Source organism: Janthinobacterium sp. SUN100 (assembly GCF_030397705.1).
In the GTDB taxonomy this organism is placed as follows: Bacteria; Pseudomonadota; Gammaproteobacteria; order Burkholderiales; family Burkholderiaceae_D; genus Janthinobacterium; species Janthinobacterium kumbetense.
Genome location: NZ_JAPUBU010000001.1, coordinates 1,718,638 through 1,949,323 on the forward strand (window position 1 = coordinate 1,718,638; position 230,686 = coordinate 1,949,323).

A 230,686-nucleotide genomic window follows, 5' to 3' on the forward strand; every position below is an offset into this window, starting at 1 on the left:
ACGGCAAATGCGGACAGCACAGTTGTACGTGCGGCAATAGCTGCGCTGGGAGCGGCGTGAATTTTTTTAGTAAAGATATTCATTGAGTTCCTCTTCCGCGATGCCGTATAAACTTAAAGCTGATTTCCACTGTGGCCCCAGTGTATGATGCTTTACACGGTGCAGTAAGAGTAATTGGGTAAAGTTTGTAACACTTTGTAATGGGTCGCCACAGCCCCTTGCCGACGCCGCGCGAGGCGTTACTATAGCAACTAATATAAGATAACACGACACCCTAAATGACCACAACCTCCACTTCCGGCAGCAACACACCAACGCAATCGATCCACGGCCACCAGGCAAAAATCATGGTGGTCGATGACGATGTGCGCCTGCGCGACCTGCTGCGCCGCTACCTGACCGAACAGGGTTTCAATGTCTTCACGGCAGAGAGCGCGACGGCCATGAACAAGCTGTGGCTGCGCGAACGCTACGACCTGCTGGTGCTCGACCTGATGCTGCCGGGCGAAGACGGCCTGTCGATCTGCCGCCGCCTGCGCGGCGCGGGCGACCAAACGCCGATCATCATGCTGACGGCCAAGGGCGAAGACGTGGACCGCATCGTGGGCCTGGAAATGGGTGCCGACGATTACCTGCCGAAACCGTTCAATCCGCGCGAGCTGGTGGCCCGCATCGGCGCCGTGCTGCGCCGCAAGGGTCCCGATGAAATCCCGGGCGCGCCGTCGGAAACGCCGCAAACCTTCGAATTCGGCGACTTCGTGCTGGACCTGGGTACGCGTACCCTGAAAAAGAATGGCGAAACGGTGCCCCTGACCACGGGCGAGTTTTCCGTGCTGAAAGTGTTTGCCCGCCATGCGCGCCAGCCCCTGTCGCGCGAGAAACTGATGGAACTGGCGCGCGGCCGCGAATACGAAGTGTTCGACCGCAGCCTGGACGTGCAAATCTCGCGCCTGCGCAAACTGATCGAGCCTGATCCGTCGAGCCCGCTGTTCATCCAGACCGTGTGGGGCCTCGGCTACGTCTTCATCCCGGACGGACAGCCGCGCTGATCGCTGGCGAGGCATGATGAAGCTTTTTCCCGATATCAGCCTGGCGCGGCTGAAAAGCGGCTTGTTCTGGCGCACCTTTTTGCTGCTCGGCACCTTGACCACGGTCAGCATGATCGCGTGGTTCAGCATGATTTCCTTCATCCAGCGCGAGCCGCAGGCGCAGCAGATTTCCGCCCAGATCATTTCCGTCGTCACCATCACGCATGCGGCCTTGACGCACTCGGCGCCCGAACTGCGGCGCGAGCTGCTGTTCGACCTCGTCAGCAATGAAGGCATCCGCATCTTCTCGCTGGAAGAGGACGACCGCATCGAGCCGCCGCCCGACAATTACCTGATGCCCGACATCGAGGCGCTGGTGAAGGCCAAGCTGGGCAAGGACACGCGCTTTTCCGCGCGCGTCAACGGCGTGGCCGGCTTCTGGGTCAGCTTCAAGATCGACGACGACGAGTACTGGCTGATGCTGGACCGCGAGCGCCTGCGCGGCCTGACGGGCTTCCAGTGGCTGGGCTGGGCCAGCCTCGTGTCCCTGCTGTCCCTGCTGGGCGCGGCCATCATTTCCAGCCTGATCAATCTGCCGCTATCGCGCTTGACGGCGGCCGCGCGCGACATCGCCAAGGGCAAGCAGCCGGCGCCGCTGCCGGAAAAGGGGCCGATCGAAATCATCGAGGCGAACCGCAGCTTCAATCAGATGGTCGACGACCTGAAACAGGTGGAATCGGACCGCGCCGTGATCCTGGCCGGCATTTCACACGACTTGCGCACGCCGCTGGCGCGCATGCAGCTGGAAGTGGAAATGGCGAACCTGTCGGACGAGGCGCGCGAAGGCATCCAGTCCGATATCGGGCAAATGGACGCCATCATCGGCCAGTTCCTCGACTATGCCAGGCCGACGGAGGCGTCGAGCTTTACCGACGTCGACCTCAGTGGTTTGCTCAACGACATGACGCGCGAAGCGATGCGCCTGCCGGACGTGAAGATCAACGCCAGCATCGCCGACGGCGCGCATGCGATGGGCAATCCCACGGACCTGCGCCGCGTGCTGAACAACCTGATCGAGAATGCGCGCCGCTATGGCAAGACGCCGGACAGCGACGTGACGGAAATCGACATCGCCTGCCAGGTGCGCACCAGCCACGGCGCGAAAAAGGTGATCATCGAGGTGCAGGACCACGGCACGGGCGTGCCGGCGGAAAAGATCGAACAGCTGATGAAGCCGTTCACCCGCCTCGACACGGCGCGCGGGCAGGCAAATGGCGCCGGGCTGGGCCTGGCCATCGTCGACCGCGTGCTGCTGCGCCATGGCGCCGAATTGCAAGTGCGCAACCGCGAAGGCGGCGGCCTCGCGTTTCAGATCAGCTTGCCAGCGGCATAAACGAACGGGAACGGTACAGTTGTGCCGTTCCCTGCCGCTCAGGCGGATGCCTGTTCCTGCGCCAGCAATTTATTCATCAACAATTCCGTCGCCCCATAGCCGTACAGGGAATCGCTTTCCATGCCCGGCGTATCGAAGGGAATCGATTCCTCGCGGTTCAGCTTGGCAGGGTCGGCATCCGCATAGCTGGCGCGCCAGGCGCGCTGCAAGGATTCATTGCGGCGGATAAAGGCCGGCATAGGCCAGGCGTCGCGCTCCCAGTGGCGGCTGTCGCCCAGCAGGGGCCAGCGCTCGTTGAGCAGGGCCATGTCGCCCGTGCGCAGGCGGCGCACGGCCTGTTCCGGGCGCAAGCCTTCCAGCTCTTCCAGCGTGGGCAAGCTGTCGCGCTTCGGCCCGAACATATACGCCAGCATGATGCGCCCGGCAGGCGCCCTGCGCGCCACCACGCCGACGGCATAGCCGCCGCCCGGCAAGGGCACGGCAAACCAGCTGCCTTCTCGGTATGGTAATGATCTCATTTCTTGAAGCCCCCTGAAATACACCGGACAGCCGCTGCTATCCGACGTTAAATTTAATTAGGGGCACAGTCTACGCGAAGCGATGCGAAAGTGGCGCATGGTACGCCACAGCAACAAACCAATAGTTACAATATTTTCTCGTCATAGTGATACTGGGCAACAATCGGCCCCGCCTTGAACAGCGCTTCCTTCATGGCCGTGTCCAGGCGCGCGTCGCGGCGGCGCATCCATTCGAGCAGCATGGCCGCTTCCTTGCGGCTGGTGTCGCCCGCATGCGCGAGCACGCGGCGCAGTTCCGGGTCCGTGCACGCCTCGAAGCGTTGGCTGTTCAAGTCCAGCGCCTGCAGTGCGGCGATGGTGGCGCCGATGGCGCGGTGCATGTCGAGCGCGGTGGCCGGCAGGCCGGATTCTTCCAGTGGGACGGTGGTCATGCGCATTCCTTTTCGCGTGGTGGTGACATCGGCTGCATTCTCCACCGCGCGGACGAAAAGCTCAAGCGTCCACGGCACGTTTCCACCCATTCGGCCATAATCATGGCTCAGCAACAGCCTAAACCTCAGCGGCAGGAGCCCCATGTTCAATTTCGACTTTTACAATCCGACGCAAATCCTTTTCGGCCAGGGCCAGATCGCCGCCATCACGGCGCTGATCCCGCCCCAGGCCAGAGTGCTCATGACGTATGGCGGCGGCAGCATCAAGCAGAACGGCGTCTACGATGAAGTCAAGGCGGCGCTGGCCGGCCATACGGTGCTGGAATTTGCCGGCATCGAACCCAATCCCAGCTATGAAACCCTGATGCAGGCCGTGGCCATGGTGAAAAGCGAGCGCATCGATTTCCTGCTGGCCGTCGGCGGCGGTTCCGTGGTCGATGGCACCAAGTTCATCGCCGCGGCCGCCCTGCACGAAGGCGTGGCGTGGGACATCCTGGCCAAAGGCGGCAAGATCGTCGAAGCCGCCCTGCCCTTCGGCACCGTGTTGACCTTGCCGGCCACGGGCTCCGAAATGAATGGCTCGGCCGTGATCACGCGCAAGGCCACGCAGGAAAAGCGCTCGTTCATGAGCCGCAAGGTCTATCCTAAATTCTCCGTGCTGGACCCGTCGAAGACGTTCACCTTGCCGCTGCGCCAGGTGGGCAATGGCGTCGTCGATGCGTTCGCGCATGTGATGGAACAGTATTTGACCTACCCTGTGAACGCGTCCGTGCAAGACCGCTTCGCCGAAGGCATTTTATTGACCCTGATCGAAGAAGGCCCGAAAGCCCTGTCGCACCCGGACGACTACGACGTGCGCGCCAACGTGATGTGGAGCGCCACCCTGGCCTTGAACGGCCTGATCGGCGTGGGCGTGCCGCAGGACTGGTCCACGCACGCCATCGGCCACGAATTGACGGCCTTGTACGAGCTCGACCATGCGCAAACCCTGGCCATCATCCTGCCCAGCATGTTGCGCGTGCGCAAACAAGCCAAGCGCGCCAAGCTGCTGCAATACGCGGCCCGCGTGTGGGGCCTGGACGGCGGCGACGAGGACGGCCGCATCGAGGCCGCCATCGCGCGCACGGAATTCTTCTTCCGCCACATGGGCGTCAAGACGCGCCTGGCCGACTACGGCCTGAATCACGCCAGCGTGGACGCCGTCGTGTCCGCCCTGGAAGCGCACGGCATGACGGCCCTGGGCGAACAGCGCGAAGTGACGCCCGCCGTCAGCCGCAAGGTGCTCGAGCTCAGTCTGTAGCTCAGTTTACAAATTCCAGCCACACTGTTGTAAAACGGTCAGCCGGGTGGGACAGCTGGCCGTGGTTCATGCTAAGCTGTCATTTCGCTAGGGGTCCTGGAGCAGTCATCCGGGTGAGAGATACCCTTCGTACCTGATCTGGATAATGCCAGCGAAGGAAAGCGCAAAGTACCTCCCTCCTTTGATAGCTCCTGCGTTGGCGCCAGCCGAACAAGCAGCCTGCCGTGCTCTTTCCCAGAGCCGGCTTGAACCACGAGCAATCTATGTCCACACCGAATTTATCCGTTTCTGTTCTGACCCTGGCCATCCTGCACGCGTTTGCCGCGCCCGCCCTGGCTTCCGACGCAGCCGACCCGCAGGCGCAAAGCATGGCCGAAGTCGTCGTCACGGCCAGCAAGGCGCCGGCCGCCAAGCGCGCCTCCGTGGGCGGCTTCAGTGACGCGCCGCTGTTGCAGACGCCGGCATCCGTCACCGTCATTTCGCAAAAAGACATGCAGGACTTGCAGATCCGCAATCTCAGCGATGCCGTCAAGCTCGACACCAGCATCAACGACGCCTACAACGCCGTCGGCTATGCGGAACAGTTTTCCATCCGCGGCTTCAAGCTCGACAACAATTCCAGCTACCGCAAGGATGGCGTGGCCATTCCTGGCGACACGCAAATCCCGCTGGAAAACAAGGAACGCATCGAAGTGCTGAAGGGCCTGGCCGGCTTGCAGGCAGGCGTGGCCGCGCCGGGCGGCGTGATCGACTTCATCGTCAAGCGCCCCACCGCCGCCCCGCTGCGCACGGTCACCGTGGAAACGCGCGAGCGCGGCACGCTGTATGGCGCCGTCGACCTGGGCGGCCGCCTGGAAGACACGCGCTTCGGCTACCGGATCAACGTGGCGGCAGAGCGCCTGCGCTCCTACATCAAGGGCGCGGACGGCAACCGCAAGTTCATTTCCGGCGCCTTCGACTGGCAGATTTCCCCGCAAGCCCTGCTGCAAATCGATGCCGACTACCAGGACAAGGCACAAGTGACGGCGCCCGGCTTCCAGTTGCTGAGCAATGGCAGCCTGCCCGCCAACGTCAGCGCCGACGCCATGCTCAACAAGCAACCGTGGACGCACCCCGTGGAAACCGTCACCAGCAATCTCGGCCTGCGCTTCCAGTACGCGTTCAATGACGACTGGCATGCCACCCTGTCGGCCAACCAGCACTCGTTCAAGCGCGACGACTACACGGCCTATCCGTATGGCTGCAGCCCGGAAGGCTGGATGCCTGTATTCTGCAGCAATGGCGACTTCTCCGTGTGGGACTTCCGCAGCCTGGGCGAGACGAAAAAACCGCTGAGCGCGCAAGCCATGATCCAGGGCAAGTTCGCCACCGGTTCCCTGCGCCATGAATTCACGGCCGGCGTATCGACCTTCCGCCGCAAGGACCGCGCCGGCCTGTACGTGTATAAGGAAGTGGGCATCAGCAATATCTACCGCCCTGTCATCGTTGCACCATCGCCGGCTTCGACTGGCCCCGTGCGCCTGGTGCGCGACGATAAGGAAAACGCCGTCTTCGTGCAGGACATCGTCAGCCTGGCGCCGAACTGGAAGCTGCATGGCGGCTTGCGCCACATCAATGTCGATGGCTACCAGTACGTACTGAAGGCCGACACGGAAATCCGCGCCAAGCACGACTTCCTGCTGCCCAACGTGGCGCTCGTCTACACCCCGCTCGACAATCTCTCCGTGTATGCGGCCTACTCGCAGGGCATGGAACATGGCGGCACAGCCAGCATCTATGAGAAAAACGCCAATGTGGAGCTGACGCCCAGCCGCTCGAAGCAGGTCGAACTGGGCGTGAAGATGGATGTGACGCCGGACCTCATGCTGGCGGCCAGCCTGTTCCAGATTCGCAAAGGTCTCGAATATGTGAACGCCGAGAATTATTTCGTCCGCAATGGCCAGGCCCAGCACCGGGGGCTGGAATTGTCGGCCCAGGGCAAGGCATCGTCCAGCCTGAGCCTGGGCGCGTCCGTGACGGCCCTGAACAGCCAGCAGTCAGGCACGGGCAATGCCGACCTCGACGGCAAGCGCGTGCCCAACGTGCCGGCCTTCAAGGCGGCCGTGCATGCGGATTACGCCGTGCAACAGGTGGCGGGCTTGAGCGTGAATGGCAGCTGGGAATATGCGGGCAAGAAAGCGTTTGAGTACAGCAACACGACCTTCGTGCCGTCGTACAACGTGTTCAACCTGGGCGCCGCGTACGCCACGCGCATCGCCGGCACGCGCGCCGTGCTGCGCGCCGCCGTCAACAACGTGGCCGACAAGTTCTACTGGCGCGACGTGACGCCGGAATCGGATGGCTATCTGTATCCGGGCGCCAGCCGGACTTTCAAAGTCTCGGCGCAGTTTGACTTTTAATTGAGGGAAATGGCAGGCGCCGCAGCGAGCGCCTGCTGCAGCAAAGGCGCCGCCTGTTCCAGGCGCGCCTCCAGGCTGTCGCGCAGCACGTGGTAGACGATGCCGCGCGCGTCCAGCTCATCGAGCAGGTAGCGATAGATCAATTGGCGCACGGCTTCGGACTCGCGCTGCAAGCCATCGGCCACCCAGGGGCTGTCGGGCGCCGTGACCAGGGTCAGATCGTACTGCGTGGCATCGGCCAGCGCCGCCAGTTGCGCATCGGCGCCGTGAAAATAATGGCGGCTGTACACCACCGTCATCAAGGGCGTCGTGTCGCAAAACAGGAAGTGGCGGGCTTGGGCGGCAGCGGCCGCTTCGCGTTCGACTTGCGTACGCGCAATACCATACTGATCCTCCGCAACGGGCACCCTGCCTTGCGTTTCCACAAACTCGCGTAAGTACTCGGGCACCCACACCGTGCCATGGCGCTCGGCCAGGGCCGCCGCCAGGGTCGACTTGCCCGACGATTCCGCGCCCAGGATGGCCACGCGCACGCAACGCTCCATCACTTGAGAACCATCGCGCTCGGCGCGGCCGGGGCCGACTTTCTCCACGCCAGCAAGCCGATGACGGCCATCACGACGAAGAACGCGTACAGCACGGCCGTCAGAGTCAGGCCCTTGTGCACATACAGCCACACGTACAGCACGTCGACGATGATCCAGGCGATCCAGTTTTCCAGTTTCTTGCGCGACAGCAGGAATTGTCCCACCAGGCTGCCGGCCGTGAGGAAACCATCCGCATGGGGCACGTCCGTGTCCGTCGTCGTCAGCAGCCAGGCGATGAGCAGGAAGCCCACCAGCCAGCCGACGGCGCATGCCAGCCAGCCGCGGCCGTCGAGGCGCGTCACGGGCAGGGTCTTGCCGCCGCTGGCCGGATGCAGCCACTGGTACCAGCCCCAGAACGAGACGCTGATGAACAGCAGTTGCAAGGCCATGTCGCCATACAGGCGCGATTCGAAAAACACGAAACCGTAGGCGGCCGAGGAAATGATGGCGAACAGCCACGCCCAGTGATTCTGGCGGATGTTCAGCGCAACGGTTGTCAATGCCAGGACAAAGGAAATCAGTTCAAGCGGCGTGGTGGCAAAACCCAGCAGGAGAAGCGTATCGTTCATGGGAATCGTGATGAGGCTGGTGGTGCAGTATGCAATACCAGCCATGAATAAGCAAGATTGCCCGCACCGCCAGCCGCCTTCCCCGCTCAGGCAAAGCCGCCCTTGACGGCGCGCGCCAGCGAACGCTGCACGATCAGCTTGTGGAAAGGCCGGATCACCAGGATGTAGGCGCGCCCCACCCGATTATGGCAATGCACGACGCTGGACATGGTCACGCTGCCATGCCGCCCCGCATCGCGGTTGCGCAGCACCGACAAACGGAAGTCCAGGTGGCTGTCATCCTCGCCCACGATGATTTCATCGTCGCTGACGGCAAAGATGCGGAAGATGCCGATGCGCTTGCCAGGCCTGGCTTCCATCTGCCTGGCCGTCCGGATGCCGAAGCGCGCCACGATGGCGTCGCGCACCACCATCAGCTTGCGCGCCCAGCCGGGCTGACTGCCCAGCAGCACGCGCGCCAGGCTTTCCATGTCCATCTGGCGCGCCTGCGCAGTCGGCAGCTCGACGGCATACGCGTCGGCCAGGTGGCTGCCCGGGTACAAGGGGGCGATGCTGGCGCCCGGCGGCAAGGCCACGGCGCGTACCGCATTGTTCATCTCTTGCATGTGCTCTCCATGTGTTCAGTGATAACATGGCCATCATACACGACAATGTGAACAGCGATAACATAACATGAGCACGAACAGCAATTATCACCATGGCAACCTGCGCGACACCCTGGTCGCCGCCACCATCGCGCAACTGGCGCAGCAGCACGACGCCGCCCTTTCCCTGCGCGAACTGGCGCGCACGGTGGGCGTGTCGATCGCCGCCGTGTACCGCCACTTCCCCAGCAAGGAAGCCTTGCTGGCCGACGTGGCGGCGGCCGGCTTCGCCAGCCTGATCGCCAAATGGGAAGCCGAACTGCCGCCGCAGGGCAGCCTGCCTTCCGAACAGCGTTTTCAGTTGCTGGGCCAGCAATACATCGAATTCGCCCTGGCCGCGCCGGCCCACTACCGGCTGATGTTCGAACACCAGGACGTGCGCCAGTTCCCCGCCTTGCAGGACGCGGCGCAGGCGTGCTTCCAGTACGTGCTGCAGACGGCCGGCGCGGCCGTGCGCGAAGCGGGCCTCGATGCGCGCTGGGACAAGGCCGCCGCCAGCGCCGGCTGGTCGCTGGGCCACGGCTACGTGATGCTGCTGCTGAGTGGCCGCCTGGCCATGGCGGACGGCGGCGACGAGCTGTCGCCGGCCATGGTGCCGCGCTTTTTTCAGTTGCCCGTGGAGGCATTCATGCAGGCAAAGAATAAAATCGGACAAGAATAATATTTCAAGGCCCGCCTCTTCAAGCTGCGTCGCTGTCATCGACGCCGCAGGCAAAAGGCCGACGCTAACACTGCAGCGTTTTCCCTCCTACAATCATCCTCTTACCTTGAGTCAGGGCAACAAAGTCATTGATGAAGCTACGCAGCGAATTTTCAAAAATACCGCTATGTCCAATCACCAGATTGTTATCCGTGTAGGCAACAATGAAGGGATTGTAGGGACGGTGTGGTTCTATCGGCCGGAAATCAACATTTCCATATTTCTTTTCGGCAGACAGGTCGCGCTGCGCGACCTTGCATGGACTATGCTCATATTCGGCCGGATCGAAATTTTGCTCGACAACTGGCTCGTCCAACTTCACGCTCATTACGTGGGTTCGCTGCGGGCCATATTCGCCAAGCGCCTTGCCCCACAACGGCCACCTGTCATCGTCAGGCTTGCCATTGATGGTCGAGCCGAGTGCGCGGCCGATGGGAAACGCCCACTTGCGAGCCCAATCGCCCTGGGATGAAATCACCAACATGACTGGCGCCTGCGCTTTGTCATAGCTGCGGCGCGATGCCATCTGGTGGATATTTTCATACTGTGCCGCTTCAAGTGCCGGATTGACCAGCACGGTCAAATCGCCAAAACCTTGCAACGGCCCGGCCTTGTCAGCCGCCAGTTCTTTTTCGATTGTTTCAGCGACAGCTTTGAAGACGACCTGTCCACCAAAGCTGTGCCCAAACGCAAGCAACCCCATGAAAGGCGTGTTTTCCGACTCGCGCCGGGCTTCGCCGCGGTCGCGATAAAGGCCATTGAGCGCGAGCAGAAAGTGATTCAAGTCGCCTTGCCCCACCCGTTCTGCCGCCCGTTTACGGCCCCAGAAAGTGCAGAAACTGAGCGGCATCGGTAGCGAGCGACCGCGCCAGCCGACATACACGCCGATGACATTCACGTCCCCGCTGCTGGTCAGATTCATCCGCGAACGCGTATAGGGTCCAGCGACGCCAAGCGGTGCATCATTCAGGACGGCCCTGGTCTTGGCAAGCGAACGAGAAAAATCAAATGCATTGGTATCATCGGGATCGGCATTGTGATGCCAGCCATGGACGAAAACTACTACAATGGTATTCTTGCTCTTCGCTGAATACCGAATAACGTCAAGTGCGCGCTCGGCCCCCTCCTTGTCCCAGAATCGTCCATCATCGTCGACCTGGATGACAAAATCATTCGGCTCATGGAATAGGCCATTATCCTGCTGTATGGATTTGCTGCGATAGGCGAACGAAGGTATCAATGATCTCAACGCAACGGCTGAAAAAACCTTGCTGGACTGTGTCATGAGATGACTCTCCATGGATACTTTAATTGAACTTATATACGCAATCATATACGCAATATTCACCCATTATTAATAAATAAACAATAGGAAATTTAATTAAATAGACATGGCGTCGTCAATCGCCCATCCACGTGCGACTTTGCGCCACGGCTGTCGTCCCGCCTGAAAATGCACGCTCCCATGCATCCATCTACCATCCCTGGCACCGAGGGCTATGCGGAAAATGCCGGGCAGCTCATTGCCCGCTACGCAAGCGTCAATTTCCCGGATAAATATCGGCCCGTCAGTCATCTCTTGCCGACGCGATCAGGCGCTGTGCTCGATATCGGCGCCGGGACTGGCGGCGACGCGGCGTGGCTGGCAAGCCTGGGGCACACGGTGACAGCCGTTGAGCCCGTTGCCGCCTTCCGCGAAGCGGGCATGAAAGCGCAGGCCGTGGCCAACCTCGAATGGGTGGACGATAGCCTGCCCGCGCTGTCGGCGATCGGCGCGCGCCAGAGCAGGTATGACCTGATTGTCGTCGCGGCCGTCTGGATGCATCTGGCAGCGGAAGAAAGGATGGCGGCAATGGGCAATATCAGCACCTTGCTCAAGCCCGGCGCAATGCTCGTCATGTCCCTGCGACATGGCCCGGCCCCTGAAGGGCGGCGCATCTTTGATGTCCCTGCCAGTGAAACGGCAGACCTCGCGATGCAACATCAGCTCAAGGTGATGTTGCATACGCAGGCGCCATCCGTGCAGCCGCAGAATCGCCAGGCGGGGGTAAGCTGGTCCTGGCTTGTCTTTGAGAAATGATTCAAGCTGAACCAGCGTGCGCCAGGACGTTGACACGGCCGCATTCAGCCGAGGCTGGCCATTATTTTGAAACACCCTTCATGTATGCATGACATATCGATAGACACGCTCTCCGTGATTGCCAGGCAATGCCTGGCAATCACGTGCCTGCAACGCTTTTGCCGGCAGCATGCCCTGCACCACCCGGCGCTGTCCGCGTTCGCCGGCCACGCGTGGAAGGTGGCGCAGCTCGCGCCTGGGGATTTTGCCGCCTGGGAGCGCGGCTTTGCTGGCCTGGCAGTGACGGGCATGGGCGATCCCTGGCCGGACGACCTGCGCATGGCGCTGCCCGGGCACCTGCTCGGTGCGCTGGAGCAACTTGTCGGGCATGTGCTGGAAACGAGCGCCTGTACCTGGCATGGCGATGACCTTGCGGCAAGCCGGCGCCAGCTGGAAGCCGTGCTTGATATCTGTGCCAGGCATGGCGTGGCGGCGCCGCCGCTTGCGCACTATGTGCAGCACGATGCGGCGCTGCGTGGCGGCTGGGGGCCGATGCTGACGGACGCGGAAGTCAGGCGCTGGCAAGCCCTGCTATAACGCGCGGCCTGCAATGGCGGCGGAGGCTCACGCCGGCAGGCCCTGGCGCACCTGGTCGAGCAGCCGCTCCTCTTCCTCCGTATCCGCGTCGATTTGCGTGACGACGGTCCAGAATCGCGGGCAGGTCTTGATCTGCTCGAACGCATGGCTCGTTTCAAGCCGCACCATGGTTTTCCTCAGGCTGTGCAGATAGCCCTCCTCGATGGCATCGAGCAGTTCGTCATCGGCAGCGTCGATCAGCTCGAGCAGCGCGCCTTCGATCCTTGCATAGCCCTCCTCCCACAGCTGGCCGATTTCCGGCACGTCGACTTCGATGCACTCGTTCGACCAGTCCGGAGGATAGTAATCGCGCTCCCGGTTGGCGGGATCAGTGTCAAGGCTCAGCGAAAGGGAGGGGAACGATACGGCGTTGAAGGCAAAGGCGAAAAATGCCTGGTCCTTGAATGGGGACGCGCCCAGCAAGGCCAGCGACGCGCTGGCCAGCTTGAAGCAGGTTTCTTCGACGTCGTAGGCAGTTTCAAATGTCTGCCAATCAAGTGGTAAAGCGGGAGTCGGGGGCATGGCGGGCCTGTCGAAAAAATAAGAGTGGAAAGTGATCGGAATTATACGTGGCGCAACCGATGCGGCAGGCGCCGGCCGCGTGTACGGTGCGGCCGCAAAAAAGCCGCATCGGCCCTGCGGCGGATGCGGCTTTGCGCTAGCGCAAGCTGAAGCTTATTTCTTGGCAGCTTTCACTGCCTTCGGATACTTGATCGTCATTTCCTGCAGCAAGTTATCCGCGTGGTCCACTTCCTTCATCACCCACAGCATGTAGCGGATGTCGAGGTGGATGGCGCGCGTGATGGCCGTGTCGAAGTACCAGTCCTTGGTGATCGATTCATACGTCGAATCGAAGTTCAGGCCGATCAATTCGCCACGCTTGTTCATCACGGCCGAGCCGGAATTGCCGCCCGTGGTGTCCGCGCTGGTGAGGAAGTTGACGGGCACCGTGCCCAGTGCCGGGTCGCGGAACTGGCCGTAGCGTTTTTGCTTGACGGCGTCAATCAAGCCTTGCGGCGCTTCGAACGGAGCCTTGCCCGTGACTTTCTCGACGATGCCTTCCACGGTCGTGAACGGCCCCTTGGTGATGCCGTCGCGCGGCGAGTACGGCGATACCGTGCCGTACGTCACGCGCAGGGTCGAGTTGGCGTCAGGATAGACCGGCTTGCCTTGCGATTTCTTCCAGGCAATCACGGCTTGCATGTATTGCGGAATCACGCGTTCCAGGTTGCCGTCGATCTCCTTGCGGCGCTCTTCCAGCGCCGCTTCGACGGGCTGCAGCTTGATGGCCAGCGCCATGAAGGCGTCGTCGGACTGGGCAACAGCGGCCTGGTCCTTTTCCAGCCAGGCCAGGCGCTTGGCCGTGTCAGCCAGTTGCGTCTGCTGGTACAGGGCCGCCACGGCGCCTGGCGCCGGCAGCAGCGCGTCCAGGCCTTGCGGATGGCTCTTCGCCGCCAGTTGCGCGTAGCGCTTCAGACCGGCTTCAAAACGCGCCTGGTCGACCTTGTTGACATACGACTGTTCCAGGCGGGCCAGGCGGGCCTTGATGAAGGCCAGGTCGCGCTGCTGGAAGCCCGATTCGCGCTCGGCGTCCGCTTTCTGGCGCTCCAGCGACAGGCGGTAGATGGTGCGCGCGCTTTTCAGCAAGTCGCTGTTGGTGGCCACGCTCCAGGCGAACTCTTCTTCGCTCAAGGCCATGTCGCTGGCGATCGCCGCGTCCAGTTCGGCCAGCAGGGTCGGCGACACGTTCGGCTGTTTCGCGTACCAGGCGCGGAACTCGGCATCCTGCACGTCCTTGATGGCGGCGATGTCCTTGCGGGCGAAACCGTCGAGCAAGCCCTGGGTTTTCTTCAGCACGTTGTTGATGCTTTTCACCACGCTCGCATAGCGCACGGCAGCGGCCGCGTCGCCCTTCGTCGAGTCGGCCATCACGGCCAGGTCCGCTTGCAGTTCGGATACTTTCAGGGGGAAGGCCGTATCGCGCGCGAAACGGATTTCCGCCGGCAGCTTGTAGCGGCTGGTGCGGCCGGGGTAGCCCGCCAGCAAGATGCCGTCACCGGCTTTCAAGCCTTCGGCCGAGACCACCAGGAAATCCTTCGATTGGTACGGCACGTTGTCGGGCGACGGGTCGGCCGGACGGCCATCCTTGCCCACGTAGGCGCGCAGGAACGAGTAATCGCCCGTGTGGCGCGGCCACTCGTAGTTGTCGGTATCGCCGCCGAAGTTGCCGATCTTGTCCGATGGCGCGTACACGAGGCGCACGTCGCGTATCATCATCTGGCGGATGCGGTAGTACTCGAGGCCGCGGTGGAAGGCGGGCACGGAGCAGCGGTACATCTTGTCCGTTTCGCATTCGGCGATCAGGTCCTTGATGCGCTTTTCCACGGCTTCGTGGCGCGCGCGGCCGCTCATGTCGGCCGTCAAGCCTTTCAGCACGCGGTCGCTGACGTTTTCCACCTTGTCCGTCACATACACGAGGCTGTTCGGACCGCCCGGCAGCTCTGCGGCGCGCGTCTTGGCCAGGAAGCCGTCGGTGATGTAATTGTGTTCCGGCGTGGAATTGCGCTGCACGGCGCCATACGCGCAATGGTGGTTCGTCACCACCAGGCCGGCGTCGGAAACGAAGGCGGCCGAGCAACCGCCCAGCGACACGATGGCGCTCATCGGGTGCTTGCTCAGGTCGGCCAGTTTTTCTGCAGGAATGTCGATGCCGACCCGTTTCAGTTCGGCTTTCAGCTGCGGCAATTGGTGTGGTTGCCACTGCCCTTCGTCGGCGTGTGCGCCGGCGAACGCGCCCAGCAAGGCGACTGGTAATACGATTGTCTTGAACAAGATTTGCTCCTCCATAAAAAGCAGGCGAAAGTATAGCCTGTCCAGGCGGCCTGAGTCGGCAAAAATTATCCCATTGCAATTTCTGTATCAGGCGGCCGGCCGTCCCGTCCCCTGCAAGGGGATCTGCAGGGCCAGCCGGCAACCGGCGCCCGAGGCCGGCACACCGACCTCGAACTGCCCGCCCAGCGCCGTCACCCGCTCGGCAATGCCGATCAGGCCAAAGCACTGCTTCTTGCGCTGCTGCTGCGGCGTGATGCCGATGCCGTTGTCGCTGATGGCCACGTACACGGCGCAGGCATCCGAACTGAGCTCGATCTCGACCTGGCTGGCCTGGGCATGGCGCATGACGTTGCTGAGCGCTTCCTGCACGATGCGGAACAGCACAATCTCGACCTGGCTGCCGATGGCGGAAAACAATGCCTCGTCGCGTATCAGCAGCTGGCAAGCGACGCCGCTGCGCTTGCGGAAGTCGCCCACCTGCCACTCGATGGCGGCTTGCAAGCCCAGGTCCAGCGCCATCGGGCGCAGCTCGTTCATGATGCCGCGCACGCTCTTGATGGTGGTGTCGACGTTGCTGAGCACGGCGCCGACCCGGTGGTGCAGGCGCGGATGGGAGCCTTCCGTGCGCGCGCTGAGCATGGAAATATCGATGCGCAGCGCCAGCAGGTTTTGCCCCAGTTCATCGTGGATATCGCGCGAAATGCGCTTGCGCTCGTCTTCCTTGGCCGTTTCCAGGTGCAGCGCCAGCTGGCGCAGCTGCGCATGCGACTGGCGCAGGGCGCCATCCATCAACTTGCGTTCGGTGATGTCCGTGTGCGCCACCACCACGCGCAGCGGCCCTTCGCCGAGGAAGCGGCTGATCCTGGCCTGCGACCAGCGGGGACCCGAGCGCGTGGCAAACTCATACTCGAGCGCAAACGTGTCCGCGTTGCCGGCGATGACGGAGCGGATGCCCGCGGCCAGCTCGCGCCCGGCGCTGCGCTGCCAGCGCGGGTCCGTGTCGCAAAATTCCAGGTAGTGCAGCGGCTGCGGCGTTTGCCCGACGAAGGCCAGGCAAGCCTGGTTGGCATGCACGACGCGGCCCGACCGGTCCAGCACAAGCACCCGGTCCGTCAGGGAATCGATGGTGGCGTGAAAGAAGCGCTCGGCATCGCGCAAGGCTTCCTGCGCCCGCTCGCGCTGGTGTACTTCCAGCTGCAGGTGCTGGTTGGCCCGCAGCAATTCAGCCGTGCGGTCGACCACCCGCTGGTCCAGCTCGCGGTGCAGTTCGCGCAAGTCCGCCTCGGCCAGCTTGCGCTCGGTGATATCGGAAAACACGCCGACAAAATGGCTGATCGCGCCATCCGGGCTGCGCATCGGCGTGATCGACAGCGATTCGACGAAGCGCTCGCCATTCTTGCGCCGGTTCACCAGTTCGCCATACCAGCTGCCATCCTGGTGCAGGCTGCGCCACATGGCTTCATAAAAGTGCGGCAGATGCGTGCCGCCGCCGAGGAAGGACGGATCGCGGCCGATGGCTTCCTCCGCCTGGTAGCCGGTGATGGTGGTGAACGCGGGGTTGACGGAAATGATGCGGTTGGCGCTGTCCGTCACCAGCACGCCTTCGCGTATGCTGTCGAGTATCACGAAGGCGCGCCGCAAGGCCGATTCGCGCGCGTGCTCGTCGCCCAGGTCCGTCACCAGCATGCGCGCCGTGGCGCTGTCCGCATCGTAATTGGCTTCGATGCGCACCATGCCGCACATGCCGCCCGCTTCGCCTTCGAACAGCGGCGCTTCGAGCACCTGGCGCGCGCCGCCGGTGAAGACGGCGTCGAGGAAGCGCCGGAAACCGCCCTGCGCCTGGGGCGCGACGAATTGCTCGAAACGCCGTCCCAGCAGCCGGTTCTTGTCGCGTTGCAACAAGCCGCAAGCTGCCACGTTGACACGCGTGATCACGCCTTCGCGCGCCAGCGAAAAGTAACTGACGGGCGCCTGTTCATACAGCTGCGCATAACGGTCGCGGCTGCTTTCAAATTCGTTTTTCAGCTGTTCCAGCTCGGCCAGGGCCGCGCTCTGCATTTCCAGCTCGATCTGGCTGACCTGCAACTCATGCAGCTGACGCATCACGTCTTCATTCGACTGCGGCGCGGGCTGGCGCTGCTCCGCGGCCAATTGCTCCGCCTGCTCTCTCAGGCGGGCCGGCGCGCTGCCGTCGAATGGTTCGCTCATGACGCGTGCTCGCCGCTACTGCCGCCGGCCACGGCGCCGGACTGGATCTGGCGCAGCTGGGCTTCCAGCAGTTTCGACTCTGTAATGTTGATGAAGGTCACCACCACGCCATCGATCACATTTTCGATCGTGCGGTACGGCATGATGCGCACGTTGTACCAGCGCCCCGTCTTGGTTTCCACTTGCCGCTCGCAAAACACCAGGCTGCGGATCACTTCCAGCGCATCGTCTTCCAGACCCGGATAATCGAGGTCGTTGACGATGTCGCTGAGCGGGCGGCGCAAGTCCGTCTGGATCAGCTTATAGATTTGCGTGGCCGGCGCCGTGAAGCGGCGGATGCGCAGGTCGCTGTCGAGGAAAATGGTGGCGATATCGGTACTATTGAGCAGATTCTTCATGTCGCTATTGACCAGCGACAAATCATCGACCTTCGATTGCAGCTCGGCATTGACCGTGTACAACTCTTCGTTGAGCGACTGCATCTCTTCCTTCGACGTGGTCAGCTCTTCGTTCGTCGATTGCAGCTCTTCATTGGTCGACTGCAGTTCCTCGTTGGCCGATTTGAGTTCCTCGCGCGACGTCTGCATCTCGTCGCGCACGGCCTGGATTTCATTGCGCGCCTGCGCCAGTTGCTGTTCCAGTTCCAGCACCTTGGGGTTCGGCGAGCGGCCGCGGCGCGCCTCGGCCACCAGCGGCGCGCTGGCAAACGTCACGAACACCATGCCGCGCAGGGATTCAGGCTGGCTCAGCGCTTCCGCGCTCAGGTCGACGCCCAGCGACTGTCCCAGGTGATCCTTGACCACCAGCCCTTTCAGGCGCACCACCCTCTCGCTCTGCAAGGCTTCCTTGATGAGGCCAGCCAGCTCGTAGCGCAAGCCTTCGCGCGCCATCGCATGGATATTCCAGTTGGCCTTGCCGGCTGCCGGTTCGAGGAAGGCGCCCGTGCGCCCGTTGATGTACAGGATGTCGCCATCCTGATTCAGCAGCGCGGCAGCCGGTGAATATTTCTGGAGCAATAATTGCTCGACATGGGATTGAATCTTTCCAGTCATGCTGACTTCTCTCGTGTCGCTAGGTGTAGGGGGGGATGCCAACGATACCTTGGTAGGAAAATACGTGGGCAGGCGCTGACGCGCCAGGTTGTCGAGGCGGCGGTACAGCCGGGTCGACGTGGTCAGCGGTGAAAACAGGTCGGAAAAATGGCCGGGCGTGTCGGCGCTGCCCAGCAGCAAAATTCCGTCGCGGTTCAAGGCGTAATGAAACAGGGGTATCAAACGCTGCTGCAGCTTGGCATTGAGATAAATCAACAAATTGCGGCAGCACAGGATGTCGAGCTTGGTGAACGGCGGGTCGGAAATGATGTTTTGCTGGGCAAAGATGATCGTGTTGCGTATCTCTTTTTTCACGTGATAATCGTTCTTGTCGCGCAAGAAGAAACGCTCCAGCCGTTCGGCCGACACGTCGCTGCTGATGCTGTGCGGAAAGCGTCCCTGGCGCGCGCGGTCGATGGCGTCGGCCGACAGGTCGGTGGCAAAGATCTGCAGGCTGTACTTCGACGGCGGATTGATGCTGGCCACCACTTCATGGAATACCATGGCCAGCGAATACGCTTCCTCGCCCGTGGAACAGGCGGGCACCCAGGCCTTGAACGCGCGTCCTTCCGGGTGGGCCGCCAGCAATTGCGGCAAGGCGACCATCTTCAGGTATTCCCACACTTTCGGGTCGCGGAAGAAACTCGTCACGCCGATCAGCAATTCCTTGAACAGCAAGTCGATTTCGCCCGGATTGGCACGCAGATACGGCACGTATTCTTCCATCGACGTCATTTGATACAAGCTCATGCGCCGCTCGATGCGCCGCAGCACCGTGTTGATCTTGTAATCCGTAAAACTGTTGCCCGTGTGTTCGGACAGCAAGGCGACAATTTCCTGCAAGGAATTGCGCCCGTTCGGTTCATGGCCCGGCAGGCTGAGGAAGCTGCTGCGGAACAGATAGGTGATGATCTTGTCCGGCATCTTGTCGGGAAAGTCGACCAGGTCCACCACTTCCGCGGCAATCGCGCTTTGCGGCATCATGTCGAACTTGGCCGTGTCCGGATGCTGGGCCAGGGTCAGCCCCCCTGCCTGCTTGATCGCCTGCAAGCCGCGCGTGCCGTCGCTGCCCATGCCGGAAAAAATCACGCCCACGGCCAGTTCGCCCAGCTCGCTTGCGAGGCTCTCGAAAAAGATATTGATGGGCAAGCGGTGCCCGCGCAGCTGCACCGGTTCGCTGAGGACGAAACGTCCCTTGGACAAGCCCAGGTCGGCATTCGACGGTATCACATAGATATGGTTGGGCCGCAACTCCGCCTGGTGCGTGATTTCCGTGACGGGGATGCTGGTGGCGCGCTGCAGCAGTTCCGGCAGCATGGCCTTTTGCGTGGGATCAAGATGCTGGATCACCACATAGGCAATCCCGCTCTCCTGCGGCACGTTCGCCAGGAAGGCAACGATGGGATCGAGTCCGCCTGCGGATGCGCCGATGGCCACCACGGGGAAAACGATGGTGGCCACTTCAGGGACGGAAGCATTGCTGTGTTTACTGCGTGTCATCTTCTGCAAGAGTGCAGCCACGGCCAAAGCGTCAGGCTGGGAATTGATAATCTTGCATTCTAGCACTCAAGATGCGCGGAAAAACACGAATTTGGCGCAGGGCTTTTCCCTGCGCCAGGCTGCCTCCTTACTGTGCCTGCGGCACATGCCAGCCGCCGCCCAGCGACTGGATCAGGGCCACGGCCGTCGTCTGGCGGTCCGCCTGCGCCTGCACCAGCGAACGGCGCGCCGACAGGGCCATCACTTGCGCCGTCACCACGTCCGTATAGCCGACCTGGCCCGCGTTGTAGCGGTTCAGCATCTGCTGCTCGACCTGGTCGGCGGCGGACGACGCCTGCTGGCGCAGGGCCAGCTGTTCGGCCAGCGCGCGCGTGGCCGACAACTGGTCTTCCACGGCGCCAAAGGCACTCAATACCGTCTGGCGGTAGCGCGCCACGGCCGCCTCGTGTCCCGCCTTGGCCGCATCCACGCTGGCCGTGGTGGCGCCCGCGTTGAACAGGGTTTGCGCGGCCGACACGCCCAGCGACCACAGGCTCGATGAGGCATTGAACAGGTCGCCCACCTTGCTGGCGCCGGAACCGTAGGAGCCCGTCAGGTTCAGGCTCGGGTAATACGCGGAACGGGCGATGCCGATCTGCTCGTTGGCCACGGCCACCCGGCGCTCGGCGGCGGCGATGTCGGGACGGCGCTGCAGCAGGGTCGACGGCACGCCCAGCGGCACCTCGGGCACGGTCAGGGTCCACGGCGCCACGGCCAGGCTGAACTCCGACGGCGCGCGGCCCAAAAGTATCGCGATCGCATGTTCCAGCTGCGCGCGTGAACGCGTCTGGCTGGACAGGTCGATCTGCGCATTGGCCAGCTGCGTCTGCGCCTGCAGCAGGTCGGACTTGGCGGCGATGCCCGAATTGAAGCGGTTGCTGGTGATGTCGAGCACGCGCTTGTAGCCATCGATGGTGGCATTCAGGAGCGCGATCTGCGCATCGCTCTGGCGCAGCGAAAAGTAATTGGTGGCCAGCTCGCCCTGCGCCGACAGGCGCGCGGCGGCCAGGTCGGCCGCGCTGGCGCTGGCGCTGGCATCGGCCCCCGTCACGCCGGCGCGCAGCTTGCCCCACACGTCCGGTTCCCACGACGCGCCGATGGCGGCCTTGAAGTTGTTGTTCGTCTGCTGCTCGCCCCCGCCGCCCGAGCGGGCGCCGCTGCCCGTCAGGTTCACGGTGGGGAACAGCGAGGCGCGCTGTTCGCGCACCAGCGCGCGCGCCTGCTCGTAGGAAGCGATGGCGGCGGCCACGTTCTGGTTCGAGATGTCGATGCCTTCGGCCAGCTGGTTCAATTGGGCGTCGCCGAACAGGGTCCACCACGGTCCCCGCTCCAGGGTGTCGGCCGGCACGGCAGGCTGCCAGCCGGCCGCCTCCTTGAACGTTTGCGGCGCGGCGGCCGTCGGCGTTTCATACGCGGGGCTGACGGCGCAGCCGGCCAGCAGGAGGACGGTGGTGGCCGCGCCCAGTGCCAGCAGGTGGCGTGCGGGGACGGTCGATACGATAGGTTTTACTTGCTTCATAATTGTGTGCTCGGGTTATCTGGCCCAGGAATGCGGCTCAATTGCTGCTCGTCGGCGCTGCGCGTGCGCAGCTTGTCGAGCAGGATGTAGACCACCGGGGTGGTCAGCAATGTGAGTAACTGGCTGGCAATCAGGCCGCCGATGATGGCGACCCCCAAGGGCTGGCGTAGCTCTGACCCCTCGCCGAAACCGATCGCCAGCGGCAAGGCGCCAAGCGCCGCCGCCAGGGTGGTCATCAGAATGGGGCGGAAACGCAGCAAACAAGCCTCGCGCACCGCTTCCACAGCTGTCAGCCCGCGCGAACGCTCGGCCTCCAGCGCGAAGTCGATGATCAATATAGCATTTTTCTTGACGATACCGATCAACAGGAACACGCCGATCAGGGCGATGATGGAAAACTCCATGCGGAACAGCAGCAGTGCCAGCACGGCGCCCACCCCCGCCGACGGCAAGGTCGACAGCACGGTGACGGGGTGGATCAGGCTTTCGTACAGGATGCCCAGCACGATGTAGATCACCACGATGGCCGCCAAGATCAGCAGCGGCTGCTCCTTGTTGCTATCCTGCGCGCTCTTCGCCGAACCCTGGAAGCTGCCGCGCACGTTCACCGGCATGCCGATTTCCGACTCCGCCTGGGCCACGGCAGCCTGCCCGTCGCTGAGCGGATAGCCGTCGGCCAGGTTGAACGACACGGTGGTGGCCAGTTCGCCGCCCTGGTGGTTGATCGACGTGGCCGTCGAGCTTTCCGCGAAGCTGCTGAACGACGACAGCGGCACCATCTTCGCCAGGGTGGTGCTCAGGGCCGAGCCGCTGGACGGGTCGCGCGCCGCCGTCGTATTGGACGTCGTCGCGGCCACGCTGGTGCTGGCCGCGGCGGTGCTGGCGGCCGTCGTGCCGGTGGCGGCGACGGCGGCCGCATTCGACGCGGGCACGTACACGGAGCGCAGCGCTTCCGGGCTTTGCGCGTAGCGGGGCGCCACTTCCATGATCACGTGGTACTGGTTCAGCTCATCGTAGATGGTCGCCACCTGGCGCTGGCCGAAGCTGTTGTACAGCGCATTGTCGATATCCTTCACCTGTACGCCCAGCTGCGTGGCGCGGTCCTTGTCGATGGAAACAAACGTTTCCACGCCGTTTTCCGCCTGGTCCGTGTCCACGTCGATCAGGGCCGGCTGCAGCTTCATCTGGTCGGCCAGTTTCGCCGCCCATTTCTTCAAGTCCGCCTGGTTGTCGCTGATCAGGGTGTACTGGTACGTGGAATTGCTGGAACGCCCGCCCATGCGCAAATCCTGCACGGGGTTGAGGAACAGCGAAATGCCCGTCACCTTGGCCAGCTGCGGGCGCAGGCGGGCGATCACGGCTTGCCCCTTGTCCGTGCGCTGCGAGGCCGGCTTCAAATCGATGAACATGAAGCCGCCCCCTGCCCTGCCGCCGCCCGTGAACCCGACGACGGTGGCGACGGCCGGATCGTCCTTGATGATGTCGACCAGCTGGCGCAATTTGGCCTGCATGGCCTGGAACGAGATGCTCTGGTCGGCGCGCATGCCGCCGTTGATCTGGCCCGTGTCCTGCTGCGGGAAAAAGCCCTTGGGCGCGGCCGCGAACAGGTACACGTTCAGGCCGACGACGAACACGAGAATCGTCATCACGAGAGCGGCGCTCGACAGAGCCCAGTCCAGGCAGTGTTCATACACGTTCAGCATGCGCTCGAAACCCCGTTCGAACCAGCGCGCGACGACGCCTGGCGGCTTGTGGTGCTGCCCGCTTTTCAGCAGCCAGGCGCACATCATCGGCGTCGTGGTGAGCGAGATGACGAGCGAAATCATCACGGCGGCCGACAGGGTCACGGCGAATTCGCGGAACAGCCGCCCCACCTGGCCGCCCATGAACAGCAGCGGGATGAAGACGGCCACCAGCGACAGGCTGATCGACAGCACCGTAAAGCCCACTTCGCGCGCGCCCAGCAGGGCCGCCTTGAAACGGTCCATGCCCGCCTCGATGTGGCGCTGCGTATTTTCCAGCACCACGATGGCATCATCGACGACAAAGCCCGTGGCCACCGTGAGCGCCATCAAGGAAAGGTTATTTAGCGAAAAGCCCAGCATGTACATCACGCCGAAGGTGCCCAGCAAAGAGACGATGGTGGCCACGGCCGGGATGATGGTGGCGCGCACGCTGCGCAAAAAGGCGCTGACCACCAGCACGACGAGCACGATGGACAGGATCAGCGTGAACTCGATCTCATGCAGGGACGAGCGGATGGAATTGGTGCTGTCGGACGCCACCTGCAGCTTGATGTCGCCGGGCAGCTGCGCCTGCAGTTGCGGCAGCAGCGCGCGCACGCCGTCCACCGTGGCGATGACATTGGCGCCCGGCTGGCGCGTGATCAGCACGATGACGGCCGGGTCGCCATTGAACAAGCCCAGGGTATTGCTGTTTTCCACGCCGTCGACCACTTCGGCCACGTCGTCGAGGCGGATGGCGGCGCCGTCGCGCCAGGCCACCACCAGGCTGCGGTAATCGGCGGCGCTGCGCCCGCCCGACGCCGTCGCCGCGCCCGAATAGATCTGCAGGCTGCGCTCGTCGCCGGAAATCGCCCCTTTCGGGCGGTTGGCGTTGCTGGCCTGGATGGCCGCGCGCACGTCTTCCATCGATACGGCATAGTGATTGAGCTGGTACGGCAGCAATTCCACGCGCACGGCCGGCAGCGAGCCGCCGCCCAGTTCCACGTCGCCCACGCCCTTGACTTGCGCCACCTTTTGCTGCACCAGGTTCGACACGGCGTCGTAGATCTGGCCCGGCGTGCGCGTCTTCGACGTCAGCGCCAGGATGATCACGGGTGCGTCGGACGGATTGGCCTTGCGGTAGGTGGGGTTGCTGCGCAAGGTGGCCGGCAAGTCCACGCGCGAGGCGGCAATGGCCGCCTGCACTTCGCGCGCGGCCGAATCGATCTTGCGGTTCAAGTCGAACTGCAGATTGATGCGCGCCGAGCCCGTGCCCGACGACGACGTCATCTCGTTGACGCCCGAGATCACGCCCAGGCGCCGTTCCAGCGGCGTGGCCACCGACGTGGCCATGGTCGCGGGGCTGGCGCCGGGCAGGCTGGCGCTGACGGAAATGGTCGGATAATCGACCTGCGGCAGCGGCGAGACGGGCAGCACGAAGAAGGCGCCGATGCCCGCCAGCGCGATACCGATGGTCAGCAGCACGGTGGCGATGGGGCGCTTGACGAACGGTTCGGACAGGTTCACGCGGCGCTCCCCGCGTTATCGGCCGGCTTGTCCAGCTTCACCGCGGGCGTCTTGCGCGCGAAGCGCTGGCCCAGGCGGTCGAAGCCCAGGTAGATGACGGGCGTGGTAAACAGGGTCAGCACCTGGCTGACGATCAAGCCGCCGAAGATGGCCAGGCCCAGCGGACGGCGCAACTCGGCGCCCTCGCCCCAGCCCAGCATCAGCGGCACGGCCGCGAACAGGGCCGCCAGGGTCGTCATCAAAATCGGGCGGAAGCGCAGCAGCGCCGCCTGGTGGATGGCTTCCTGCGGGTTTTTTCCCTCATCGCGCTCGGCCTCGATGGCGAAGTCGATCATCATGATGGCGTTCTTCTTGACGATGCCGATCAGGAGGATGATGCCGATGATGCCGATCACGCCCAGGTCTTGCCCGGAAATCATCAGCGCCAGCAAGGCGCCCACGCCGGCCGACGGCAGCGTCGACAAGATCGTCAGCGGGTGGATGTAGCTTTCGTACAGCACGCCCAGCACGATGTACACGCAAACGACGGCGGCCAGAATGAGCCACAGCTGGTTCGACAGCGAGTTTTCATACGCGCCGGCCGCGCCGAGGAAGGTCAAGGTCACCGATGGCGGCAAGGCGATGTCTTTCGCCGCCTGGCGGATGGCGTCGACGGCGCTGCCCAGGGCCACGCCTTGCGTCGTATCAAAGCCCAGCGTCGTGGCCGGGTATTGCGCCACGTGCGTGATTTGCAGCGGCGCCTGTTTTTCGCTGACGCTGGCAAAGGCGGACAGCGGCGTCGACTTGCCGGAACCCGTGCGCACCTGCAGGTCCGACAGGTCGGACGGTGTCGTGACGATGCCCGGCTGCGCTTCGAGGATCACGCGGTACTGGTTGGTTTCCGTGAAAATCGTCGAAATGATGCGCTGGCCGAAGGCGTTGTACAACGCATCGTCGACGGTGGCCGTGGTGACGGACATGCGCGCGGCGCTGTCGCGGTCGATGGCGACCGTCACGGCGGCGCCCGTGGCGCCCGCATCCGTGACGACGTTGCGCAGCTGCGATTTTTCGCGCATGCGCGCCGCCAGCTTGCCGGCCCACTCGGTGACGGTGGCCGTGTCGGCCCCTTCGAGCGAAACGCGGTACTGCGTCGGCCCCGATTCCGCATCGATGGTCAGATCCTGCGTCGGCTGCAGATACAGGGTCACGCCGGCCACCTTGGCCACGCGGTCGCGCAGGCGCTCCATGATCTCGTCCTGGCTGCCGCTGCGCGGACGCTTGAGATTGATCAGCATGCTACCCGTATGCAGCATGGTATTGTTGGCCGCATCGACGCCGACGAGGGAACTCAAGGTATCGACAGCAGGGTCTTCCAGCAGCGCGCTGGCGGCTGCCTGCTGCAAGGTGGCCATGCGCTCGTACGAGACGGCTTGCGAGGTTTCGATGCGCGCCTGCAGCTGGCCCGTGTCCTGCGTGGGGAACAGTCCCTTCGGAATCGTGATGTACAGAATGACGGTCAGCAGCAAGGTGGCCAGGGCGACGAGCAAGGTCAGGCCCTGGCGTTTCAAGACCCACACGAGGGCATGGTCGTACTGCACGATCACCTTGTCGAGGAAAGCCTGGATGCGCTGGCCCGTGGCGCTGATTTTTTCATCGGCATGGCTCTTCAGCCAGCGCGCCGACATCATCGGCACCAGGGTGAGCGACACCACGGCGGAAATCAGGATGGTGATGGCCAGGGTCATGGCGAATTCGCGGAACAGCCGGCCCACCACGTCGCCCATGAACAGCAGGGGAATGAGCACGGCGATCAGTGACACGGTCAGCGAGATGATGGTAAAGCCGATCTGCGACGCGCCTTTCAGGGCGGCGGCCATCGGCGTTTCGCCCTCTTCGATGTAGCGGGCGATGTTTTCGATCATGACGATGGCGTCATCGACGACGAAGCCCGTGGCTATCGTCAGCGCCATCAGGGACAGGTTGTTCAGGCTGTAGCCGAGCAAATACATGACGCCGCAGGCGCCGATCAGCGAAATCGGCACGGACAGGCTGGCGATCACGGTGGCGCGCATGCTGTGCAGGAAGGCGAAGATCACCAGCACCACCAGCAGCACGGACAGCAGCAGTTCCATTTCCACATGTTCGACGGAGGCGCGGATGCCCGTCGTGCGGTCGCTCAGCACGTCGAGCTTCATGGCAGCCGGCAGGCTGGCCTGCAGGTCGGGCAGCAGGGCCTTGATGGCGTCGACCGTCTTGATGACGTTGGCGCCGGGCTGGCGCTGCACGTTCAGGATGATGGCCGGCTGCTTGCCGGACCAGGCGCCCAGGCGCGTGTTTTCCGCGCTGTCGACGACATTGGCCACGTCGGACAGGCGCACGGGCGCGCCGTTTTTATAGGTGATGATCAGGCGCTTGTAGTCTTCCGCCGTCACGAGTTGATCGTTGGCGTTGATGGTGAACGAGCGCGTGGGGCCGTCGAAACTGCCCTTGGCGCTGTTGACGTTGGCCGCCGCGATGGCCGTGCGCAGGCTGTCGAGACCCAGGCCGTACGAGGCCAGCAATTTGGTGTCGCCCTGGATGCGCACGGCGGGACGCTGGCCGCCCGACAGCGACACGAGGCCCACGCCGTTGACCTGGCTGATCTTCAGCGCCAGGCGCGTGTTGACGATGTTCTGCACCTGCGTCAGCGGCATCGTGTCCGAGGTAATCGCCAGGGTCAGCACGGGCGCGTCGGCCGGGTTGATCTTCGCGTACACGGGCGGCGCCGGCAAGTCGGTGGGCAGCAGCGAGCCGCCCGCGTTGATGGCGGCCTGCACTTCCTGCTCGGCCACGTCCAGCGTCTGGCCCAGGGTGAATTGCAGGGTGATGATGGAGACGCCGGCCGCGCTGGTGGAACTCATGCGCTGCAAGCCGGACATCTGCCCGAACTGGCGCTCCAGCGGCGCCGTCACGGTCTGCCCCATGACTTCGGGACTGGCGCCCGGATACAGGGTCTGCACCTGGATGGTGGGGAAGTCCACCTGCGGCAAGGCGGCCAGCGGCAGGAACTTGAAGCCGACCAGCCCCGCCAGCACGATGGCCAGCATCAGCAGCGCCGTGGCGACGGGGCGCTTGATGAAGGGAGTCGATGGACTCATTGCGCTGCGCCCTTCGCCGGCGCAGTAGCTGGCACTGCGGCTGGCGCGGATGCGGATGCGGACGCCGATGCGCTGGCCGCGCCGTCAGCGTGCTGGCGGCGGTGGCGGCGTTCGCCGTTCGCCCCGGCCGCACCGGCAGCACCGGCGCCGCCCATGGCAGGCTTGTCGCCCGCCAGGGTCACTTTCGCACCTTCCTTCAGGCGGTCGGCGCCTTCCGTGATGACTTGCTCGCCCGCTTCCAGGCCGGCGCGGATTTCCACCATGTCGGTGGTCGCCTGGCCCCGCGTGACCATGCGCACGGTGACGGTCTTGTCCGCTTTCAGCACATACACGAAGTCGCCGTTATTGCTGTGGCGCAAGGCCGTGACGGGCACCAGCACGGCGCCCGTGATGTTGCCCAGTTCCAGGCGCACGTTGACGAACTGGCTGGGGAACAGGGCCATCTTGTCGTTCGTGTAGCGGGCCTTGGCGCGCACGGTGCCCGTCTGCACGTCGACCTGGTTGTCCAGCGCCGTCAGGCTGCCCTTGTCCAGGGTATGCGTACGCGTGCGGTCCAGCGCCAGCGCCGCCAGGGCCGTGCCGCCATTCAGGCGTTCCTGGATCGTCTGCACCTTATCCTGCGGCACGGAAAATTCCACGTCGATGGGCGACAGCTGCGTCACCACCACCACGCCGCCCGTGTCGCTGGTGCTCACCAGGTTGCCGATATCGACCACCTTCAAGCCCGCGCGGCCGCTGATCGGCGACACCACCTTGGTGTAGCCCAGGTTCAGCCTGGCCGTGCCTTCGGCGGCGCGGTCCGTCATCACGGTACCTTCCAACTGTTTGACCAGGGCGGCCTGCGTGTCGACATCCTGGCGGGCGATGGAATCCTGGCCCAGCAGGGTTTGATAGCGTTTCAGGGTCAGGCGCGCGTTTTCCAGCTGCGCTTCATCGCGCTGGCGCTGGCCCGTGGCCTGCATCAGCGCCATCTCGAACTGGGCCGGGTCGATCTGCGCCACCACCTGGCCCGCCTTGACCATGCCGCCTTCCTTGAATTTCAGCTCCTTCAAAATGCCCGACACCTGCGGGCGCACCGTCACGGTGGACGCAGCCGTCACCGTGCCCAGCGCATCGAGCACCACGGGCAAGTCGGATTTCACGGCCGTGGCCACGCCCACGGTGGTCGAGGGGCCGCCGCGGCGCCCGCCCGGGCCTCCCGGCCCTCCGGGGCCACCGGCGCCGGGCTGCGCGCTGACGCCCGAATGGGTCAGGTACCAGGCACCGCCCCCCAGCGCAGCCATCACGGCCAGCGCGATGACCGTGCCGACGATTTTCGAACGGCGGCTGCGCCGCGGGGTGTTGGGTGTAGTCTGCGAATCCATCGCTTATCCTTGTCTAGGCCGCTGGCACGGCGAGTCTGTGGCGCCGGCCGAGGTGGAACACACTCAGGCCGGACGACCGTTTTTCGGGGTTGTTTCGGTACAAAGCCGGGGGAGTCAAGAGCTGAAAGTCAGCTGAAAAAACATCGCTCCCTAGCGTGAAACGACTCTAGCATAGTCATGTAACTGTTTCATTTCTACTTGAAACAATTACACACAGCCTGGCAGGCATGGAAGGATCAGGCGGGCCGGCAGGCACGCCGCCCCTGTGGGGGAACGGTGGAAGAATCAGGCTTGCGGGGCGTCGCGCCCCGGCGCCGGCGGCGCGCGGGCGACTCGCATGCAGATACAAACTCGCTACAAATCTCCCGCCAGCCGGCTTGACCTGGCGCAACGCAGGCCGTTGGCGCTTACAGCGTCATGCCGAGGATGACATCCTGATAGTCGGTGCGGCCCACGCGGAAGGTGCGCCGGCCCACCTGCGCAAAGCCGCAGCGCGCATAAAACGCCAGCGCATCGTGGTTTTCCGCGTACACGCCCAGCAGCACCCGTCCCGCCCCGCCGGCGCGCGCCTGTTCCACGGCCGCCTGCATCAGGCGCTGGCCCACGCGCTGCCCCTGGAAGCGGTGCAGCAGGTAGACGCGCTTGATTTCCAGGTCGTCCGGCCGCGGGTCGGCCACCGGCAGGCCGGCGGGACTGAGGACCAGGTAGCCGACGGGCGCGCCGCCCGGCGTGGCCTCGGCCAGCCACAACCGCATGGCCGGCAGCGCCAGCCAATCGCGGTACAGCTGCGCGTCGTGCTGGCGCTGGCAATGGGCGATGACGTCGGCGCCATCGAGGATGCCGGCGAACGCTTCCAGGAAGGTCGATTGCCCCACCAGCGCCAGCGCCAGCTCGTCGCCCTTGGCGCAGGGGCGGATGGTGATGGCCGTGCCGGTTTTTTCGTTCATGTCGCTTGCCATGCCTTGCTCCTGATGTGAAACAAGCCGGGCGAAGCCGGCTTGAGTATGTCATCTATATTGCCGTGTAACGCCTGACAAAATCGTAGCGAGCGAAGATGAGTTGTGACCGAGAAGCGGAGCTGTGCTTGAGCACAGTGAGCATCGCAGGCCGCAAATCATCGAGCGCAGTAGATTTGGTCAGGTGTTACTTGCTGCCGAGTGGCACCTCGCACAGGCAGTGCGTGAGGGCCATGAATGGTTTGTGCTCGCGCGTGATGCCGGACAGCCAGCTCAGGTCCTGCGCCATGCCCAGCGCCGCGTCGGCCGGCAAGCCCGTGCCGGCCAGGCCCAGTTTCACGTGCTCGCCCAGTCCCAGCGAGGCCATGGCCTTGGAGCCGAACATGCCGATCAGGCGGTCCACGTTCGACGTTTCCTGCTCCAGGTACGTCACGCGGTAGTCGGCGCCCAGGTTGGCGCGCTTGGCCGCCGACGCCAGCGCATCGCCGTAGCTGCCGATGCGGTCGACCAGGTTGCGTTCCTTGGCCTGCAAGCCCGTCCAGACGCGGCCCTGCGCCACTTCATTGATCTTTTCCGGCGTCGTCTTGCGCGCCTTGGCGGCCAGATTCAGGAAGTCCCCATACACGTGGTTGATCGAACCCTGGATCACTTGCGCAAAGCGGGGGTCGAGCGGACGCAAAGGGTTGCCCGCGTCGGCCAGCCAGGTGGTCGGCGAGCCGGCCGTGTGGACGCCCAGCTTTTCCACGACTTTGTCGGCTGTCGGCAAAATCGCGAACACGCCGATGGAACCGGTGATGGTGGCCGCGTCGGCGATGACTTCGTCGGACGAGGTGCTGATCCAGTAGCCGCCGGAAGCGGCCACGTTGCCCATCGAGACGACCACCGGCTTGCCGGCGGCGCGCGTCAGTTCCAGTTCGCGGCGGATCAATTCCGAGCCGAAGGCGCTGCCGCCCGGCGAATCGACGCGCAGCACGACGGCCTTGATCGACTTGTCTTCGCGCGCCTGGCGGATCAGACGCGAGGTGGACAGGCCGCCGATGGCGCCCGGTGGCGCGATGCCGTCGCCGATTTCACCGGAGGCGATGACCACGCCGACGGCGTCGCCGATGTGCACGGGGCGCAGGCGCGCCAGGTAGTCGGTGTAGTTCACCTGGCGGAAATTCGTGCCTTCCGTGTTCTTCGCGCCGCGCGCCATCATGAACTGGCGCAGTTCGTCGCGCGTTTTCAGGCCATCGACCAGCTTGGCGTCCAGCGACAGCTTGCCCAGGTCGCCGCCGGCCGCCGTCATCAGCGCCGGCAGCGCATCGATCGATTGCATGATGGCGCCGGCCGGCAGCTTGCGCGCCTTTTCCACGTCCGTCGTGTAGGTGGTCCACAGGCCGTTGTTCAGGTAGCGGTCCGCTTCGGCCGCCGCTTCGGACGGGCCGTTGGCGATGAAAGGCTCGGCCGCGCTTTTATACGTGCCCACTTTCAGCAGGTTGACCGTCACGCCCACCTTGTCGAGCGCGTCGCGGTAGTAATTGCGGTAGCGGCCAAAGCCTTCCAGCATGACGCCGCCCATCGGGTGCAGGAAGACCTCGTCGGCCTTGACCGCCACCAGGTACTGGCGCTGGTTGTAGCTGGAACCCCAGGCCGTCACTTTCTTGCCCGTGGCGCGGAAGCGTTCCACGCCGGCCGCCACTTCGCGCAGCGAAGCGAGGCCGCCGCCCTGCAATTCGTCGAGCAGGATGACCATGGAACCGATGTTCTTGTCCTTGGCCGCCGTATCGAGCACGGCCAGCACGTCGCGCAGCTGCACGTTTTTCTTGACTTCGCCGCTGACATTGGCCAGCACCGCTTCGCGCACGCCGCCCGGGGTTTCCTCGACCAGCGGGCCTTGCAAGTCCAGCACCAGCGTGGTCTTTTCCGCCAGGGGCTTGGCGCCGCCGCCAAAGATGGCGATCAGGATGGCGATGACGATCAGCAGGAAAATCAGATTGATGACCGCGCGGCGGGTGGCGTCCAGCGCGCGCCAGAATGCGCCAAAACCGCGGCGCAGCGGCGGGAAGGGGTTGAGTGACATTGATGCTCCGTGAGGTTATGTACCTAAAGGAAATCAATATAGCTGAAAATGGCCGCGATCGCCTTGGGATTCGTCTTATTTTGACAAGTATTGCGCGCCCTGGGCGCCCTGCCCTGGCGGCGTGGAAATGAGGAACAGGCCACCCAGCACGAGGGAACCGTTCAGTATCAGCAATTCCAGGCCGAGGCGGTAATGCGCGAACAGCAGCGCCTGCTCCTGCTCGATCAGCGCGCACAGCAGCGGCCCGGCCACGGCCACCAAAGGCACCCAGCGGTCGCGCACGCCGCGCCGGCTCAGCAGGCCGAAGGCGAACAGGCCCAGCAGCGGACCGTAGGTATAGCTGGCCAGCTTCAGGATCACGCCTATCATGCTGGGATCATCGAGCCACTTGAAGGCCATGATCAGGATCAAGAACAGGGCCGCAAAGCCCAGGTGCACCTTGCGGCGCCAGCGCATCTGCACGGCCGGGCTCAAATCCGGCCGCCGCTGCAAGCCCAGGATGTCGATGCAGAAGGTGGACGTCAAGGCCGTGAGCGCCCCGTCCACGCTGGGAAACAGGGCGGAAATGAGGGCGATGAAGAAAATCAGCTGCACCACGGCGGGGAAATGCCCGAGCACCACGGCGGGGAACAATTTATCGCCCGTGGCCGTCACGCCGGCCAGCGGCGCGTACAGGTGCAGCAAGCCGCCCAGGAAGAGGAACAGCAGCAGCACGCCGGTCAGCACCACGGTCAGGCTGAGCATATTCTTTTGCGAGTCGCGCAGGGTCCGCACGGAGATGTTCTTTTGCATCATTTCCTGGTCCATGCCCGTCATGGCAATGGTGATGAACATGCCGGCAAGAATATGCTTCCACACGTAGGCGGGGCTGTCCGGGTCGGTGGTGAAGATGCGCGTGAGGCCTTGCGCGCGCATGCGTTCGAGGCTGTCGACGAGCGACAAATCCATCTCGCGCAGCAAAAACACGCTGCAGATGACGAGACCGGCCAGCATGCACGCCGTTTGCAGGGTATCGGTCCAGACGATGGTCTTGACGCCCCCTTCATACGTGTAGATCAGGATCAGCAGCAGCACGACGCACGCCGTCAGCCAGAACGGCACGCCGAAGCTGTCGAGAATAGTTGCCTGCAGGATATTGACCACCAGATACAGCCGCGCCGTGGCGCCCAGCAGGCGCGAAACGATGAAAAACGCCGCCCCGCTCTGGTAGGAGCGCCGCCCCAGGCGCAATTCCAGATAGCGGTAAATCGACGTGAGCTGCAGCCGGTAGTACAGCGGCAGCAGGATGAAGGTGATGGCCAGGTAACCGAGCACATAGCCGATCATCAGCTGGATATAGCCGAAGCCGTTGCTGCCCACGGCGCCGGGCACGCTGATGAAGGTCACGCCCGTCAAGGTCGTGCCCACCATGCCGAAGGCCACCAGCATCCAGTTGCTGTCCTTGTTGCCGATGAAAAAACTGTCGTTGGTGGCATGGCGCGAGGTGCGCCACGCCACGCCCAGCAAGATCAGGAAATACGCGAGGACGACGGCAAACAGGATGACTGGGGACATGGATGTTGCGCTGGCGGCAAAGGTGAACAGGGGCAGAAATATACAGCAAAGCCCCTGTTGACGCCGGCGTCAGCAGCCGGTCGGTTTGACTTTTTCCACTTCCAGGCCGAACCACGGACGCAAACGCGTGCCGATGACGTTGCCCAGGAAGGCGCACACCAGCCACAGCCAGCCGTGCAAGCTGCCCGAGACGATGCCGCTGAAATACGCGCCGATGTTGCAGCCGTAGGCCAGGCGCGCGCCGTAGCCGAGCAGCAAGCCGCCGACGATGGCGGCGATCAGCGAGCGGCGCGGGATGCGCCACACGGGCGCGTAGCGGCCGGCCAGCGCGGCCGCCAGCATGGCGCCCAGCACGATGCCGATATCCATCACGGAAGTCTTGTCTTGCGTCAATGGCGCGGCCAGGGCGGCGGCATTCGCCTTGTTGGACCAGTAAGCCCAGCTGGCCGTGTCGATGCCGACCACGGACGCCGCCTTGGCGCCCCACAGGGCGAACGCCGACGTCACGCCCCATGGACGGCCCGACAGCGCCAGCGTGGCGAAGTTCAGCACGACGAGCGCAACGGCGCCCGCCACCAGCGGCCACGGGCCATGCAGCCAGGGCGACGCCTGCGCCGGGCGCAGGGGCGTGGCGACGAGCTTGCCATGGCGGCGCTTTTCAACGAAGACCGTGATGGCGGCGATCAAGGCAAAGACGATCCAGTTCAGCGCCAGCGCGGGCGCCAGGCCCAGGGTCGTGACGAGGGAAATCGGCTTGAGCTGCGGCAGCGCCGTCCAGAGCGGCATGTGCGCCGTGCCGATCACGGAGCCGACGATGAAGGCGGCCAGGGTGATGAGCATGCGCGTGCTGCCCCCACCGACTGTATACAAGGTGCCGGAGGCGCAACCGCCGCCCAGCTGCATGCCGATGCCGAAGATGAAGGCGCCGAAGATGACGGACGTGCCGGCGGGAGAAACGAGGCCCGCGACGGGCGTGCCGAACAGGGTGCCGGCCGACAGCGCGGGGAAAAACAGCGCCACGCCCACGGCCAGCATCAGCATTTGCGCGCGCAAGCCGTCGCCGCGGCCATCGGCGATGAAGACGCGCCAGGCGGACGTGAAGCCGAAAGCCGCGTGATACAGGGTGATGCCGAGCAAGGCGCCCACCACATACAGCGCGGCCTGGTTGATGCCGACGGTGTGCGCCAGGTACCACGCACCGATCAGGATGAGCAACAGGGCGACGCCCAGCGGTTTCGGATTGATGGCGGCGCGCAGGCCTGGCGGCGAAGCTGCAATATCGGACATGATGGGGGACGCTAAAGGAAGGGAAACACCATTTTCCCCCGTTTTGCTGTTTTCTGCCAGCAAGTTAGCCGTCCGCCGGACGCCGCCACGCCAACCGCCCCGTCACCCGGGTCGAGGGACGGAGCGGATGGCGAGGGGCACGCACCGGCAGGGAAGGCCAGCGCCTGCCTGCCCTGCGTGCCCGCTGCGGCGTCAGCTGACGCGCATCACTTCGACAGTTTCACCTGCGCCAGTTCCGCCGTCAGGTAGCCGACAGCGCCGCTGGCCTTGCTGTTGTAGTTGGTGTTGATGATGATGTTGATCTGATCCTTCAGCGCCGACGGCAAGGCGGGGAAGCGGCTCCACTCGTCGCCCGGATGCTGGAAGTTGCTCATCACATAGGTCCAGCCATTGATTTCGTCGACCGCATGCAGGCCCGTCGATTCCGCGCCGGCCGGGCACGACAGCAAGCGCTCCAGCTTCTTGGTATCGACGTTATACGCCCACAGGAAGTTGTTCAGGTGGTTGCCGCTGTCCTCGCCGATGAACAGGGTGCGCAGTTTTTCCGAGAACTTCAGGTTGTCGGGGCTGGCGATCTTGGCCGGGTTGGCCGTGTTGCCCAGGCCATCGGCCGCGATGTCTTCGCCAGCGATCAGCAGGGTCGATTCGCTCGGCACCCATTCGCTGTCGATCGCCGCGCCCGTGTCATCCTTCTGTCCGCCCGTCAGCTTGTGCGACACGACGGCGCCCGCCACCAGTTTCTTGAACTTGACGTTGTGGCCGGCCACGTAGCCCGAACCGCCTTCGACCATCGAATCCTGGATGTTGGCATATGCCGAGTAGGCGATCTTGTCCTTGGCGTTGACCGTCGTGCCCTCGTTCTTGGTAAACGCCATGCTGCCGCCCTTAAGGGCCGCGTAGCGGTGGGTTTCCAGGAAGGCGGCGGCTTTTTCCTGGCCGGCCTTGACCCTGACCCAGGCGGTTTTCTTGTTCAGCACGATCTTCGTGTAGCTGGCGTCGGACGGATCGGCCAGGGTCGAATCCATGATGTCGGTGGCCTTGATGCCGCCGTCGACCAGCGCCTTGATCTCGGCGTGCGTCGCATGGCCCAGCTTGACCCATTGCAGCTTGCCGGTGGTGGTCTCGGTCAGCTGGGTCGTGTACTTGGCGACGTACAGGGTGCCGCCTGCGGCCAGGTCGGCGACCTTGTCGGCCACGAACATGAACAGCCCGCCATTCGTATAGTCGTCGCCGCCCAGGATGGTGCGCTGGTCCGGCATCACCTGCACCAGTTCGCGCGAGTAGCGGCCCAGGCAATAGTGCTTCTTGATGCTGCCGGTGCCGTCCGGGTTGACCGACACTTCCGGCAGGTGGCCGTAGTCGTACGGATTGGCGGTCGTCGTATCGCCGAAGACGTTCTTGCTGAATTCTTTGAGCACGGCCAAGGTCTGGCCGCCCAGGCCCTGGTCGAAGGCGTCGGGTTCGTACTCTTCGCTCGACAGATGGGTATTCCACGGCGACAGGCTGGCGCCGCAGGTAATCCACAGGCCCTTCACCAGCGAGGTATCGACATTGTGGTATTTCACCAGCGACAGCTTGCCGGTGGTCTGGTCCTGGTCCAGGCTCAGCACGGCGATCGGCGACGGCAGCGTGCCGTAGGTGGAAGCGCCGGCCTGGTTCAGCGAATTGTATTCAAATTGCACCACGGCAAACACTGGCTTGCCCTTGACGCCGCTCACGCTGGCGTTGGCCACCGTCAGCATCGAGCTGCCGTCCGGCGAATCCGAGAAGAACTGGCGTTCCTTGCCCGGCACCGAACTGTCGATGATGGGCTGGTTCTTGATGTCGAAGTAGCCGCCCGCGATCACGGTGCCGCCCTTGCCGTCCGGCACCCGGTCGCCCGTCAGGAAGAAAGGCTGGTACGCCAGGTTATAGCTGTTGCTGCTGCCATCGCTGAAATTGACCTTGAGCTTGGAGCCGACGGTGGTCGTGGCCAGCGCGGCAGGCGAACTCGCCAGTGGCGCGGCCATGCCGGTGAATTCCGCCGTGGTAAACGTCGCGGCAGGAACGACTGGCGGCGTCACCGCTGGCACGTCGTTATCCGAACTGCCGCCACAACCGGACAGAAAAGCGCTGACGCCGGTCAAGCCGGCCAAAGGCAGCATGGGGGCACCGGCAAACAGTTGCAACAGGCGGCGGCGTGAGGACTCAGGGGCGTAATTCGACATTTTTTGTTTCTTCCGTTATAAATAAATATCGTGGGACAGACCTGCTGGAATACGAGGCCGGAGCATAAACGACAAATATTTCAGCTTGATTACAGGCAAGCTGCACCGTGGAAGCGACGCCAAGCGGACGCCCCGCTTCTCAATGCCCCGTCGCCCGCATCGCTTTTGCGCCAGCGGGCCGCACGGAGATCGGGTTCAACCGGTCCAGGCGGCCGCTCAAGGCCGTCAAGCCGAATGCGCCCAGCACGACGAGGGCGCCGATCCAGCCCGTGTGCACGAGGCCCAGGTGTTCCACGATCAGGCCGCCACCCCAGGCGCCGCCGGCGATGCCCAGATTGAAGGCGGCGATATTCAGGCCGGACGCCACGTCGACGGCGCGGGGCGTGAAATGTTCCGCTTGCTGCACGACATACACTTGCAAGCCAGCCACGTTACCGAAGGCCACGGCACCCCACAGCAACACGGTGATGACGACGAGCACGGGATGCGGCGCCGTGAAGGTGAGCAGCAACAAGACGGCCGCCAGCAGCAGGAAGATCAGTTTCAGTGCGCTGACAGGGCCTTTCTTGTCGGCCAGCTTGCCGCCCCAGATATTGCCGAACGCCACGGAGACGCCATACACGAGCATCACCACGCCCACGGCGCCGGCGCTGAAACCCGACACTTGCTGCAGAATCGGCGCCAGGTAGGTGAAGGCGATGAAGGAGCCGCCATAGCCGACGGCCGTCATCGCGTACACCAGCAGCAGGCGCGGCTGGCCCAGCACCTGCACTTGCTGCAGCAGCGAGGCCGGTTTGCTGTGCTTGATGGTCGATGGCACGTACAGCAGGCTGCCGACAAAGGCGATCAAGCCCAGCGCCGAAACGGCGAGGAAAGTTTCGCGCCAGCCGAAATGCTGGCCGATGAAAGTCCCCAGCGGCACGCCCGTCACCAGGGCCACGGTCAAGCCCGTAAACATGATGGCAATCGCGCTGGCCGCCTTGTCTTTCGGCACCAGGGACGTGGCGATGGTCGAGCCGATGGAAAAGAAGACGCCATGCGCCAGCCCCGTCAGGATGCGGGCGATGACGAGGGTTTCGTAGCCCGGCGACTTCCACGCCAGCAAGTTACCCAAGGTAAACAAGACCATCAGCGAGAGCAACAAGGTCTTGCGCGCAATCTTGCCCGTCAGGGCAGTCAGCACGGGCGCGCCGACGGCCACGCCCAGCGCATACAGGCTGACCAGCAAGCCGGCCGATGGCAGGTTGACGCCCAGGTCCGCGGCGATGGTGGGCAACAGCCCCACGATGACAAACTCCGTGGTTCCGATGGCAAATGCGCTGAGGGTCAGCGCGAGCAAGGCAATGGGCATGGCAAACTCCGATAAATGATGTTGGCATGCAGTATCGGGGTTTTCTTTGTTTCGAAAAATACCTCATCAGGCAGAAGATAGTTGCGCACAGCTCAATAATAGAGCGGTCTGCTACACTGGCCGCATCCACACGGGGTCACCACCATGAATTCAGAAAAACTGGCGCTGCTGGTCACGCGCGAAATGCCATATGGGAAATATCAGGGACGCTTGCTGGCCGACTTGCCGGGCCACTACCTGGGCTGGTTCGCGCGCGAGGGCTTTCCCTCGGGCGAACTGGGCAGTTTAATTGCGCTGATGTACGAGCTGGACCACAACGATCTGCGCAGCTTGCTCGACCCCTTGCGCACGCGCAAGTCGCCGTGGCGGCCGGGCGAGTAAGACAGCGCTTAAAACTCGCGCACTTTCTTTGCCAGCATGGCGCTGAACTCGCCATTTTCCACGAGCTTGTGCAGCTCGCTGGCGCCACCGATGAGCACGCCGTTGACAAAGACCATGGGAAACGTGGGCCAGCCCGTCCACATCTTGAGGGCATTGCGGCGATGCCACTGGTTCAAATAGCTGCCGTATTGCAAGTACTGGTAGGGCGTGCCCAGCACGTCGAGGATCTTGCGCGCCTTGCGCGGAAACGGATTGAGCGCCATGCCGACGACGACCACCTGGTGCGCGGCGATGGCCGCCTGCACTTCGCGCACGATGTCCTTGTGCTTGCTGCCGATCAAAGGGCGGGCGGCGGGATGGATCTGGGCTTGGTCAAGGATGGCGCGGGTCATGAAAGTCCTGGGGTGAGTGGCATGCGGAACACGCATTGTGCCACGCGCCCAGGCCGGCGTGGGCTACACTGCGCTTCTTCTCCTCTACGCGTGAAATATATGCAAGAAATCATTCCCATGCCTGAATACCGCACCCGCCGCCTGCTCGGCGCTCTTCTGCTCGCCGCCGCCACTTGCACCAGCGCCGCCGCTGCAGCATCTGCTGCCGCTGCCGATGGGGGGCTCGAAAGCGGCCTGATCCATGCGCTGCACCTGAAAAAGGGCACGACGCAGCGAGTGGGCACCTCCGGCAAGGCCATCGCCGCCTACATGCGCGAAGGTTTTATTGGCAAGCGCCCCAACCAGCGCTTCGACTACACGGATTATTACCTGCTCAAGAAACCGGCCAGCTTCATGGGACACGAACTGGTGCTCATCGAAGAGGAATACATCACGCAATACATAGGCTGCTGCGTCAGCCCCGGGGCCGGCGTGACGGTAAAGGTAAACGGCAGCACGCAAAAGCTGCAGGCGTTCGCCAGCGCCCAGCGCTGCACCCTGACCGACCCCGTCGATATCCGGAAAAACCTGCGCGAAGTGGCCATCCAGGCCACGCTGCCCAAGGGCCATTACGCCTCCTTGAGCTGCCGCGAACGCGACGCCGAGCGCGAAGAGCCGTGATGACTGCCAGCATTCAAAACAGCTCGTCGAGCAGCAGATGGAATTGCAGCTTGCCTTGATCGATATCAACGATCCCATATTGCTGAACAAACCTTGGCGGTAGCGCGGCGTCCAACTCACCAAGAGCACGCCAAACGATGGCCAGGTCCTGATAACGGTCGGCAACGCCCGCCCGGCCCACGTCGAGGCAGCCGACGACGGCGCCATCGTGCATCAGGATATTTTCCAGCGAAAAATCGCCATGCGTGACGACGAGGTCTGGGATGAGCGGCAGGTAATCTTGCAGCGCCAGCCACACTTGCTGCGCCGTCCAGCCTTCCCGCTCGGCATCGAAATCGCCGGCATCGACGAAGCCCGCATCGATGCGCCGGCGCGCCTGGACCAGCCGCACGGCATGGCCGGCGTCGAACGGGCAGTCGCTGACGGGAAGCGCGTGCAGGCGGCGCAGGAAGGCCGCCAGCGCGTCGGCCACGGCGGGACCCAGCGCAGGATTGTCTTCCAGCACCTGGCACGCCGTGTTGCCCGGCATGGCCGCCGTCAGCAGCCATGCCTGGTCCGGGCTTGCCGCGCGAGCAAATTGCGCCACGGCCGGCACGGGCAGGTATTGCACCAGCCAGCGCAGGCGCGCCAGTTCGTCGGCGAGCTCGGCAGCGGCGGCACCCGTGCCGTGTTTGAGGAACAGGTCCGGCGCGCCATCCCTGCCCTGCAAGCGGTAGACGGCAGCGTCCGACTCACCGACGCTGTCGCGCGCCCAGTCGTACCCCGCCACGGCGGCGCGCATGCTGGCGGGCATGGCGGCCAGCACGGCCGCTTGTATCTGGTTAGAAATGCTCATCTGCCTGGCCCTTGTTCTATGTCAGCGGAACATGCAAGCCCATCTTGAGGCAAGTCAAGGCCACCGACGTGCGGTAGCGGCGGATATTGTCGTCGCCGCCGAACAGGCGCTCCGTCAGCGCCTCGTATTCGGCCATGCTGCTGGCCGTGATGACCAGCAGGTAATCGGCCTCGCCCGTGATGCCGTAGCACTGCTGGATGGCGGGTTCGGCCATGATGCGCGCGCGCATGCCGGCCGTGCGCAGCGGATGCTCGTCGTGCAAATGCACTTCCACCGTCAGTATCAGAGGGCGGCCCAGGCGGCTGGCGTCGAGCACGGCCACCTCGTTGCGGATCACGCCGCTCTCGCGCAGGCGGCGGATGCGCCGCTGCACGGCCGGCGCGGACAAGTGCACGGCCTGGGCGATTTCCCGCTGCGAGGTCGTGTTGTCGCGCTGCAAGATATCGAGGATGGCCAGGTCGAAGGCGTCGAGGGCGACAGCAGGCGTGAGCGAAAGTTGCGTCATAAAGGTCAAAATGCAGTGCAAATATCGGAGCAGACACAATAAACTTTCACCACTTCGATATCAAGCCATTTATCACCATGCCATTACGCCGCTATTCCTCCTTGATTCCCCTGCTGGCCATCCTCGGTTCCGTCACCTGCCTGGGACTGGGCACGTCGTGGGCCAAGCACAGCCTGTTCCCGCTGGTGGGCGCGCAAGGCACGACGGCCGTGCGCGTGGGCTTTTCCGCCCTGCTGCTGTTGCTGTTCTGGCGCCCGTGGCGCTGGCAGCTGAGCCGCGCCGACTTGCGCACGGTGGCCCTGTACGGCGCGGCGCTGAGTTTGACGAACCTGTGCTTCTACATGGCCTTGCGCACGATACCGTTCGGCATCGCCGTCGCCATCGAGTTTTCCGGCCCGCTGGCCGTGGCGCTGCTGGCCTCGCGCCGCCCGCTCGACTTCGTCTGGGTGGCCCTGGCCGTGGCGGGACTGGCGCTGCTGTTGCCGCTGGGCCACGACGTCAGCAATCTCGATCCCACGGGCGTGCTGTTCGCCCTGGGCGCCGCCGTCTGCTGGGCTTCGTACATCGTCTTCGGCAAGCGCGCCAGCCATTTGCATGCGGGCCATTCCGTGTCGCTGGGCCTGGCCATGGCCGCGCTGGTGGTGGTGCCCGTCGGCGTGATGCACAGCGGCGTCACCCTGCTCTCTCCCGTCGTGCTGGGCGTGGGCCTGGGGGTCGCGCTCATTTCCAGCGCCATCCCGATCTCGCTGGAAATGGTGGCCCTGAAACGGCTGACGCCGCAGGCGTTCGGCATCATGAGCAGCATGGAACCGGCCGTGGCCGCCATGCTCGCATTCATCCTGCTCGACGAACGGCTGGACGCGCCGCAATGGCTGGCCATCGCCATGATCATGGCCGCATCGATGGGCAGCTCCTACATGGCGCAGCGCATGAAGAAAGCGGCACCGGCCGTTGCCGTGCATACCTGAACCTCAGTGCGCGGCCGCACCCGCCACGTGCGACGCCAGGTTCTTGCGCGCCAGCCAGGCCAGCGGCAGCAGGGCCAGCAGCGCGGCGGCCACGCCGGCCCACGGCGACGACGCCATCAGCTGGCGCGAGACCATCAGTGCACCGAGCATGGAACCGAAGGAAATGCCGAGGTTAAACGCGGAAATGTTCAGGCCAGAGGCGAAATCGACGGCGTGCGGCGTGTAGCGCTCAGCCGTGGCCAGCATGCCTGCCTGCAAGGCGGGCGACAGGCCGAAGGCGAACACGCCCCAGACGAATAGCATCACCGTCATCATCCAGGGCGAACTGATGCTCAGCGCCACGCCCGCTTGTGTGACGGCCAGCAATAGCAGCATCGCGCGCAAGGCCTTTTGCCAGCCCAGGTGGCTGGTCAGGTAGCCGCCCGCCAGGTTGCCGGCAAAGGTGGCGGCGCCAAACACGATCAGCAAGGCGCTGGCCATGGTGGCGGAAAAGCCCGTCACGTCCGTCAGGATGGGCGTGATGAACGTGAACGCGGCAAAGCTGCTGCCAAAGCCAAACGTCGTAATCGCCATCATCGTCAGGATGGGGCCGCTGCCCAGCGCCGCCAGCTGCGTCATGGCCTTGCCGCCCTTGCCCTGCTGCAAGCCGGCCGGCAGCCAGCGCGCCATGGCGGCCAGGCCCAGCGCGGCCAGCAGCACCACGGCAAAGAAGGGCAGGCGCCAGCCCATCAAGTTGCCGAGGAAACTGCCGAACGGCACGCCGATCACCATGGCCAGGGTCAATCCCGCAAACATCACGGAAATCGCCCTGCCCGCCTGCGCCTTGGTGACGAGGCTGGCGGCCACGGTGGCGCCGATGGCAAAGAAGGTGCCGTGCGCCACGGCCGTGATGACACGCCCCAGCAGCAAGAGTTCGAACGTGTGCGAAAAGGCGGCCAGCAGGTTACCGGCCAGGAACACGCTCATCAGCCCCAGCAGGGCAGCCTTGCGCGGCAGGCGCGACATCAGCAGCACCAGCAGCGGCGTGCCGATGGCCAGCGCCAGCGCATACAGGCTGACCAGCGAGCCGGCCGATTCGATGGAAATATGCAAATCTTTCGCGATGGTCGGCAAGATGCCGACGACGATGAATTCGGTCACGCCGATGGCAAAGGCGCCGACGGCCAGCGCCAGCACGCCGGGCGGCATCTTGCTGGCTGAAGTGGAAACAGGGTTTGCGGTGGTCATGGTATTTCTCCGGCAGAGTTCAAGCCAGCCAGTGTATCAATGCAAACGCTTTTGATATAGACTCCAATAATGGAAACACTTGTGAAATGGATTCAATAATGGCCAGGCAAGACATCAACCGCGCGTTCGAGATGGCCGTGTTTGCCGCCGTGGTGGAAACGGGCGCCTTTTCCGCCGCCGCGCGCCGCCTGGCCTTGACGCCGTCGGCCGTCAGCAAGCTCGTCAATCGACTGGAAGCGCGGCTTGGCGCGCGGCTGCTGCAGCGCAGCACGCGTCAGCTGCACACGACGCCCGAGGGCGACGCCTTCTTTATCCAGTGCAAGCGCATCCTCGACGATATCGAGAGCGCCGAGCGCGAAGCATCGCAGGGCGCCGCGCCGCGCGGGCGCTTGCGCATCAACTGTTTCGTGCCATTCGGCGTGCGCCATCTGCTGCCCATCCTGCCCGAGTTCGCGCAGCGCTATCCCGACATCGTGCTCGACGTCGTCGTCAGCGACGCCATCGTCGATCTGCTGGAAGACCGCACCGACATCGCCATCCGCACGGGCAAGCTGAAGGAATCGAACCTGGTGGCGCGCAAGCTGGGGGAAAACGCGATGGTCGTGGTGGCGTCGCCCGCGTACGCGGCACGCCACGGCTTGCCGCGCACGCCGCAGGAATTATCACGGCACAATTTGCTGGCATTCAACTTCCGCTGCCAGAACGAAACCTGGCCCTTCCTCGATGGCGCGGGCGGATCGATACAGGTGGCGCCGCAGGGCAATACCTGCGTCAGCGATGGCGAAAGCATGCGCCAGCTGGTGCTGGCCGGCATGGGGCTGGGACGCTTTTCGCGCCAGCACGTGCTGCGCGACATCGAGCGAGGCGATTTGCTACCCGTGCTGCAGGACTACAACCCGGGCGACAAGGAAATCGTGCACGCCGTCTTCGTGGGACCGGGCTTGCAAGTGCCAGCCAGGGTGCGCGTGATGCTCGATTATCTGCTGGAAAAAGTGCAGCTGGGTGGCGCTTAAAGCGCCAGTTCTTCCAGCCGCAATTGCCGGCCTTCACCCAGCATCAGCTCGAATTCGGCCGCCGGCACGGCCGGACTGAACAGATAACCTTGCAGCTGGTCGCAGCCGAGTTCGCGCAGGAAGCGCATCTGCTCTGCCGTTTCCACCCCTTCGGCGACGATTTCCTGGCGCAACTGCTGCGCCATGGTGACGATGGCGCGGGCGATGGCACAATCGTTTTCCTCGAACGGCAAGCCGATGACGAAGGAGCGGTCGATTTTCAAGGTGCTGATGGGGAATTTCTTCAGGTAGGCCAGGCTGGAATAGCCGGTGCCGAAGTCGTCCAGCGCCAGCGCCAGGCCCATGGCCACCAGCTGGTTCATGATGTCGATCACCTTGTCGGCGCCGCGCATCAACAGGCTTTCCGTGATTTCCAGCATGATCTGGTCGGGCCGCACGCCGTAGCGTTCCAGCACGGCGGCTATGCGCGCCGGCAACTGTTCATCGAACTGGCGCGCCGACAGATTGACGGCGATGGCCGGCATGTGCAGGCCGCGGTCTTCCCAGCTGCGGATCTGGCGGCAAGCCTCGTCCAGCACCCAGGTACCCAGCTCCAGAATCAGACTGGTTTCCTCGGCGACGGGGATGAAGAGACCGGGCGAGACCATGCCGCGCATCGGATGCTTCCAGCGCAGCAAGGCTTCCGCGCCCACGATGCGTCCGCTGGCCAGGCTCACTTTCGGCTGGTAATGCAGTTCCAGTTCCTTGTCGCCCAGCGCCAGGCGCATTTCGCTTTCCAGGCGCAAATGTTCCTTGGCCCGGCGATTCATGTCTTCGCGGTAAAACAGGAAGGTCGATTCGATCGTCTGCCCCGCCTTGGCCACGGCCACGTCGGCAAAGCGGAACAGGGCCGGCGCTTCCAGGCCGTCTTCCGGATACACGGTGATGCCGATGCTGGCGCCCACGTGCAGGGCGTGCGCATCGATATTGATCGGCGCTTCCAGCAAATTGAGCAGCTTTTGCGCCACGTTCGCCGCGTGTTCGCGCTTTTCGATATGCAGCAGGGCCACGACGAACTTGCTGTTGTCGACGCGCGCCAGGATGTCGGCGTCGCGCAAGGCGCCGCGGAACAACTGGCCGATGGCGATCACCAGCTGGTCGCCCACTTCATGGCCCAGCGTGTCGCTGATGGAACCGATGCGGCTGATGTCGATGACCATCAGCGCGCCATGCGTGCCCTGGCGCTTCGCTTCGGCCAGGCCCTGGTCGACCAGCTGGTTCAGCAGGCAGCGGTTGGGCAAGCCCGTCAGGCTGTCGTAGTTGGCCATGCGCTGCATGCGCGCCTCGGCATCCTTGTGCACGGAGATATCGGAAAACAGGGAAAACACGTGGCTGATTTCGCCGAATTCGTCGCGCACGACGCTGATGGTGACGTCTTGCGGGAACAGTTCGCCATTCTTGCGCTTGCCGATGATTTCGCCGCGCCAGGAACCGTGCCCGCGCATGGCGGCGCGCACCTTGGCGCGGAAATCGGGATCGTGCACGCCCGAGCGCAGCAAGTCCGGCGTGCGGCCGATGGCTTCGGCCGGCGAATAGCCGGTGATGCGGCTGAAGGAACTGTTGATGGAGACGATACGCTCTTCCGCATCCGTGATCAGCACGGCTTGCTCGCTGTCCTCGATGATGCGTGCGTGCAACCTTACCTTGTCCACGTCGGACAGCGGCTCGCTCATGGCCGACAGGCGCACGGCCATGCCGCACGCCTTGCCCGCCTGGTCGTGGATCACGTGGCGGTGCATGCGCAGCCACGTCACCATGCCCGACTTCTTGCGCCGGCGCACATCGGTGGCCACGTCGCCCTGCGTGAAATGCAATTCCAGCACGCTCGCTTCCGCGTCGTCTTCCGGATACAGGAACAGGATGTGCTGGCCCAGGGCTTCCAGCTCGGAATAGCCGAACATCTGTTCGGCGCCATGGTTCCAGCCGATCAGGAAGCCGTCGGGATCGATTTCCAGCAAGGCGTCGGGAGGCGCCACGCGCACCACGGGCCGGCTGGCGCCGCGCAGCCGCTCCAGTTCCTCCTCCAGCCGCGCCAGGGTGGCGGCCTGCTGCGGCCCCGCCTGCTCACGGGCATCCTGGGCCAGGCGCAGGCACAGCGCAACCTTCGCCTCAAGCATGGCAACCCCACTCTAGGGCCAGGTCAGGGGAACAGATCAGGGGCGCTGCGGTGTGTGTAATCATCAAAATCCCACTGTGGGGCGTGGAGGTCGGGCGGAAATACTGTGAATATGGTAACTTAAAAATGTTGGCGTATGTCAACATTTTAAGACCTACGCCGAATGGCCCGGCAGATGCTGCGCCAGGCGGGCAAACACATCCGGTTCGCGCATGCGCGCCATCCACCAGCGCAGCGCCGCGCCATCCTCGCCCACTCTCCAGGCCAGGTAAAACGTTTCCGACGGTTTCGGCTCTTCCACGGCCTTTTCCACCAGCAAGCCACGCGCGATGGCGGCGCGGGCACACGGTCCCGGCAGGAAACCAAAGCCCAGCCCCAGCACCTGGTAGTCGAACTTGACCTGCATGTTCGGCACGCTCAAGGCATCCTGCCCCAGCAGCAGGCCCACCGTGCGCGGCGCCATCTGGCGCGCCGAATCGGCCACCACCACGGCCCGGTGCTGCTGCAGGTGGCCGCGCGACAAGGGCTCCTGCACCTGCGCCAGCGGATGCGTGGGCGCCACGGCAAACACGAAGTCGAGCATGCCGATCGGCTGCGCAATATAGCCGCCGCCCGCCGGCCCGTCGCCGGGCGCGCCCACCAGCAAGTCGGCCCGCCGGTCCAGCAGCGCTTCCCACGTGCCCGACAAGGTGTCTTGCGACAGGCGCAAGCGCGTCTGCTGCGCCACGTCATAGAAGGCGCGCACGTCGTCGGCCAGGGCCACGGCGGAAAACATGGAATCGATGCCGATGGACAATTCCGTTTCCCAGCCGGACGCCACCCGGCGCACGCGGTGTTCGAGGTCTTGCGCCGCCTTCAACAGGTAGCGGCCCTCTTTCAGCAATTCCTGGCCGGCCGCCGTCAGCATGACTTTCGGACCGTTGCGCTGGAACACTTGCACACCGAGGTCGTCTTCCAGCTTGGCCACCGTATAGGAAATGGTGGACGGGACTTTGTGCAACTCCTTGCCGGCCGACGAGAACGATCCACGGCGGTCGATGGCGTCGACGATTTGCAGGGCTTCCAGGCTCAGTCTTAACATTCGATTTTTTCGATCATAGGTCGCAAGATTTTCCGTTTTTCTTTCCCGACACAGGGGCCTATACTTTCTCCATCGTACAGCGAAGGGCAGAAAAGAGCCGCGGCGTAGCGCCAGGCAACGGTCCTTCGAAATTATCGCACATTAACTTATAGAAACGGAGTCCACCATGTTACAGATTCGTCACAGCGAAGAACGCGGCGCCGCCAACCACGGCTGGCTCAATTCCCACCACAGCTTTTCCTTCGGCAGCTATCACGATCCGCTGCACATGGGCTTTGGCCCCCTGCTGGTGATCAATGAAGACCGCGTCACGCCCGGCCAGGGTTTCGGCACGCACGGCCACCGCGACATGGAAATCATTTCGTATGTGCTCGACGGCGCACTGGAACACAAGGACAGCATGGGCACCGGTTCCGTCCTGCACTACGGCGATGTACAGCGCATGAGCGCCGGCAGCGGCGTGCGCCACAGCGAGTTCAATCACTCGGCAACGGATGGCTTGCACTTCCTGCAGATCTGGATCCAGCCAAACGTGACGGGCATTCCGCCCAGCTATGAAGAGAAACACTTCGCGCCGGACAGCAAACGGGGCAAGCTGCGCCTGATCGCGTCCTCGGACGGCCGCCAGGGTTCCGTGCTGATCCACCAGGATGCGGCCATCTACGCCAGCATCCTGCAGGAAGGCGAACAGGCCGAACACGCGCTGGAAGAAGGCCGCCTCGCCTATGTGCACCTGATCCGCGGCAGCCTGGTGGTCAACGGCACGCCCTTGAAAGCGGGCGATGCGCTGAAACTGACGCAGGAAGCGGCTGTGATCATCACGCAACCCGAGGACGCGGAATTCCTCCTCTTCGACCTACCTAAATGATGGCACCTGGCCAAACCTACTGCGCGTCGCGCTTTGCGGCCTGCGATGCTCACCGGCTCGGCGCCCCCGTACAAAGTACGGTTGCGCTTCTTAGCCACAAATCACTGCCGCTCGCTACGGTTTTGCCAGGCACCGCAAGTCAACCTCAAATCTTGATAAAAACAATTGGATTACTATGAAAAATAACACTGATCTGCTGCTGCCCCTCGGCCGTGCCGCCCTTGGCGTGCTGTTCTTTGTCTCGGGCTTGCTGAAAATCGGCGCCTTCACGGGGGTGGCCGGCTACATGGCCAGCCAGGGCTTGCCAATCGCCAATGTCTTGCTGGTCGGGGTGATCGCCCTGGAAGTGGGCGGCGGCTTGCTGCTGATCACGGGCTGGCAAGCGCGCTGGGCGGCGCTGGCCCTGGCGCTGTTCCTGATTCCCACCACCGTGATCTTCCACGCCTTCTGGAGCGCGGACGCGGCCCACTTCCAGGACCAGTTGACGAACTTCCTGAAGAACCTGTCCATCTTCGGCGGCATGCTGTTGCTGGTGGAGCGGGGCTTCGGCAAGGCCAGCCGTCTTGTAAAAGGCTGATCCGGCCGCAATTAGAGCAATATCTCCAGGCATTCCAGCTTTCAAATCTCAGCCAGGGGAAATGGCTTCCCCTGCTTTTTGGTATGATGACAGGGCGCGCCGGCACCGGAGTGGTGTCGCGCGCCTTTTATTTTTGACAATTACCTATATGAGCACAACCATGCAAAGCGGCGCAGACCTCCTGGCGACAGGCGAATTGGATTACACGACTTCCTGCGCACTGCCGACGCCGTGGGCACAGTTCACCCTGCACGCCTTTGTCGAGCACGCCACTGGTAAAGAACACCTGGCCATGGTGCTGGGCGATATCGGCAACGGCGAACCGGTGCTGGCGCGCGTGCATTCCGAGTGCCTGACGGGCGACGTGCTGTTTTCGCAGCGCTGCGACTGCGGCGCCCAGCTCGAGGGCGCCTTGAAACGCATCGCTGAAGAAGGCCGCGGCATCTTGCTGTACCTGCGCCAGGAAGGACGCGGCATCGGCTTGATCAACAAGATCCGCGCCTACCGCCTGCAGGAAGCGGGCGCCGACACGGTGCAGGCGAATGAACAGCTGGGCTTCAAGGCCGACGCGCGCAACTACACCCTGTGCAAGCCCATGTTTGCGCAATTCGGCATCCACAGCCTGCGCTTGATGACGAACAACCCGCGCAAGATCGCCGCCATGGAAGCGCTGGGCATCACGGTGGCCGAACGGGTGCCGCTGCTGGTCAACCGCAACGCCTTCAACCAGCACTACCTGAATACCAAGCAAAGCAAGCTCGGTCACATGATGACGCCGCAAACGGCGCCGGCGCTGGAAGACGGCGCCCTGTAGTCCCCCGGGCCGGCGCGTGCGCGATACCGCGCCGCGCCGGCCGCGCTCCTGCTCACGCACAAAGGATGCATGAAATTATCTAACTACGCCTGCTTGCTGGCCAGCCTGTGCGCTGCCGCAGGCGCACACGCGGCCGCGGCGCCTGTCCCTGCCGCGCCTGCCGCAGCCACCACCGCATCGACTCCCCCCATCAAGCCGCCGCCGGCCACCGCCGCGCCCGCCGCCACGGAACATGCGGCCCTGCCGCCGCCCTCGTCGGCCGCGCAAAAGCTGTACACGGCGGCGCGCGCCGACATCCTGCAAGTGCGCGTGCTGCTGAAAAACGGCCGCACGCAATCGTCCGTGGGTTCCGGCTTTTTGATCGGCACGGGCGACCTGGTGGTGAGCAACTATCACGTCGTGTCGCAATTCGCGCTCGACCCCGATACCTACGTGGGCGAATGGGTCGACACCAGCGGCCAGCGCGGCAACGTGGAATTGCTGGCCGTCGACGTGCTGCACGACCTGGCCGTGCTGCGCGTGAACCGCCATGGCACGGGTTTCTTCAAGATGCCGGAGCCGCTGGCGCCGCTGACGCAGGGCCAGTACCTGTATTCGATGGGCAATCCGCTGGACCTGGGCTTCGCCATTTCGGAAGGTTCATATAATGGCGTCGTCACGCGCAGCTTCTACGACCAGCTGATGTTTACGGGACCGATCAATTCCGGCATGAGCGGCGGCCCCAGCGTCACGGCGAATGGCGACGTGGCCGGCGTGAATGTGTCGAAACGCCTCGATGGCGAACTCGTCAGTTTTCTCGTGCCTGCCCGCTATGCCCAGCAATTGCTGGCCAAGGTGGCGCAGCAAGGCAAGCCGCCGAAGGACTTCAAGCCGCTGGTGACGGCGCAACTGCTGGCGCACCAGGAAGTGATGCTGGCGCGCCTGCTCGACACGCCATTGAGCCTGAAAGCCATGGGCCCGTACCGCGTGCCCGTGCGCGAGTCCGACCAGATGCGCTGCTGGGGCCGCTCCAACGTCAAGTCCGACAAGCCCTACATGCTCGACAACACCAGCTGCGCCATGGAATCGGCCATCTTCATCTCCGGCGCCCTGCAGACGGGGCAAGTGTCGATGCGCCACGAATTCCTGCGCAGCAGCGGTCTGGGCGCCCTGCGCTTTTCCGAACTGGCCAGCGCTTCGTTCAAGAATGAAAGTTTCGGCAGCTACAAGAGCGCCAGCCTGACGGGCCCGCAATGCACCGAACAATTCGTCAAGAACAAAACCCTGCCCTTGCGCGCCGTCCTGTGCGTGCGCGCCTACCGCAAGTTTACCGGCCTGTACGACTTTGCCCTGCTGGCCGCCAGCACCGATGAGCCACTCATGAGCCTGCAAAGCCGCATCGACGCGCGCGGCGTGTCCTACGCCAACGGCATGCGCGTCACGCGCACCTTCCTCGAAGCGCTGTCGCGGGAAAGCCGCCGCAAGCCATGAAAGCACCATACTTCATCGAAATCCTCGCCGACAATGGCGAGGTGCGGCAACGCCAGCGCATAGCCACCTTACCGATCCGCATCGGGCGCGGCTACGACAACGACTTCATCCTCGACGACGCGCATACGGCCGCCGCGCACGCCATCGTCGAAGACGACGGCGCAGGCGGCCTGCTGCTGCGCGACCTGGGCAGCCAGAATGGCGTGATCCACCGGGGCCAGCGGCAAATGCAGGTGGCCCTGACGGGCAACAGCATCGTGCGCCTGGGCCACACGCGCCTGCGCGTGCGCGCCAGCGACCACCCGGTGGCGCCCGAACTGGGCGACACGACCCGGCACGACTGGGAAGGCTTGCGCCCCGCCATCGCCGGCCTGGCCATGATCGGCGCCTCGGCCGCCTTCAGCAACTGGCTGAGCGACGCGGACGCCTTCGAGCCGATTTCCTACCTGATGATCATCGCCTACGCGCTGGCCGGCGGCCTCGTGTGGGCGTCGATCTGGGCCGTGGCAAACCGCCTGTTTGGCCATGGGGCGCGTTTCGGCCGCCACCTGTTCATCATCGGCTGCGGCTTGCTGGCCATGGAAGTATGGGAACTGGGCAGCAATGTGACGGCGTATACGCTGTCGCTGGAAGTGCTGACGCGCTACGGACGGCATATGTTCATCGTCATTGTATGCGCGATGATCTATTACCATTTGTGCACGATCAAGCCGCAGCATCCGCGCCGCTTCGGCCTCGTCGCCGTCGTGCTGGCCATCGTGGGCTCGACCCTGATCCTGCTGAGCAACCTGCAGGCCAGCGGCCGCCTGGCCGACGAGGCCTACATGGCCGTGATCTACCCGCCAGCCTTGCGCCTGAGCCCGGATCACACGACGGACGCCTTCTTCCGCGACGCGGCCAGCCTGCAGCGCGCCGTCGACGCCGAGCGCGGCCAGGCGGCCAAGGGCGCCGACGAAGACGAAGACAGCGGCAACTAAGACGCTATCAAGCAAAAAGCCCGCCGCATCCTGACGGAGCGGCGGGCTTTTTTACGTGCGCTCGGGATGTGCGCTTAAAACTTGGCTTCCTGCTTGCGGCGTGCCGTGAAGCCCAGCAAGCCCAGGCCGATCAGCAGCATGGCATAGGTGCTTGGTTCCGGCACGGCCGAGACCAGGCCGTCGGTGCTGGAAAAGCTGGCGAAATTGTTGTTGCCCGCCTTGAACTGGACTTGCTGGCCGCCATCGCAGCAGCCTTCCAGGCCGAAGATGCTCAAGGTATGGTTGCCTGCAGCCAAAGTGCCCGAACCGGCGAGGAACTGGCTGCTGCTATTGTAGTTACCGGCCCACCACAGGTCGCTGCTCTTGAAGTCCAGCGCCACGCCGTCGAGGAACAGGGCGCCGCCCTTGCCGAAATCGACGCCGCTGCGGAAGCTCCAGGCGCCCGCATCGGCCGCGCTGACGCCAAAGTTGATCACCGACTTGAAGGCGATATTCGAACCGCTGCCGAACAGGCTGCTATTCGTGACATTGTTGTAGCTGGCAATCGTCGTCGTGCCATAGCCGGCGCCCGGCGTGGCCACGGCGGCATTCACAACGGACTGGTAAGCGGCGGCGGACGCCTGCGCGCCGGCATTCGAGTAGCCGGTGGAAACGGTGATGGTGCTGGCGTTCGCGTGGGCAAACACACCAACGGCGATCAGGGACAAAGCGATTTTAGGCAAGTTTTTCATAATGGGTATCCAGTCAATAAGTATTCAACGGGCGCAACAGGCGTGAAGGCGCTTGAGCTGAATACACGCTGCATTGAGGCGTGTCGGCATAGCGCAAGAATTGCAAGAATGAGCGGTCGGGGGCGTGGCTTCCGCAAAACTTCGCGGACTTGCGGCGTGCCATGGCGGCACTGCAAGCGTCCTGGAAAGGGTTCGGGTTCCCGGGACAAAACCAGACAATTGACGGGTCAGGTGAAACGTTGAATCTATTCTATCTTAAATTCCCTAGAAGAAAAGTATTTTTCTTTTAGCCATGTAAGATATTTATATGATAAGTACCTTGAAACAGGCTGAACAAGCCTGCTGGGATGGGCATTTTACCCCTGGCGCGCTGGCCGGACCTGTCGCGCAAGCGCCACAAGCGCGCGCGCCAGTGTCGCATCTTGCGCATTTCTTTTCGCATGCCGCTGCACCACGCGGCGAAACAGCATGGCAAAATGTAGTCACGCTGCTATCTATCCGAACTGGGGGAAAGAGGAATGGTCGACCTGGAAGAACTACGCTATCTGGCACTGTCGTTTCCCGACGCCACCGAGGAAGAACACCACGACCGTCCGGCCTTCCGCGTGGGCGGGAAGATCTTCGCCACCCTGCCCGATGACGAGCACATCAATGTGCTGCTCGATGCGGAAGCGGCGCACATCGCCACCGTCATCACGCCGTCCGGCTGCGAGAAGCTGTGGTGGGGCGAACGCCTGGCCGGTATCACGGTGCGCCTGGCGGATGCCGAGCTGGACATGCTGGCCGCCGCCCTGACGGCCGCCTGGCGGCGCAAGGCGCCCAGCGACCTGGCCAAGACCATCGCCCCGACGGAGTAGTTACATCGGCCAATTGCGCAGCAGCAAGCCCACCATCTGCTGCAATTGCTCGCGAGATACGCCGGCCGCCGCCTGGATGGCCATGCCCTGCGACAGGGTCACGACGAAGCGCGCCTGCTGCTCCGGGCAGGAGTCGGGCGGCAAATCCCCCTCTTCCTTCGCGCGCCGCAAGCGGTCGCGCAGCTTGATTTCACCGCGCAACCGGCGCGCGAACAATTCATCGCGGATCGGCAAGGCATCGTCGCTGCAGGCGAGCGCCGCATTGACGCCCATGCAGCCGTGCGGGCCGTCCGGCATCGTTTGCGCGTCGACATATTGCGTCAGCAACGCTTCCACCACCTGGCGCGCCGTCGGCTGCTCCAGCGCCGCATCGAAAAACCGCATGCGCGTATCGCTGTAGCGTTCCAGCGCCTTGTGGAACAATTGTTCCTTGTTGCCGAAGACGGCATACAGGCTGGGCCGGTTCATGCCCATGGCTTTCGTCAATTCCGGCAAGGAACTGCCTTCATAGCCTTTTTCCCAGAATACTTTCATGGCGCAATCGAGCGCCTCGTCCGCGTCGAACGTGCGTGGCCGCCCCGTTTTCGCCTTGACCGCCTCTTCTTTTTTATCTTGTTTCATACCGTTCGGTAAAAAATTATTGACAACAATGTCCACCTGCCCTGATTATATACCGACCGGTTAAAAACCTCTCGGCTTTTCAGGAACCTCTCATGCATACACTTTCCAACGCTACCGACGACGATACCACCGTGGCGCCGTGGCTGGCCGTCTTATCCGTCGGCATCGGCGCCTTCGCCCTCGTCACTTCCGAATTCCTGCCCGTCGGCCTGCTGCCCGCCATGGCCGCCGAACTGGCCATCAGCAAGGGCCAGGCGGGCTTGATGATCACCACGCCCGGCATCGTTGCCGCGTTTGCCGCCATCTTCGTCACCGTCGGCTCGGGCCGCCTGGACCGCCGCATCGTGCTGCTGGCCCTGACGGCCCTGCTGGTGGCCTCGAACCTGCTGGTGGCGCTGGCCCCTTCGTATGCGTGGATACTGCTGGGCCGCGCCATGCTGGGCGTGGGCGTGGGCGGCTTCTGGGCCATCGGCAGCGCCATCGGCCCGCGCCTGGTGGCGCCGCAGCATGCCTCGCGCGCCATGTCCATCATCTTCGCCGGCGTCTCGCTGGGTACGGTGGCGGGCGTGCCGGCCGGCGCGCTGGTGGGCGATCTGGTGGGCTGGCGGGTCGCGTTCGGCGCGGCCAGCGCCATTGCCGTGCTGGTCTTCCTTGGCCAGTTGTTGCTGCTGCCCAAGCTGCCGCCGACACAGGCCATCCGCCTGCGCCAGTTGCCGATGATTTTCGGCATCCGCAAGGCCAGGCTGGGCCTGATCGCCACGGCCATGCTCTTCACGGGCCAGTTCGCCGCCTACACGTATATCGCGCCTTTCCTCACACAAATCTCGCACCTGGCGGCCGGCACGGTCAGCGCCATGCTGCTCGTGTACGGCGCTTCCGGCTTCATCGGCAACCTCGTGGGCGGCTGGGCCGCCGGCCGCTATGAACGGGCCGCGCTGATGGCGACGGGCGCCGTGCTGGGCGTGTCCACCCTTGCCCTGGCCGCGTTCGGCAGCCATTCGCTTACCGCCATGCTGCTGGTGGCCGTGTGGGGTTTCGGTTTCGGCGCCATGCCGATCGCCGTGCAGACGTGGATGTTCAAGGCGGCGCCGGAGCTGATGGAAGGCAGCAGCGCGCTCTTCGTTGCCATCGTGCAAGTGTCGCTGGCGTCCGGCGCCTTGCTGGGAGGCGTGGCCGTCGACCGGCTGGGCGTGTCCAGCGCGATGGTGGTCGGCGGCTTGTTCGCCCTCGGCTGCGGCTTGACGATCGCCATCTTCGGCAAGCCGCAGGCCGGCGCCAAGGCCGGCGCGGCCTGCATCGCCTCGTAGGAATCAGATGCGGCCGCGGCGGAATTCTCCGAGGAATTTCGTCACTTCGGCCGGCGTCATCACCACGTCCGCGTCGCCGTGATACGCATACAGGAAAGGCGTGCCGCCCAGGCGGTCCGTCAGCTTGGCAAAGAGCAGAAAGCGGCTGCCCAGCGGATGGCGCTGCAGGTCGACCAGGCGGCGCGAGCACTGTACGGCCAGCTCCGGCGAAAAGGCCTGGCCCGGCACGGGCCGGATTTCCACGCGGCCATTAATCGCGCGCGATTCGACGGCGACGTGCCGGTATGCATAAGTATCACGAGCCATGCCGCCACCTTGAATGAAGTAAAGGCGCCATCTTAAGCGAAGTGGGCGCCTGCCGTGCTACTGCGGCACGATGCGCAACAGGCGGCCGTTGTCTTCATCCGTCAGCGCATACAGGTAGCCATCCGGTCCCTGGCGCACGTCGCGCACGCGCGCGCCGATGGCCAGGCGGTCCTGCCCCGTCACCTTGCCGCTGGTATCGACGGCGATGCGGCGGATATCCTTGGCCGCCAGGCCGCCGCTGAAGATGCTGCCGCGCCAGGCGGCAATCTTGTCGCCCGTATAGACGGCCAGGCCCGACGGCGCCGGCGACGGCACCCAGGCCACGCTCGGATTGAGCATGCCGGCCACTTCGTGCTTGCCGACGGGTTCATGCGTCGTGTAGTCGGCGCCATAGCTTTGCAGGGGCCAGCCATAGTTGCCGCCCGCCACCACCAGGTTCAGCTCGTCGCCGCCGTACGGACCGTGTTCCGTGGCCCATACGCGGCCGGAAACGGGGTCGAGCGCCAGGCCCTGCACGTTGCGGTGGCCATACGACCAGATTTCCGGCAAGGCGCCCTTGGCCGCCAGCGGATTGCCGGGCGCCGGCGTGCCGTCTTCCGTCAGGCGCAGGATGGAACCCTGGTGCGTGGCCAGGTTTTGCGCCTGCTCGCGCGCCAGGCGGTCGCCAATGCGCAGCGGCGGGTTGCCGCCATCGGCCACGCTCATCAGCAAAGTGCCGTCCGGCAGCCACAGCAGGCGCGAGCCGAAGTGCTGGCCGCCGCTCTTGTCCGTGGCCACCTTGAACAGGGTCTGGATGCCCGTCACCTTCTTGCCGTCGAACACGCCGCGCACAAGGGTCGTGCGGTTGGCGTCATTGTTACCGGTCGACACCGTCATGTAGACGCGCTGCTGCGCCTTGCCCGCATCCTGCGGGTGCAGGACGATATCGAGCAAGCCGCCCTGCCCGCCCGTAAACACCTTGGGCATGCCTTCCAGCGCCACGTCGGTAAAAGTCTTTCCATTGAGCAAATGCAAGGTGCCCTGCTTGCTGGTGACGAGCGCGCGCCCCTCGCCCAGCCAGGCGATGCCCCACGGCTGGCGCACGCCCTCGGCCACGGTAACGGTCTTCCACGGCTGTTTCGCGGCGGGCGGTTCGCCCGTGGCTTGCAGTTCGGCGTGGGCGGGCATGGCGCAAGCCGCGAAAGCTCCCAGCAGCAATGCGGTGACAATGCGTGTACGCTTGATGATTGGCATCGGGAATTCTCCTGTGTCGTCAATAAAAAAAGCGGCCGCGATGGTCTGTGCCATCGCGCCGCCTTTAAAAATAGCACAGATTGCCAGGCGGACGCGCCGCCGCCTCCATGCGATCAGCGATACACCAGATAGTACTTGGCACGCGCGGTGCCCTTCTGCGCGCCGCCCGTCTGCACCAGCGCCACTGGATCGCCGGCGGCCGTGTGGAAGATGCCGATGCCATAGCTGGGTTCGCCGCCAATGTACGGCAAGGTGACATCGCCTGCAGGGAACAACAGATCTCCTGTGAAACGCTTGTAGCTGGCTTGATACGCCGGATCACTGCCGAGATAGCCGAGGCCATCACGCTCCATCAACAGCGCCTCCGCCTTGACGGGCGAATAGCTCACCGACAACACGCCGTTGTTCGTATTGCTCAAAGCAAAGCGACCAACGTATACCAGCGTATCAGCCTTAAAGTATGTTCCGCTTGCCGTAAATAGCAGGTCTTCCTTGGGTGACAGGAAAAACGGCGCGGCCATCGGGATCGGATGCGGCATGAAAATAGAGTAGGAGGTCTGCAAGATATAGCCTTGCTGCGAATCAACGAGAAAAGCCGAGGGCTGGAACAGTGGCTCCTCATTGATGGTAACGAGTCCCTTGTTCAGCGATGCCACGAAGATACCCTTCATTTCACCATAGAAACCTCCGCTCGTGGTTCGCCTCTCTACAAGCTGGCCAGTACGCGCATTGAACCCTTCCAATACTGGCTCTCTGAGCGATCCCTTGGATTGACCGGACAGAAAGACGATGCCCGCATCGGTCGTGAACACTTCGGTCTGCGAACCGGCTGTACCGGTCGAACGCAGCAGTTTCCCCGCTTCCAGATCAATCAGGCTGACCACCCCCTCATGCAATACGCCGGCCAGTTTCCCGTCTGCACTCAGACTGAAGGACTTGACGGCGGCAGGCAAACTGACGCTGCTGAAAGTACCATCGACCGGATTAATGATTTTCAAGCTATCGGGATTGGGCGTCACCACGATCAGTCGGTCCATTCCCTTGCTGTAACGCGCCTCCAAAGGCTTGAACGGCAACGCCATGACACTGTAAGTCGGGACGATCACATTGAGCTTCAGGTAGGCCACCGCCAATTGCCGGCCACTGGTGACCGTCATCGACAGCACATACGCGCCGGTCACGTCTGGCGTGAACGACGGCACTACCGCCGTTGCTTCCCCGATCACGGCGACGGAACCAGCAGGCCGGCTGTCAACCGCCCATGCATAAGCGAGTTTGCCGCCTCCCTCGTCATAACTCAGGATACCGCTAGTCACCACCGGCTGGCCGACGGGCACTGTTTGATTTTCACGGCTGATGACAGCGACCGTGCCTTGGATCACACCGGATGGCATCGTATTATTAGCATCGAACTGGTACACCGTTTCGGCATACGCGCCCTTGCCATCCGCACCGCGGGCGCGTATTTTATACAGGCCCAGCACATCGGGCGAGAAACGGGCAACCTGATCGACAACGCGCAAATTGGATGTACTGCCGGCCGGTTTTTCGATCAAGTCCCACGTGGTGGTGACCTTGTCACCGTCAGCGTCAGTGCTGCCGGTGGCGTCGAGAACGATACCGGCTCCCAGCGACACACTCACGGCTGGTTTGACAAGTGCTTGCGCCGTAAACGTCGCATTGACCACCACCACCGCATTCGGCACACGGTTATTCACCAGCACGGTAGCATTCTTTTCCGCAAAGCCACCCTTGCCATTCGTCACGCGCAGCTTGAAGATATACGTGCCCAAGGCGTCGGGCTGGAAGTTCAGTTTCGGGGTCGCGACAGCACCCATGTTCAAGCCGCTGCCGGCAGGCTTGGAGACCAGGCTCCAGGCAAAACTCAGCGTCCCGCCGTCGCTATCCTTGCTGCTACCGGCATCGAGTTCAATCTGTCCACCCACGCTGCCGATGGCATCGGCACCTTCGGCCGCCGCCGACACGGCGCCGGCAAACAAAATGGCAGGCTGCGGCACGGCCGCCACAGGCGGCGGCGCAGCAGTTTCACTGCCACCGCCACCGCCGCCACATCCGGCCAGCATGACCATGGCCAACAGACCCGCTCCCAACCAGCGCGCGGCTGGTCCCTGCATACGACTGCGCATATGATCCCGTTCTCTCAATATTTCCAGTGGTTATAAGGTGACGTCTTGTCGCGTCCGAAAAAGCGGACAAATATTATCATGACAATAACGTTAAAATTTCACCAAATTTCACTTTGGAAATATTAATTTTCAGAAATCATTTAAAAGGTGCTGCAGGGTATGCTCAGGCGCGCAGCAGCAAGGCCACGGCTTCGGCCGCGATACCCTCTTCGCGGCCCAGGTAGCCCAGTTTCTCATTCGTCTTGGCCTTGATATTGACCTGGCCCACACTCACGCCCAGGTCTTCGGCCACGTTGGCGCACATGGCGGCGATATGCGGCGCCATTTTCGGGCGCTGGGCGATGATGGTGGCGTCGATATTGCCGATGATATAACCGGTCGCCTGCACGCGGCGGACGGCTTCGCGCAGCAGGGTGCGCGAATCGGCGCCCTTGAATTGCGCATCCGTGTCGGGGAAATGGCGGCCGATGTCGCCCAGCGCGGCGGCGCCGAAGATGGCGTCCGTGATGGCGTGCAGCAATACGTCGGCGTCGGAATGGCCGAGCAAGCCCAGGTGATGGGGGATTTTCACGCCGCCGATGATCAGGTCGCGGTTTTCCACCAGCGCGTGGCAGTCATAGCCCTGGCCGATGCGGAAAGGCAGTACGGGAGTCGTTGTGTTCATGCGGGTCTCTCTGGAATTCAAGGGTTGGCCAAATACAGTTCGGCCGTGTGTATGTCGCGCGGCAAGGTCACCTTCAGGTTGCGCGGGTGGCCTTCGACCAGCCTGGGCGCCAGGCCCAGCGCTTCGACGGCGCTGGCGTCGTCCGTGATCGCTTGCGGATCGGGCGCTTGCGACAGGGCCCGGTGCAGCAGCGCATAGCTGAACATCTGCGGCGTCTGCGCCAGCCATAAATGGTCGCGCGGCACCGTCTGCGCCGACAGGCTGTTCTGCCCTGCCCGCTTGACGGTATCGACCACGGGCAAGGCCAGCAAGCCGCCGGCCGGATGGTCAGCGACTTCGGCGATGAGTTTTGCGATCAGCGCCGGCGTCAGGCCAGGGCGCGCCGCGTCGTGCACCAGCACCTGGTCGTGGGCGGCTATGCTGCCGTGCAGGGCCTGCAAGCCATTCAGGATGGTTTCCATGCGCGTGGCGCCGCCGCAGCGCAGCACAGTCACGCCTTGCTCCGGCACGACCGTGTCGATCACGCCATCCTCGGCGCTGACGACGACATAGGTATGCGCGATCAGGGGGCTGGCGAGAAAGGCGTCGAGCGCGTGGCGCAGCATGGGTTTGCCGGAGATGGGCAAATATTGCTTGGGACTGCCCGCTTCCATGCGCGCGCCCACGCCGGCGGCGGGGATCAGGGCAAAATAACGGGGGCGATTCGGTGCTGCTGTCATGCCATTCCTTGTCTAGTTGGCGGGCACTGTCTTGCCCGCCAGGATATTCTGGATCTCACCATTGCACGCCTTGCCCAGGCGCGCATATTCCTGCGGAGAATCGATGGCCGCCTGCAAAATTTCCACCTTGCGCATTTCGGCCTTGACGTACGGCAACCAGCCCGTGTCGATCTCGCGCGCCAGCGCCGCCTTGGCCGTGCCGCTGGGCGCATACAGGGGCCGCGCCTCGAAGCGCTTGGCCAGCGCGGCGCGCACGGTCTTTTCCACGCGCGGCAAGTGTTCCATATAGGTTTTCATGTGCCGCAGTTCATGCGCCAGTATCTCATCATACGCGCAAGTGCCGGGGGCAAATTCGCGGCCGATATAGATCACCACGGGCGCATACGTGAGGGTGACGGTAATCTGCGGCGCCACGCATTCGTAGCCGCTGGCCGGGTCTTGCAGCATGGGGCCGGCCAGGGCGATGGCCACGCGCGACTCGGTCTTGGTCAAGCCCAGCACCCAGGTATTGGCGCGCGCCGTGCCCTTCATGACGGTCAGGGCCTTGTACGGCAGATGCGTGTCGATGCTGTAGCCGTTCTGCTGCGCCGTCAGCACGGACACCGTCTTGCTGATCGTGTCTTCGCAGCGCACCTGGAACGGCGTGCGCGCCGCCCCGTGTGCGCCCAGGCTGGCCGAGGCCAGCAACAGGAAAATCGCCGTGCGCATGCGCAGGATCAAGCCGGCTGCCAGGCGCCGCTGGTAATCTTGTCGAGCCAGAAGATGCCGATGACGGTTTTCACGTCCGTGATCGTGCCATCCTTGACCCAGTCGAGCAGCTGCGGCACGGTGGCCGTGAACGTTTCCAGGAATTCGCCTTCATCGAGCTGGCGTTCGCCCGCTACCAGGCCGCGCGCCAGGAACAGTTCCAGGTGCTCGTCCGAATACGCGATGGCGTTATGGATGGTGGAGACGAATTGCCAGTCGCTGGCCGTGTAGCCCGTTTCTTCCAGCAACTCGCGCTGGGCGCAGGCCAGGTGCGATTCGCCCGCGTCGATCTTGCCGGCGGGAAATTCAATGAAGACCCGGTCCAGCGGATAACGGTACTGCCGTTCCATCAGCACGGTGCCGTCGTCGAGCAGCGGCAGGATGACGACGGCGCCCGGATGCAGGACGAATTCGCGCGCCGTGATCTTGCCGTCCGGCAGCGCAACCCGGTCACGCTGCACGCGCAGGAAGCCGCCCTGATAGACGAGCTCGCCGTCTACCTTGGTCTCAGTTAAATTCATATCCATGCGTTCAGTATCCATACCTTGATTATGCTCAATAAAAAAAAACGGCGCCAGAGGCGCCGCTTTCGGTCGATGGGGCTAGTGTCGTTTGCGCAGGTAGCGTGTGACAAAGCCGGGAAAAGCCAGCACCAGGAACAGACAGCCCGTGATGGCATAGAACTCCCACGTCTGCGGGAAACCGTTGCCGATGCGCGCTTCGAGCGCGAACGCCACGGCGCCGACGATGAAGTACAGAATCACCATCTCCAGCAGGCGCAGCGCCAGCGGCTTGCGCCAGCCTTTGCCCCCGTCTGCTTGCGCCGCCTTTTTCAAGGGCACGGCGGCAAACAGTTTCTCGTTCAGGAAAGGCAGGTTGGCGCCCAGGATGCCCAGGGCGATCACCAGCCAGCTCGAGACGGTGACATCCATCGGTCAGGACGCCAGGGTCTTGGTGATGGCGGTTGCGCAGGCAGCCAGGATGCTGTTAGGCATCGCACCCAGCGCCAGGACGAACACGCCGTTCAGGGCCAGCACGACGCGCATGTCGCCATGCACGACCAGCGCATTGCTGTCGGTCGGCTCGTCGAACCACATCATCTTCACGACACGCAGGTAGTAGAAGGCGCCGATCAGCGAGAACAGCACGGCGGCGATGGTCAGCCACAGCTGGCCCGTGGCCAATACCGATGCCAGCACCGAGTACTTGGCCATGAAGCCCATCAGCGGCGGCACGCCGGCCAGCGAGAACATGAACAGGGTCATCACCAGCGCGAAGATCGGGCTGCGTTTGCCCAGGCCCTTGAAGTCGGCCAGTTCATCTGCTTCGAAACCATTACGTGCCAACAACATGATCACGCCAAAGGTACCCAGGGTAGTAAACACGTAGGTGATGACATAGTACATCGACGCGCCGTAGGCGGTGGCTGCGCCAGCCGCGTTCAGGGTGTTGTTCGGTGCATCCACGGTACCGGACAGCAGGCCCAGCAGGACGAAGCCCATTTGTGCGATGGTCGAGTACGCCAACATGCGCTTCAAATTCGTTTGCGCGATCGCGGTGAAGTTACCGATCGCCAGCGACATCACGGCCAGCACCAGCAGCATTTGCTGCCAGTCATGCGCCATCGGTAGCAAGCCTTCGGCCAGCAGGCGCAGGGTGATGGCGAAGGCGGCCAGTTTCGGCGCCGCGCCCAGCAGCAGGGTCACTGCCGTCGGCGAACCTTGATACACGTCAGGCACCCACATGTGGAATGGCACGACGCCCAGTTTGAAGGCCAGGCCGGCTACCAGGAACACCAGGCCGAAGACCATGATGGTGCCGTTGGTCTTGCCGTTTTCCAGCGCCACGCGCAGTTCGCCCAGGTCCAGGGTACCGGACGCGCCGTACAGCATCGAGATACCGTACAACATGAAACCGGAAGCCAGTGCGCCCAGGATGAAGTATTTCATGGCCGCTTCCGTGGCCTTGGCATTGTCACGGCGCAAGGCGATCAGTGCATACAGCGACAGCGACATCAGTTCCAGACCCAGGTAGATGATCAGGAAGTTGTTAGCCGAGATCATGATCATCTGGCCCAGCAGTGCAAACAGGGCCAGCACGTAGAACTCGCCGCCCAGGTTGCCCGACAGCATGCTGCGGTCGGTGGCGTAGGCACGCGAGTAGATCAGGGTCAGCGCCACGGCGCCGTAGGAGAACAGTTTCAGCAACTGCGACATCGGGTCCGACACGAACATGTTATTGAACGTGTAGACGGTGGTGCCCGCGTTGAAGTCGCCCACGGTCAGCAAGGCGCAGCCGGCCAGGGTCAGCAAGGCCAGCACGTAAGTGATCGAACGCTTCGCCGCAGGCAAGAACATATCGATCAGCAAGAGCGCCGACGTGGCGATCAGCAGAAAGATTTCCGCGTACAGCGGTACCAGATTAGGTGCATTAGTCATGTTATCGGTCTTCTATTTAAGGCAACTTGCTGGTGGCGACATGCTGCAGCAGGTCGGCAACCGAAGTTTGCATCGTGTCGGTGAACGGGGCTGGGTACAGACCCATCACGAGCACGGCGATGGCCAGCACAGCAAGCATGAAGAATTCACGTTTGTTGATGTCGGTCAATTCGGCCACATGCTTGTTCTTGATCTTGCCGAACACCACGCGCTTGGCCATCCACAGCGAGTACGCCGCGCCCCAGATCAGTGCCGTTGCAGCCAGCAGACCAATCCAGAAGTTGAATTTCACCGCGCCCAGGATCACCATGAACTCGCCGACGAAGCCGGACGTCGCTGGCAGACCGCAGTTGGCCATCGAGAACAGCACGAAGAAGGCGGCAAATTTCGGCATGCGGTTCACGACGCCGCCGTAGTCGGCGATGTTGCGGGTATGCATGCGGTCATACAGCACGCCGATGCACAGGAACATCGCGCCGGAGATGAAGCCGTGCGAGACCATCTGCACGATACCGCCCTGTACCGAGATGTCGTTGAACATGAAGAAGCCCAGGGTGACGAAACCCATGTGCGCGATCGACGAATAGGCAACCAGTTTTTTCATGTCGGTTTGCACCAGGGCAACCAGACCGATGTAGATGACGGCGATCAGCGACAAGGCGATCATAAAGCCCGACAGGTAGTGGCTGGCGTCCGGCGTGATCGGCAGCGAGAAACGCAGGAAGCCATAGGCGCCCAGTTTCAGCATGATGGCGGCCAGCACGGCGGAACCGCCCGTAGGCGCTTCCACGTGGACGTCCGGCAACCATGTATGCACGGGGAACATCGGTACCTTGACGGCAAACGCCATCAGGAAGGCCAGGAAGATGAAGATCTGTTCGTTCATCGTCAGCTTGAACGCATGCCAGGCCAGAATGTCGAAAGTGCCCGACACATTGCGCAGGTAGATGATGGCAACCAGGGTCAGCAGCGAACCGAAGAAGGTGTACAGGAAGAACTTGAACGACGCGTACACGCGGTTCGAACCGCCCCAGATACCGATGATGATGAACATCGGGATCAGGGTTGCTTCAAAGAAGAAGTAGAACAGCAAGCCGTCCAGCGCGCAGAACACGCCGATCATCAGGCCCGACAGGATCAGGAACGAGCCCATGTACTGGGCGATGCGCTTCTCGATCACTTGCCAAGCCGAAATGACGACGATGACGGTGATGAAGGCTGTCAGTGGCACGAACCACAGGGACAGGCCGTCGATACCCAGCGAGTACCAGATATTGAAGGTTTCAATCCACGGTGCTTTTTCGACGAATTGCATGCCGTGTGCGGCGTTGTCGAAATGCTGGATCAGGGGCCAGGTGCACAGCATGCTGAGCACCGCGCCGGCCAGCGACAGCCAGCGGGTAAAGCCCGCTTTGCTGTCACGGCCGAGAGCCAGGACCAGGACGCCGCAAATGATCGGCACCCAGATCGACAGACTCAGGTAAGGAGGTAGTGTAGAAATCGTAGACTGCATCATGGTTCTCAGTATTCTTTTATCAGGTCAGCTTACTTAGCGGGCCAGAATGGCAGGAAATAGATCAGGAAGCCCAGCACGCCCAGGATCATCACGAATGCATAGTGATAGATGTAGCCGGTCTGCAACACTCGCGACAGCGAGGACAGCCAGGCGACGACCTTGGCGCTACCGTTGACCAGCAGGCCATCGATCAGCTTCTTGTCACCGAAGTTCCACAGGCCATTACCCAGCAAGCGGGCACCGCCGGCGAACACGACTTCATTGAACTTGTCCATGTAGTACTTGTTGTCCAGCAGGGTGTGGATCGCGTGGAACTTGGCAAAGAACCAGGCCGGTACACGCGGGTTGACCATGTAGCAGTAGTAGGCTGCCACCACGCCGGACAATGCCAGCCAGAACGGTGCCGTCGACAGGCCGTGGATCGCCATCGCCATTGCGCCGTGGAATTCATGCGACAACTCTTCCATTGCTGGATGGTTTTCGCCGACAAAGATCACGCCCTTGAAGAAATCGCCATGCAGCATCGGGCCGATCGTCAGGTAACCGATGATCAGCGATGGAATCGCCAGCATCACCAGCGGGAACCACACGACGAACGGCGATTCATGCGGCTTCTGGCCAGGTTCCAGGCCATGGTGGCCGTGGTCGTCTTCCTCTTCTTCGTGGTGGTCCTCATGTGCATCGCCGTGCGCGCCATGGGCCGCTTTCGGTGCGTGATGGTCGTCATGGCCATGCGCATGCGGCTGGCCGAAACGTTCCTTGCCGTGGAAGACGAGGAAATACATGCGGAACGAGTAGAAGGCGGTAACGAACACGCCAGCCAGCACGGCGAACTGGGCAAAGCCAGCGCCCCAGATGTGCGTCGCTTCGACGGCTTCGATGATGCTGTCTTTCGAGTAGAAACCGGAGAACAGCGGCGTGCCGATCAGGGCCAGCGAACCGACCAGGGACGTGATCCACGTGATTGGCATGTATTTGCGCAGGCCGCCCATGTTGCGGATGTCCTGGTCGTGGTGCATGCCGATGATGACGGAACCGGCGCCCAGGAACAGCAGTGCCTTGAAGAATGCGTGCGTCATCAGATGGAACACGGCCACGGAGTACGCGGACGAACCCAGCGCCACGGTCATGTAGCCGAGCTGCGACAGGGTCGAGTAAGCGACGACGCGCTTGATGTCGTTCTGGATGATGCCCAGGAAGCCCATGAACAGCGCCGTGATGGAACCGATCACCAGGATGAAGGACAGTGCCGTGTCGGACAGTTCGAACAGCGGCGACATGCGCGAGACCATGAAGATACCGGCCGTCACCATCGTCGCGGCGTGGATCAGTGCCGAGATCGGGGTAGGACCTTCCATCGAGTCAGGCAGCCACACGTGCAGCGGGAACTGCGCCGACTTGCCCATCGCGCCGATGAACAGGCAGATGCAGGCAACGGTCAGCAGCGCCCAGTCGGTACCTGGCAAGCTCAGCAGTGCCAGTTCGTCTTTCTTGGCGAACACTTCCTGGTAGTTCATGGTGCCGGCGTAGGCCAGCAGCAGGCCGATGCCCAGGATGAAGCCGAAGTCGCCCACGCGGTTGACGAGGAAAGCCTTCATGTTGGCCACGATGGCCGTCGGACGCTGGTACCAGAAACCGATCAGCAGGTAAGAGACCAGGCCCACTGCTTCCCAACCGAAGAACAGTTGCAGGAAGTTGTTGGCCATGACCAGCATCAACATCGAGAACGTGAACAGCGAGATGTAGGCGAAGAAGCGGTTGTAGCCTTCGTCATCCTTCATGTAGCCGATCGTGTAGATGTGCACCATCAGGGAGACGAAGGTGACCACACACATCATCATCGCCGACAGCGAATCGATCTGGAAGCCCACTTCCATCTTCAGGGTGCCGATCGTCATCCAGTTATAGATCGTGCCATTGAATGTCGCGCCATCCATCACTGCCAGCAATGTCTGCACGGACAGGATGAACGCAATCAGTACGCCCAGGATCGTCGCGGTATGCGACGTCTTGCGTCCGACCAAATTACCCAGGAACTGGGTGCCAAGCAAGCCTGCAATCGCGGCACCGGCCAGCGGCGCCAGCGGTACGGCAAGAAGGAGGTTAGGGTTGAGGAGTTGCCCCGCCATGATGAACCTTAATCGTTATTATTCGAGAGATCGAGTCTGAAAAACATCAGCCTTTGAGGCTGTCCAGGTCTTCGACGTTGATGGTATCCAGATTACGGAACATCACCACCAGAATAGCCAGACCGATAGCCGACTCAGCGGCGGCAACCGTCAGGATGAAGAAAACGAAGATCTGACCGGCCGCGTCGCCCATGAAATGGGAGAACGCGATGAAATTCATATTCACCGCCAGCAGCATCAATTCGATTGCCATCAGCAATACGATGATGTTCTTGCGGTTCAGGAAAATACCGACGATCGAGATTGCGAACAGGATCGCGCCCAGGACCAGAAAATGTGTGAGCGATAATGTCATGGTGCCTCCTTAACTTCCGGCTCAGCCGCAGGACGCTCGACGACCGCGTCCATCTTGATGATCTTCAGGCGGTCGTTGCGCTTGACGCGTACCGCATCGCCTGGAGCAAAATGCTTGGTGTCCTTGCGTTTGCGCAAAGTCAGTGCGACCGCGGCAACGATGGCCACCAGCAGCACGACGGCAGCGATTTCGAAGGCGAACACATATTTCGTGTAGATCAGCAGGCCCAGTTCCTTGGTGCCGCCCAGGTTGACGTTCACCGGAGCGATGCTAGGCGCAAAGTTGCGGAAACCGTGCCACAGGACAGCGGCCATTTCCAGCACGATGATCACGCCCACCGTCACCGACAAAGGCAGATAGCCCCAGAAACCTTCGCGCATGCGGTCGATATTGATATCGAGCATCATGACCACGAAGAGGAACAGCACCATCACGGCGCCGACATACACCAATACCAGCACGATGGCCAGGAATTCAGCTTGCAGCAGCATCCAGATGCCCGCTGCGGAAAAGAAGGACAGTACCAGGAACAGTACTGCGTGGACCGGATTACGGGCCGTGATGACGCGCGTCGCTGCCAGAATCAAGATCAGCGCGAAGGCGTAAAACAAAATTGTTTTAAAGTCCATAAAAAACCCAATAGACGTACAGATGAACGAGGGGCGCGCCGCAGCTGGTCAGCTGCGGCGCATCCATCAGCGATAAGGTGCGTCGGCGGCGCGCGCAGCGGCGATGTCATTTTCATAACGATCACCTACGGCCAGCAACATCTCTTTCGTGTAATACAAATCCCCGCGTTTCTCGCCGTGGTATTCCAGGATTTGCGTCTCGACGATCGAATCGACCGGGCAGGACTCTTCGCAGAAACCGCAGAAGATGCACTTGGTCAAATCAATATCGTAACGCGTGGTGCGGCGCGAGCCGTCGTCACGCTGTTCCGATTCGATCGTGATGGCCATCGCCGGGCAAACCGCTTCGCACAGTTTGCAGGCGATGCAACGTTCCTCGCCGTTCGGGTAGCGGCGCAGCGCGTGCAAGCCACGGAAACGCGGCGAGATCGGTGTCTTCTCTTCCGGGAATTGCACCGTGATCTTGCGCGAAAACATGTACTTGCCTGTCAACGCCATGCCCTTGATCAGCTCGCCTAACAAGAGGCTGCTGAAGAAATCTTTTACCTTATCCATTCGTATGCACTCTCTTACTTCCAAATATTCCAGGATGTCTGCATCCAGGCAGCGACGAAGACCAGGTAGACCAGCGTCAACGGGATAAACACTTTCCAGCCGAGGCGCATGATCTGGTCATAACGGTAGCGTGGGAAAGTACCGCGTACCCAGATGAACACCGACACGATGAAGAAGGTCTTGGCGAACAACCAGAAGAAGCCGCCGAAACCACCCCAGAACTCAAGGAAAGCAAATGGTGCGGACCAGCCACCGAGGAACATGATCGAAGCCAGGGCGCCGATCAGGATCATGTTGGCGTATTCGGCCAGCATGAACATGGCGTAGGCCATGCCCGAGTACTCGACCATGTGGCCGGCCACGATTTCCGACTCGCCTTCGACGACGTCGAACGGGTGACGGTTGGCTTCAGCCAGGCCCGACACCAGGTAGATGACGAACATCGGCAGCAGCGGCAACCAGTTCCACGACAGGAAGTTCACGCCCTTGTCGGCGAAGAAGCCGATTTGCTGGCCGCCGACGATGTCGATGAAGTTCAGGCTGCCCGAGACCATCAGCACGATGACCATCACGAAGCCCATCGGGATTTCATACGAAATCATCTGTGCCGAAGCGCGCATGGCGCCCATGAACGAGTATTTCGAGTTCGAGGCCCAGCCGGCGATGATGATGCCGTAGACTTCCATCGAGGTAATCGCCAGCAGCATCAGCAAGCCTGCGTTGACGTTGGCCAGTACGGCTTGCGGACCGAACGGCACGACCGACCAGGCAGCCAGGGCCGGCATGATGGTCATGATCGGGCCGATCACGAACAGGCCCTTGGCGGCCTTGGACGGGATGATGATCTCTTTGAACAAGAGTTTCAGCGCATCGGCGATCGGTTGCAGCAAGCCCAAAGGACCCACGCGGTTCGGGCCGACGCGGATCTGGATCCAGCCGATCAGCTTGCGTTCCCACAAGGTCAGGTAGGCAACCAGGCCCATCAGCGGCAGCAGCACGCACAGGATCTTGATCAGGGTCCAGAAGAACGGCCAGGAGCCGCCCAGCAAATCCTGGCCGCTGCTGTTGATGACGTTTACAAATTCAGGCAGAGCCATCAGATTTTCCCCTCTGCTGTTTCAACTGTGATGTCACCGAACATGCCGCCCAGGCTAGCCGTCGAGGCATGCGCCGCCGACACTTTCACCACATTGGCTGGCAGGCCGGCATGGATTGCCGCCACCAGGATGGCGCTGCCGGAGCCTTGCGCCACTTTGACCTTGTCGCCCGCCTTGATGCCCAGCTTGTCAGCCAGCGCCAGGGACAGGTGCGCTTGCGGCGCGGCGCCATCGACCGTGCGCAGCAGCGGTTCGGAGCGGCGTACCAGCGCGTCGGCGAAGTAGATCGGCACGTCGGCGATGCGTTGCAGCGCTGGCGAAGCCGGTGCATACGAGGCCGCTTCCGGGGCGTTCTTGGCGATGTTGTTCAGCTGTGCCGACAAATCGGTCACGCCGGCACCAAACGCTTCGTCGCGGATCGCTTCCGAGGTGTCGTAGTCGAAACCGGCCAGGCCCAGGATGTTGCCCAGGACGCGCAGCACTTTCCAGGCTGGACGGGTATCGGCCAGCGGTTTCACGGTGCCGTTGAAGCTTTGCGCGCGGCCTTCGCAGTTGACGAAGGTGCCCGAAGTTTCAGCGAACGGGGCGATCGGCAGCAAGACGTCGGCGTAATCCATGCCGTGCTTGAAGGCGGACATGGCCACGACCATGTCGGCGCCATCCAGGGCGGCGCGGGCCGCTTGTGGATTGGCGGCATCGAGTTCCGGCTCGGCGTGCAGCAGCACGTAGGCTTTCTTCGGTACGGCAAACGCGGCTTGCACATTGGCGCGCGGCTTGGCGACCAGGTGCGCGCCAACCGTGTTGGCCGCTTCCGTCAGGTAACCGAGCTTGGCGCCCGTCTGTTCGGCGATCCATTGCGCGGCAGCATGCAGTTGCGACGCTTGCGGGTGTTGCGTTGCCGCATTACCCAGCAGCACGGCGCCGTTGTCGCCGGCCATCAGGCTGGCGGCAATCGCGACAGCCACGTCCGAAGCGTTCACCGCTTCAAAACCGGCAGGTGCGGCGATTTCTTTCGCTTTAGCAATAGCAACGACCACTTCCGACAAGGCCGCCAGCCAATCGCCAGGTGCGACGATCATCTTGTTGGCGATGGTGATCAATTGATCATCGTCGGACGCGTGCAGGATCGACAGCTTGGCGCCGCCCTTGACGGACGCGCGCAAACGCGTGGCCAGCAGCGGGTGATCCTTGCGCAGGAACGAGCCGATGACGAAGGCGCGCTTGATCTGGCCAAATTCGTTGATCGGCATGCCCAGCCAAGGTTTGACGGACGCGTCGAGCGCGAAGTCGGTCTGGCGCAGGCGGAAGTCGACGTGCTCGGAACCGAGACCGTGGGCCACTTTTTGCAGCAGGACCAGCTCTTCGACGGTCGAATGCGGCGTTGCCAGCGCGGCGATGGCGTCGGCGCCATGCTCGTGCTTGATATTTTTCAAACCGTGCGCCACGTATTCCAGCGCCGTTTGCCAATCGACTTCTTTCCACTCGTTGCCTTGTTTCAGCATCGGGGACGTCAGGCGTTCGGCGCTGTCCAGCGCTTCGTACGAGAAACGGTCCTTGTCCGAGATCCAGCACTCGTTGACGGCTTCGTTTTCCAGCGGCAATACGCGCTTGACCTTGCCAGCTTTCACTTGCACGATCAGGTTCGCGCCCAGGCCGTCATGCGGGCTGACCGATTTGCGGCGCGACAGTTCCCACGTACGGGCGCTGTAGCGGAACGGCTTCGAGGTCAGTGCGCCGACCGGGCACAGGTCGATCATGTTGCCCGACAGTTCGGAGTCGACCGTCTGGCCCACGAAGGACACGATTTCCGAGTGTTCGCCGCGGCCGATCATGCCCAGTTCCATCACGCCGGCCACTTCCTGGCCAAAGCGTACGCAACGGGTGCACTGGATGCAGCGCGACATTTCCTGCATGGACACCAGCGGACCGGCTTCCTTCGGCTGCACGACGCGCTTGTCTTCCTTGTAGCGCGATTCGCTCTTGCCGTAACCCACTGCCAGGTCTTGCAACTGGCATTCGCCGCCCTGATCGCAGATAGGGCAATCGAGCGGGTGGTTAATCAGCAAGAATTCCATGACCGACTTTTGCGCCTGCACAGCTTTATCGCTGGCGGAGCGCACGATCATGCCGGCACTGACCGGGGTCGCACAAGCGGGCAAAGGCTTGGGCGCCTTTTCCACTTCGACCAGGCACATGCGGCAGTTCGCTGCGATCGACAATTTCTTGTGATAGCAGAAGTGCGGAATGTAGGTTCCCAATTTGTTGGCGGCGTCCATCACCATGCTACCAGCAGGGACTTCGACTTTTTTGCCGTCTATTTCGATTTCAACCATGGTGATCGTTACCTGACGCAGCTTAGATATATGCGGGCACTAAGCAATGCTTGTGCTCGATATGATATTCAAATTCTTCACGGAAATTCTTAATGAAGGCCCGTACCGGCATGGCAGCCGCATCGCCCAGCGCGCAAATGGTGCGGCCCTGGATGTTGTCGGCGATCGAGTTGAGCATGTCCAGGTCGTCTGGACGACCCTGCCCCTGCTCGATGCGGTGCACCATGCGGTACATCCAGCCTGTGCCTTCACGGCAAGGCGTACACTGGCCGCACGATTCTTCAAAGTAGAAGTAGGACAGGCGTTCCAGCGCCTTTACCATGCAGCGTGTTTCGTCCATCACGATGACGGCGCCCGAACCCAACATCGAACCGGCTTTCGCGATCGAGTCGTAGTCCAGGTCGGTCTGCATCATGATGTCGCCGCGGATCACCGGAGCGGACGAGCCGCCAGGGATCACGGCCTTGATCTTTTTGCCACCGCGCATGCCGCCTGCCAGTTCCAGCAGGGTCGCAAACGGGGTGCCGAGCGGCACTTCGTAGTTGCCCGGTTTTTCCACGTCGCCCGAGATCGAGAAGATCTTCGAACCGCCGTTGTTCGGCTTGCCCATCGCCAGATATTTCTCTGGACCAATGTTCAGCACGAAAGGCACGGCCGCGAAGGTTTCCGTGTTGTTGATCGTCGTCGGCTTGCCGTACAGGCCAAACGAGGCAGGGAAAGGCGGCTTGAAGCGCGGCTGGCCTTTCTTGCCTTCCAGCGACTCCAGCAGGGCCGTTTCTTCGCCGCAGATGTAGGCGCCATAACCATGGTGCGCATGCAACTGGAACGAGAACTCGCTGCCCATGATCTTGTCGCCCAGGAAACCGGCGGCGCGCGCCTCTTCCAGCGCTTCTTCGAAACGCAGGTATTCCTGGAAGATTTCACCGTGGATATAGTTATAGCCGACGGTGATGCCCATCGCATAAGCGCCAATGGCCATGCCTTCGATCAGCGCATGGGGATTGTAACGAATGATGTCACGGTCCTTGAAAGTGCCCGGTTCGCCTTCATCTGTATTGCAGACGAGGTATTTTTGACCCGGGAACTGGCGCGGCATGAAGCTCCACTTCAAGCCGGTAGGGAAACCCGCGCCGCCACGGCCGCGCAAGGACGAAGCCTTGAGGTCGGCGATGATCTGTTCCGGCGTGATTTTCTCTTCCAGGATACGCCGCAGGGCGCTATAGCCGCCGCGGTTCACATAATCTTGCAAATGCCAGTTCTTGCCATCCAGATCCTTCAGGATCAATGGATCGATATGGCGGTTGTGGAGTGACGTCATTTCTTGAGTTCCTCCAGCATGGCGTCGATCTTCTCGTTCGACATCCAGCTGCACATGGTTTTATTACTGACCAGCAAGACAGGCGCATCGCCGCAAGCACCCATGCACTCGCCTTCAACCAGGGTGAACTGGCCGTCTGCGGTGGTTTCGCGGAAATCGATACCCAGTTTCTGCTTCAGGTAGTCTGCAGCGCGCACGCCGCCCGACAGGGCGCATGGCAGGTTGGTGCACACGGTGATCTTGTGCTTGCCCACGGGTTTCACGTTATACATATTGTAGAACGTGGCCACTTCCTGCACGGCAATCGCCGGCATGCCGATGTAATCGGCCAGTTCCTTCATGGTTTCCGGCGCCAGCCAGCCCAGTTCATCCTGGGCATGGGCCAGCGCGGCCATGACGGCCGACTGACGCTGGTCGGCCGGGTACTTGGCCAGCTCGCGGTCAATTTTCTTATAGCATTGCTCTGATAACAACATACTTTTTGCCTCTTAGCGGTCAATACTGCCGAACACGATATCTTGCGTCCCGATGATGGTCACGGCGTCGGCAAGCATGTGCCCACGCGCCATCTCGTCGAGCGACTGCAAGTGGGCGTAGTCTGGCGCGCGCAGTTTCATGCGGTACGGCTTGTTGGCGCCATCGGACACCAGATACACGCCGAACTCGCCCTTCGGATGTTCCACGGCACTGTAGGCCTCGCCTGGCGGCACGTGGAAACCTTCCGTGAACAGCTTGAAGTGGTGAATCAGCGATTCCATGTTGGTCTTCATGTCGACGCGGCCCGGAGGCGCCACCTTGCGGTTGCTGGTCATGACAGGACCTTCATTGTTGCGCAGCCACTCCACGCATTGCTTGATGATGCGGTTCGACTGGCGCAGCTCTTCCACGCGGACCAGGTAGCGGTCGTAGCAATCGCCGTTAGTGCCGATAGGAATGTCGAAATCCATCAAGTCGTACACTTCGTACGGCTGTTTCTTGCGCAAATCCCACTGCACGCCCGAGCCGCGCAGCATGGCGCCCGTAAAGCCCATGGCCAGTGCATCTTCCGGCGAGACCACGCCGATGCCGACGGTACGCTGTTTCCAGATACGGTTGTCGGTCAGCAAGGTTTCGTACTCGTCCACGGAGTTCGGGAAGCGGCGCGCGAAGTCTTCGATGAAGTCCAGCAGGGAACCCTGGCGGTTTTCGTTCAGCTTGCCGATGGCCTTGGCGTTGCGGATGATCGACGCCTTGTGCTGCGGCATCGCGTCCGGCAGGTCGCGGTACACGCCGCCCGGACGGTAGTAGGCCGCGTGCATGCGCGCGCCCGAGACTGCCTCGTAGGCGTCGAACAAGTCTTCGCGGTCGCGGAAGCAATACAGGAACGGGCCCATGGCGCCAACGTCCAGCGCGTGGGTGCCGAGCCACATCAGGTGATTCAGGATACGCGTCATCTCGTCGAACATGACGCGGATGTATTGCGCGCGCAGCGGCACTTCCAGGCCCAGCATCTTTTCGATGGCCATCACGTACGCATGTTCATTGCACATCATCGACACATAGTCGAGACGGTCCATGTACGGCACGGATTGCAGGTAGGTCTTCTGTTCAGCCAGCTTTTCGGTGGCGCGGTGCAGCAGGCCGATATGCGGGTCGGCGCGCTGGATGACTTCGCCATCCATCTCCAGCACCAGGCGCAGCACACCGTGCGCGGCCGGATGCTGCGGCCCAAAGTTCAGGGTGTAGTTCTTAATCTCAGCCATTATTTCATCCCGTAATGTTCTTCGCGGATCACGCGCGGCACGTTTTCCCGCGGCTCGATCGTCACGGGCTGGTAAATCACGCGCTTTTGTTCCGGATCGTAGCGCATCTCGACATAGCCGGAGACGGGGAAATCCTTGCGGAACGGATGGCCGATGAAACCGTAGTCGGTCAGCAGGCGGCGCAAGTCGTTGTGGCCTTCGAAGAGGATGCCCAGCAGGTCGAATGCTTCGCGCTCGTACCAGTTGACGGCGCGCCAGATGCCGACCACGGAGGGCAGCAGCGGCATGTCGTCGTCCGGCGCGAACACGCGCACGCGCACGCGCCAGTTGTGCTTGACCGACAGCAAGTGCGAAACGGCCGCGAAACGCAGGCCATCCCAGCTACCGTCGCCATAGGTCGAGTAGTCGACGCCGCACAGGTCGAGCAATTGCTCGAAATGCAGGGTCGGATCGTCGCGCAGGGTCAGCATCACGGCCAGGTAGTCCTCGGCCTTGACGACCAGGGTGACTTCGCCCAGCGCAACCGTCGTGCTAACGCGATCGCCCAGGGCAGTGCCGAGGGCGTTTTGCAATACTTCTAAATGTGTTGTCATAATCTGAAGCGGCCCCGTTAGCGTGCGATCGTGCTGGTACGCTTGATCTTGTTCTGCAACTGCATGATGCCGTACAGCAAGGCTTCAGCGGTCGGAGGACAGCCAGGCACATACACGTCGACGGGCACGATGCGGTCGCAACCGCGCACCACGGAATAGGAGTAATGGTAGTACCCGCCGCCATTGGCGCAGGAACCCATAGAGATGACCCAGCGTGGCTCTGCCATCTGGTCGTAGACCTTGCGCAGGGCCGGCGCCATCTTGTTGCACAGGGTGCCGGCAACGATCATGACGTCGGACTGACGCGGCGACGGACGAAACACGACGCCGAAACGGTCCATATCGTAGCGGGCTGCGCCCACATGCATCATTTCGACCGCACAGCAGGCCAGACCGAACGTCATCGGGAACATAGACCCGGTGCGCGCCCAGTTGATCAGCTTGTCGGCCGAGGTGGTGATGAAACCTTCGCTTAATACGCCTTCAATAGCCATGGCTTATTCCCAGTCAAGGGCACCTTTCTTCCAAATGTACCAAAATCCGACCACGAATTCAGCGATGAACACCATCATCGTGACGAAACCGGCCCAGCCCAGGTCGCGCATTGCAACGCCCCATGGGAAAAAGAATGCCGTTTCCAGATCGAACAAAATAAACAGGATTGCGACCAGATAGTAGCGCACATCAAATTTCATGCGCGCGTCTTCGAATGCTTCAAAGCCACATTCGTACGGGGAGAGTTTTGCTGCGTCGGGCTTGTTAGGGCCTAACAGGCGCCCCAGGAGCTGGGGAGCGATACCGACACCAAGGCCGATAATAATGAACAGCAGGACGGGGAAGTAATTTTCGAGGTTCACGATTGATGAGCTTATATTGAACGATCGGTTAAATGAGGACGCTGCGATCATTTGCAGCGTATCTAACGCACGACCCCAATCAAAGCTAAGACCAGGATCGAACGACACATCCTCGTAAAAAAAGCCAGCAACTTTGTACGAGCCATGGCTCGTGCGCCGTTGCTGGCTTCTGATTTCTGGTGCCGACGACGAGACTCGAACTCGTACAGCTTTCGCCACTACCCCCTCAAGATAGCGTGTCTACCAATTTCACCACGTCGGCGGTAAGGCCCGTATTCTACTCTGCTTTGCCGCTAAAGTTAATGCACAAATGCATCAAAACACAGATAAAAACGATAAATTTTTACATCTTCCAGCGCGCCACGATTTTTTCCTGCCGCACTGCTAAAACATTGAGCAATAATCTGCCCGTAATGAGAATTACTCTCGATGAGGTATCGAGCTGATACAGAATTACTTCGGAATCGCGCCGGCAGGGGTGCTGGCAACCGGAGCCGCCGCTGCCGGAGCGCTGGCAGCCGGAGCTGCTGCTGGCACCGTCGTCGGGATCGCGCCCGCACCGGTGACCGGTACTGGCTTGACGACTTTATCCATCACGCCGCCGCCGACCGTGGTGGCGCGTTGATTCGCCATCAGCGACAGGGCCAGGGTGGCGCCGAAGAAGATCGCGGCGGCAACGCCCGTCGATTTCGACATGAAGTTCGACGAACCCGTCGCACCGAACAGGCTGCCCGAGGCGCCCGAACCGAAGGCGGCGCCCATGTCGGCACCCTTACCGTGCTGCAACAACACCAGCGCGATAATCGACAATGCCGAAATAACCTGTACTACCACTACCAGATTGAACATCATGTTCATTGCAATTCCATTCTTAGTTTAAAGTAATTCAATCAGCGGCGTGAATAATCGCCAGGAAATCCGCCGCCTTCAATGCTGCTCCACCGATCAGACCGCCATCGATATCCGGCATCGCCATCAATTCTTTTGCGTTCTCCGGCTTCATGCTGCCGCCGTACAGGATTTGCACGCCGGCGGCCGCTACCGCATTCTTTGCCACCAGCTGGGCGCGCAATACCTGATGCACGTCCTGCGCCATTTGCGGCGTGGCGGTCTTGCCCGTGCCGATGGCCCAGACTGGCTCGTAGGCCAGCACCAGTTTCGCCACGTCGTCGGCGGAAATCGCCGCCAGCACGGCGCCCAGTTGCTGCGCCACAACGGCATTGGTCTGGCCCGCTTCGCGCTGCGCCAGGGTTTCGCCGATGCAGACGATAGGCGTGATGCCCGCCGCCAGCGCCGCAACCGTCTTGGCCGCCACCTGCGCATCGCTCTCGCCATGGTAGGCGCGGCGCTCGGAATGCCCGATCACCACATAGCCGCAGCCGAAATCCTGCAGCATGGCGGTCGAGATTTCTCCCGTGTAGGCGCCGCTGGCGTGCGCGGACACATCCTGCGCGCCCCAGCCAAGGGCCGTGCCTGCCAATTGCGCCTGGCACTGCGCCAGATACGGCGCAGGCACACAGACGGCGCTGGCGGCGCCAGAGGCAGCCAGGCCAGCAACTATTTCAGACAATAACACCGCGTTCGAGGTGCGACTGCCGTTCATTTTCCAATTTCCGACGACGAGTTTGCGACGCATAGTAGCCTAAATTCTAATAACCCGTCATTCTAACTCCGGCACCGATGCCGGTCAAACAGGCAGTGCCCCGTTTCAGGCAACTTGCAACATGATCTTGCCCACGTGCGTGCTCGCTTCCATCAAGGCATGCGCCTCATTGGCTTTTTCCAACGGGAAAGTTTGATAGATCACGGGCTTGATCTTGCCCGCCTCGATCAGCGGCCAGACGGTCGCGCGCAAATGGCTGGCGATGGCCGCCTTGAAGGCGATGGAACGGGGACGCAGGGTGGAACCCGTCACCGTCAGGCGGCGGCGCAGCAAGCTGCCCAGGTCCAGTTCCGCCTTGGTGCCGCCCTGCACGGCGATCAGGCCGATGCGGCCATCGTCGGCCAGGCAATCGATTTCGCGCGGCAGGTAGTCGCCGCCCACCATGTCGAGGATGACGTCGACGCCTTTGCCACCGGTCAATTCCTTGACGACGGCGACGAAATCTTCGGTGCGGTAGTTGATGCCCCGTTCGGCGCCCAGCGCCTCGCAGGCGCGCGCCTTCTCGTCGCTGCCCGCCGTGGCGAACACGCGATGCCCCAGGGCGGCGGCCAGCTGGATGGCCGTCACGCCGATGCCGGACGTGCCACCCTGCACCAGTAACGTTTCGCCATCGGCCAGCGCGCAGCGGTCGAAGACATTGCTCCAGACGGTAAAGAAATTTTCCGGCAGGGACGCGCCTTCCAGCGCCGTCAAGCCTTGCGGCAAGGGCAGGCACTGGCCGCTTGGGGCGGCGCAGTATTCGGCATAGCCGCCGCCCTGCACCAGCGCGCAGACCAGGTCGCCCTTCTTGAATCCGGTATTGGTAAAATCGCCATCGACGACTTCGCCCGCCACCTCCAGGCCCGGCAAGTCGGACGCGCCGGCGGGCGGCGCATACTTGCCCAGGCGCTGCAGCACGTCGGGACGGTTGATGCCGGCCGCGTGCACCTTGATCAGCAGTTCGCCCGCCTTATATTGCGGCATGGGACGTTCCGCGATCTGCAAAACGTCGGCGGGACCTGGCTGGCTGATGGCAACTGCACGCATGGCGGAACTCTCTCAAGGGAAAACGGCGATTGTACGCCAAGCCGCCCTCCCCTGCAGACCACCACCCCGTCTTAACCGGCGCCCGTTTTCGACTGGCGCGGCAAGGGCGTGCCCGGCTTCCATTTCGCCGACAGGGCTTGCCCCTCTTCGACTTGCTCATGCGTCATCTTGCGCACCACGGCGGCGCGCTGGTCGGCCGCATTCGCGTTGCCATTCGCGGCCGCCAGGTTCCACAGCATGTAGGCGATGACGTTATCCTGCTGCACGCCGCCCATGTGGTAGCGGTACATCAGGCCCAGCACCTGCTGCGCCTCGGCATGGTTCTGCTCGGCCGCCTTGCGGAACCAGCCGACGGCCTGCTTATGATCCTGCAGCACGGCGTTGCCTGTGTAATACATGGCACCCACCACATACTGGGCGTCGGCCTTGCCCTGCTCGGCCGCCTTGCGGTGCCAGAACATGGCTTGCTTGTAATCCTGCGGCAAGCCCCGTCCCATATAATACATCAAGCCCAGCAAGTGCTGGGCATCGGCGCTGCCGGTCTTGGCAAGGGGCAATATTTCCTTGTAGGCCAAGGCGTAATTCTTGTTGTTGTAGGCACTGGCGCCTTCGGCGAAGCCAGCCCGCGCGGGTAGCTGTATCGTCAACAGCATGAGTAATGTAATGATCAGTTTTTTCATCGGAATGGGATGTGGTCTGACTACTTATTCTTGTCCTGCCAATACGGCCTGCGGCAGGATGCTTTTACTTCCAGCTAACTTTGCCCAGGCCCTCGACGCTGACATCGCGGTTGACCGGCTTGCCGTACACCACCACCGAACCGAGCCCGCTCAAGTTCAGCTTGGCATTCGTATGGGCATTCACCGTGGCGTTGCCGAGGCCGCTCAATTCCAGGTTCACGGCGTCCGCTTCGAATTGCTGCGCATTCAGGCTGCCCAGGCCGCCCAGGCTGGCTTTCAAGAGTCGTCCGCGTCCGCCCAGCACGACCGAGCCCGCACCCTGCAAGTCCAGCTCGGCCCGCTCATTGTTGCCTATCCATATCTGCATGCTGCCCACGCCGCCCAGGCTGGCGTTGAGCTTGCGGTAGTCGCCCACCAGCTTGATGCTGCCCGCCCCTTCCAGCGACAGGGTCAGTTCCTCGCCCTTGAAACCCGTGATGTCCGTGCTGCCGAAGCCTTCCGAGCTCAGCTCGCGCAAATTCGGCAAGACCAGGTCCGCGCGTATCGACGAAGGGCCGATCTTGAAGCCGCGCACCTCCGTTTCGATGTGCAGGGTATCGCCGCTTTGCGCCGTGCTGACGTCGGCGATATAGCGCTTGTCGGCCGTGATGCTCAGCGAAGGCACGTTGCCCTGGCGAATGCGCACCTCCATCACGCCATCGAGCTTGACGCGCACCACGCGGGCGTCGATGTTGCGCATTTCCAGCAAGCGGGTCTCCGCGGCCGCGCCGCGCACCAGGCCCAGAGTCGCCAGGAACAGCAGCGCCAATTGCAGTGTCTTTTTCATGTAGTGCATCCTCGGTATCTTGTTTTTATGTGTCGCGGCGCCCTCGTGGGACCCGCGCGCATCGCCGCTGGCTGCCACTGTAGCAGCAGCAAAAATTGCTGACAATCAATTATGCAAAACGGGCTTTTTCCAAGGCGGTCAAGCGCTTGGCCTTGACCACCACCACTTGCATGGCCGCCTTGTTCGCTGGCGCGGCCAGGGTGGCCGTGGAACTGGCCACTTGCAGGGCCGGGGCGGCCGGGGCGATGGCGTAGCAGCTGGCGCCGAGCAAGATGGCGGCGGCAACGGCGATGACTTCCATGTTTTTAGCGACGTTCATTTGAATCTCCTCGGGTGTCTGGCAGTGGGCTTGCGGTATGGTGTCACTATAGCCATACCACTCCCGGCAGACACGCCGATTGCGACGAACTGCGCTTTTGGCAGGCTGGCCTGACAAAAACGCGGATGAACGTGCCGAATAAGCGTCGCGATTGCTGTACGCTTAAAACTCTTCCCACTCGTCGGCGCCGGACTTGGCCGCCTTGACGGGCTTGGCCGGCGACAGCGCGCGGGCTGGCGCGCGCGGCGCGGCAGCACGAACGGCCGGCTTCGCCTTGAGGCGCGTCACGGGCGCGGGCGCCGCGGCAGGGCCCGCATCGCCGAGGCGGAACATGCCGACGGCTTGCGCCAGGTCCACGGCCTGCTCCTGCAGGCTTTCCGCGGCAGCGGCGGCTTGCTCGACGAGGGCCGCGTTTTGCTGCGTCATGGTATCCATGTGCGTGACGGCCGTATTGATTTCGCCGATGCCGGCGCTCTGTTCGCGGCTGGCCACCGTGATTTCGCTCATGATGGTCGTCAATTGCTGCACCGACGCCACCACCTGGTCCATGGTCTGGCCCGCCTCATCGACGAGGCGGCCGCCCGCATCGACTTTTTCCACCGAATCGCCGATCAATTCCTTGATTTCCTTCGCCGCGCCGGCAGACCGCTGCGCCAGGTTGCGCACTTCGGACGCCACCACGGCAAAGCCCCTGCCCTGCTCGCCAGCGCGCGCCGCCTCGACGGCCGCGTTCAAGGCCAGGATATTCGTCTGGAAGGCGATGCCGTCGATCACGCCGATGATGTCGACGATCTTGCGCGAGCTTTCCTGGATGCCGGCCATGGTGCCGACCACTTGCTGCACCACGCGGCCGCCCTTGGCCGCCACTTCCGAGGCGGACACGGCCAGCTCATTGGCCGCATGCGCGTTTTCCGCATTCTGCTTGACGGTCGACGTCAGCTCATCCATCGAACTGGCCGTTTCTTCCAGCGCGCCCGCCTGCGCTTCCGTGCGCGAGGACAGGTCGGCATTACCTGCGGCGATATCGGCCGATTCGCTGCGCACCAGGGTGCTGATGCTGCGGATCTGCACCAGCACGGTGGCGATCTTTTCGACGAACAAGTTGAACGCCTTGGCGATCTGCGCCAGCTCGTCCGTGCCTTCCGCGTCGAGGCGGCTGGTCAGGTCGCCGTCGCCCGTGGCGATCGCTTCCATCGCATCGCGCACCAGGCCCAGGCGGCGCAAGGCGCGCGCCACCAGCACGCTCAAGACCGTGGCGGCCAGGGCCAGCACCAGCAAGGCCGTCAAGGCCGAGGCGCGCAGCATGGAGCTCAAGGCTTGCGTCGCTTCTGCACGGTCGAGCACGGTCGCCAGCAGCCAGTCGCTGCCCGGCACCTTACTCACATGCAAGATGCCATTGCGTTCGCCGAGGCGGATGGCGGCGCCGTCGCCGCTCTTTTCGATGTCGGCCAGCGCCTGCGCACTGAGGCCCGGATCCAGCTCGGCCAGCGGCTTCAGGGTCAGCTTGCCGTCCGGATGGGCGATGATCTTGCCGCCGCCATCGACGAGGAAGGCATAGCTGGACGCCGTCGGCTTGATCGAAGCGACGTTTTGCACCACCGCATCCATCATCACGTCGGCCGCCATCACGCCCGTCACGCTGCCCTTGCCGCCCAGCGGCTCGGCAAACGTCACCACCAGCTTGCCCGTGCTGGCGCCGATGTAGGGCGCCGTGATGATGGGGCCGCCCACTTCGGACGCCAGCTTGTACCAGGGCCGCGCCGTGGGATCGTAGTCGGCGGCGCGCTTGCGCTCCTGCGAAAAGACGGCGTGCTTGTCGGCAAAGCCGATATACGCCATGTCGAAGGTGCCGGCCTGCTCGGCCGCCTTCAGGGCTGGCAGCGGATCGGCCGCCGTGGCGCCCTGCTTGAGCGAGCCCACGACGGCTTGCTTGGAACGCAGCCATTCGGCGATGGCCGCGGCATGGCTGTGCGACAACTGCAGCATCTGCGTGTCGAGCGCGGCCAGGGTGCTGGAGCGGGTAGTGAAGAAGTTGGCGATGGCGACGGCCAGCATGGCCAGCACGACGATGGAAACGGCGATGGCGATCAGCCGCGCCTTAAGGGAGGACAACATGGTGCATCCAATAAAAAAGAGAAAATCGGGAGGGATGCGCCATGGTCAGGGAATAAGATTTTGTCGTCAAGCAATACTGACAGTCAATTACCCATAAACAACAATTGATACCATATATTAATCAGATCTCGCCGCGCAGCTTGCGCAGGGCCAGCGATTCGCCGCCCGTCGCCTCGATGCGGAAACGGGCAAATGCCTGCTCCAGCTCGGGGTAACGGCGCAAGCCGCCTTCCGTGAAATAACGCCCGCCGGGGATGTCGCCCCACGGCAGGGGCGTCGTCAAGGCGCCGCTGCCCGCCAGGGCCAGCAGCGGCTCCAGCGCGCTGCGCAAGTCGGCCACTTCCCCATCGGCGGGCGCCAGGCGCGTCAACAACTGTTCCAGTTCGGCGGCATGGGCTTGCAGGCGCGGTTGATCCATCATCTCTCCTCAATTCTTGATCGTGCCGATCAGCACGGGGGCCGACCACAGGCTGCGGTTGGGCAGCAGATACTGCTGCGCCCCGCCACGGCGCCGCACCAGCCCGCCCAGCTCTTCCGTCGGCGCCACCTGGCTGACGAACACGCTGACGGTACCCTTGGGCATGACCTGATACACATCATACAGCGGCGCCTCGCTCTTCAAGGGCAAGCCGAAACAGTCGGCCAGGCTGGCGCACTGGCCCGAAGCCAGCTGCAATTGCGCGCTGGTGGTGAAATACGGCGAGTACGGCGACACATTCTGGCCATGCGGCACGATCTTCACCAGCGCGGCCGACATGGCTTGCACATCGGGCAAGGTGCTGCCGGAGGCGAGCTGCTCGACCGCTCGCGCGTAAATCGTCTCGGCCGGGGCGGCAGGATCGGCGGCGCGCAGTTCGCGCAGGAATTGCTGGCCCGGCGCGCTGTCCAGGTAGGGATCGATGGCTTCGCGCTGCAAGCCCGCCGTCCTGAAGGTGCTGAGGTCATTGATTTCGCGCGCATGCACGGCGCGCAAGGCGTCGAGGTCTTGCACCGGCATGGCCGCGGACGCGGCGGCGATAGGGATGGGCAACGGCACCGGCGTCGGTGCGCTATCCAGCTGCGCCCGGACACCGGGCGCGACGGCAAGCAGAAAGGCGGCGGCCAGCCCGCAGTATGTGCGCATGCTGCATCTCCTTGGAAGACTCGTTCAGGGGAAGATCCCATGCCGAATCTACAGAGAGCAGCGGCGGCCGATACGCGCTGGATCAAGGCCAGTGCAGACAGGCGGGCAACGCGGCACACGCCTTCGATACAGCGCAAACGCGGCGCATAAAAAAACCGCCAGGGCTTGCGCGCCGGCGGTTTTTGAGCATGCGGCCGAAGCCGCACTCAGGCGAACCTGAAAGACATTAAGCGGCTGGCGCTTCGTTGCCTTCGGCAGCTTTCATCGACAGCTTCAAACGGCCGCGGTCGTCCGTTTCCAGCACTTTGACGCGCACCAGCTGGCCTTCTTTCAGGTAGTCGGCCACGGCGTTGACGCGCTCGTTGGCGATCTGCGAGATGTGCAGCAAGCCGTCCTTGCCTGGCATGACTTGCACGATGGCGCCGAAGTCCAGCAGTTTCAGCACGGTGCCTTCGTAGGTCTTGCCCACTTCGACGGAAGCGGTCAGTTCTTCGATGCGGCGCTTGGCTTCCTGGCCGGCAGCAGCGTCGACGGAAGCGATGGTGACCACGCCTTCGTCGCTGATGTCGATCTGGGTGCCCGTCTCTTCGGTCAGCGCGCGGATCACGGCGCCGCCCTTGCCGATCACGTCACGGATTTTTTCCGGGTTGATCTTGATGGTGATCAGACGCGGTGCGAAATCGGACAGTTCGGTTTTGACGTGCGGCATGGCTTTTTGCATTTCGCCCAGGATGTGCTCGCGGCCTTCCTTGGCTTGCGCCAGTGCCACTTGCATGATTTCCTTGGTGATGCCCATGATCTTGATGTCCATCTGCAGCGCCGTGATACCGTTGCGGGTACCGGCCACCTTGAAGTCCATGTCACCCAGGTGATCTTCGTCACCCAGGATGTCGGACAGCACGGCAAACTTGCCGCCTTCCTTGATCAGGCCCATGGCGATACCGGCCACGTGTTCCTTCATCGGCACGCCGGCGTCCATCAGTGCCAGGCAGCCGCCGCACACGGAAGCCATCGACGAGGAACCGTTCGATTCCGTGATTTCCGATACCAGGCGCACCGAGTAGCTGAACTCTTCAGCTGCTGGCAGGGCGGCGATCAGCGCGCGCTTGGCCAGGCGGCCGTGGCCGATTTCGCGGCGTTTTGGCGTACCGACACGGCCCGTTTCGCCGGTGGCGAATGGAGGCATGTTGTAATGCAGCATGAACGAATCGGTGAACTCGCCCATCAGCGCATCGATCTTCTGGCTGTCGCGGGCGGTGCCCAGGGTAGCGACGACCAGCGCTTGCGTTTCGCCGCGCGTGAACAGGGCCGAACCGTGGGTGCGTGGCAGCACGCTGGTGCGGATCGAGATCGGACGCACGGTGCGCGTGTCGCGGCCGTCGATGCGTGGCTCGCCGTCCAGGATTTGCGTACGCACGATCTTCGCTTCGATGTCGAACAGGATGTTGTTGACTTCAGCGCTGTCGATCGATGCGCCGCCGGCGGCAGCCGCTTCGGCCGACAGGTCGGCGATCACTTCCGACGTCGCCGCTTTCAGCTTGGCCGTACGCTCTTGCTTGTCCTTGGTTTGATACGCGTCATTGATCTTGGCGTTGGCGAAATGCGCGACGCGGGCGATCAGTGCTTCGTTTTTCGGCGCAGGCGCCCATTCCACTTCAGGCTTGCCGCCGTCACGCACCAGGTCGTGAATCGCGTCGATGACGACTTTCATCTGGTCGTGGCCGAAGACCACGGCGCCCAGCATGATTTCTTCGGACAGCTGTTTCGCTTCCGATTCGACCATCAGCACGGCCGTTTCGGTACCGGCGACAACCAGGTCCATTTCCGACGTTTTCAGTTGCTGGACGGTCGGGTTCAGGATGTACTGGCCATTGGCGTAACCGACGCGCGCGGCGCCGATAGGACCGTTGAAAGGCACGCCCGATACGCACAGGGCAGCCGAGGCGCCGATCATGGCGGCGATGTCCGGATCGATTTCAGGGTTGACCGACAGCACGTGAATGATGACTTGCACTTCATTCAGGTAACCTTCCGGGAACAGCGGACGGATAGGACGGTCGATCAAACGGGATGTCAGTGTTTCTTTTTCGGAAGGACGGCCTTCGCGCTTGAAAAAACCGCCCGGGATTTTACCGGCAGCATAGGTTTTCTCAACATAATCAACCGTCAAAGGGAAGAAATCCTGGCCTGGCTTGGCATCTTTGCGTGCCACCACCGTTGCCAGAACGACGGTATCTTCGATCGACACCAGCACTGCGCCGGATGCCTGACGTGCGATTTCGCCGGTTTCCAGGGTCACTTGGTGTTGACCGTACTGGAAGGTTTTCGTAACTTTGTTAAACATGGGGTATCCCTTTTCTAATTGCCGACAGATTTTCAGGGGCTGTCGTTCACCTCACCACAGGCGGCGTAAAAATGCTGCCTTTACTTGTTGCCACCTTTGCTACTTTACTTTTAAAACATGATATCGGTAGAGAATACTGTACTTCTCGACATAAATCCGGAATTCAAATGACAAAATGCCCGCGTCAGCGAACTGGCGCAGGCATTTCTGTATAAACCTTGTACGGCAAAAATTACTTGCGCAGACCAAGTTTAGCGATCAGGTCGCGATAACGGGTAGCGTCTTTAGCCTTCAGGTAGGACAACAGGCTCTTACGACGGTTGACCATCATGATCAGGCCGCGGCGGGAGTGGTGATCTTTCGAGTGGGCTTTGAAGTGGCCGTTCAGTTCGTTGATGCGAGCTGTCAGCAGTGCAACTTGCACTTCAGGGGAGCCGGTGTCGTTTTGACCACGTGCGTTGTCCGCGATGATAGCGGCTTTGTTGATGTTTTCTACTGTCATGATAAACCTTTCACATGCGGTGCACAGAGTCTGAACCCTATCCACCGTGAACTACGATTATTAAAATACTGGTCTATGCTGCCAACCAGACGCGCAAGTATATCGGAAAAATGCCCGCCTGTATCCTGCCGTGCGCGCTTTTCTCGGTGCATGATAGGGTTTTCCTGCATTTCAGGAGGTCAAACATGAAAAATCTGCTCAAATTAGCAACACCCATGCTGTTTGCCGTCCTGGCCGGCTGCGCTAGCTGGAACGTCCCGCCGCCGCAGCCGGGCGAGCCGCGCGCCGCCGTGGAAGCGCGCCTGGGCCGGCCAAGCAACATCTACCAGCTGCCCACGGGCGCGGAACTGGAATACGCGACGGGCCCCTACGGCCAGTACACGTACATGGCCCGCTTCGGCCCCGACGACAAGCTCATTTCCTACGAGCAAGTGCTCGACACGCCGGGCTTTGCCCGCGTCAAGGTGGGCGTATCGACCCAGCAAGACGTGCTGCACACCCTGGGCCGCCCGACGGAAACGTCGTATCTGTCGCTGCCGAAACTGCACGTCTGGTCTTACCGCTACAAGGAATCGGGTGTGTGGGATTCCATGATGCACGTGCACTTCGACCACGACGGCATCGTGCGCATGATGATGAACGGCCCCGATCCGGCCAAGGAAGAGCGGCGGTTTTTCTGGTGATTCATTACCTGTGCAACAACGCCTGATAAAACCGTAGCGAGCGGAAGAGAGAGGTGGCTAAGAAGCGCAACCGTACTCTGGTACGGTGAGCATCAAATTCGGGGGTCAGACCCGGCGGGTCTGACCCCAGACTTACGGCTGGGGGTCGATGCGCTCATCCTTGGCATGCAGTTTATTCAGCGCCGACAGATACGCCTTCGCCGATGCGACGATGATGTCCGGGTCGGCGCCCACGCCGTTGACGATGCGCCCGTCGCGCGACAATCGCATGGTGACTTCGCCCTGCGACTGCGTGCCCGTGCTGATGGCATTGACGGAGAACAAGACCAGCTCCGCGCCGCTGGCGGCCGCGCTTTCGATGGCGTTGACGGTGGCGTCGACGGGACCGTCGCCCCGCCCTTCGCAACTCAGTTGCTTGCCGCCGACGAGGAATTCCACGCGCGCATGCGGCACGGCGCCCGTCGTCGACTGCTGCGTCAGTGAAATGAAACGGTAGTGCTCACTCTCCTGCGCCTGCTGTTCCTCGCTGACGAGGGCCATGATGTCTTCGTCGAAAATCTCGGATTTCCGGTCTGCCAGCTCCTTGAAGCGGATGAAGGCGGCATTGATGTCCGCTTCCGATTCCAGCGCGATGCCCAGCTCGTGCAGCCGCTGCTTGAAGGCGTTGCGGCCCGACAATTTTCCCAGCACGATCTTGTTGGCCGTCCAGCCCACGTCTTCGGCGCGCATGATTTCATACGTCTCGCGCGCCTTCAAGATGCCGTCCTGGTGAATGCCGGACGCGTGCGCAAAGGCGTTCGCGCCGACGACGGCCTTGTTCGGCTGCACGGCAAAGCCCGTGATTTGCGACACCATCTTGGATGCCGCCACGATTTGCGTCGTGTCGATACCCACCGTCAAGTTGTAATAGGCGGCGCGCGTGCGCAGCGCCATCACCACTTCTTCCAGCGCCGTGTTGCCGGCCCGCTCGCCCAGGCCATTGATCGTGCATTCGATTTGCCGCGCGCCGCCTATCATGACGCCGGCCAGCGAATTGGCCACAGCCAGGCCCAGGTCGTTATGACAATGGACAGACCAGATGGCTTTATCGGCGTTCGGGATGCGTTCGCGCAAGCGTTTGATGGTGGCGCCAAAGATTTCCGGCACGGCATAGCCCACCGTATCGGGGAAATTGATGGTGGTGGCGCCCTCGGCAATCACGGCTTCCAGCACGCGGCACAGGAAATCCTCGTCGGAGCGGCTGCCGTCTTCGGGGCTGAATTCGATGTCGTCCGTGAACTGGCGCGCGTAGCGCACGGCGTTTTGCGCTTGCGTCAGCACTTGCTCTGGCGTCATGCGCAGCTTCATCTGCATGTGCAGGGGCGACGTGGCAATGAAAGTGTGGATGCGCTTGCGCTCGGCCGGCGCCAGCGCTTCGGCGGCGCGGGCGATGTCGCGGTCGTTGGCGCGCGACAGCGAGCAGATGGTCGATTCGCGCACGGCGCCGGCTATCGCCCGTATCGACTCGAAGTCGCCTTGCGAGGCGGCGGCGAAGCCCGCTTCGATCACGTCGACCTTCAGGCGCTCGAGCTGCTTGGCGATGCGCAGCTTTTCCTCGCGCGTCATGGAGGCGCCCGGCGATTGCTCGCCGTCGCGCAAGGTGGTGTCAAAAATGATGAGTCGGTTGCTGGTGCTCATGGCTGCTCCTGGCTGGCTGAAGACTGGCGACGCTACCGACTCAGCGCATCAATGCTCGGGGTCGGTCTGGATAATGCTGACGGGCTTGCCCTTCGCCATGCGCCAGAAGAACACGGCGTAGCCGGACAGGCCATAGGCGACGAAAATCGGGAACAGCACTTTCGGCGGGTCGATGGAGATGAGCGCAAAGAACAATGCCAGCAGGAATACCACGATGAACGGCACGGACTTGCGGAAATTCACATCCTTGAAGCTGTAGAACGGCACGTTGGTGACCATAGTCAGGCCGGAAAACAGGGCGATCGCCCACGACACCCAGGCCAGCTGGTTGCCGGCAAATTCCAGGTCGTTCATCAACAGGATGAAGCCGGCCACCATGGCCGCCGCTGCCGGGCTGGGCAAGCCCTGGAAGAAGCGCTTGTCGACCACGGCGATATTCGTGTTGAAGCGTGCCAGGCGCAAGGCGGCGCCGGCGCAATACACGAAGGCGGCCAGCCAGCCCAGCTTGCCCATGCCGCGCAGCGACCATTCGTAGATCACCAGCGCCGGGGCGGCGCCGAACGACACCATGTCGGACAGGCTGTCGTACTGGGCGCCGAATTCGCTCTGCGTATTCGTCAGGCGCGCGATGCGGCCGTCGAGGCCGTCGAGGATCATGGCGATGAAGATGGCCCAGGCCGCGTGCTCGAATTTCTGGTTCATGGCCATGACGATGGCGTAGAAACCGCAAAACAGGGCTGCCGTCGTGAAGGCGTTCGGCAACAGATAGATGCCGCGGCGGCGCAAGGTTTTCTTGCCAGTGCCATCGGTCACCGGCTGGCGCACGAATTTGCTGAAGCGGGACGCTTTGGATGCTGCGGGAGTGCCGTTCTTGCCTCTACGACGGGGGAAGTTTGCCATGTTGTTCCATATCTTGTGTACTGCGGGGGAATCGGTGCCAGATGGCGGGCGCATGACTGTCTCGCCATGCGCCCGCCGATATTGCCATTATAGAGGAGCTACCGCCAAAGAAAAGCGTGGCGGCGTCAAGCTGACAATATTGATCCCGAAGCTAGCCTTATTTGAACTTGACCTTCGCCACCAGGCCCATATTGAGGGTCGTTTCGCCTGGCTCGAAGCTCGGCTCGGCCACCTGGTTGCCGCCATAGCCCATGGCGTCGGCACTCATGTTGCGCGCGCCGGCCACGCTGACGCGCTGCGCGTAATTGCCCGAGCCTTCGAAATCGATGGTGTCGATCACGGCGTCATTGACGTTGCGGCCCATGGCGCCGGCGATGGCGGCCACGCGTTCGTTCAGGTTCCTGTAGGCGGCCGCGATGCGCTGGTCGTCGAGCTTGCGGATGGTGGCGGGCGCCAGGCCGAAGTTCAGGCGGTTCAGGGTCAGCACGCCTTGCGCTGCGGAAACGGTTTTCGGCAAGGCGGCCAGGTTGGTCGTCGTGACCTGCAGGTATTGGCCCACTCTCCAGCCCGTCGGCACGCGCGGCTTGGCGGCGACGCCTGGCGGCAGCGGCGCCGTTTCCGGGTACACGGCATACGTGTAGTAGCCCTGGGTCTTCAGCACGGCTTGCGGATCGGCTTTCTTGACGATGGCGGCGCCCTGGTTCATCTTCTGGTTCACGCGCGAGGCGGCGGCGGCCTTGTCCTTGTCCTGCTCTTCGATGGCCAGGGTGACGGTCACCTGGTCATTCGCATGCACGACTTCGCCGTTGGCGGGCACCACCACGAGGGTGCCGGAAGTGGGCAAGGCCTGGGCTTGTGCGCCCATGGCAACGGTAGCGGCGGCGGTAACGACAGCGGCGGCCAGCATGGTTTTCATGACGGTCATGGTGTTCTCCTGAAAAATAATGGGGCAAAAACGACCATGGGGCCAACAGCCCCATGATTTTTAAAACAGTCTAACGCGGAATTGTTTCCACGCTAATGCACTTACTTGAACTTGACCTTGCCGACGACACGCATGTCGAGCGTCGTTTCGCCCGGCTCGAAGCTCGGTTCGGCGACGGTGCTGTCTTCAGCCATCTTGGCGCTGCGCATCATCATCGGTGCGGCGGCAGCACGGTTTTCGGTGACATAGTTGCCCGAACCTTCGAAGTCCACCGTATCGAGCACGGCGTCGGCAACGTTGCGGCCCATGGCCTTGGCGATGGCGGCCACGCGCTCGTTCAGGTTTTTATACGTGGCGGCGATGCGCTGATCGTCCAGCTGGCGGATGGTTTCCGGCTTCAGGCCGAAATTCAAGCCATTCAGGGTCAGCACGCCTTGCGCCGCCGACACGGTCTTTGGCAGGGACGCCAGATTCGCCGTCGTCACTTCCAGGTACTGGCCCACGCGCCAGGCCGTCGGCAAACGCGGCTTGGCGACGGCGCCGGCCGGCAGCGGACGCTCTTCCGGGTACACGGGATAGGTGTAATAGCCGTACGATTTCAGCGCGGCAGAAGGATCGGCCTGCTTGACGATGGCGATGCCCTTGTTCATCTTCTGGTTGACTCGCGACGCGGCGGCTGCCTTGTCCTTGTCCTGTTCTTCGACGGCCAGGGTAGCGACCACCTGGTCATTGACATGCTTGACTTCGCCAAACGCGGGTACGACCACCAGGGTGCCGTTGGTCGGCAGGGATTGGGCTTGTGCGCTCAAGGCAACGGTGGCAGCGGCGGCAACAAGGACGGATTTCATCACGGTCATGGGGTACTCCTAGGTAGTTAATATGGCTGACAGCCCGCGAAAGGGGTGGCTGTTGCCACCTCTTTCGCTTGAGAAACTTGTCAAACTGTGTAGATTCTAACGCCTCATTCATTCCTGTGGCGCAAATTAACAAATCGTCACAAAATGTGCTTGCCAGTCACATCTGCTCACATTTCAACACACTGTCATTCAAAATAACAATGTTATTAGTGACCTGCCACCGGGCCGCCGCTGCGCCGGCCCGGCTTGAAACTGTAACGCCGCGCGCGCCAGGCGATGATCAGCGCCACCAGCAGCAAGGCCAGCATGGCCCAGGGGAACGAGGCCGCGCCATAGCCGTCCAGCAGCACGCCGCCCGCCAGGCCGCCGCCCGCGATGGCCACGTTCCAGATGGTCGCCACCATCGCCTGCGCCACATCCATGCCGTCGCCGGCCGCGTCCGCTGACGCCGTCTGCAGCAAGGTGCCGGCGCCGCCAAAGGTGACGCCCCAGATGGCCATGCTGACATAGATGACGGCCGGCGAGTCCATCGCCAGGCCCAGCGCCACCACCACGCAGGCCAACGCGGCGAGGCAACCCAGCACGAGCGGGCGCAGCCAGCGGTCGATCAGCTGGCTGACCAGCCAGATGCCGGCCAGCGAGCCCACGCCATACACGAGCAGCACCAGGTCGATGCGGGGACGCAAGCCTGACGGCGCCAGGAACGGCGCGATATAGGTATACAGAATGTTATGCGCCAGCATCCAGGCGACGATCACCGCCAGGATCGGCCGCACGCCCGGCGTCATGAACACCTGGCGGATCGACAGCCGCTCACCATTCTTTTGCCCCGGATAATCGGGCACGGCCACCAGTATCCAGGCGACCAGGACCACGGCCAGGCCGGACATGATGCCGAAGATGCTGCGCCAGCCCAGCACGCCGCCCATCAGGGTGCCCAGCGGCACGCCCAGCGACAGGGCCAGCGGCGTGCCGATCATGGCGATGGCCATCGCCCTGCCCTGCTGTTCCACGCTGACCATGCGGCGCGCATAGCCGGCCATCAAGCCCCAGGCCAGCCCGGCTGCCATGCCGGCCAGGAAGCGCGAGGCCAGCGCCACCATGTAATTGGGTGCCAGCGCCGTCATGGTATTGAAGACCAGGAAGCCGCCGACGGCCAGCAGCAGCACCTTGCGGCGGCGCCAGCCGCTGGTCATGGCGGTCAGGGGGATGGCGGTCAGGATGGAGCCGATCGCAAACACCGTGACGAGCTGGCCCGTCATGACTTCGGAAATGCCGAGGCCCTGCGAAATCTGCGGCAACAGGCCGGCAGGCAAGGTTTCGGCCAGGATGGCGATAAAGCTGGTCATCGCCAGCGCCAGCAAGGCGGCCAGCGGAAAGCGTCGGGAAATGGCAGTGCCGGCAGGGCCTGAAACAGGCACGGCGGCGGTCATACGGTCAGTCATGTGGATACCTCGGGTTGCGCAGGCAGCGCTTCAACGAGCCTGGCGTGCTATCAAATAGCGGTAATGCGCGTTGCGGTCGGCAGATACCGAAACAGATGCAGCTATATGAAACTGCAAAGGAAGGGCGGGATTGTAGCGCAAACGCCGCGACGGCGTGCGCAGGGAAATATCCGTGCTCAGGCTGGCGTCATGCAGGCATCATTGGCCGCCTTGCGTGGCGAAAACCAGGCATTCGATTTCGGACTGTACAGGAAGGCGCAGATGACGGCGAACATGAGCGCGCCAGGCAAGACGTCCATCTTGACCGGCAAGGTCGCCAGGCAGAGCGCAATGTCGATCACGCCCCACACCAGATACACCGTGCGCGCGCCACGCTGCCGTTGCAGCATGGCCAGTGCTGCCACCAGGGTGATGCCCTGGCTGAAGTGCAAAATCGCGTATTGCACTTCGGCGGGAATCACGCCATCCCCCATTGCAGCCAGCATGGCGGAGTCGTGGCGGCCGAGGAAAGCCGACACCAGCGCCAACAGCGAGCCGATGACCAGAAACCAGCAGCTGACGGCAACCGCGACGGGTCGCTTGACCACATGAAGATTCCCGACAAAAACTTTAGAAAAAACAAGCATGAGGCTGACGGTATTGTTGAATGGGCCTGATTGTAACGGATGTTGCCTGCCAGGAGCCGGCGTACAAAAAAAAGCCGGCTTGTGCCGGCTTTTTTATGGTGAATCAGCAAAAAATGCTTAGTTTTTCGACTGGTCGACCATCTTGTTCTTGGCGATCCAAGGCATCATGGCGCGCAGTTTCGCGCCCACTTCTTCGATCTGGTGCTCGGACGTCAAACGACGGCGCGAGATCAGGGTCGGTGCGCCTGCCTTGTTTTCCAGGATGAAGCTCTTCGCGTATTCGCCCGTTTGAATGTCTTTCAGGCATTGACGCATCGCATCCTTGGTGGCCGACGTCACGACCTTAGGACCGGTCACGTATTCGCCGTATTCGGCGTTGTTCGAGATCGAGTAGTTCATGTTGGCGATGCCGCCTTCATAGATCAGGTCGACGATCAGCTTCAGTTCGTGCAAGCACTCGAAGTACGCCATTTCAGGCGCGTAACCGGCTTCCGTCAGGGTTTCGAAGCCAGCCTTGATCAGTTCCACGGCGCCGCCGCACAGCACGGCCTGTTCGCCGAACAGATCCGTTTCGGTTTCTTCACGGAAATTCGTTTCGATGATGCCGGCACGGCCGCCGCCATTGGCCGAGGCGTACGACAGGGCGATATCGCGGGCGATGCCCGATTTGTCCTGGTACACGGCGATCAGGTGGGGCACGCCGCCGCCCTGGGTGTAGGTGGCGCGCACGGTGTGGCCCGGCGCTTTCGGCGCGACCATGATCACGTCCAGGTCGGCGCGTGGCACGACTTGGCCGTAATGCACGTTGAAGCCGTGGGCGAAGGCCAGCACAGCGCCTTGCTTGGCGAACGGGGCGATGTTTTCGTTGTAGACCTGGGCGATGTTTTCATCCGGCAACAGGATCATGATGACGTCGGCCGCTTTCACGGCGTCGTTGACTTCCGCTACTTTCAAGCCCGCTTGTTCGACCTTGGTCCACGACGCGCCGCCCTTGCGCAGGCCGACGGTGACGTTGACGCCCGAATCGTTCAGGTTTTGTGCGTGTGCATGGCCTTGCGAACCGTAGCCGATGATGGCAACGTTTTTGCCTTTGATCAAGGAGAGGTCAGCGTCTTTGTCGTAAAAAACTTTCATGGTATTTCCTATAATTTGATGATGCGTTGTTGTTTTAAATGCGGCGCCAGGGCCGCGTAGAGCTGCTTGTATTTTTATACTTTGAGGATGCGTTCGCCGCGGCCGATGCCGGAACCACCCGTGCGGACGGTTTCCAGGATGGCGGCGCGGTCGATCGAATCGATGAACGCGTCGAGCTTGACCTTGTTGCCGGTCAGTTCGATCGTGTACGTCTTTTCGGTGACATCGATGATGCGGCCACGGAAAATATCGGCGGTGCGCTTCATTTCCTCGCGCTCCTTGCCCACGGCACGAACCTTGATCAGCATCAACTCGCGTTCGATATGCTGGCCTTCGGTCAAGTCCACCACCTTCACCACTTCGATGAGGCGGTTCAAGTGCTTGGTGATCTGCTCGATGATGTCGTCCGAGCCGCTGGTGACGATGGTCATGCGCGACAGGGTCGAGTCTTCCGTCGGCGCCACGGTCAACGTTTCGATGTTGTAACCGCGTGCCGAGAACAGGCCCACCACGCGCGACAGGGCGCCCGCTTCGTTTTCCAGCAAGACAGAAATAATATGGCGCATGATTAGAGGTCCTCCGAGCCGAGCATCATTTCGGACAGGCCTTTGCCGGCTTTCACCATTGGCCACACGTTTTCGGACTGGTCGGTAATGAAGTTCATGAATACCAGCCTGTCTTTCATGCCAAACGCCTCTTTCAGGGCGCCGTCGACGTCGCCCGGTTTTTCAATTTTCATGCCCACGTGGCCATACGCTTCAGCCAGTTTCTCGAAGTCGGGCAGCGAATCCATGTACGACTCGGAATAGCGCGAACCGTAATCGATTTCCTGCCACTGGCGCACCATGCCGAGGAAACGGTTGTTGAGCATGATGATCTTCGGCGTCAAGTGATACTGCTTGCACGTTGCCAATTCCTGGATGCACATCTGGATCGAACCTTCGCCCGTGATGCAGGCAACGGTGGCGTCCGGGTTGGCCATCTGCACGCCCATGGCGTACGGCAAGCCGACACCCATGGTGCCCAGGCCGCCGGAATTGATCCAGCGGCGCGGCTTGTCGAAGCCGTAGTATTGCGCGGCCCACATCTGGTGCTGGCCCACGTCGGACGTGATGAAGGCGTCGCCCTTGGTGATCTGGAACACCTTTTCCACCACCGATTGCGGCTTGATGACGAGGTCCGAGGTCGGGTATTTCAGGCATTCGCGGCCGCGCCATTCGGCGATCTGCTTCCACCAGTTGCTCAAGGCATTGACGTTCGGCTTGGCTTCGGCCGCATCCAGTTGCGCGAGGAACTCGATCAGCACGTCCTTGACGTTGCCGACGATGGGGATATCGACCTTGACGCGCTTGGAAATCGACGAGGGATCGATATCCACGTGGATGATCTTGCGCGGATGCGAAGCGAAATGTTTCGGGTTGCCGATCACGCGGTCGTCGAAACGGGCGCCGATGGCGATCAGGACGTCGCAATTCTGCATCGCCATGTTCGCTTCATAGGTGCCGTGCATGCCGGGCATGCCGACATACTGCTCGCTCGAGGCGCGGTAGCCGCCCAGGCCCATCAAGGTGTTGGTGCAAGGGAAACCCAGGCGGTCGACCAGCTTGTTCAGCTCGGCCGAGGCGTTCGCCAGGATCACGCCGCCGCCCGTGTAGATCATCGGGCGTTCGGCTTGCAGCAACAGCTGCACGGCCTTGCGGATCTGGCCCGAGTGGCCCTTGTCGACGGGACGGTAGGAACGCATCTCGACTTCCTTCGGATAGTCGAAATGGCATTTGTGCATGCTGATATCCTTGGGGATATCGACCAGCACGGGTCCCGGACGGCCGGTACGGGCGATGAAGAAGGCTTTCTTGATCGTCGCTGCCAGGTCCTTGACATCCTTGACGAGGAAGTTGTGCTTGACGACGGGGCGCGTGATGCCGACCGTGTCGCATTCTTGGAACGCATCTTGCCCGATGGCGTGGCTCGGCACCTGGCCGGAGATCACCACCATGGGAATCGAGTCCATGTACGCGGTGGACAAGCCCGTGACGGCATTCGTGACGCCCGGACCGGACGTGACGATGGCGACACCGACCTTGTTCGAGCTGCGCGAATAGGCATCGGCGGCGTGGATCGCGGCCTGCTCGTGGCGTACCAGGATATGCTGGAATTTGTTTTGCTGGAAGATGGCGTCGTAGATGTAGAGTACGGCTCCGCCCGGGTATCCAAAGACGTGCTCGACGCCCTCTTCAGCCAGACAGCGCACGACAATTTCTGCGCCCGTAATTGGTCCTGCTGCTGCTTCGGTATTCATGAAACATTCCTTTCAAGGTCCATTGGAGATTGATCGGATGTTCTTTCCTGACGAAGTTCGCTGTGCGCGACAGTGCTCCTGCTTCCCTTTTCATGCGGTCACGCAATTTCTTTGGGCACCCATAGATACCTTACAAAACAACGCTTAACGCAACTCGTTTGGCCGGAGTTTCTGTGGCGCCTGTACGAACCGCTCGCGCTTGTGGCGCGGGTTAGAACAAACTGCCTACAAATGAAAGCGCGTCTTGTCGCGGATGGCCTTGTGTGCCGGTCGCGACCTGACCATAGGGCTTTGGGGTGTTCAAAGCGTCCTATACGGTATCGCGTCGCACCATTATGGTCAAGGAAAATGTCAGCCGAAAGGCCATTTTGCGCGCACAGAGTGCAAAAACTCTGCGGAAACGCACATTTTTTGCTAGCATGCACGGGGTTGCAAAAAGCATACCCGCCCCCATTTCGCCCACCGCACCCGCAGCCGCTAAGATCCCCCATACCGCATGGCAACAGACAAAGAATTATCCGACTTTCTAGAAAATGTCGAGCGGCGCGCCTTCAAGCAAGCCGCCTACGCGGTCCGCAAGGAAGAATCGGCACTCGACATCGTGCAGGACGCCATGATCAAGCTGGCCGAGAAATACGGCGACAAGCCGGCCGCCGAACTGCCGATGCTGTTCCAGCGCATCCTGCAAAACACCATCCTCGATTATTTCCGCCGCGAAAAAGTCCGCAACACCTGGGTCAGCCTGTTTTCCGGCATGAAGCCCTCGGGCGACGAGCATGAGGATTTTGATATACTTGACACTTATGAATCGGAACAGGGCTCCAGCGCCGCCGAATCCTCGGCCGACCAGGTCGAGCGCGCGCAAATCCTTGATTTGATTGATGCAGAGGTACAAAAACTGCCGTCACGTCAACGCGAAGCCTTCCTCATGCGTTATTGGCAGGACATGGATGTGGCTGAAACAGCGGAAGCGATGGGTTGCTCCGAAGGTAGCGTGAAAACACATTGCTCTAGAGCTACCCACACGCTCGCCGAATCGCTGAAAGCCAAGGGAATTAAATTATGAACACCGACGATCTCAATTTCGCTTACAAAGTGCGCCATGCACTGAACGAAAAACTCGACGACCTGCCCGCATCGGCCACCGATCGCCTGGCAGCGGCACGCAAGCTGGCCCTGTCGCGCAAGAAGGCGGACGCGCCCGCCGCCGCCGCCGTGCGCCAGAATGTGTTCGCCGGCGTGGCCAGCAGCCTGTTTGTCGAGCCGGTGTCGTGGCTGGGCCGCATGAGCGTCATCATCCCCCTGCTGCTGCTGGTCGGCGGCATGGTGGGCATCTATCAGTTTGAGCAAGAACAACATATTGCCGAACTGGCAGAAATCGACGCCGCCGTGCTGTCGGACGAATTGCCGCTCTCCGCCTACATGGACCATGGCTTCAACGCCTACCTGACGAAACGCGAGCAATAATGACACGCTCAAGCGTACGCAAAGGCTGGCTGGCCGGCGGCATCGGCCTGGGTGCCTGCGCCCTGGCTGGCGCCGCCTGGGTAGGCGCGCAGCAACATGCCGCGCCCGCCGCTCCTCCCGTGGCAGCCGCGCCCGTGGTGGCGCCCGCCCCGGCCTCGACAGCCAAGCCCGGTTCGCCCCGCACGGCCGGCAAGGGCGGCACGCCGCCGAAGACCGGTGAGAATCCCTCGTGGAACAAGTTGTCGCGCGCGCAGCAGGAAGCACTGCAGCCGCTGGCGAGCGAATGGAACAAGCTGGAAGCCTTGCGCAAGCAGAAATGGCTCGATATCGCCAGCCGTTTCGCCTCTATGACGCCGGACGAGCAAACCCGCGTGCATGAACGCATGCGCGAATGGATCAAGCTGACGCCGGAACAGCGCCGTCTCGTGCGCGAAAACTATACGCGCACGAAGAAGATTGATCCTGGTCAAAAGACCGCGCAATGGGAGCAATACCAGCAATTGCCGGAAGATCAAAAGAAAAAGCTGGCGACGGAACTCGTGCCGAAAAAGCCGCTGGAAAAAGTGCCCGCGATCAATTCGAATACGAGCAAGCCGGCCCCGATCCTGCTGCCCGCCACGCCGGCAGCGCCTGCGGCCGCCGCGCCCGTCCTGCCGCCCGCGCCCGCAGCGACAGCCGTGCCGAGCGATCCCGCCGCGGCCCCCGCCACCGTGCCCGTCACGCCATCTGTTACGCCACCTGTTACGCCTGCCCCACTGCCAACCAATGCCAAATAGCACGCCTGCCGCCAGCATCACTTCCCATCCCACGATCAAGCGCCGCCTGATTTCCATGGTGTACGAGTCGCTGCTGGCCCTGGCCGTGCTGTTTTTGCCCTTCCTGCTGTTCGAGCTGGCCGTGCAGGGCGCGCATACGCCGTTGACGGAACACATGCGCCAGTGCCTGGCCTTCCTCGTCATGGGTGCGTATTTCATCCACCAGTGGAGCCGCGAAGGGCAAACCCTGGCCATGAAGACGTGGCGCCTGAAAGTCGTGCTGCCGGGCCACGCCCACGTGCCGCTGCGCGTGGCCGCGTACCGCTATGTGCTGTCGTGGATGTGGCTGCTGCCAGCCCTGCTGGTGTCGTATCTGCTGGACTTGCAGCACTGGACGGCCCTGGGCGCCATCGGTGTCGGCATCCTGGCGTGGTCCAGCACGGCCCTGTTCACGGGCAATGGACAATTTCTGCACGACAAGCTGGCAGGCACGCACATCGTGCAATTGCCAGCGCCGGCGAAGAAGCCGAAGAAAGTCGCCGCCTGAGTTTTTACGCGGCTTGACCTGGGTCATTGAAGCGCCACGGGGGCTCTGCGATCATGGCATGCCATGAACAATACCGCCCCCCTCCCCCACACACGCTTCGCTCCCTACCGCGAGGAAGTCTGCAGCGAAGACGAAGTCAAGCATCTCGTCCACACCTTTTATGCGGCCGCGCGCGACGATGCCATGCTGGGTCCCATCTTTGCCGCCGAGGTCAAGGATTGGGATGCCCACCTGGCTACACTGGTCGATTTCTGGTCAGGCTTGCTGCGCGGCACCATGCGCTACCACGGCAAGCCGCTGGCCCAGCACGCACAAATGGAACACCTCACGCCCTGCATGTTCCGCCGCTGGCTGACCCTGTTCTTCGCCACGACCGAGAGCATGGGCAATGCGGCCTTGCAAGAGAAGGCCGACACCATCGCCTTGAATATTGCTGAACGGCTATGGAAAAGCTTTGCAGAAAGCCATTCCATCGTGGCGCCGCAGCTTTAGAAGCGTTCGTAGCCTTGCAGATAGCGCCATTGCCCCACGGGCATGGCGCCCATCGGGATGCGGCCGATGCGCAAGCGCTTCATGGCGACGACGTCCAGTCCCACCATCTTGCACATATGGGCGATCTGGCCCGGCTGCACGTTTTTCAGGGCGAAACGCAAACGCGTTTCATTTTGCCAGCTGACCTTGATCGGCGGCAAAGGCTTGCCATTGAAGGGCAAGCCGTGATTGAGCAGCGCCAGGCCGTTTTCCATGATGTCGCCGGCCACTTCCACGATGAATTCCTGCTCCACCGTTTTCGCTTCGTCGACCAGCTTGCGGGCGACGCGGAAATCCTGCGTGAATACCAGCAAGCCGGACGCCATGGTGTCGAGCGGATTGGTGATGGTCAGGCCGATCAGGTGGCGCTTGAGGAAACGCGTGACGGAACTGGGCGCCACGTTCTCCGGCGTGAATATCTCTTCGGGACGCAAACAGCTCAGGGCTGGCTTGCCTTCCGCGCCCACGCCGCCATTGATGCCGGCCGGCTTGTGCAGCAGAATCGTTACGGGCGGCATTTCTTCCAGGGTGGCGTTCGGCAGCAGCACCACCGTTTGATTGTCGGCCACGCGCGCGCCCGACTCTTCCACCAGCACGCCGTCGACCGTCACCCAGCCGCCCTCGATATACAGCTCGGCCTCGCGGCGCGAACAGGGCACGTCTTCAGACAGGCGCTTGGCCAGGCGGACGGTGGGCATTTCAATAGGTGTGGTCATGGAGGAGGCGCAAAAAGCAAGAGGAGGAGAAAGCCGGTATTGTAACCGACCCGCTCCTCCCCTCGTTTGCCCTTGCGGATACTTTACGCGCCCGCCTTGGCCAGCTCTTCAGCAAAGAAGCGGTGGCCCATCTCTTCCAGGCCCAGGGTTTGCAGCACTTCCTGCAAGCGTTCCGTCGGACGCTGGCGCGGCAAGTTCTTGTAGCTGGCGATGATCAGTTCATTCTTCATCGAATGCTCCCAGCCCACCAGTTCCGTCACGCTGACCTGGTAGCCATGCGCTTCCAGCTGCAGGCAACGCAGCACATTGGTGATCTGGCTGCCGAATTCGCGCGTATGCAGCGGGTGGCGCCACAATTCCGTCAAAACATTCTTGCCCAAGCTCTTGCCCTTGTTCTTCTTCAATACGGAGGCGACTTCCGCCTGGCAACATGGCACCAGCACCATGAATTTCGCCTTTTTCTTCAAGGCGAAGTGGATGGCGTCATCGGTGGCCGTATTGCACGCGTGCAAGGCCGTGACGATATCGATCTGCTGCGGCAGCAAGGTCGATTCCGTCGATTCGGCCACGGACAGCGGCAAGAACGACATGCCGGGGAACTTGAATTTCTTCGCCAGCTCCTGCGAGCGCTGCACCAGCTCTTCGCGCGTCTCGATGCCGTAGATGTGCGAACCGTCGTTGCCATTCTTGAAGAACAGGTCGTACAGGATGAAGCCCAGGTAGGACTTGCCGGCGCCGTGGTCGACCAGCGACACGCCAGGGTGGTCGAGCTGCACTTCGCGCAGCAGCGGCTCGATGAATTGCGTCAGGTGATATACCTGTTTCAACTTGCGGCGGCTGTCCTGGTTCATCTTGCCGTCGCGCGTCAGGATGTGCAATTCCTGCAGCAAGGCGACCGACTGGCCATCCTTGATCTCGGGCATGTTGCTGGCGGCGGTGATGACGTCTTTCGGCGCGGCGACTGCGGTGGCGGCGGCTGCCGCGCCCTTAGCGCGCTTCATCGATCCACGCCATCTGTATCGCTTCGAGCACTTTTTCGCCGCCGCGCGTGTGGTCATCGTCGAAGCCGTCCAGTTCCACCACCCAGTTGTGCAGGTCGGTGAAACGCACGGTCAGGGGATCGATGTCCGGATGCGCATCGTACAGCGCCTCGGCGATCACGTGAATGTCGGACCATTTCATGTTAGTGGCTGCCTTCGCTGACCTGGTTGATCGTGTATTTCGGGATTTCGACGACGAGGTCGGCCTCGGCCACGATGGACTGGCACGACAGGCGCGACACGGCTTCCAGGCCCCAGGCCTTGTCCAGCATGTCTTCTTCCAGTTCCGTCGCTTCGTTCAGGGATTCGATGCCTTCACGCACCAGCACGTGGCAGGTGGTGCAGGCGCACGACTTTTCGCAGGCGTGCTCGATGTCGATGTCGTTTTCCAGCAGGATGTCGCAGATGGACTTGCCGGCAGGTGCTTCGATGACGGCGCCGTCCGGGCAAAGCTTGGCGTGCGGCAGGATAACGATTTGTGGCATGGTGTCTTCTTTCAGTCTGTCATTCGGAGCGCGGCTGCGGCGAGTGCCTGCGGCGCGCTGTTCAATTAGTTTTATACGACTTGATCCAGGGATTTACCCGTCAAGGCCGTGCGCACGCTGCGGTCCATGCGGCGCGAGGCGAAATCCTCGGTGCCGTCGGCCAGCGCCTCGATCGCCAGCTTCAAGGCCTGGTGGTCGATGGCGCCGCTTTGCGATTGCGCAATAGCGTCGCGCACCTTGTTCATCAGGCTGTCGACGGCTGCGCGTTCGTCTGCATCCAGCAAGCCGCCGTCTTCATCGAGCGCCGACTGCGTGGCCAGCAGGATGCGTTCCGCTTCCACCTGCTCTTCGCGCAGCGCGCGCGCCACCATGTCGACGTCGGCCGAGGTGTACGAATCTTGCAGCATGCGGGCGATGTCGTCGTCGCCCAGGCCGTAGGCCGGCTTGACGCTGATCGACGCTTCCACGCCCGAGCGCAGTTCGCGCGCCGAGACGGACAGCAAGCCATCCGCATCGACCTGATAGGTGATGCGGATGCGCGCGGCGCCCGCCACCATCGGCGGAATGCCGCGCAGCTCGAAGCGCGCCAGGGAACGGCAATCGCTGACCAGTTCGCGCTCGCCCTGCAGCACGTGCACAGCCAGGGCCGTCTGGCCATCCTTGAAGGTCGTGAATTCCTGGGCGCGCGCGCACGGTATCGTCGAATTGCGGGGGATGATCTTTTCCACCAGGCCGCCCATGGTTTCGATGCCCAGCGACAGCGGGATCACGTCCAGCAGCAGCCAGTCGTCGCCGGCGGCGCGGTTGCCTGCCAGCAAGTTCGCCTGGATGGCGGCGCCCAGCGCCACCACTTTGTCGGGGTCGATGTTCGCGTGCGGCGTCGTGTGGAAGAACTCGCTCACGGCGCGCTGCACGTGCGGCATGCGCGTGGCGCCGCCCACCATCACCACGCCGTCGACGTCGTCCGCATCCACGTTCGCGTCGCGCAAGGCTTTCTTGATGGCGTTCATGGTTTTCACGACCAGATGCGAAGTCATGGCGGCGAATTCTTCGGCCGTGATGCGCAGATGGATTTCTTCGCCCGAGTTCAGCTTGGCGTCGATCGTCGTTTCCGACTTGGTCGACAGCAATTCCTTGATTTCGCGCGCCTTCACCATCAGGATGGCCGTGTCTTCGTCCGACAGGGGCGCCAACTTGGCGTGCTCGCTGATCCAGCAGAACAGGCGGCGGTCGAAATCGTCGCCGCCCAGGGCCGAGTCGCCGCCCGTGGACAGCACTTCGAATACGCCCTTGCTCAGTTTCAAGATCGAGATGTCGAAGGTGCCGCCGCCCAGGTCGTACACGGCGTACACGCCTTCGGACGCGTTATCGAGGCCATACGCGATGGCGGCGGCCGTCGGCTCGCTCAGCAGGCGCAAGACATTGATCCCGGCCAACTGGGCCGCATCTTTCGTGGCTTGCCGCTGTGCATCGTCGAAATACGCTGGTACAGTAATCACGGCGCCCACCAGGTCGTCGCCCAGCGAATCTTCCGCGCGCTGGCGCAGGGTGGCGAGGATTTGCGCCGACACTTCGACGGGGCTTTTCACGCCGGCCACGGTTTTCAGCTGCACCATGCCAGGCGTGTCCTGGAAGTCGTAGGGCAGGTTTTCCGCGTAGGCGATGTCGGCCAGGCCGCGGCCCATGAAGCGTTTCACGGAAACGATGGTGTTCTTCGGGTCGGTGGTTTGCGCAGCCAGGGCCTTGTAGCCGATGTTCGCGTGGCCGTTCGGCAGGTAGCGCACGACGGAGGGCAGCAGGGAGCGCCCGTCTTCGTCGTTGAGCACCTCGGGAATGCTGTTGCGGACGGTGGCGACCAGGGAATTGGTGGTGCCAAGGTCGATGCCGACGGCCAGGCGGTGCTGGTGCGGCGCGGTCGACATGCCTGGTTCGGAAATTTGCAGAAGTGCCATTGTATTCGTGCCTCGATTAATTTTTTGCGTGATGCAGTTGATGCCTGACGCGCATTATAAGTCGCGGGCCAGACTGGCGCTTGGCACGCCGGTCAAGCGATCGCCTGGTCAAGCCTCGATGGCCTCATAGGCAAAACGGACTTCCTCGCCGAATTTGTCGAGGAACATCAGGGCCCGCACGCTTTGCGCGGCATTCGCGTAGTCGGCCGCGTCCAGCTGGGCCGCCACCTGGGCCAGCAAGGCCTTGCGTTCGCCGCGCAGCTGGCGGTCCAGCGCGTCGAGCGCGTCGGCATCCTTGCCGGCACGGGCGTCGCCCAGCTCTTCGCGCCATTCCATCTGCTGCATCAGGAAACTGACGGGCATGGCCGTGTTCGACTCCGTCTGCAGGTCGACGCCATTGAGTTCGCACAGGTATTGCGCGCGTTTTTGCGGGCTTTTCAGGGTTTGATAGGCTTCATTGGCGCGCGTGGCCCATTGCATCGCCACGCGCTTTTCAGCGCTGCTGGCATTGATGAAGCGGTCCGGATGGACCTTGCCCTGCACGTCGCGGTAGGCCGCGTCGAGCGCGCTCATGTCGAGCGAGAACTGCGCCGGCAACTGGAATAATTCGAAGTGGTTTTGCATAATGGTCAGTGGTCGCTGTACCGCAATCGATGGGTACAGCGCACCGACCGGGGTCTTGCCAGCTGTTTAAATCCTGAAGGACTCGCCGCAGCCGCAGGCGTCTTTTTCGTTCGGATTGTGGAACTTGAAGCCTTCGTTCAAGCCTTCGCGCGCGAAATCGAGTTCCGTGCCGTCGATGTAAGGCAAGCTTTTCGGGTCGACGAAGACTTTCACGCCGTGCGATTCGAAGACGCTGTCTTCGGCCGCCACTTCATCGACATATTCGAGCTTGTAGGCCAGGCCCGAGCAGCCCGTGGTGCGCACGCCAAAGCGCAAGCCCATGCCCTTGCCGCGCCGTTCGATATAACGGTTGATGTGTTTCGCCGCTTTTTCGGTCAGTGTGATCATGTATTTCTCCGCTCCTGTTCCCACATGGGAACAGGTATCAAAATCCAACAAATTCTAGAGTGCCTGAAAAACGTTCAGGGCAAGGCGCATTGCCGCAGGCAGTACGACTAGTACGACAAGGCAATGCAACGCAGCCATGGGCGTTTTCTCAGGTGCTCTACGCGGCCGGATGGCGGGTCTGATAGTCCAGCACTGCCGCCTTGATGGCGTCTTCCGCCAGGATGGAGCAGTGGATCTTCACTGGCGGCAGGGCCAGTTCTTCGGCGATCTGCGTGTTCTTGATGGCCAGCGCCTGATCCAGGGTCTTGCCTTTCACCCATTCCGTCACCAGCGAGCTCGAGGCGATGGCCGAACCGCAGCCATACGTCTTGAATTTCGCATCTTCGATCAGGCCGTCGGCGCCGACCTTGATCTGCAGTTTCATCACGTCGCCGCAGGCAGGCGCGCCTACCATGCCGGTGCCGATGGTTTCATCACCCTTGTCGAAAGCGCCCACGTTGCGCGGGTTTTCGTAGTGATCGAGTACTTTGTCCGAGTAAGCCATTTTGATGCTCCTTAAATATTCTTGCCGGCCCTGTCCAACAGGGCCAGGGTATTGGTTAGTGGGCAGCCCATTGGATCGAATTGATATCGATGCCATCTTTAAACATGTCCCACAGCGGCGACAGGTCGCGCAGCTTGTGTACTTTCGATTTCAGCAGGTTCACGGCGAAGTCGATGTCTTCCTCGGTCGAGAAGCGGCCGATGGTGAAGCGGATCGAGCTGTGCGCCAGTTCGTCGCTGCGGCCCAGGGCGCGCAGCACGTACGATGGTTCCAGGCTGGCCGAGGTGCAGGCCGAACCGGACGATACGGCGATATCCTTGATCGCCATGATCAGCGACTCGCCTTCGACGTAGTTGAAGCTGACGTTCAGGTTGTGCGGCACGCGGTGCTCCATGTCGCCGTTGATGTAGACTTCTTCGATCTCCTGCAAGCCCTTGGCCAGGCGGTCGCGCAAGGCCTGGATACGGCCGATTTCGCTGTCCATCTCTTCCTTGGCGATGCGGAACGCTTCGCCCATGCCGACGATCTGGTGCGTCGGCAGGGTGCCCGAACGCAGGCCGCGCTCATGGCCGCCACCGTGCATCTGCGCTTCCAGGCGCACGCGCGGCTTGCGGCACACGTACAGGGCGCCCACGCCTTTCGGGCCGTAGGTTTTGTGCGCCGTGAAGGTCATCAGGTCGACCTTCGTCTTTTGCAGGTCGATGACGACCTTGCCCGTCGCTTGCGCGGCGTCGCAATGGAAGATGATGCCTTTCGAGCGGCAGAACACGCCGATTGCGTCGATCGGCTGGATCACGCCGATTTCGTTGTTCACCAGCATCACCGACACGAGGATGGTGTCCGGGCGCACGGCTGCGGCCAGCTGCTCGACGGTGATCAGGCCGTTGTCCTGCGGTTCCAGGTAGGTCGCTTCAAAGCCGATGCGTTCCAGTTCGCGCACCGTGTCGAGCACCGATTTGTGCTCGGTCTTGACGGTGATGATGTGCTTGCCCTTGGTTTTGTAGAACTGCGCCGCGCCCTTGATGGCCAGGTTGTTGCTTTCCGTTGCGCCGGACGTCCAGATGATTTCGCGCGGATCCGCGTTCACCAGGGCCGCCACGTGGCCGCGTGCCTCTTCCACGGCTTTTTCCGCCGTCCAGCCATACATGTGGCTGCGCGAGGCCGGATTGCCGAACTGCTCGCGCAGGTAAGGAATCATCTTGTCGGCGACGCGTGGATCGATCGGCGTCGTGGCCGAGTAATCCATGTAGATCGGGAAATGCGGTGCGGTTTCAAAGTGCACTTGGCCTACGTTTTTTTCTGGGGCGTTCATCAATAACTCCTGCAATCAGCAACTGGTATTTTTGTCATTATCAACCGAGGGCGGCGTGGTTACGGTGCATCACCATCACGCTTTGCTCGGCATTCTTTTGTCTCTGCTGGTCGACCAGGTCCTGCAAGGACACAGAATCCAGATAATCGACCATTTTTTCGTTGAGTGTGGACCACAATTCATGCGTCATGCAGCGCGCGCCCGTGGCCGCGTCGGCGCCGTGGCAATGTTCCTTGCCGCCGCACTGCGTGGCGTCCAGCGGTTCGTCGACGGCGATGATGATGTCGGCCACCGTCACCTTGTCGGCGCGGCGCGCCAGGCTGTAACCGCCGCCTGGGCCGCGGATCGATTCGACGATCTCATGCCGGCGCAGCTTGCCGAACAGCTGCTCCAGGTAGGACAGGGAAATCGACTGGCGCTGGCTGATACCGGACAAGGTGACCGGTCCCTTGCCCTGGCGCAGGGCAAGATCGATCATCGCTGTCACGGCAAAACGGCCTTTTGTAGTCAGACGCATACATCCTCTGGTCAACTGGTTTAAAATATTGCGGCTTTTCAACTCCTCAAACCCCGAGTAGTTGAATGATTTAGTCAAGTATAACAAATTCGGCGGGGTTTGTCAGAGCGCCCCTCGATGACCACAGGGCTGGAAGGGGCATGGCCGGCCGCGCCAGGCGCGGCGGCTTCAGGAAAACAACAGTCGGGAAATTGCAGGACGTTCTCAGCCCCGTAAAGCGGTCCGCACTTTCATCAGTTCAAACCCCAGCAGGTTCAAGCCGTCCCAGCTGGCGGGGTCCAGGATGCGCGGATTGTCCGACGCCAGGCCCACGCCCCATATCCGGTCGACGGGACTGGCTTCGACGATGACGCGCTCGCCCGTGCCCAGCAAAAACTTGCGCAGCGCCGCCTTTTGCGAGAACTTGGCAAAGTTGCCATCGAAAACGATGCCGGCACGCGCCGCTTCCCACACCCTGGCGTCGAAGTTCGCCACTTCGCGTCCCAGCTTCTTCACTTCCGACGGCCGCTCGGCCGCCACGATGCGCGCCTGGACGGCCGTGTCGCCAAACAAGGCCGCCTTTTGCGCCATCATGTAATGCTCGGCCGTCGCATACGTCACGCCGGCCAGGCTGAACGGCGACGGAAACCACTGGCTGAAGCAGCTTTTGTCGGGCACCTGCGGCTGCGCCGGCGTGTGCCCCCAGAAATACAGATAGTCGGGCACGCCGCCCGCCGCGATCCACGCCTTCAATTCTTCCACGTTACTGATTTGCATATTCCCCGCACTTCCGCCAGACAGGCGATGATTCAAGCTCAAGCACGCAATAGTTGCATCGGGCCAAACAAGGCCTGCATGTCACGATTGCCGATAAAGGACAGATTATACGGATGTTCCGCCGTCACCTGCGGCAAGGATGTCGCCACCGGCAAGCGTTTGATCAGCTCGGCGATCTTGCCCCACAGCACCAGTTGCGGCTGCACCGCCCCGCCCGGCTGCGCCAGCGCTTCCAGCACCACATGCAGGAAAGGCAGCCAGCCGCGCGCATCCTGCACGGGCGGCACGTGGGAACGGAATACCAGCGCCGCGTTCAGCAGCAAAAAGCCCTGCTCCGTCATCTTGCGCTGCAAGTCGGGCAGGGTCTGGATCACGCCGCTGTCGGCTTGCAGCGCGGCGGCCGCCACGGGCGCCATGGCCGCACCGGACGTATCGCCGCCCTGCAGCTGGCCATCGGCCACCAGCAGCATCTTCATGAAGTTGCGCAAGGACGTGGCGCGGTTGACGGGTTTCGACAGGCCCGTCGCCGACCACAGGCTGCCGACGGCGCCATCCATGAAGCACACGCCCGTGGCGCTGTCGGCGCGCGGATACGGCCCCTCGCCCACCAGCACGTAGCGCACCTGCGCCAGCGGCAGGGCGAATGCGGCGAACAGCCGGCCCTGCGTGGGCAGGTAATCGTCGGCGGCCAGCGCCGGCAGATAGGCGGGATCGGCATCCATCACGGCCTGCAAGCCGCGCAGCAGGATGGGACGCCAGGAAGCATGCGCCAGGGACAGGGCATCGGTGATGCTGGCAGGAACGGTTGTTGCGGTCATGGGCACGTGAAGTATTTGGGCAAACGCAAATTGTAGCGCACCGGCAAGATGGCATTGACTGATCAAAATCAAGCACGCATAAAAAAACCCCGCCTGTTGCCAGACGGGGCTTCCCGCACCGCGCCGTGTGTTGCTATTCGGCGTCAGGCTGCTGCGACGGGTGCGCCGCAATAAAGGCTGGCAAGCCAGCGCAATGCGCATGGATGCGCGCCACGCGCGGATACGGCGCCAGGTCGATGGCGAAGCGCAGCGCATTGAACACTTGCGGCACCAGGCAGCAATCGGCCATCGTCGGGCTGTCGCCGTGGCAGAACAAGCCCGTGCCGGCAGGATCGCCCTGCGCCAGCAGCGCTTCCACGGCCGCCAGCCCCTCGGCCATCCAGTGGCGGTACCACTCCTGCTTGACCTCGTCCGACAGCCCAAGCGTCCCTTTCAGGTATTTCAGGACGCGCAGATTCGTCAGCGGATGGGCGTCGCAAGCGATGGCCAGCGCCAGCGCGCGCACGCGCGCCCGTTCCAGCGGGTCCGCCGGCAGCAAGGGCACGCCAGGACGCGTCTCTTCCAGATACTCGAGCATGGCCAGCGACTGCGTCAGGATGGCGCCGTCGTCGTCGAGGGCCGGCACCAGCGCCGACGGGTTGACGGCGCGGTAGGCCGGCAGCAGTTGCTGGCCGCCATCCTGCAGCAGATGCACGGGGATGCTGTCGTAAGCGATGCCCTTGAGATTCAAGGCGATGCGCACGCGGTAGGCGGCCGAACTGCGGAAATAGGTGTACAGCTTCACGGGCGGCCTCCTCAGGCGCGCGTGGCGCCAGCGTACAGGGCCACGGTCTGCTCGATGCTGCCGAAGATGCTGGCGCCGGCCGCGTCGCGCATCTCGATGCGCACCGTGTCGCCGAACTTCAGGTACGCCGTCTTTGGCGCGCCGTGTTCGATGGTTTCATACATGCGCACTTCGGCCAGGCAGCAGTAACCGACGCCGCCGTTCTCGATGCTGGAGCCAAACAGGTTGCCCTGCTTGTTCGACACGGTGCCCGAGCCAACGATGGTGCCGGCGCCCAGTTCGCGCGTCTTCGCCGCATGGGCGACCAGTTGCGCAAAATTGAAGGTCATGTCTTCGCCCGCATTCGGTTTGCCGAACGGCTTGTCGTTGAGGTCCACCAGCAGCGGCAAATGCAGCTTGCTGTCCGCCCAGGCCGCGCCCAGTTCATCGGGCGTGACGGCGACGGGAGAGAACGCGCTGGCCGCCTTCGACTGGAAGAAACCGAAGCCTTTCGCCAGTTCGCCCGGGATCAGGTTGCGCAGCGAGACGTCGTTGACCAGCATGACCAGGCGAATCGCCTTCGCCGCGTCATCCACGCCGGCGCCCATGGCCACGTCGCCCGTGATCACCGCCACTTCCGCTTCCAGGTCGATGCCCCACTCTTCGGACAGGGCGAAGACGGGGTCGCGCGGGCCGATGAAGCTGTCCGAGCCGCCCTGGTACATCAGCGGGTCCGTGTAGAACGAGGCCGGCACTTCCGCATTGCGCGCCTTGCGCACCAGCTCCACGTGGTTGATGTAGGCGGAACCGTCGGCCCACTGGTAGGCGCGCGGCAGCGGCGAGTGGCACTGATTGGCATCAAACGGCTGCGCGTCCGGCGCCTGGCCCGCGTTCAGGTTGGCGTACGCCTGTTCCAGCTTGGGCGCGACGACGTCCCAGTTATCGAGCGCCGCCTGCAGGGTGGGGGCGATGGCGGCCACGCGCTGGTACTGGCGCAGGTCGCGGCTGACGAGGATCAAGGCGCCGTCGCGGCTGCCGTTTTTCAGGGTTGCGAGTTTCATGGTATTCCTGGTTCGGTGTATTGGTCAGAGAGTGTAGGTCTGCAGCAGTCAATCTGCTGCGCTCAGGCGTCGGCGGGCGCGTGCATCCAGGCGGCGTGCTTCGGTGCGCGGTGCGTCTGCGACCATTCTTCCAGCATTTCCCATTTGACGGCGTCCAGTTTGGCCATCATTTCCGGCGTGCCCACGTTGGCCGCCAGCTCCAGGCGGTGGCCGTTCGGGTCGAAGAAATAGATCGACTGGAAGATGGCGTGGTTCACGGGGCCCAGCACCTCGATGCCGCCCGCCACCAGGCGCTCCTTGGCGGCCAGCAGTTCTTCCATGCTGCCCACTTCCAGCGCCAGGTGCTGCACCCAGGCCGGGGTATTGCGGTCGCGGTCCATCGGCGGCTGCGTGGGCAGCTCGAAGAAGGCCAGCACATTGCCCTGGCCCGCGTCGAGGAACACGTGCATGTACGGGTCCGGCGCCTTGGTCGACGGCACCAGGTCTTCGGCGATGGCGAGGACGAAATTCATGTTCAAATGCTTGACGTACCACTCGACGGTTTTCTTCGCGTCGATGCAGCGGTAGGCGACGTGGTGGATCTGCTTGATTTTCATGCGGTCTGTCTCCGATGGATGGCGCCCTGGGCGCGATGTTTTTCAGCTTTTCACCATTAGAATCCAGTTACAGCTATCATACAAACAATTTTTAACCATCGATTTATCGGATTATCTTATGAGTCCCAGCCTGCGACAGATGCGCGCCTTCGTGGCGCTGGCCAAGACGGGCAGTTTTACCCTGGCCGCCGAATACCTGCACGTGACGCAGTCCGCCTTGAGCGGCTTGATCAAGGAACTGGAAAGCGTGCTGGGCGTGCGCGTGGTCGAGCGCAGCACACGCAAGACGCAGCTGTCGGAAATCGGCCGCGAACTGTATCCGCTGTTCGAGAAGATGATCGAGGACCTCGACGGCGCCATGGCCGGCATCGCCCAGCGCAAGGCCCTGAAAACGGGTATGGTGCGCATCGCCGCGCCGCAGATGATGGCGTGCACCCTGCTGCCGGAAGTGATCGCCGCCTACCGCCAGGCACACCCGGACGTGCAGCTGCGCCTGGTCGACTGCCCCGTGGAGAATGTCTCGGCGCGCGTCTTCAGCGGCGAAGTCGATTTCGGCATCGGCCCCGAGCGCGATCCGACGGCGGAAATCGCCGCGCAGGTGCTGTTCGAAATGCCCTTCGTGCTGGTCTACCCCGAGCAGCATCCGCTGCGGCAGAAAGAGCACGTCACCTGGGCCGACGTGGGCGACTATCCGTTCATTTCGCTGCAGGGCCAGTTCACGGAACGCCTGCTGCGCGACATGCACGGCGCGTTTCGCGAGCTGTCGCTCAATCCCTACAATGAAGTGACCTTCATGACGACGGCGCTGGCCATGGTCAGCGCCAACCTGGGCATCACGGTGTGCCTGCCGTACGCGGAACCGATGGTCAAACTATACAATTTGCACATGCGCGCCCTGCACGAACCGGAACTGACGCGGCGCTTTTTCGTCTACACGAAGACGGGACGTTCGCTGTCGCCGGCGGCCGAAAGCTTCATGGCCTTCCTGTTCCGCTTTGTCGAGACGCACGAGTGGAACGTGGGAGCGGGCGGCCCGGCTGGCGCCGTTTTATAATCGCGCATCGCCCCCTCACCGCCCGCACCATGACCCAGCCCGACCTGTCCGCCATCGACGCCGCCACCATCGCCATCAACCAGCGCATGACCACATTCGACGGCCATGCGCAGGTCTGGCTGTTCGGCTATGGCTCGCTGATCTACAAGGCCGATTTTCCGTATATCGAACGGCGCCCCGCCAGCATCGCCGGCTGGACGCGGCGCTTCTGGCAAGGCTCGCACGACCACCGGGGCACGCCGATGGCGCCGGGCCGCGTCGCCACCATCGTGCCGCAGGCGGGCGCCGTGTGCGACGGCATGGCCTACCTGATCACGCCCGAAGTCTTCGCCCACCTCGACCACCGCGAAAAGAACGGCTACCTGCGCCTGGCCACCGAGATCACCTTCGACGATGGCAGCAAGGCCGAAGGCCTGGTGTACATCGCAAACGAGGAAAACGCCGCCTTCCTCGGTGCCGCGCCGGAACTGGACATTGCGCGCCAGATCGCCCGATCAAGCGGCCCCAGCGGCCCGAACAGCGACTACCTGCTGCACCTGGCCAGCGCCCTGCGCGAGCTGGGCAAGAGCGATCCGCACGTCTTTGCCATCGAGCAACATCTGGCGCAATTGAAGGATGCGCCGCCTGCCGCGCAGTGAGCTGCAGCGGGCCGCCGGCTTGCATGATGCAAGCGATGAAAATCTTTTTATTGTGACAATTGGCGACTATCGCCGTTTCATTAACGCCCATAATCGGAACGCGCGATTCCTTTATGCCCGAGTAGGGCAATGGCACGCGTCAGGAGGCAGCGGGGCAAAACAAAAATGATGGCCCTGCACGATCGGAGCGAATTCATCGGAGCGAGACGACCATGTCCGACAGGTCTATGCTGCAACAGCATGGCAGGCAGCCGCATTACGTTCTGCCCGGGACGGGCACCATTGCTCCTGTGCAAGCCCCCCTACACCGCGCCAGCCTCGGGGGCGGGCTGAACGTCATTGGCAGCTCCCCCATCTTCCAGCGCCTGCTGCGCATGGTCGACGCCGTGGCGCCGACCCGCTGCACGGTGCTCATCAGCGGTCCCACCGGTTCCGGCAAGGAAATCATCGCCCAGCTCGTGCACCGGCAAAGCGGCGATCCCGGCGCGCCCTTTGTCGATCTCAACTGCGGCGCCCTGCCGGAACACCTGATCGACGCCGAACTCTTCGGCCATACCAAGGGGGCGTTTACGGGAGCGCTGAGCAGCCGCGCCGGTTTTTTCGCCCAGGCGGGACAAGGCACGCTGTTTCTCGATGAAATCGGCGAATTGCCGCTGGCGGTACAGAGCAAGCTGCTGCGCGTGCTCGAATCGCGCTGTTTCCGGCCGCTGGGCGGCGGTGATACGCAGCCGTTCAACGGCCGCATCGTGGCCGCCACCCATTGCGACCTGGCCGCGATGGTGCAGGCGGGCCGTTTCCGCGAAGACTTGTATTACCGGCTGGCGGTATTGAAACTCGACGTGCCGGGCCTGGACCAGCGCCGCGGCGACGTCGCAGCCCTCGCCGCGCACTTTGCCGGGCAGCAAACGCGGCCCATCCGCTTTACCGCCACCGCCATGGAACGCCTGGGCCGGCATGCCTGGCCCGGGCATATCCGCGAACTGCGCAACCTGGTGGAACGGCTGTCGATACTGGCCGAATCGGCGCTGATCGACGCCCACAGCCTGGAAGCGTTCCTGTCGGCGGGCAAGCCGCAGGACGCTGATCACACGCTGCTGGCGGAAGCCCTCATGCGGCTGGACGGAGACGACAAGCTGGCGGCCGCCGAACAATTGCTGATCGACTATGCGATGCGCCTTGCCGATGGCAACAAGACGACCGCGGCCCGCCACCTGGGCATCAACCGCAAGGTCATCGAACGCCGCGTGCATGGCGACGAGGAGCGCAGCAATTTCGCCCGCGTCTGCCTGCTGGAGGGACGCGCGCTGATCGAGGCGGCCCGCTTCAAGGAAGCCATCGAAGTGTTGCGCCGCGGCCTCACCTTGCTGGCCGCCGATGCGCATCCCTGCACCGCGCGCCGCCTGAGCTGCGACCTGCACCGCTGGCTGGCGATTTCGCACCGCGGCATCAGCGGCTGGCAAAGCGCCGAAGCGCTCGCCTGCTACCAGCAGGCATTGCAGGAAGCGGCGGCGCTGGGCGACGAGGTGGAAATCACCGCCCTGCGGTTCGGCATCTGGAGTTCGCAACTGATGGCGCTGGACCTGGTGGCGGCGCGGGCAACGGCGCAAGACATGCTGCAGCGGGCGCAAGCGATAGGCGACACGGACTTGCTGTCGCAGGCCCACCTGGCCCTGGCCAACACGCTGTTCTGGCTCGGCGACTACCGCGAGACGCTGGCCTGCCTGGCGCGCGGGCACCTGCTGTGCGGCGCGGCAGCGGCCGACACCGGGGGACAGGGCCTGGACATCGCCGCGCTGTCGACCACGTTCGAAGGCCTGTCCTGCTTCCAGAGCGGCGCCTTCCGGCGCGCGCGCGCGGTGATGGAACACCTGGCGTTGCGCGGCGGCGCCGACAACCCGCACCCCTTTCATCGCGCCATCGCGCTGCAAGGCGCCGCGTGGCTGGCCTGCATGTTCGAGGACTGGGTCCGGCTGGCAAGCCTGGCGGCGGACCTGCAAACCGTCGCCAGCGAATACGGCTATCAATTCTACCTGGGGGTGGGGCAGATATTCCATGCCTGCGCATTGGCAACAGGCAACATCCATACGCAGACCGAACAGCGCATCGCCGACGGCTACCAGCAATACATGCTGTGCGAAGGCGGCATGCTCTTCCATTCATTCCAGGCCTGGAAGCGGGGCGAACTGCTGCTGTCGGCAGGCCAGCCATCGCAAGCCCGGCAACTGCTGCACGGCGCCATCGAACTGGCGCTGGAACATGGCGAACGGGCCTACCTGGTCGAATTGCTCGACATGCATGCCCGGACGTGGATCGCGGTGGGCGACCTGGACAACGCGGAACGCGAACTGGGCAGTGCGCTGTCGACCGCCAAGGCGCTGGGCGCCGCGGCCGGCAGCCTGCTGGTGGCGACCCGCCTGGCGCAACTGCTGCTGCAGCGCGGCCGCCGGCACGAAGCACTCGATCACCTCACGCGCGCCTTGCGCGGCGTGGAACGCGACACGGCTTTTCCCCGGTTTGCCCAGGCGCTGCAGTTGCAGGCCGTCCTGGCGCAAACCATTTCCATGCCATGCCAACCTGAGGACCCGCAACATGAGCTATGTGCTGAACCACGATGACCTTGAATCGCTGTTGCTGGGCGCCTGCTTCTTCGGCAGCGGTGGCGGCGGCACGCTCGCTTCCGCGCGCAGCCTGCTGGCCCAGTTCCACGCCGGCGATTATTATCCGGACGCCCAGGTGCGCGTGGTCGGCGTCGAGGAAGCCACCGCTGGCGAAACGGTCATGGTCGCTTATCTGGGTTCGCCCGTGGCGATCAATGGCGCCCATTTTCCGCAGGGTCCCGTCGACGCCGTGCTCGCCGTCAGGGAGCGCCTGGCGCTGGAAAATCGCACCTTGGCCTACCTGGCGCCGCCCGAGAGCGGCGCGCTGGGGTTTCTCGTCGCCTGCCTGGTCGCCGCCCGCCTGGGCCTGGCCGTGATCGACGCCGACGGGGCCGGCCGCGCCGTTCCCTCGCTGCCCCAGCTGACGTATGCGGCCGCGCACATCAATCCGCGCCCCGCCTTCCTCGTCAGCCAGACGGGGCTGCGCGTGGAACTCGACGTCCAGCCCAGCCAGGGCGTGAACGGCGCCCATGCCCACCAGCAAGACGTGGCAACGATCATCGACCAGATGATGCGCCCCATCGTCTCACAGGCCGATTTCAAGCAGTTCGGCGGCCTGGCCATGTGGATCATGACGCCGGCGGAGCTGGCCCGGGCGCTGCCCGTGCGCGGCACCCTGGGACGCGCCCTGCGCCTGGGCCGCGAACTGCAGGCAGGCCGCTTGCGCAGCGCGGAGGAGGTGGTCGATTATCTTGCGCGGCAATGCGACATGCGCGCCTGGCCCTTGTTTCCACAGGGCACGTTCGTCGCCGCCGAAGTCGACTCGCGCAATGGCTTCGACCTGGGCAAGATCACCATCCGCGCGGGTGAGCGGCTTTGCACGGTCCTGTACCAGAACGAATCGCTGCTGGCCTGGGACAGCAGCCGCAGCACGCCCCTTTGCATGGCGCCCGACACCATCAGTTACTTTGTCGAGGGCGATGGCCAGGCCGTGTATTCGAATGGCGACTTGCTGCTGCCGGACGGCACGCTCAACCCGGCCTTGATGCAGCGCAAGGTGACGCTGCTGGGCTTGCAAGCCCATCCGGCATTGCGGGAACGGGACGGCCTGATACTCGACAGCTTCATGCAACTGATCAACGCCATCGGCTACCTGGGACCCTACGTGCCGCTCACGGGCAACGCCGGCGCAGCGGCAGGGAGCGCCGCATGAAGCCGCTGCGCATCTGCATCGTGGCGCCGGTGGCCACGTCCATCTACAACCAGCGCCTGCTCGACGCCATCGAGCCCGTGATGCCGCCCGATGTCGAAGTGTCCGTGCGCAATATTTCTACTGGGAACGACTGCATCGAATACCGCGTCGACTGGCTGCAAAACGGCTATCCGGTGGTACAGCTGGCCAAGGAAATCGAACGCGAAGGCTATGACGGCATCTGGCTCAGCGACTTCGACATGTGCGGCGTGGAGGCAGCGCGCGAAGTGATCGACATCCCCATCCTGGGCGGCTTCCCGCCCGCCGCCTTTACCGCGCTGGCCCTCAGCCAGCGCCTGTCGATCATGACGATACTGCCCAGCACGCTCGCCATGCAGCAGGGTCACATGCAGGCCTACGGCTTGCAGGACAGCTTCGCCTCCATCCGCTCCATCGACTGTCCCGTCGCCGACCTCGGCAAGCTGGACACGGTGGTCGAAAAAACCTTCAAGGCCGCCATGCTGGCCATACAGGAAGACGGCGCCCAGTCCATCCTGCTGGGCTGTACAGGCTTTGTCGGCGTCGCCGCGCGCGTCAGCGCGCTGCTGGAGGATGCGCTGCAGACCTATGTGCCGGTCATCGATCCGAACCAGGCAGGCTTCAGCTTCCTGGTGTCCCTCGTGCGCATGCGCCTGCGGCCCAGCCGCGCCTGCTACAGCAAGGATAGCTGAACCGCCGCACGCGCCCGCGTCACGCCATGCCGTGTCCCGGGCGCCCCCTCCCCGTCCTTGCCGCCTGCCGTTTTCGTCCATCCCGCTCAACAAGAGTGGACGATATCCGCCAACATTATTGCAGCACGACAATGCAAATCCACCCCATCCCTTGAAAATCAAGCACTTGGCCTTCTGGCACGCCCCTTGCTAAAGATCATGCTATCGGCGCTTGAGCAGCAGGCGCCGCAGCAGGCGGGCGGAGCACCTCAAGCGGTGCGCCGCCCACCCTCCAGGACCCAGCAAGGAGCACCGCGTGCCGACGACCATGGAAGTATCCACCACCCACGACAGCCTGGCCAATCATGGCTTGCTGCACGGCCTGGCTGCCTTGCAAGATGGCAACACCGGCTGTGCCGACATCTGCATCGCCGTGCTCGACGGTCCCGTCGATACCAGCCACCCTTGCTTTGCCGGCGCCAGGCTGCAACTGCTCGACACGCTCGCCACGGGTGCCAGCGGCAGCGGCCGGGCATCGCAACACGGCACCCATGTCGCCAGCATCATCTTTGGCCAGCCGGGCAGTCCCGTCACGGGCCTGGCTCCCCATTGTCGGGGCTTGATCCTGCCCATCTTTGCCGACCGCGCCGACGGCGCACTGACGCAATGCACGCAGCTCGACCTGGCCCGCGCCATCACCCAGGCCGTCGAGCACGGCGCGCACATCATCAATGTCAGCGGCGGCGAACTGTCCGACAGCGGCGCCGCCGATGGCCTGCTGCAAAAAGCCATACAGCTGTGCCATGAACGCAACGTCCTGCTGGTCGCGGCGGCGGGCAACGACGGCTGCGATTGCCTGCACATCCCCGCCTCCATCAAATACACGCTGGTCGTCGGCGCACTGGACCGGCAAGGCGCGCCCATGCCCAACAGCAACTGGGGCGAAGCCTATCGCGCGCGCGGCATCATGGCGCCCGGCACCGACATCCTCGGCGCCGCGCCCGCAGGGCGGGTGCGGCTCAGCAGTGGCACCAGCTTTGCCACCCCGATCGTCTCGGCCATCGCAGCCTTGCTGCTATGCCGGCAACACCAACATGGGGATCGTCCTGACCCTCGTGGAGTTTGCAGCGCATTGCTGCAAAGCGCAACGCGTTGCAACACCAATGGCGAGCTGGACTGTCGCCGCCTCCTGACTGGGACATTGAATGTGCCGGGCGCCACTCAACTATTATTAAAAGGGAAAATTGAAATGTCAGACGATACTGTGATTGAAGCGAGCCCAGCCAATGCCGACACTTCCGCGCAGGCGCATCCGCTCAGCATTCCCATGCTGGAAACCCCCTCCCTGGCCAACCTTGCGGGCCCTTCCGGCGCGACGCGGCAAGGCATCGCCGCTTCCGGCATCGATGCCTCCGATTGCGGCTGCGGCGGCAGCGCCAAGGGCCCAACCCTGGTGTATGCGCTGGGCAACCTGGGCGTCGACTTCGGCAGCGAAGCGCGCCGCGATTCCTTCGTCCAGGCCATGCCATCGGACAGGAACAATCCGAGCGATCCGCAGCAATTGATCGAATTTCTGCGCGCAAAGCCATATTTCCGCCAATCGCTGACCTGGACCGTCAACCTGGACGCCACGCCGATTTACGCGGTCGTCCCCGTCGGTCCGTATGCCGACATGACCTATGAACTGCTGTTCGAGGCCTATGTCGGCACCATCGATGGCCTGGTCGTCATGAATTCGTTTCCCGGCGTAATCTCGGGCGCCGCCAGGCTGATGTCCGGCCAGCTCGTTCCCGTGATCCAGCCGGCCATCCGGGGCATGTTCAGCTGGAATGTGCCGCAGCTGATCGACAGCCTCATGGCGGTGCAGGACAGCCTGGACATCAACAGCAGCAACACGGGCGCGCGCCTGGAAAACTTCCTGAACCGCATCTATTACGACTTCCGCAACCTGGGCGTCACGGGCATGGACCGCGCGCTCAACTTCTCGGCCACGAATGCCATGCAAGCGGCGGAAATGCTGGCCAAGACCACGGGCATGCAGCTCGATACCATCGTCGTGCAACAGAGTCCCGTGTGCCGCCCGGGCTCCGAGTGCTACGACATCATCATGACCTTCTTCAACCCGGAAAACCTGCAAGTAGCCAACACGGTCGCCCGTTTCGCCGTCGACGTCAGCGATGTGATACCGGTCAGCGTCGGCGCAGTGCGCTACTGGTCGCAACGCTGACGTCAACAGCATTTGAATTGTCGGGGCTCGTGGGCGCAGCAATGCGTGCACGCGCTTCAGCATACGGTCGTTGGCGGGAAACGATCAGCACCGTACTTCGGTACGCACACCCATTGCCGTTGCCCGCGGCGGCGCCACCACAAGGAGTTTTAAAATGAACAATCTGCCATTGCAAGCCAAAGCCGTACAACGCAGCCCCAGCATCTCCGCCATCAGCCAGGGTGTCGCCCCTTCCGGCATTACCTGCACCCTGTGCAAAGCGGCTTGCGGCGCCTTGAGCGGCACCGCACAGCAACTCTGCCTGATGGCTTGCAACGCCACCGTTTGCTGATCAAGCCAGCAAGATCGAGCCGTTCCGGCTAAGCCCGGCATGCCTGCGGGCGATGAGTTTCTCGTCGCCCGCTCCCCCTGCCGGCATCCCCCCGACGGACGCAGGACGGCGATGCGACTCGCCACCGAACCCGCCTGTTTCGCGCAGCGCGCATGCCCTTGCGCGTGCCCATGTCAACGCACAAGCGCGCGCCCCGCACTGCTTGCGCTAAAACAAATCCAGCTGCCCCGCATTACCTTTTTTTACTTTTGCGCCCAGCGGCGGCACCACCAGCGGCCGGCGGAACTGCGTGCAATCGAGCTGCTTGAAGCGGCCGCCCTTGCCGTGCAAGCCCAGCCGGTGCACGGCTTTCTCGAAACGCTGGCGGATGAGGTCAGCCCACACGCCTTCGCCCCGCATGCGCGCGCCGAACGCGCTGTCGTAATCCTTGCCGCCACGCATTTCGCGCACCCGGTTCATCACGCGCTGGGCCCGTTCCGGGAAGTGCGCTTCCAGCCATTGCTGGAACAGCGGGCTCACTTCCCACGGCAGGCGCAGCACCACGTAATGGGCGTGGATGGCGCCCGCGTCGCGCACGGCTTCGAGCAGCTGCTCGATTTCCGGTTCCGTCACGAACGGGATGATGGGCGCGATGCTCACGCCCACGGGGATGCCCGCCTCCGTCAGGGTGCGGATGGTGCGCAGCCGCCGCGCCGGAGCGGCCGCGCGCGGCTCCAGGGTGCGCGCGATGGCCGGGTCGAGCGTGGTGACAGTGACGGCCACGGCCGCCAGGCGCCTGGCCGCCATCGGCGCCAGAATGTCGATATCGCGCTCGATCAGCGACGATTTCGTGATCAGCGCCACGGGGTGGTCGCACTCGTGCAGCACTTCCAGCACGCGCCGCGTCAGTTGCCGTTCGCGCTCGCACGGCTGATACGCATCCGTGTTCACGCCCAGGGCGATCGGTTCGGGCACATACGAGGGCTTGGCCAGTTCGCGGCGCAAGAGTTCGGGGGCGTTCACCTTGGCATAGATGCGGCTTTCGAAGTCCAGCCCCGGCGACAGGCCCAGATAGCTGTGCGTGGGGCGGGCAAAGCAATAAATGCAGCCGTGTTCGCAACCCCGGTACGGATTCAAGGAAACATTGAACGGCAAGTCGGGCGAAGCGTTGCGGGTGAGAATGGTGCGCGCCTGCTCGTCGCTGACCTGTGTCTTCCAGGTGGGAGGCGCCGCCTCCCCGCCCTCCTCATCCAGGCCGCCCACGCCCCAGCCATCATCGAAACCGCCGCGCGCGTGCGTCTCGTAGCGCCCTTGCAGGTTCGACACGGCACCGCGGCCCTTGTGGGCTTTCAGCGATTGCGGCGGCAACATGGCTTGCCCGGCGAAGCTGTCATCGTGCTCTGGAATGATTGCTTTCATGAACGGCCCCATCAACTGTATATACGTACAGTATACTATGCCGCTGTGCGGGCAAGATCAAGGGCTGGCGTGATGCCGTTTCAAGCTTTTTCACCGTGCGGCATGACATAGCTCAACTGCTGTGCGACAAAGCCGTCAAATGCCGCAATCAGGGGAACGAAGCGGGCCGCGTCCTGCTCCAACTGCATCAGGGCATAGCACGTCGCTTCCAGGGTCGATAACTGGTCTGGCGCGTGCGCCTTGCGGATCAGATAATGGGAAGCGGGCGTGTCGCGCAGGGGCAGGCGCGGCAGCTGTTGCAACGGGGGATTCAGATACAGCATCTTGCGGCTCTTGCGCCAGGTGGCGTCCAGCACCACCAGCCGCACGCGGGCAAGATCGAGCAAGCTGGCTGGGTCGAGCGCCGGCGGCGGGGCGATGCCCAGCGAACGGTCGCCGGGCGTATCCGGGTACAGCAGCACGTTGTACTTGTCAGCCAGCAGTTCGGCGAACGTTTCGGGGGCAAACTGCTCGCCCGTCAGCATGCGGCTGTTCGGCAGGCTCAAGTGCAGCAGGCGGGCACTGCCCTTGGCATTGTGCACTTCCAGCGGATGCTGCAGGATCAGCACTTCCACCGCGTGGGAAACGGGGGCGATCCAGCGGCAGATGCAACTGGATACGGCGCGCAGGCAGGCTGGGCAGCGCGCGCGTTTGGCCGGTTCAGCCAGGCAGGACGATGCAGCGCCAGGGCTGGCGGGATGGCTGGCGGGATGATTTGAGCTAGGGCTGGAGGTGCGGCGGGTGGTCATGGCGGAGCGCGTTCGCGGCTGTCTTCAAGCCGCGATTGTAGCGCCCGCGCCATGCCAAGGGGGAAACTGCGCTTAAGAATCCGTGCTTAAAACTCTTCCCATTCGTCGGCGCCCGAGGCCACCGGCGTCTTCGGCGTGCGTGCGCGCACCGCGTCCGCTTGCGCCGCCTTGTCCGGCGAGGTCGCGGTCACGGCGGGTGCTGGCGCGCGGGATGCTGGCGCGCGTCGCATGGCGGGCTGCGTGGCTGGCTGCATGGCAGCTCGCGTGGCAGCCGCTACTGGCGCAGGCGCCGTCACGGACGGGCTGCTACGGGCGGCAGCATATTGCTGCGTGGCATCGAGCTTGAACACGCCCACGACCTCGGCCAGCCTGGCCGCCTGTTCCTGCATGGATTCGGCCGCCGCGGCCGCTTCTTCCACCAGGGCCGCGTTTTGCTGCGTCACCTGGTCCATCTGGCCGATGGCCTGGTTGACTTGTTCGATGCCGGCGCGCTGTTCATCGCTGGCGTCGGTGATCTGGTTCATGATCTGCGTCACGTGGCTGATACTTTGCACGATCTCGTCCATGGTGCGGCCCGCCTTGTCCACCAGTTGCGAACCGGCCTCGACCTTTTGCACGGAATCGTCGATCAAGCCCTTGATTTCCTTGGCCGCCGCGCTGGAGCGCTGCGCCAGGTTGCGCACTTCGGAAGCCACGACGGCAAAGCCGCGGCCCTGTTCACCGGCCCTGGCCGCTTCCACGGCCGCGTTCAGGGCCAGGATATTCGTCTGGAAGGCGATGGCGTCGATGACGCTGATGATGTCGACAATCTTGCGCGAGGAATCGTTGATCGAGCCCATGGTGCTGACCACTTCCGACACCACCACGCCGCCCTTGCTGGCGATCTGCGAGGCGTCGATGGCCAGCTGGTTGGCGCTGCGCGCATTGTCCGCGTTGAGTTTCACGGTGGAAGTCAGTTCTTCCATGGACGACGCCGTCTCTTCCAGCGAACTGGCTTGCTCTTCCGTGCGTGACGACAAGTCCAGGTTGCCGGCGGCAATTTCGCTCGACGCCGTGCTGATCGATTCGGTGCCGGCGCGCACCTGGCCCACGATACTCACCAGTTTATCGTTCATGTTTTTCAGCGCATGCATCAATTGCCCCGTCTCATCGCGGCTTTCCACAACGATATGGCTGGTCAGGTCGCCAGCGGAAACGGCTTCCGCCACCTCGACGGCACGCGTGATGGGACGCGTGATCGAGCGCGTGATCCAGTAGGCGCAGGCGATGCCCAGCAAGATGGCCACCACGCCCAGCGAGATCAGCAGCATGCGGCCATTTTCGTAGCGCGAACGGATTTGCGCGGCCGTTTCATCGAGCAATTTGGCTTCCAGCAATTCCAGCTTCTTCAGCGACGCCAGGTAGATGTCGCGCTTGACGGCCATGTCGCCTTCGTACAGGCGCTTGCCCAGTTCCAGGTCGCCCGCATTCTTGGCCTTGAACACATTCTTGCGCACTTCCGTGTAGGCCTTGCGCGTGCTCAATACTTCCTGGTACAGCGCCTGCTCGTCCGTGTTCAGCTCGCTCTTGCCGATATCGTTCTGGATTTCCGTGGCGCGTGCAGACGAGACCGCCATTTCCTGTTCAAACTGCTTCTGGTGCTCGGGATCGCTGACTTTCCAGGCGGCCGCCGTGCGCGCCGCGTTGACCTCGATGACCTTGGTCCACTCGGCGATCAGGCGCTCATTGCGCACCTTGACGTTGACGAGCGCATCGGTTTCCTTGCTGGCGCTTTGCATCTGCACGATGCCCACCACGGTCAGGCTGGTCAACAGGAACAGGACGGCGGCAAAACCGCCACCGAGACGTACGCCGATTTTGAGGTTTTTCATTGCGTGATTCCTATCTGAAGAAAACGATGCACAGACGCCACGAAACCGACCTACTGCTACGTACCAATATAGCAGGCATCTGCCGTGCGGCAATCACGAGCGGTGGCGCAACGCGAACGTCGCCACCGGAATGGCAGCGCGCCGCAGCGCACTACTTTGGAGCAGATTGTGAGTGAATCAGAGTGGTATTGCAAGAAATAACATGCAGAAAAGCAACAACCAGAAGGCGCTTTGCCGCCACGAACGGGCGGCAGGCAAGCAAGGTCAGTTTTGCTTTACATAGATCAATTTTGACGTATCAAAACCCAGGCCGCCGGCTTTCTCGATCAAGCGCTGCTGCAAGGCAGGGTCCATGGTGGGCGTGCGCGACAACAGCCAGAAGTACGACTTGTCCGGGCCGCTGATCATGGAATAGCTGTAATTTTTCTGGTCGAGGTCGAAGACGATGTAGGAACCATAGAAGGGGCCGAAAAACGACACTTTCAGGTAGCCCACGTCTTTCTTGTCCACGAAATACGCCTTGCCTTCCGCTTCCTTCCACTTCGCATCCGCATCCTTGTAGCCGCGGTTGAGCACCTTCAGGCCGCCATCCTGGCGCAGGCTGTAATCGGCCGTCACCTGGCTCAGGCCCCGCTCGAACGAATGGTCGAGGCGCGCGATCTCATACCATTTTCCCAGATAGCGGGTCGTGTCGAAGTGACTGACAGGCACAATATTGTCGGGGCGGCCCACGCAGCCGGCCAGCACGAGCACACTCAGAAACAGCAATTTTTTCATGGTCTTCTCCATCGGGTGAATCAAGGAGGCAGCGTCAGGGTTGCAATGCGCGCTCGACGATGCGGCGGATCGCGCCGCTATTTTGCATGCGCACGATGGCCGCGTTGAATTGTTCGATAAAGTCATCGCGATAAGGATAGGCGGCAGGCTGGCGCGCCGTAAAACCCAGGTGGCCTTGCTGGCTGGCCAGCTGCGCCGTTTCCTCGATTGCCTGCATCGGCGTGCCCGGCGGTCCCTCGCGCCGGATGCGCTGCAATTCCCACTGCGCCGACAGGCGGTCGCTGACATAGCAATCGATGCGTCCGCGCATCAGCTTGAGCAAATTCGTGCGCGTGCCCTTGGCGGGATCGAGCACGATTTTTTCAGCGCGCAGGGACGCCATCAATCCCGCGTCGCCCGGCAGGAAACCGGCGTTCACGCCGATGTGCAGGCCGCCGTAATCGGCGGGCCATTGCCGCAGCTTGCGCCTGGCCAGCACGTCCTGGTTGCACAGCACCACCAGCTGTTCCATCAGCAGCGGCACGGAATAGCGCACATACGGCCGCTCGCTGCGCCAGGAATACGGCGGATACAGGGCGAAGGCCTCGCCCGTCTGCAGCATCAGCAAGCCCCGCTTCCAGGGCACGGGGCGCAGCTGCACCGCATACTGCGGCATCGATTGCGCCGCTTCGTGCACGATCTCCGTATAAATGCCTTTCAGCTGGCCGTTTTCAACGTAGGAGTACGGCGGATAGTCGTCGTCGCCGTAAATCACCAGCGGCACCGCAGTGCCGGCCCGCGCGCCGGCGGCGATGAACAGGCATAGCGCGGCAGGCAAGATGAGCATTCTGGACATGCCCGAAGAGTAGCATGGAAGGGGTCAGCGGCATCACCCGTTTGCACTGTTCGTACCCAGCATGTCGTCGAGCTGTGCTAGGGTATTGGCATCCTTCACGACGGCGCGCAGCCACAGGTGCAGCGGCAGCTCGCCCCAGCTGGCGGCCTTCTCGGCCAGGTAGGCGACGGGGCTGTGCGGCTCCGTGCGGCGGAAGAAATCGGCCACCTGGCGCAGCTGGGCCAGCGCCTGCTGGCGCTGCACGATGGCGCCGCCGCCCTCGCCGGCGGCCTGGCCGGCCGCCGCCGGGGCGCCGATAAAATCCGCGCCAGGCGACAGCGGCGCGATGAAATGAATGGCGTTTTCCAGCGCTTCGCGCGCGGCGCGGAAACTCGGACCGTCGGCGCCGAAACGCGCATCGACGCTGCGCTCGAACGCCAGCAGCGACTGCATGCAGTACTGCGCATCGGCCAGCAAGCCGTCGGAAAAGGCGCGCGTGTTCCTGTGCCGCGCCGCCTCCATCTGCGCCAGGGTTGCCGCTTCGTCGTGGCGCGCGTCGCCCCAGCCCTGATCGGCCGCGCCCTGCGCTACGCTGGCGGCCGCGCGCTGGCGCGCCGCATCGAAATCCTGCAGCGAATACAGGCCGTCGGCGCCTTCGGTCAGCGGGATCTCGCGCAGCAGCTGCGGCGTGCGCGACAGCAGCCAGAAGACATTGCCGATGCGCTGTTCCTGGTCGCCCTCTTCCGCCGGCGGGTACAGGCCATCCCAGTAACGTTCGCACAGGCCGGCCAGCAGCGCGTAGCCATCGCCCAGGCCACGGAAATGGCGCGTCTTCGCGTGCGCCTCGGCCAGCCACACGGCCATGCGCAAATCCTTGCTGCGCGCCGCGATCAGCTGTTCGCAGCGCGTCGCCACGAATGGCCAGTCGGCTTCCTTCAGCGCCGTCACCCACTCGCCCTGGTCCAGGCTCGGGTCGTCGTGCTGGCGCGCGCGCGCGATGGCGTCGAGCTCCTGGCTGAAGGTGAGGTCGTCGCCGCAGGGGCTGACGGCGCTGACGGGGTGCAGCAACTGCTCCAGATTGAACATGGCGCTCTCCGGAAGGTGGATTATCGGATCGTGTACTTGAACTGCCCCTGCTTGTTCGCGCTGACGCGTATCGACGCGACCGGCTCGCCCGCGGCCATGCGCGCCAGCACCGCTTCGGCGATCGCCGGCAGCAGGCTGCCGTTGAGGATCTGGTCGACGTTGCGCGCGCCCGAATCGACCTCGGTGCAGCGCGCCAGCACGGCGTCGACCAGGCCCGCGTCATGGCTGAACTGCGCCTGGTGGTTGCGCGCGATGCGCGCCCCGATGCGCGCCAGCTTCAGGGCGATGATCTCGGCCAGCACCGCGTCGTTCAGGGGATAGAATGGCAGCACCTTCAGGCGCCCCAGCAAGGCCAGCTTGAAGTGCGCCACCAGTTGCGGTCGCACCAGTTCTTCCAGCGCGGCCGGCGTGGGCAAGTCCTGCGCCGCCCGGTTCAGGCAGGCGGCCATCATCGCGCCCGAACCCAGGTTCGAGGTGGCGATGATGATGGTATTGCGAAAATCGACTTCGCGTCCTTCCGCATCGTCGAGCACGCCCTTGTCGAACACCTGGAAGAACAGTTCCAGCACATCGGGATGGGCCTTTTCCGCTTCGTCGAGCAGCACCACGCTGTAGGGCTGGCGCCGCACGGCTTCCGTCAGCACGCCGCCTTCGCCATAGCCGACATAGCCGGGCGGCGAGCCTTTCAGGCCAGCCACGCTGTGCGCTTCCTGGTACTCGCTCATGTTGATGCTGATGAGCTTGCGCTCGCCGCCATACAGCAAGTCGGCCAGCGCCAGCGCCGTTTCCGTCTTGCCCGTGCCGGACGGCCCCGTGAACAGGAACACGGCTTGCGGCTTGTCCGGGTCGTCCAGGCTGGCGCGCGCCGTGCGCACGCGCTGCGCCACGGCCTCGATGACGTGGTCCTGTCCCAGCACCCGTTCGCGCAGCGCGCCGTCCAGGGTCAGCACCGTGCGGATTTCGTTCTTGAGCATTTTCCCCAGCGGGATGCCGGTCCAGCCGGCGACGATGCCGGCCACCACCTGCGCATCGACTTCCAGCGGCGACAGCGGCGCGTCGCCCTGCAGGGCCGCCAGCTCGTCCTTCAGCGCCAGCAGGCGCGCCGCGCCGATCTCGCCAGGCCGCTCGCCGCGCAGCTGCGCGCGCAGCTCGCCGATCTGCGCCACCAGCGCCTTTTCGCGCTCCCAGCGCTGCGCCAGCGCCGCGACCGCCGCCTGCCCTTCGTCATGCTCGCGCCGCAGCTGCGCCAGGCGCGCGGCGCCGGCTTTGCCGGGCACTTCGCCCTCGGCCGCCTCGCGGGCCAGGGCGGCGATTTCCGCGCCGATGCGTTCCTGGCGCCGGTGCGCGTTTTCCAGCTGCGCCGGCGTGGCGCGCTGGCCCAGCGCCACCTTGGCGCACGCCGTATCGAGCACGCCGATGGCCTTGTCGGGCAGCTGGCGCCCGCTGATGTAGCGGTGCGACAGGCGCACCGCCTCGACGATGGCCGCGTCGCGCACGCGGATGCCGAAATGGCGCTCCATCAGCAGCGCCATGGCGCGCAGCATGGCGCAGGCGATGTCTTCGCTGGGCTCTTCCACCTTCACCACCTGGAAGCGCCGCGCCAGCGCCGCATCCTTTTCAAAATACTTCTTGTACTCGCTCCAGGTGGTGGCGGCGATGGTGCGCAGGGCGCCGCGCGCCAGCGCCGGTTTCAGTAGATTGGCCGCATCGTTCTGCCCCGCCTGGCCGCCGGCGCCGATCATCGTATGCGCCTCGTCGATGAAGAGGATGACGGGGTGCGGGCTTTTCGTCACCTCGTCGATGACATTCTTTAAACGGCTTTCGAATTCTCCCTTCACGCTGGCGCCGGCCTGCAGCAAGCCCATGTCGAGCGCGTGGATGCGCGCGCCCTGCAGCACCTCGGGCACGTCGCCGGCGGCGATGCGCAGGGCCAGGCCTTCCACCACGGCCGTCTTGCCCACGCCCGCCTCGCCCGTCAAAATAGGATTATTCTGGCGCCGGCGCAGCAGGATGTCGACGGCCTGGCGTATCTCCGCCTCGCGGCCGATCACGGGATCGAGCTTGCCGTCGCGCGCCAGCTGCGTCAGGTCGGTGGTGAACTGGTCCAGCGCCGGGGTTTTGCTGGCCAGGCTAGCAACAGGATCGTCGCCGGTGTCGGAAAGCCGCGGCACGCCAGCGCTTTCCTCCTCGCCTGAGCCGGCCGTCAGCTTGTCCGGATGGTGCTTCAATTGCTCCACGCTGAAGCGGGCGAACAGCTTCGAGCCGCGGTACGCGAGCTGCGACAGTTCCGGCTCCGTCAGCAGCGCCAACAGCAGATGGCGGCTGCGGATGGGGCCTGGCTGCGCCGTGTCCAGCGAGGCGATCAGCCAGGCGTGTTCGAACAGCAGCGGCAAGTGGGGCGAAAACACGGGCGTGCGTGCGCTGCCCGTGCGGAAGCCGCCGATCTCCCGGCGCAGGTCCGCTTCCAGCGCCGTCAGGCTGATTTCGCTGCGCCGCGCGATGGTGACGAAATCGCTGCGCTCCTGCTCCAGCAGCGCCAGGAACAGGTGTTCGATATCGACTTCATACTGGCCCAGTCCCACGCAGATGGCGGCGGCGCGGGTGGCGGCCGTGCGCGCCGTATCATTCAGCTTGGCGATCAAGGTTTTCAAGTTATTGCTCATGCGGCGGCTCCCTTGCGGTTGATCGAATAGCGCAGCGACGACGGCTGCAGCACGGCGTCGAAATTGACCGTCTCGCCACCGGACCTCACGGCCAGGGTGCCGCTGATGACGAAGCCGACCCGGTTGATGGCGCCCGCTTCCCGTTCCAGGCGGGCGCGCACATTGCGCAGGCGCGGCTCGTGGCGTTCGATGGCGGCCTTCAGCGCAGCGCAGATGCGGGCGCGGTCGTCGCTGCTGGACAAACACATGCCGGCGAAGTCGATCAAGCCATAGTTGACGATGGAGGCCGCGCATTCCGGATACGCGTCGAGCGCGCGGGGCGGCAGGGCCACGCGCGTATTGAGCAGCTCTTCCAGGTCGCGCGCCACCGCATCCTTCAATTGTTCCAGCGACAGGCGCGGCGCCACGCCGCCCGCCGCCGCACCGCCGTCGCCCATCAGGCGGTCGAACAGGCCAGGTACATAACTGTCCATGCGCTCTCCTGAAAAGTCGGCGCGGCGCGGGCGCAGGTGGCCGCCGCGCGCCGCGCGAGGATGGATCAAGCCACGCGGTTCGCGGCCAGGTCCCAGCCGCCCGAGGTATTGCCGCCGGCGCCGCCCGTCACTTTTTGCTGCGTGTATTTCCACTTCACTTTCGAGAACTTGAAGCCGACGTGTTCACCGAGGATGTCGCCCTCCTCCACGTTCGGCGTGACGGCGCCGATCAGCACATTCTCGATTTCGATTTCAAAGTACTTGACGCGCTCGCCCTGGCCGTCGGCGCGCATGAATTCGAAGCGCGCCTTGGGGATGGTCTTGCCGGCCGAGCAGGTCTGCAGCAGCACCGGCGAGGCCAGGTCGGCCAGCTTGGAGATGACGATGTCCTTGTGCTCGCAGCGTTCGGCCGTGTGGCCGCCGCCCGTCGACGCGGTGGCGGACTTCGGCTGCTCGACGCTCCAGCTGACCGATTTGCACTCGATCCAGTCCTTGTGCTTGTCGTCGGTGGACTCGCCCTTGATGCCGTCTATCTGCAGATATACATCGATTGCCATGGTGTGCTCCTGTGGTTGAAAGAGGGGTGGATCAGGAATTGGTCGACTTCGGCAACTCCGCGACCAGTCGGAGCGAAACGGATAATTCATCGAGCTGGAAGTGCGGCCGCAGGAAGGACACGGCGCGGTACACGCCGGGCCGGCCCGGCACTTCATGCACCTGCACGGACGCTTCGCGCAGGGGGAACTGCGCCTTCTGTTCCTGGCTGGCGTTATCGTCGAGCAGCACGTACTGCATCAGCCAGCGGTTCAAAAAATCCTCCACGTTGGAGGCGGCGGCAAAGCTGCCGATCTTGTCGCGCATCATGGCCTTCATGTAATGGGCGATGCGCGAGACGGCAAAGATGTACTGCAGCTGCGACGACAGCACCGCATTCGCGTTGGCCGCGTCGCTGTTGTACTTGCGGCTTTTCTGCGCCGACTGCGCGCCGAAGAACGCCGCATACGCCGTGTTCTTGCAGTGCACCAGCGAGATGAAACCCAAGTCGCTCAATTCCTTTTCGCGGCGGTCGGTGATCGCCACTTCGGCCGGGCATTTCAGGGCCACGTCGCCCTCGTCCGTCTTGAAGGTGTGGGTCGGCAGGTCGTCCACCAGGCCGCCGCCCTCCACGCCGCGGATGGCGGCGCACCAGCCGTAGTCGGCAAAGGCGCGCGTCAGCTTGCAGCCGAACGCATACGCGGCGTTACACCACAGGTATTTGTGGTGGTCGCTGCCGTCGACTTCCTCGACAAAATTGAAACCTTCCACCGTGGTGCCGTCGACGGGATTGAACGGCAGGCGGCCCAGGAAGCGGGGCAAGGTCAGGCCCACATAGCGCGCATCCTCGGATTCGCGGAAGGCTTTCCATTTCGCGTACTCGATGGTGTCGAACACCTTGGCCAGGTCGCGCGGCTTACCCAGGTCGCCGTAGCTTTCCAGGCCAAACAGTTCCGGCGCGGCCGAGGCGATGAACGGCGCATGCGCGGCGGCGGCGATGTGCGACATCTGTTCGACGAAATACATGTCTTCCGGCTGGCGCGAGATGGCAAAGTCGCCCAGCAGCGCGGCGAACGGCGCGCCGCCGAAGGTGCCGAATTCCTCTTCATACACCTTCTTGAACATGCTGCTCTGGTCGAACTCCAGCGCGGCCTGGAAATCCTTCACCAGTTCGCGCTTGGTGGCGTTGAACATGCGGATCTGCAGGCGCGTGCCCGTATCGGAATTGCCGACCAGGTAGCGCAGCCCCGTCCAGCTTTGTTCGAGCTGCTGAAACGGCGCCGCGTGCATGATTTCGCTGAGCTGGGCGGAAATCAGGCGGTCGATTTCCGCCACGCGTGCATCCAGCGTGGCCGACAGGCTGCTGGACATCAGCACCGTGCCGTCGAGCACCTGCGCCACCAGTTCCGAGATCAGGTCGCGCGCGCGCGCATGTTCGGCGCCGGACTTGGCAACGCGGCTTTGCTCGACGATCTGGTCCAGCAAGTCGGTGGCGGCCGGCGCATCGGGTGCGGATACAGCGAGGGATTCTGGGGCTTCTGCCTGGGCGCTCATCTCAATCCTCCTGCGCTGGGAACTGCGGTTTCAGGGTGGCCAGGCTATCCGTGTTGTTCAGCACTTCCGTCAGCAAGTCTTCCAGCTTGTCGTTGCCGGCCAGCTTGTTGCGCAAGTCGGCCAGCTTGGTGCGCGCCTCGAGCAGCTTGCGCAAGGGGTCGACCTGGCGCACCACCGATTCCGGGCGGAAGTCGTCCATCGAGCGGAAGTGCAGGTCGACGGCGAACGTGCCGCCCGCCTCGCCGAGGCGGTTCGGCACGGCGAAACGGGCCACCGGCTCCACGCCGGCCAGCACTTCGTCGAAGTTGTCGCGGTCGAGGGCGACGAACTTCCGGTCCTTCAGGCGCTTTTTTTCGCTGTCCGGATTGCCGCCAAAGTCGCCCAGCACGCCGACCACGAAGGGCAGCTCCTTGTTTTCAATCGCGTCGCCGATTTCGACGTCGTAGGTCATTTGCACGCGCGGCGCGCGTATCTGCTTCAGGCGTTTTTGCACGCTGTCGGACTTGGGCATGTCGCTTCCTTTGCAAGGGGATGGTGGGGATGCCGGCTTATTTCAGGCCGCTGAACGGGTCGGCCGTGCTGCCTTGCGCCGCGCCCTTCGCCGCCGGCGTGCCGGAACCGGCGGCGCGCTTGCCGCCCGCCGGCGGGCGCTTGGCCGGCGGCACCAGCACGTCTTCGCCGATGCTCGCGCGCAGCAGCTTGGCCAGGTCCTGCGCTTCCGAGCGCAGCGAGCCATTCAGATTGTTTTGCCGCGACAGGTCGGCCAGCGCCTTGCCGGACAGGCGCAAGCCGCTGACGGCGACGATGCTGTTGGCGACCTTGTCGTCCGGGTCGCGCTCCAGCGCTTCGAGCGCATGGCCGATGGCGTCGCCGTACTGGCCGCGGTCGAACTTCATTTGCGCCATTTGCAGCCACGGCGCCTTGTCGGCGGGGTAGCTGCTGCCGCCGCCCTTGAGCAGGGTCATCGCCCGCTCGTACTGGCCGGCGCGCGCCGCCGCATCGGCGTCGCTCATCACTTGCGCCAGGGTCGGCGCGGCAGGTTTCTTGGGCGCCGGCTGGTCCGGCGAGGCACAGGCGGCCAGCAGCAAGGCGCTGGCGAGGCAGGCAATACGGGGCAACACGGTGGCTGGCTTCATCGGGGCATTCCTTCACGTGGAGGACGCTACCGCTGGGAAAGATGGGCGGCGCCTTGGTGGAGGCCATTATTGATCGCCAATTTTTTTGCCAGATTGAGATTAATCAGCAAAGAAGAAGTTCCACATCACAGCCGCGTACAGCGACATGAAACCTGATCTGGCGCAGTAATTGTCTTGATCGCTGACCGATTTTGCGCCAGCGCAAGCGGGTCGCCCCTGCATGCGTTTAAATGACTACAGCACATTTATTTCCATTCTTCACTTTGCAAAGAGCAGCCATGCCATTTGACGCCCCGCTCCGCCGCCTGGCCCGCACCGCCGCGCTACTGCTGCTGGCGTTGCCGCTGGCCGGCTGCGCGGGCGGCGCCATCGGCACCCTGGCCAACGCGGCGCTGCAGATGGCCGGCGCGGCCAAGCCGCCGCCCGAACTGCCCGACGCGCAAAAGCCGCCGCGCAATGTCAGCATCCGCCTGCATGCGGCGCAGCGCCTCAACACGGATGCCGACGGCCGGCCGCTGGCGCTGGTGGCGCGCATCTACAAGCTGCGCCAGAGCGCCGCCTTCGAGCAGGCGCCGTACGACAGCTTCCTCGACACGCAGCGTGAAAAGACGGCGCTGGGCGCCGACCTGATGGAAGTGAAGGAAGTGCTGCTGGTGCCGGGCCAGCGCTACGAGGTGCAGGAAAAAGTCAGCAAGGAAGCGCATTTCATCGGCGTCGTGGCCCTGTTCCGCGCGCCTGCGGCGCAGCGCTGGCGCGCCACCTTTGCCGCCGCCGACGCGGAACGCGGCGGCATCACCGTCGGCCTGCACGCCTGCGCGCTCAGCGTGGCCGGCATGGACGGCGGCACGGCGCCGCTGTCCACCCTGCGCTGCCGCTAACGCAGTAACGGCGGCAGCGGCACGCCACACATTCAAGGAGAAACGCAATGGGCATGGCAGCGAAAATCTTGTGGGGAGAGGGCCTGTTCCTGCGGCCGCAGCATTTCCAGCGCCAGGATCAATATCACGAAGCGCGCCTGCATCACACGGCCAGCGCGCTGCATCCCTACCTGTGGGGCGTGACGCACATGGAGTGGGACCTGGCGGCGCTGAAGACGGGCACCTTGCGCCTGCAGGCGCTGTCGGCGATCTTCCGCGACGGCGAAGTGTTCGAGGCGCTGGGCGACGGCGCAACGGGCAGCGATACCCTGCCCCCGCCGGTGGACCTGGAAGCGCTGCCGCCGGCGGTGCAGGAAGTGACGTATTACGCGGCGCTGCCCATCCTCAACGGCGAAGGCATGAACTACACGGCGCAGGCGACAACGGCAGGCACGCCGGCGGCCACGCGCTTTGCGCACGCGCTGCGCGCCACGCCCGACCTGTTCACGGAGTCCGCCGTGGCCGACGTGGCTTACCTGAAGAAGAGCGTGCGCCTGATCCCCGACAGCGAGGCGCGCGGCTCCTACGACTGTCTGCCGCTGATCGCCCTGCGGCGCACGGTGTCGGGCGGCTTCGAGCCCGTGCCCTCGTTCATGGCGCCCAGCCTGGCGATCGCCGGCGCGCCGCGCCTGCAGGGCGTGCTGGAACACCTGCTCGACGCCTTGCAGGCGAAGGTGAGCGCGCTGCACGGCCACCACCGGGAACCGAGCCGCAACGTGATCGAGTTCCGCTCCGGCGACGTGTCCTCGTTCTGGCTGCTGCACACGGTCAGCACGGCCGCCGCCGCGCTGATGCATTACGTGCGCCATCCGGCCCTGCATCCGGAGCGCCTGTACGAGGCGCTGCTGGGCCTGGCGGGCGGCCTGCTCAGCTACTCCAAGCATTACACGCTGGCCAGCCTGCCCGCCTACGACCACGCGCAGCCGGGCGCCTGCTTCGACGCCCTCGACGGCATCATCCGCGAACTGCTCGACACCGTCATCTCGTCGAAATATTTTTCCATCGCCCTGCTGGAAGAGCAGCCGTCGTACTACCTGGGCAAGCTCGATTCGGGCAAGATCGACCAGCACACCACCTTGTACCTGGCGATCCGCGCCGCCATGCCGGCCATCGAACTGGTCGACGTGGTGCCGCTGCGCGTGAAGGTGGGCGCGCCCGACGACGTGGAGAAATGCGTACTCACGGCCATGCCCGGCCTGAAACTGTCGCATGCGCCGCAAGTGCCGGCCGCCATCCCCGTGCGGCCCGACACCTATTATTTTGCGATTGAAAACCGCGGCGCGCTGTACGAGCAGATGCTCAAGGCGCAATCGATTTCCGTGTACGTGCCGGCCGGCATACGCGACCTGCAGCTGGAACTGATCGCGGTGACGGCATGAGCCAGCTCATCGAACGGCGCGCGGCGCCTTCCCTGCTGGGACCACGCGGCCCCGCCCCTGCCGGCGCCCGCCATGCCGGCAGCGCCCTGCTGGACCTGATGCATGAAGGCTTTTACATGCTGTTCATGCTGAAGCACGGCTCGGCGCCCGGCGACGAGCAAGGCTTCATGGACCGCATCACGGCCTTCCTCGACGACTTCGAACGCGAGGCGAAAAAGATCCGCGCCGACGGCGACGATATCGAGGCGGCCAAATATGCGTTTTGCGCGGCCGTCGATGAAATCATCCTGGCCTCGCCCTTCACGCTGCGCAAGCAGTGGGAGCGGCGCCCGCTGCAGTTGCTGATCTTCGGCGACCAGCTGGCCGGCGAACATTTTTTCGACCGCCTCGACGCCTTGCGCGGCAAGGGCGCCATGCGCGTTCAGGCGCTGCAGGTCTTCCATATGTGCCTGTTGCTGGGATTCCAGGGCAAGTATGCGATCGACGGCGGCGAAAAACTCAGCTACCTGACGGCGCGCCTGGGCGACGAAATCGCCCACATCAAGGGCAAGAGCCGCGGCTTCGCGCCGCGCGCGGAACGCCCCGACCAGGTGGTCAACAAGCGCGGCAGCGACGTGCCGCTGTGGGCGCTGTCGAGCTTTTTCGCCCTGCTGGCCATCTGCGCCTACCTGGGCCTGAAAACGCATCTGACGCGCGGCACGCAGACGACCCTGGCCGCGTATGCGGACCTGGTCAAGCTGGCGCCGCGCCCGGCGCACCTCACGATCACACTGCCCTGAACACCTCACAGAACCTACTGCGCGTCGAGATTTGCGGCCTGCGATGCTCAATGACTCGGCGCCCCCGTGCATTCGCACACCTGCGCTTCTCGGCCACAACTCTCATCCGCTCGCTACGGTTTTGTGAGGCGTCAACCCAATCTATTGCGCAATACGGAACTCGATGCGCCGGTTTCTCGCCCGGCCATCGGCCGTGGCGTTACTGGCCACGGGGCGGTCCGGCCCCTGGCCCGACACCAGCACCGTATCGGCGACGACGCCCTTGCCGGCCAGGTAGGCGCGCACGGCTTCGGCGCGCGCCTGGCTCAGGGCCACATTGCTGGCGCGCAGGCCCGTGTCGTCCGTGTGGCCGATCACCTCCACCTTGCGGCCCCGCAGCCTGAGCATGGCGGCGGCCATCTCGTCGAGGATGGCCAGGCCGGCCGGCGTGATGGACGCCTTGCCGCTGTCGAATTCGATGATGCGCTTGTCCAGCGCCGCATCGAGCAAGCCTTGCTCGGCCTCGGCCGCCTTGACCCGCAAGCCATTGTTGACGACATACGTGGGATTGAGGCTGGTGGCGATGTCGCTGGCAATCTGCTGGCGCTGCGCCTCGTTCGCCACTTCGCCGCGCACGCTGACGTTGTTGCCGTCGATGCTGATCTGTCCCCGTGAAATGAGCTTCAGGTTCGGCGCGATCAGCTTTTGCACGTAGCCGTTCCAGTTGGCCGGCATGGCCACGTTGCCGATGGCGATCTGGTCGACCACGCGCTCGGCACCATACAGTTCGCGCAGGCGGGCCAGCACGGCCGCCTTGCCCGCCTCGTCGGCCAGGGTGCCCGTGACGAGGATCTGCCCCGGCATCGGCGTCTGGGGCGCCTGCGCCTGCGCCTGCGCTTGGGCGTGGCAAGAGGTGGCGGCAAGCAGCAGCGGCAGCAGGAAAATGACGGGAGATTTCATCGCAATCCTTCAGGCAAAGGTATCGGCAAACATGGCGCAGGCCGAGCGCAGCGACAGCTGCTCCTGCTGCAGGCAGGCGGAAAACTGGCGCAGCGCCGCATCGTGTCCCAGCTGCTCCTCGACCCAGTCGAGCTGGTCGAAGACGATCAGCCGTTCGCTGCCGGCCTGCGGATCGATCAGCGCGCGCAAGCCGTGCGGGTCGGCGCCGCAAAAGCCGATCACCAGCACGGGCGCCTCGTCGAGGTGGGAAAAGAACAGCGCCAGTTCGAAGTCGGCCTGGCGCAGGAAGGGCGCGATCAGGTGCAGCCAGAAGCTGGCCACCAGTTCGCGCAGCTGCGCGTCCTGCGGCAGCGGAAGCACCAGGCTTTTCTCCAGGCGCGGCAAGCCGCACTGGCGCACGGGCCGCAGCAGCAGGCCCAGGCCCAGCAGCAGTTCGCGCACCGTCACGGGAAACGCGGGCGAAGCCAGCATCGATTGCAGGCCATGCAGCGTCTGCGCCTGCAAAAAGGCGGCCAGCCGCGCCGCATGGCACGGCGCGGCCGGTTCGATGTCGACCACGTTGCCGGCCAGCGCCAGCAGGGCCGGCAACGGTTCGGCGCTGGCCACGATGCCTTGCGACAACTGCTCCACCCGCTGCCACAGAGGCGCCAGCACCAGCGGGCTGCAGGCGACAAAGGCTTCCGCGTCATCGACTTCCAGCGCACCCATGGCCATGAAGGGAAAGCGCCGCAGCGACTGGTCATTGCTCGCTTCCAGGCGCCCGGCGATGGCGCGCCGGCTGCGCGTGCCGACGAAGGCAAAGCGCAGCGGCGGCAAGGCGTCGTAATTGAGCTTCCAGCGCGGCTCCACCGTCAGTGCAGTCATCACCTGCGCCAGCCAGTCGTCGAGCAGCTGCACCAGCGCGTGATTATCGCAAGCCTTGATGAAATCGCCGCGCGCGGGGATCTTGCCAAAATAGCCGAGACGCACCTGCTGTTGCCCGCGCATCATGGCGCCACTCCCGCTGCGGCTACAGCAACGGCCGGAGCGGCGGCCATCGCCGGCGCGGACGCGGCAGGAACAGCGGGCGCGCCGACGATGGTCTCGGGCAGCTGCATGCCGCGAAAACCCTGCTCCTGCACCGCCGCAGTCCCGCCCGCGCCGGCGCCCGCCGTCTCGGCGCTGCTGGTGATTTTCAGGTCGACCGCCACGGCCACCTCGCCGCGCGCCCAGCGCAGTTCGAACACGCCGCCATCCTTGCGCTTCTTGGCCGCCGCATCGATCATGCGCTTCAAGCCGAACTGTCCCGGCTCGTTGAACAGTTCCACCGTGCGCCCGTCGAAGGTGACGGCCGTGATGCGCGCCCCCTGCCCCCCCGCCGCGCCCTGCGGGCCCGGATGCACCATGTTCGTCCACTGCGCCGGGGTGTTGCGGTAGCGTAGCTGCTGGCCGTCGATCTCCACCGTGTATTCCAGCGTGCCCGGCGCGGGCGACGGCTGGATCTGGAAGACGGTTTGCGCCGCCGTCGACGTGGCCGCCACGCCGCCCGCGCCCAGCGGCGCGATCCAGCCGGGAAAGCGCGCCACCACCTGCGGCGACAGGCTGATGCCCATGTCGGCCCAGGTGCGCGGCGCCAGCACGTCGCCGCGCCGCACCACCAGCGGTCCCATGGACGTCGTGACGAATTTCGCCACCAGGCCTTCCGGGCCGAAGAACTGGCCGATCTCCAGGTTGCTCGCCTCGATGCGCGCCGTGGGCGCAAACGGATATTTGTTCGCCAGCGATTTCTGGAACGGCTCATACACTTGCGCCGCCCAGGTCTTGTTGATATCGAGTTCGGCCGGCGCGACGATGACGGCGAAGGTCTGCATCAGCGGGCGCACGAGGATGGGGCGGATCGCCTGCTTTTGCGCGTCGCTCATCCCCGTGAGCAGCTGCTCGTCGACCAGTTTCAAGGCGTCGGCCAGTTCGGAACCGCTGCCCTCCAGGGTCTGCTGCATGAACTGGCGCGCACCCGGCCCCGGATCGCCCTGGTTCTTCAACTGGTTCAAGCGGCTGCGCAGTTTCGACAGCGCTTCCAGGTAGGCGCGCATCAGGGACGCATTGTTGTCCCTGGCCGCCACCAGCTTGCCCACGCCGGCAAATTCGCGGCCCACGGGGCCCATGGGCTTGTCCAGGCGGGCCGGGTCGAGCTGCGCATTGAGACCGGGATTGGCCGTCAGCGGCGACGGCGCGCGGCGCAGCACGGTTTCCTTGAACCAGGCGACGATGCCCCGCTCGGCCTTGCGCAACTGGGCATTTTGCAGCGCCGGGTTGTCCCACGAGGTTTCCTCGTAAATGGTCGTCAGCAGTTTGGCGACCGGCGACGACTGCGGGTCGCCCAGGCGGTTCATCGCCTGCACGGCGCCGTCGAAGCCTTTCAGGTCGGCGACGGCGACGCCCTGCACGAATTTTTGCCACTCGCGCGCGTAGTCGGCCTTGTACATGGCCACCAGGTTTTTCTCGATCTGCTCCGGACTGCCTTCCAGGGTCAGGTCGTCGGTGGAGGCGCTTTTCAGCACCCAGTCGGCGCTTTGCAGCTCGCGGTTGGCGGCGTCGCGAAACGCGCCTTCGACGAATTTTTCCCACGCCTGGCGCGTAAAGGCGCCGGAGACGGCGTAACTGCCCGCCAGCAGCGACTGATCCTGTTCGCCGACGATGCGCGCCACCGTCATGCCGGGAAAGCGCGTCGAGGCGCGCGCCTTGACGTCCGCATACACGCGCTCGCGCGCCGGCATGCCGCGCACCACGCGGCGCAGGTTTTCGCGCGCCTGGTCGACCAGCGCCAGCTTCGGCTCGATGCGCGGCCAGGACGGGTCGCCGATCTGCGCCAGGTAAAACGTCAGCAGCCGTTCGGCGCTGCGTATCATCTGTTCGCGCGGCATGGCGCCCCGGTTCCCCTCCAGCCAGCCGCGCCAGAAGCGCGTCAGCTGGTCGTTCAGGTGACTGCTTTCCGCATGCGATTTATCGGCCAGCATCAGATAGGTTTTCAGCGCATTGTAGGCATCTTCCACGTTCGTCGCGCTGGCCGCCTGGTACTGCACGCTGCGCGCCGCGGCGGAAGGCGCTACGGAAGCGGCGGCCGGCGTCTGCGGCGTGCGCGCCGTGGGCTGCAACTGGTCGGCGCTGGCGTTCATTTCAAACAGCAGGGCTTCCAGCGCGCCCGCCACGGGGGTGAGCATGACCTGGCGCGCGCCGGAAAAGTACTCTTCGCGCAGCTTGCGTTCGAGCAAATCCCCCTGGTACAGGCCCAGGCGCAAGGACCAGGGCCGTTGCGTGCGGTACGCTTCCAGTTGCTCGATGCGGTCCTGCAAGATCTCCAGCGCTTCCAGGCGCGACTGCAAGTCCAGGCGCCGCTCCTGCAGCTTCACCACTTTGTTCAGATCGGCCTCGACGTTGGCCACCAGTTGCCGGTTGCCCAGGTAGGACCAGCTCCAGCCGCCCAGGCAGGCGCCCAGCGACACGGTGGCGGCAAAGAACACGGCATATTTGAAGCGCAGCCTGGCGCGGTTGGCATAGTTGGCCACCAGGTGCTTGTCGGCAAAAATGACCTTGCGGAACAGCTCCAGCAGGAAATAGCCATGCTGGCGCGCACCCGATGGCACCGTGGCCGGGGCCGGCGCGAACGCCAGGTCGAAGCGGCGCGCCACCTGCTGCGAGGAAGCACTGACGGGCTCGCCCTCCTGCAGCGCGCTGGTAAAGTAAAAGCCGCGGAACACGGGCTGGAACTGGAACGGGTTTTCCTCGAACAGGGTGGCGATGAAGGCGCGCAGGGCCGGCTTGATGGCGGCGAATTCGAGCGGAAAGGTGAAGACGCCGGGCGCCATCGTCTTGCGTTGCCGGTGCGCCATGTTGGCCAGGCTCAGCTCCGTCAAGCCATCGTGCAATTCATCGAAACCCTGGTCGAAGAACGCCAGCAGGTCGGCCGTCGGCAGCTTGCGCTGGTAGGGCATGGTGGCGCCCCAGACGCGTTCGCGCTCGCTGCGTTCGGCATCCGCGAAAAACTCCGCGAAGCCGGCGATCAAGTCCGCCTTGGTGAACACGATGTACAGGGGCGCGAACACTTCCAGGCGCTCGATGACGTCCTGCACGCGCTTGCGCAGGCTGCGCGCCAGTTGCATGCCGACATCGGGGTCGCCGCGCAGTTCGGCGATGCTGACGGCGATGAGGATGCCGTTGATGGGCGCCTTGCGCCGGTATTTTTTCAGCAGGTCGAGAAAGCCGAACCACTCGCCGCGGTGCTCGTCGACGACGGAATAGCGTCCCGCCGTGTCGAGCACGATGCCGTCTGTGGTGAAAAACCAGTCGCAGTTGCGCGTGCCGCCCACGCCTTGCACGATCTTGCCGTCGGCGAAGGGAAATTGCAGTCCCGAATGCAGGATGGCGCTGCTCTTGCCGGCGGCCGGATTGCCGATGATCATGTACCACGGCAATTCATACAGGGCGGCGGCGCCCGACTTGATGCCCAGCTTGGACGTCTTGATGGTTTCGATGGCGGCCAGCATGCCCGTGCGCACGGCGCCCAGTTCGCCCTGCTGCGTGCTGCTGGCCGTCGACGCCGAGGCCGCTTGCGCGGCGGCGATCTCGGCCTCGTTGAGGATGGCCTGGCCCAGCGCCTGCGCATCGCGACGCGCGCGGCGCCGGCGCCACAGCCACAGGCCCAGCCAGATGACAAAGGCCAGCAACAGCAAGGCCAGCGCCCAGATCAGCGCCACTTCCAGCACTTCGGCGCCCAGGTACAGGAACACGGCCAGCGCCACGAAGCCAAGGATGGTCAGATTGCGGCTGTCGGTGAGGAAATGCCAGATTCGTCGCAGCATGATGAGCCCAGGGTGAGGTCGCAAAGCAGGAGGAACGCCGCCGCGCAGCGAGGCGGAGTCGGCCCATGCTGACAGCAATGCGGCGCGCCTTTGTTGACATATGACAAGTACCAGGCGCCAGCGTGCGGCATGCGCCGATGTGCCCTTGACGCTGCGCAAGCAAGCTTGCAGCGGTGAAAATCCGGCCGCCGCCCGGCGCTAGAATAGCTGGCGCGGCTTACTTGCCCAGCACGCGCGGTTGCGGCAATTCCGTGTGGCCGAAGTCCATCATGGTCCAGCGCCCGCCCCAGCGCAGGCCCACCGATTCGGCCGTCACGCCATATAAACGGTAGCCGCGCATGGCCCAGGCATTTTTTTCAGAAATGATGAGCTTTCCTTCATGCATGAATGCGCAATCGGCCGCCAGGCCATACTGGTGATAGCTTTGAAACGCCCTCGCGTTCGTCACGTTCGGGCCGGCCGCCGCCAATTGATCCTGGCGCGCGGGACTGCGATAGCCTTCCAGCAAGACCATGTCGTAGCCATGCACGTCCTTCATGATCTTGAAGACCAGCAGCAAACGCTGCGCATAATCGTGGTCGAGCAATTGCCAGTTGCGGCTGGCGCCGCCCAGCAGCGGGCGCAGCTGCGTCACTTCCGCCGTGGAAAACAGCAGCGGCGGCAAGGCCGGCGGCGGCACCAGCTGCTCGCCTTTCAGCAAGTCGCTGACCTGGTCATTGATGACGTGTTGCTGGTCGGCATAGCCGCGCAGGGCGATGCGGTCGCTGGACAGCCAGGCCAGCAGCGGCGGCACGATGACCAGCACGCTGCCCGCCAGGCTCAGCCAGCGGTGCCGCCACAGCAGTTGCCAGGCGCGCGCCATGCCCGAGCCCGTGTAGCGTTGCACGCGCTGCCACTGCGCGCCGCTGCCGCCCTTCAGGTGCTGCGCGCGCCGCTGCATGCGCCAACCCAGGTTGACGAGCGTGTGCAGCACGATGGCGCGGCCGCCGGGAAACAGCAGCAGCCAGCAGGCAAAACAGGCGAGCAAGAAATACATCAGGACCAGGGCGACGAACATGGGGCGCTCCGTGACGGGGAATAGCCGGGGCCGGGCAGCGTGCTCGGCAGTATCGCTAGATCGTAGGCGTCCGCGGCCCGCATGAGCGCGGTTTACATCAAGGTCAGTCGAATTTGATCCACTGCGGAGGTGATATTTTGTCTTTACTGAAAACCGGGGATGGCCAGGCGCGCGGTCCCGACCTGCTGGGCAAGGCCGGCGCGGCTGGCGTGCGCATCGAAGCCAAGGGCATCCTGTCGCAGCTCGAACACGGCGTCGCCGCGCCCGCAGCCATGCCGGCCCTGCGCTGGCGTCCCGGCTGGCGGCATGGGGCCGTTGGCGCGCTGTGCCTGGCGGTGCTGATCACGGCCGTGTTCGCCTACGACACGGAGGTCTTGCCGCGCCCCCGGCCCCGGCCGGCAGCGCCAGCCACGGCCATGGCGCCGCCCGCAGTGCCGGCGCCAACGGTGCCGCCACAGGCGGCGCAGGCGGCCACCATCGTCAATACGGCGGCACCGCCCTTGCCCGAGGCGGCGGCCACGAGCGCGCCGCGCAAGACGCCGCCGCCCGTGCGCCAGGCGGCCGCACGGCCGCAGGGGACGCGGCCGGCTGCCGCGCCCGGCGACAGCGACGTCGCCTTGCTGACGGCGATGGTGGCCCATGCGCACCGGCAAGAAGGCACGGCGGCGCCCGTGCGCGACGTGGTGCTGCGCAGGCAGAAACAGGAACAAGAGCAGGAGCAGGAAACGGCGGAACTGTTACGGCGCTGCAAGCAGCTGGGCTTGATCGAAGGCATGCTGTGCCGCTCGCGCATCTGTTCGGGCCGCTGGGACAGCGATCCCGCCTGCCATTGAGGAACTCATGTGTGTCTCGGATGCGTGGCCGCGTCCATGCGGCCTTGCAAAAAGCCTTCCATCAGCGCCAGCAATGCCTGCGGCTGCTCCTGGTGCGGCGTATGGCCGCACTGCTCGACCATGGCGGGCACGGCGTTGAGCGCCTGCGCCACGATCGTGTCGACCTGGGCCGCGCTGCCGTACTGGTCCTCGCTGCCCTGCACCACCAGCGCCGGGCATTCGACGGAAGGCAGCAGGTACTCGATGTTCCAGAACTGGAAACCATAGCTGAGCCAAGTATCCGACCAGGCCTTGAAGATGGTCTCCGTCTTGTCGCCATGGTATTTCGCCAGCGCGCGCAGCTTGCCCGCGCCAAACGCCGCGTCCGCCACGCGGATGCCCTCGAGCGTGATGCCCTCGACAAACACGTGCGCCGCTTCGGTGATGATGCCGCGCAAGCGGGGTGGTTGCTGCGCAGCATAGATCAGGGCGATGCTGCCGCCATCGGAATGGCCGACGAGAAAATGATCCTGTCCCGGCAGCAGTGCCGCCAGCACTTGCGGCAGCTCGCACAGCGCATAGTCGTGCAAATAATGGAGCTGCCGGCGCGCCGCCAGCGGCGACGACTGCCCATAGCCGTGGCGGTCGTACAGCAAGCCGCGGCACCCCGTCGCCTGGCATAGCTGCGCAGGGAAGTCTTTCCACATCGCACAGCAACCGAGTCCCTCGTGCAGGAACACCAGGCAGGGCTTGGCGGGGTCGCCTTCGATCAATTCGTAATAGATATCGGTTTCGGCACTCAGGTTCAGTATCGGCATGGGCTAGGCTCGCAACGGGTTCCGCATCGGCAGGTCGGCTGGGCCTATTGTGCCATTGTCCTGCGCGGCATGCGTGGCGCCCCGTAAAAATAGCCTGCGGGAAAAGATCTTGCCGCCTGCCTGCAAGGTGTTTGCGCCAGCACAAGCGAGCGCCGTTTTTCCGGTGGCGCCGCCCCCTTTTTGCCCGCGCGTTTGCCTAGAATAGCTTACTCCCACAGCATGGAGCAGGCGGCTACCTTATCAGCCAGGACGTGACACTGGCCGTCACGGCAACAGATAGGGCGTCTTGCCGCACGACGACAGGCGCGGCGTCCAAACTATCGATCAGGAGTACATCATGGAAATGAAAGTAGAACATCGCACCGGCAGCAACCTGGCACTGGAAGAAACCGAGCTGCCGATGGAACAGGAAGGCCAAAGCGCCAAAGGCGCGGCCGCGCAGGACTTGAACCTGAGCCCCGCCGCCTTCACCACCTACTACACGTGGACGGCCAACGGCGTGCATCCTTCGGTCAACTTCGCCAATGCCAACGTGAAAGCCAATTCGCGCGTCTTCCTCAACATCAGCGAATACGGCGCCACTGCCCAGGATCGTTTCATTGGCGCCGCCCGCATGGCCGTGTACAACATTGCGCCATACAACGGCGGCTTCCGGGCCTGGGTGGAAATCTCGTGGGGCAGCCCGCTCAAGGTGCGTTTCGACGTGTTTGTCGATCCCTGATCCGGGAAACGCTGCGCGCCCCCTGCCAGCAGCGGGCCGGCGTCGCGCACGCCGCTAACACGGCATGGCCAGCGTGAACGGAAAACCGTGCGCGCATGACAAAAGGGCCACGTGTTGCCACGTGGCCCTTTGCTGCTGCTTGTTCTGGCTCCCCGACCTGGACTCGAACCAGGGACCTGCGGATTAACAGTCCGTCGCTCTACCAACTGAGCTATCAGGGAAAGGAGGCCGAATTATATACGTCAAAATTTCCCATGTCCAGTCGTTACGACATGGTTGCTGCATGAGCAGCAAAACAGGCTACCGGCGAGCCAGCCTCGCCAGATGGCTGCGCCCGTCTGCGCGGCGTCACGCAAGATAGTAGAATAGCCAGGCCTTGCCGATATGGAAGGCGCACAACGGCATGTCGGCAACGGGGCGTCAACCACGCCGCCGCGCGGACATGCGCTTGCAAGCTCACCTTGCCCCTGGCTTACTGCTCTCACCCGACATGACAGAATCAAGCGCAACCCTGGTGGACAAACCCGGCAGCGGCGACAGCTCGGCGGAAATTGCCGAGCATATGGCGGCCGCCATCGTGGCGCGCCAATTGCCGCCCGGCACCCGGCTGCGCGAAGAGGCGCTGTGCCGGCTGTATGGCGTCAGCCGCACCAAGATCCGCGCCGCCCTGCTCATTCTTTCGAAAGATAAATTGATCCGCATGGTGCCCGACAAGGGCGCCTTCGTCAGCCAGCCGACCGAGGCGGAGGCGCGCGACATCTTTGCCGCGCGGCGCGTCATCGAAGCGGCCCTGGCGCGCGAATTCGTCGCGCGGGCCAAGCCTGCCGACTACCGGATGCTGGAGCGCCACCTGAAGGCGGAACGCCTGGCGCTGGCGCAAGCGACGCCGCTGCGTTCGCAGCTGCTGGGCGACTTCCACGTCTTGCTGGCCGATATCGCCGGCAACGCCGTCCTGCGCGACATCGTGCGCGAACTGGTGGGCCGCAGCTCGCTCATCACCATGCTGTACCAGTCCGGCCACGCCGCCGCCTGCTCGTACGACGAACACGGCCGCTTTCTCGAGGCGGCGCGCAACGGCGACGCGGACCTGGCGGCGCGCCTGATGGTCGAGCACCTGTCGCACGTGGAAGCGGCCTTGCGCTTCGACGGCAGCGCCAGCGACGACAGGAAAGACCTGGTGGCCGCGCTGCTGATGTAGGCCCCGTCATCAAAAAAGGCCGCCCCTGCGGATGCACGGGCGGCCTTTTTGCGATTGCCGCTTTTTCGATAGCAGTACCGGACGCGCGGCTCCGGCCCTGCCCTCCCCGCTATTCGCCCAGGTAGATAAACTTGAACAGGAAGATGGCGGCGATGATGTAAGCCACCACGGACACTTGCTTGCCCTTGCCCGTCAACAGTTTCAATACCGCATAGGTGATGAAGCCGAACGCAACGCCGCTGGCCACGGAATACGTAAAGGGCATCATCAAGGCCGTGATGGCGGCAGGAATGCTTTCCGTGCTGTCATCCCAGTCGATGAAAGTCAGTTCGCGCAGCATCAGACACGCCACGTACAGCAGCGCCGGCGCCGTCGCGTACGGCGGCACCGTGTGCGCCAGCGGGGCGAAGAACAGGCTGCCCAGGAACAACAATGCAACGGCCACGGCCGTCAAGCCCGTGCGGCCGCCCGCTTGCACGCCGGCAGCACTTTCCACGAAGGCCGTGGTGCTGGACGTACCCAGGCAGGCGCCTGCGGCAATCGCCGTGCTGTCGGCCAGCAAGGCCTTGTTCATGCGTTCCATCTTGCCGTCTTTTAACAAGCCGGCGCGGTTGGCCACGCCCATCAGGGTGCCCGTCGCATCGAATAATTCCACCAGGAAAAATACCAGCACCACGTTGACGATGCCGATCGACAACGCGCCCATGATGTCGAGCTTGAACAAGGTCGGCTCGATGGCGGGCGGCGTCGAAACGATGCCGTTGAACTGGTTGCCGCCAAAGAAGAAGCTGGCAACGGTGATGGTGAGGATGCCGATCAGGATGGCGCCCGGCACTTTCAGGCGGTCCAGCGCGACGATGATGAAGAAGCCGAGGATGGCCAGGATGGGCGCCGCCTGGTGCAAGTCGCCCAGGGCGATGATGGTGGCCGGGTTCGACACCACCACGCCGGCGCTTTTCAGGGAAATGATCGCCAGGAACAGGCCGATACCGACGGTGATGGCCGTGCGCAGCGCGGGCGGGATGCTGTTGATGATCATCTCGCGCACCTTGAACAGGCTGACCAGGATGAACAGGCAGCCGGAAATGAAGACGGCGCCCAGCGCCACTTCCCAGCTCATGCCCATGCCCTTGACCACCGTGTACGAGAAATACGCATTCAAGCCCATGCCCGGCGCCAGCGCGATCGGGTAGTTCGCGTACAGCCCCATGATCAGGGTGCCGATGGCGGCCGCCAGGCAGGTGGCAACAAAAACGGAGTCTTTCGGCATGCCCGCGTCGCCGAGGATGGACGGGTTGACGAAGATGATGTAGGCCATCGTCAGGAACGTGGTCAGGCCGGCCAGCAGCTCCGTGCGCACATTGGTTCCGTTGTCCTTCAGTTTGAAATAGCGTTCCAGGAACTGCATGATTAACCCCTTGTTTTGGTAAAACCGGGCGCCTGCGTGTGGCCAGTGCGCCTCTTTTTATGACGAAATGACTACTTTCCCGCTGCGCCCGCCGGCTTGAAGGCCCACCAGCGGCTGCCCGCGAAATTCCAGACCAGCCCGATTCCCGTCGCCAGCACCTGCGCCAGCCAGTAATACCAGCCCAGCTGGTGTACCAGCAGCCACATCAGGCCCGTATTGATGCACCAGCCGATGCCCAGCAGGGTGAAATACTTGCTGGCCGCCTCGCCATGGCCCTTGTCGCTCTTGAACGTGAAAAAGTAATTAAGGAGGTAGTTGACGACGGAACCGAGGATGTAGCCGATGCCGGACGCGGCGGCGGCACTGATGCCGGCCCATTCCACGCCACCCCACAGCACGCTGTATTGCACGGCCGTGCCGGAAGCGCCGACGGCGGCGAAACGCAAAAATTGGTGATGCAGGGAATGGGACATTGTCAATTTTCAAATAAGACGAAAACAATTGCCGGGATCGGGCCAGAATAAAAAATGGCTACGATTGCTCGTAACCATTTTTCAGCCTGCATTTTACTGCAAGTTGCGCCCAACGTTCATATTCGCCGCCGTTTCGACACTTATTCCTTGCGCTGGCGGCGCCGGCGCAGCAATACAAACAGCGCGATCAACAGCAAGATTCCCACGATGCCGCCCGGCAGCATGAACGGTTGTGCCCGAGCCAGCACGGGTTTCTCGCCGCCGCTGCGCGCCTGCGCCACATACGCGGGCGTGACGGACACATCCGGGTTGCCATACTGCTTCAGCACGTAATTGGCGATAGCGGCGATCTGCTCGTCCGTCAAGGGTTGCACATACGAACGCTGGTCGAAACGGGGCATGAATGCTTCATGCTCTTCCCCTTCGATCTTGCGCTCGACGCCAAACAAGATGGCCGAGACCAGATTGGCCGGCGTGCTGCCGCCCGTCGCCGTATTGTTGAACAGGGCGGGATAGGCCTGGCCCGTGCTGCCGGCGCCGCTGGCCGAATGGCAGCTGGCGCAGTAGCCGGAAAACAGGATCGCGCCGCTGTTGAGCGAATGGCGCTCCGTGGAACTGGCCATGCCGCGCAGCAGCGGCTCTTCACTGGCGGCGCTGCCATGGCTGAAGGCAGCTTGCGTCTGCCCCGGCGCGCGCACGGGCGGCACCGTGCGCAGCCAGGCCACGATGGCGGCCACGTCGTCGTCGCGCAAAAACTGCAGGCTGTTCTGGATGGCTTCGGCCATGCCGCCCGCCGCCTGCCCCTTGCCTTCCACGTGGCCCGTCTTCAGGTAAGCCGTGAGTTCCGCATCCGTCCACGCGCCGATACCGCTGACCTTGTCGGACGTGATGTTCGGCGCATGCCAGGAACCGAGCGACGCGCCCGCCAGGGTCTGGCTGCCGATTTCCGCCATCAGCGCGTTGCGCGGCGTATGGCAGGCGCTGCAGTGCGCCAGGCCTTCGGCCAGGTAGGCGCCCCGGTTGATCTGCGCGCTTTTCGTGGGGTCCGGCACGAAACGTTTATTGTCCAGGAACAAAGTATTCCAGCCCAGCATCGACAGGCGCACATTGAACGGGAATGGCAAGGCCGTCTGGCGCGCCGGCGCGTCGACAGGTTGAACGGCCTGCATGAAGTAGTAATACAGGTCGCCCACGTCCGCATCCGTCAGCTGCGCATAGCTGGTGTAGGGCATGGCCGGATACAGATGGCTGCCATCGGCGCGCACGCCTTCGCGCAGCGCGCGCGCAAAGTCGGCTTCCGTGTAGAGGCCGATTCCGCCTTGTTTCGACGGCGTGATATTCGTCGCGTAGATCGTGCCCAGGGGCGAATCGATGGCGTAGCCCCCCGCATACGGCTTGCCGCCCGCTGCCGTATGGCAAGCCATGCAGTCGGCCGCGATGGCCAGGTAGCGGCCCTGCTCGAGGCGCGCATCGGGCTTGGCGGCCACGGGCGCGGCCGGGCGGTCCGGCGTCAGCGTGACGGGCGGCGCCGAGGCAGGCACGGCAGCGATGGCGCCGCCGGCCAGCAAGGCCAGGCCGAGAGCGAAGGACAGGCGGCGCATCATGCTGCCTCCCTTGCCAGGGTGCGGGCGATGTCGTCGGCCGCGCGCAAACCGAGCGCGGCCATGCTGAGGGTGGTGTTGACGACGCTGGCCGACGGCATGGCGCCGCCGCCGGGCAGCCACAGGTTGGCGTGATCGTGGGCGCGGCAATTGCCGTCGACCACGGAATCGGCGCGATTGGAACCCATGATGACGCCGCCCATGATGTGGTTATTCGCGTTCAGGCTGTCGGTGATATGGAATTCCACGGCGCCGAACAGCTTGCCGATGTGCTCGAGCTGCGCATGCGCGGCCTTCGCGCCATCGCGCACATAGTCGCCCACGTCATAGTAGATGTCCGGGCAGGCCAGGCCCAGCGGGTCCTTGCGCGTCTTGCTCAAGGTCAAACGGTTGTGCGCCTCCGGCAGCGGCTCCAGGCTGATCGACAGGTCTACGCCGAACGCGGCGCGGCGGCGGATTTCATCGTCGAGGTCCTTGCCCACCAGGCCCAGCTTCAAGGATTGCTGGGTAGCAGGTCCAACGCGGGTGATATTGTTCAAGATCATCTTGTTGGCCGAATACTGCGCGCGGAAGGCGCCGTCGCGCGGACCCACCAGGCAGCTGCTCTGCGCGGGGCCGCGGCCCGTCCAGATCGGTTCATTGGCGAGGAAAGTACAGTGGAAACCCGAGTGGTCCATCATGTTGCGGCCCACCTGGTCGGAACTGTTGGCGATGCCGTTCGGATTGTTCTGGTTCGCCGCCAGCAGCAGCAAACGGGGCGTTTCGATGCCATTGCAGGCAATCACGAAGGCCTTGCCGGTCGCCATGTGCGACTGTTTCTTCGCGTCATACCAGTGCACGGCCGTCACGCGGTTGTTCTGGTCCGTGTCGATGCGGTAGACGACGGCCTCGGCCAGCACGCCCGCGCCCTTCAGCTCGGCCCGCTCCACGTGGTGGATGCCGTTGTACATGGCGCCGATGGGGCAGATCGGCTGGCAATTGTTATTGCCGCAGCAAGTCGGGCGTCCCTGCCATGGGCGCGTCGAGCGGCCTTGCGGAATCGGCACGGAACGGTAGCCGTGCGGGTTGACCACTTCGGCAAAGCGCTTGTCGCCATAGCCCCAGGGCACCATGTCCATCGGATACGGCGCGCTGCGCTCGCTGGGCGACTGCAGCGCCGGGTCGTTGGGGCCGGCCACGCCCATTTCCTGCTCGGCGCGGCAATAGTACGGTTCCAGCTCATCGTAGGAGATGGCCCAGTCGCGCCCTACCCCGTAATCGCTTTTCATGCGCATGTCGGACGGCAAATGGCGCCAGCACGACGCGGCCCAGTGCCAGGTCGTGCCGCCCACCGTGCGCAGATAGCCCTGCTGGAAACTGCTGCCGCTGGGGCCGGACAATTCCACATAGTTGTTTTTTGGAAAATACAGCGGCGCGGGCGCGTTGTCCGCCTGCGGATACAGGCCCTGGAAATCGGAACCGACGCGGTTCTCGAACGGCATGTTGCGCCAGTTTTCCACGGCTTGGCCCCGCTCGATGCGCAAGCCCGCTTCCAGCATGATCACGGAGTGACCCTGTGCGGCCAACTGGTCGGCCATCATGGCGCCGACGACGCCGGTCCCGACGATGACGACATCGGCGACGACGTCGCCATTACTCTTGAATTGGGGTGATTTCATTTTGCTTGCTTGCCTTTGGTTTCGGGAGTGCCGGTGGTGGCCGGGGCCGGTACGGGTTTTGGCGCCACGGGCGCGGACACGCCCACGGCGGGCGGCGCCTTCAGCCACCACAGGGGGCCGTAATTGCAGTAGGTCGGCACGACCTGGCCATCGGCCACCGTGCGGTACATCAACGCTTCCGCATACGCGACGACGATGGACTTCGTGCCCTGCGCGGGATGGCCGGCGACAGTGCCCGTGTACCAGGCGGCAACGATGGCCAGCGCCAGCTCGCGCAGACCCGCATCGGCGGCGCTGGCGGCCGCCAGCAGGGCCTTGGCTTCCTGGCCCGTGACGAGCAGCGCGCCCAGCTGCGGCAAGCGGTCGGCGAAGCCGGGCACGTTGGTGCGCATGGCTTGCTCGATGCGCGCCGCCGTCGCGGCGGACAGGTCGCGGTGCCCCGTGATCGTTTGCGACAAGGTGTAGAACAGCATGGTGGCGGGCGCCAGGCCGGTGGCCGGAGCGCTGGCCGGCGCCTGCATGGCGGCGGACAGGGGATTGCTCCAGAAACCGGCCTGCGCCAGCAGGGCAGCCAGGCCGATCAGGGCGTGGCGGCGGCTGATGCGGGGAAGGGATGAAACGGATGTTGCAGATGGTTCAGTGCCTGGATGGTTCATGAGACTCCCGCAAGACTTGTTATTTTATTGACTTCGATGATTGCGCTACATTGCATTTGCGCATAGATGGAACCGGTTCCATATTATCCTACAGAAGTAAATAGTCTGCCAATGTAGTACTACTACTGAGACACTGCCCTGGGCAATTCCGGCATGGATTCAGGCATTCTGCGCAGGCAAAACGCCAGTCCCGGCTGGCTGCCCAGGCGGTAATGGAAGTCGAGCACGCTGCCGCCGGCCAGGCTGGGCTTGCCGGGCAAGGCCAGGGGCAGGTTCAGGCTGCACTCATGGTCGCCCAGGACGATGTCGCCATGCACGCGGATGCGCGTCAGCAATCGCGGCGCCTGTTCCAGCACGTCGGGCAGGCGGATGCTGGCGGCCGGCAAGCTGTCGCCCCCTTCGTCCTGCCAGGCGCGCAAGGCGTCCGCATCGAGGGTAAACACGCGGCCCCAGTCGGTGCACGGCGCATCCGGCGCGCGCCGGTCCAGGCCCAGGTGCACGGTGACGGCCGCCGGCAGCAGCGTTGCCGCGGGCGCTTGCGCATGCAGATTGCGCAGGATGGCCACCTGCGGCTCCTTGCCCAGCGCGGTATTCATGGTTTCGCTGACGATGACGTCCGGCATGCCGCCGGCAGGAATGCGGCAGGCGGCCGCGTCGGCGCAAAGGTACTCGGCGACGTGGCTGTCCAGGCCCAGAACTGCGATCAGGTCGCGCGCATACGCCAGCGTCTCGGCATGCACGTCGAGGATGGAAAACTGCACCAACTGCGCATCCAGCACGGCCATCACCGGCAAGGCCAGCAGGGCGAACGGGCCGCAACCCGCGTACAACACCCGCACGGGCTGCCCGCCGCTCACGTCCAGGCGCTCGCTCACGGCCTGCGCCAGGCCCTGGATGAAGGCGGCGCTGCGGTACGGCTCGCGCGCGCACAGTCCCGCCTGCACGGGCGAGATGGCCCAGCCGCTGGGCAGAAAACTTTCGCCATCGCGCAAGCCGTCCTGCCGGTCCATGGACAGGCGAGAATGGCGCTCGACGAGCTGGCGCAGCTGCACCGTTTCGCCGACCAGGCTGGCCAGGGAGCGCTGCGGATCGCACAGCGCGGCCGCAATGGCGGCCAGTTCCGCGCGCGCCGGATTCACGCGCGACTCCACGGGCAAGGCGGGATAAAGACAGAATGCATGGCGGCCTCCTTGAAATGATTGCAAGTACGCGGAAAAATTGGCAGCATAGCAAATAAATACATGCCTGCTCATTTGCCGCCATCGCAACCACCTACCGGAGCACCGATGCACGCCTTGCCGCTTTCCGCCCTCGCCAGCCTGCCCGCCCCCTACCAGTTGCGCGTCCAGCGCGACGACGACGAAGGCTTTGCCGCCGCGCTGTACGGCTCCACGCGCGACGACTTGCGCCAGATGCCGGCCGCGCCCGCCGTCATCGAACAGCTGATCGCCATGCAGCAGCGCATGCAAAGCCACGGCTATCGCCAGACGTATCCGCACGCCGTGTACCTGGTGCTGCAGCACGGCGACACGCCCATCGGCCGCCTGATCCTGGAGCGCCGGAATCAGGTGCTGCACCTGGTCGACATCGCCATCCTGCCCGCCGCGCAAGGCCAGGGCGCCGGCAGCGCCGTGCTGCGCGGCCTGCAGGCGCAAGCTGCTGCGGAGCAATGGCAGATCCACCTTGCCGTCAACAAGGGCAACGCCGCCGCGCGCGCACTGTACCAGCGGCTGGGCTTTCGCCTGCGCGGGGAAAACGAGGTGCAGGAGCAACTGGAATGGAGCGCGCCATAGTGCCGGCGCAACATACCCCCAGCACCTGGCTGCAACTGCCGCTGCGCTTCGACGTGGCGCGCATGCAGGGTGACAGCGACCAGTTCGCCGCCGGCGAGTGGATCAGCCATTTCAACACGGGCGCCTATGACACGGGCTGGAGCTGCATACCGCTGCGCTCGCCCGGCGGAGCAGCCGGCGATATCATGCCCGTCAACGGCCCCGCCTATGCCGCCACGCCGCAACTGGCACGCTGCCCCTGCCTGCGCGAGGTGCTTGCCAGCTTCGCATGCGAGCTTCACGCCGCGCGCCTGATGGCGCTGGCGCCGGGCACCCTCATCCGCGAGCACCGCGACGCCGGCATGTCGCTGGCCGATGGCCTCGTCCGCATCCATATCCCCATCCGCACCTCGCCGCAGGTGCTGTTTACCATCGATGGCGAGACCGTCCACTTCACGGCCGGGCACGCCTGGTACATGGATGCCAGCTGCCTGCACGCGGTGCACAACCGGGGCACGACGCCGCGCATCCACCTCGTGCTCGACTGCATCGGCAATGCCTGGCTCGAAGCGCTGTTCGCCTCGGCCGGCTTCGTGCCGAAAGCGCCCCACAGGTATGGCGACCCCAGCATCAACGATGGCAATGTGCGGGCCGTCATCGCCCAGTTGCGGCTATCGCCCTCGCCCGCCAGCCTGGCGCTGGCCAGCGCGCTGGCTGCCCTGGCCGACGGGAACGCGCCGTGAGCGCCGCGCCAGGCCTGGCCCAGCAGGAACGCTTGCTGGCCAGGGGCGAGACGGTGCCGTGGCACGAGGGCATGGACCTGCGCGGCTGGTATCCGCTGTACGTGGAGCGGGGCGAAACATGGGCGGACGCCGCCATGTGCTGGCGCGAGCTGGGAAAAACACCCTTCAGCGACGCCTTCTTTGTCAATACCCTGGCGCGCCAGCCGCACGGGGAGCGCCGCGTCTGCCGCACGCCGCTGGCGGCGCTGGCGACGCTCGGCGATTGCCTGGCACCCGACGCCTTCATCTTCCACGTCTCGCGCTGCGGCTCAACCCTGCTGAGCCAGCTGTTGGCGTCCTTGCCGCAATGCATCGTCATGTCCGAGCCGCCCGTCATCGACTCGCTGCTGCGCCTGCATCACGACAGCGCCGACCCGGCGGCCGGCATCGCCCTGCTGCGCCAGGCCATCCTGGCCCTGGGCCAGCGCCGCTCCTTTGCTGAGACGCACTTCTTCATCAAGTTCGACTGCTGGCACATCCACAGCCTGGACTTGCTGCGGCAAGCGTTTCCCGGCACGCCCTGCCTGTTCGTCTACCGCGAACCGCTGGCCGTGCTGGCCTCGCACCAGCGCCAGCGCGGCCCGCAGATGGTGCCCGGCATGCTGCACCCGGCACAGCTGCCGCTGCCCGCACACCAGCTGGCGCCGGGCGATCTTGATGGCTATACGGGCCTCGTGCTGGCCAGCCTGTTCGACGCCGCCCGGTCCCATGCAGCGGCAGGACAGTTGCAATTAATTAACTACAGTCAATTGCCCGACATCCTCTTCAGCGATGTATTGCCCCGCTTCGGCATCGCCCCTACAGCGGCGCAGTTGCAAGCGATGCGCGCGCAAGGCGGCGTGCATGCGAAGTACGGCACGGCTTACCACGGCGATCCGCCCGCGCCCGCAGCAAGCGGCCTGGCCGCCATCGCCGCACAATTGCAAGCCGCTTATCTGGCGCTGGAAGCGTCGCGGCTGCATGCCGGGCAAGGTCAATGATTTTCATAAAAACAACTTTTTAACGAGGAGACATGTCGACGTACCCGCTGGAAACCATGCGATAAATTAGCTGTTCAACTGCGGCGCAGAATGCGCCGGTGCAAGCAACCTGAAACCGACCCTGACACCATGATAAAAAAAATGACATTGGCAGTGCTCTTGACCGCCCTGATTCCCTTCTACGCATGCAAGGCGCAAACCACTGCGGCAGCGACACCCGCTTCCGCGGAAGTCACCACCACCCTGACACCCGATATTGGCGGCATCAAGCAAGTGGTGGAAATCAAGACGGACGACGCGAACAAGCCCGTGCTGCTGTTTTTATCCGGCGGCCCGGGAAGCTCCATGATCAAGGGGGCGGATGCCTTTACGAATCTCCTGAAAAGCAGATTTACGATTGTGCAATGGGACCAGCGGGATGCCGGAAAAACCTTGAAACTGAATCCCTCCCCCACGCAGCCGTCCGTCGGGCAGATGGAGCAGGACACGTATCAAGTCATCCAATTTCTGCGCAAGGAGTTAAAGCAGGACAAAATATACTTGCTGGGCAGTTCCTGGGGCAACGTCCTGGGCTTTGATATCGTCAAGCGTCACCCGGAACTGCTGCATGCCTATTTCGCGTCGAATCCTGTCGTGAGCCAGCTGGAAAGCGAGAAAGAATTGCTGCAAGCCTTGAAAGTGCACTTCAAGGACAATGCCGTCGCCAGCCAGGAGCTGAACAGCATCAGTTTTCCGTTTGCAAGTGACGAAAGCATGTTTTATTTACGGAAATGGCTTTTTTACAAGGATGGCAAGGCATTTGCGACGAGCGAAGGTTTCAAGACGGGTTTTCTGCAATGGTCAAAGACCTGGTCGCCCGTCTGGAACGAGGTCATGAACATTGATTTGCCCAAGACCTTGAAGAGCGTTGACTGCCCCGTGTATTTCTTCGTCGGCAAAAACGATATCCAGACCTCGACCAGGATCACGCAAGCGTATTTCGACACCTTGAAGGCGCCAAGGAAGGGCTTGTTCTTCTTCGAGCATTCCGGCCATCAGATACACCAGGATGAACCGGTGCAATTTCAAGAAGCCATCATCAAGACCTTGGATGCGACTGCCAAGCCCTGATCCGACGCCCCATGACATGACGCCCTTTTCGGGGGCCGACAGGCTGGCCGACACACTGCCGGCCTAGTCGCCGGCAATGCTCGCCGCAGCCTTGCGGATCAGCGACGCCACCGCGTGGGCTTGCGAAATGTAAATGGCATGGCTGCCGGCAACTTCGACCACCGTCGAGCCCGCCCGTTCCGACATCTGGCGCTGCATCGCCGGCGCAATCATCTGGTCCCCGGTCGCGACCAGGTACCAGCTGGGCTTGCTCCTCCACGCTGGCGCGCTGACCACGCCCGTCAAGGCAGCCATCCCCCAGGGCACTTGCGATGCCGCCATGAAGTTGGCCTTGTGCCTGGGCACATCGGCGGCGAAGGCGGCCGCAAACTTTTTCTGGTCGAGCAGCAGGAAGCCATCGTGCGGCGGCAAGATCGGCGGCACCGGCGCGCCAGGCGGGGCATTCTTCAGCAAGGAATCGACAGACTCCCCTTGGTCCGGCACAAACGCCGCGATGTAGACCAATGCCTTGACCCTGGGATCGTTCCCCGCTTGCGTGACCACGGCGCCCCCATACGAATGACCGACCAGGACCACGGGACCCGGTACTGCGGCGATGACCCGGCCCGTCGCGGCCACGTCGTCCGCCAGCGATAGCGTTGGGTTTTGCACAATGGCAACGTGACAGCCTTCGTCACGCAGTGCCCGGTAAACGCCTTCCCAGCCGGACCCGTCGACAAAACCACCATGCACGAGCACGATCGTCGCCGGTCCGGCGCGTGCGATGTCATCCATGTCAGCCCCTCCCGGAAATTGCAAGCGATGACAGAGCCGCCAACGCCTTGTCTCTTCCAGCATAGCGCCAGATGCCTGGCGGTCCATGCGGTGGATCAAGAGCAGGCGACACGGGCGTCTGCGCCAGCCCAGAAATGCAAAAAGCCCAACCGGTGAAGGCTGGGCTTTCTGCTACTGCGTGTTCTGGCTCCCCGACCTGGACTCGAACCAGGGACCTGCGGATTAACAGTTGTACGTTGAGGCCTTAGGATGGAATTGACGTCATCCCAATCTCAATAAAATCAAGCAGTTGCGCGAAATCTACCGCATTCAAACGCACCTGCTCGAACCCGTCCGCGAGCCTCCGCGCTATCATTTGCGCTATCAAAAGGAGACCTGTGGACTAGTCTGATTATAGGCTTGGGCGAACCCAAATGACAAGACACGTTCTACTTCAGATGGCAGAACCGACATTCCCCGTTACTTATTTACAAACCTCAACTCTCAAGGCTTCGCCCCTCTTGTACTCAAGGACAATGATGCGTCTATCGCCCAACTCCCCTACAAAGTCTTGTAGAACTAATCAGACGCAGTCCGCAAGCAGAAAGAACAACTTTCCAGTCACCCAATATTTTGAACTGGTTCAGGTTGAGCGCAACGGTTGAATCAGCTTGTCCCCCCACTCGATAAGTTCGTATTTAACGTTCGAGGTCGCTTCATTAAAGACACTATCAGACTCATCGAACGAGGCGGCGACGATACTTTGTAGGCCCGATTCCGCCGCCAGAAGCTGAAGGAGGGAATGCTGACTCTCAACCCGCATTGAATGTTGGCCCGGCTCATCGAACAGCAAAATACCGAGATGGTTGCCATTCACTTCCTTACTAGCTGACGTCTGGTAGATGGCGAGCAAGTAGCTCCAAATGAGGCGAACGAAGTCACTTGCGCTTGAATCTGCCTTGATATCCGTTTTTTTCTTATTAATCTCCCGAAGTTCAAGCTGACCTAGCACTGGCGTAAGTGTGTCTCGACTAATCTCGATATCGCGGATTGGCGCACTTTCGTAGCCAAACGAGCCGGCATTTGAGCGGAACCACTTCTCGAACATGTTGATTTTTAACTGGTCTGTCTCCGCGTAGCGCTCCTTTGGAAGCACCGCTCGCAGCTTCTGGTTTTCCCCTAGTTGAAGTGCGAGGTCGCAAAAAAGGGGAAGGCGGTCCCGTATGAGCTGGTCAACATCTGCTATCCTATCGACCTGGGTCTCTAGCTGCACCTGCCGTCTAATCATCGCCTTGGATTGCACAGCACCGGTGCTAACGTCCCCGCGGAGCGCCTTCAAATGGTCACTCTTAGCTGCCAAACGGCGTCCTAATTCCGCGGAAATTCGCTCCGACTGCTCAATATCTGTCTTGAAGCCAGCGATTTGTCGCTCCAGCATTGAACACTGATTTTTAAGGTAAGCGATATTCTCATCGAGGCTCATGACGGGGCCAGTAATGGTGCCACCAAGTAGGGTTTCCGATATGTCTTGGAGGCAAGTTGGACACCGGTCCTCGGCGAGCTCTAGTGAGTAATCTCCGCCAAGGCCCTTCAGCTTCTGCGCAGTACGATTTCGCGCTAAGGACTCCCGGTTTTCCAAAAGCAGCTCCTCATATTCCCTGTGAGACGCTCGTTTCAGAGTTAGTTGAGTAATGCTCTGTTCGTGCAAGAAGTTTAGCTCTCGAAGCTCAGTAGCCAATGTTTCAAGGTCAATTACTGCCTCATCGCTGGTGACTTTCGAATAGTTGTCAATTTTCTCGTCCAACGCGCGATATTCATCACGTAGCTGTGTGCGATATTGAGGAAGAGTGAGCTGACGGTCACCCGACTTCCTGAACAGATTAACCGCGTCCATATTGAAGGACGAGTCTGGGTGTCCAGGCAGGCCGATGACAACAAAACCTTCACCGGACGCGGCCCGGGAAACCTCACTGGCGTATTTCGTCCAATTTTCGTGAATTTTTACGGACTCGCTGTTCAGCCTGTTTTTCAATGCGTCAGTGTCGAACACGTCCAGGCCCAACAAGTATTCGACGACCTTGGTACGAACTTCCCGTATACCGTAGAACGGAATAGTAGCGATATAGTCGGTCCAACCTCGTTTTTGCTCGACCGCGTGCGCCGCTACGATAGTTTGTAAATAGAGCTTCGCTTCACCGCCGGACGACGTGGGGACGGTCGGCAGGCGCAAACCCAAGAACTTCTCCATGAACCGGTGGAATCCCTCATCCTTTTGCGCTGCACCAGCGTCATGGATGTAGGTCGGTTTAGAATTTTCGAAGGATGCGTCGCCAGTAAGGCATTTTCCCTCGAACACTTCAATGAGTTTGGGCTGACGGTCAGGGTGTTTGATAGCGCGTCGCAGGGTTACGACCTGGTCCATATCATTCTCGATTTCAGCGAACACTTCGGACGTTAGCACGTCTTGGCGGTTACCTTCATACAGGAAATGGTCACGCACGCCGTAGGGTAGTACGTTTTCATCACGGCCACCTACGAGTTCCTCCATACCAAGAGAATATAGAATCGTGTTGAATAACGTGCTCTTGCCAGCCGAGTTCCGCCCCCGTACAACCGTTAGCTGGCGCCCGAACTTGAAATTGAATCCGTAGTTCCCTGCTGCTGTAGAAATATGCAACTTAACAGCATTGATTTTCATACATCTCCCCACTTGTTCGACACGGCTGAGACCATCCCTTCAGTGAGAGATTTACCTAGCGCGGTCAAAAAACGCCGCTCGTTCTCAAGGTTCTCGGTGTCCTTGCAAATACTATGCGCAAATTTATCTCCGAGGTCTGTGATTTTGTAGCCAGTTGCTGTTTGCTCTATCAATTTTTCAGCTTCAGCAAACCGTAATGCGATTGCCACCACAGGGTCAAAGCCCCAAGCGGCGATATTTAATTCTCCGTTCTTTACTGCGTCAATTAAGCGCGTTCTTCTTGGCGCGGTCTTCAACGCCCAGTTGAGGAGCTGAAGTCGCGGCAACGAAGACTTACCGCCGCGGGATGCCAGTGCAAGTATCAGGAGAATTTGGGCAATTTTGTAGAGCGGCCGGTGCTCAGGAAACACTGGTGCCGCGCGCCTAACAAATCGCAGTGTTTTTTTATACTCACTCATAATCTAGCTGGCATATTGCAAGCCATCGAGCGACGATATGCCTCGCTACTTGGCTGGCGTTAGTCTGATTAAATTCGGGTTGTAGGTCGTGCACAATCCTTGAAATCAAACCATTGGTAACGCTGGCAGTGAGTTCATCGGCTGAACCGCACCACACAATTGTTTTCTCTCGCACGTCATTTTCGAATTCGTTTATGAGTGCGATAAGGCGAGCATGAAGCAGCGGCGCACTTTTCTCGATGTTGTGAAGGAAATTGTCTGCTTCGATGAAGCTTTTGGACGTGCTGCCAACGAGACTATCCAGTAACCGGCCGTATGCAACGGACCCGCTTTTCGGTTCTAGCCGCGCAATGCTCTTACGCCTCAGGTTTGCTTCATATTCTTCTGGCGGCCCAGTCAGGTTATCGAGTTTCGGTGGCGTCGAGAAAAAGTCTAATGCCTGCCCTTGTGTCGATTGAATTTGCCTGATTTCTATCATGTAGTGTTCAACGTCATGTAGGAGAATTCGAAAATCGTCGTCTACATGGGGTAACTTTGCCGCTTTCACTTCCCGTTCTTTTTTCCGTGCATGCCGCAAAAGGGCGTTTGAAGCCAATTCTGGGGTAACGAATATCCAGTTCTTGATTTTGACTGGCCCCAGAATGTCCTCGAGGTCTTTCTTATTGTCCTGAAACTTGTTAATGTCGGTGGTAATTTTGTCACGTTGCTTTTCGTACAGCTCGGTACGGGTATACTGCTTCTCAGGGCAGTAACATTGGAACCCATACCCGGTAATCGAAGTATAGCCCTCCAATCCGTAGTCGCCCGGACTCACTGGAATATGCTGATAGCCATCAACACCATACTTCCTCTTGAACACCAACTGGCAAAGGTTCTCCCAGCTGGTCCCATTGAAGACCCCGAACGCAGTTGCAAACATATTTACTTTGGTTATTTTTCGTTACACGAGAGACTACACATTATTTAACATCCACGCAACTTTTTCACCATTCATAAAACGCCACCTACTGCGGCATGAACTCACATCCAATGTCAATGCGGCATCTTAAGGGAAGCTGACCCGTTTTTTGTTCCCAAACAGCCCTGTGCACCCGGTTTCAAAAAATTGTTCACTTATTCGGTGGTAGAAAATGAGCGCGAGCCCCGCTATAGTTTCTTCTAACCCTAACCAATATGGAAGGGCCTACCGACAACTCCAGGGAGAACCTTCATGACAAAATCAGGCTTAAAACCAATCACAAGCAAGAACAGCCGCACAAACCCCAACCAGCAGGCTAAACCCGTAATTGCACAAGGCACACATACACCCGCCCCGCGGTCGGCACCAAAAGCTCAGCAACCCGCGCCTGCTGTGAAGCAACCGGTAGCCCCTAAGCGCTCGACCCCATGGACGGTCGAGGCGGCAAGCCGGGTTTATCGCGCCAGCGCTATGGAGAATGGCGGACAAGTGCCGAAGGGGTCATTCGCTGCCGAAGCGATGTCCAAGGCTACCAAAGGCACATCACCGTCCAAGGCCCGCACAAGATGACCCATACTCCACGCTACGGATACGCCTCGGTCGAATCACTGGTATTTGCATTCGTCAAGGCCAGCTATTTGATTCCCAAGGACCATTCTGCCTACACCGACATTCGTCAACTGGCAGAGGGTAAGAGGCGCTTTTTTTCTTCACTTGAGCAATCACAGGGCGAAAAAAAATCTAATGCGAAAGACCTGCCTGCCCTGGCGATAGTGTTGGAAACTGAACTGGCTCAAGAATGGGCTACACCTGACATCGCCAAAGAGGTCGCAAGGCGGCTAGCTAGCTACATCACGTCATATCTGGAAAATTTTGTCCGCGCGATTTCGGCAGCCAATATACCAACCCGTCGGGTCCAAAAAATCCTACGTCCGACATTGTTCGCACAACAAATCGCGGTCGACCTTAGCTGGCTGGAACAGAAATGGGGTATAGGACTCCTCCCCCGGCTTCTACCCAAAGAAGCAGACCACGCGCGCGTTGCACCGATTTCAGTGGCTCTTTGCTGGCTTCGCAAGCTCGAAGGACAGTCTGCTGCTGAGGCAGCGCGCAAAGCGGGCCTGCCACCAGAAGAGTGTGTTGATAAAATGAACCGCTGGGAAACGGGAAGGCAGAAGACACGCAGAGATTCGTTTGCACTCATAAAGCAACTCTATCGTATGAATGAAGAGCCGAGGTATAGGCTCTGGTTCTGGATTGCGCTGGTGCTCGATGCGGCCGGCTCCGCTTTTCGGCAGGAAATTGCGGCATGTCTTGGTCGTGGATTCGACCTGAACTCGGCGCAGCATCCATTCATCATGCTATCCAACAGTTGCATCATCAAGACGGGCACACCAGAGGCCTTCCTGATATTGGACAAACTCCTATGCCGCCAATCTACAACCAGAGCACCGGACGACCACAGCAAGGCGATGGCCGCCTTGGAGGAGCTGCGCAAATTCGTCGCTGAACACAACGGTATTGCTGAATTCCACATCCATGCCATGGAGGCCCGAATTGCAGTCTTTTCAGGCGAACCGGCCAAGGCAAAGAAGTGCTATGAACGCGCGGTAGCCCTGTCGCGCTACGCTGAACCGATTTCGGCAGAACGGATACTGCGAGAGTTCGCAGCATTATGTGCTCACGAGTCGTATGCAATTCCACTAAAGAATGCGACCGACACGCAGTGGCTTTTCGGACTGCACCCGGTACAAATCAGGCGAATGCCACTTGAGGGTGATGAGACGCCGGCCACTGCGACCGATACCAAGCGTGTCTTCGACTATTTCCGCTATTTCCCGCCGCAGTTGTTTTTTTCAAGAGCCATAGCATCTCAAGATTTAGCATCGGAGGCACGCTAGGGCGTTTAAAAGTGTCGGGAGGAAAGCAGCGTATTTTCCTGGCTCGCTATATGAGATACCCCTGCCCCCACCGGCCATCTCAATGCCCCAACACAAACTCATCTACGAACTCCATCTGCCCGCAGCCACGCCCTCCAACAATGCTATCAAGGGCATGCATTTCCATGCCTACAAAAAATTGCGCAATAGCTGGCGCGCCAGTGTGTTGGCGGCGATTGGGGGCCAGTTGCCCGCGGCACCGATTGCCAGAAGTGCGCTGGAGATAGAGCGATACTGCGCTGGAAGTTTGGACTGGGATAACGCGTACGGTGGGTTAAAGCCCTTGCTGGATTGTCTTGTGGCGCCAAGCGCGCGGAACCCAGACGGCCTAGGTCTGATAGAGAATGATAGCCCCAAGTTCATGCCTGAAGCGCCACGTGTGTTCCAGTTGCCAGCAAAGAGGGGCGCAGGATGCACCGTCGTTCGCATCTTCTGCATCGACTAATCGGGCGCTTGGCTATAGCACCTGCATTCTACGGTCAGGACTCGCCGCGGCGAATTTTGGCGCGACGAACCAGCTCGCGAACCTAATCCTCCACGCTGCATCGGCGAGGGTCAGTTGTTCACGACTACCGGATGTTGTGCACTGACGCACAATTTCAACCTGTTACTCAGCGGACGTCGGCCACAGCAATCGCCGCCTTATCGTTAGAGTTTGTTCGTTCAAGTCGGTAATTCTATCCGCAATGTGTCAAACTGAAGAGTCTGATAAAGGAGAAACTATGCGCAAAATACACCTGAATTTCTTGCAAGACTCCGACCGCGCGCTGACCACGCTCGTCGCCGTGCCCGTAGCACTCATGTTGGTCGGTTTTATCGCAGCAGTCTGCGCAATCCTGGGCTAACACTCGTCGCAGCCCTAGCCTCCAGCAGCATATTCACCGTGCTCAGACACTGACGCGCGCGAAGCGAAACGCGCCGGTTCATGTCTGCAATACCCTCATCCCCAGGCCAGTTTGGCAGGCTCTCCACACCTACGACACAGTAGACGCCTCCTGCGGCCCCTTCGCATCCGGTGGGAAACCTATGGCCTGATGCCCTCGGACAGACCAGAGGAACCTCGCCGTGGCCACGCGAGTCGAACCGTCATCAGGAAGAAAAGCAGGAACAAGCTCTGCGCGACGAAAGCGCCAACTTGAAAACCACGCGTGGGGCAGGCCCAAACGTTGAGCGCCACGTCGCCGGTGACGATGGTGACCATCAGCATCACGCCGAGTCTCGGTCTTGCCAGCAATAGGACGGCGGCGAGCGGGTCGAGGAAGGTCAGCATCGTTTGGTATGCAAAAACGAACACGGGCATTTCACAGTAGTACCAGGTCAGCCCGTGCTCGAGAAGAATGCGAGGTTGACACCAGCGCGCTGACTCCCTCTCTGGTCAACGCAACTCGTCAGTCCATGCGAACCGGTCCCGGCGCCGTGATGGCTTTAGTCATGAAGGCTTGGTAGGCTTACCCTAACGGGCAGCGCCCCAAAGCTCTATCGTCCACCTAATCACTTAATTCGAACTACTTGAATCCGTTGCTCCACCCCGTCAACTTGCATCGAAAAAAAACCATTTGCGGGAAATATGATTACTTTGGGGCGATACTTATAAGAATAAGTGTATGCATAACTACTTTGCTGCCAAATTTGTCCGTTAGTTAGCTTGAAAATTGTTTCACCATCCCATCCTTTGAAATCCCCCTCGATTTGCGACTCAACTACCTCGGATGATGCAGGCGAATGCTGCTTTCCCTTTGTTGCCGACGTCTTGCGTCCACCAACGCGTTCGATATTTATTTTTTTACTACCTATAATTAAATTCCCTTTGTCTGGGCATATAATAACTTGTGGAGAGTACTCATAGAGATATTCATACTCATATTTCACCTCCCAAATCGAACCATCCGACAATTTGAAAATTTCTCCATTGTTACCCATAAATGGGCTCGGACTAACGACCGATGAATCAAAGCATTCTTCTGCATGAGCATGAGTCAATAAACCCGAAATTGCAAAAAATAAAAAATATTTTTTCATAAAACACTTCTTTCATTATGAAATTTTGTGAAGGTCGGTTATTCACAGGAAGCTGACGAGCAGAATACTGTCTGGTCTATCGGCATGACTGCCCTCCGCCATGTTGTCAGGGATAGTCGTCCCTCGGCGGTAATGGGTTTAGTTGGGTCTTAAGGGCGATGTTTCTCAATGTATGCATCCATGGACTCAGGAAGCAGCTCATCATTGATTCGTAAGACCGCTCTTAGCAAATACTCACGAATGGCGGCACGGGGTTTTTTATCCCCTGCACAGTCAATTGAATAAAAAATGTCTCCAAGAATTGTTTCCAGCCCTTTGCACACATCCACGTCAGCGTTTTCATCGTAGATGATTTCATCGATAACGTGATGCTCTGTTACTTTATTTTTATTTGAGCATGGGCAGATGCATGACCTCGCGCCCTGAAAGAACTGCCCCCCGCCCCAGATGTAGCCTCTGCTTCGATAACTAATATCGAGTCCGTACCTATTGCTTGTTGGGTAGGTGGCATGATTCGGATTAGGGCAATCACAATGTCTTGTAACCATGAATAGGCCAAATTCTCTTGCTGCAACTAGGTATTTTTCATGCAACCTCTCCAGCCGACCTTTCGTGATGCTGTTTGGAGTTGTGTTATCCCAGAACAGGCTATGAGCAGAGTTCTCGACACCCGTGACAATTCGTAGGATATCACCACGTAGCGCTACATAGTATTCAAACAAATTCATACGTTTTATCTCCCCAAAGGCCCAACGTAGAGCTGAATGACTGCACGCCCGTAAATTACGTAGTTAGCAGAATTGCTTGCGGCCGGCCCGAAACATTTCGCGCGTAATTACGCAACGCTGCCAATACCGTTCAATTGTTCGAATCTTGAAACGAGGGGAATATTACCTCACATTTAGAGCGCATTCATGGCTAGTGCTAAAGAATGCTCACTTGCTCTTACGGCTTCAGTGTCGTTCTCGGTGAATGGCTGCTTCTGGCCGATTGACGACCGTCGGCAATCACCCCAAAATAGCCACGGTGTTTGTAAAGTAGCTGTCATCAACGCACGCACGTCGGCGCCAATTGAACAGGCTACTCATATCGACAACCGGTGGAGGTCACCATCGGTTTGGCTAAACCATTATCGATATGTTACATTGCGCGTATATTCAAACCTTTTAAATCATCTATCCCATTGGAGACACTATGACGTCGTACGCAGAGTATGTTGAACAAATCGCAAAATTGCAATCCCTGGCCGAGGCTGCCCGCAAAGATGAAATTAACGGCGCAATCAAGACAATCAAGGACTTGATGCAACAGCATGGAGTTTCCGTGGAGGACCTCGCCGCCGGAGGTCGTGTGAAGCCAGCTAAAGCCAAAGGCACAGTTCCAGCCCAGTTCAAGAACCCTGAAACGGGTGAGACATGGACTGGCCGTGGCCGTGCGCCGCGCTGGCTTGATGGCAAAGACAAAGAACAGTTTCGCATCACGGGTTAAGGCACAAGGCTGGGCGCAAATACCTCATATTCGCGCCGTCAGTCATTCCTCGATGATGAGAATTCCGAACGTCAGCACGATATGCCGCTGGCCGACCCTCGCGTTCACGCGGGAGCTCAGGCATCACTAGCTTTCCAATCCGCAGGGGGCCTCAACAGAGCCATACTTTGAACGGCTACACCCCAGAGAACACCCAGTTACTCTGCACGGCGTGCGATACAACCGTTCAGCAGTCGCGAGGATACAAGTAGAACGAGACCAGCCAGCCCCCCCCCCCCCGCCTACATACAATCAAGGACGACAAGCGCATGCTGACCGACAAACAACTGAATGCCGCCAACGCTTACGGGGAATGGCTCCGACTCGCAGTTCATGAGCGGAAACTGCCAGCAAATGAAAGAACCCGTGCCGCGGCTGCCTGCCTCGCAATTGCTCAAGACCACCATCATGCGATATTGGTCTTACTTGACGCGAGATTGTATGCATCAGTGTTTGCACTTGTTCGGGTCACCTTCGAAGCATACGTTCGAGGGGAATGGCTAGCGCTCTGTGCCACGAATGTCGAAATTGACGGATTTCTGAAGGGGGAAGAGCCACCGAAAATGGGGGTACTTCTTGCTGCCATTGAGGGAACGCCAGCGTTCAACGAAAAAATTCTTTCGCAGGTAAAGAAGCTGACGTGGGCGAGCATGTGCGCCTACACCCATACAGGTGGCCTGCACGTCCAGCGTTGGAATACCGAGTATGGCATCGAACCAAACTACTCGGCCGACGAGGTACTTGAGGCGCTTCGATTTGCCGACATCACTGCGTCGATGTCTGTGCTTGGAGTCCTGACCGTTGCGAGCGATGATGCAATGGCTGAAAGGGTGTTAGAACGATATACAACTAGATTGAACGAGTAATCGGAAGCAACTTTGAAACGGCACCCATGCTATACAAATATCTAAATCCAGACCGCGCAGATGTAATTGAGAATTTGTCGATTAGGTTCAGCCAGCCGTCAGCACTTAACGACCCGTTTGAGGCCACGGCGTTGATAAGGTTCGCCCATACGATGGAACTCGATATGGAGCGAGATGTGGACGCAGTGATGAAAGAATTCGGAATCGGCAAAAGTAACCCAGACTATAATGCTGCGCGAACGGAGATTATTGAAGAGCTACAAGCGCACCTGCAAGACCTAACTCATCCCAAGAGGGTGGGCGATGAAATCATGGAGCGCATGGAGTTTGCGCAAGGAGTGCTCTCTCTGTCCAGAACAAAGGAAAGCCTATTGATGTGGGCGCATTATGGAAACTCACACAAGGGCTACGCTTTGGGCCTTGATGAGAACCATGCTTTCTTCAAGGCCCCAGACATGTTGGAGCGGCCAACAGCTCCGAAGAGCGTTATTTACACAACGCAGCGAATTCATGTCGATGCCAACCGGGACGATTACCGGGAAATGCTTCTGTGTACGAAGTCATTGGAATGGGCATACGAAGAAGAGGTTCGAGTCTTCAGAACCTTCGGCAAGCAGTTCAGCGACTTTGAAAAGAACACGAAGGGGCAAGTCCATTTGTTCTCGATTCCTCACGATTGCATTCGCGAGGTGTATATCGGCGCAAACTGCGGTGCCGGAACTAGGAAGCGGATACTGAATGCGATAGATAGGCACAAGCTCAGTGTAAGAGTTTTCACAGCACACCTCCTGCTTGACAAGTATGCGTTGGGTTTTACGGAGATTCCACCAGCCCAAGTCTTTTCGTATCGAGTTCGAGATTTTTATAGAAACCAGGGCAAGCAGCTCAAGCACCTTGCACATACCTGAGTAATCACCGCATCAACACCACCGGCTCAAAGAACGTAGGAGACCTTGCCCTCACTAAGGCTGACCGCTCCCGTAGACTGTAATTTCTTAATAATCGCTTCGATTTCGTCTTTGGCTATCCCTTTCGGGAAAAGGGCGACAATGCTGGTCGTCAAGGTTTTAATTGTACGGGGTCGTGCATCGCCGCGCAGTTTAAGATTGGCGACAACAAGTGCGAAGTTGTCGGGCTTGGGATTCTTACCGATAGGCTTATTCGACAAATCCAAAGGCGGCAACTTAGCCGTAACTATGGCGGCATCGGCCGCGCGCCCTACGGCGCCAATACTTCCTGGACACTCGAAGTTGCCTTTTTGGTTAAGGACGACCTGGAATTTATCCTTAAGCGACATGCTCCCAAAGATTGCATTCAATGATTTGCAGCAGGCAACACAGTTTTCTTCATTTTTGCCACCGCCGTTTACGCTGGCAAAAAGGTGCTCAATGCTAGCATCCGCTTTTGGCAATGAGGATTTGCAAAAGAAGCAAGTTCCGCCCTGGACAAACATAAGGCGTTCAAGGCGTTTCGTTGACATAAATAGGCTCAGTTAGTACCTAAGCCCGGCAACTGGGCTTAGGCTAGCTTTCAATTAGCAAAACCACCGCACTGCAGTAAAAGGCCGAAAACAATTCCCTAAAAGCAAGACCATTGCTTGATTCATACGAATGATACGATACATATGATTCATACGATTCATACGATTCATACGATTAAAATTGATAGCACGAATTACATGTGCAATACTAGCCAGGCAACCAAATAGAAAAGACCCCATCTACGACTCCCAATGAGTTGAATTAACCAGCCGGTAAGCGTGGCAGCTTATTTCTTCCCGATGCTTCTGTACGCACCGATTGCTACGGCACCTGCAAGACCTCTTTGCTCTAGCCGTGTTGCCGGCAGCGCCTTGCTAACGGGAAAACCATCTTAACCTCGATGTCAAGGAGCACTTTTATTTATACGCGCACTCAGTATCTGCTCTATAAAAGGGTGTAATTCATCATGGTTGAGCAGAACAATTTGCGGTGATTGAAAGCTTGATGCAAACGGCCCCAGTCCCAGCTCTTTCAGAACGTAATAAAGAAGCGCTTCTCGCACCTCAATGGTAGTTACCCCCTCCTTCATCGAATAGTCGAGCTCAACGGCTCTTCGATTTCCTTCGGTTAGCTCAGGATTTGCCGCGATTTTTACTTTTAAGGCTGAGTGCCACTTGACATCAAGTTCAGGGGGACGACCTAAGACCGAGTCACGGTAAATCGTCAGAATTCTACCCAGAACAAAGTCCCGGTATCCATCCCTAAGAAAACAATACGCTCGTACATGCCAACGAAATCCGTCGTGGCCAAACGCATGTGGAGAAATGACCCGTTCAATTGGGTCTGCCTCTGAATCAGACTGGTAACTAATACGGACCCCCCTCTGGTGCCGGATAGCATCCAACAACAACGACAAGGTCTCACTCTGTACTAGACGGGTTAGCACTGGAACTCCGGCGAACGGCGGCATCCACCCGATATATGTATCTCGCGCATTGAGAAGGCCACTGGAGCATGCGAGCAACTCGTTGAGATACCGCTGCGGCGTTGTATTGCCGACAGCTGGAGAGTAGTCATCGCTCACTCGGTAGGTCCGCGAACTACGGTCATAGACTAAGTTCTTGGGTGAAATTTGAGCGTACTTAGCAATGTCGAGTGAAGCTTGAGGAATCGAGATACCAAAGTGAGTTCGGAGGTCTGCTCTATTGACAGTTTTCTCCCATCGCAATCTGAAATCGATAAATTCCAACCGGCGCTCTTGCCCCCAATTCGCACTAGCTAAGGCCTCAGATTCGCTGGTGCCCTCTTCCGGGCCAGTTTGCAGTTTTTCCATGAGCGAAGCGTAGCATGCAAATAAAAATTCTACCAGTATAGTTTTTATGCGTATAATTAGTAATCGCGCTAGCAAGGTTGGTGACTGAACTAACCGCAGGGTGCTCTGAAAGGAAAAATCATGCCGTTAAGCAATGCCAAGTTGCAGTACTACGACTCAAATGTGTTACGCCTCCCTGCGGACAAGCGCAAGGAATACCACCAGCAGGTTGACCGCCTCGTGACTGCTTTGGGTGTCAAGTTGAAGGAACAAACAGACATTAAGGTCACGAAGGTCGTTAAGGCAGGGTCGTTTGCAAAATACACGATTCTGCGCAAGACCAACGAAGACCCCGTAGATGTAGATGTCGTTTTCTATATTTCCGGCCGAAACGTAGACCATGAAACGTTAGAGAGCCTGATGCAAACCATTTATGATGTTTTGGTTAAGCTCTACCCGAATAAGTCGGTCGAACACTTTGAAATTCAGCGTAAGGCAGCAACCGTAAATTTCGTTGGCAGCGGCCTTAGCGTGGACATTGTCCCGGTGATTGAAAACCCGTGGAAGCCGGGTTACGGTTGGCAATACGACATCCGTGACGGCTCGCGAGTTGAAACCTGCGCACCATGCCAAGTCAAATTCGTTCAGACCAGAAAGGATACCGACGCGAACTTTCGAACCCTCGTACGCCTTGGCAAGCGATGGAGTCGGCACGCTGAAATCAAACTAAAATCATTTATGGTCGAACTTGTCCTGGCCCATCTGCTCGACAAGAACGGCAAGTCCGGTTCAATTGAACAACGGTTCCGTGACTTCTTACTGTACATCGCACAGTCAGGACTAAAGGAAGTCATCCGCTTTCCGGAAAACGGTCTCGGCCTCCTCATGCCAACGTTCACCGACCCGGTTGTTATCCTCGACCCTGTCAATAGTTCCAACAACGTTGCTAGCCGTCTAACCGAGGCGGAGCGTGTCGAAATTGTTGACGCCGCCCAGAGCGCATGGGAAACCGCATACTTTGCTTCGGAGTCCGATGGCGAGGAAGAGGCATGGAAGGAGCTGTTCGGCGCTCGCTTCAAAGTTGAGGAGGCGGCATGAGCACGAGCTACACCGCATCAAGCAGCTACACCGTTGCCGACATCGAAAAGGTTGTAAGTCGATTTTCTGCTGACCTACTCATGATTGCTGACAGTACAAAAGCGCTTAGCCAGGAAAAGGCCCGTACATACGCCCGCGACGTTGAGCGCTTGGTAAAAAAGGGCTACTTGGAAAGCGTTGACGTGACCCTCCTTGACTTCTTTGGAACTGAACTGCGCGCCGTGACCTACCACGTCAACACAGACGCTGGCAGCCTCAATAGCAGCCGACCTGGTGGCGTGCTTTGGCCAAATACCTCCGGGGGGGCGATACGCCTCGTATTACGCCACAACCATACATATACCGATAGCGCGCAGGAGACAATGCGCGAAGACCTCGAGACATCTTGGAGCCCCACATCAGCCGATACGAGTCACGCAAGCCTGAACGCTGGCAACGGACGCGATTACGAAAGCAACGGATTTGGTATGCAACGAAAGGACTTTACGAAATGACCCAGCAGACTGCATTTGACAGCAAGACAATCCTAGCCGACCTTACATTGACCGCACGTGAGAGTTCACTTCTCGGGTTTGAAAAGCGATATACGCGCATCAATGAACAGTTGCGCTTGCTGCTCAATCTCGCCGACCTCGCGACCTGGAGTAAACAATTCCACAAGGTGAAACTGCCTTTAGTTGACCTTGTCTCCGAACAGTATCCTCTTGTCATTTTTCATGGCGACGTCGGTACTGGCAAAACTGCGACCGCAGAGTGTGTGGCCAACCGCCTCGCGCGTGAGTCACGTTGCGAAGACCCCCTTCTGTTTCGTCTAAGCAACCGCGTGCGTGGCAGTGGCCGTGTTGGGGAAATGGGCACATTGCTCACACAGGCATTCGCGGAGGTTTTGCAAGCTGCTGGGAAGACTAGACGCGCCTTCCTCGTCATCGACGAGGCCGACTCTCTAGGGTCAGTGCGGTCACAAGAGCATAGCCACCATGAGGATAAAGTGGCCGTCAACACACTGATTCAGTGCATCGACGACCTGCGTCGATTCGGCGGCCGCGTCGTAGTTTTCCTTTGCACGAACCGTTTGTCGGTGATAGACCCCGCCCTGCTTCGACGCGCCGCGATTGTCGAAGAGTTCACAAGACCTGGCGACGAAGAGCGTCTGCAGCTTCTGTCGAGCGATTTGCAAGGAATCGAGATAACGGCTGCAGAACTGGCTAAATTGGTAAGCTCGACCGGACCAAAGCCCGGTCAGCCTGGCTGGACATATTCCGATATCAGAACACGCCTGTATCCAACAGCAATGGCAAAAGCATTCCCTTCTCGCGCTGTTTCCGCCACGGACTTTCTAACCGCAGCCGCCCTGCTGCGCCCCTCCCCGGTCATGGAGGACAAGTAATGCACAATTCAATTTTCGGCAGGCGAATTCACATCTCCGGCAGTATACCAAGTGAAGGAAATACTGCGGAGGCTGTGAAAGCGCGCCAATTTATAGAGCAACTGGTGCAAGATTTGCTCAAGAAAGGTGCCACGTTTGTGGTTCCGGTCGATGCGGAAAAATTACGCGGTGACCATGTGCCATTCTGCTTCGACTGGCTAATCTGGAAGACGATTCGTGACAATCTCCATGTACGCCCACATGGTGCCCCTACCCCGCTTGCAGTCGCGGTCAAGCATCACAAAAATGATGAACAAATCCCCGAAGAATTCGTTCAGTTGTGGGATGAGTTTAGTGCGACCGATTCTGTCCGGGTCGATAGCGCCGCGCATTGGAACATGAACAGTAAACGCATGGAGGTACAAGCACGGCACGGCGATATTCTGATTACGGTCGGCGGCGGTGAAGGAATTTTATTTCTCGCAAACGCTTACCATGACGCTGGGAAGCCTGTGATTCCGGTCAATTTTCCTGTTTCGACACGTGGCTCCGGCACTCACAAATTATGTGAATTCGCGTCCGTCGGTAACGCAGCAAGCAAGTTGTTTCGGACACGTGACGGCAACACCTCGCTGACCTGGCTGGATAGAATCACCCCAAAAGCGCGCAGTGAGGTAAAACAGGTTGCTGAAAAAGTCGTGGAATTGCTGAGCGCCCTCGAGCGGCCTTCGGCGTTTGCGGTGAGGCTTCTTAACCCGGAACTTCCTGAATACGAGTCGGTCCAGGAATTTTTCGATGTGGTTGTCAAACCGGTGATAGAAGACGATTACGGTTATAGTCTGACTGTGGTCGATGGGAAGCAGGCTGTTGAGGAATCTCGAATCGACCAAGATATTTTTGTGAAGCTCCGGCGAAGCGGATTGGTCATTGCGGACCTGACTGGCGAGCGTCCAAACTGTTTTCTGGAATTAGGATATGCGTTGGGGCGCAGCGCACGAACAATTGTCACCGCCCGCCATGGCACGCGTACGCCTTTTGACGTCGCCACATATGCGGCCCATATTTGGAGAGACAAGGGTGACGTCACCCAACGTCGAAATGAATTTCGTGGGCACATTGAATCTATAAAGAATCGACCTTCCGTCACCAGCGATGCCCCCTTGATATCATGACTATAAAAAGAGAAGTGTTTATTTCAGTTGACATTGAGGCTTCCGGTCCAATTCCCGGCGAGTACAGTCTCTTGTCGATTGGCGCTTGCGACGCCTATCGTCCTGAAAACAGTTTCAGCTGCCTCGTAAAGCCAACTTCTGACAACGCAGTACCTGAAGCACTTGCGGTAACGGGGCTATCTCTCGATAAGTTGCAGCTGGAAGGAAAGGCTCCGCCGGACGCAATGGCGAGGTTCGCTGATTGGGTGTCCACCTGCAGCGGAAGTGGCACCCCCGTCTTCGTTGGATTGAATGCTGGGTTTGACTGGTCATTCATCAACTACTATTTCATCCGGTATTACGGTTCAAATCCGTTTGGAATCGCCGCGCTCGACATCAAGGCTCTGTTCATGGGAGCTCGAGGATGCAGCTGGAAAGAGACGAAGTCGAGCAATATGAAGCAGGTCACGGGGGCTCTGACGGAGGGTACACACGACGCCTTGGAGGACGCTCGATTCCAAGCAGAACTTTTCAGGCGTATCCGAGGCTAAAAAAGACAATGGAGCGTCGACCAGTTTTCGTCCTCGATACGCGCTCCATAATCCGAACATGCATCTGCAATATCAAGTGTTGCCATACCACTACTCCACACCTAATGCCTTGAACACGGCATCCACAGGGTCCGAGTAAAAGCTTGTTTGAAACTTGGCAAACAACTCTCCAGGAACCGAGGCAATATCGGTCACGCTCGACATCGGAAGCAGGATGCGCTTGGCGCCGGCATCGAACGCCACCTGCATGCACTCCGCCAGGTTGCGTACTTGGACGATGGTGCCGCCCAGACTCATATCACCCATCACGGCCAACTGCGATTGCACCGGCTTGCCAAGCGCTGCAGAGCACAAGGCAATGAAGCTGGCCAAGGTAAGCGCCTGTGGTGCGCCGCTATTCTGCAACTCAACCAAGTGCGTATGGAAGTCACGCTCCCCCGGTTTGATGGAGGCGCTGACCCGCGATGAATTGGCTTTGAAATAGTCGAACGCCACCCGTACCGCTTCCCGCGGCGCCACGCCTGATACGTTCGCTTTGCCAGAACCGGGAATAGACTGAATCTCCAACCGGTAGATGCCTGGCATCTCGGATGAGCCCATGCTAATGGTGTGCAAGGTGCCGGGGCTCAAGCGCCCTTCAGGCACCAGCGCACCGCCCGACTGTTCTGGCACGGTGACAAAGCGCTCAACACCATCCTCCAGGTCGATGTAGCTGAAATGAACGTCATAAAACTCCATGCCGCCAATTTTCTTGAGCTGCTCCTTGATTCGACGGCGTGCCTCCAGCGCATATTCCAGGCACTTGCGCACCGAATCCTTGGTGTATTCACCGTTCGGGGACACCAGCTTGAGCAGACCTGAAGTCGTACGCCGCACCGCGATGGTATCGCGCTGATTCAGGTTATTGCCAAGCTTGAACCACTTATCGATGGCGTCCGCAAAGCTTTGCTTGCGCATCTCGCGCAGGTACTCGGCCAGATAGTCGACAATCAGGCCATATTGATTGGTAAAAAATTCCGGCCGCATTTTGGGAATTTCCCAGCCCGGCACATAGGCATGGAAGCGGTCAAAAAATGCCGAATCAATCATGGCTTCCGGGAATGGTGCCAACAGGTGCGAGGTCTTGACCAGCGACTCCACGCTCTGGTTGATGTTGCCCACAAATACCATCGCGGCGCTGGCATTGATGGACTCCCGGCCCCGGCTGAACGAGCCCGAAGCCATGTAATCCTTCATGATTTGCACGCCATCGTGGTCCTTGAAGTTGATGCCGGCCACTTCATCGAATGCCACAACGTCCCACAAGCCGACCAAGCCCACCTTGCGCGCGCTCATGTTGTAAAACAGGTTGGCCACCGTAGTTTGGCCGCCCGACACCAGAATGCTGTTCGGACTGATTTCCTTGTAGATGTGACTCTTGCCGGTGCCGCGTGGGCCGAGCTCGCAGAAGTTGTAGTTGTTTTCCACCAGCGGGACCATGCGTGCGAGAAGGTGCCACTTGACCCGTTCCTTGAAGTGGCTGGGTTCCATGCCGGTGGAGCGAATCAAGGCATCAATCCACTGCTCATCCGTGAACGACTTGCGCGCCTCGTACAGGGCCGCCATGTCCATATTGGGCATCTGGATAGGCTTAAGCTCGGTCACCGTAAATGGTGACCCCTTCTGGTCCTCTTCATAGAAGTATTTCAGTGTGACGATGCACCAGATGCCTCCCACCAGCAATTTTTCGAACTGACGCACATAACTGCTGGAAATTTCCGCGTTCTTCACCCCAAGATTGGACAGCAAAGCCTCGTACACGTCCCGCTTTTCATTGAGCTTGACGGTGACCTTGTCGATGACCTTGTAGGTACCGCTTTCGCGGACCTTGGATTTGACCTTCTCTGCCTCGTCCGCGCGCACGTAGTTTTCCGTGAGAATGCGCTTGACGTTGACAAGACCGTTCTGGATGACGGCCTCATCATTGCTTGCGCAGTACATGCCCAGCAGGTACTCCAACACGTACACCGGCACGTTCGCTCCCTCTTTAATCAGCTTGGTCAGGTCTTTACGCACGACCTTGCCAGCAAAGTGGATGTTGAGCAGCGTGTCCAGGCTGCTATCCGGCAGCTCATGCGCGGATGTGTTGGCGGGTGTCGGGGTTTGTATCATCTCAATTTTCAAAAGTCGTTACCAAAGGCTAGGTCTACCTTGACGGGCAAGCGCAGCACTTCCACGTTGCTCACGGCATCGCGCATCACCAGGTCATAGTGCTTGTGCGGGTCATGCGCGCCAGCAAGGACGGTCAACAGAATCGAACGTTTGCGTTCATCGAGCAACTGTGACGTACTGTCAAAAGTAATGGATTGCACGTTGCTGATGGGTTTGTCGTTATCCGAGCCATCGCGCAGCGAGACCACCACGGACCGCGCCAGCACCCGTTCCGACACCGCATCGGTCTGAATGAACTCGAAGCGCTGGGTGTTGGTCACCACCTTGTTCACGGCACCCAACAGGCTGACGCTCACATATTTTGTCTTTGCATTTTCCGCTTCGCTGACCCGCACGGTGATGACCGGCACCACAACCTCTTGCGGCATGGCGCTACCATGGACGAAGCGTGCCCCACCAGCAAAGTGGAACCGGCTGGCCCCCTTGGGCACCCAGAAATCCAGACTGCCTTCCAGTGTGGTGCCCGCCGTCACCGCCGTATTGCCAGACCAGGCTTTGGGGGTAGTTCCCAAATCACGGCCAATCAGGTAGCGCTTCTTGGCTTTCAATGTTCCCGCAGGTTTGTCGTCCAGCGTGGACTTGTCCGATTCATCCAGCGCTGACTCTTGGTACATGAACCCGTGGTCAGCCGTGACCAGTACCGCAGAACCATTGAGGCTATGGATGATGAAACCCAGCACATTGGAGAGCTCCTGCACGGTTTGCGCAGCCGCCTCAAAAGTCTTGGTCTCTGACGACTGCTTGTCGCCAGTCATGTCGATGCGGTCGTGATAGACGTAAATAAGCCGCTGGTCGCGCACCAGTTCCCGGCCCTTCTCTTTGCCCAGTCCCATCAGGTCTTCGGCCTTGATGGCCAATCCGCCAAATCGTTGGAGGTGTTCGCTGCGTTGTTCCAGCGTCGCCACGGCATGCCCATCGGCCAGCACATCCAGGTTGGCGCTCTCTTTGTAGGCCAACGTCTTGTGCGGCAGCAGCGCGGCCATGCCCAACGCGGTATAGCTGGGCAGTACACCCAGCATGCCGTCCAGCGACGCCTTGAAGCGGCTCTTGCTGTTGGTGTGCTGCACCAGCTCCTGAGCCACCTCGTACCTAAATGCGTCGGATATCAGAACGAAAACCCGCTTCACCCCGCCGTCAAACAGCGGCAACACCTTGCGCTCATAGAACGCCTGTTGTGACGTCACCTCAGGCAGTTTCCAGTGCTTGAGCAAGCCCTGCGGCCCCTCCAGCACTTTGGACCAGGCAGTGCTCAAGTGCGGGATGAACCAACCGGAATACACACCCTCAATCGTCTCGCGCAATTCGTGCAGCACGGCCCAGCCGGTGGGTTCGACGGCATCAGCCGCCGTGTGAAAATGCCGGTACAACTGGTCAAACCGAAACAGCTCATCGCGGTATTGTGCAAATGCGGTGCCCGCGTCAGCAAAACTAAAGCCTGCGGCATGGGTCGATTTCAAGCTGAAAAAGTCGGCGGCGGCGGTCAAGGCGTCGTAACACGCAGCCAGCGCGCGGGTACGTTCGTTGGCACTGGCCAGCAAGGGGTTCGCCCAATGCCCATCGCGACGGCGCGCCATTAGCGCGCGCACCACATCCATGTTGGCACCGGCACCGGCGACGATACGTTTTTTAAGTTCTTGCACCATCCGCAATTCGACATCTTCAAACGTCATGCATTCCACCAGTTGCTCGGCCGACTGGCCCGACAACAGGCTCACCAGGTCAAGCTCATTGGCCACAGCCTGCGCCAGCGCGTTGTAATTGCCAAACTGCGCAATATCTGAGCGCCAACGCCCGACAAACACCGACGCATTCGCGGCCAAGGTGCGGTCAGGTAGCACAAAGTGCGCCAATTGAGGGGGTGCATCACCCTGCAGGCCCCGGCAGAAATCCGTCACCAGAATACGGAACAACAGGTCGCGCAAGCTAGGGCTGGCCTCAATATAGCCCAGTTGCAATTGCACCAATTCCCAAAACGCAGGCGTCAAATCGTTGGCAGCGATGTCTTGCCAGGCTTTCGGCTGGGCCGACAAGTCTGCCACGCCATCCACCACCACGGCACCGTACAGGCGCTGCAACATGGCAAACAACTCGGGTTGGTCGGCACGGGTCAGCACCGCTAACATCTTGCAGTCTAGGTCCTGTGCGCCATCGCCCGGTAGCACCATCCGCTTGAGGCGGTCCACCCTGTCTTTGGCACGCAGAAATTTGACGCGCTCTTTCAGGTGCTGACGCAGCCCTTGTGTGGTCAGGCCCAAGTCTTCCAGCAAGATGGAGGTGGTATCCGCCCGAAACGACTTGCTGCGCATGCGCACATCGAGCAACCAGTCCTTGGTTGGTTCCGGCTCGGGCTTGGCGCTGTAAATCAGCCAGCGCTGGTCCAGGGCGCCCTCAATGTCGAGTTTGACCCGCAGCGCGGGCATATCGTCCAGGCGCACCAATTGCACGCCGTCGAGCTGCAGACTATCCACTGCAGAAGCAAATTCGGCCTCCACATCGTGCCAAAAAACCACCAGGTGGGTGGAGAATAAAGTGGTCAAGCTATCAAACAGGCGTTGTTGGCTCATTGCATTTTTCTAATGTTTTTCCAAAATACTGACTCAATGCAGCACGCAATCAAGGGCAAACTCCAATGCATCTTTGAAAGCCTTAAAACTGGGCATTGTAGATGCGCGGTCAGCATCCAAGGGGTGCTGCATCAACCAGCCAGCAAGTTCATCGCCAGACATATGCCCTCCAAGTGCGGCATCAAGCCGGGCTTTGGCCGAATTGGGCGAGTCATCATTGCCTGAAATATTTTCCAATGCGGCACAACTGGGCGAGCCAACTGCCACCCCACAAAGCAGCCATGCCTCCGACTTCGGCTTGGGTAACATGGGGATGCCATGCTCGAAGCCAGAACGCAGAAAGCCATCATGCATTGATTGCCATTTGTCCGCCCAAAGACTACCTGGGCTGCTACGCGTACCATCATTGTCGCGAAAAAGTACTGTTAAAACTGGTTCACCCGTGTCCATTTCAAGCTGCTGCGCAACGTTGCCAAGGGCCATTGCATTGGCATGATAATAACCAGTCTCGACACCCTTTTTCTTGCCTCTGGCTGCTTGCAGCCTGGATGGCATCGCTTTCGCACGCGCACACAGCGCGGTCTCACTAATTGAATGCAAGCTGTCTGGCGTATCGAGCAAGTCATATCCCAGTCTGGGCGCAGCCATTTGAGAAAGGAGCACCGTCATGGGGCCAATGCGAAAATCAGCCCCTTCACAAACGCCCAATGCATTGGTACAAGTACCCAAATCGGTGGGGCCCTCGCCACTCAGGAGCACCCTCATTTTGCCTCATCCAATGCAATGCATTCCTGCGTCAGCGCACTGAGGTCAGTGTCAACGAACGCATCGCCAGGTCCCATCACACGCAATTTTTCACCGATGCGAGGAACCTCAAAAAAATGCCTGATGCGCGATTCACCATCGGGAGTTTTGTAGATGAACTGCACCGCCTGGCGCGCCACGTCATCGCCGAGATAGTTCAGGATTAAGGGACTGTGCGTCGTCACCAGTATTTGCTGATGGCTGGACACCAGCGTATCGACCAAGGTCTCGACGATTTCTTGATTGATACCATTTTCAATTTCGTCGAGCAGTATCATTGACCGGTTCGAGTCCGCTTGCGTTAATACAGCGAGGATGCGTAACAGCCCATCATTCAAATGGGCCGCTTCGGTTTCTAGCTTGTTGTTTCCGAATTGTTCTTGCACCGACAATTTCTTCCAGCCCGACCTCTGGGAAACCACCTTGAAATCCGTCAGCGCGGGATAAAACCGCTTCAGAAGTCCAATCAACGCTTCCTTTCGCTCACCTTTGATGTTGTCCAGGTAAGCTGACAGTTTTTCACCGCCCGCGCCGATGTCATGGTCGCTGGTTCTGGCACTTTTGCGCAGAAGCTGAGGGGAAAGCAACTCAAGGGAGCGAATACGGCGCAGCGCGTCACGCAATTCCAGCACCGCTTCTGGCAGTTCGGTATCCTTCAGTGCAGAGAGCAAGGAACCTTGGTAAGTGAAGGCGATGTCCTGATGTGGCTTGCCCTCGAAGCTGTAGCTTTTTCCATCCGCGCGCAATATCTTGTCGTCAGCTATCGTAATCGTCTCGCTGGTACAGCGCAACTGCGTGCGATTGAAGATACCCACCCAGGTCAACAAAGCACCGGTAGAAGTACGGTACCCCACTTGCAGCGTAATATTGCTTTCCGTCCGCAATTTGCAGTTCAAATCAGCAATCAGCCAACCACGGCTGTCCAACCATTCCTGTACATCGCCCAGCATCAAATGCGATAGAAAATCAAAGGCTTGCAACACCGTGCTCTTGCCCGCGCCATTCATGCCAATCAGGCAATTGAATTGAACAAGTTGCAGCGACACTTCGCCCAAGGACTTGAAATTTCTCACGCGTATAAATTCAATCATTTCCGCCTCTATTTATTTTTATCGGACCCAGCATTACAATTTAATGTTGGTCGCCCCACTTACGCGTGGTAAGCAGCAGATTCTGTCACGAAGGAAAAAGTGCAACAGCTTGTTGCACAAATTCGATTTCAGGTCACTCCTCAAAAAACCATTTTGCAAAACAAGTTTATGTGGAAAAACCTTTCATGTCCCGAACTCTGCAGTTAAATCTACAGCCAACCAGTCGAAGACTTTGCTTCCATGGACGCCAGAATATCATGCAGAATTTACCAAGACCACAATACTAACCCGTCGTTGACCGCCAACACCGCGTGTTGCTGCGTCACTAAATTGCGTTGTTTGTGGTTGGCAAGCCAATTGGCTTAGTCAGCAGGAAGAACTACCAGGTCAGTCATCGTTTGCCCCTCCGGTTACGGCCTTCACCTCTGCCAGCAAATTCCCGAACTTGCCATAGTTGACTTTAACACCGTCGTCCAAGTCGAGCGTGATACGCATGTCGGCGTGGTGGCGCAACTGTTCATCGTAGGCCAGCAGTTCGACGTGTTTCTTCTTGAGCTTTTCAACTTCCTTGGCCAGTTTGTTGCGCGCGGCGGTGCTGGCGGCGGCTGTCGCGTCTTTCTCCAGCATGTCAATGCGTGACTGAATCTTGCCGGTCAAGGGAACGACGTATTCCGCACGCATACGGGCCAGCGTACCCTCGTGGTAACGGTGCAGATAGACCAGCGCTTGGAATGCACCCTGTTTGCCGCTGGAAAAGAGCCAGTAGATGGGGCGCTTTTTGTACGTTTGCAAGTGGTCCTTGTAGAACTTGTCCGCCAGATAACGGCGAATGGTCTCATCCGGGGTTTCGCCGGCTTTGGTGCCTAGGCTTTCAGCCAGCCAGGCCATGTTCTCGACAAGAGTATCCGCCCCCCAGACGGTGAGCAGGAATTCGCTGATACGGCTGGCGGCCTCGTCGTCGAACCAGAGTTCGTCCGTCAGCGGCACGATGCCGTCGGCGTCGGCGGGGAAGCTCGCGTAACGGCTGGCGTCGAAGCCGACGTTACCGGCGTGGGCATAAATCAGGCCGGGTTCATCTAGGCTGTAGCGGCCCATCATGCAACCGATGGCGTAGGAAATCAGGCGCTGGCTATCCTTCTCGCGGTCAGCGCGGGCCAATGTGATTTGCGATTCGGAGACATCAGGGGAAAGTTCGTCTTGGAGACCGTACGCGTTAATAAATAGACTATTATTTTTTTCTTCTAATCGCTTAGCCAGAGTAATTTTGTTAGAGTATTTAATTTTTAGATTTTCCCATGAAATTATTAATGACTCCCCATCATTTAAAATAATATCTAACACATCAAAATGTGGCGATGTTTCAAAACTATTTGAATCACCTCGCGCCAATTCAATTAACTGCTTAATTTCGGCCTCATCACAGCCTATTGGCATTGGAAGTTTACCAACATCACCAACCTGAAAATTCAAAGTGGGACTAATAGTTTGCAAAACTTTTCCCGCCAAGTTGGAATTCAATAAGGCCAAAATTTCATACTCACGACCATCAGAATACATCGAAGGAGAGGCATCATCCGCAATAGACCCCACCGGAACTAATCTAGCACTAAAATCCCCAGAAGCAATCTTTCCCCAAGTAACACAAGGCTTAAAATAATATGGCGCATTACGTATATTTCCCTTACCGTAAGCCTTTATGTCCACTCCATCGGACTCCCAATTTACAACCCACTCCAATAATCCATACCAACGTCTAAATCCACCAGCTTTGTGAGTTGGAAAAAACTTCTTCTTACTATTTACGGCACACTCCCTAGAGAAAATATTGAAACCAATTTTCTCAATCGGAACCTCTGACCAATGCCTAATAAACAAAGAGTTATTTCCAGTATCACTCCCTTTTCCAAGCTTTCCAGCGTTAGATAAATATTTTCCATTTGAAAATATCTTTAGAAATTGATTGCTTATCCAATATGCAATTGGGCTACCTGGTATTTTTTTGAAATCTTCCTGTTCAGCTTGGTCGTGACGATTTCTTCCAGCTAGCAGTAAGGCTTGCTTCTCAGTCTCACCTCCATTTATTAGTCGAAAAAATACTGGCTTAAAACCAAACTCATGGTGACCTTGCATAACGAAAGCGGTAGTTTGCACGACTTCGCCAGAAATCTCACTAAACGCACGAGCACCTAAGTGAGCCATAGTAATGATTGTGCATTCGGTCAGTAATTTTTCCCGCATTGCGTCATATGAGGACAAGAACATCCAGCTCTGCATCGTTACCATACTGTTATAACTGGAAGGTTTACACCAGGTAAAACCACGCTCCATAAACATCGCGAACAAATCCGACTTGCTATCCGGAAAAGTGGACTTGGCGTATTCCTTCACGGCCGGATTCATACCTTTGCTGCCCATGTACGGCGGATTCGCCACTACCACATCGAACTGCATTCCAAGCACCCGTGCCTGCGAGACCAATGGCCACAAATCCTGCGCGGCGGCCTTCGCATAAAGGTCTCCATCCTGGTGTGCCACATGTAAACGGGCGTCCAAAATCGCCAGCTGGGTATTCAGTGCTCGCGGAATCTGAATCAACGAACCAAAGGTTTTCGCATGGGCAAAGGTGGTGGCGAGCGAGGCAATCGCTGGTCTAAGCGGGTCACCCACCACGTTCGTCGCACCGGACTCGCCGATACCAGATTGCGGCTGCGTGCCGGGAAAGTTGGTGTCGCCTTCAAATCCGCTACTGGATGCGCTGTCCGCGATTTGCTGGCTCCGCCCACCGACAACTGTTTGCAAGGCATGGGTGAGCATATCAACATCGAGCCCTTTGCTCTCCTGCAAGGCCAACACGTTGAGCTTGACTGGCTCGTGAAACAATCGGCGGTCATCGGCGCGGGCTTTCATCAGCAAAGCAAACCCAGCCATTTGAGCGGCGCGGTCATCGATGTCCAGACCGTATAGGTTCTTTTCCAGAATCAAACGAGGAATCGCACGGGGTTGATAGCCGCGCTCCAAGTAGATGGCCTTGAGCACCTCGTAAGCTTCCACCAGAATGTGGCCGGAGCCACAGGCCGGGTCCAGCAGCGTGATGGACTCAGGATTCAGACTGTCACCGTCCTCATTCACACGAGTCTGAATCAGCGCGTCAAGCTGGGCTTGTACCTCGGGCGTCTGGTCGGCTGGAGCGATGTAATACGGCCACTGTACCTTGAGTGTGCTGGCCGGATTGGCCATCAGCCACAGGCGACCGACGCTGTTTTGCACCAGGTATTGCACTATCCAGTTGGGCGTGAAGAGTTGAGTTGCGGCTGGGATGTCTTCGCTCTTGACCACCTTGCCGATGACTTCGTCTTTCTTTTCGCTGATGTAGAACTGGTATAGCCATCCTATAATTTCTACCTCTTTCCAATCTTCTTCCTCAATGCTGGCGACGAGCTTGGCAATGACAGAATCGGTGCGCAGCAGGTTGTCAGGCAGCAGCAACTCGGTTTCGTCGTCGATGCGCTCGAACAAAAATGGCATAACGTTGCTGAGCGCGTTACACTGCGCGACCAGCAGCATGCTGTACAGCTCGCCGTCGCGGTTGCCGGCCAGCTTCATCTCGACGACTAGCGCGAGCTTCAGCCCCGGCAATCCTCCATCTCCAGCGCCATTCTGGGCCAGGTCGGCGGCGTGGGCCAGGATATCTGGCAGCGTGCCCTCCAGGCTGGAAAGCGCCCGGTGGCCGTGGCCCAAATAGTCGTGCAACTCCATGTAGCGCAGCGCCGCAAAGCGGTTGAACCAGGTGTAGGCCACAGCTTCCATAGTCTGGGCAAAGCCATCCTTTTGAATGCGGGTGATGAGTTGCTGACGCTGACTGTGGACCTTTACGGGCCAAGCCTGACCTGCAATCACTGTCGCGTCGCCCTGTGGCTGGCTGGCAGCCACTTCCAGCTTGCCCGCCTTTTCTGACAAGCCGAGCAAGTTGGCGCGAGCGGTGACGGCGGCAATGAAGTCTTTTCGGGCTTGCGGGGCGTAGGACTTGAGTTTGGCTTTGTTCATGGGGCAGATAAGATTTTCAGCTGCTCCATGCATGGGCACGCAGGCAGCTTTTAGATAGGTTGAATGAGAGCAATAGCGGTTTATCGAATGCGTTATTGAATCCGCGCTATTTGACCGGCGCGCACGGTGGTCAGCAACGCGTCTTTCAGTTTGCTTACATAGGCGTCCACGTCGGCTTCGGTTTCCAGGTACGTCTTGCTGGAGAGTTCGGCGGCGCGAATGACACGGGTGGTCTTGGCGACGGGCGCTGGTACGTTAGGTTGGCCAGTCTGAAGCGGCTTGGCGGTATTGCCGGGCATCGCAACATGGTCAGGGACTTTGGTCACAGCCGCTTCAATAATATTGATGGCATCGTCCATTGCATCGCCGCCCGCCCCTTGCAGCAGCATAATCTGTGCAATGCTGGTCTGGCTTGCGATGCGCGCTTTCAGGTCTTGCAGCGGGCGCAGGGCTTTGTTGCTGAGGTCCGGCGTGGCAGCCGCCGTCCCAAGTTTGGCTTGAACTTCAGCCAACTTGGCATCAAGGGACAACAAAGCCCTTTCGCGTTTTTCGTGCGCCAGCTGCTCATTTATGGCGGTGACGGAGGCCAGCAGCGGCTCGATGCGGTTGACTTGGCCGTAGGGCTTGGGGTTGTCGCGGATTTGGGCCAAGTCAATAAGAGCGGCGTTGGCTTGAGGCACTTTGGTTAATGCTTCACGATTGCTCTCGAACGCGCTAAGGCCATCGAGCAACTTACGCCAGGCGGCAATCTGGGTCTTGTAGAAGTTGACCAGGTCATGGATATCGTCTGCAGCATCGAGCCACTCGTTCTTGGCCGCCAGCAGGGCTTCGATGAAGGCAAAACTGTCACGGGTGCTGAGTTGCTGGGCGATACGGGTGAGCGCGGCGTCGATGTCAGACTTACCAGGGTGGTGCGGCGTAGCGGCGGTGTGAGCGTAGCTTTTGAGTTCAGCCTGCCAATCCGTTAAACGGGTACGGAAGTCGGCGACCAGGCTGTCTTCTTCCTCACGACCCATTTTTTGGAACAAGTCTTTGTACAACTCGCGGGCGCGCTTGATTGCGGTGGCATCGGCAGTCTTGCGCTTCAGGATAGACACCTGTTTGAAACGGACGGATTTGGTAAGCGGGTCGGCTGCGGATGCGGGGTCGAGGTCAGAGCCTTCGAGCATGAGCTTGATTTCGCCGGACATGAACAGGCGAGCGATAAGCAACACGGTTTCCCACTCCGGCTTCCAACCCCAAGGGATGCCAGCAAAGCGGTCCACCACGTCTGACAGCAGTACCCGGTTCTGGCTGGCGGCTAGTTGCAAGTAGTCGCGCATCTCTTTGATGGCCAGGGCATTGCCGGCCTCCCCGTCCAGGCCCAAAGAATGCTGGCCCAGGTCGTCCGCGCTAAGTACGGCCTTGATTTCGGCTATCGGGTCAACCTGGCGCACCTTTAAGTACGGCAGCTTGCTGTAGGTGTTCGTGATAAGGTAATTGAGCAAATCATCGAGCACCTTGTCGGTGCTGCTGGACTTGATTTGTACAGGCTGGCCCAGTGCATAGAAGTCACCCGATGTGATGAGTTCCGAAAGCTGGTGCACCAGGCGCAGCCGACGCTCGCGATTCTCGTCCTTGCGGTCGGCCAGGATGCGCTTCAGAGACGGCGAAGCCTGGTCCGCCTTGGGGCTGACGATGTATTTTTCGATTTGCAGATAGAGGGCCAATTCAATGTCCAGGCGCTCGCCCTCGCCCAAACGCACCAGGGCCCGGCCATTGCCCTCACTACTACGCAAAATGCAACGGGCCGGTTGGAGGCGCTCATATTCGTCACCCAGCGGGGTCAGCACTTCAAAGCTCAGGGCGTGGCTGGCCGACCGCCAAGGTGCACCGTCCAGCAGGCGGTTGAATTCGTAGTCAGCCTTGGTGTCACGGTGGCGCACCTTGGTTTGTTCCTTGAAAATATCATCAAAAATCAGCCTAGCCAGTTCGCGGGACTTTTCAGCAGCGGAGACCTCGACGTGACCGATTTCGCGGGCGACATCACGCTCTTCATTGGTGAGGAAGAACCACAGGTCACCATTGCGACTGACTAGGCGCTCCCGCTCGAGGCGTGCCAAACTTTCCTGAATCTTGCGCTTGAGCGCGAGCTTGTCCGCGTCAATCTGGTCTATACACAGCGTGGCAAGATTGTCGATGGTCGGCTTGACGATGTCAGGGATGTAGCGGATGAGGAACATCGCCTTCAGCAGCAGGCTATCGTAGGGCTGCAAGCCGGGATTGTCCGGGGCCTGGTCTATCGAGCGCTTGGCGACGCCGTCGATGAAGCTCTCGATTGCGGGATAGAAATCGTACAGCGGGACCAGGATATCGATGCCGTGATTCGCATTGCGCACGGCGGCAGACTGGAAGGCGTCGAGCAGCGAACGCTCCCCGCGCGACAAATGCTTGCCGGTGGCGCCCACCTTGCGGATGGATTCGAAAATCTTTTGCAGCAGCGTGAACTGGTATGGCGCAAACGGGTAGTAGGTGACGAATTCAGCGGCGTCCTTATAACCACGCAAGGTCACTGAGTTTCCCGAGAATCCGAGCTGATTGTTGATGACGTCGCTTTTGCTGGCGAAGGCATCGCGCAGAGCAACGTGGGCGGCCTCCGTCTTGGACAACAGGCGCTCGCCGATGACTTCGTCGGTGTTGCTGCTGGCCAGCGACAAGCGGGTGTGAAAGCGGGCTTGAATCTTGGAGAAGTCCTGGCCCTTGGACTTGTTGTCCTCACCAATTGCCGCGTCGATGTCTTCCTGACTGGTGACGATGACCCATGCGCGGCCCTTACACTGGGCACCGAGCTGCTCGGTGATTGTCTGCAGGTTGAGCATGAGCGGGGAGCTGGCCCCGATGAATTGACCTACTTCATCGACCAAAAAGATGACCTTATGGCTGGATGGCCGAGTAGTCAGGTAATCGTTGACGACCTTGGCGAACCCTTCAAGGGTGATGCGATAGTCATCTCTCGCATTGTCGAACCACTTGCCAGCGGACTCAGGTGTCATTTTCAAGGCTTGTGCAAGTGCCGTCACAATGTCGTCGCGATAAAATGCGACCGCATCACTCTCTTGCTCCCAGGCGCCACCGTTGGAGGCGGCAAAGGCAGCCTTGAAGGTCTCGAATGCCCCCTTGGCTATCAGATGACGCTCCATGTCCGCGATGTACGGCGTATCGCCCGACAAGCCCACCTTCTCATTGAACACCCGCAAGAAGACCTGCAAGATGGCGTCGGGGTCCGACTTATTGGCCTTAGCGTCGATGTTGAACAGGATGACGTCGGCGGTGCCTTGCACCGCGCGCTGAATGTCCGCGTGTAGCATCGCGTCTTTGATTTTTTGATGGTCAAAGAACTGGGCGGCGTTACGCTTTTCCCCTGTCTCAGGGTTCTGAGCAGCGATGTTTTCCAGCAAATAGGAAAGTATCTTGATGAAGTGCGACTTACCCGAGCCGAAGAAACCTGACACCCAGACACCCATGCGGTCGGTGATAGCCGCATCATGCGGGCGGTCGATGGCCGCCAAGTAGGCGTCAAAGAACTTGCGCAAGTATTCACTTATCTGTTTGGTGACGACGTACTCTTCCAGTTCCTGCCAGACGCTGGCGGCGTCCATTTGGTCGGCTTTGATGACGCCATTAATTGGGCGGTCGATAGGCTTGAGGAAAAGTTCGCTGATTTTCATGTTGTAATGTTTCCGTAATTGACTGGAATGTGCTGGCTGGGCTGCTCTACGTATTCTCTGGTACTAGACGGAAGGCGCGGTAATAGTGGTCTTCGGCCAATGCGTTGAACAGTCGTAGTGAATGGCCGTCGTAGCGGCCGGGAAAGAACATCAGCAAGGGCGTGTTGCCCATGATGGGATGCAGCGCAGACAGTAATGTGTGCGTGCGCAGCATCGGATAAACGGCGCCGACGCCAGTCAAAATTAACAGGTTGAGGTTGGCGATATCATGTTGAGATGCGATTTTCTGGGCAATTTTGTCCTCTTTGAGTACCGAGCGCAGAGCAGCCAGCACGCTGTCGTCGCCTTTGCTAAGCTGCATGTCCATGGCTTTATCGAGCAGGTTGCGCTCCTCCAGCAACCCTTTCACCAGCTGCAGCAAATCGATAGCCTCGGCGCGCAGAGCCGGAACATGTTTTGTCAACGCGGGTAGTACTGTGCCATGGAGAAAGCTGCGCATATCCAGCTCGCGGTCAGGCGGGTAATCAAAAATCCAGAATCCGATTTCATTACCCAGACCTTTGCTGTCCAGGAAATCACGCGAGGTCACACGAGGCAGGATTTGGTTGAGGCGTTCGTCAAAGCTCAGATTCATCTCACACGTTCCAGACAGTCAAGGACATAAGTTTCATCATGTGCGCTCAAATAACGCCGCACATCGGGATGCAGGGATTGGGGGGTCAGTTTCATCGACTTTGAACTATCAATGTACTTCGCCTCGACCAAAATGCGCAGGATGACCTGAAGCATCTTGTTCTTTGTGGATTGGGGCCATCCTGCTAATGATGCGTCATGATGTTCACATTCGGCCAAGAAATCCTGCCAGTCGGAGCGAGCCAGCTCTGTTTCAAGTCGTCGCTGGCGGTCGGCGTACACCCGTAGCAGAAAATCGCCTAGTAGTCGACTGTGTTTAACTGCTGCAGCCAAGAGCATCTGGATGACCACTTCGTTCTCTCGTTCGGCAATCATCTTCCAGCCTTCGGCATCCAACGTCGTCAACCGACGACGTAGCAGTCTGGCCTGCCGAGCTGCTGTGGCAGCGGTCCTCTTCTGCAGGATATTTTCTATCTCGATGGCATGCGTCCACGCTAGCTGGTCCGGTTCGGTCAGCAGCAGTCGTGCAATGCGTCGGCTCTCCAGCGGCAGCAGAGCGCCTACATAGATTTCTGCGTTATACCACGTCATACAAACGCTGTAGTTGGGTGGCGGTGACCTGCTTCATAGCTCTCAAACGAATTGTTCCTTGGGCTGACCAGTCTAACTGATGGCATTCCGCAAGCGCAATGTCATCGGTGCCACTCCAATACGTTTCCGGCGAGAAAACGATGAAATTCCACCAATTTTCGATGAAACCCACGCAACAACGGAAACTGCGAGCAATTCTCTCCAATAATCACTTCCTAAAATCACAGGAAGCGTGGAGTTTCCGGCGCGCTCCAGAGCCATCGCAACACCGATACGATGACCAGGGAAAAGCTCTACGCTGCGGAATAAATTTTTCAATAAAGCATCAAACAAAACGCCCTCCGAAGAGGGCGCGAATCAATTATTTACATTGGAAATTAAATTTGACCTGAATTTTTCGCAGCTTCAGCGAGCTGGTAGGCTATGTCCTTAGCGTGGACGCACTCCGCAGGGTCTCCTGCGTTTGCAACCTCCACCAGCGCCCAATACCAACGGTCATGTATGCGCCAAGTTTCATATTCCTTAGCGAACTCCACAAGGAACTGCTCGAAAACAGCCTTCGAGGCGAAGACCTGGCTCACCCATTTTTCAGAATCAAGATAACCAGATTCCAACGCAATGGCGAACGCATCCAGGATGCCTTCGATGTTTTTACTAGAAACCGTTTCGAACGGCGTGAATTCGCGAGAAACAGGGTCGAAACCGCCAGTAGCGAACTTAGAATTGAACGTACGATTAAACGGCTTGTAGTCGGCGATGAGTGCCATATGGTCCTTATTTAAAGTTATCCTACGTCGTATAGCAACTGATTTCATCAGGGGTGAAATTTCCCCGGAGAAATAATACTAGCTTTAGAAATAAGTCGCAATGGTCCGCTGACTGTTGCTGACGGATATCACCTTGGGCGGCCGTGCCATCCTCTTGGCCCATCGTCCGGGAGCAGACTTTTGACCGACTCAAACACCTGTGAAGTATATGAACCAATACTTGGTAAAAAACTGACCTTTATTGCGCGCGCCGGCTGGTGGCTTGGCTGGCGCGCTTGTGGCGCTCGCAGAGCAATATTCCATTACCTGGGTAACACGTATCGATAGACGGTTTATACCGTTTATATCAATTATTTCAATCCCCACCATTAGCCCCGCGCAAAAATCTACATGACCACCTACAAATGGAAATTTCCCCCTCGCTTCCGCCGCAACGCATTTGGCTGGAAATCAGACACGCCAATCCAGCGCATCAAAGAAGCACTTGTTGAAATCAAGGCGATAGCCAAGAAGGAACCCTTGGTGGCCGCCGAGGGCGCCGTGCTGTTCCTGGAAAAGCTGGCGCCGGCCATTGAACAAGTCGATAGTTCCTCGGGTGGTATCGGCAGCGCCGTCAACCTTGCCATCAAAACCCTCGTGCCCATCATCGCCAAGGTGGATGTCGCTCGCGCCGTGCGGGAGAGATGGCTGGACCGTCTGTGGGACGCACTTCAGGAAGACTCGATGCCTTACCTGGAATACCTGGGCGAATTCTGGGGCGAGCTGTGTGCGGCACCGGAAATTGCTTCCAAATGGGCCGACGACCTGGCACCAACTGTGACGACGATGTGGGACCATTGCGCGAGCACCGGGGAATATGGATACTTCAGGGGAACGACCGCATGCTTGAGCGCGCTATACGCAGTGGGTCGACACGACGAACTGCTTGCATTGATTGCGAAGTCGGAGTACCGGCACAAGTCTTGGCATTACAGGGTATGGGGCGCAAAGGCGCTGGCCAAGATGGGAAAGCGCGACGAAGCGATTCAATATGCTCAGGAATCCAAAGGGCTGAATGAGCCACTGATAGCGATAGCGGAGTTCTGCGAGGGTGTCTTGCTGGACGCAGGGTTTGTGGACGAGGCGTACGCGCGCTATGCGGTTGAGGCTACGTACGCGACGACCAACTTGGCAACGTTCAAAGCCGTGACAAAGAAGTACCCGGGCATACCAAAGGAGACCATCTTACGTGACCTGGTTGCGAGCCAGCCAGGCCAAGAAGGAAAATGGTTTGCTGCTGCCAAGGATAGCGGCCTCTTCGAATTGGCCATCGAACTGGCAAATAAGAGTCCGGCGGACCCTCGCACTCTAATCCGGGGGGCCAGAGATTTCGCGGTCAAGCAACCGGCCTTCGCCATGGCGGCCGGCATGACTGCCTTGACCGGCATCATGCGCGGATATGGCTACGACATCACTGGCATCGACGTGCTGGACGCGTACGCCGCCGTAATGCTGGCGGCCGGGGCTATGGGTGTGGATGAGGCCACCGTCAAGGAAAATGTACGAGCGGCTATTGCGGCGAGCGGTGTCGGCGGCATGTTCGTACAACGCGTTCTTGCTCACCAATTGGCGATGTAGCCAGATGCCGCAGCGACACGGTGGCGGGTTCGCCGCTCCGCCAATGCCTCCAACAAGGAACTTCTTGCAGCCACCGCTATAATTCGAACGGTAGGTACGCACTATACGGTTTGTACGATATTTCTCTGCTTACAGTATAAACGATATAATTATTTATATCGTTTATACTGTTAATAAACATTCCGAACAACCAGTCAAGTCCTTGAGAAATTCAGCAATATGGCGCCGCAATAATGCATGCGCCTTGAACATTACCTTCCCTCAGCTTTGACCACCTGTGGGCACACACTTGGCACGCGCCAAGTCAACCGAGCGCCCAAGGCACGCTCCACCAAACAGGCAATAGGTAAACACCTCGGAACTATCCCGCACCTCCTTAGCCTTCTCGAAAAATTGATTACCTAGCTCTTTCCAGTCATCACTTTCTGTCGATGCTGCAAGAGCCTTCAGGGCGCTAACGACTTCCTCAAGTGCTTTCTGAGAGACATCTGGGAAAGCTGATTTCACGACCGCCACCAGCAAATCGACATCATATTGTTGATGCATCACAATTACTCCGTTAAGCAATGATAGTGCAATAACTATAACAAACAATGTTGCGTACTGCACAATTAAAATTGAGGCCGATATCTTCTGCCACATACGTTGATGCCCCTCCTTGCAGCGCAAGTTCCGCCTAAAAGCGGGGGCGTTACAAGTCCAACCAGCATCAACGTGCTGCCATGGCTATAACATTACGAGGGACGACGTGCTGGGCGCTCCGTGCTTATTCAGCTGCAATAGCGCGACCAGCGCCATGGACTTGGACATGGATGAATCCACCGACGGTCAAGGACGCTGGGTGGTTGAGCGCTGCCCCGAAGCCGAAATTTTGTCGAAAAAAAAACCCGCCAACTGAGGGCGGGTTGAATCCAATTCTTGGAGGATTTGGAGGAGACAGGTAAATTATGCTGCACTGCGCCATATTTCACCAATCATCATTTGTAATGAGATGTATCACTGCTGAGAATGACATCCGAGGCCGGCATGGCCATGTTTGAGTCCTTCGGGGGGCCGGTAGCATTTTCGAATGTCAGCCCAGCAATTGCGTAGAAAATGGCAGATGAATTTGTCCACAGATGGCGTGGACAGCACTGTGGATAAGTCATGTACTCGAACGGGAGAGCGAGCGTCGGCGGGGGTTGTCGCGACTGCTTAAATTTCTGGCAAAAACCTGGTTAACGGTTCTTGATGGTCGCGGTACTTGATGACCTCAACCGCGCCCCCTTCCTCAACAGCTTCCGGGGAAGGTCCTCACTTGGGGCATTAGCAAGAACGTATAACCAATGCTTACGAGCCGAAGAACGCATGGTGGCGCGCGCCCGCACAGACTGCTTAAATTTACGGCAAGACCGTGGCCAACAGCTCTGGATGGCGAGATACTGGTTACCCACAAGAAGCATCGCCCTACCCCCGACCGCGTTTGAAGATATCTCTTACACGTACGGATACCCTATCGAGACTTCTCACTTTTCATCAAAATTTTGGTCTTTCCATGAGTGCTTTTACGTGTTCTGTAGAGATTTCCTAACTTCGGCGCTAGTGCCAAATTTCTATCGAGAATTTCGTTCGCGCCCTTGGAGTACATGTAAGAACGTGTACGAGAGAATTAACGCCCACACGCGACAGAAAAACAGTCCTTGACGGTTAAGTTTCCGCATGGAACTATATCCATACGGCAATTAATCGACCGGATGTTGACTCTGGCGACTCTCCCAAGACGTCTTAACACCAAAGGAAGTAAAGATGACACGCGCGCTACAGATATTGACGGGACGCCGATTTACCGTTGAAGAATACGTTGATGAATTCGGTACGAAGAAAGATGGTAATGGTAACTTGCGTGTCAGGCCAACGGTCGTTTGCGTAGCATGCCGCCAACCAATGCACACCGTTTCCGAAAACATTCCGTCCACCGCCCGTACTTGGGGGCACAATCCTGACCCCAACGCCTGGTGCCCGCTCAAACAGAGTGCCGGCGAACGCTACGAAATTCTTCCACCGATAGACCCAAACCCTGAAGCAGGCGCCGCGATACGCAGTTCATTTTTCGAAAATTGGGAGCACCATTGGGCGCATACAGCAGAAATCGTTCCAATGGTCAGCATATTCTTGTTCATCAACTTCATCAAAGAAGCGGACCGGAAAAAACTATGGGAGAACCGCGGGATGCAAGAATGGTTTTTACCCTATATCTTTTTATCTATGTATGAGATAGAGCCACCACATAGCGCTACCGGAAGGAAAACGCGGCCTCACTGGGTACGCTGCAGGTTCGACGCGCGCGTGCGGACATTCGGAGACCTATGGATACGGCCACAAGGAGACTGGGGATTTATTCGAAGCGAGTACCGCGTTCCACCTCGTGGGGGCGTACCTGGTCCAACCCACCTAATCGACACCGACCCGGTAACACCAGACCCGGACTTCCTCGCGCGTGTTAGACCATACGCTAACTCCTTCGAGCGTGACAAGATGAAGAGCAACTTCCCGGTCGAGATAGCCTGAAAAGTTAGTTAGAGCGAGAACTTAAAGACGTCATCCACTAGCGCTAGCGCTCCTGCGCCCGCGACTCGCTGCAATGAAGTTTCTCCCCGCAGAAATCTTGACCCAATTCGACAATGGTCGATTGGCCCACGGCTGCGGCATCGTCACGGTTCGCCAGCGCCCGGAGACCGCCAAAGGTGTGATGCTCGTGACCCTTGAAGATGAATCCGGCACCGTGAATGTCATTTGCTGGCCCAACTTGGTTGAGCTGCAGCGCAAGGAGCTAATGGGCGCCAAGCTACTAGGAGTCTACGGCGTGTGGCAGTGCGAGCGCAACGTACGGCATCTGGTTGCAGAACGGCTGGTGGACCTGAGTCATATGCTCGGGGAGCTGGACACCAAGTCGCGGAATTTTCATTGAAAGCGAGGGGCATGCTCCCCACAAAGCCACGGACGTTACTGCAGTCCTACCTCTTGAATCGCCTTATTGATAGTCGGAAACATTAACCGCCCCAGCCCGCCACTCCTCCATCTTTCCTTCCCCACCACACTCAGGACAGGATTCGTCCTTGAACTCTCCCAAACCTAAGCATAGAGGACAATTTACATCCCTGTAGCGGCTCAGGTCAGTGGCATCCAGAACCCGGCGCGGCAATTCCCCCTCGCCATTGCACACAGGGCAGTCCCTGTCTCTGAATTCTCGCTTACCTGCACATAGCTCACACTTTACGTTATTAAAACTTGGCCAATCCATTTGCTCATCAATTCGGGCTTCCAGCTCCCCCTCGCCGCCACACGCCGAGCATTCCTCACCATCTATACGCCGCAGCCCTTTACAAAGTCGACAAGACACTTTGTCAAAACTTGACCAGTCCATTTGCCCATCAATTCGCGCGTCTAACGTCCCCTCGCCACCGCAGGCCGGACAATCATTACCATTAATAATCTGGTTGCCCTTACAATACCGGCAAGAGACTTTGTCAAAACCTGACCAGTCTATTTGCTCATCAATTCGCGCTTCAAACTCGCCCTCGCCACCACAGGCTGGACAATCGCAACTATCGATACATCGTTCGCCTTTGCAAAGCCGACACGTAACAAGTTCGTAAGGGCTAAGGTCAATTCTCAAGTCGGCTCCGACATTACCTTCGCCTTGGCAAACCGGACATTCTTGCTCGTTATGCCATCTTTTTCCTTGACATAACGGGCAATCCCGAAGTCCCGCCTCGAACCGAAACTCATCTTCAAAAACTGCAACCATACTCAGTTTTTCAGCCATTGTGGGCTCAACAGCATAGCTGCTGGTGTTAGGCTTTGCTAACGCGGAAGAAATTTTTGAAATGACTGGTGCCAAGTTCTGCTTTTTATTCTTACTAGTAGCTGATGACAAAAGTTCGAGTACTTTTTCGCCAATACCTTCTGCCACCGCCACATTGCTCTGACTAGTCGCATTTTTCAGGTACCCGGTTGCGTCCTTTGCTAGCTTCAGCAATGCCGCAATCTGCGTGCTAACCTCAACGGCCTGCGTCCAGACATACTTTCTCGCATGCTGGACCACCAGCTTCGTCGCCTTTACTAAATCATTGTCGACGCCTTTTGGCCCTAGACTACCGTTATCGAATTTAGTATGGTGATTTGCACACAGCCATAACAGGTTGTGTGGATGATTGCACTTCGTCAGTGAAACAGGCGCGATATGGGCGGCTTCGCAAGAATTTCCATTTTTTGAACATATTGCACATTCCCCGGAAGCTTCAGCCTTCACCTCCTCTTTAATTGCGTTTGGAAGATGAGGACGCTTTTTTAAATCTGCAGGCCAAGGTCGAAAGAGCCAATCGTTGTAGGCTTTAAGCTCATCCTCTTCGAAAAACAAAATTGTCCCGGTGCGCTTTGCAATCTGCAACTTGCGCTCATCACCTTTTTTTACAGTGTTTTTAGTTAGATACGCAAGCAATTCGGGGGATATTGCGAGTAAACACGCCGCTTGATATTGGTCAATAATATTTGACATAATTTCTTCTAAACAAAATGTTCACAGATATACAATACTAACATTACAGAAAGGAAATTTGCGAGCTCTCAGCGATTTTTCCTGCGAAAAAAGTGTGAATCCACACCGAAACGGCAATGTTGCACCCAATTGGGGGCGAAGAAACGAACAATGGGGACTAGGCAAAGTTGAGATTTCGCCCATACTGATTTGTACGTCCGTAGAGACCGTTAGCCAACTTCGAACGTACAAGACCGCCTAGGCCCAGCCCAACTCTGAATGGCTTGGATGCAAGGACCCAGAACGGGCCAGGACATACCTACTGCCCTACCCGGCCGAACTGATGACAGGAACTCCGGCACCGAAGACAGCGGCGCCCATGCAGAATGAGCTATTTTGAGCTGGCAATAACGAGTCAAGGTGGCGGTCGGCAGTGTCTAAAGCTCGGTCTATATGCCGAGACACAACCGCTCGTTGCGTGAAAAAAATCAATGTCGAGACACCATCGAATTCAACCCCTCTATGAGCGGGTGTTTAAGGTCGCCATCATTCGACCTCATGCAGGGTGGAATGATTCGTCCATTTCCACGACGGCACCCAAATATCGTTCCTGAGACCTATCCAGCGCCTGAATTTCAGATTTAACGGATAGCGGTCTCAGCAAAGGGCCGCCCGACTAGCTCGCGGGCAAAGAAGAAACCTCCCTTAGCAAGGGCGGCTTCTAGATTGATTTTTAGGTTCAGCGTATTACATTACCATCAGTGTCGTACATTGGCGTATACGTGAAGCCATATTCCTTAATACTGACAGGGTACAGAGTATTGGTCTCACCAAAACCACGATGCTTGCCGATACGGGGTTGACGGTCCAGACAGGCTTCATAGTCCGGCGTTCCATACTTGCAGAGAATGCGAACAACGATGTTGCCTTCACCTTTGCTTGCAAAGTCTTTGTTCACTCCCCATGTATCTGTTTGACGTACCTCCACGAGGTCGTACATGTGCAGCTTCGGCAGGTGGTCCGGCACAATCGCCGAGGTAAGCCACATCCTGTCGCCAGTGGACGCAAACAAACCACTGAACTCAAAACGGGTATTCACCCGAACAACCCGTAGGTTGAACTCGGGAGTACCTTTGGCGATACCCTGGGCGTACAGTTGATTGCGTGCGGCAGAAACCATCGAGCCCGCCCACTGCTCATCCCAAGCGACAACTGCACCGAGATTCCGGCCCTTCATGTTGTCATCCAGGTTGATACCGAACAGGCTGTTGGTAACAGTGATGGCAGGGCTTTGGCAACCAACAACTAAAAATAGCGATGAGAGCCCCATCACCACACTCAATACTGATGTTATTTTTTTCATCAAACGTCCTTGTTCCTGTTCCTGTTCTTGGCCTCGGTTCCGCCAAAATAACGATTTCATGGAAAAAATTCAGTAGCGCCGACCATGCAAGTTTCTCTCACTTTGATGAATGCTCTTCAAACACCTTAAAGACTTTTTTTGCGTACTCTTCTGGGTCATCCATTGGCGTTGTTAGCGATTCAATATTTGGAAATTTCGGGTCGCATAAAATTTCAAAATATTCCGCAGCGTAAGTGCCAGGGATGAGGGGCTGCAAACCTGTTGGAACGTTCGACCATGAAATCGTCTCTCCTTTCAAATCGTAAGTTACACTGTTCAATATTTGGAGTGTACGCTTAACGCAATTCGCCTCCCAGCGCTCTTTCCGAGAGTAATACTCCCCCTTCTTCGTATAATCAGAATTTTTTATTCGTTCTATCCAGGCCCTAACACTTTTCTTGTTTTTTTCAATTTCTTTTTCAAGAACAAATCTTGCCTGCTCTTTTCCGCTCAAGTACAACATGAAACGGGCTGGTTCAGCATTTACAATACCAACGAGCGAGAATAAGCTCAGGCCTATAAGAATTTTTTTCATGAATAATATCCAATTATATCTTTAAAGCAACTCTGCGCGAAGAATATAAACTCCGGCCAAGTCTTATGATTTTCCAATAGCGTAACCGGTCAATACGCTTTCCCTTGGCCATAGGGCGGTGTACCCAGAATTGCTGCACGCAGACCAGATGGGCCAGAGGTCATGCTTAAAACAGCCGCAACCTTATTTTTCCACCTATTTTGTTGCAGGGGTTCTATCAAGTGCCTTTGCAATCCGGCGTGCGCGGTAGCAGCGATGGGTGTTTAGCCCCGACTGAGCTTGTCGATGGCCGGCAACGGCCCGAGCTCTGGCTGCCCTTCAACATGTACAGCCCGTGTGCCAGCTGCACTTTCAATGGCGCGCACGGTGTCAACAATCGTTTTGTTTACCCAAGCCTCTGGTGTGCCGATTAGTGCGTCGGCTCCGCTTTGAAACACGCCGTTCAGGCCGCCACTGGACTTGGAGAACACTGCGTACATGTCGAGGTTGTAGCCAGCCCGATAACGATAAAGGCAACTATAGAGAGTCAGGTTGCTTGAGCCAGAGATGTTTCTGACAGCTTTTGAAGTCCAAACCGCGCCATCGCATTTAGCTACTTTGATTCCGACGCCGCCGTTTTGAGCCGCAGCGAGTTGCATCATTGCGCCCATGCCGCCGCCCATCGCACCAGCTATATCTACCAAGGTGAATTTTCCTGGCTCTGCGGGTACCGTGTTGCCAATCTGCAGCGGTGTCGAGCTCTGCACGCTGTTCGTGTTTTGAGCCAGACCATTTGCAGCAGCACGAGACACAGTAGCGACGTCGGCTTGAGTCTTGAAATCGAAAATGTGATAAATCTCGACTACCTCCTGACGATTAGCCAGGCTTTGGTTCACTGAGTTGCAGCCGCTGAGCGCAGCCGTAACGAGAGCTATGACCATGATTTTTTGTTTACTCATTTACATCCTAATTAGTAGATTCATCAAAGGTGCCGCGGCGCGCAACCGTGCCAGTCGCCAGGCGTCTTTCGAGTACGCAAGCTGAATTCCAGTACTCCGTGTTTTGAATTAATTCAAACAAAAAGAACTACAAAACAAGTCGAGCTAAATTTTTCTGGAAATATTTCACTTAAGAAATTAATTGTAGACAAAATAGCTGTCGATGTAAATGATGTTGATATAAAAGATGGTGACATATCATCTCTGGTGCCGAATGACTGATTCGGACGATGATGCCGCGCATGACCGATGAACGAGGAACGCCACCACTAACTCAGCAGTTCTACGCGAACTGGGTACGCAACCTGCGTGAAACTGCCGGTTACACGCAGCAGGCGTTAGCGAAGCACATGGGTGTTCATAGGTCTTTCGTGAGCCATATCGAAAGTGGCAAACGCGTAATTTCGGTCGATACAATCGGCCAATTCAGGCTAGCGTTGATTGTTGGGGAAGCGGAAAAGCCACCCTACAGGCAGCGGGTAGCTGCTCGGCTTCAGAACGCAAGGCTGAAAATTACTCCACGGCTATCGCAAGAAGCTCTCGCTGAGATGGCCGGGTTTTCGGTAGGCTACGTTGCCAAAGTCGAGAAGGCATCCGTAAGTACAACGGTCGTACGGCTAGAACGGTTGGCGTCGAGCTTGAAAATAGAGATTTCTGAGCTGTTGGATGACTTGCCGTAAACTGAGTACCGAGGCCAACCGCTGAGCATGCATACGAATCCACGATGCCCAATCACATGCTTGCAGTCGATTCCCAGTCCCGAGCGAACGGCACCAAGTTACGCGACCCAACGTCGTTCGCAGCATCCCTTGGCAAATCGCTTCTTGGACTGCGGCAAGCAGTCCGCAGCTAATCGCCGTTGTCTTTTAACAGGGTGCCCCACACGATACGCCATGTCTGACGCACTGACAAAAAGCCCTGCGATGCAGGGCTCTGAAATCAAATCACATCTATACCCCCTTTTTGTTTACAGCTTCTTCAAGTTCCTGGCGGCAAGCGATTTCTGCCAACTTGCGCCCAGCCAATCCAGTTGATGAGGCTGCAACTTGGCGTCCCAGGGCGTGCTTGCATCGCGGTTCGATTCAAGCCACACCTGGAACAGGTCTTCGATACTCGCCCCGTCGCTTAGAGCGTCGAGCGTGGCATCAAAATCTTTTGCGCACATCCACCGAAACGACTCCAGCACCGCATCAACGCTCAGCACCTCCCTGCTTACAGCTCCCGCTGCTTTCAAATGCTCTGCAATCAAGCCACGGGCGTAGCTAGCCGCCTGGGTGTGGCGGTCGATTGTTATCAAAGCCTCCACCAAGCCATCAGCTTCAGGCATGTAAACAGCGTGAGCAATACGCCCCCATCGATTTTTTGTTAACAATGCAACCTGGCCGTGTTCGACAATGAAAACAGGGCCACCGGCGCGGTCTTTAACAGTTACTTTGAGAGCAGGTGCAGGTGCAGGTGCAGGTGATTTTGCACGTTTGAGAGCAGCGATGGTGGCGCGCTTGGCAAGGCCGCTGCATTCGGCAATTAGCATCTTCATGGGGGGGCCGATTTTTTGATGGGTAAGTGAGCCCTCTTCTGAGTTGCTCTTCTACGTATAAATACACCTGGTCCATCATGTCGCTCATGACGGTCAAGTGCCCGCCCTGCAAGTCGCTGACCAACTGCTATGGCTATTCTTGAGCTCATGGCTTGGCCAACAACGCGTAAATTTCGGCGTTTACGTTGCCGCCGCGCCGCGACGGAGAATACAGCTGGCCACCGCTATCGCTCTCGCCACAAACGGGCATAACCAGCCACGCGGGAGAGCAATTAATACCCTCAGCACGCAGATTTTCGCACTCTGCTGATGTCAAAACTCTGGGATAGCTAACAGGGGAATTTAGGATAAATACACGTTTCATTTTTGAGCTCCATGTTGATTAGGGTTGTTCGCGATTCGTCGCTCACCCGGAATCTAGGACCTGCATTTATATTTATCCAGACGCCTCCAGAAAAAAGACGTGGAGATTGGCTGCTCCACCAGCGTTTCTTCAGCCTCATCGAATTCAACCGAGCGCTGCGCACCCTGTTTACGGACCTGAACCTACGCTCCGTCAAGAAGCTACCCGGCTGACGCGCCAGAGCCTTTGCAGAGATGGACCTGCCGGCCCTACGCGCGCTGGCGGAATCGCCCAACGAATACGCCGAATGGACGGTGCTGCGGGTCGGCATCGATTACCGCGTCGATATCGGTGGCCATTAGTACTCGGTGCCGTACCAACATGCGCGTACCCAGGTCGACGTGCACGTGAGCCACGTGACGGTCGAAATCTTCCAGCGCGGCCAGCGCATTGCCAGACCCAAGCCCTGTTACACCTAAAGGGACGCCACACGACGATAGACGCGCCCATGCCACCGGCGCACCGCGAAGTTGCCGGCTGGAGCGCCGGCATGTTGATGGCGCGAGCCGCCACCGTTGAGCCGCGCTGCGTGGTGCTGGTCGAACGGCTGCTGGGCCAGCGGCGTCATCCCCAGCAGGCCTTCTGCAGTTGCCTGAACGTGCGGTCACTGGGACAGAAATGTACTCTCGTGCGCCTGGAGGCGGCCTGCGGGCACCCTGCTGGAACACAGCGCCATGAGCTACAAGAGCGTGTAGGCCATCCTGAAGAACGCCCTCGACCAGCACCCGACTCAATGTCCTTCGCAGCATCCCTTGGCAAATCGGCTTCTGGACTGCGGCAGCAGTCCGTGGCCAATCGCCTTTGTCTTTTAAGAGGGTGTCGTGCGGCTAGCCCCCCTGGAGTTCGCTTTATGCTGAGGTCCGAAAAAACAAATCCTCGGCAGTGCTGCGACGGTCAATTCCAAAAAAATAATGTTTTCGGGTTGATGAGTGGCTAGCCTTCTTGAGATACACTTCTTTACGGTAATCGCGAAAAACGATTTGCCAAGATTGCGAGGCGCTCGACACTCAACTGGACCGATGAAGCGCTGCGAGTGAGTGAGGAGCGGTCAGCGACGAAATGAACGCGGATAGGATTAAGAAGGTATTACGCGCCCCGGAGAGTACGTGTCTATGCGGGTTTATGGCCGGTCGGGTGTACGATTTTGCCGCAGTCGGTGTATGATTTTGCCGTCGACCTCTCCTCGTTCTGTTGCCTATGGGCGGCATTAACGTCTTCCGGTGTAGGATTTTGCCGCCGACCAATCCGCCGTTTTACGACCGCCTTACCAACTAAAAACCCGACTATGGCGGTTTGGCTTCAGTGAACGGCCGTCGCAGTCAATCTCCAGCCGTCAAGCTTTGCAGACTTTCAGCTTGCCCTTGGCGACAGCGAAGCTGGCGACAATGCCGTCGGCCTCAAATCCGGCGAGGGCTTTGCTCACAGCGCGATTGAACTCTTTCTGGACGTATGTTGAGCCTGATGCCAGACGCATCTTTTCAAGATTGAACTCGAACAGGCATGAATCAGCCTTGATGAATCCATATAGCCATGTCCCAAGCCCGTCCTTCATGCCGAGGCGCTCGCGTGCTTTCAGGAAGGTTAAGTTGCGCTCAAAGATTGGTGCAAGTAGGCCCGACAGCCAGATTGACCAGCCCCCGACTTTCGCAAGTCGCGCATCGCTGATGAAGGACATCGCGAGCATGCCTTTCTCGTAATAGACCCGAGCACGGGCATCTGCAAGGCGAAGAACTGCATCCTCCAGCTTATTGACGCTCTCACCGCTATCTGCCCAACCCAAGTCTTCGCGGCAAAATGCACGCGGGAGGAACTCAATCGCGCCGTCTACGCGCACACCCGCTCTGCGGCGTAGCAATGCAAGCAGTACCCGCAGGTCGTCCTGGCGCAGCTCCTCACCCTTGAATTCAATCTTGGTGTTACCGTAAACCGCGACTGAACGAAAAACGTCCGAGACCGCGCGGGCTCCGGAGCCGTGACCAAACAGGTTTGATTTCAAGAGTATGGGCTCAAACGCTAACGTGCCTTTGTAGAACTTCGGCAACGACTTTTCCGCGTAAAACCGTTTCTCTTCGAGTGATTCAACCTGTCCGGCGGCATTGATAAATTGAGCGAGTATGTCCATACAGAGCATCCGAATTTGTTGGTAATGCCCTGTATAGATACCAGGAGGACGAAGCGGCGCCGTCTTGTGTGGAAACGACGCCGCTCCTCCAGAGTACCTTTACATCACACCAAATCAATATCCATCGAAGCTAGAAATTCCCCCATATCACCACTCATTCCTCGGTGCCAAAGCTGCTCCAGCACGTCGGCCAACGCAACTTGTTGAACCGAAGTCAATTCCAGGAGCTTGTTGATAAGCGGGCCAACGCCACTAGACTCATACTCGTCCAACTCGATACCAAGTTCGTGGCACAGGTTGGATGCGAAGCGACTTACCTGGTCAGGGGGAAGCAAGTCACCCTGGAAGCAGTTCAGCAAAACGATGATGTCCCGCTCACTGAACAATCCACTGAGCGTAGGGCGCGTTTTGCGCAACAGCCAATCAAGGCGACCAGTTGCGAACAGCGCGACCTCCTCTGAGTTGAGGCCGGCGCCGTTGTTCGCATGCTCGCAAAGATAGCTTGCCATGTTCTTTGTTGATGCGTTCCACGACTGCTGGCGTCCAAATGGAAGACGCTTCGAAATAGCTGGAAAATTTTCGACAGTTGCTGCAACAGTATTCAGTTCATTGCTTTTCATGATGTTTCCTTTGGTGGTGAAAGAAGCGCCAGCCGACTATTCGGCCAACTACTCGGTGTAGCTTAATAATTTATATCCGGTACGAGTGAAGCCATGGTGACCAGTGAAAACCAGACTATTTGTGTATGCCTCAGAAGGTTTAATCATTTTTTGGCGACAAAAATCCAACAGAATTTAAAATTCCAATTGAAAAATAGTGTAAAGAGCGCTAAGACGAATGAGAGCGAACGAAACGCGGCCGCAACTGGAAATAGAAACTAAGGAAACGTGAAAAACCGCGGCTGACGACAGATGTGAAAAATGACGCAGTTATGCCGTGAGGAAATAAAAAATGTATGATTTTTGGAAATTTTATTGGCAACAATGAATGCATGATAGTCCTCCTTGTATAAACGTTATTGAACTCAAATAGAGTGTAATAACGTCAAGGGGGCGTGCGTTGCCAAGACGGTGCTTCGATTAATACATGGACCTACAAAATTCTTTCACCATAAGAGTTCACACTCTTTGCAGCGGCAGGTCATCAATCGCTTTCGCAGTCAACGCCTTCAGTCCATAAGTTGCATCATAGCATTATTCGCTTAATTTTGTCAATCGACTTTATGGGATTGGCTCGATTTTTAAGCTTATCTTAATAAAGGTACGGAAATAACTCTCTAGAAAACTAATCCTTTACAGGCACCGACGCGGAACACCCTGTTGCAGAAAATCTTCCCAATAAGATTTAAACACCTAAGTGGCGCGATTGCAGGCCTGTTCATATGCGCATCCAACATCAAGATTACTAGGAAGCATCCGTCCTACTATTGAAATTGTCCAATATAAAATCGCTAGCTTCATAGACCGACATCTCGTCACCTACCGGCACGTATCGGCGTCCAACGATGGCAATTGGCACGAACTTGCCCCTATAACGAAACGAATAGAGGGTTTATGGAAAAGACAATCATAGATTTAAACGAGCTCAGCGCCTTGCTTGGCCGCAGTCCTGAAACGATTAAGAAAGACCTGAAGCGGAACCGACTTGCGGTACCTCCCCGCCTGCACATACCTGGCACACGACTTCTGCGCTGGCGGAAGGTTGATGTCGATAACTGGCTTGCCAGTCACGTCGAAGTCCAGAGTGGGAGCAGCAAATGAACGCGCGCTTCGAACCTCACCTATACGCTACGACCCTGAGTGCATCGGACAACTATGCAGTTGATGGTGGCCTTATCCACACCTGGACAGGCAACCATTGGTCAGTTACGAGCGATGATATCGCCTGCAAACAGGCATATCGCTGGATTGCAACGTCCGAACCACGTGATGCCACCGCCGAAAATGCGAAGAAAGCAGTCAATTCTGCGAAACTCTGGCTCCCAGACGTAGTGAAAGAATCGGCGGATATTGTGATTCCCTGCATGAACGGCTATGTCCAAGTCAAGAATAGTAAAGTGGAGCTCACTTCTCCCGACAAATCATTGGGACTCAAACACTCCCTCATTTGTGAGTTCCAGCCGGATTTTGGGCCAGCTACTCAATTTGAAAAATTTCTGGAAATGATTTTGCCTGACACCGCAGTGCGGTCACGCGTACAGGAATATATCGGCTATACGTTGACGTCGGATGCCCGGTATCAGAAGGCCCAGCTGTGGCTTGGGAGCGGCGCTAATGGTAAAGGTGTACTGGCTAACATAGTTCAGAAATTACACGAAAAGACCGCTGCAATCCGCCTAGATTCTCTAGACGGCTTTAGCCTCTCCGTCCTCATCGGCGCAAGTCTCATTTACGTTGATGAAGTTCCAAAGGCACGCATTAATGAGCAAATTCTCAAGAGTTTGATTGCTGGCGAGAAAATACAAATCGACCGAAAATATGAAACTCCGCTCAGCACTCACATCCGTGGGAAATGGTTAGTATTGGGAAACCATCTTCCTGCCATTACCGACCATAGCATTGGATTTTGGCGCCGGTGGGATATTATCCCATTTAGCGTGACGGTAAAAGAAAGTGAACGTGACCCGCTCTTGGCAGATAATATTATTCGTACCGAAATGCCGGGCGTCCTAAATTGGGCTCTGGCAGGATTATTACGCTTGCAGAAACGTGGAGCATTTGAAGTAACATTGCCATTAGCGATGCAGAGTATTTTAAGCGACGCAAAAAGGGAAACCAATTCGGTGCAAGCGTGGTTCGAAGAAAACGACATTATCGCATCTCATTCACTGCAATCGACAAAAGATGAAATTTATGAACATTACCGCGAATGGTGTTTACGTAATGGAATGGCATCGATGGCATCCCCGAGATTTTGGCAAACGATTCGCGGCATCGTGTCCTTGGATGAAGGGCGTAGACGAGAAGGCAGTCAGCAAGTCCGTTACTGCAATCTACTTCTACCAAACAGCCGGCAAAGAAATTCAGGCTTGGCCATAGTCGGCGGTTGAGCCGAGTATCTACTTTTCTATTCGTTGATGTGACCGGTGTCATTAGAAAATTAATGAATCTGGTCGGAGCAAAAAACGCCCATAAATATGGGCGTTTTCTTTCCCTGTGTGCCATGTGTGTCAAGCAAATTCGAAAACTATTCCATTCTCATGTAAGAAGCCACAATTTACCGTATATCTATTCGCGTACTAATTTTTAAAATTACCCAGCACACATGACACACGAAACATCAATTCTCCGATTAAGAAGAATTATGAAGGAAATACATTGCATCAACGAAACATTTTCAAAGAATAACCTGACACACTTGGCACACCTGGCACATACAATGTCAATTCATCCAGGCATACTTAAAGTATGTCGCGGACACTCCTTCATTGGCCAACGCTTCGCAACGGCGCCGCTACCGCGGCAATTACCCATGGTTCCTAGCCATGTGGCGAGGCTTTGAAAACGTCCCAGCTCTGCCAAACAACTCGCCCTGAGCTCGACAATCGAATGGTGTCGGCCGCAGGCACGGCCCGCTTCTAGTACCGCTGCTCCATTCGCGTTTCTTGGCCAACTGATGACCCCCAGGCTGCTTATCGTATGCGAATCGCCATGCATTCGCAGTGCCTAAGCGAAGAACCGGTATGTCTGGCTACGACATGTGGACTCGCATTTTCTCGTTAAACCGATGCCGGCGAAAAACATAGTGGCCGGCGCCATGCGCGAGAGACTTGTTGGCTCTCCCCCCCCCAACTCGCTGGCTTGTTCTTTCCTCCTGCTTACGCAACCACGATTCTGCCAACGACGCCCACTACCACCACTGTTAAAGCTATCCTCCACCATCCCGGTTTCGAACACTTGACATCGCCATCGTTGCTTCCCGTCGCCCGCTAGCTATACGGTTTCAGGCCATGACGCGAACATGATTTGCACAAGTCAGCACACGCGCCATTGCGCTCGACCACGGCCTACTGCGGATGCCTGGTCACCCGGCGGAGGCGGTAACTCAAATACCACTTCTCGCCGACGACATAAATCATGTCGCTACATATCAGTAGAACGGATATCACCGTTCCAATCGATTCCATCATTAGTCAAAGGATAATCATATGTATAAACAAGCGCGCATCATTGCAGTTTGCCACCCGAAAGGAGGGGTCGGTAAAACCACAACCACGATGATTCTCGCAGGTGCAATCACAGAGCGAGGCTATCGGGTTTTAGTAGCGGACTGTGATGCGCAAGCCTCGGCATCCGCCTGGGCTAACGCTGCACCGGAAGGTAAGCCATTTCCGGCGGCGGTAATCAACCTTTCCGCGTATGCAGGGAAAGTGCATCGAGAGATTCAAAAGCAGCTCGATAACTACGATTTTATCGTCATCGATTGTCCGCCAGGGTTGGATTCTTTAAGTCCCCAGTCTGCGATTCTCGTAGCCGACTTGGTTATCGTGCCTTTGCCGCCATCGCCCGCAGACTTGTGGGCGGCACGTGGGGTCAAACTTTTGATTGAGCGGGGAGCAGATTTCAATCCAGCCTTGAAAGCTGCCATCCTGCCGAATCGGGTCGTTCGGACGTCGCTCTCGAACGCAATCATGCGAGAGTTAGCTGAATTCGGCATTCCATTGATGTCGTCGCGATTAACGAATCGAACTGCGTATCAAGAAGCAGTGGTAAGCGGAGTATCGGTTTCAGCGCTAGGCCGGGATGCAAAGGTCGCGGCAGATGAGGTCAACGCACTCGCCGACGAGGTGTTGGCGCTACTAGGAGAAGGCAAGTGACGAAAAAGATGTTTGATAAGGTCAAGCTGCGCTCAACAGTTGCGCAACAAGATGTAGCCCTGGTAGACCGATTCGACAAAGCAGATTCTATCCTGCTGAAGGCTACGGAACCCACCACGGAATTGAGAACAGCCACACAGAAATCATCCGTGGTGCGGGACACGTTTTCCATGCCCCCGGATGACTATGCAAGAATCGAGGAACTACGTATTACCGCCGCCAGAGAAGGTCGTGTGTCGACGAGCAAGAGCGAGGTCGTGCGCGCCGGATTACAAGCCTTGGGCGCGCTCAATGGTCAACAATTGGTCGAGGCTCTCGGCCGACTTGAGAAGCTCGTACCCGGCAGAAAAAGCTGATTGATTTCATACCGTTATAACGATTAACTCGTTGTAACGGTATTTTTTCGTGATGCATCACCGTCAAAGGCCGCAGCCTGCTTCACTACGGCGTGTTCGTGACACCATCGGTCGCCACCAATGCGCAGGGGTGAAATGTTGCGTTGCGCCGAACCGAAGCGGTGCAATCGGCGAGCTGCATTCGACCTTGACTGCTCAACGCGTAGTCCGCGCGGAGGCTGCTCATGAACATGGGACACCCTCCCCTGTCAGTTACATCCCGGGTCGTTAAATCGTTCCAGCCCGACATCACCATTTGGTAAATTATCAGGCGCCGAAATCTATCCCCGTCGACGGAACTTCAGTCAAACATCGGGCCGCTGTCGAACATCGAGCTGCTGTCAAATGAATCCGCGGAATGGTCAACTGATGAGAAATGGCCGTGGTCACTGAGCGTGTCGGACTGCCCCCAAAAATTTCCTGTTACGTCAACGCCACCGATACCGCCCATCATCGGCATCCCGTTTGCCGGATTGACCAACATAGATTCATGCTCGAAAAAATTATCGTCAATACCACTGGCTGATGAACCCGAGCTCGAACCCGAACCCGAATCAGAATCAGAATCAGGGGTACCCGATGGCGGGAACATCAAATCGAAGAATTTCGATAGAAAATTCATTTTATTTCCTTTATTTTTATTATAGGGGAATTAATGTTAACACCGGATTTACGAGAAAGATAGCCTATTTTTTAGGCAGCATTAAAGAACAAGTTTTTTGGTACCAATGAAGTATTTTAAAAATTCCGCGCCTACCATACCTGTTTTTAATCCGTCACTATACGGGTAAGCAGAGAAAATACTGCCAACCAAAAAATAAGGACATATGGTATGCCTAGTACAACGTATATGTTTGAATTCAGAAAATCGGGGCGAGTTCTTGCATACATTTCGGCCAGAGACAAGAAACAGGCATGTGAGAGAATTCGGCACGTGAGTCATCTTGTTTGCATTCCTCAACGTTGCACAGTGAGAATTGTCGAGGAAGCTAAACGAGGCAGGGCACCCATTTTTTTCGAAAAGCACCTTCGCGCTATAGAGAAAATCTTCATGGAAGCCCTTGTTGAAGCATAACGCCCCTGCCGTCACTCTTCATCGGATGAGTTGACACTGACCAAAAATATCGAGGAAAGAATTATGAAACTACTGGATATCGCAGATATCATTGAGAAGCTTTTGGACTTGCGCATTTGCCGCCCAGAATTAGCTCGTAGAATGCCGCATGAAAAAGAACTTCCGGATGATGCAGTGCCGTATTTAATAGAACGTGTTGAGGCTGCATTTTCAGCATGCCAAAACATTACTCCAAAAACAAAGGCAATAATTTTTTCTGAACTAACGACATGGCTAATTATCAGTCATAATTTTTACTTGATACGTCTTGTACGCGAAGAAAATCCGTGGACGTTTACGTATCCAAAATCAGAACTCCATACTTATCATTGATTCAACCAGGAATATAGACTAGAGGAGCGATGGTCTGATAAGTCATAAAAATATAGGCTATATTTTCATTCTTTTCATGGCGGAACCCAGCAATGGATTCCGCCATTTTTTCATTATTTCTTCGTATCATATCAACGAAAGTTGGACTCGACGCCATAGACCGCACCATTTATCCTGAATTTCCACGAAAGATGTAGAGCGATTTACCATGTGTTTACCCTCGGTTCAGGATTCAAAGTTCGAGGGAAACGGGGGCAAGTAAACCTGCCCCCGTTTTAATCATAAAAATACAAAAACGCACCTATTTTTCAGAAATATGAAAAATCAGCGGTCACCTAAATATCATCAGCATTTGCACCCGCCAAGGTGCTTTATACTATTCCAATTCCTGCCAAGGAATCAGAAACCTGGCCACTGCCAAGCAGCACAGGTATAGCCTTATATATCACACAGTCGACGCTTTTCGCGTCGGTTAAGACTTTCGTGTCACTCCCGAGGGAGCAAGCAAACAGGTTTTCGTGCGAACCCTCCGTTTGCCTGGCTTGCGCCATCACTAATCATCTTGCAGCCGTCGGCGCGATACGGTTACCCGCATCTCGGTTGAAGCATTGTCTCAAGGGTAGTCAGCCCCATCATTGACAACGCCGTTTCCGGCCAACATTCCCGTCTTCACCATGGAGTATCTTCGAATAAGTAGCCGTGCTTAAGAATCATTGAATCCCGTTTCCAGCGGGCGAACACCGAGGTGTCCCGTCGCGCAGCCAAGAGGCCCAAACGCTTGCGCTTCTCCAAAGTTCCATCAGTTCGCACAAATGAGGGGTACTACCCACCTCATCCCACGGCAAGACCTTCCGGTCCGTTTCTTACTCTCCCAATGCGACGCCTGGTCGATAGCATCCCTGCCATCGACGTTAGTCGCAATTACACCCTTAAGCTCTCCCCGAACCCAACGTGCTTGCGCAAGTTGGTGCCCCGCGTTCATGCCGCTCTCTGTCGAGCTCACGGACATGTCCCTTCGTTTGTTGAGATGCGCACCAAGCCCCTTGCGGGTACCTGGCAGAGTTCTGGGTGTGGGTAGCTTGCGGACGCTTTCGCGCCCCGATACAAGTCCAGGATTTGATACCTGGTCTCTCCATAGTTTCGGATTTCATCTGCTTTCACATATCGGGAGCCCTGGTGGACACCGAGTGTTCCTGCAGCGCCGCGCTCTTACGAGGCGGTCCTTTGAGACGGTCGCGCCCTCTCATAAAGACATGAGACGGTGTGGGTCAACCAGGGAGTGGCGCTCCCTGGCTGCCCGTTATCGCCGGACGGGCACGATTATGTGCATCCGGCGGTCCCGACGCTACTGCAATTTGCTCGACTAAAGCAGACTGCAGTGCATCAACTGTGTGTAAGGCTCTGGGGCGTTGGCGCGCCCCCAGAGCCAAGAAAATTGGCTTGAGGGTGGCTGGCCCCGTAATAACACTGGCTATGAGTGTCCTGGCCTGTATAGCGAGGTAACAAAAGCCTTCTCGAAATTTTCTTGGCCTCTTTTTAGGTGCCTTCGGCACAGTGGATGAAAACACGTAGCTCCAGCTGGAGCCACTGCAATTTAGAGCCTGTTTCTCCCCTATTCCGCTTTCCCGCTCTTACATGGCGCCATGTCGCTATACAAGGAGAAATCAATTTTAAGGAAGTCGGAAAATGAACAAGAAATCCTACGCAGTACACGTCGCCGTAACCAAAACCGCAGCAATGCGCTATATCGCTGAGACAGCGGGACATGGCTATCACCTATTTCAATCTGGTGTCGTTCCAGCGGCAAAGGTACTTCAACTAATAAGAAAATTCGATGATAGCTACCGTGTCCTGGCAACCCGCGGCATGCGGGATAACGACCGCTTGCGAGGTCGCTCTTGTGCGCGGCTGGTACTTTTCCCGGCGGTAAGTTCTCCCGAAGAGAAGCCCGAACGCGAATGGCTGTTCTGGCTCATGGCGACCGAAGGAGTCGGAGAACTGAGCAAAGAAAAGCGAACTATGGACGCGCGTGAACCGGCTTCGCGTCTTTCCTGGGAAAAGCAGTACGCTCTAGTGTCACGTCCCGTTCGCCGCCGAAATGGTGACCTTGACTATGTCTGGACGTGGGTACTTCAGGACGGCTTCATATCGCGTTGGCGCCACGCTTTTGCTAAAGCCGCGGGGCGCGTGCGTTCCAGCAGGGAACGAGAGCCAAACTATCTCATCAAGCTTGTGACGTCATTGCGCAGGCTTCCTGGTTTTCAAGGCATCAATCGTCAAAAGAAAGCGCTAATCACCGGTGCCGACATTCCTCGCACTTGGCATGCTGAACTGAACCTGATGCAATTGGGGACGGTCGTCAACAAAGCATTGCCTGTGTTCCATCCAGAGAGAACAGTCGAAAATATGCTGAAGGGCGCCAATCTTCCTCCGCCTATTTAATCTTCCTAACCAAGGGGGAGGGGGGCTAACAGACAGCCCCAAACAACAGTCGCTATGAAGCAATGCCTGCGGACGTAAGAGGTACTACGGCCTCAGTTTATTTGTACAATAAGGCATATGAGAACGGCATTCTTCTGCATTGGCAAGCTGAGAAATTTGCAGCCCCGACATAGCGCATGGTAGGCGGGAAACGACGTACTTTTCCCTGCCCCCTGGGTCGAGAAAGGGGCAAAGGCGATGTATTATGAGGGTTGTAGCATATAGCCTGGCGCGGCAATACCCGGCCAGAGTTCGAAAAAAACGTCAGTGCTACTTACGCCGCCACTCCGAGGCGAAGCATTGATGTGCAACGCTCTTGCAGCTGCAATACTCATCTCTCCGATACTCGTGAACCCAGACTTATCTGCGACGACGCAATCGACGCTCCTCCCATTGAATGTAATACGGGCTTTGCAACCCCTTACCACCCCAGCGGTTGCTTGTACTATCAATGGGGGCACCACTACATACGGCACTGTTTCTGCATCCACATACGCAAAAGGGTCGTCCGCGCGTTTTCCCGGGCTGCGATACCAAGTCATTGAAGCGATAACGCCGCCAGGGAAAACACGTGGCTCATTGTCAGACCCAAGTATCACTACGTCACGGGCCCACTCTTTCTTACAAATTACCTTCCCGTTGACCCTGGCCATGCCTCCGTTGGCCAGAAAGTCACTTCCTGTATCATCTTCCTTATAGGCAGGAGGAGCTCCACTCTGACCGTTAGCGCCATCAGCATCAATTTTTCCATCGGCATTGAAGTACACTCGGCCATCGTCATCCTCCCAAACATCGCATGTGCCTTCCTTACCCATAATTGACCCCAAAATTCTCGACATCCCCCACTCCTTGACAGTAAGTTTAAAGCCAATCGTAAATGCCAGCTGACTGACCATGGTTGGTACAACACAATTCCTGTAGGTACTCTTGAGCCATTGTTCTAGGCAAAGGAGTGGTTTTGAAGTAGAAGAGACAAACCAATCTTGTCCACCGCCGCACCGGCAACTATGCAAACACATCAAAAAAAGGTGATGTCACTTCAAGCACACGCGGTGTTGTTCTGGTTACTCAGCTGACTTAGCAGTTAGAGGGGCTAGCTAATATGCAACAATGAGGCCTTCGACAAATCATATCCTAGTGGCCTTGGTTGCAATTTTTACAACCACAAGACACAAGCGACAGCCAAGTTTCAACAACGTGCGACATTACTTTGGCAGTGGTGGTTCGTCTAGCGTCAGAGTTAAAAATCCGTTTAATGCATAGACTTGACTTGGTAAAATTTACACCGCCCAAGAAGAGTTGCATCGGCTGGCCTTACTATAGCTGCAATGAACTCGTTCTTGAGGATTATCAAGATAGTAAATTTAACTGAAAAAACAATCACCAATTCTCACATTACCCTAAAAAATTCCATGAAAGTGCCCAAAGTGGTATCGGAGCTTAGGAACACCGTTTGTAGCACTCAGGCCAACTAACCAGTCTGACGTATCAGGAAAGCCATCTTAATTAGACTGACGGCGAAAAAATCCAATCTTTTTCGAGTCCAAACCCGTAGATGCCAGCCCAACAAGCAATTACAGCTTCTTCATCCGGGAATTCACATCCCAAAGCATACTCTCATCGCGGCTCGATTCAAGCCAACACCTGGAAGAGGCCTTCGATACTCTCTCTGTCGCTTAACACCTCGCGCATTCGGTACCAAAGTAAAAACCTCGCCACTTTTTAGTGCATGTGGGGTGTCGAGCAAAGAATACTTGTCAGATTAGCGATGGGCTCTATAGTAATCTTGCTAATGGAAAACTATCAATATACTATGCATTTTGAATAATTGAAGCACAACCAGCCGACGGAGTCGTATATGCCTGCCTTCAGAGATGTCGTTCTTTCCACTGCTTTTATCAACTTAGTGGGTTGTGCAAATGTGACGAAAAACAACACCCCAATTCCTATTTTTGCCTCACCTTTCGAAGCTCAAAACATGCCCGAAGTGGCGAGTGATTCCGGAAAAATTGAGTGCAGCATGTCCGCTCCCAAGAGTTCTGACAGCTCTATTCCCTCAGAGGTTTCACAATTTTCAGTGTTGTCTTATTGCGCCTATACCGGGAATATTTCAACCTACCAAGAGGCTTTTGTCGCTAAGGGTATATCGCTGGCAGACCAAACTTGCGGAATTTTTTTCAGAGAGCTTGAAGCTAAAAGAACCGGCTCCGAGTATCTTCAATCTAGCATGAATATCGCGGGTAGCGCATTAACCGTAATATTGGCAGCGTCCGGCTCCCACGCCCGAGCTGTGCTCAATACCGCAACGCTCCTCACCGCTTCGAATGCTTGGTTCGAGACTTACAAGTCGAACTTCATTCTGACGCCAGAACTAAGTAAATTGCAATCCAAGCTGCAGACAGACCTTAAAGACCCGTTAGCAGCTCAGATGAATGAAAAAGCTTCGAAAAAAGGCTACACAACCTTTGATGATGCGAAGCGCGATTTATTGAAGTACGATGAGCTATGTTCGCATCAAATCTTGTACCAGATTGTTTCAGAGAGTGTTGCCACAGCCAAATTGGAAACCTTTGACTCACCTCCCTCAACACCCTCCTCTCCAAAATTGGCAAAGGCTCTAGCACGAATAAATGCAATTTACAGTGCCGCCTCCAACAATGCTGCTGGGATTTACGGCCCTGGTGAATTTGAGTCTTTGTATGCAATAGCGGTGATGGCCGAAAGCAGAACCGAGCGCCTAGCTTTCGCCGAACTCCTGAAAGAGGAACGTCCTTCCTTAAAATCACATATTGAAGAACTTAAGCTCGATGGAGATATGGACCCTGTAATTCTTGAGAAGTTCGAATACGCAGGTGAGTTACTCGGTCTAGCACGCCAGGAGTTTGTGATAAGACTCGTGACAACGTTGCGGGCTTTAGCAAAAATCAACAACGACCTTGAAAGCGCTAGGCAGTCCTTGAAAAGACTCACTGCGAATGAGAAGGCTGCGCGTTTGCAACGAGGAGACAAATCGGAGCCCTTCACTGGGCGCACATCTAAACCGCATGAGCAGACGGTAGTTGATAACTTAGCCTATAACCGAAAGACCTTAATCGACAGTTTTGAAAAATTGCTGGCTGCTCCGCCCCCTATCCTTGCATCCGCGCAAAGACCCATTTCGTTCAAATTCCGTGTCAATCGTTCTAAAGACTGAAACTGAGTGTTGCCATGCCAAATTTCCCTGATAACTTTGCTCACCGTCGCGCATTACTGGTCCTTAGTGCGGTTGCCGTGGGCCCCACAGCGGGCCTTGTCGGATGTTGTCTATTGAAGCTGCACGACATTGTGTGCCCTATACACTCGCCAACACATACCCGAAGGTAATTACTATTAATATTATTTATACGATATATACCATAAACATCTCACTGCTCAACAATCCTAGGCGACCTCGTGCGAAAAAAAAGACCCCGCATCTGCGGGGTCGAATCAATCAGTGCCAGGTACCGACCTGGCCATCCAGGAACGTCACGAATTCTTCGCTGAACACCGCGCCGTCATAGGTATCGTTGAATTCGTAAGCGTCTGACACCTCGACGCCAGAAATCCGCTCGCCCATTTCCACCGCGCGCTCCAGTGATAGCGCCTCGATAACCATGTTTCGGTAATCGCTGACCGGGTGTGCTGTGTGCACAATATATGTTTTTTCCATTGCTGTTGTCCTTTTAGATTTTAGATGTCCTGCATTTCATATAGACACCTGCGAAAAAGGAGGTCAGACAGCCGTCCCTTTCTTGCTCATCCCGCTCAGACAACGACCGCAACGAATTGGTCACACGCTTCAGCCACGCAACGCCCCGGTCTTGTCTGCTACCGCCGCAGTCAAAAGAAAATTTACTTCACACTCAGCGCATAATTTTTCAAAAGGAATAAATCTTTTACGTATACGAAACTTCACAACCGTAATCGTAAAGGTACTCATGAAAAAGGCAGCGAAAACCACCAGCTCCGTCGCGACGGCGCCAAGACACGCAAATAGGAAAACAGGCGCGGCACAAGCACGCCAGGACACGCGAAGCAAACGCGAGCTCATCCTCACCCGCATCGCGGTCACGGATGTAGGTGACACCAAGAAAGCCCTGATTGCCGCTATCCGCGCCGTGGGACTACCTGGCAATCCGACGAACGTCGCGCACGTGCAGGAACTCCGTAATGACTTTGATGCCGCACGCCGCAACCGCCGCCTCAACCACGCAAATGCCAAGGCCGCCAAGGCGATTTCGGCGCTCCCGGCACCTATCGGCCGCCCGGCAATCCGATTACCTCTTGGTACGCCTGCAGCGCGCCTGATAGCGCTACGCAAGCGGACCGTAACGCAATACGCTCAACAAGCATTTCGTCATGGCGCGTCAGGTGGCACCAAATTCACTGTGCATTTCGCGGAAAAAACGACCGACGTCACATATACGACTGACCTCGGCAGGAACTACGACCTCTATCGAGGTGCGTACAAAGGCTGGGGCGCGAACGTCGACTTGCATCAAATTCGTGTGCCTGCAGACTGGCGTATGCGTGTTGAGCGCAAAGGTCTTGCCCTACTTGGCGGCTTGATGACTCTGGATGCGCTTCAGATAGAGGCGCCTGCCGGCATCGAACTTTACGCTGCCGTCTGGGCCAGCCAAGGCCGTGGTTATGCTGTCAGAACAGAGCGTGGGTTCATTGCCGTTGTCGGCAGCGAGAGTTTTCATAGTGATACGGCCGACGGAGCAATTTCGGGTCTGCGGCGGAAAGGTCGAAGCGCGCCGACAAGGGTAGCGATGATTGCCGACATGAAATCAGCTGTTAACGCTTTCATCACAAAATACACGAGGTACGACATTGATGTCAGTCTCGATGACGCGCGCAGGTCAGGAAGCTGCGAGTATGGCATCCACTCCTGGTGCGTGTCCGTCGGCATTGATATTTGCCGTGCACAAGTGCCAATGGTTGAGTTGCTGGAGGGTTTTCGCCGCTTGCCTCAGACAGAGGTGCGCCGCGCGGCGCTGAGCGCGGTAAAGCGTGCCAAAAGGCTAAATCGGTTACCTATTACTTTAGACCGTAACCAAACAAAGGCCTGATAATGTCTGCTCGTATTTCTCTGCTTGAAAAAAGTGCTGTCACCCAACGACTCGGCATTTGTGAGCGCACCCTGGAAAATCTTGTAAAGGCACAGAAATTCCCAAGAGGTCTGAAGCTAGGCAAGAACATCGTATGGGATGAGGTCGCCGTCGAGAAATGGTTGGCCAACGCCCTGGAGCCGCAGTTGAATTGGATGCCACCGCAGCGCCCCCGGAAAAGCGCGCGTCTTAGCTGACCAATAAGCGCCAACGATATGATGAATTCGTATCGTTGGCGCGCATCTCAGTTCGGCTCCAGGCTGAGATAGTAGGACACTTCCAATTTTCCGTTCATTCCAGAATTCATTAAGCCTGACAATCTTTCACTCCCGAGCCCCATTGGCCCCCGATCAGGGGGCCAATGGGGCTCAATCGCTTACTGCTGTGGCAAATTAGCCTCGCGAGTAGCATCCGTGGGGCACGTGGCAGTAATTCCCATGCGCTCACGTACAGCCCTTGTGAGGCGGGTTGACCGTTTGCGATTGAGCATGTCAGTTCCGGAACCACTCGCTGGCGGGGGTACTTGCAACACCGGCGACGCCGGTTCCGTGCGGTCCATCACATCGAGGACGTCCTGGCTGACCAGATTTACATACGTCTGCGCCATTGTGATGGTTTTATGTCCCAGGACTTTCATCAACTGATGGCTACTGAAACCACGGCGGGCGAAATCAGTCGCGGCAACGTGGCGAAGGTCCCTGAATTGCAGGTCAGGGATACCTGCGTTCGTACGCACCCCATCCCAGGCGCAATCAACTGCATTGGCAGTCATAGGAAATACCACCCCGGACTCGTGCCGCGGCATTTCCCGGAGCACCCGGACCGCATGCTGAGTCAATGGAACGGCAATTTGTCCTGTCTTAGACTCCACCACGAAGATTCGTCCATCAAGGTCGACCTTGTCCCAGCGCAACGCGAGAAGACTTGAACGACGCAAGGTCGTTTGTAACTCAAGTTCGACCAACGGCCAGAAATAGGGGTTGTCGCACTCAGCGAGAGCGTCCCACAAGCGCTTGCGCTGCTCTTGCGTGATAAAGACAAATCGTGCGTTCGACTTCCCGAGTTTGATGCCTTTACAAGGATTTTCGAATCCCTTCCAGCTCCACTCATTAGCCGCCATGTTGAACATGTGCTTGAGAAGTGCGACCTCCTTTTGAACGCTGCTCTCGCTCAGGCCTTCCTTTTTCATATCGGCAACGAGACGTCGCAGGTCGGCCGTCGAGACGGCGCTGCAGCGCGTTTTGGCCAGTTCTGCGATACGCAGGTAGGTTTGAGAACGCGCGGCGCGGCGTGCGTCGTTGTGGCCCTGCCAGGACTCGGGCAGAGTGGAACGGTCGTACTCCGCCAGCGCATGCCCCAGAGTGTCATTCTGCACCCTCTTTAGTCGCGCCATCCCGGCACCTTCCAGATAGTGGTTGATGCGGTTGAGCTCACTGGCGAAGCCGCGTTTGTTGACAGTGTAGAGCTGCGCATACAGGCGCAGCGCATCGGCCAGAGTGGCCATGGTCGGGCCGCCCAGCTCCGGTGCGTGCTGTGCATTGGCGTTCGCCAACTGCTCGGCAATCCACTGGACGCCATCGTCGTATCGGTCGAAGTCTTGTGCGGGGCGCTTGCCGTTTGCCAGCGTGACTGTGGCACGCCATTTGCTGCGGTACTTGAATGGTTTTGCCCCCTTAGCCATGGCTCACCTCCACAGCCGGGAAGATGAACGGCTGGACAGATACGGGATGCGAGAAGGAGCCGGCATTAAGGGGATACGGCTTGGTGCGTTGTGCTGGATAGTCAAGTAGAACAGTTTTCATGCGTTGCCTTTGTAAAATGAAGGGACAACGCATTACAGCTACCGAACTTATATGCCAGGAATCCGGCTGTGGCGGTGCTGCAAGCAGCGCGAGCGTGCAAAGGCGCAAATGACCGCAACGCGACGCATAGGGACGCTGGTGCCGCCAGGGTTGCGCGCTATCACTTGCGCTATCAAACTCCACCTTTGGGCCGTAAACGACAAAGGCCTTCCGAAGAAGGCCTTTGTTTTCAACGCTTTATTCTGGCTCCCCGACCTGGACTCGAACCAGGGACCTGCGGATTAACAGTCCGTCGCTCTACCAACTGAGCTATCAGGGAAAAGAGGCCGCATTCTATAGGGGAAATTTTACGATGTCCAGATTTCCCCCAGAAAAATATGTATTTCCCCGGTTGCGCCTTGCCCGTCGGTCAGCCGGGATGCTCTTGCGGGTAGTAGTCAACGACCAGCACCCGGCCCAGCCATGGCTTGAGCTGCTCGACAAAGGCCAGGTGGGCCGCATGGGTCAGGTACCCGTCGCGCGCGGCGGCATCATCGAAGGTCAGGGTAAAGCAATCGGTAAAGCCGTCATCGAGGCCTTCCGGGCTGACGTTCGGCCCCCATTCGAATTGCCGCACGCCGGGAATGCGGTGTTTCAGCTGGGAAAACTCATAAACGAGCTCGGCGTGCTTGGCAGACGTGATGCCATCGAGGAAGTCGCACAGGACGATGTGGCGCAAGGCGGAGGTACAAGTCATGGGAAGGTGCTCCTGAAGTGATGCATTCAGGATAGCGCAAAACGCGATCACGCACAGGCAAGCCCCGCTGGCGGCGCCGGAAAACAAAAAAGGCCATGTTTTTCAACATGGCCTTCCGAATTCTGGCTCCCCGACCTGGACTCGAACCAGGGACCTGCGGATTAACAGTCCGTCGCTCTACCAACTGAGCTATCAGGGAAAAGAGGCCGTATTATATAGGCCAAACTTGGCGCTGTCCAGATTTCCATAGGGAAAATCTTATCTTGCCTCAAGCTGCGCACCGGCGGCGCAAAAACAAAAAAGGCCACGTTTTTCAACGTGGCCTTCCGAATTCTGGCTCCCCGACCTGGACTCGAACCAGGGACCTGCGGATTAACAGTCCGTCGCTCTACCAACTGAGCTATCAGGGAAAAGAGGCAATATTATATGTCGCTTGTTCCATATTTGCAAGACCGATACTGCATCCTCACAAACATGGCCATCGCCGACTTTCTACCGCCATCAGCGCCACACTTGCATGCAGCGCCGAAGAAGCAAGATCTTAAAGCACTTTGGCGATCGCGTCAATAACGATGTCGATATTGCGCGAATTCAATGCTGCCACGCAAATACGGCCCGTGTCGACGGCGTAGATCGATTGCTCGCGCAGCGACGCCACCTGCTCCTTGGTCAAGCCCGAGTACGAGAACATGCCGATTTGCTGGCGCACGAATTCGAAGTCGTGGCCTGGCGCCTTGGCTTTCAGCTTTTCCACGAAGGCATTGCGCATTTCGCGGATGCGCACGCGCATGCCGGCCAGTTCCTCTTCCCACAGCTGGCGCAGTTCCGGCGTGGCCAGCACGGTGGCGACCACCTTGCCGCCGTGTACCGGCGGGTTCGAGTAGTTGGTGCGCACGACGCGCTTCAGTTGCGACAGCAGGCGTGCCGCTTCGTCGGCGCTGGCGGCGACGACGCTCAGGGCGCCCACGCGCTCGCCGTACAGCGAGAACGATTTCGAGAACGAGTTCGATACCAGCAGCGGGCCGCCCGCGTCGGCGAAGCGGCGCACCACGGCGCCGTCTTCGGCGATGCCGTTGGCGAAGCCTTGATAGGCCATGTCCAGGAACGGCACCAGGCCGCGCGACGTCACCACGCTGATGATCTGATCCCACTGGGCCACGCTCAGGTCGGCGCCGGTCGGGTTGTGGCAGCAGGCGTGCAGCACGACGATGGAGCCGGCTGGCATGGCGTTCAGGCTGGCCAGCATGCCGTCGAAGTTCACGCCATGGGTGGCGGCATCGTAATACGTGTAGTTATTCACGACGAAACCGGCGTTCTCGAACAGCGCGCGGTGGTTTTCCCAGCTTGGGTCGCTGATGTAGACCTGGGCACCCGGCGCGAAGCGCTGCAGGAAGTCGGCACCGATCTTCAACGCGCCCGTGCCGCCGATGGCTTGCACGGTCACGGCGCGGCGCTCTTGAATTACGGCGCTATCGGCGCCAAATACGAGTTCTTGCACAGCCTTGTCGTAGGCGGCGAGGCCTTCGATCGGCAGGTAGGTGCGTGGGGCGGCCTGTTCGATCAGGATGGCTTCCGCCTTGCGTACGCAAGCTAACAGAGGCACTTTGCCGTTGTCGTCATAATAGACGCCGACGCCCAGATTGATTTTGGCGGGATTCTGGTCCGCGTTAAATGCTTCGGTGATGCCCAGGATCGGGTCGCGTGGGGCCATCTCGATGGCGCTAAACAGACTGGCAGAAACAGTTGGGTTCGTCATGATAAGATTGGATTCGATTGGAAGCAGGTTCACAGCGGAGTTGTAGACAGCGCCCCAAAATACAACGCCAGGGCCGCCAGCAGAGCACTATTCTAACAAAGGTCTGATTCACATGCCCGAATTATCTACCGCCAGCGAGGCGGAAAGCGCAATTATCTCTTTCCCGGACTCCCCCTTCAAGCTGCACCAGCCCTTCCCTCCGGCCGGCGATCAGCCCACGGCGATCGCCCAGTTATCCGAGGGGATTGCCGACGGACTGGCCTTCCAGACGCTGCTGGGCGTGACCGGTTCCGGCAAGACCTACACCATGGCCAACGTCATCGCGCGCATGGGCCGGCCCGCCATCGTCTTCGCGCCGAACAAGACGCTGGCGGCGCAGCTGTACAGCGAGTTCCGCGACTTTTTCCCGCAGAACGCGGTCGAATACTTCGTCAGTTACTACGATTACTACCAGCCCGAAGCCTACGTGCCGCAGCGCGACCTGTTCATCGAGAAGGATTCGTCGATCAACGAACATATCGAGCAGATGCGCCTGTCGTGCACCAAGTCGCTGATGGAGCGGCGCGACGTCATCATCGTCGCCACCGTCTCGGCCATCTACGGTATCGGTAACCCGAACGAATACCACCAGATGATTTTGACCCTGCGCGTCAAGGACCGGGTCGCGCAGCGCGACGTCATCGCGCGCCTGATCCAGATGCAGTACACGCGCAACGAAGTCGATTTCGGCCGCGGCACCTTCCGCGTGCGCGGCGACACCATCGACATCTTCCCCGCCGAGCATGCGGAACTGGCCGTGCGCCTGGAAATGTTCGACGACGAGATCGAATCGATCCAGCTGTTCGACCCGCTGACGGGCCGCGTGCGGCAAAAGATCCCCCGCTTCACCGTGTACCCGGGTTCGCACTATGTGACGCCCCGCTCCACCGTGCTGCGCGCCGTGGAAACCATCAAGGACGAGCTGCGCGAGCGCCTCGAGTTCTTCCGCAAGGAAAATAAACTGATCGAAGAGCAGCGGCTGGAACAGCGCACGCGCTTCGACCTGGAAATGATGGCGGAAATCGGTTTCACCAAGGGTATCGAGAACTATTCGCGCCACCTGTCCGGCGCGCTGCCGGGCGAGCCGCCGCCCACCCTGGTCGACTACCTGCCGCCCGATGCCTTGATGTTCCTCGACGAGTCGCACGTGCTGACGGGCCAGCTGAGCGCCATGTACAACGGCGACCGCTCGCGCAAGACCAACCTGGTTGACTACGGCTTCCGCCTGCCGTCGGCGCTGGACAACCGGCCCTTGAAATTCGAGGAATTCGAGCAAAAGATGCGCCAGACCGTGTTCGTCTCGGCCACCCCGGCCGAATACGAAAAGACCCATTCCGACCAGGTGGTCGAGCAGGTGGTGCGCCCGACGGGCCTGGTCGACCCGCAGATCATCGTGCGCCCCGCCAGCAGCCAGGTGGACGACCTGATGTCGGAAATCGTCGAGCGCATCAAGAAGGATGAGCGCGTGCTGGTGACGACTTTGACCAAGCGCATGTCGGAGCAGTTGACGGAATACCTGGGCGACCATGGCATCAAGGTGCGCTACCTGCACAGCGACATCGAGACGGTGGAACGCGTGGAAATCCTGCGCGACCTGCGCCTGGGCACCTTCGACGTGCTGGTGGGGATCAATCTGCTGCGCGAGGGCCTGGACTTGCCGGAAGTGTCGCTGGTCGCCATCCTCGACGCGGACAAGGAAGGCTTCTTGCGTTCCGAGCGCAGCCTGATCCAGACCATCGGCCGCGCCGCGCGCAACCTGAACGGCACGGCGATTTTGTATGGCGACCGCATCACGGATTCCATGCGCCGCGCCATCGACGAGACGGAGCGCCGCCGCGCCAAGCAGATCGCCTTCAATACGGCCAACAACATCATCCCGATCGGCGTGAAGAAATCGATCCGCGAAATGATCGACGGCGTCTACAGTCCGCAGGAAGCGCGCGAAACCCTGCAAGTGGCGCAGGAAGCGGCGAAGTTCGAAGCCATGAGCGAAAAGCAGGTCAGCAAGGAAATCAAGCGCCTGGAAAAACTGATGGTCGACCACGCCAAGAACCTGGAGTTCGAAAAGGCGGCGCAGGTGCGCGACCAGCTGCACATCCTCAAACAGCAACTGTTCGGCGCACCGGGCACCGATAACGTGGCGTCGATACTGGGCAAGTAAATGTCACGCCAGGCATGGGGGCTGGCCGGTCGCGCATGCCATTGCGTCATGCAGCAATAGCGCCCCGCCTCGCCCCTTCAGGGATAACTGGGCCGGCGCATGCGGAACAGGCTGTCCGGTCCGATCTCGAAATAATCGGCCGGACCGCCGCCGCGCAATATCGGCGCGGCGGCGGCCGTGTCGTACACGCCATCGGTCAACAGGTGGCGCGCAATATGCACGCCCACCACTTCCCCCAGCACCAGCCAGCTGCCGACACCGTCCCCGTTCGCGCCCTGCAGTTCGATGATCTGCGTGCGCCGGCATTCGAAGGACACGGGGCTTTCGGCCACGCGCGGCACGTTGACGAGGCGCGAGGCGGCCGGCGTCAGGCCGGCCAGCGCGAATTCGTCGACTTCGGGCGGCGCCGGCGCGCAGCTGGCATTCATCGCCTCGGCCAGCGGACGCGTCGCCAGGTTCCACACGAATTCGCCCGTTTGTTCGATATTGCGCAAGGTATCCTTGCGGCCAATGCTGGAAAATCCGATCAACGGCGGATGGTAATTGAAGGCGTTGAAAAAGCTGTACGGTGCCAGGTTGAGCACGCCCTCGCCGCTGCGCGAGGCGATCCAGCCGATGGGCCGCGGCCCCACGATGGCGTTGAACGGGTCATGCGGCAAGCCATGGCCCTGTGCGGGTTCATAAAAGTGAATGGGGTCAAGCACGCGCGTTCCTAAAGTAGTCAGAGGCGCCCGGGATGGAACGCCTGGAACGACAGCTTACTGGAATTGCCGCCACCGCGTTGCCAACCCGCCGGCGCCAGGTGCGTTCGCGCACGCAGCATGACAATTGTATGGCGCGCCGCAGCACGCCTCGCTTATGATGGGGCAACTCAACCCCGATCATTGCGCCGCCGCCCATGCCTACCCTCACGCTGCACCAGAAAGTGTTCTTGCTCCTCCTGAGCGTCGTCACCATCGGCTTCGGCTGGATACTGGCGCCCTATGCGGGCGCCATCTTCTGGGGCGTCGTCCTGGCGATCCTGTTCGCGCCCGTGTACCGCTGGCTGCTGCGAAAAACCAGGGGCCGCGCCGGCGTGGCGTCGCTGCTCACCTTGCTGTTGATCATCGTCATCGTGATCCTGCCGCTGTCGCTCATTTCCGTGTCGCTGGTGAACCAGGCGGCCAGCGTCGTGGAAATGGTACGTTCGGGTGAAATCACGGTCGCCATGTTCTTCGATAAGATCATGGCGGTGCTGCCGCAATGGCTGATCAACTTGCTCGACCGCTTCAACCTGACCAGCCTGGCCAGCCTGCAGGACAAGCTGGCCGAGGGCGCCACGCAGGTGAGCCAGGTGGTGGCGGTGAAAGCCATCAATGTGGGCCTGTACACCTTCGAATTCCTCACCAGCCTGTGCATCATGCTGTACCTGCTGTTTTTCCTGATGCGCGATGGCTCGGCCCTGTCGGCCCGCATCAAGGGTGCCGTGCCGCTGAGCCGCAAATACAAGCAACGCCTGTTCACCAATTTCACCACGGTGATCCGCGCCACGGTGAAGGGCAACATCCTCGTGGCGATTGCCCAGGGCGCCCTCGGCGGCCTGGCATTCTGGTTCCTCGACGTGCCCGCGCCCCTGCTGTGGGCCGTGCTGATGGCCTTCCTGTCGCTGCTGCCGGCCGTCGGCGCCGCCCTCGTCTGGGCGCCCGTTGCCGTCTACTTCCTCGCCACGGGCGCCATCTGGCAAGGCGCAGGCCTGGCCGCCTTCGGCGTCTTCGTCATCGGCCTGGTCGACAACGTGCTGCGCCCCGTTTTGGTGGGCAAGGACACCAAGATGCCCGACTACGTGGTGCTGCTGTCGACCGTGGGCGGCATGGCCCTGTTCGGCCTGAACGGCTTTGTCATCGGCCCCGTGGTGGCGGCCCTGTTCATCGCCTCGTGGGATCTGTTCGTCTCGGCCAGCGAATTCCAGGCCGAGGATTGAAGCGTGGCAATCGGGAGCGTCAGCACCCCATCCGGCAAAAATAATGGCGACGGAAGCCGGCTTGCCGGCGGCGCCACTTGCGCTTCCTGAAACAGGCCGGAACAGCCTGGCGGTAGAGTGCCCGCCAGCGCTGACCAGGCTCGGCAACTATCCACATGAGACCGCATTTCCCATCATTTACCACGATGCAACAGTGTGTATTTAGCAACAGATGCAAAAATATAGTTTTTGACGCAGCAGGTGCCGCGGCGTAGTGTCGGTCGTCCCGACAACCACGTAATGAGGAGCCTCCCATGGCAAATCCACTGTGCTTAATGATGCCGGCGCTGCCCGGCACCAATCCGACCGCCATCGCCGCAACATTGCTGGAATACCAACCGAAGATCAATGCCGCCCTTACCACTATCGGTACCGTGCACTTTGCCCGCTTTACCCTGCTTGACCGCTCCCAGCCCAATCTGCTGCCCAACATTCAATCGGCGGGCACTTCCGATAGCCTGGTCATCGGCGTGATCACCGAGTATGACGGCAACTTCAACGACTACATCGAAGATTTCGTGGGCGAACTGGGCGAGGTATTCGACGCGCTGCTACAATTTGTCGTGGGCGGCAAGGCGCTGATTCCCGTTGCCAACCATGTGGCTGCATTTGAAGCCTTCATCACGGCCAACGACGCCGCGCAGCACGTGCCCAATAACGGCCTGTACAGCGCCTATCCGCAGACCGTCCAGAAAATCATCGCCGCATTCCGAACCTGAGCCGAAAGCCACGCCGGGGCTGCGCAAGCGGCCCCACCACCCTGCCAGCCACCACCCCAGCCCCCGGAGACAGCATGGCCGATTCCACCATCGATTACGACGACGTGCAAGGCACGATCCTGCGCGGCTACCGCGTCAACCTGGCGCGCCATTTCATCTTCAGCATCACAGATGCGGCGCAGGCACGGCGCACCATCGCGGCCCTGCTCGACGGCAGCGACGGCTTGCCGTCCATTACCACCGCGCGGCACATCCACCCCAAGCCGCCCTGCTTCCTGAATCTCAGCTTTACCGCGCCCGGCCTGTCGGCGCTGGGCGTTGCCGCGA

Annotated in this window: 209 protein-coding genes, 5 tRNA genes, 1 pseudogene and 1 riboswitch (2 of these 216 running past the window's edge); of the genes and pseudogenes, 67 read left to right on the top strand and 148 right to left on the bottom strand. The window is 60.2% G+C overall.

Going from position 1 to position 230,686, the window contains the following annotated elements; genetic code table 11:
- On the bottom strand, positions 1-20 hold the start of the coding sequence (locus O0881_RS07555) for a hypothetical protein (RefSeq protein ID WP_289910769.1). 307 nt of this gene lie to the left of the window's left edge; 20 of the gene's 327 nt are visible here — the first part of the coding sequence; the start codon lies at positions 18-20; its stop codon lies beyond the left edge, outside the window.
- Between the two features lie 327 nt (positions 21-347).
- Here O0881_RS07555 and ompR point away from each other — a divergent pair, with 327 nt between their 5' ends.
- Both ompR and O0881_RS07565 read left to right on the top strand, forming a co-directional pair.
- Positions 348-1,049 carry a two-component system response regulator OmpR gene (gene ompR / locus O0881_RS07560; RefSeq protein WP_223278807.1) on the top strand — a complete coding sequence of 234 codons (702 nt, stop codon included), beginning with the start codon at positions 348-350 and terminating at the stop codon, positions 1,047-1,049.
- A gap of 13 nt (positions 1,050-1,062) precedes the next feature.
- Positions 1,063-2,421: a sensor histidine kinase gene (locus tag O0881_RS07565; protein ID WP_077406916.1), complete on the top strand. Its 1,359-nt coding sequence runs from the start codon at positions 1,063-1,065 to the stop codon at positions 2,419-2,421.
- A gap of 38 nt (positions 2,422-2,459) precedes the next feature.
- Here the strand turns inward: O0881_RS07565 and O0881_RS07570 are convergent, their stop codons facing one another.
- Both O0881_RS07570 and O0881_RS07575 read right to left on the bottom strand, forming a co-directional pair.
- Positions 2,460-2,939: an Imm26 family immunity protein gene (locus O0881_RS07570; RefSeq protein ID WP_099667202.1), complete on the bottom strand. Its 480-nt coding sequence runs from the start codon at positions 2,937-2,939 to the stop codon at positions 2,460-2,462.
- A gap of 125 nt (positions 2,940-3,064) precedes the next feature.
- Positions 3,065-3,370, bottom strand: coding sequence for a hypothetical protein (locus tag O0881_RS07575; protein ID WP_034750230.1), 306 nt, complete (start codon positions 3,368-3,370; stop codon positions 3,065-3,067).
- Positions 3,371-3,512: 142 nt separating this feature from the next.
- Between O0881_RS07575 and O0881_RS07580 the strand changes: the two genes are divergently transcribed.
- Together O0881_RS07580 and O0881_RS07585 are read left to right on the top strand one after the other, a co-directional pair.
- The gene (locus tag O0881_RS07580; protein ID WP_099667201.1) at positions 3,513-4,670 is read left to right on the top strand and encodes an iron-containing alcohol dehydrogenase; all 1,158 of its coding nucleotides are present in this window, start codon (positions 3,513-3,515) and stop codon (positions 4,668-4,670) included.
- 79 nt (positions 4,671-4,749) lie between these two features.
- Positions 4,750-4,847, top strand: a riboswitch (TPP riboswitch).
- A gap of 86 nt (positions 4,848-4,933) precedes the next feature.
- Entirely contained in the window at positions 4,934-7,069 is a 2,136-nt protein-coding gene (locus tag O0881_RS07585; protein ID WP_289910770.1) for a TonB-dependent siderophore receptor, read from the top strand.
- Here the strand turns inward: O0881_RS07585 and O0881_RS07590 are convergent.
- From O0881_RS07590 to O0881_RS07600, 3 genes are all read right to left on the bottom strand, one after another.
- Entirely contained in the window at positions 7,066-7,614 is a 549-nt protein-coding gene (locus tag O0881_RS07590; protein WP_289911472.1) for an ATP-binding protein, read from the bottom strand. The two genes, O0881_RS07585 and O0881_RS07590, sit on opposite strands and share 4 nt — an antisense overlap.
- Entirely contained in the window at positions 7,614-8,225 is a 612-nt protein-coding gene (gene pnuC, locus O0881_RS07595; RefSeq protein ID WP_099667198.1) for a nicotinamide riboside transporter PnuC, read from the bottom strand. Before pnuC ends, O0881_RS07590 begins: the two co-directional genes overlap by 1 nt.
- A gap of 86 nt (positions 8,226-8,311) precedes the next feature.
- The gene (locus tag O0881_RS07600; RefSeq protein ID WP_289910771.1) at positions 8,312-8,830 is read right to left on the bottom strand and encodes a DUF2867 domain-containing protein; all 519 of its coding nucleotides are present in this window, start codon (positions 8,828-8,830) and stop codon (positions 8,312-8,314) included.
- Between the two features lie 67 nt (positions 8,831-8,897).
- Here O0881_RS07600 and O0881_RS07605 point away from each other — a divergent pair, with 67 nt between their 5' ends.
- A complete protein-coding gene (locus O0881_RS07605) occupies positions 8,898-9,530 on the top strand; it encodes a TetR/AcrR family transcriptional regulator (protein ID WP_289904265.1) in 633 nt (210 codons plus the stop codon).
- A gap of 64 nt (positions 9,531-9,594) precedes the next feature.
- On the opposite strand, the gene O0881_RS07610 is transcribed toward O0881_RS07605, so the two are convergent.
- Positions 9,595-10,854 carry a hypothetical protein gene (locus O0881_RS07610; protein ID WP_289910772.1) on the bottom strand — a complete coding sequence of 420 codons (1,260 nt, stop codon included), beginning with the start codon at positions 10,852-10,854 and terminating at the stop codon, positions 9,595-9,597.
- 180 nt (positions 10,855-11,034) lie between these two features.
- On the opposite strand from O0881_RS07610, the gene O0881_RS07615 reads away from it, so the two are divergent.
- Entirely contained in the window at positions 11,035-11,649 is a 615-nt protein-coding gene (locus O0881_RS07615) for a class I SAM-dependent methyltransferase (RefSeq protein WP_289904263.1), read from the top strand.
- A gap of 84 nt (positions 11,650-11,733) precedes the next feature.
- Entirely contained in the window at positions 11,734-12,225 is a 492-nt protein-coding gene (locus O0881_RS07620; RefSeq protein WP_289910773.1) for a hypothetical protein, read from the top strand.
- A gap of 27 nt (positions 12,226-12,252) precedes the next feature.
- Here O0881_RS07620 and O0881_RS07625 read toward each other — a convergent pair whose 3' ends face one another.
- From O0881_RS07625 to O0881_RS07690, 14 genes are all read right to left on the bottom strand, one after another.
- On the bottom strand, positions 12,253-12,786 hold the full coding sequence (locus tag O0881_RS07625; protein WP_289910774.1) for a hypothetical protein: 534 nt from the start codon (positions 12,784-12,786) through the stop codon (positions 12,253-12,255).
- Positions 12,787-12,939: 153 nt separating this feature from the next.
- On the bottom strand, positions 12,940-15,096 hold the full coding sequence (locus O0881_RS07630; RefSeq protein ID WP_354669650.1) for a S46 family peptidase: 2,157 nt from the start codon (positions 15,094-15,096) through the stop codon (positions 12,940-12,942).
- 87 nt (positions 15,097-15,183) lie between these two features.
- Positions 15,184-17,304 carry a PAS domain S-box protein gene (locus O0881_RS07635; RefSeq protein WP_289910775.1) on the bottom strand — a complete coding sequence of 707 codons (2,121 nt, stop codon included), beginning with the start codon at positions 17,302-17,304 and terminating at the stop codon, positions 15,184-15,186.
- Positions 17,301-19,895, bottom strand: a complete 2,595-nt coding sequence (locus O0881_RS07640; protein WP_289910776.1) for a chemotaxis protein CheB — start codon at positions 19,893-19,895, stop codon at positions 17,301-17,303. Before O0881_RS07640 ends, O0881_RS07635 begins: the two co-directional genes overlap by 4 nt.
- Positions 19,896-20,022: 127 nt before the next feature.
- The gene (locus O0881_RS07645) at positions 20,023-21,453 is read right to left on the bottom strand and encodes an efflux transporter outer membrane subunit (RefSeq protein ID WP_289910777.1); all 1,431 of its coding nucleotides are present in this window, start codon (positions 21,451-21,453) and stop codon (positions 20,023-20,025) included.
- Positions 21,450-24,704, bottom strand: coding sequence for an efflux RND transporter permease subunit (locus O0881_RS07650; protein WP_289910778.1), 3,255 nt, complete (start codon positions 24,702-24,704; stop codon positions 21,450-21,452). The genes O0881_RS07645 and O0881_RS07650 overlap by 4 nt, the downstream gene beginning before the upstream one ends.
- Positions 24,701-27,820, bottom strand: coding sequence for an efflux RND transporter permease subunit (locus O0881_RS07655; protein ID WP_289910779.1), 3,120 nt, complete (start codon positions 27,818-27,820; stop codon positions 24,701-24,703). Before O0881_RS07655 ends, O0881_RS07650 begins: the two co-directional genes overlap by 4 nt.
- On the bottom strand, positions 27,817-29,184 hold the full coding sequence (locus O0881_RS07660; RefSeq protein ID WP_289910780.1) for an efflux RND transporter periplasmic adaptor subunit: 1,368 nt from the start codon (positions 29,182-29,184) through the stop codon (positions 27,817-27,819). The genes O0881_RS07655 and O0881_RS07660 overlap by 4 nt, the downstream gene beginning before the upstream one ends.
- 407 nt (positions 29,185-29,591) lie before the next feature.
- Positions 29,592-30,131 (bottom strand): GNAT family N-acetyltransferase, encoded by a 540-nt coding sequence (locus O0881_RS07665; protein ID WP_289910781.1) that lies wholly within the window; start codon positions 30,129-30,131, stop codon positions 29,592-29,594.
- Positions 30,132-30,327: 196 nt separating this feature from the next.
- A complete protein-coding gene (gene sppA, locus O0881_RS07670; protein ID WP_289910782.1) occupies positions 30,328-32,202 on the bottom strand; it encodes a signal peptide peptidase SppA in 1,875 nt (624 codons plus the stop codon).
- A gap of 75 nt (positions 32,203-32,277) precedes the next feature.
- Positions 32,278-33,756: a sodium:solute symporter gene (locus O0881_RS07675; protein WP_289910783.1), complete on the bottom strand. Its 1,479-nt coding sequence runs from the start codon at positions 33,754-33,756 to the stop codon at positions 32,278-32,280.
- A gap of 69 nt (positions 33,757-33,825) precedes the next feature.
- On the bottom strand, positions 33,826-35,043 hold the full coding sequence (locus tag O0881_RS07680; RefSeq protein WP_289910784.1) for a YeeE/YedE family protein: 1,218 nt from the start codon (positions 35,041-35,043) through the stop codon (positions 33,826-33,828).
- 206 nt (positions 35,044-35,249) lie between these two features.
- Entirely contained in the window at positions 35,250-37,250 is a 2,001-nt protein-coding gene (locus tag O0881_RS07685; protein ID WP_251351464.1) for an alkaline phosphatase PhoX, read from the bottom strand.
- Positions 37,251-37,389: 139 nt separating this feature from the next.
- Positions 37,390-38,601 carry an MFS transporter gene (locus O0881_RS07690; RefSeq protein ID WP_099667185.1) on the bottom strand — a complete coding sequence of 404 codons (1,212 nt, stop codon included), beginning with the start codon at positions 38,599-38,601 and terminating at the stop codon, positions 37,390-37,392.
- Between the two features lie 144 nt (positions 38,602-38,745).
- Between O0881_RS07690 and O0881_RS07695 the strand changes: the two genes are divergently transcribed.
- Positions 38,746-38,982 (top strand): DUF3820 family protein, encoded by a 237-nt coding sequence (locus O0881_RS07695; protein ID WP_034749909.1) that lies wholly within the window; start codon positions 38,746-38,748, stop codon positions 38,980-38,982.
- An 8-nt stretch (positions 38,983-38,990) separates the two neighbouring features.
- Here the strand turns inward: O0881_RS07695 and O0881_RS07700 are convergent, their stop codons facing one another.
- On the bottom strand, positions 38,991-39,374 hold the full coding sequence (locus tag O0881_RS07700; RefSeq protein WP_251351461.1) for a glutaredoxin: 384 nt from the start codon (positions 39,372-39,374) through the stop codon (positions 38,991-38,993).
- Positions 39,375-39,491: 117 nt separating this feature from the next.
- Here O0881_RS07700 and O0881_RS07705 point away from each other — a divergent pair, with 117 nt between their 5' ends.
- Positions 39,492-40,034, top strand: a complete 543-nt coding sequence (locus O0881_RS07705) for a hypothetical protein (RefSeq protein WP_289910785.1) — start codon at positions 39,492-39,494, stop codon at positions 40,032-40,034.
- Between the two features lie 13 nt (positions 40,035-40,047).
- Here the strand turns inward: O0881_RS07705 and O0881_RS07710 are convergent, their stop codons facing one another.
- On the bottom strand, positions 40,048-40,869 hold the full coding sequence (locus O0881_RS07710) for an APH(3')-I family aminoglycoside O-phosphotransferase (RefSeq protein WP_289910786.1): 822 nt from the start codon (positions 40,867-40,869) through the stop codon (positions 40,048-40,050).
- Between the two features lie 16 nt (positions 40,870-40,885).
- Positions 40,886-41,374, bottom strand: a complete 489-nt coding sequence (locus O0881_RS07715; RefSeq protein WP_077406995.1) for an Lrp/AsnC family transcriptional regulator — start codon at positions 41,372-41,374, stop codon at positions 40,886-40,888.
- Between the two features lie 77 nt (positions 41,375-41,451).
- On the opposite strand from O0881_RS07715, the gene O0881_RS07720 reads away from it, so the two are divergent.
- Entirely contained in the window at positions 41,452-42,342 is an 891-nt protein-coding gene (locus O0881_RS07720; protein ID WP_289910787.1) for a DMT family transporter, read from the top strand.
- 3 nt (positions 42,343-42,345) lie between these two features.
- Here O0881_RS07720 and O0881_RS07725 read toward each other — a convergent pair whose 3' ends face one another.
- Positions 42,346-43,569: an MFS transporter gene (locus O0881_RS07725; RefSeq protein ID WP_289910788.1), complete on the bottom strand. Its 1,224-nt coding sequence runs from the start codon at positions 43,567-43,569 to the stop codon at positions 42,346-42,348.
- Between the two features lie 98 nt (positions 43,570-43,667).
- Here O0881_RS07725 and O0881_RS07730 point away from each other — a divergent pair, with 98 nt between their 5' ends.
- The gene (locus tag O0881_RS07730) at positions 43,668-44,582 is read left to right on the top strand and encodes a LysR family transcriptional regulator (protein WP_289910789.1); all 915 of its coding nucleotides are present in this window, start codon (positions 43,668-43,670) and stop codon (positions 44,580-44,582) included.
- Here O0881_RS07730 and O0881_RS07735 read toward each other — a convergent pair.
- The gene (locus tag O0881_RS07735) at positions 44,579-46,738 is read right to left on the bottom strand and encodes an EAL domain-containing protein (protein ID WP_251351451.1); all 2,160 of its coding nucleotides are present in this window, start codon (positions 46,736-46,738) and stop codon (positions 44,579-44,581) included. The genes O0881_RS07730 and O0881_RS07735 overlap by 4 nt on opposite strands.
- Positions 46,739-46,891: 153 nt before the next feature.
- Positions 46,892-47,818 carry a LysR family transcriptional regulator gene (locus O0881_RS07740; RefSeq protein WP_251351450.1) on the bottom strand — a complete coding sequence of 309 codons (927 nt, stop codon included), beginning with the start codon at positions 47,816-47,818 and terminating at the stop codon, positions 46,892-46,894.
- A 166-nt stretch (positions 47,819-47,984) separates the two neighbouring features.
- Between O0881_RS07740 and O0881_RS07745 the strand changes: the two genes are divergently transcribed.
- From O0881_RS07745 to O0881_RS07765, 5 genes are all read left to right on the top strand, one after another.
- Positions 47,985-48,686, top strand: coding sequence for a pirin family protein (locus tag O0881_RS07745; RefSeq protein ID WP_289910790.1), 702 nt, complete (start codon positions 47,985-47,987; stop codon positions 48,684-48,686).
- Between the two features lie 175 nt (positions 48,687-48,861).
- Positions 48,862-49,263, top strand: coding sequence for a DoxX family protein (locus O0881_RS07750; protein ID WP_289910791.1), 402 nt, complete (start codon positions 48,862-48,864; stop codon positions 49,261-49,263).
- Between the two features lie 160 nt (positions 49,264-49,423).
- The gene (ribA, locus tag O0881_RS07755) at positions 49,424-50,077 is read left to right on the top strand and encodes a GTP cyclohydrolase II (protein WP_077407024.1); all 654 of its coding nucleotides are present in this window, start codon (positions 49,424-49,426) and stop codon (positions 50,075-50,077) included.
- Positions 50,078-50,146: 69 nt separating this feature from the next.
- Positions 50,147-51,547 carry a serine protease gene (locus O0881_RS07760; RefSeq protein ID WP_289910792.1) on the top strand — a complete coding sequence of 467 codons (1,401 nt, stop codon included), beginning with the start codon at positions 50,147-50,149 and terminating at the stop codon, positions 51,545-51,547.
- The gene (locus tag O0881_RS07765; RefSeq protein WP_289910793.1) at positions 51,544-52,524 is read left to right on the top strand and encodes an FHA domain-containing protein; all 981 of its coding nucleotides are present in this window, start codon (positions 51,544-51,546) and stop codon (positions 52,522-52,524) included. The genes O0881_RS07760 and O0881_RS07765 overlap by 4 nt, the downstream gene beginning before the upstream one ends.
- Before the next feature lie 74 nt (positions 52,525-52,598).
- Here O0881_RS07765 and O0881_RS07770 read toward each other — a convergent pair whose 3' ends face one another.
- Positions 52,599-53,255 carry a CCXG family PEP-CTERM protein gene (locus O0881_RS07770; protein WP_099667172.1) on the bottom strand — a complete coding sequence of 219 codons (657 nt, stop codon included), beginning with the start codon at positions 53,253-53,255 and terminating at the stop codon, positions 52,599-52,601.
- Between the two features lie 518 nt (positions 53,256-53,773).
- Between O0881_RS07770 and O0881_RS07775 the strand changes: the two genes are divergently transcribed.
- Positions 53,774-54,112 (top strand): MmcQ/YjbR family DNA-binding protein, encoded by a 339-nt coding sequence (locus tag O0881_RS07775; protein ID WP_099667171.1) that lies wholly within the window; start codon positions 53,774-53,776, stop codon positions 54,110-54,112.
- On the opposite strand, the gene O0881_RS07780 is transcribed toward O0881_RS07775, so the two are convergent.
- On the bottom strand, positions 54,113-54,733 hold the full coding sequence (locus tag O0881_RS07780) for a TetR/AcrR family transcriptional regulator (protein ID WP_077407037.1): 621 nt from the start codon (positions 54,731-54,733) through the stop codon (positions 54,113-54,115). It abuts the gene before it with no gap.
- Positions 54,734-54,825: 92 nt separating this feature from the next.
- On the opposite strand from O0881_RS07780, the gene O0881_RS07785 reads away from it, so the two are divergent.
- On the top strand, positions 54,826-56,040 hold the full coding sequence (locus O0881_RS07785) for an MFS transporter (RefSeq protein WP_289898450.1): 1,215 nt from the start codon (positions 54,826-54,828) through the stop codon (positions 56,038-56,040).
- Positions 56,041-56,043: 3 nt separating this feature from the next.
- On the opposite strand, the gene O0881_RS07790 is transcribed toward O0881_RS07785, so the two are convergent.
- The 34 genes from O0881_RS07790 to rpsO form a co-directional block, all read right to left on the bottom strand.
- Positions 56,044-56,346, bottom strand: coding sequence for a hypothetical protein (locus O0881_RS07790; RefSeq protein WP_180278729.1), 303 nt, complete (start codon positions 56,344-56,346; stop codon positions 56,044-56,046).
- A gap of 57 nt (positions 56,347-56,403) precedes the next feature.
- Positions 56,404-57,579 carry a PQQ-dependent sugar dehydrogenase gene (locus O0881_RS07795; protein WP_289910796.1) on the bottom strand — a complete coding sequence of 392 codons (1,176 nt, stop codon included), beginning with the start codon at positions 57,577-57,579 and terminating at the stop codon, positions 56,404-56,406.
- Between the two features lie 113 nt (positions 57,580-57,692).
- Entirely contained in the window at positions 57,693-59,726 is a 2,034-nt protein-coding gene (locus tag O0881_RS07800) for a hypothetical protein (protein WP_289910798.1), read from the bottom strand.
- Between the two features lie 163 nt (positions 59,727-59,889).
- Positions 59,890-60,390, bottom strand: a complete 501-nt coding sequence (ispF, locus tag O0881_RS07805; protein ID WP_099388380.1) for a 2-C-methyl-D-erythritol 2,4-cyclodiphosphate synthase — start codon at positions 60,388-60,390, stop codon at positions 59,890-59,892.
- Positions 60,391-60,407: 17 nt separating this feature from the next.
- Positions 60,408-61,109 (bottom strand): 2-C-methyl-D-erythritol 4-phosphate cytidylyltransferase, encoded by a 702-nt coding sequence (ispD, locus tag O0881_RS07810; RefSeq protein ID WP_289910801.1) that lies wholly within the window; start codon positions 61,107-61,109, stop codon positions 60,408-60,410.
- Positions 61,110-61,121: 12 nt separating this feature from the next.
- A complete protein-coding gene (locus O0881_RS07815) occupies positions 61,122-61,817 on the bottom strand; it encodes a hypothetical protein (RefSeq protein ID WP_289910802.1) in 696 nt (231 codons plus the stop codon).
- Between the two features lie 8 nt (positions 61,818-61,825).
- Positions 61,826-62,383 (bottom strand): NUDIX hydrolase, encoded by a 558-nt coding sequence (locus O0881_RS07820; RefSeq protein WP_070255807.1) that lies wholly within the window; start codon positions 62,381-62,383, stop codon positions 61,826-61,828.
- A 75-nt stretch (positions 62,384-62,458) separates the two neighbouring features.
- Positions 62,459-62,788, bottom strand: coding sequence for a DUF2818 family protein (locus O0881_RS07825; RefSeq protein ID WP_289910803.1), 330 nt, complete (start codon positions 62,786-62,788; stop codon positions 62,459-62,461).
- Between the two features lie 3 nt (positions 62,789-62,791).
- Positions 62,792-64,294, bottom strand: coding sequence for an NADH-quinone oxidoreductase subunit NuoN (nuoN, locus tag O0881_RS07830; protein ID WP_099667163.1), 1,503 nt, complete (start codon positions 64,292-64,294; stop codon positions 62,792-62,794).
- A gap of 16 nt (positions 64,295-64,310) precedes the next feature.
- Positions 64,311-65,810 carry an NADH-quinone oxidoreductase subunit M gene (locus O0881_RS07835; protein WP_289898456.1) on the bottom strand — a complete coding sequence of 500 codons (1,500 nt, stop codon included), beginning with the start codon at positions 65,808-65,810 and terminating at the stop codon, positions 64,311-64,313.
- Positions 65,811-65,839: 29 nt separating this feature from the next.
- Entirely contained in the window at positions 65,840-67,939 is a 2,100-nt protein-coding gene (gene nuoL / locus O0881_RS07840) for an NADH-quinone oxidoreductase subunit L (RefSeq protein ID WP_289910804.1), read from the bottom strand.
- A gap of 46 nt (positions 67,940-67,985) precedes the next feature.
- Positions 67,986-68,294 carry an NADH-quinone oxidoreductase subunit NuoK gene (gene nuoK, locus O0881_RS07845; RefSeq protein ID WP_010399724.1) on the bottom strand — a complete coding sequence of 103 codons (309 nt, stop codon included), beginning with the start codon at positions 68,292-68,294 and terminating at the stop codon, positions 67,986-67,988.
- Positions 68,291-68,923, bottom strand: coding sequence for an NADH-quinone oxidoreductase subunit J (locus O0881_RS07850; protein ID WP_034779507.1), 633 nt, complete (start codon positions 68,921-68,923; stop codon positions 68,291-68,293). Before O0881_RS07850 ends, nuoK begins: the two co-directional genes overlap by 4 nt.
- 66 nt (positions 68,924-68,989) lie before the next feature.
- Positions 68,990-69,478, bottom strand: coding sequence for an NADH-quinone oxidoreductase subunit NuoI (nuoI, locus tag O0881_RS07855; RefSeq protein WP_010399726.1), 489 nt, complete (start codon positions 69,476-69,478; stop codon positions 68,990-68,992).
- Positions 69,479-69,492: 14 nt separating this feature from the next.
- Positions 69,493-70,575, bottom strand: coding sequence for an NADH-quinone oxidoreductase subunit NuoH (nuoH, locus tag O0881_RS07860; protein ID WP_071076363.1), 1,083 nt, complete (start codon positions 70,573-70,575; stop codon positions 69,493-69,495).
- On the bottom strand, positions 70,575-72,908 hold the full coding sequence (nuoG, locus tag O0881_RS07865; RefSeq protein ID WP_289910805.1) for an NADH-quinone oxidoreductase subunit NuoG: 2,334 nt from the start codon (positions 72,906-72,908) through the stop codon (positions 70,575-70,577). Before nuoG ends, nuoH begins: the two co-directional genes overlap by 1 nt.
- 22 nt (positions 72,909-72,930) lie before the next feature.
- Positions 72,931-74,226, bottom strand: a complete 1,296-nt coding sequence (gene nuoF / locus O0881_RS07870) for an NADH-quinone oxidoreductase subunit NuoF (protein ID WP_010399729.1) — start codon at positions 74,224-74,226, stop codon at positions 72,931-72,933.
- Entirely contained in the window at positions 74,223-74,702 is a 480-nt protein-coding gene (nuoE, locus tag O0881_RS07875) for an NADH-quinone oxidoreductase subunit NuoE (protein ID WP_034749989.1), read from the bottom strand. Before nuoE ends, nuoF begins: the two co-directional genes overlap by 4 nt.
- A gap of 12 nt (positions 74,703-74,714) precedes the next feature.
- Complete coding sequence (locus O0881_RS07880; protein WP_034749992.1) at positions 74,715-75,968, bottom strand: NADH-quinone oxidoreductase subunit D; 1,254 nt, start codon at positions 75,966-75,968, stop codon at positions 74,715-74,717.
- Positions 75,968-76,561, bottom strand: a complete 594-nt coding sequence (locus O0881_RS07885; RefSeq protein ID WP_251351428.1) for an NADH-quinone oxidoreductase subunit C — start codon at positions 76,559-76,561, stop codon at positions 75,968-75,970. Before O0881_RS07885 ends, O0881_RS07880 begins: the two co-directional genes overlap by 1 nt.
- A gap of 17 nt (positions 76,562-76,578) precedes the next feature.
- Positions 76,579-77,055 carry an NADH-quinone oxidoreductase subunit B gene (locus O0881_RS07890; RefSeq protein ID WP_010399733.1) on the bottom strand — a complete coding sequence of 159 codons (477 nt, stop codon included), beginning with the start codon at positions 77,053-77,055 and terminating at the stop codon, positions 76,579-76,581.
- A 3-nt stretch (positions 77,056-77,058) separates the two neighbouring features.
- The gene (locus O0881_RS07895; RefSeq protein ID WP_010399734.1) at positions 77,059-77,418 is read right to left on the bottom strand and encodes an NADH-quinone oxidoreductase subunit A; all 360 of its coding nucleotides are present in this window, start codon (positions 77,416-77,418) and stop codon (positions 77,059-77,061) included.
- A 177-nt stretch (positions 77,419-77,595) separates the two neighbouring features.
- Positions 77,596-77,680, bottom strand: a tRNA-Leu gene (locus tag O0881_RS07900).
- Between the two features lie 191 nt (positions 77,681-77,871).
- Positions 77,872-78,276, bottom strand: coding sequence for a preprotein translocase subunit SecG (gene secG / locus O0881_RS07905; protein WP_034749996.1), 405 nt, complete (start codon positions 78,274-78,276; stop codon positions 77,872-77,874).
- Positions 78,277-78,304: 28 nt separating this feature from the next.
- A complete protein-coding gene (gene tpiA / locus O0881_RS07910; protein WP_230520958.1) occupies positions 78,305-79,054 on the bottom strand; it encodes a triose-phosphate isomerase in 750 nt (249 codons plus the stop codon).
- A gap of 72 nt (positions 79,055-79,126) precedes the next feature.
- Entirely contained in the window at positions 79,127-80,107 is a 981-nt protein-coding gene (locus O0881_RS07915) for an NAD(P)H-quinone oxidoreductase (RefSeq protein WP_289910809.1), read from the bottom strand.
- Positions 80,108-80,178: 71 nt separating this feature from the next.
- Positions 80,179-80,787: a tetratricopeptide repeat protein gene (locus tag O0881_RS07920; protein ID WP_289898460.1), complete on the bottom strand. Its 609-nt coding sequence runs from the start codon at positions 80,785-80,787 to the stop codon at positions 80,179-80,181.
- A gap of 64 nt (positions 80,788-80,851) precedes the next feature.
- A complete protein-coding gene (locus O0881_RS07925) occupies positions 80,852-81,613 on the bottom strand; it encodes a DUF2807 domain-containing protein (protein WP_099388387.1) in 762 nt (253 codons plus the stop codon).
- A gap of 109 nt (positions 81,614-81,722) precedes the next feature.
- Positions 81,723-81,932: a hypothetical protein gene (locus O0881_RS07930; RefSeq protein WP_099667156.1), complete on the bottom strand. Its 210-nt coding sequence runs from the start codon at positions 81,930-81,932 to the stop codon at positions 81,723-81,725.
- A gap of 162 nt (positions 81,933-82,094) precedes the next feature.
- Entirely contained in the window at positions 82,095-84,047 is a 1,953-nt protein-coding gene (locus O0881_RS07935; RefSeq protein WP_289910810.1) for a methyl-accepting chemotaxis protein, read from the bottom strand.
- Between the two features lie 121 nt (positions 84,048-84,168).
- On the bottom strand, positions 84,169-84,468 hold the full coding sequence (locus O0881_RS07940) for a hypothetical protein (RefSeq protein ID WP_289910811.1): 300 nt from the start codon (positions 84,466-84,468) through the stop codon (positions 84,169-84,171).
- Between the two features lie 6 nt (positions 84,469-84,474).
- Positions 84,475-85,170: a hypothetical protein gene (locus O0881_RS07945; protein ID WP_289910812.1), complete on the bottom strand. Its 696-nt coding sequence runs from the start codon at positions 85,168-85,170 to the stop codon at positions 84,475-84,477.
- A 226-nt stretch (positions 85,171-85,396) separates the two neighbouring features.
- Positions 85,397-87,514 (bottom strand): polyribonucleotide nucleotidyltransferase, encoded by a 2,118-nt coding sequence (gene pnp, locus O0881_RS07950; protein WP_010399742.1) that lies wholly within the window; start codon positions 87,512-87,514, stop codon positions 85,397-85,399.
- 232 nt (positions 87,515-87,746) lie between these two features.
- Complete coding sequence (gene rpsO, locus O0881_RS07955; protein WP_010399743.1) at positions 87,747-88,016, bottom strand: 30S ribosomal protein S15; 270 nt, start codon at positions 88,014-88,016, stop codon at positions 87,747-87,749.
- Positions 88,017-88,201: 185 nt separating this feature from the next.
- Between rpsO and bamE the strand changes: the two genes are divergently transcribed.
- On the top strand, positions 88,202-88,699 hold the full coding sequence (gene bamE / locus O0881_RS07960; protein ID WP_289910813.1) for an outer membrane protein assembly factor BamE: 498 nt from the start codon (positions 88,202-88,204) through the stop codon (positions 88,697-88,699).
- A gap of 132 nt (positions 88,700-88,831) precedes the next feature.
- On the opposite strand, the gene O0881_RS07965 is transcribed toward bamE, so the two are convergent.
- From O0881_RS07965 to O0881_RS08005, 9 genes are all read right to left on the bottom strand, one after another.
- A complete protein-coding gene (locus O0881_RS07965; RefSeq protein ID WP_289910814.1) occupies positions 88,832-90,376 on the bottom strand; it encodes a 2-isopropylmalate synthase in 1,545 nt (514 codons plus the stop codon).
- Between the two features lie 48 nt (positions 90,377-90,424).
- On the bottom strand, positions 90,425-91,276 hold the full coding sequence (gene pssA, locus O0881_RS07970) for a CDP-diacylglycerol--serine O-phosphatidyltransferase (protein ID WP_077407095.1): 852 nt from the start codon (positions 91,274-91,276) through the stop codon (positions 90,425-90,427).
- 157 nt (positions 91,277-91,433) lie between these two features.
- Positions 91,434-92,201 carry an SIMPL domain-containing protein gene (locus O0881_RS07975; RefSeq protein WP_289910815.1) on the bottom strand — a complete coding sequence of 256 codons (768 nt, stop codon included), beginning with the start codon at positions 92,199-92,201 and terminating at the stop codon, positions 91,434-91,436.
- 101 nt (positions 92,202-92,302) lie between these two features.
- Positions 92,303-93,058 carry an SIMPL domain-containing protein gene (locus O0881_RS07980; RefSeq protein ID WP_289910816.1) on the bottom strand — a complete coding sequence of 252 codons (756 nt, stop codon included), beginning with the start codon at positions 93,056-93,058 and terminating at the stop codon, positions 92,303-92,305.
- Positions 93,059-93,264: 206 nt separating this feature from the next.
- Positions 93,265-94,491 (bottom strand): MFS transporter, encoded by a 1,227-nt coding sequence (locus O0881_RS07985; protein ID WP_289911474.1) that lies wholly within the window; start codon positions 94,489-94,491, stop codon positions 93,265-93,267.
- Positions 94,492-94,679: 188 nt separating this feature from the next.
- Positions 94,680-95,090 carry a hypothetical protein gene (locus tag O0881_RS07990; protein WP_289910817.1) on the bottom strand — a complete coding sequence of 137 codons (411 nt, stop codon included), beginning with the start codon at positions 95,088-95,090 and terminating at the stop codon, positions 94,680-94,682.
- 156 nt (positions 95,091-95,246) lie between these two features.
- The gene (gene ilvC, locus O0881_RS07995) at positions 95,247-96,263 is read right to left on the bottom strand and encodes a ketol-acid reductoisomerase (RefSeq protein ID WP_034750044.1); all 1,017 of its coding nucleotides are present in this window, start codon (positions 96,261-96,263) and stop codon (positions 95,247-95,249) included.
- A gap of 74 nt (positions 96,264-96,337) precedes the next feature.
- Positions 96,338-96,829, bottom strand: coding sequence for an acetolactate synthase small subunit (gene ilvN / locus O0881_RS08000; RefSeq protein ID WP_010399754.1), 492 nt, complete (start codon positions 96,827-96,829; stop codon positions 96,338-96,340).
- A 2-nt stretch (positions 96,830-96,831) separates the two neighbouring features.
- Positions 96,832-98,562 (bottom strand): acetolactate synthase 3 catalytic subunit, encoded by a 1,731-nt coding sequence (locus tag O0881_RS08005; protein WP_099667148.1) that lies wholly within the window; start codon positions 98,560-98,562, stop codon positions 96,832-96,834.
- A gap of 496 nt (positions 98,563-99,058) precedes the next feature.
- On the opposite strand from O0881_RS08005, the gene O0881_RS08010 reads away from it, so the two are divergent.
- From O0881_RS08010 to O0881_RS08030, 5 genes are all read left to right on the top strand, one after another.
- On the top strand, positions 99,059-99,628 hold the full coding sequence (locus tag O0881_RS08010) for an RNA polymerase sigma factor (protein ID WP_034779551.1): 570 nt from the start codon (positions 99,059-99,061) through the stop codon (positions 99,626-99,628).
- Positions 99,625-100,029 (top strand): DUF3619 family protein, encoded by a 405-nt coding sequence (locus tag O0881_RS08015; protein WP_289910818.1) that lies wholly within the window; start codon positions 99,625-99,627, stop codon positions 100,027-100,029. The genes O0881_RS08010 and O0881_RS08015 overlap by 4 nt, the downstream gene beginning before the upstream one ends.
- A complete protein-coding gene (locus O0881_RS08020; RefSeq protein WP_289910819.1) occupies positions 100,029-100,805 on the top strand; it encodes a DUF3106 domain-containing protein in 777 nt (258 codons plus the stop codon). The genes O0881_RS08015 and O0881_RS08020 overlap by 1 nt, the downstream gene beginning before the upstream one ends.
- Positions 100,795-101,331, top strand: a complete 537-nt coding sequence (locus O0881_RS08025) for an RDD family protein (RefSeq protein ID WP_099667145.1) — start codon at positions 100,795-100,797, stop codon at positions 101,329-101,331. Before O0881_RS08020 ends, O0881_RS08025 begins: the two co-directional genes overlap by 11 nt.
- 63 nt (positions 101,332-101,394) lie before the next feature.
- Entirely contained in the window at positions 101,395-101,823 is a 429-nt protein-coding gene (locus O0881_RS08030) for a group III truncated hemoglobin (RefSeq protein WP_176388401.1), read from the top strand.
- Here O0881_RS08030 and O0881_RS08035 read toward each other — a convergent pair.
- From O0881_RS08035 to O0881_RS08105, 15 genes are all read right to left on the bottom strand, one after another.
- Positions 101,820-102,578 carry an rRNA pseudouridine synthase gene (locus O0881_RS08035; RefSeq protein ID WP_289910820.1) on the bottom strand — a complete coding sequence of 253 codons (759 nt, stop codon included), beginning with the start codon at positions 102,576-102,578 and terminating at the stop codon, positions 101,820-101,822. The two genes, O0881_RS08030 and O0881_RS08035, sit on opposite strands and share 4 nt — an antisense overlap.
- A gap of 83 nt (positions 102,579-102,661) precedes the next feature.
- Entirely contained in the window at positions 102,662-103,579 is a 918-nt protein-coding gene (locus O0881_RS08040) for an SAM-dependent methyltransferase (RefSeq protein WP_099667142.1), read from the bottom strand.
- Positions 103,566-103,760: a Fe-S cluster assembly protein IscX gene (gene iscX, locus O0881_RS08045; protein WP_071322763.1), complete on the bottom strand. Its 195-nt coding sequence runs from the start codon at positions 103,758-103,760 to the stop codon at positions 103,566-103,568. The genes O0881_RS08040 and iscX overlap by 14 nt, the downstream gene beginning before the upstream one ends.
- A gap of 1 nt (position 103,761) precedes the next feature.
- Entirely contained in the window at positions 103,762-104,103 is a 342-nt protein-coding gene (gene fdx, locus O0881_RS08050; protein ID WP_034750070.1) for an ISC system 2Fe-2S type ferredoxin, read from the bottom strand.
- Positions 104,104-104,174: 71 nt separating this feature from the next.
- Positions 104,175-106,055, bottom strand: coding sequence for a Fe-S protein assembly chaperone HscA (gene hscA, locus O0881_RS08055; RefSeq protein WP_289910821.1), 1,881 nt, complete (start codon positions 106,053-106,055; stop codon positions 104,175-104,177).
- Positions 106,056-106,163: 108 nt separating this feature from the next.
- Positions 106,164-106,679: a Fe-S protein assembly co-chaperone HscB gene (gene hscB / locus O0881_RS08060; RefSeq protein WP_230520945.1), complete on the bottom strand. Its 516-nt coding sequence runs from the start codon at positions 106,677-106,679 to the stop codon at positions 106,164-106,166.
- Between the two features lie 66 nt (positions 106,680-106,745).
- A complete protein-coding gene (iscA, locus tag O0881_RS08065; protein WP_010399774.1) occupies positions 106,746-107,066 on the bottom strand; it encodes an iron-sulfur cluster assembly protein IscA in 321 nt (106 codons plus the stop codon).
- A gap of 157 nt (positions 107,067-107,223) precedes the next feature.
- The gene (iscU, locus tag O0881_RS08070; protein ID WP_034750082.1) at positions 107,224-107,610 is read right to left on the bottom strand and encodes a Fe-S cluster assembly scaffold IscU; all 387 of its coding nucleotides are present in this window, start codon (positions 107,608-107,610) and stop codon (positions 107,224-107,226) included.
- Between the two features lie 55 nt (positions 107,611-107,665).
- Positions 107,666-108,892, bottom strand: a complete 1,227-nt coding sequence (locus tag O0881_RS08075) for an IscS subfamily cysteine desulfurase (protein ID WP_289911475.1) — start codon at positions 108,890-108,892, stop codon at positions 107,666-107,668.
- Between the two features lie 70 nt (positions 108,893-108,962).
- Positions 108,963-109,439: a Fe-S cluster assembly transcriptional regulator IscR gene (gene iscR, locus O0881_RS08080; protein WP_065310626.1), complete on the bottom strand. Its 477-nt coding sequence runs from the start codon at positions 109,437-109,439 to the stop codon at positions 108,963-108,965.
- 204 nt (positions 109,440-109,643) lie between these two features.
- On the bottom strand, positions 109,644-110,195 hold the full coding sequence (locus O0881_RS08085; protein WP_099667138.1) for an NADAR family protein: 552 nt from the start codon (positions 110,193-110,195) through the stop codon (positions 109,644-109,646).
- A 38-nt stretch (positions 110,196-110,233) separates the two neighbouring features.
- Entirely contained in the window at positions 110,234-111,013 is a 780-nt protein-coding gene (locus O0881_RS08090; RefSeq protein WP_289910822.1) for a uracil-DNA glycosylase, read from the bottom strand.
- 133 nt (positions 111,014-111,146) lie between these two features.
- Positions 111,147-111,797, bottom strand: a complete 651-nt coding sequence (maiA, locus tag O0881_RS08095) for a maleylacetoacetate isomerase (RefSeq protein WP_289910823.1) — start codon at positions 111,795-111,797, stop codon at positions 111,147-111,149.
- Positions 111,798-111,808: 11 nt separating this feature from the next.
- Complete coding sequence (locus O0881_RS08100) at positions 111,809-112,837, bottom strand: fumarylacetoacetate hydrolase family protein (RefSeq protein ID WP_289910824.1); 1,029 nt, start codon at positions 112,835-112,837, stop codon at positions 111,809-111,811.
- Between the two features lie 62 nt (positions 112,838-112,899).
- Positions 112,900-113,433 (bottom strand): VOC family protein, encoded by a 534-nt coding sequence (locus tag O0881_RS08105; protein ID WP_289910825.1) that lies wholly within the window; start codon positions 113,431-113,433, stop codon positions 112,900-112,902.
- Between the two features lie 118 nt (positions 113,434-113,551).
- Between O0881_RS08105 and O0881_RS08110 the strand changes: the two genes are divergently transcribed.
- From O0881_RS08110 to O0881_RS08140, 7 genes are all read left to right on the top strand, one after another.
- Positions 113,552-114,487 (top strand): LysR family transcriptional regulator, encoded by a 936-nt coding sequence (locus O0881_RS08110; protein ID WP_289910826.1) that lies wholly within the window; start codon positions 113,552-113,554, stop codon positions 114,485-114,487.
- A gap of 53 nt (positions 114,488-114,540) precedes the next feature.
- Positions 114,541-115,125 carry a gamma-glutamylcyclotransferase gene (locus O0881_RS08115; RefSeq protein WP_289911476.1) on the top strand — a complete coding sequence of 195 codons (585 nt, stop codon included), beginning with the start codon at positions 114,541-114,543 and terminating at the stop codon, positions 115,123-115,125.
- A 212-nt stretch (positions 115,126-115,337) separates the two neighbouring features.
- Positions 115,338-117,740, top strand: coding sequence for a sigma 54-interacting transcriptional regulator (locus tag O0881_RS08120; RefSeq protein ID WP_289910828.1), 2,403 nt, complete (start codon positions 115,338-115,340; stop codon positions 117,738-117,740).
- Positions 117,715-118,935 (top strand): DUF917 domain-containing protein, encoded by a 1,221-nt coding sequence (locus O0881_RS08125; protein WP_289910830.1) that lies wholly within the window; start codon positions 117,715-117,717, stop codon positions 118,933-118,935. The genes O0881_RS08120 and O0881_RS08125 overlap by 26 nt, the downstream gene beginning before the upstream one ends.
- Complete coding sequence (locus tag O0881_RS08130; RefSeq protein ID WP_289910831.1) at positions 118,932-119,645, top strand: aspartate/glutamate racemase family protein; 714 nt, start codon at positions 118,932-118,934, stop codon at positions 119,643-119,645. The genes O0881_RS08125 and O0881_RS08130 overlap by 4 nt, the downstream gene beginning before the upstream one ends.
- 295 nt (positions 119,646-119,940) lie before the next feature.
- Positions 119,941-121,851, top strand: coding sequence for a S8 family serine peptidase (locus O0881_RS08135; protein ID WP_289910832.1), 1,911 nt, complete (start codon positions 119,941-119,943; stop codon positions 121,849-121,851).
- A 154-nt stretch (positions 121,852-122,005) separates the two neighbouring features.
- Positions 122,006-122,182: a hypothetical protein gene (locus O0881_RS08140; RefSeq protein ID WP_158301208.1), complete on the top strand. Its 177-nt coding sequence runs from the start codon at positions 122,006-122,008 to the stop codon at positions 122,180-122,182.
- A gap of 207 nt (positions 122,183-122,389) precedes the next feature.
- Here O0881_RS08140 and O0881_RS08145 read toward each other — a convergent pair whose 3' ends face one another.
- The 12 genes from O0881_RS08145 to O0881_RS08200 form a co-directional block, all read right to left on the bottom strand.
- The gene (locus tag O0881_RS08145) at positions 122,390-123,532 is read right to left on the bottom strand and encodes a PA0069 family radical SAM protein (protein ID WP_289911477.1); all 1,143 of its coding nucleotides are present in this window, start codon (positions 123,530-123,532) and stop codon (positions 122,390-122,392) included.
- A 128-nt stretch (positions 123,533-123,660) separates the two neighbouring features.
- Entirely contained in the window at positions 123,661-124,368 is a 708-nt protein-coding gene (locus tag O0881_RS08150; RefSeq protein ID WP_289910833.1) for a tRNA-uridine aminocarboxypropyltransferase, read from the bottom strand.
- 86 nt (positions 124,369-124,454) lie between these two features.
- Positions 124,455-126,239 carry a methyl-accepting chemotaxis protein gene (locus tag O0881_RS08155; RefSeq protein WP_289910834.1) on the bottom strand — a complete coding sequence of 595 codons (1,785 nt, stop codon included), beginning with the start codon at positions 126,237-126,239 and terminating at the stop codon, positions 124,455-124,457.
- Positions 126,240-126,503: 264 nt separating this feature from the next.
- Entirely contained in the window at positions 126,504-127,016 is a 513-nt protein-coding gene (locus O0881_RS08160; protein WP_289910835.1) for a lipocalin family protein, read from the bottom strand.
- 34 nt (positions 127,017-127,050) lie between these two features.
- Entirely contained in the window at positions 127,051-127,851 is an 801-nt protein-coding gene (locus O0881_RS08165; RefSeq protein ID WP_289910836.1) for a transporter substrate-binding domain-containing protein, read from the bottom strand.
- A gap of 33 nt (positions 127,852-127,884) precedes the next feature.
- Positions 127,885-128,916, bottom strand: coding sequence for a type VI secretion system protein TssA (tssA, locus tag O0881_RS08170; protein ID WP_289910837.1), 1,032 nt, complete (start codon positions 128,914-128,916; stop codon positions 127,885-127,887).
- Positions 128,917-128,936: 20 nt separating this feature from the next.
- Entirely contained in the window at positions 128,937-131,579 is a 2,643-nt protein-coding gene (tssH, locus tag O0881_RS08175; RefSeq protein WP_289910838.1) for a type VI secretion system ATPase TssH, read from the bottom strand.
- Positions 131,576-132,052, bottom strand: coding sequence for a type VI secretion system baseplate subunit TssE (gene tssE / locus O0881_RS08180; protein WP_289910839.1), 477 nt, complete (start codon positions 132,050-132,052; stop codon positions 131,576-131,578). Before tssE ends, tssH begins: the two co-directional genes overlap by 4 nt.
- Before the next feature lie 65 nt (positions 132,053-132,117).
- On the bottom strand, positions 132,118-132,609 hold the full coding sequence (locus O0881_RS08185) for a type VI secretion system tube protein Hcp (protein ID WP_034750126.1): 492 nt from the start codon (positions 132,607-132,609) through the stop codon (positions 132,118-132,120).
- Positions 132,610-132,640: 31 nt separating this feature from the next.
- Positions 132,641-134,140: a type VI secretion system contractile sheath large subunit gene (gene tssC / locus O0881_RS08190; RefSeq protein WP_077407195.1), complete on the bottom strand. Its 1,500-nt coding sequence runs from the start codon at positions 134,138-134,140 to the stop codon at positions 132,641-132,643.
- A gap of 1 nt (position 134,141) precedes the next feature.
- Complete coding sequence (tssB, locus tag O0881_RS08195) at positions 134,142-134,651, bottom strand: type VI secretion system contractile sheath small subunit (protein ID WP_099667123.1); 510 nt, start codon at positions 134,649-134,651, stop codon at positions 134,142-134,144.
- Positions 134,652-134,688: 37 nt separating this feature from the next.
- Complete coding sequence (locus O0881_RS08200; protein ID WP_289910840.1) at positions 134,689-135,276, bottom strand: tetratricopeptide repeat protein; 588 nt, start codon at positions 135,274-135,276, stop codon at positions 134,689-134,691.
- Between the two features lie 278 nt (positions 135,277-135,554).
- On the opposite strand from O0881_RS08200, the gene tssJ reads away from it, so the two are divergent.
- The 3 genes from tssJ to icmH are packed head-to-tail and all read left to right on the top strand — an operon-like array spanning position 135,555 to position 138,351.
- A complete protein-coding gene (gene tssJ / locus O0881_RS08205) occupies positions 135,555-136,154 on the top strand; it encodes a type VI secretion system lipoprotein TssJ (RefSeq protein ID WP_289910841.1) in 600 nt (199 codons plus the stop codon).
- Between the two features lie 47 nt (positions 136,155-136,201).
- Complete coding sequence (tssK, locus tag O0881_RS08210; RefSeq protein ID WP_289910842.1) at positions 136,202-137,572, top strand: type VI secretion system baseplate subunit TssK; 1,371 nt, start codon at positions 136,202-136,204, stop codon at positions 137,570-137,572.
- Positions 137,569-138,351 (top strand): type IVB secretion system protein IcmH/DotU, encoded by a 783-nt coding sequence (gene icmH / locus O0881_RS08215; protein WP_077407211.1) that lies wholly within the window; start codon positions 137,569-137,571, stop codon positions 138,349-138,351. The genes tssK and icmH overlap by 4 nt, the downstream gene beginning before the upstream one ends.
- Before the next feature lie 141 nt (positions 138,352-138,492).
- Here icmH and O0881_RS08220 read toward each other — a convergent pair whose 3' ends face one another.
- From O0881_RS08220 to O0881_RS08235, 4 genes are all read right to left on the bottom strand, one after another.
- Entirely contained in the window at positions 138,493-139,290 is a 798-nt protein-coding gene (locus O0881_RS08220; protein ID WP_289910843.1) for an OmpA family protein, read from the bottom strand.
- A 9-nt stretch (positions 139,291-139,299) separates the two neighbouring features.
- Positions 139,300-140,280, bottom strand: a complete 981-nt coding sequence (gene tagF / locus O0881_RS08225) for a type VI secretion system-associated protein TagF (protein WP_289910844.1) — start codon at positions 140,278-140,280, stop codon at positions 139,300-139,302.
- A complete protein-coding gene (gene tssM / locus O0881_RS08230) occupies positions 140,277-144,128 on the bottom strand; it encodes a type VI secretion system membrane subunit TssM (protein WP_289910845.1) in 3,852 nt (1,283 codons plus the stop codon). Before tssM ends, tagF begins: the two co-directional genes overlap by 4 nt.
- A gap of 217 nt (positions 144,129-144,345) precedes the next feature.
- Entirely contained in the window at positions 144,346-145,185 is an 840-nt protein-coding gene (locus O0881_RS08235; RefSeq protein WP_251351375.1) for a M15 family metallopeptidase, read from the bottom strand.
- A gap of 137 nt (positions 145,186-145,322) precedes the next feature.
- On the opposite strand from O0881_RS08235, the gene O0881_RS08240 reads away from it, so the two are divergent.
- Entirely contained in the window at positions 145,323-146,018 is a 696-nt protein-coding gene (locus O0881_RS08240; RefSeq protein ID WP_289910846.1) for a hypothetical protein, read from the top strand.
- Positions 146,019-146,023: 5 nt separating this feature from the next.
- Here O0881_RS08240 and O0881_RS08245 read toward each other — a convergent pair whose 3' ends face one another.
- Positions 146,024-146,815 (bottom strand): alpha/beta hydrolase, encoded by a 792-nt coding sequence (locus O0881_RS08245; protein WP_099667114.1) that lies wholly within the window; start codon positions 146,813-146,815, stop codon positions 146,024-146,026.
- A gap of 337 nt (positions 146,816-147,152) precedes the next feature.
- On the opposite strand from O0881_RS08245, the gene O0881_RS08250 reads away from it, so the two are divergent.
- Positions 147,153-147,536 carry a hypothetical protein gene (locus O0881_RS08250; RefSeq protein ID WP_251351372.1) on the top strand — a complete coding sequence of 128 codons (384 nt, stop codon included), beginning with the start codon at positions 147,153-147,155 and terminating at the stop codon, positions 147,534-147,536.
- 145 nt (positions 147,537-147,681) lie between these two features.
- On the opposite strand, the gene O0881_RS08255 is transcribed toward O0881_RS08250, so the two are convergent.
- Positions 147,682-147,757 (bottom strand) — tRNA-Asn (locus tag O0881_RS08255).
- A gap of 269 nt (positions 147,758-148,026) precedes the next feature.
- Between O0881_RS08255 and O0881_RS08260 the strand changes: the two genes are divergently transcribed.
- Positions 148,027-148,734 (top strand): GntR family transcriptional regulator, encoded by a 708-nt coding sequence (locus O0881_RS08260; RefSeq protein ID WP_099667112.1) that lies wholly within the window; start codon positions 148,027-148,029, stop codon positions 148,732-148,734.
- Positions 148,735-148,843: 109 nt separating this feature from the next.
- On the opposite strand, the gene O0881_RS08265 is transcribed toward O0881_RS08260, so the two are convergent.
- The 6 genes from O0881_RS08265 to O0881_RS08290 all read right to left on the bottom strand — a co-directional run bounded on the left by O0881_RS08265 (position 148,844) and on the right by O0881_RS08290 (position 155,669).
- Complete coding sequence (locus tag O0881_RS08265; RefSeq protein WP_092606241.1) at positions 148,844-150,142, bottom strand: NCS2 family permease; 1,299 nt, start codon at positions 150,140-150,142, stop codon at positions 148,844-148,846.
- A 71-nt stretch (positions 150,143-150,213) separates the two neighbouring features.
- Positions 150,214-150,615 carry a GtrA family protein gene (locus O0881_RS08270; protein ID WP_034788967.1) on the bottom strand — a complete coding sequence of 134 codons (402 nt, stop codon included), beginning with the start codon at positions 150,613-150,615 and terminating at the stop codon, positions 150,214-150,216.
- Between the two features lie 140 nt (positions 150,616-150,755).
- A complete protein-coding gene (locus O0881_RS08275) occupies positions 150,756-152,219 on the bottom strand; it encodes a c-type cytochrome (RefSeq protein WP_289910847.1) in 1,464 nt (487 codons plus the stop codon).
- Positions 152,216-153,874 carry a GMC family oxidoreductase gene (locus O0881_RS08280; RefSeq protein ID WP_289910848.1) on the bottom strand — a complete coding sequence of 553 codons (1,659 nt, stop codon included), beginning with the start codon at positions 153,872-153,874 and terminating at the stop codon, positions 152,216-152,218. Before O0881_RS08280 ends, O0881_RS08275 begins: the two co-directional genes overlap by 4 nt.
- Positions 153,871-154,530 (bottom strand): sugar dehydrogenase complex small subunit, encoded by a 660-nt coding sequence (locus O0881_RS08285; protein ID WP_289910849.1) that lies wholly within the window; start codon positions 154,528-154,530, stop codon positions 153,871-153,873. The genes O0881_RS08280 and O0881_RS08285 overlap by 4 nt, the downstream gene beginning before the upstream one ends.
- A gap of 122 nt (positions 154,531-154,652) precedes the next feature.
- A complete protein-coding gene (locus O0881_RS08290) occupies positions 154,653-155,669 on the bottom strand; it encodes a hypothetical protein (RefSeq protein ID WP_289910850.1) in 1,017 nt (338 codons plus the stop codon).
- A 147-nt stretch (positions 155,670-155,816) separates the two neighbouring features.
- Between O0881_RS08290 and O0881_RS08295 the strand changes: the two genes are divergently transcribed.
- From O0881_RS08295 to O0881_RS08310, 4 genes are all read left to right on the top strand, one after another.
- On the top strand, positions 155,817-156,323 hold the full coding sequence (locus tag O0881_RS08295) for a GNAT family N-acetyltransferase (protein ID WP_289910851.1): 507 nt from the start codon (positions 155,817-155,819) through the stop codon (positions 156,321-156,323).
- Positions 156,308-157,045, top strand: a complete 738-nt coding sequence (locus tag O0881_RS08300; protein ID WP_289910852.1) for an aspartyl/asparaginyl beta-hydroxylase domain-containing protein — start codon at positions 156,308-156,310, stop codon at positions 157,043-157,045. Before O0881_RS08295 ends, O0881_RS08300 begins: the two co-directional genes overlap by 16 nt.
- On the top strand, positions 157,042-158,064 hold the full coding sequence (locus O0881_RS08305) for a hypothetical protein (RefSeq protein WP_289910853.1): 1,023 nt from the start codon (positions 157,042-157,044) through the stop codon (positions 158,062-158,064). Before O0881_RS08300 ends, O0881_RS08305 begins: the two co-directional genes overlap by 4 nt.
- Before the next feature lie 141 nt (positions 158,065-158,205).
- Positions 158,206-159,174, top strand: a complete 969-nt coding sequence (locus O0881_RS08310) for an alpha/beta hydrolase (protein ID WP_099667104.1) — start codon at positions 158,206-158,208, stop codon at positions 159,172-159,174.
- A 63-nt stretch (positions 159,175-159,237) separates the two neighbouring features.
- Here the strand turns inward: O0881_RS08310 and O0881_RS08315 are convergent, their stop codons facing one another.
- The 4 genes from O0881_RS08315 to O0881_RS08330 form a co-directional block, all read right to left on the bottom strand.
- Positions 159,238-159,948, bottom strand: a complete 711-nt coding sequence (locus O0881_RS08315; protein WP_289910854.1) for an alpha/beta hydrolase — start codon at positions 159,946-159,948, stop codon at positions 159,238-159,240.
- A 622-nt stretch (positions 159,949-160,570) separates the two neighbouring features.
- A complete protein-coding gene (locus O0881_RS08320) occupies positions 160,571-162,625 on the bottom strand; it encodes a hypothetical protein (protein WP_289910855.1) in 2,055 nt (684 codons plus the stop codon).
- Positions 162,622-163,083 (bottom strand): hypothetical protein, encoded by a 462-nt coding sequence (locus O0881_RS08325; protein ID WP_100427832.1) that lies wholly within the window; start codon positions 163,081-163,083, stop codon positions 162,622-162,624. The genes O0881_RS08320 and O0881_RS08325 overlap by 4 nt, the downstream gene beginning before the upstream one ends.
- Positions 163,076-164,002: a hypothetical protein gene (locus O0881_RS08330; protein WP_289910858.1), complete on the bottom strand. Its 927-nt coding sequence runs from the start codon at positions 164,000-164,002 to the stop codon at positions 163,076-163,078. The genes O0881_RS08325 and O0881_RS08330 overlap by 8 nt, the downstream gene beginning before the upstream one ends.
- A gap of 467 nt (positions 164,003-164,469) precedes the next feature.
- On the opposite strand from O0881_RS08330, the gene O0881_RS08335 reads away from it, so the two are divergent.
- Together O0881_RS08335 and O0881_RS08340 are read left to right on the top strand one after the other, a co-directional pair.
- Positions 164,470-165,942 carry a hypothetical protein gene (locus tag O0881_RS08335; RefSeq protein WP_289910859.1) on the top strand — a complete coding sequence of 491 codons (1,473 nt, stop codon included), beginning with the start codon at positions 164,470-164,472 and terminating at the stop codon, positions 165,940-165,942.
- A gap of 761 nt (positions 165,943-166,703) precedes the next feature.
- A complete protein-coding gene (locus O0881_RS08340) occupies positions 166,704-166,826 on the top strand; it encodes a hypothetical protein (RefSeq protein WP_289910862.1) in 123 nt (40 codons plus the stop codon).
- Positions 166,827-167,005: 179 nt separating this feature from the next.
- On the opposite strand, the gene O0881_RS08345 is transcribed toward O0881_RS08340, so the two are convergent.
- The 3 genes from O0881_RS08345 to O0881_RS08355 all read right to left on the bottom strand — a co-directional run bounded on the left by O0881_RS08345 (position 167,006) and on the right by O0881_RS08355 (position 168,728).
- A complete protein-coding gene (locus O0881_RS08345; protein ID WP_289910863.1) occupies positions 167,006-167,251 on the bottom strand; it encodes a hypothetical protein in 246 nt (81 codons plus the stop codon).
- Between the two features lie 221 nt (positions 167,252-167,472).
- Positions 167,473-168,000, bottom strand: coding sequence for a hypothetical protein (locus O0881_RS08350; protein ID WP_289910864.1), 528 nt, complete (start codon positions 167,998-168,000; stop codon positions 167,473-167,475).
- 149 nt (positions 168,001-168,149) lie between these two features.
- Positions 168,150-168,728, bottom strand: a complete 579-nt coding sequence (locus O0881_RS08355; RefSeq protein ID WP_289910865.1) for a hypothetical protein — start codon at positions 168,726-168,728, stop codon at positions 168,150-168,152.
- 466 nt (positions 168,729-169,194) lie between these two features.
- Here O0881_RS08355 and O0881_RS08360 point away from each other — a divergent pair, with 466 nt between their 5' ends.
- The 3 genes from O0881_RS08360 to O0881_RS08370 all read left to right on the top strand — a co-directional run bounded on the left by O0881_RS08360 (position 169,195) and on the right by O0881_RS08370 (position 171,301).
- A complete protein-coding gene (locus tag O0881_RS08360; protein WP_289910866.1) occupies positions 169,195-169,488 on the top strand; it encodes an H-NS histone family protein in 294 nt (97 codons plus the stop codon).
- Positions 169,489-169,796: 308 nt separating this feature from the next.
- Positions 169,797-170,393, top strand: a complete 597-nt coding sequence (locus O0881_RS08365) for a hypothetical protein (RefSeq protein WP_289910867.1) — start codon at positions 169,797-169,799, stop codon at positions 170,391-170,393.
- Between the two features lie 152 nt (positions 170,394-170,545).
- Complete coding sequence (locus O0881_RS08370) at positions 170,546-171,301, top strand: DUF2971 domain-containing protein (RefSeq protein WP_289910868.1); 756 nt, start codon at positions 170,546-170,548, stop codon at positions 171,299-171,301.
- A gap of 26 nt (positions 171,302-171,327) precedes the next feature.
- Here O0881_RS08370 and O0881_RS08375 read toward each other — a convergent pair whose 3' ends face one another.
- Positions 171,328-171,873 carry a hypothetical protein gene (locus O0881_RS08375; RefSeq protein WP_289910869.1) on the bottom strand — a complete coding sequence of 182 codons (546 nt, stop codon included), beginning with the start codon at positions 171,871-171,873 and terminating at the stop codon, positions 171,328-171,330.
- 404 nt (positions 171,874-172,277) lie between these two features.
- Positions 172,278-173,207: a WYL domain-containing protein gene (locus tag O0881_RS08380; protein ID WP_289910870.1), complete on the bottom strand. Its 930-nt coding sequence runs from the start codon at positions 173,205-173,207 to the stop codon at positions 172,278-172,280.
- A gap of 120 nt (positions 173,208-173,327) precedes the next feature.
- On the opposite strand from O0881_RS08380, the gene O0881_RS08385 reads away from it, so the two are divergent.
- Genes O0881_RS08385 through O0881_RS08405 form a run of 5 tightly spaced genes read left to right on the top strand, consistent with a single transcriptional unit; the run spans position 173,328 to position 177,352 of the window.
- A complete protein-coding gene (locus O0881_RS08385; RefSeq protein ID WP_289910871.1) occupies positions 173,328-174,284 on the top strand; it encodes a CBASS oligonucleotide cyclase in 957 nt (318 codons plus the stop codon).
- Entirely contained in the window at positions 174,281-174,778 is a 498-nt protein-coding gene (locus tag O0881_RS08390; protein WP_289910872.1) for a hypothetical protein, read from the top strand. Before O0881_RS08385 ends, O0881_RS08390 begins: the two co-directional genes overlap by 4 nt.
- Positions 174,775-175,671, top strand: coding sequence for an ATP-binding protein (locus tag O0881_RS08395; protein WP_289910873.1), 897 nt, complete (start codon positions 174,775-174,777; stop codon positions 175,669-175,671). The genes O0881_RS08390 and O0881_RS08395 overlap by 4 nt, the downstream gene beginning before the upstream one ends.
- Positions 175,671-176,822, top strand: a complete 1,152-nt coding sequence (locus O0881_RS08400; protein WP_289910874.1) for a hypothetical protein — start codon at positions 175,671-175,673, stop codon at positions 176,820-176,822. Before O0881_RS08395 ends, O0881_RS08400 begins: the two co-directional genes overlap by 1 nt.
- Complete coding sequence (locus O0881_RS08405) at positions 176,819-177,352, top strand: 3'-5' exonuclease (protein ID WP_289910875.1); 534 nt, start codon at positions 176,819-176,821, stop codon at positions 177,350-177,352. The genes O0881_RS08400 and O0881_RS08405 overlap by 4 nt, the downstream gene beginning before the upstream one ends.
- Positions 177,353-177,442: 90 nt before the next feature.
- On the opposite strand, the gene brxL is transcribed toward O0881_RS08405, so the two are convergent.
- The 10 genes from brxL to O0881_RS08455 all read right to left on the bottom strand — a co-directional run bounded on the left by brxL (position 177,443) and on the right by O0881_RS08455 (position 193,764).
- Positions 177,443-179,503, bottom strand: a complete 2,061-nt coding sequence (brxL, locus tag O0881_RS08410) for a protease Lon-related BREX system protein BrxL (protein WP_289910876.1) — start codon at positions 179,501-179,503, stop codon at positions 177,443-177,445.
- 8 nt (positions 179,504-179,511) lie between these two features.
- On the bottom strand, positions 179,512-182,127 hold the full coding sequence (gene pglZ, locus O0881_RS08415; RefSeq protein WP_289910877.1) for a BREX-1 system phosphatase PglZ type A: 2,616 nt from the start codon (positions 182,125-182,127) through the stop codon (positions 179,512-179,514).
- 33 nt (positions 182,128-182,160) lie between these two features.
- A complete protein-coding gene (locus O0881_RS08420) occupies positions 182,161-182,796 on the bottom strand; it encodes a hypothetical protein (protein WP_289910878.1) in 636 nt (211 codons plus the stop codon).
- Between the two features lie 92 nt (positions 182,797-182,888).
- Positions 182,889-184,022, bottom strand: coding sequence for an AAA family ATPase (locus O0881_RS08425; RefSeq protein WP_289910880.1), 1,134 nt, complete (start codon positions 184,020-184,022; stop codon positions 182,889-182,891).
- Positions 184,023-184,409: 387 nt separating this feature from the next.
- Complete coding sequence (pglX, locus tag O0881_RS08430; protein WP_289910882.1) at positions 184,410-188,066, bottom strand: BREX-1 system adenine-specific DNA-methyltransferase PglX; 3,657 nt, start codon at positions 188,064-188,066, stop codon at positions 184,410-184,412.
- Positions 188,067-188,158: 92 nt separating this feature from the next.
- Positions 188,159-191,773 carry a BREX system P-loop protein BrxC gene (gene brxC / locus O0881_RS08435; RefSeq protein WP_289910884.1) on the bottom strand — a complete coding sequence of 1,205 codons (3,615 nt, stop codon included), beginning with the start codon at positions 191,771-191,773 and terminating at the stop codon, positions 188,159-188,161.
- A gap of 46 nt (positions 191,774-191,819) precedes the next feature.
- Positions 191,820-192,407, bottom strand: a complete 588-nt coding sequence (locus tag O0881_RS08440; RefSeq protein WP_289910885.1) for a DUF1788 domain-containing protein — start codon at positions 192,405-192,407, stop codon at positions 191,820-191,822.
- Positions 192,404-192,997: a DUF1819 family protein gene (locus O0881_RS08445; RefSeq protein WP_289910887.1), complete on the bottom strand. Its 594-nt coding sequence runs from the start codon at positions 192,995-192,997 to the stop codon at positions 192,404-192,406. The genes O0881_RS08440 and O0881_RS08445 overlap by 4 nt, the downstream gene beginning before the upstream one ends.
- A 72-nt stretch (positions 192,998-193,069) precedes the next feature.
- Positions 193,070-193,330, bottom strand: a complete 261-nt coding sequence (locus O0881_RS08450) for a hypothetical protein (protein WP_289910888.1) — start codon at positions 193,328-193,330, stop codon at positions 193,070-193,072.
- 44 nt (positions 193,331-193,374) lie between these two features.
- Positions 193,375-193,764 (bottom strand): hypothetical protein, encoded by a 390-nt coding sequence (locus tag O0881_RS08455; protein ID WP_289910889.1) that lies wholly within the window; start codon positions 193,762-193,764, stop codon positions 193,375-193,377.
- A 390-nt stretch (positions 193,765-194,154) separates the two neighbouring features.
- Between O0881_RS08455 and O0881_RS08460 the strand changes: the two genes are divergently transcribed.
- The gene (locus O0881_RS08460) at positions 194,155-195,381 is read left to right on the top strand and encodes a hypothetical protein (protein WP_289910890.1); all 1,227 of its coding nucleotides are present in this window, start codon (positions 194,155-194,157) and stop codon (positions 195,379-195,381) included.
- A 261-nt stretch (positions 195,382-195,642) separates the two neighbouring features.
- On the opposite strand, the gene O0881_RS08465 is transcribed toward O0881_RS08460, so the two are convergent.
- Positions 195,643-196,023, bottom strand: a complete 381-nt coding sequence (locus O0881_RS08465; RefSeq protein ID WP_289910891.1) for a hypothetical protein — start codon at positions 196,021-196,023, stop codon at positions 195,643-195,645.
- 1,143 nt (positions 196,024-197,166) lie between these two features.
- Here O0881_RS08465 and O0881_RS08470 point away from each other — a divergent pair.
- Together O0881_RS08470 and O0881_RS08475 are read left to right on the top strand one after the other, a co-directional pair.
- The gene (locus tag O0881_RS08470) at positions 197,167-197,928 is read left to right on the top strand and encodes a hypothetical protein (protein WP_289910892.1); all 762 of its coding nucleotides are present in this window, start codon (positions 197,167-197,169) and stop codon (positions 197,926-197,928) included.
- 28 nt (positions 197,929-197,956) lie between these two features.
- Positions 197,957-198,328 (top strand): annotated as a pseudogene (locus O0881_RS08475) (OB-fold nucleic acid binding domain-containing protein); the annotation flags it as partial.
- Between the two features lie 63 nt (positions 198,329-198,391).
- On the opposite strand, the gene O0881_RS08480 reads toward O0881_RS08475, so the two are convergent.
- The 4 genes from O0881_RS08480 to O0881_RS08495 all read right to left on the bottom strand — a co-directional run bounded on the left by O0881_RS08480 (position 198,392) and on the right by O0881_RS08495 (position 202,772).
- A complete protein-coding gene (locus O0881_RS08480; RefSeq protein WP_289910893.1) occupies positions 198,392-199,918 on the bottom strand; it encodes an HNH endonuclease in 1,527 nt (508 codons plus the stop codon).
- Positions 199,919-200,636: 718 nt separating this feature from the next.
- Positions 200,637-201,320 carry a hypothetical protein gene (locus tag O0881_RS08485; RefSeq protein ID WP_289910894.1) on the bottom strand — a complete coding sequence of 228 codons (684 nt, stop codon included), beginning with the start codon at positions 201,318-201,320 and terminating at the stop codon, positions 200,637-200,639.
- A 37-nt stretch (positions 201,321-201,357) separates the two neighbouring features.
- Positions 201,358-201,834, bottom strand: coding sequence for a surface-adhesin E family protein (locus O0881_RS08490; RefSeq protein WP_289910895.1), 477 nt, complete (start codon positions 201,832-201,834; stop codon positions 201,358-201,360).
- 263 nt (positions 201,835-202,097) lie between these two features.
- Positions 202,098-202,772: a hypothetical protein gene (locus O0881_RS08495; RefSeq protein WP_289910896.1), complete on the bottom strand. Its 675-nt coding sequence runs from the start codon at positions 202,770-202,772 to the stop codon at positions 202,098-202,100.
- A 281-nt stretch (positions 202,773-203,053) separates the two neighbouring features.
- On the opposite strand from O0881_RS08495, the gene O0881_RS08500 reads away from it, so the two are divergent.
- Positions 203,054-203,491: a helix-turn-helix transcriptional regulator gene (locus O0881_RS08500; protein WP_289910898.1), complete on the top strand. Its 438-nt coding sequence runs from the start codon at positions 203,054-203,056 to the stop codon at positions 203,489-203,491.
- Positions 203,492-203,778: 287 nt separating this feature from the next.
- On the opposite strand, the gene O0881_RS08505 is transcribed toward O0881_RS08500, so the two are convergent.
- From O0881_RS08505 to O0881_RS08515, 3 genes are all read right to left on the bottom strand, one after another.
- Positions 203,779-204,348: a hypothetical protein gene (locus tag O0881_RS08505; RefSeq protein WP_289910899.1), complete on the bottom strand. Its 570-nt coding sequence runs from the start codon at positions 204,346-204,348 to the stop codon at positions 203,779-203,781.
- A 1,736-nt stretch (positions 204,349-206,084) separates the two neighbouring features.
- Positions 206,085-206,873 carry a hypothetical protein gene (locus O0881_RS08510; RefSeq protein WP_289910901.1) on the bottom strand — a complete coding sequence of 263 codons (789 nt, stop codon included), beginning with the start codon at positions 206,871-206,873 and terminating at the stop codon, positions 206,085-206,087.
- Positions 206,874-206,977: 104 nt separating this feature from the next.
- Complete coding sequence (locus tag O0881_RS08515) at positions 206,978-207,493, bottom strand: hypothetical protein (RefSeq protein ID WP_289910902.1); 516 nt, start codon at positions 207,491-207,493, stop codon at positions 206,978-206,980.
- Between the two features lie 1,136 nt (positions 207,494-208,629).
- Here O0881_RS08515 and O0881_RS08520 point away from each other — a divergent pair.
- The 3 genes from O0881_RS08520 (at position 208,630) to O0881_RS08530 (ending at position 212,045) form a co-directional block, all read left to right on the top strand.
- The gene (locus O0881_RS08520) at positions 208,630-209,922 is read left to right on the top strand and encodes a phage/plasmid primase, P4 family (RefSeq protein WP_289910904.1); all 1,293 of its coding nucleotides are present in this window, start codon (positions 208,630-208,632) and stop codon (positions 209,920-209,922) included.
- 1,098 nt (positions 209,923-211,020) lie between these two features.
- Complete coding sequence (parA, locus tag O0881_RS08525; RefSeq protein WP_289910906.1) at positions 211,021-211,689, top strand: ParA family partition ATPase; 669 nt, start codon at positions 211,021-211,023, stop codon at positions 211,687-211,689.
- The gene (locus O0881_RS08530) at positions 211,686-212,045 is read left to right on the top strand and encodes a hypothetical protein (RefSeq protein WP_289910908.1); all 360 of its coding nucleotides are present in this window, start codon (positions 211,686-211,688) and stop codon (positions 212,043-212,045) included. The genes parA and O0881_RS08530 overlap by 4 nt, the downstream gene beginning before the upstream one ends.
- 340 nt (positions 212,046-212,385) lie before the next feature.
- On the opposite strand, the gene O0881_RS08535 is transcribed toward O0881_RS08530, so the two are convergent.
- Positions 212,386-212,706 (bottom strand): hypothetical protein, encoded by a 321-nt coding sequence (locus O0881_RS08535; protein ID WP_289910910.1) that lies wholly within the window; start codon positions 212,704-212,706, stop codon positions 212,386-212,388.
- A 516-nt stretch (positions 212,707-213,222) separates the two neighbouring features.
- Here O0881_RS08535 and O0881_RS08540 point away from each other — a divergent pair.
- Both O0881_RS08540 and O0881_RS08545 read left to right on the top strand, forming a co-directional pair.
- The gene (locus tag O0881_RS08540) at positions 213,223-213,531 is read left to right on the top strand and encodes a hypothetical protein (RefSeq protein WP_289910911.1); all 309 of its coding nucleotides are present in this window, start codon (positions 213,223-213,225) and stop codon (positions 213,529-213,531) included.
- A gap of 1,686 nt (positions 213,532-215,217) precedes the next feature.
- Positions 215,218-215,973 carry a hypothetical protein gene (locus O0881_RS08545; RefSeq protein ID WP_289910912.1) on the top strand — a complete coding sequence of 252 codons (756 nt, stop codon included), beginning with the start codon at positions 215,218-215,220 and terminating at the stop codon, positions 215,971-215,973.
- A gap of 242 nt (positions 215,974-216,215) precedes the next feature.
- On the opposite strand, the gene O0881_RS08550 is transcribed toward O0881_RS08545, so the two are convergent.
- Positions 216,216-216,851, bottom strand: a complete 636-nt coding sequence (locus O0881_RS08550; protein WP_289910913.1) for a glycoside hydrolase family 75 protein — start codon at positions 216,849-216,851, stop codon at positions 216,216-216,218.
- A gap of 1,019 nt (positions 216,852-217,870) precedes the next feature.
- Between O0881_RS08550 and O0881_RS08555 the strand changes: the two genes are divergently transcribed.
- Entirely contained in the window at positions 217,871-219,205 is a 1,335-nt protein-coding gene (locus O0881_RS08555; protein WP_289910914.1) for a hypothetical protein, read from the top strand.
- 279 nt (positions 219,206-219,484) lie between these two features.
- Here O0881_RS08555 and O0881_RS08560 read toward each other — a convergent pair whose 3' ends face one another.
- A complete protein-coding gene (locus O0881_RS08560; RefSeq protein WP_289910915.1) occupies positions 219,485-219,703 on the bottom strand; it encodes a hypothetical protein in 219 nt (72 codons plus the stop codon).
- Positions 219,704-219,971: 268 nt separating this feature from the next.
- On the opposite strand from O0881_RS08560, the gene O0881_RS08565 reads away from it, so the two are divergent.
- Together O0881_RS08565 and O0881_RS08570 are read left to right on the top strand one after the other, a co-directional pair.
- Positions 219,972-221,108: a hypothetical protein gene (locus tag O0881_RS08565; protein WP_289910916.1), complete on the top strand. Its 1,137-nt coding sequence runs from the start codon at positions 219,972-219,974 to the stop codon at positions 221,106-221,108.
- A gap of 2 nt (positions 221,109-221,110) precedes the next feature.
- The gene (locus tag O0881_RS08570) at positions 221,111-221,344 is read left to right on the top strand and encodes a helix-turn-helix domain-containing protein (protein WP_289910918.1); all 234 of its coding nucleotides are present in this window, start codon (positions 221,111-221,113) and stop codon (positions 221,342-221,344) included.
- Between the two features lie 179 nt (positions 221,345-221,523).
- Here the strand turns inward: O0881_RS08570 and O0881_RS08575 are convergent, their stop codons facing one another.
- The 6 genes from O0881_RS08575 to O0881_RS08600 all read right to left on the bottom strand — a co-directional run bounded on the left by O0881_RS08575 (position 221,524) and on the right by O0881_RS08600 (position 225,441).
- Positions 221,524-222,828: a site-specific integrase gene (locus O0881_RS08575; protein WP_289910919.1), complete on the bottom strand. Its 1,305-nt coding sequence runs from the start codon at positions 222,826-222,828 to the stop codon at positions 221,524-221,526.
- 364 nt (positions 222,829-223,192) lie between these two features.
- Positions 223,193-223,268, bottom strand: a tRNA-Asn gene (locus tag O0881_RS08580).
- A gap of 90 nt (positions 223,269-223,358) precedes the next feature.
- Positions 223,359-223,685, bottom strand: a complete 327-nt coding sequence (locus tag O0881_RS08585) for a Dabb family protein (protein WP_251352090.1) — start codon at positions 223,683-223,685, stop codon at positions 223,359-223,361.
- A gap of 123 nt (positions 223,686-223,808) precedes the next feature.
- Positions 223,809-223,884: transfer RNA gene (locus tag O0881_RS08590), tRNA-Asn, on the bottom strand.
- A 135-nt stretch (positions 223,885-224,019) separates the two neighbouring features.
- Positions 224,020-224,095, bottom strand: a tRNA-Asn gene (locus O0881_RS08595).
- Positions 224,096-224,226: 131 nt separating this feature from the next.
- The gene (locus tag O0881_RS08600) at positions 224,227-225,441 is read right to left on the bottom strand and encodes an amino acid aminotransferase (RefSeq protein ID WP_180278725.1); all 1,215 of its coding nucleotides are present in this window, start codon (positions 225,439-225,441) and stop codon (positions 224,227-224,229) included.
- A 112-nt stretch (positions 225,442-225,553) separates the two neighbouring features.
- Here O0881_RS08600 and uvrB point away from each other — a divergent pair, with 112 nt between their 5' ends.
- Positions 225,554-227,641: an excinuclease ABC subunit UvrB gene (gene uvrB, locus O0881_RS08605; protein ID WP_099667101.1), complete on the top strand. Its 2,088-nt coding sequence runs from the start codon at positions 225,554-225,556 to the stop codon at positions 227,639-227,641.
- Between the two features lie 77 nt (positions 227,642-227,718).
- Here the strand turns inward: uvrB and O0881_RS08610 are convergent, their stop codons facing one another.
- On the bottom strand, positions 227,719-228,345 hold the full coding sequence (locus O0881_RS08610; protein WP_289910921.1) for a flavin reductase family protein: 627 nt from the start codon (positions 228,343-228,345) through the stop codon (positions 227,719-227,721).
- A 194-nt stretch (positions 228,346-228,539) separates the two neighbouring features.
- Here O0881_RS08610 and O0881_RS08615 point away from each other — a divergent pair, with 194 nt between their 5' ends.
- The 3 genes from O0881_RS08615 to O0881_RS08625 form a co-directional block, all read left to right on the top strand.
- Positions 228,540-229,601, top strand: a complete 1,062-nt coding sequence (locus tag O0881_RS08615) for an AI-2E family transporter (RefSeq protein ID WP_099667099.1) — start codon at positions 228,540-228,542, stop codon at positions 229,599-229,601.
- Between the two features lie 293 nt (positions 229,602-229,894).
- Positions 229,895-230,359, top strand: a complete 465-nt coding sequence (locus O0881_RS08620) for a hypothetical protein (RefSeq protein WP_143451500.1) — start codon at positions 229,895-229,897, stop codon at positions 230,357-230,359.
- 74 nt (positions 230,360-230,433) lie between these two features.
- A protein-coding gene (locus tag O0881_RS08625; RefSeq protein ID WP_289910923.1) for a hypothetical protein crosses the window boundary here: on the top strand, positions 230,434-230,686 show its 5' portion. Its footprint extends 1,175 nt past the window's final position; 253 of the gene's 1,428 nt are visible here — the first part of the coding sequence; the start codon lies at positions 230,434-230,436; its stop codon lies off the right edge, out of view.

Bases quoted from the DNA above. Each gene is read 5' to 3' on its own strand.
- ompR (WP_223278807.1), top strand. From the start codon at position 348: ATGGTGGTCGATGACGATGTGCGCCTGCGCGACCTGCTGCGCCGCTAC.
- O0881_RS07565 (WP_077406916.1), top strand. From the start codon at position 1,063: ATGATGAAGCTTTTTCCCGATATCAGCCTGGCGCGGCTGAAAAGCGGC.
- O0881_RS07570 (WP_099667202.1), bottom strand. From the start codon at position 2,939: ATGAGATCATTACCATACCGAGAAGGCAGCTGGTTTGCCGTGCCCTTG.
- O0881_RS07575 (WP_034750230.1), bottom strand. From the start codon at position 3,370: ATGACCACCGTCCCACTGGAAGAATCCGGCCTGCCGGCCACCGCGCTC.
- O0881_RS07580 (WP_099667201.1), top strand. From the start codon at position 3,513: ATGTTCAATTTCGACTTTTACAATCCGACGCAAATCCTTTTCGGCCAG.
- O0881_RS07585 (WP_289910770.1), top strand. From the start codon at position 4,934: ATGTCCACACCGAATTTATCCGTTTCTGTTCTGACCCTGGCCATCCTG.
- O0881_RS07590 (WP_289911472.1), bottom strand. From the start codon at position 7,614: ATGGAGCGTTGCGTGCGCGTGGCCATCCTGGGCGCGGAATCGTCGGGC.
- pnuC (WP_099667198.1), bottom strand. From the start codon at position 8,225: ATGAACGATACGCTTCTCCTGCTGGGTTTTGCCACCACGCCGCTTGAA.
- O0881_RS07600 (WP_289910771.1), bottom strand. From the start codon at position 8,830: ATGCAAGAGATGAACAATGCGGTACGCGCCGTGGCCTTGCCGCCGGGC.
- O0881_RS07605 (WP_289904265.1), top strand. From the start codon at position 8,898: ATGAGCACGAACAGCAATTATCACCATGGCAACCTGCGCGACACCCTG.
- O0881_RS07610 (WP_289910772.1), bottom strand. From the start codon at position 10,854: ATGACACAGTCCAGCAAGGTTTTTTCAGCCGTTGCGTTGAGATCATTG.
- O0881_RS07615 (WP_289904263.1), top strand. From the start codon at position 11,035: ATGCATCCATCTACCATCCCTGGCACCGAGGGCTATGCGGAAAATGCC.
- O0881_RS07620 (WP_289910773.1), top strand. From the start codon at position 11,734: ATGCATGACATATCGATAGACACGCTCTCCGTGATTGCCAGGCAATGC.
- O0881_RS07625 (WP_289910774.1), bottom strand. From the start codon at position 12,786: ATGCCCCCGACTCCCGCTTTACCACTTGATTGGCAGACATTTGAAACT.
- O0881_RS07635 (WP_289910775.1), bottom strand. From the start codon at position 17,304: ATGAGCGAACCATTCGACGGCAGCGCGCCGGCCCGCCTGAGAGAGCAG.
- O0881_RS07640 (WP_289910776.1), bottom strand. From the start codon at position 19,895: ATGACACGCAGTAAACACAGCAATGCTTCCGTCCCTGAAGTGGCCACC.
- O0881_RS07645 (WP_289910777.1), bottom strand. From the start codon at position 21,453: ATGAAGCAAGTAAAACCTATCGTATCGACCGTCCCCGCACGCCACCTG.
- O0881_RS07655 (WP_289910779.1), bottom strand. From the start codon at position 27,820: ATGAGTCCATCGACTCCCTTCATCAAGCGCCCCGTCGCCACGGCGCTG.
- O0881_RS07660 (WP_289910780.1), bottom strand. From the start codon at position 29,184: ATGGATTCGCAGACTACACCCAACACCCCGCGGCGCAGCCGCCGTTCG.
- O0881_RS07665 (WP_289910781.1), bottom strand. From the start codon at position 30,131: ATGAACGAAAAAACCGGCACGGCCATCACCATCCGCCCCTGCGCCAAG.
- sppA (WP_289910782.1), bottom strand. From the start codon at position 32,202: ATGTCACTCAACCCCTTCCCGCCGCTGCGCCGCGGTTTTGGCGCATTC.
- O0881_RS07675 (WP_289910783.1), bottom strand. From the start codon at position 33,756: ATGTCCCCAGTCATCCTGTTTGCCGTCGTCCTCGCGTATTTCCTGATC.
- O0881_RS07680 (WP_289910784.1), bottom strand. From the start codon at position 35,043: ATGTCCGATATTGCAGCTTCGCCGCCAGGCCTGCGCGCCGCCATCAAT.
- O0881_RS07685 (WP_251351464.1), bottom strand. From the start codon at position 37,250: ATGTCGAATTACGCCCCTGAGTCCTCACGCCGCCGCCTGTTGCAACTG.
- O0881_RS07690 (WP_099667185.1), bottom strand. From the start codon at position 38,601: ATGCCCATTGCCTTGCTCGCGCTGACCCTCAGCGCATTTGCCATCGGA.
- O0881_RS07695 (WP_034749909.1), top strand. From the start codon at position 38,746: ATGAATTCAGAAAAACTGGCGCTGCTGGTCACGCGCGAAATGCCATAT.
- O0881_RS07700 (WP_251351461.1), bottom strand. From the start codon at position 39,374: ATGACCCGCGCCATCCTTGACCAAGCCCAGATCCATCCCGCCGCCCGC.
- O0881_RS07705 (WP_289910785.1), top strand. From the start codon at position 39,492: ATGCCTGAATACCGCACCCGCCGCCTGCTCGGCGCTCTTCTGCTCGCC.
- O0881_RS07710 (WP_289910786.1), bottom strand. From the start codon at position 40,869: ATGAGCATTTCTAACCAGATACAAGCGGCCGTGCTGGCCGCCATGCCC.
- O0881_RS07715 (WP_077406995.1), bottom strand. From the start codon at position 41,374: ATGACGCAACTTTCGCTCACGCCTGCTGTCGCCCTCGACGCCTTCGAC.
- O0881_RS07720 (WP_289910787.1), top strand. From the start codon at position 41,452: ATGCCATTACGCCGCTATTCCTCCTTGATTCCCCTGCTGGCCATCCTC.
- O0881_RS07725 (WP_289910788.1), bottom strand. From the start codon at position 43,569: ATGACCACCGCAAACCCTGTTTCCACTTCAGCCAGCAAGATGCCGCCC.
- O0881_RS07730 (WP_289910789.1), top strand. From the start codon at position 43,668: ATGGCCAGGCAAGACATCAACCGCGCGTTCGAGATGGCCGTGTTTGCC.
- O0881_RS07735 (WP_251351451.1), bottom strand. From the start codon at position 46,738: ATGCTTGAGGCGAAGGTTGCGCTGTGCCTGCGCCTGGCCCAGGATGCC.
- O0881_RS07740 (WP_251351450.1), bottom strand. From the start codon at position 47,818: ATGTTAAGACTGAGCCTGGAAGCCCTGCAAATCGTCGACGCCATCGAC.
- O0881_RS07745 (WP_289910790.1), top strand. From the start codon at position 47,985: ATGTTACAGATTCGTCACAGCGAAGAACGCGGCGCCGCCAACCACGGC.
- O0881_RS07750 (WP_289910791.1), top strand. From the start codon at position 48,862: ATGAAAAATAACACTGATCTGCTGCTGCCCCTCGGCCGTGCCGCCCTT.
- ribA (WP_077407024.1), top strand. From the start codon at position 49,424: ATGCAAAGCGGCGCAGACCTCCTGGCGACAGGCGAATTGGATTACACG.
- O0881_RS07760 (WP_289910792.1), top strand. From the start codon at position 50,147: ATGAAATTATCTAACTACGCCTGCTTGCTGGCCAGCCTGTGCGCTGCC.
- O0881_RS07765 (WP_289910793.1), top strand. From the start codon at position 51,544: ATGAAAGCACCATACTTCATCGAAATCCTCGCCGACAATGGCGAGGTG.
- O0881_RS07770 (WP_099667172.1), bottom strand. From the start codon at position 53,255: ATGAAAAACTTGCCTAAAATCGCTTTGTCCCTGATCGCCGTTGGTGTG.
- O0881_RS07775 (WP_099667171.1), top strand. From the start codon at position 53,774: ATGGTCGACCTGGAAGAACTACGCTATCTGGCACTGTCGTTTCCCGAC.
- O0881_RS07780 (WP_077407037.1), bottom strand. From the start codon at position 54,733: ATGAAACAAGATAAAAAAGAAGAGGCGGTCAAGGCGAAAACGGGGCGG.
- O0881_RS07785 (WP_289898450.1), top strand. From the start codon at position 54,826: ATGCATACACTTTCCAACGCTACCGACGACGATACCACCGTGGCGCCG.
- O0881_RS07790 (WP_180278729.1), bottom strand. From the start codon at position 56,346: ATGGCTCGTGATACTTATGCATACCGGCACGTCGCCGTCGAATCGCGC.
- O0881_RS07795 (WP_289910796.1), bottom strand. From the start codon at position 57,579: ATGCCAATCATCAAGCGTACACGCATTGTCACCGCATTGCTGCTGGGA.
- O0881_RS07800 (WP_289910798.1), bottom strand. From the start codon at position 59,726: ATGCGCAGTCGTATGCAGGGACCAGCCGCGCGCTGGTTGGGAGCGGGT.
- ispF (WP_099388380.1), bottom strand. From the start codon at position 60,390: ATGAACACAACGACTCCCGTACTGCCTTTCCGCATCGGCCAGGGCTAT.
- ispD (WP_289910801.1), bottom strand. From the start codon at position 61,109: ATGACAGCAGCACCGAATCGCCCCCGTTATTTTGCCCTGATCCCCGCC.
- O0881_RS07815 (WP_289910802.1), bottom strand. From the start codon at position 61,817: ATGCGCACGGCGATTTTCCTGTTGCTGGCCTCGGCCAGCCTGGGCGCA.
- O0881_RS07820 (WP_070255807.1), bottom strand. From the start codon at position 62,383: ATGGATATGAATTTAACTGAGACCAAGGTAGACGGCGAGCTCGTCTAT.
- O0881_RS07825 (WP_289910803.1), bottom strand. From the start codon at position 62,788: ATGGATGTCACCGTCTCGAGCTGGCTGGTGATCGCCCTGGGCATCCTG.
- nuoN (WP_099667163.1), bottom strand. From the start codon at position 64,294: ATGACTAATGCACCTAATCTGGTACCGCTGTACGCGGAAATCTTTCTG.
- O0881_RS07835 (WP_289898456.1), bottom strand. From the start codon at position 65,810: ATGATGCAGTCTACGATTTCTACACTACCTCCTTACCTGAGTCTGTCG.
- nuoL (WP_289910804.1), bottom strand. From the start codon at position 67,939: ATGGCGGGGCAACTCCTCAACCCTAACCTCCTTCTTGCCGTACCGCTG.
- nuoK (WP_010399724.1), bottom strand. From the start codon at position 68,294: ATGACATTATCGCTCACACATTTTCTGGTCCTGGGCGCGATCCTGTTC.
- O0881_RS07850 (WP_034779507.1), bottom strand. From the start codon at position 68,923: ATGGACTTTAAAACAATTTTGTTTTACGCCTTCGCGCTGATCTTGATT.
- nuoI (WP_010399726.1), bottom strand. From the start codon at position 69,478: ATGGATAAGGTAAAAGATTTCTTCAGCAGCCTCTTGTTAGGCGAGCTG.
- nuoH (WP_071076363.1), bottom strand. From the start codon at position 70,575: ATGGCTCTGCCTGAATTTGTAAACGTCATCAACAGCAGCGGCCAGGAT.
- nuoG (WP_289910805.1), bottom strand. From the start codon at position 72,908: ATGGTTGAAATCGAAATAGACGGCAAAAAAGTCGAAGTCCCTGCTGGT.
- nuoF (WP_010399729.1), bottom strand. From the start codon at position 74,226: ATGACGTCACTCCACAACCGCCATATCGATCCATTGATCCTGAAGGAT.
- nuoE (WP_034749989.1), bottom strand. From the start codon at position 74,702: ATGTTGTTATCAGAGCAATGCTATAAGAAAATTGACCGCGAGCTGGCC.
- O0881_RS07880 (WP_034749992.1), bottom strand. From the start codon at position 75,968: ATGGCTGAGATTAAGAACTACACCCTGAACTTTGGGCCGCAGCATCCG.
- O0881_RS07885 (WP_251351428.1), bottom strand. From the start codon at position 76,561: ATGACAACACATTTAGAAGTATTGCAAAACGCCCTCGGCACTGCCCTG.
- O0881_RS07890 (WP_010399733.1), bottom strand. From the start codon at position 77,055: ATGGCTATTGAAGGCGTATTAAGCGAAGGTTTCATCACCACCTCGGCC.
- secG (WP_034749996.1), bottom strand. From the start codon at position 78,276: ATGAACATGATGTTCAATCTGGTAGTGGTAGTACAGGTTATTTCGGCA.
- tpiA (WP_230520958.1), bottom strand. From the start codon at position 79,054: ATGCGTCGCAAACTCGTCGTCGGAAATTGGAAAATGAACGGCAGTCGC.
- O0881_RS07915 (WP_289910809.1), bottom strand. From the start codon at position 80,107: ATGCGTGCAGTTGCCATCAGCCAGCCAGGTCCCGCCGACGTTTTGCAG.
- O0881_RS07920 (WP_289898460.1), bottom strand. From the start codon at position 80,787: ATGAAAAAACTGATCATTACATTACTCATGCTGTTGACGATACAGCTA.
- O0881_RS07925 (WP_099388387.1), bottom strand. From the start codon at position 81,613: ATGAAAAAGACACTGCAATTGGCGCTGCTGTTCCTGGCGACTCTGGGC.
- O0881_RS07930 (WP_099667156.1), bottom strand. From the start codon at position 81,932: ATGAACGTCGCTAAAAACATGGAAGTCATCGCCGTTGCCGCCGCCATC.
- O0881_RS07935 (WP_289910810.1), bottom strand. From the start codon at position 84,047: ATGTTGTCCTCCCTTAAGGCGCGGCTGATCGCCATCGCCGTTTCCATC.
- O0881_RS07940 (WP_289910811.1), bottom strand. From the start codon at position 84,468: ATGATGGATCAACCGCGCCTGCAAGCCCATGCCGCCGAACTGGAACAG.
- O0881_RS07945 (WP_289910812.1), bottom strand. From the start codon at position 85,170: ATGCGCACATACTGCGGGCTGGCCGCCGCCTTTCTGCTTGCCGTCGCG.
- pnp (WP_010399742.1), bottom strand. From the start codon at position 87,514: ATGTTTAACAAAGTTACGAAAACCTTCCAGTACGGTCAACACCAAGTG.
- rpsO (WP_010399743.1), bottom strand. From the start codon at position 88,016: ATGACAGTAGAAAACATCAACAAAGCCGCTATCATCGCGGACAACGCA.
- bamE (WP_289910813.1), top strand. From the start codon at position 88,202: ATGAAAAATCTGCTCAAATTAGCAACACCCATGCTGTTTGCCGTCCTG.
- O0881_RS07965 (WP_289910814.1), bottom strand. From the start codon at position 90,376: ATGAGCACCAGCAACCGACTCATCATTTTTGACACCACCTTGCGCGAC.
- pssA (WP_077407095.1), bottom strand. From the start codon at position 91,276: ATGGCAAACTTCCCCCGTCGTAGAGGCAAGAACGGCACTCCCGCAGCA.
- O0881_RS07975 (WP_289910815.1), bottom strand. From the start codon at position 92,201: ATGACCGTCATGAAAACCATGCTGGCCGCCGCTGTCGTTACCGCCGCC.
- O0881_RS07980 (WP_289910816.1), bottom strand. From the start codon at position 93,058: ATGACCGTGATGAAATCCGTCCTTGTTGCCGCCGCTGCCACCGTTGCC.
- O0881_RS07985 (WP_289911474.1), bottom strand. From the start codon at position 94,491: ATGACCGCCGCCGTGCCTGTTTCAGGCCCTGCCGGCACTGCCATTTCC.
- ilvC (WP_034750044.1), bottom strand. From the start codon at position 96,263: ATGAAAGTTTTTTACGACAAAGACGCTGACCTCTCCTTGATCAAAGGC.
- ilvN (WP_010399754.1), bottom strand. From the start codon at position 96,829: ATGCGCCATATTATTTCTGTCTTGCTGGAAAACGAAGCGGGCGCCCTG.
- O0881_RS08005 (WP_099667148.1), bottom strand. From the start codon at position 98,562: ATGAATACCGAAGCAGCAGCAGGACCAATTACGGGCGCAGAAATTGTC.
- O0881_RS08010 (WP_034779551.1), top strand. From the start codon at position 99,059: ATGGCAACAGACAAAGAATTATCCGACTTTCTAGAAAATGTCGAGCGG.
- O0881_RS08015 (WP_289910818.1), top strand. From the start codon at position 99,625: ATGAACACCGACGATCTCAATTTCGCTTACAAAGTGCGCCATGCACTG.
- O0881_RS08020 (WP_289910819.1), top strand. From the start codon at position 100,029: ATGACACGCTCAAGCGTACGCAAAGGCTGGCTGGCCGGCGGCATCGGC.
- O0881_RS08025 (WP_099667145.1), top strand. From the start codon at position 100,795: ATGCCAAATAGCACGCCTGCCGCCAGCATCACTTCCCATCCCACGATC.
- O0881_RS08030 (WP_176388401.1), top strand. From the start codon at position 101,395: ATGAACAATACCGCCCCCCTCCCCCACACACGCTTCGCTCCCTACCGC.
- O0881_RS08035 (WP_289910820.1), bottom strand. From the start codon at position 102,578: ATGACCACACCTATTGAAATGCCCACCGTCCGCCTGGCCAAGCGCCTG.
- O0881_RS08040 (WP_099667142.1), bottom strand. From the start codon at position 103,579: ATGAAGCGCGCTAAGGGCGCGGCAGCCGCCGCCACCGCAGTCGCCGCG.
- iscX (WP_071322763.1), bottom strand. From the start codon at position 103,760: ATGAAATGGTCCGACATTCACGTGATCGCCGAGGCGCTGTACGATGCG.
- fdx (WP_034750070.1), bottom strand. From the start codon at position 104,103: ATGCCACAAATCGTTATCCTGCCGCACGCCAAGCTTTGCCCGGACGGC.
- hscA (WP_289910821.1), bottom strand. From the start codon at position 106,055: ATGGCACTTCTGCAAATTTCCGAACCAGGCATGTCGACCGCGCCGCAC.
- hscB (WP_230520945.1), bottom strand. From the start codon at position 106,679: ATGCAAAACCACTTCGAATTATTCCAGTTGCCGGCGCAGTTCTCGCTC.
- iscA (WP_010399774.1), bottom strand. From the start codon at position 107,066: ATGATCACACTGACCGAAAAAGCGGCGAAACACATCAACCGTTATATC.
- iscU (WP_034750082.1), bottom strand. From the start codon at position 107,610: ATGGCTTACTCGGACAAAGTACTCGATCACTACGAAAACCCGCGCAAC.
- iscR (WP_065310626.1), bottom strand. From the start codon at position 109,439: ATGCGTCTGACTACAAAAGGCCGTTTTGCCGTGACAGCGATGATCGAT.
- O0881_RS08085 (WP_099667138.1), bottom strand. From the start codon at position 110,195: ATGCAAATCAGTAACGTGGAAGAATTGAAGGCGTGGATCGCGGCGGGC.
- O0881_RS08090 (WP_289910822.1), bottom strand. From the start codon at position 111,013: ATGACCGCAACAACCGTTCCTGCCAGCATCACCGATGCCCTGTCCCTG.
- O0881_RS08100 (WP_289910824.1), bottom strand. From the start codon at position 112,837: ATGAAACTCGCAACCCTGAAAAACGGCAGCCGCGACGGCGCCTTGATC.
- O0881_RS08105 (WP_289910825.1), bottom strand. From the start codon at position 113,433: ATGAAAATCAAGCAGATCCACCACGTCGCCTACCGCTGCATCGACGCG.
- O0881_RS08110 (WP_289910826.1), top strand. From the start codon at position 113,552: ATGAGTCCCAGCCTGCGACAGATGCGCGCCTTCGTGGCGCTGGCCAAG.
- O0881_RS08120 (WP_289910828.1), top strand. From the start codon at position 115,338: ATGTCCGACAGGTCTATGCTGCAACAGCATGGCAGGCAGCCGCATTAC.
- O0881_RS08125 (WP_289910830.1), top strand. From the start codon at position 117,715: ATGAGCTATGTGCTGAACCACGATGACCTTGAATCGCTGTTGCTGGGC.
- O0881_RS08130 (WP_289910831.1), top strand. From the start codon at position 118,932: ATGAAGCCGCTGCGCATCTGCATCGTGGCGCCGGTGGCCACGTCCATC.
- O0881_RS08140 (WP_158301208.1), top strand. From the start codon at position 122,006: ATGAACAATCTGCCATTGCAAGCCAAAGCCGTACAACGCAGCCCCAGC.
- O0881_RS08145 (WP_289911477.1), bottom strand. From the start codon at position 123,532: ATGTTGCCGCCGCAATCGCTGAAAGCCCACAAGGGCCGCGGTGCCGTG.
- O0881_RS08150 (WP_289910833.1), bottom strand. From the start codon at position 124,368: ATGACCACCCGCCGCACCTCCAGCCCTAGCTCAAATCATCCCGCCAGC.
- O0881_RS08155 (WP_289910834.1), bottom strand. From the start codon at position 126,239: ATGAAAAACCTCAAAATCGGCGTACGTCTCGGTGGCGGTTTTGCCGCC.
- O0881_RS08160 (WP_289910835.1), bottom strand. From the start codon at position 127,016: ATGAAAAAATTGCTGTTTCTGAGTGTGCTCGTGCTGGCCGGCTGCGTG.
- O0881_RS08165 (WP_289910836.1), bottom strand. From the start codon at position 127,851: ATGTCCAGAATGCTCATCTTGCCTGCCGCGCTATGCCTGTTCATCGCC.
- tssA (WP_289910837.1), bottom strand. From the start codon at position 128,916: ATGTTCAATCTGGAGCAGTTGCTGCACCCCGTCAGCGCCGTCAGCCCC.
- tssH (WP_289910838.1), bottom strand. From the start codon at position 131,579: ATGAGCAATAACTTGAAAACCTTGATCGCCAAGCTGAATGATACGGCG.
- tssE (WP_289910839.1), bottom strand. From the start codon at position 132,052: ATGGACAGTTATGTACCTGGCCTGTTCGACCGCCTGATGGGCGACGGC.
- O0881_RS08185 (WP_034750126.1), bottom strand. From the start codon at position 132,609: ATGGCAATCGATGTATATCTGCAGATAGACGGCATCAAGGGCGAGTCC.
- tssC (WP_077407195.1), bottom strand. From the start codon at position 134,140: ATGAGCGCCCAGGCAGAAGCCCCAGAATCCCTCGCTGTATCCGCACCC.
- tssB (WP_099667123.1), bottom strand. From the start codon at position 134,651: ATGCCCAAGTCCGACAGCGTGCAAAAACGCCTGAAGCAGATACGCGCG.
- O0881_RS08200 (WP_289910840.1), bottom strand. From the start codon at position 135,276: ATGAAGCCAGCCACCGTGTTGCCCCGTATTGCCTGCCTCGCCAGCGCC.
- tssJ (WP_289910841.1), top strand. From the start codon at position 135,555: ATGCCATTTGACGCCCCGCTCCGCCGCCTGGCCCGCACCGCCGCGCTA.
- tssK (WP_289910842.1), top strand. From the start codon at position 136,202: ATGGGCATGGCAGCGAAAATCTTGTGGGGAGAGGGCCTGTTCCTGCGG.
- icmH (WP_077407211.1), top strand. From the start codon at position 137,569: ATGAGCCAGCTCATCGAACGGCGCGCGGCGCCTTCCCTGCTGGGACCA.
- O0881_RS08220 (WP_289910843.1), bottom strand. From the start codon at position 139,290: ATGAAATCTCCCGTCATTTTCCTGCTGCCGCTGCTGCTTGCCGCCACC.
- tagF (WP_289910844.1), bottom strand. From the start codon at position 140,280: ATGATGCGCGGGCAACAGCAGGTGCGTCTCGGCTATTTTGGCAAGATC.
- tssM (WP_289910845.1), bottom strand. From the start codon at position 144,128: ATGCTGCGACGAATCTGGCATTTCCTCACCGACAGCCGCAATCTGACC.
- O0881_RS08235 (WP_251351375.1), bottom strand. From the start codon at position 145,185: ATGTTCGTCGCCCTGGTCCTGATGTATTTCTTGCTCGCCTGTTTTGCC.
- O0881_RS08245 (WP_099667114.1), bottom strand. From the start codon at position 146,815: ATGCCGATACTGAACCTGAGTGCCGAAACCGATATCTATTACGAATTG.
- O0881_RS08250 (WP_251351372.1), top strand. From the start codon at position 147,153: ATGGAAATGAAAGTAGAACATCGCACCGGCAGCAACCTGGCACTGGAA.
- O0881_RS08260 (WP_099667112.1), top strand. From the start codon at position 148,027: ATGACAGAATCAAGCGCAACCCTGGTGGACAAACCCGGCAGCGGCGAC.
- O0881_RS08265 (WP_092606241.1), bottom strand. From the start codon at position 150,142: ATGCAGTTCCTGGAACGCTATTTCAAACTGAAGGACAACGGAACCAAT.
- O0881_RS08270 (WP_034788967.1), bottom strand. From the start codon at position 150,615: ATGTCCCATTCCCTGCATCACCAATTTTTGCGTTTCGCCGCCGTCGGC.
- O0881_RS08275 (WP_289910847.1), bottom strand. From the start codon at position 152,219: ATGATGCGCCGCCTGTCCTTCGCTCTCGGCCTGGCCTTGCTGGCCGGC.
- O0881_RS08280 (WP_289910848.1), bottom strand. From the start codon at position 153,874: ATGAAATCACCCCAATTCAAGAGTAATGGCGACGTCGTCGCCGATGTC.
- O0881_RS08285 (WP_289910849.1), bottom strand. From the start codon at position 154,530: ATGAACCATCCAGGCACTGAACCATCTGCAACATCCGTTTCATCCCTT.
- O0881_RS08295 (WP_289910851.1), top strand. From the start codon at position 155,817: ATGCACGCCTTGCCGCTTTCCGCCCTCGCCAGCCTGCCCGCCCCCTAC.
- O0881_RS08300 (WP_289910852.1), top strand. From the start codon at position 156,308: ATGGAGCGCGCCATAGTGCCGGCGCAACATACCCCCAGCACCTGGCTG.
- O0881_RS08310 (WP_099667104.1), top strand. From the start codon at position 158,206: ATGACATTGGCAGTGCTCTTGACCGCCCTGATTCCCTTCTACGCATGC.
- O0881_RS08315 (WP_289910854.1), bottom strand. From the start codon at position 159,948: ATGGATGACATCGCACGCGCCGGACCGGCGACGATCGTGCTCGTGCAT.
- O0881_RS08320 (WP_289910855.1), bottom strand. From the start codon at position 162,625: ATGAAAATCAATGCTGTTAAGTTGCATATTTCTACAGCAGCAGGGAAC.
- O0881_RS08325 (WP_100427832.1), bottom strand. From the start codon at position 163,083: ATGAGTGAGTATAAAAAAACACTGCGATTTGTTAGGCGCGCGGCACCA.
- O0881_RS08330 (WP_289910858.1), bottom strand. From the start codon at position 164,002: ATGTTTGCAACTGCGTTCGGGGTCTTCAATGGGACCAGCTGGGAGAAC.
- O0881_RS08335 (WP_289910859.1), top strand. From the start codon at position 164,470: ATGGACGGTCGAGGCGGCAAGCCGGGTTTATCGCGCCAGCGCTATGGA.
- O0881_RS08340 (WP_289910862.1), top strand. From the start codon at position 166,704: ATGCGCAAAATACACCTGAATTTCTTGCAAGACTCCGACCGCGCGCTG.
- O0881_RS08345 (WP_289910863.1), bottom strand. From the start codon at position 167,251: ATGCTGACCTTCCTCGACCCGCTCGCCGCCGTCCTATTGCTGGCAAGA.
- O0881_RS08350 (WP_289910864.1), bottom strand. From the start codon at position 168,000: ATGAAAAAATATTTTTTATTTTTTGCAATTTCGGGTTTATTGACTCAT.
- O0881_RS08355 (WP_289910865.1), bottom strand. From the start codon at position 168,728: ATGAATTTGTTTGAATACTATGTAGCGCTACGTGGTGATATCCTACGA.
- O0881_RS08360 (WP_289910866.1), top strand. From the start codon at position 169,195: ATGACGTCGTACGCAGAGTATGTTGAACAAATCGCAAAATTGCAATCC.
- O0881_RS08365 (WP_289910867.1), top strand. From the start codon at position 169,797: ATGCTGACCGACAAACAACTGAATGCCGCCAACGCTTACGGGGAATGG.
- O0881_RS08370 (WP_289910868.1), top strand. From the start codon at position 170,546: ATGGAACTCGATATGGAGCGAGATGTGGACGCAGTGATGAAAGAATTC.
- O0881_RS08375 (WP_289910869.1), bottom strand. From the start codon at position 171,873: ATGTCAACGAAACGCCTTGAACGCCTTATGTTTGTCCAGGGCGGAACT.
- O0881_RS08380 (WP_289910870.1), bottom strand. From the start codon at position 173,207: ATGGAAAAACTGCAAACTGGCCCGGAAGAGGGCACCAGCGAATCTGAG.
- O0881_RS08385 (WP_289910871.1), top strand. From the start codon at position 173,328: ATGCCGTTAAGCAATGCCAAGTTGCAGTACTACGACTCAAATGTGTTA.
- O0881_RS08390 (WP_289910872.1), top strand. From the start codon at position 174,281: ATGAGCACGAGCTACACCGCATCAAGCAGCTACACCGTTGCCGACATC.
- O0881_RS08395 (WP_289910873.1), top strand. From the start codon at position 174,775: ATGACCCAGCAGACTGCATTTGACAGCAAGACAATCCTAGCCGACCTT.
- O0881_RS08400 (WP_289910874.1), top strand. From the start codon at position 175,671: ATGCACAATTCAATTTTCGGCAGGCGAATTCACATCTCCGGCAGTATA.
- O0881_RS08405 (WP_289910875.1), top strand. From the start codon at position 176,819: ATGACTATAAAAAGAGAAGTGTTTATTTCAGTTGACATTGAGGCTTCC.
- brxL (WP_289910876.1), bottom strand. From the start codon at position 179,503: ATGATACAAACCCCGACACCCGCCAACACATCCGCGCATGAGCTGCCG.
- pglZ (WP_289910877.1), bottom strand. From the start codon at position 182,127: ATGAGCCAACAACGCCTGTTTGATAGCTTGACCACTTTATTCTCCACC.
- O0881_RS08420 (WP_289910878.1), bottom strand. From the start codon at position 182,796: ATGACGGTGCTCCTTTCTCAAATGGCTGCGCCCAGACTGGGATATGAC.
- O0881_RS08425 (WP_289910880.1), bottom strand. From the start codon at position 184,022: ATGATTGAATTTATACGCGTGAGAAATTTCAAGTCCTTGGGCGAAGTG.
- pglX (WP_289910882.1), bottom strand. From the start codon at position 188,066: ATGAACAAAGCCAAACTCAAGTCCTACGCCCCGCAAGCCCGAAAAGAC.
- brxC (WP_289910884.1), bottom strand. From the start codon at position 191,773: ATGAAAATCAGCGAACTTTTCCTCAAGCCTATCGACCGCCCAATTAAT.
- O0881_RS08440 (WP_289910885.1), bottom strand. From the start codon at position 192,407: ATGAATCTGAGCTTTGACGAACGCCTCAACCAAATCCTGCCTCGTGTG.
- O0881_RS08445 (WP_289910887.1), bottom strand. From the start codon at position 192,997: ATGACGTGGTATAACGCAGAAATCTATGTAGGCGCTCTGCTGCCGCTG.
- O0881_RS08455 (WP_289910889.1), bottom strand. From the start codon at position 193,764: ATGGCACTCATCGCCGACTACAAGCCGTTTAATCGTACGTTCAATTCT.
- O0881_RS08460 (WP_289910890.1), top strand. From the start codon at position 194,155: ATGACCACCTACAAATGGAAATTTCCCCCTCGCTTCCGCCGCAACGCA.
- O0881_RS08465 (WP_289910891.1), bottom strand. From the start codon at position 196,023: ATGTGGCAGAAGATATCGGCCTCAATTTTAATTGTGCAGTACGCAACA.
- O0881_RS08470 (WP_289910892.1), top strand. From the start codon at position 197,167: ATGACACGCGCGCTACAGATATTGACGGGACGCCGATTTACCGTTGAA.
- O0881_RS08480 (WP_289910893.1), bottom strand. From the start codon at position 199,918: ATGTCAAATATTATTGACCAATATCAAGCGGCGTGTTTACTCGCAATA.
- O0881_RS08485 (WP_289910894.1), bottom strand. From the start codon at position 201,320: ATGAAATCGTTATTTTGGCGGAACCGAGGCCAAGAACAGGAACAGGAA.
- O0881_RS08490 (WP_289910895.1), bottom strand. From the start codon at position 201,834: ATGAAAAAAATTCTTATAGGCCTGAGCTTATTCTCGCTCGTTGGTATT.
- O0881_RS08495 (WP_289910896.1), bottom strand. From the start codon at position 202,772: ATGAGTAAACAAAAAATCATGGTCATAGCTCTCGTTACGGCTGCGCTC.
- O0881_RS08500 (WP_289910898.1), top strand. From the start codon at position 203,054: ATGACCGATGAACGAGGAACGCCACCACTAACTCAGCAGTTCTACGCG.
- O0881_RS08505 (WP_289910899.1), bottom strand. From the start codon at position 204,348: ATGAAGATGCTAATTGCCGAATGCAGCGGCCTTGCCAAGCGCGCCACC.
- O0881_RS08510 (WP_289910901.1), bottom strand. From the start codon at position 206,873: ATGGACATACTCGCTCAATTTATCAATGCCGCCGGACAGGTTGAATCA.
- O0881_RS08515 (WP_289910902.1), bottom strand. From the start codon at position 207,493: ATGAAAAGCAATGAACTGAATACTGTTGCAGCAACTGTCGAAAATTTT.
- O0881_RS08520 (WP_289910904.1), top strand. From the start codon at position 208,630: ATGAACGCGCGCTTCGAACCTCACCTATACGCTACGACCCTGAGTGCA.
- parA (WP_289910906.1), top strand. From the start codon at position 211,021: ATGTATAAACAAGCGCGCATCATTGCAGTTTGCCACCCGAAAGGAGGG.
- O0881_RS08535 (WP_289910910.1), bottom strand. From the start codon at position 212,706: ATGAATTTTCTATCGAAATTCTTCGATTTGATGTTCCCGCCATCGGGT.
- O0881_RS08540 (WP_289910911.1), top strand. From the start codon at position 213,223: ATGAAACTACTGGATATCGCAGATATCATTGAGAAGCTTTTGGACTTG.
- O0881_RS08545 (WP_289910912.1), top strand. From the start codon at position 215,218: ATGAACAAGAAATCCTACGCAGTACACGTCGCCGTAACCAAAACCGCA.
- O0881_RS08550 (WP_289910913.1), bottom strand. From the start codon at position 216,851: ATGTCGAGAATTTTGGGGTCAATTATGGGTAAGGAAGGCACATGCGAT.
- O0881_RS08555 (WP_289910914.1), top strand. From the start codon at position 217,871: ATGCCTGCCTTCAGAGATGTCGTTCTTTCCACTGCTTTTATCAACTTA.
- O0881_RS08560 (WP_289910915.1), bottom strand. From the start codon at position 219,703: ATGGAAAAAACATATATTGTGCACACAGCACACCCGGTCAGCGATTAC.
- O0881_RS08565 (WP_289910916.1), top strand. From the start codon at position 219,972: ATGAAAAAGGCAGCGAAAACCACCAGCTCCGTCGCGACGGCGCCAAGA.
- O0881_RS08570 (WP_289910918.1), top strand. From the start codon at position 221,111: ATGTCTGCTCGTATTTCTCTGCTTGAAAAAAGTGCTGTCACCCAACGA.
- O0881_RS08575 (WP_289910919.1), bottom strand. From the start codon at position 222,828: ATGGCTAAGGGGGCAAAACCATTCAAGTACCGCAGCAAATGGCGTGCC.
- O0881_RS08585 (WP_251352090.1), bottom strand. From the start codon at position 223,685: ATGACTTGTACCTCCGCCTTGCGCCACATCGTCCTGTGCGACTTCCTC.
- O0881_RS08600 (WP_180278725.1), bottom strand. From the start codon at position 225,441: ATGACGAACCCAACTGTTTCTGCCAGTCTGTTTAGCGCCATCGAGATG.
- uvrB (WP_099667101.1), top strand. From the start codon at position 225,554: ATGCCCGAATTATCTACCGCCAGCGAGGCGGAAAGCGCAATTATCTCT.
- O0881_RS08615 (WP_099667099.1), top strand. From the start codon at position 228,540: ATGCCTACCCTCACGCTGCACCAGAAAGTGTTCTTGCTCCTCCTGAGC.
- O0881_RS08620 (WP_143451500.1), top strand. From the start codon at position 229,895: ATGGCAAATCCACTGTGCTTAATGATGCCGGCGCTGCCCGGCACCAAT.